Annotated in this window: 188 protein-coding genes and 5 pseudogenes (2 of these 193 cut by a window edge); 115 read left to right on the top strand and 78 right to left on the bottom strand. The window is 69.8% G+C overall.

Annotation, left to right across the window (positions count from 1 at the left end; genetic code table 11):
• The 3 genes in view from RG19_RS15825 to RG19_RS15835 are tightly spaced (each overlapping or abutting the next) and all read left to right on the top strand, a layout consistent with a single transcriptional unit that may run on beyond the window.
• A protein-coding gene (locus tag RG19_RS15825; RefSeq protein WP_058836115.1) for an amidohydrolase family protein crosses the window boundary here: on the top strand, window positions 1-943 show its 3' portion. It extends 500 nt beyond the left edge of the window; the window shows 943 of its 1,443 coding nt (coding positions 501-1,443); its start codon lies beyond the left edge, outside the window; its stop codon occupies window positions 941-943.
• Entirely contained in the window at window positions 940-1,227 is a 288-nt protein-coding gene (locus RG19_RS15830; RefSeq protein ID WP_058836116.1) for a hypothetical protein, read from the top strand. Before RG19_RS15825 ends, RG19_RS15830 begins: the two co-directional genes overlap by 4 nt.
• On the top strand, window positions 1,224-1,691 hold the full coding sequence (locus tag RG19_RS15835; RefSeq protein WP_058836117.1) for a hypothetical protein: 468 nt from the start codon (window positions 1,224-1,226) through the stop codon (window positions 1,689-1,691). Before RG19_RS15830 ends, RG19_RS15835 begins: the two co-directional genes overlap by 4 nt.
• 69 nt (window positions 1,692-1,760) lie before the next feature.
• On the opposite strand, the gene RG19_RS15840 is transcribed toward RG19_RS15835, so the two are convergent.
• The 4 genes from RG19_RS15840 to RG19_RS15855 form a co-directional block, all read right to left on the bottom strand.
• Entirely contained in the window at window positions 1,761-2,315 is a 555-nt protein-coding gene (locus tag RG19_RS15840) for a DUF2058 domain-containing protein (RefSeq protein WP_058836118.1), read from the bottom strand.
• An 88-nt stretch (window positions 2,316-2,403) separates the two neighbouring features.
• On the bottom strand, window positions 2,404-3,582 hold the full coding sequence (locus tag RG19_RS15845) for an OmpA family protein (RefSeq protein WP_238376663.1): 1,179 nt from the start codon (window positions 3,580-3,582) through the stop codon (window positions 2,404-2,406).
• A 73-nt stretch (window positions 3,583-3,655) separates the two neighbouring features.
• Window positions 3,656-4,525 (bottom strand): cyclic di-GMP-binding domain-containing protein, MshE-related, encoded by an 870-nt coding sequence (locus RG19_RS15850; RefSeq protein WP_058836119.1) that lies wholly within the window; start codon window positions 4,523-4,525, stop codon window positions 3,656-3,658.
• Window positions 4,526-4,561: 36 nt separating this feature from the next.
• Window positions 4,562-4,930 (bottom strand): response regulator, encoded by a 369-nt coding sequence (locus RG19_RS15855; RefSeq protein WP_058836120.1) that lies wholly within the window; start codon window positions 4,928-4,930, stop codon window positions 4,562-4,564.
• A 256-nt stretch (window positions 4,931-5,186) separates the two neighbouring features.
• On the opposite strand from RG19_RS15855, the gene poxB reads away from it, so the two are divergent.
• Window positions 5,187-6,908, top strand: a complete 1,722-nt coding sequence (gene poxB / locus RG19_RS15860; RefSeq protein ID WP_058836121.1) for a ubiquinone-dependent pyruvate dehydrogenase — start codon at window positions 5,187-5,189, stop codon at window positions 6,906-6,908.
• Between the two features lie 33 nt (window positions 6,909-6,941).
• Here poxB and RG19_RS15865 read toward each other — a convergent pair whose 3' ends face one another.
• A complete protein-coding gene (locus RG19_RS15865) occupies window positions 6,942-8,615 on the bottom strand; it encodes a serine hydrolase (protein ID WP_058836122.1) in 1,674 nt (557 codons plus the stop codon).
• A gap of 514 nt (window positions 8,616-9,129) precedes the next feature.
• Between RG19_RS15865 and RG19_RS15875 the strand changes: the two genes are divergently transcribed.
• Together RG19_RS15875 and RG19_RS15880 are read left to right on the top strand one after the other, a co-directional pair.
• Window positions 9,130-10,359 carry a S41 family peptidase gene (locus RG19_RS15875; protein WP_058836124.1) on the top strand — a complete coding sequence of 410 codons (1,230 nt, stop codon included), beginning with the start codon at window positions 9,130-9,132 and terminating at the stop codon, window positions 10,357-10,359.
• A 152-nt stretch (window positions 10,360-10,511) separates the two neighbouring features.
• Window positions 10,512-11,750: a DUF3089 domain-containing protein gene (locus tag RG19_RS15880; RefSeq protein ID WP_162267091.1), complete on the top strand. Its 1,239-nt coding sequence runs from the start codon at window positions 10,512-10,514 to the stop codon at window positions 11,748-11,750.
• Between the two features lie 74 nt (window positions 11,751-11,824).
• Here the strand turns inward: RG19_RS15880 and RG19_RS15885 are convergent, their stop codons facing one another.
• A complete protein-coding gene (locus RG19_RS15885) occupies window positions 11,825-12,754 on the bottom strand; it encodes a LysR family transcriptional regulator (protein WP_058836126.1) in 930 nt (309 codons plus the stop codon).
• 107 nt (window positions 12,755-12,861) lie between these two features.
• Here RG19_RS15885 and RG19_RS15890 point away from each other — a divergent pair, with 107 nt between their 5' ends.
• From RG19_RS15890 to RG19_RS15910, 5 genes are all read left to right on the top strand, one after another.
• A complete protein-coding gene (locus RG19_RS15890) occupies window positions 12,862-13,878 on the top strand; it encodes an aldo/keto reductase (RefSeq protein ID WP_058836678.1) in 1,017 nt (338 codons plus the stop codon).
• Between the two features lie 97 nt (window positions 13,879-13,975).
• Entirely contained in the window at window positions 13,976-15,157 is a 1,182-nt protein-coding gene (locus RG19_RS15895) for a Gfo/Idh/MocA family protein (protein WP_082672857.1), read from the top strand.
• Window positions 15,154-16,179 (top strand): NADP-dependent oxidoreductase, encoded by a 1,026-nt coding sequence (locus tag RG19_RS15900; protein WP_058836127.1) that lies wholly within the window; start codon window positions 15,154-15,156, stop codon window positions 16,177-16,179. Before RG19_RS15895 ends, RG19_RS15900 begins: the two co-directional genes overlap by 4 nt.
• Before the next feature lie 30 nt (window positions 16,180-16,209).
• On the top strand, window positions 16,210-16,608 hold the full coding sequence (locus tag RG19_RS15905; RefSeq protein ID WP_058836128.1) for a nuclear transport factor 2 family protein: 399 nt from the start codon (window positions 16,210-16,212) through the stop codon (window positions 16,606-16,608).
• A gap of 175 nt (window positions 16,609-16,783) precedes the next feature.
• Window positions 16,784-17,668 (top strand): 3-oxoacyl-ACP reductase family protein, encoded by an 885-nt coding sequence (locus tag RG19_RS15910; RefSeq protein WP_202905352.1) that lies wholly within the window; start codon window positions 16,784-16,786, stop codon window positions 17,666-17,668.
• Between the two features lie 79 nt (window positions 17,669-17,747).
• Here the strand turns inward: RG19_RS15910 and RG19_RS15915 are convergent, their stop codons facing one another.
• The 4 genes from RG19_RS15915 to RG19_RS15930 form a co-directional block, all read right to left on the bottom strand.
• The gene (locus RG19_RS15915) at window positions 17,748-19,412 is read right to left on the bottom strand and encodes a hypothetical protein (RefSeq protein WP_058836129.1); all 1,665 of its coding nucleotides are present in this window, start codon (window positions 19,410-19,412) and stop codon (window positions 17,748-17,750) included.
• Between the two features lie 195 nt (window positions 19,413-19,607).
• Window positions 19,608-20,519 (bottom strand): hypothetical protein, encoded by a 912-nt coding sequence (locus RG19_RS15920; protein ID WP_058836130.1) that lies wholly within the window; start codon window positions 20,517-20,519, stop codon window positions 19,608-19,610.
• 394 nt (window positions 20,520-20,913) lie between these two features.
• On the bottom strand, window positions 20,914-21,096 hold the full coding sequence (locus RG19_RS15925; RefSeq protein WP_058836131.1) for a hypothetical protein: 183 nt from the start codon (window positions 21,094-21,096) through the stop codon (window positions 20,914-20,916).
• Window positions 21,071-21,952, bottom strand: coding sequence for an NAD-dependent epimerase/dehydratase family protein (locus tag RG19_RS15930; protein WP_202905353.1), 882 nt, complete (start codon window positions 21,950-21,952; stop codon window positions 21,071-21,073). The genes RG19_RS15925 and RG19_RS15930 overlap by 26 nt, the downstream gene beginning before the upstream one ends.
• Before the next feature lie 48 nt (window positions 21,953-22,000).
• Here RG19_RS15930 and RG19_RS15935 point away from each other — a divergent pair, with 48 nt between their 5' ends.
• Window positions 22,001-22,771, top strand: coding sequence for an AraC family transcriptional regulator (locus RG19_RS15935; protein ID WP_162267092.1), 771 nt, complete (start codon window positions 22,001-22,003; stop codon window positions 22,769-22,771).
• 320 nt (window positions 22,772-23,091) lie between these two features.
• The gene (locus RG19_RS15940; protein WP_425599733.1) at window positions 23,092-24,462 is read left to right on the top strand and encodes an alpha-amylase family protein; all 1,371 of its coding nucleotides are present in this window, start codon (window positions 23,092-23,094) and stop codon (window positions 24,460-24,462) included.
• Window positions 24,463-24,528: 66 nt separating this feature from the next.
• On the opposite strand, the gene RG19_RS15945 is transcribed toward RG19_RS15940, so the two are convergent.
• Window positions 24,529-26,355 (bottom strand): hypothetical protein, encoded by a 1,827-nt coding sequence (locus tag RG19_RS15945; RefSeq protein WP_058836134.1) that lies wholly within the window; start codon window positions 26,353-26,355, stop codon window positions 24,529-24,531.
• 347 nt (window positions 26,356-26,702) lie between these two features.
• Between RG19_RS15945 and RG19_RS15950 the strand changes: the two genes are divergently transcribed.
• Window positions 26,703-30,137 carry an amidohydrolase family protein gene (locus RG19_RS15950; protein ID WP_058836135.1) on the top strand — a complete coding sequence of 1,145 codons (3,435 nt, stop codon included), beginning with the start codon at window positions 26,703-26,705 and terminating at the stop codon, window positions 30,135-30,137.
• Window positions 30,138-30,222: 85 nt separating this feature from the next.
• On the top strand, window positions 30,223-30,615 hold the full coding sequence (locus RG19_RS15955) for a barstar family protein (protein WP_058836682.1): 393 nt from the start codon (window positions 30,223-30,225) through the stop codon (window positions 30,613-30,615).
• A 63-nt stretch (window positions 30,616-30,678) separates the two neighbouring features.
• On the opposite strand, the gene RG19_RS15960 is transcribed toward RG19_RS15955, so the two are convergent.
• On the bottom strand, window positions 30,679-31,344 hold the full coding sequence (locus tag RG19_RS15960; RefSeq protein ID WP_058836136.1) for a DUF6498-containing protein: 666 nt from the start codon (window positions 31,342-31,344) through the stop codon (window positions 30,679-30,681).
• Between the two features lie 431 nt (window positions 31,345-31,775).
• On the opposite strand from RG19_RS15960, the gene RG19_RS15965 reads away from it, so the two are divergent.
• Window positions 31,776-34,475 (top strand): TonB-dependent receptor, encoded by a 2,700-nt coding sequence (locus RG19_RS15965; protein WP_058836137.1) that lies wholly within the window; start codon window positions 31,776-31,778, stop codon window positions 34,473-34,475.
• Between the two features lie 101 nt (window positions 34,476-34,576).
• Here RG19_RS15965 and RG19_RS15970 read toward each other — a convergent pair whose 3' ends face one another.
• From RG19_RS15970 to RG19_RS15980, 3 genes are read right to left on the bottom strand one after another with little or no spacing between them, the layout of a single operon-like run.
• On the bottom strand, window positions 34,577-34,804 hold the full coding sequence (locus tag RG19_RS15970) for a hypothetical protein (protein WP_058836138.1): 228 nt from the start codon (window positions 34,802-34,804) through the stop codon (window positions 34,577-34,579).
• 17 nt (window positions 34,805-34,821) lie between these two features.
• Complete coding sequence (locus RG19_RS15975; RefSeq protein ID WP_058836139.1) at window positions 34,822-35,076, bottom strand: hypothetical protein; 255 nt, start codon at window positions 35,074-35,076, stop codon at window positions 34,822-34,824.
• A 12-nt stretch (window positions 35,077-35,088) separates the two neighbouring features.
• A complete protein-coding gene (locus RG19_RS15980; RefSeq protein WP_058836683.1) occupies window positions 35,089-35,403 on the bottom strand; it encodes a YkgJ family cysteine cluster protein in 315 nt (104 codons plus the stop codon).
• Between the two features lie 484 nt (window positions 35,404-35,887).
• Here RG19_RS15980 and RG19_RS15985 point away from each other — a divergent pair, with 484 nt between their 5' ends.
• A complete protein-coding gene (locus tag RG19_RS15985; RefSeq protein WP_058836140.1) occupies window positions 35,888-36,433 on the top strand; it encodes a YaeQ family protein in 546 nt (181 codons plus the stop codon).
• Between the two features lie 37 nt (window positions 36,434-36,470).
• Here the strand turns inward: RG19_RS15985 and dbpA are convergent, their stop codons facing one another.
• A complete protein-coding gene (gene dbpA / locus RG19_RS15990) occupies window positions 36,471-37,904 on the bottom strand; it encodes an ATP-dependent RNA helicase DbpA (protein ID WP_082672727.1) in 1,434 nt (477 codons plus the stop codon).
• A gap of 125 nt (window positions 37,905-38,029) precedes the next feature.
• On the opposite strand from dbpA, the gene RG19_RS15995 reads away from it, so the two are divergent.
• Entirely contained in the window at window positions 38,030-38,578 is a 549-nt protein-coding gene (locus RG19_RS15995) for a YdeI/OmpD-associated family protein (RefSeq protein WP_058836685.1), read from the top strand.
• 146 nt (window positions 38,579-38,724) lie between these two features.
• Here the strand turns inward: RG19_RS15995 and RG19_RS16000 are convergent, their stop codons facing one another.
• Window positions 38,725-39,219: a hypothetical protein gene (locus RG19_RS16000; RefSeq protein WP_058836141.1), complete on the bottom strand. Its 495-nt coding sequence runs from the start codon at window positions 39,217-39,219 to the stop codon at window positions 38,725-38,727.
• Window positions 39,220-39,492: 273 nt separating this feature from the next.
• On the opposite strand from RG19_RS16000, the gene RG19_RS16005 reads away from it, so the two are divergent.
• A complete protein-coding gene (locus tag RG19_RS16005; protein WP_058836142.1) occupies window positions 39,493-40,878 on the top strand; it encodes a serine hydrolase domain-containing protein in 1,386 nt (461 codons plus the stop codon).
• A gap of 58 nt (window positions 40,879-40,936) precedes the next feature.
• On the opposite strand, the gene yjjJ is transcribed toward RG19_RS16005, so the two are convergent.
• From yjjJ to RG19_RS16020, 3 genes are all read right to left on the bottom strand, one after another.
• The gene (gene yjjJ, locus RG19_RS16010) at window positions 40,937-42,316 is read right to left on the bottom strand and encodes a type II toxin-antitoxin system HipA family toxin YjjJ (protein ID WP_058836143.1); all 1,380 of its coding nucleotides are present in this window, start codon (window positions 42,314-42,316) and stop codon (window positions 40,937-40,939) included.
• A 361-nt stretch (window positions 42,317-42,677) separates the two neighbouring features.
• Window positions 42,678-43,424 carry an SDR family oxidoreductase gene (locus tag RG19_RS16015; protein WP_058836144.1) on the bottom strand — a complete coding sequence of 249 codons (747 nt, stop codon included), beginning with the start codon at window positions 43,422-43,424 and terminating at the stop codon, window positions 42,678-42,680.
• 49 nt (window positions 43,425-43,473) lie between these two features.
• The gene (locus tag RG19_RS16020; RefSeq protein ID WP_425599734.1) at window positions 43,474-43,821 is read right to left on the bottom strand and encodes an Atu4866 domain-containing protein; all 348 of its coding nucleotides are present in this window, start codon (window positions 43,819-43,821) and stop codon (window positions 43,474-43,476) included.
• 185 nt (window positions 43,822-44,006) lie between these two features.
• On the opposite strand from RG19_RS16020, the gene RG19_RS16025 reads away from it, so the two are divergent.
• Together RG19_RS16025 and RG19_RS16030 are read left to right on the top strand one after the other, a co-directional pair.
• Window positions 44,007-44,903, top strand: a complete 897-nt coding sequence (locus tag RG19_RS16025; RefSeq protein WP_058836145.1) for a LysR family transcriptional regulator — start codon at window positions 44,007-44,009, stop codon at window positions 44,901-44,903.
• A 148-nt stretch (window positions 44,904-45,051) separates the two neighbouring features.
• Window positions 45,052-46,026, top strand: coding sequence for an AraC family transcriptional regulator (locus RG19_RS16030; protein WP_058836146.1), 975 nt, complete (start codon window positions 45,052-45,054; stop codon window positions 46,024-46,026).
• Between the two features lie 183 nt (window positions 46,027-46,209).
• On the opposite strand, the gene RG19_RS16035 is transcribed toward RG19_RS16030, so the two are convergent.
• Both RG19_RS16035 and RG19_RS16040 read right to left on the bottom strand, forming a co-directional pair.
• A complete protein-coding gene (locus RG19_RS16035; RefSeq protein ID WP_058836147.1) occupies window positions 46,210-48,075 on the bottom strand; it encodes a DUF885 domain-containing protein in 1,866 nt (621 codons plus the stop codon).
• A 262-nt stretch (window positions 48,076-48,337) separates the two neighbouring features.
• A complete protein-coding gene (locus RG19_RS16040; protein ID WP_058836148.1) occupies window positions 48,338-49,390 on the bottom strand; it encodes a LysR family transcriptional regulator in 1,053 nt (350 codons plus the stop codon).
• A 367-nt stretch (window positions 49,391-49,757) separates the two neighbouring features.
• On the opposite strand from RG19_RS16040, the gene RG19_RS16045 reads away from it, so the two are divergent.
• The 8 genes from RG19_RS16045 (at window position 49,758) to RG19_RS16080 (ending at window position 59,139) form a co-directional block, all read left to right on the top strand.
• Window positions 49,758-50,558, top strand: coding sequence for an SDR family NAD(P)-dependent oxidoreductase (locus RG19_RS16045; protein ID WP_082672728.1), 801 nt, complete (start codon window positions 49,758-49,760; stop codon window positions 50,556-50,558).
• Window positions 50,555-51,745, top strand: coding sequence for an efflux RND transporter periplasmic adaptor subunit (locus tag RG19_RS16050; RefSeq protein WP_058836150.1), 1,191 nt, complete (start codon window positions 50,555-50,557; stop codon window positions 51,743-51,745). The genes RG19_RS16045 and RG19_RS16050 overlap by 4 nt, the downstream gene beginning before the upstream one ends.
• A 177-nt stretch (window positions 51,746-51,922) precedes the next feature.
• The gene (locus tag RG19_RS16055) at window positions 51,923-55,096 is read left to right on the top strand and encodes an efflux RND transporter permease subunit (RefSeq protein ID WP_058836151.1); all 3,174 of its coding nucleotides are present in this window, start codon (window positions 51,923-51,925) and stop codon (window positions 55,094-55,096) included.
• A gap of 47 nt (window positions 55,097-55,143) precedes the next feature.
• On the top strand, window positions 55,144-55,878 hold the full coding sequence (locus tag RG19_RS16060) for an SDR family oxidoreductase (RefSeq protein WP_058836152.1): 735 nt from the start codon (window positions 55,144-55,146) through the stop codon (window positions 55,876-55,878).
• Window positions 55,872-57,386 (top strand): efflux transporter outer membrane subunit, encoded by a 1,515-nt coding sequence (locus RG19_RS16065; protein ID WP_082672729.1) that lies wholly within the window; start codon window positions 55,872-55,874, stop codon window positions 57,384-57,386. The genes RG19_RS16060 and RG19_RS16065 overlap by 7 nt, the downstream gene beginning before the upstream one ends.
• A 214-nt stretch (window positions 57,387-57,600) precedes the next feature.
• The gene (locus RG19_RS16070) at window positions 57,601-57,954 is read left to right on the top strand and encodes a hypothetical protein (protein ID WP_058836154.1); all 354 of its coding nucleotides are present in this window, start codon (window positions 57,601-57,603) and stop codon (window positions 57,952-57,954) included.
• A gap of 172 nt (window positions 57,955-58,126) precedes the next feature.
• Entirely contained in the window at window positions 58,127-58,738 is a 612-nt protein-coding gene (gene folE, locus RG19_RS16075; protein ID WP_058836687.1) for a GTP cyclohydrolase I FolE, read from the top strand.
• Entirely contained in the window at window positions 58,738-59,139 is a 402-nt protein-coding gene (locus tag RG19_RS16080; protein WP_058836155.1) for a YchJ family protein, read from the top strand. Before folE ends, RG19_RS16080 begins: the two co-directional genes overlap by 1 nt.
• Before the next feature lie 22 nt (window positions 59,140-59,161).
• Here RG19_RS16080 and RG19_RS16085 read toward each other — a convergent pair whose 3' ends face one another.
• The gene (locus RG19_RS16085; RefSeq protein WP_058836156.1) at window positions 59,162-60,043 is read right to left on the bottom strand and encodes a transglutaminase family protein; all 882 of its coding nucleotides are present in this window, start codon (window positions 60,041-60,043) and stop codon (window positions 59,162-59,164) included.
• A 142-nt stretch (window positions 60,044-60,185) separates the two neighbouring features.
• On the opposite strand from RG19_RS16085, the gene egtB reads away from it, so the two are divergent.
• The 5 genes from egtB (at window position 60,186) to RG19_RS16110 (ending at window position 65,625) form a co-directional block, all read left to right on the top strand.
• Window positions 60,186-61,478 (top strand): ergothioneine biosynthesis protein EgtB, encoded by a 1,293-nt coding sequence (gene egtB / locus RG19_RS16090; RefSeq protein ID WP_082672730.1) that lies wholly within the window; start codon window positions 60,186-60,188, stop codon window positions 61,476-61,478.
• 4 nt (window positions 61,479-61,482) lie between these two features.
• A complete protein-coding gene (gene egtD / locus RG19_RS16095; protein WP_058836158.1) occupies window positions 61,483-62,445 on the top strand; it encodes an L-histidine N(alpha)-methyltransferase in 963 nt (320 codons plus the stop codon).
• A 77-nt stretch (window positions 62,446-62,522) separates the two neighbouring features.
• Window positions 62,523-63,761, top strand: a complete 1,239-nt coding sequence (locus RG19_RS16100) for a lytic murein transglycosylase (RefSeq protein ID WP_202905355.1) — start codon at window positions 62,523-62,525, stop codon at window positions 63,759-63,761.
• Entirely contained in the window at window positions 63,758-64,669 is a 912-nt protein-coding gene (locus RG19_RS16105) for a D-hexose-6-phosphate mutarotase (protein ID WP_082672731.1), read from the top strand. The genes RG19_RS16100 and RG19_RS16105 overlap by 4 nt, the downstream gene beginning before the upstream one ends.
• Before the next feature lie 179 nt (window positions 64,670-64,848).
• A complete protein-coding gene (locus RG19_RS16110) occupies window positions 64,849-65,625 on the top strand; it encodes a hypothetical protein (protein WP_058836159.1) in 777 nt (258 codons plus the stop codon).
• Between the two features lie 103 nt (window positions 65,626-65,728).
• On the opposite strand, the gene RG19_RS16115 is transcribed toward RG19_RS16110, so the two are convergent.
• Entirely contained in the window at window positions 65,729-66,037 is a 309-nt protein-coding gene (locus RG19_RS16115; protein WP_058836160.1) for a hypothetical protein, read from the bottom strand.
• Window positions 66,038-66,152: 115 nt separating this feature from the next.
• Complete coding sequence (locus RG19_RS16120) at window positions 66,153-66,470, bottom strand: I78 family peptidase inhibitor (protein WP_058836161.1); 318 nt, start codon at window positions 66,468-66,470, stop codon at window positions 66,153-66,155.
• Window positions 66,471-66,578: 108 nt separating this feature from the next.
• Between RG19_RS16120 and RG19_RS16125 the strand changes: the two genes are divergently transcribed.
• From RG19_RS16125 to RG19_RS16135, 3 genes are all read left to right on the top strand, one after another.
• Complete coding sequence (locus RG19_RS16125) at window positions 66,579-67,709, top strand: DNA topoisomerase IB (RefSeq protein WP_157515307.1); 1,131 nt, start codon at window positions 66,579-66,581, stop codon at window positions 67,707-67,709.
• A gap of 256 nt (window positions 67,710-67,965) precedes the next feature.
• Entirely contained in the window at window positions 67,966-69,597 is a 1,632-nt protein-coding gene (locus tag RG19_RS16130) for a M28 family peptidase (protein WP_058836690.1), read from the top strand.
• 19 nt (window positions 69,598-69,616) lie between these two features.
• Complete coding sequence (locus RG19_RS16135; protein WP_082672734.1) at window positions 69,617-70,330, top strand: DUF938 domain-containing protein; 714 nt, start codon at window positions 69,617-69,619, stop codon at window positions 70,328-70,330.
• A gap of 61 nt (window positions 70,331-70,391) precedes the next feature.
• Here RG19_RS16135 and RG19_RS18450 read toward each other — a convergent pair.
• Together RG19_RS18450 and RG19_RS16140 are read right to left on the bottom strand one after the other, a co-directional pair.
• Window positions 70,392-71,081: pseudogene (locus RG19_RS18450) on the bottom strand (DUF6537 domain-containing protein); the annotation flags it as partial.
• Between the two features lie 248 nt (window positions 71,082-71,329).
• Window positions 71,330-74,282 (bottom strand): annotated as a pseudogene (locus RG19_RS16140) (indolepyruvate ferredoxin oxidoreductase family protein); the annotation flags it as partial.
• 392 nt (window positions 74,283-74,674) lie between these two features.
• On the opposite strand from RG19_RS16140, the gene RG19_RS16145 reads away from it, so the two are divergent.
• Complete coding sequence (locus RG19_RS16145) at window positions 74,675-75,268, top strand: tetratricopeptide repeat protein (protein ID WP_058836692.1); 594 nt, start codon at window positions 74,675-74,677, stop codon at window positions 75,266-75,268.
• A 55-nt stretch (window positions 75,269-75,323) separates the two neighbouring features.
• On the opposite strand, the gene RG19_RS16150 is transcribed toward RG19_RS16145, so the two are convergent.
• The 4 genes from RG19_RS16150 to RG19_RS16165 all read right to left on the bottom strand — a co-directional run bounded on the left by RG19_RS16150 (window position 75,324) and on the right by RG19_RS16165 (window position 79,999).
• On the bottom strand, window positions 75,324-76,049 hold the full coding sequence (locus RG19_RS16150) for an ankyrin repeat domain-containing protein (protein WP_058836164.1): 726 nt from the start codon (window positions 76,047-76,049) through the stop codon (window positions 75,324-75,326).
• A gap of 211 nt (window positions 76,050-76,260) precedes the next feature.
• Window positions 76,261-77,217 (bottom strand): Tle-like phospholipase domain-containing protein, encoded by a 957-nt coding sequence (locus RG19_RS16155; RefSeq protein WP_058836165.1) that lies wholly within the window; start codon window positions 77,215-77,217, stop codon window positions 76,261-76,263.
• 199 nt (window positions 77,218-77,416) lie between these two features.
• Window positions 77,417-78,079, bottom strand: a complete 663-nt coding sequence (locus RG19_RS16160; RefSeq protein WP_162267093.1) for an ankyrin repeat domain-containing protein — start codon at window positions 78,077-78,079, stop codon at window positions 77,417-77,419.
• A 309-nt stretch (window positions 78,080-78,388) separates the two neighbouring features.
• A complete protein-coding gene (locus RG19_RS16165) occupies window positions 78,389-79,999 on the bottom strand; it encodes a Tle-like phospholipase domain-containing protein (RefSeq protein WP_058836167.1) in 1,611 nt (536 codons plus the stop codon).
• Window positions 80,000-80,306: 307 nt separating this feature from the next.
• On the opposite strand from RG19_RS16165, the gene ggt reads away from it, so the two are divergent.
• The 13 genes from ggt (at window position 80,307) to RG19_RS16225 (ending at window position 93,569) form a co-directional block, all read left to right on the top strand.
• Window positions 80,307-82,016 (top strand): gamma-glutamyltransferase, encoded by a 1,710-nt coding sequence (ggt, locus tag RG19_RS16170; RefSeq protein ID WP_058836168.1) that lies wholly within the window; start codon window positions 80,307-80,309, stop codon window positions 82,014-82,016.
• A gap of 91 nt (window positions 82,017-82,107) precedes the next feature.
• The gene (locus RG19_RS16175; protein ID WP_157515309.1) at window positions 82,108-83,139 is read left to right on the top strand and encodes a hypothetical protein; all 1,032 of its coding nucleotides are present in this window, start codon (window positions 82,108-82,110) and stop codon (window positions 83,137-83,139) included.
• Between the two features lie 413 nt (window positions 83,140-83,552).
• Complete coding sequence (locus tag RG19_RS16180) at window positions 83,553-84,188, top strand: ParA family protein (protein ID WP_058836170.1); 636 nt, start codon at window positions 83,553-83,555, stop codon at window positions 84,186-84,188.
• 78 nt (window positions 84,189-84,266) lie between these two features.
• The gene (locus RG19_RS16185; protein ID WP_058836171.1) at window positions 84,267-84,743 is read left to right on the top strand and encodes a SixA phosphatase family protein; all 477 of its coding nucleotides are present in this window, start codon (window positions 84,267-84,269) and stop codon (window positions 84,741-84,743) included.
• The gene (locus tag RG19_RS16190) at window positions 84,734-85,333 is read left to right on the top strand and encodes a YceI family protein (protein ID WP_058836172.1); all 600 of its coding nucleotides are present in this window, start codon (window positions 84,734-84,736) and stop codon (window positions 85,331-85,333) included. The genes RG19_RS16185 and RG19_RS16190 overlap by 10 nt, the downstream gene beginning before the upstream one ends.
• A 17-nt stretch (window positions 85,334-85,350) precedes the next feature.
• The gene (locus RG19_RS16195; RefSeq protein WP_058836693.1) at window positions 85,351-87,396 is read left to right on the top strand and encodes a phospholipase D family protein; all 2,046 of its coding nucleotides are present in this window, start codon (window positions 85,351-85,353) and stop codon (window positions 87,394-87,396) included.
• Between the two features lie 392 nt (window positions 87,397-87,788).
• Window positions 87,789-87,968: a hypothetical protein gene (locus RG19_RS16200; RefSeq protein ID WP_058836173.1), complete on the top strand. Its 180-nt coding sequence runs from the start codon at window positions 87,789-87,791 to the stop codon at window positions 87,966-87,968.
• Between the two features lie 33 nt (window positions 87,969-88,001).
• Window positions 88,002-88,175, top strand: a complete 174-nt coding sequence (locus tag RG19_RS17740; protein WP_157515310.1) for a hypothetical protein — start codon at window positions 88,002-88,004, stop codon at window positions 88,173-88,175.
• Between the two features lie 136 nt (window positions 88,176-88,311).
• On the top strand, window positions 88,312-88,794 hold the full coding sequence (locus RG19_RS16205; RefSeq protein ID WP_058836174.1) for a hotdog fold thioesterase: 483 nt from the start codon (window positions 88,312-88,314) through the stop codon (window positions 88,792-88,794).
• A 72-nt stretch (window positions 88,795-88,866) separates the two neighbouring features.
• Window positions 88,867-89,721 (top strand): lysophospholipid acyltransferase family protein, encoded by an 855-nt coding sequence (locus RG19_RS16210; protein ID WP_058836175.1) that lies wholly within the window; start codon window positions 88,867-88,869, stop codon window positions 89,719-89,721.
• Window positions 89,711-90,772, top strand: coding sequence for a YheT family hydrolase (locus RG19_RS16215; RefSeq protein ID WP_058836694.1), 1,062 nt, complete (start codon window positions 89,711-89,713; stop codon window positions 90,770-90,772). Before RG19_RS16210 ends, RG19_RS16215 begins: the two co-directional genes overlap by 11 nt.
• A 92-nt stretch (window positions 90,773-90,864) precedes the next feature.
• On the top strand, window positions 90,865-92,940 hold the full coding sequence (locus RG19_RS16220; RefSeq protein WP_058836176.1) for a tetratricopeptide repeat protein: 2,076 nt from the start codon (window positions 90,865-90,867) through the stop codon (window positions 92,938-92,940).
• A 14-nt stretch (window positions 92,941-92,954) separates the two neighbouring features.
• The gene (locus RG19_RS16225) at window positions 92,955-93,569 is read left to right on the top strand and encodes a YbhB/YbcL family Raf kinase inhibitor-like protein (protein ID WP_058836177.1); all 615 of its coding nucleotides are present in this window, start codon (window positions 92,955-92,957) and stop codon (window positions 93,567-93,569) included.
• 75 nt (window positions 93,570-93,644) lie between these two features.
• Here the strand turns inward: RG19_RS16225 and RG19_RS16230 are convergent, their stop codons facing one another.
• A complete protein-coding gene (locus RG19_RS16230; protein WP_058836178.1) occupies window positions 93,645-94,478 on the bottom strand; it encodes an META and DUF4377 domain-containing protein in 834 nt (277 codons plus the stop codon).
• A gap of 282 nt (window positions 94,479-94,760) precedes the next feature.
• Between RG19_RS16230 and RG19_RS16235 the strand changes: the two genes are divergently transcribed.
• The gene (locus RG19_RS16235) at window positions 94,761-96,053 is read left to right on the top strand and encodes an RNA polymerase sigma factor (protein WP_058836179.1); all 1,293 of its coding nucleotides are present in this window, start codon (window positions 94,761-94,763) and stop codon (window positions 96,051-96,053) included.
• A gap of 194 nt (window positions 96,054-96,247) precedes the next feature.
• Here the strand turns inward: RG19_RS16235 and RG19_RS16240 are convergent, their stop codons facing one another.
• The 3 genes from RG19_RS16240 to RG19_RS16250 form a co-directional block, all read right to left on the bottom strand.
• Window positions 96,248-96,697, bottom strand: coding sequence for a VOC family protein (locus RG19_RS16240; RefSeq protein ID WP_058836180.1), 450 nt, complete (start codon window positions 96,695-96,697; stop codon window positions 96,248-96,250).
• Window positions 96,694-96,921 carry a DUF4287 domain-containing protein gene (locus RG19_RS16245; RefSeq protein ID WP_058836181.1) on the bottom strand — a complete coding sequence of 76 codons (228 nt, stop codon included), beginning with the start codon at window positions 96,919-96,921 and terminating at the stop codon, window positions 96,694-96,696. The genes RG19_RS16240 and RG19_RS16245 overlap by 4 nt, the downstream gene beginning before the upstream one ends.
• 139 nt (window positions 96,922-97,060) lie before the next feature.
• Entirely contained in the window at window positions 97,061-97,855 is a 795-nt protein-coding gene (locus RG19_RS16250; protein ID WP_058836182.1) for an undecaprenyl-diphosphate phosphatase, read from the bottom strand.
• Window positions 97,856-98,110: 255 nt separating this feature from the next.
• On the opposite strand from RG19_RS16250, the gene glnA reads away from it, so the two are divergent.
• From glnA to RG19_RS16280, 6 genes are all read left to right on the top strand, one after another.
• A complete protein-coding gene (glnA, locus tag RG19_RS16255; protein WP_058836183.1) occupies window positions 98,111-99,520 on the top strand; it encodes a type I glutamate--ammonia ligase in 1,410 nt (469 codons plus the stop codon).
• A gap of 239 nt (window positions 99,521-99,759) precedes the next feature.
• Entirely contained in the window at window positions 99,760-100,464 is a 705-nt protein-coding gene (locus tag RG19_RS16260) for a TorF family putative porin (protein WP_162267094.1), read from the top strand.
• Between the two features lie 37 nt (window positions 100,465-100,501).
• On the top strand, window positions 100,502-100,840 hold the full coding sequence (locus RG19_RS16265) for a P-II family nitrogen regulator (RefSeq protein WP_058836185.1): 339 nt from the start codon (window positions 100,502-100,504) through the stop codon (window positions 100,838-100,840).
• Window positions 100,841-100,862: 22 nt separating this feature from the next.
• Window positions 100,863-102,224 (top strand): ammonium transporter, encoded by a 1,362-nt coding sequence (locus tag RG19_RS16270; RefSeq protein ID WP_058836186.1) that lies wholly within the window; start codon window positions 100,863-100,865, stop codon window positions 102,222-102,224.
• A 189-nt stretch (window positions 102,225-102,413) separates the two neighbouring features.
• On the top strand, window positions 102,414-103,145 hold the full coding sequence (locus RG19_RS16275; protein WP_058836187.1) for an N-acetylmuramoyl-L-alanine amidase: 732 nt from the start codon (window positions 102,414-102,416) through the stop codon (window positions 103,143-103,145).
• A 128-nt stretch (window positions 103,146-103,273) separates the two neighbouring features.
• Window positions 103,274-103,756, top strand: a complete 483-nt coding sequence (locus RG19_RS16280; protein ID WP_157515311.1) for a hypothetical protein — start codon at window positions 103,274-103,276, stop codon at window positions 103,754-103,756.
• Window positions 103,757-103,774: 18 nt separating this feature from the next.
• Here RG19_RS16280 and RG19_RS16285 read toward each other — a convergent pair whose 3' ends face one another.
• Complete coding sequence (locus RG19_RS16285; protein ID WP_082672737.1) at window positions 103,775-104,782, bottom strand: cytochrome-c peroxidase; 1,008 nt, start codon at window positions 104,780-104,782, stop codon at window positions 103,775-103,777.
• A gap of 140 nt (window positions 104,783-104,922) precedes the next feature.
• Here RG19_RS16285 and RG19_RS16290 point away from each other — a divergent pair, with 140 nt between their 5' ends.
• The 7 genes from RG19_RS16290 to RG19_RS16315 all read left to right on the top strand — a co-directional run bounded on the left by RG19_RS16290 (window position 104,923) and on the right by RG19_RS16315 (window position 121,684).
• The gene (locus RG19_RS16290; RefSeq protein ID WP_058836190.1) at window positions 104,923-111,795 is read left to right on the top strand and encodes an IPT/TIG domain-containing protein; all 6,873 of its coding nucleotides are present in this window, start codon (window positions 104,923-104,925) and stop codon (window positions 111,793-111,795) included.
• Between the two features lie 46 nt (window positions 111,796-111,841).
• Complete coding sequence (locus RG19_RS16295; protein WP_162267095.1) at window positions 111,842-117,226, top strand: RHS repeat-associated core domain-containing protein; 5,385 nt, start codon at window positions 111,842-111,844, stop codon at window positions 117,224-117,226.
• A 14-nt stretch (window positions 117,227-117,240) separates the two neighbouring features.
• On the top strand, window positions 117,241-117,681 hold the full coding sequence (locus RG19_RS18335; RefSeq protein ID WP_162267096.1) for a hypothetical protein: 441 nt from the start codon (window positions 117,241-117,243) through the stop codon (window positions 117,679-117,681).
• A gap of 204 nt (window positions 117,682-117,885) precedes the next feature.
• The gene (locus RG19_RS16300) at window positions 117,886-118,932 is read left to right on the top strand and encodes a two-component system sensor histidine kinase NtrB (RefSeq protein WP_058836192.1); all 1,047 of its coding nucleotides are present in this window, start codon (window positions 117,886-117,888) and stop codon (window positions 118,930-118,932) included.
• Window positions 118,925-120,346 (top strand): nitrogen regulation protein NR(I), encoded by a 1,422-nt coding sequence (gene ntrC / locus RG19_RS16305; protein ID WP_058836193.1) that lies wholly within the window; start codon window positions 118,925-118,927, stop codon window positions 120,344-120,346. Before RG19_RS16300 ends, ntrC begins: the two co-directional genes overlap by 8 nt.
• Window positions 120,347-120,449: 103 nt before the next feature.
• Complete coding sequence (locus RG19_RS16310; protein WP_058836194.1) at window positions 120,450-121,013, top strand: superoxide dismutase family protein; 564 nt, start codon at window positions 120,450-120,452, stop codon at window positions 121,011-121,013.
• 65 nt (window positions 121,014-121,078) lie between these two features.
• A complete protein-coding gene (locus tag RG19_RS16315) occupies window positions 121,079-121,684 on the top strand; it encodes a superoxide dismutase family protein (RefSeq protein WP_058836195.1) in 606 nt (201 codons plus the stop codon).
• A gap of 237 nt (window positions 121,685-121,921) precedes the next feature.
• Here RG19_RS16315 and RG19_RS16320 read toward each other — a convergent pair whose 3' ends face one another.
• Window positions 121,922-122,803, bottom strand: coding sequence for a hypothetical protein (locus RG19_RS16320; RefSeq protein WP_058836196.1), 882 nt, complete (start codon window positions 122,801-122,803; stop codon window positions 121,922-121,924).
• Window positions 122,804-122,906: 103 nt separating this feature from the next.
• On the opposite strand from RG19_RS16320, the gene RG19_RS16325 reads away from it, so the two are divergent.
• Together RG19_RS16325 and RG19_RS16330 are read left to right on the top strand one after the other, a co-directional pair.
• Window positions 122,907-124,184, top strand: a complete 1,278-nt coding sequence (locus RG19_RS16325) for an acetyl-CoA C-acetyltransferase (protein WP_058836197.1) — start codon at window positions 122,907-122,909, stop codon at window positions 124,182-124,184.
• A gap of 257 nt (window positions 124,185-124,441) precedes the next feature.
• Window positions 124,442-126,007, top strand: a complete 1,566-nt coding sequence (locus RG19_RS16330; protein ID WP_058836198.1) for a CocE/NonD family hydrolase — start codon at window positions 124,442-124,444, stop codon at window positions 126,005-126,007.
• Window positions 126,008-126,013: 6 nt separating this feature from the next.
• Here RG19_RS16330 and RG19_RS16335 read toward each other — a convergent pair whose 3' ends face one another.
• Complete coding sequence (locus tag RG19_RS16335) at window positions 126,014-127,342, bottom strand: heme biosynthesis HemY N-terminal domain-containing protein (RefSeq protein ID WP_082672739.1); 1,329 nt, start codon at window positions 127,340-127,342, stop codon at window positions 126,014-126,016.
• A 196-nt stretch (window positions 127,343-127,538) separates the two neighbouring features.
• Entirely contained in the window at window positions 127,539-128,321 is a 783-nt protein-coding gene (locus tag RG19_RS16340) for a uroporphyrinogen-III synthase (RefSeq protein WP_058836199.1), read from the bottom strand.
• A 74-nt stretch (window positions 128,322-128,395) separates the two neighbouring features.
• Between RG19_RS16340 and RG19_RS16345 the strand changes: the two genes are divergently transcribed.
• From RG19_RS16345 to RG19_RS16365, 5 genes are all read left to right on the top strand, one after another.
• Entirely contained in the window at window positions 128,396-128,884 is a 489-nt protein-coding gene (locus tag RG19_RS16345) for a YiiD C-terminal domain-containing protein (RefSeq protein ID WP_082672740.1), read from the top strand.
• A 61-nt stretch (window positions 128,885-128,945) separates the two neighbouring features.
• On the top strand, window positions 128,946-129,380 hold the full coding sequence (locus RG19_RS16350; protein ID WP_058836201.1) for a hypothetical protein: 435 nt from the start codon (window positions 128,946-128,948) through the stop codon (window positions 129,378-129,380).
• Between the two features lie 77 nt (window positions 129,381-129,457).
• Window positions 129,458-129,892: a rhodanese-like domain-containing protein gene (locus tag RG19_RS16355; RefSeq protein ID WP_058836202.1), complete on the top strand. Its 435-nt coding sequence runs from the start codon at window positions 129,458-129,460 to the stop codon at window positions 129,890-129,892.
• Between the two features lie 74 nt (window positions 129,893-129,966).
• The gene (secB, locus tag RG19_RS16360; protein ID WP_058836203.1) at window positions 129,967-130,488 is read left to right on the top strand and encodes a protein-export chaperone SecB; all 522 of its coding nucleotides are present in this window, start codon (window positions 129,967-129,969) and stop codon (window positions 130,486-130,488) included.
• 3 nt (window positions 130,489-130,491) lie between these two features.
• Window positions 130,492-131,514 carry an NAD(P)H-dependent glycerol-3-phosphate dehydrogenase gene (locus RG19_RS16365; protein ID WP_058836204.1) on the top strand — a complete coding sequence of 341 codons (1,023 nt, stop codon included), beginning with the start codon at window positions 130,492-130,494 and terminating at the stop codon, window positions 131,512-131,514.
• A gap of 137 nt (window positions 131,515-131,651) precedes the next feature.
• On the opposite strand, the gene RG19_RS16370 is transcribed toward RG19_RS16365, so the two are convergent.
• Window positions 131,652-132,227 carry an OmpO family porin gene (locus RG19_RS16370; RefSeq protein WP_202905385.1) on the bottom strand — a complete coding sequence of 192 codons (576 nt, stop codon included), beginning with the start codon at window positions 132,225-132,227 and terminating at the stop codon, window positions 131,652-131,654.
• A 425-nt stretch (window positions 132,228-132,652) separates the two neighbouring features.
• Here RG19_RS16370 and RG19_RS16375 point away from each other — a divergent pair, with 425 nt between their 5' ends.
• Window positions 132,653-132,973, top strand: a complete 321-nt coding sequence (locus RG19_RS16375) for a DUF6122 family protein (protein ID WP_058836206.1) — start codon at window positions 132,653-132,655, stop codon at window positions 132,971-132,973.
• A gap of 83 nt (window positions 132,974-133,056) precedes the next feature.
• Here the strand turns inward: RG19_RS16375 and RG19_RS16380 are convergent, their stop codons facing one another.
• Window positions 133,057-133,521 carry a tRNA (cytidine(34)-2'-O)-methyltransferase gene (locus tag RG19_RS16380; protein WP_058836207.1) on the bottom strand — a complete coding sequence of 155 codons (465 nt, stop codon included), beginning with the start codon at window positions 133,519-133,521 and terminating at the stop codon, window positions 133,057-133,059.
• Window positions 133,522-133,558: 37 nt separating this feature from the next.
• Complete coding sequence (locus RG19_RS16385) at window positions 133,559-134,266, bottom strand: SDR family oxidoreductase (RefSeq protein WP_058836208.1); 708 nt, start codon at window positions 134,264-134,266, stop codon at window positions 133,559-133,561.
• A 145-nt stretch (window positions 134,267-134,411) separates the two neighbouring features.
• Here RG19_RS16385 and RG19_RS16390 point away from each other — a divergent pair, with 145 nt between their 5' ends.
• On the top strand, window positions 134,412-134,747 hold the full coding sequence (locus tag RG19_RS16390) for a DUF4156 domain-containing protein (RefSeq protein ID WP_425599714.1): 336 nt from the start codon (window positions 134,412-134,414) through the stop codon (window positions 134,745-134,747).
• A gap of 358 nt (window positions 134,748-135,105) precedes the next feature.
• On the top strand, window positions 135,106-136,122 hold the full coding sequence (locus RG19_RS16395) for a 3-oxoacyl-ACP synthase III (RefSeq protein ID WP_058836209.1): 1,017 nt from the start codon (window positions 135,106-135,108) through the stop codon (window positions 136,120-136,122).
• Between the two features lie 132 nt (window positions 136,123-136,254).
• Here the strand turns inward: RG19_RS16395 and RG19_RS16400 are convergent, their stop codons facing one another.
• Window positions 136,255-137,988 (bottom strand): GAF domain-containing protein, encoded by a 1,734-nt coding sequence (locus RG19_RS16400; RefSeq protein ID WP_058836210.1) that lies wholly within the window; start codon window positions 137,986-137,988, stop codon window positions 136,255-136,257.
• Complete coding sequence (locus RG19_RS17945; protein WP_162267097.1) at window positions 137,985-138,680, bottom strand: biliverdin-producing heme oxygenase; 696 nt, start codon at window positions 138,678-138,680, stop codon at window positions 137,985-137,987. The genes RG19_RS16400 and RG19_RS17945 overlap by 4 nt, the downstream gene beginning before the upstream one ends.
• A 29-nt stretch (window positions 138,681-138,709) precedes the next feature.
• On the opposite strand from RG19_RS17945, the gene RG19_RS16410 reads away from it, so the two are divergent.
• Window positions 138,710-139,600, top strand: a complete 891-nt coding sequence (locus RG19_RS16410) for an alpha/beta fold hydrolase (protein ID WP_058836212.1) — start codon at window positions 138,710-138,712, stop codon at window positions 139,598-139,600.
• Between the two features lie 76 nt (window positions 139,601-139,676).
• On the opposite strand, the gene RG19_RS16415 is transcribed toward RG19_RS16410, so the two are convergent.
• Entirely contained in the window at window positions 139,677-140,141 is a 465-nt protein-coding gene (locus RG19_RS16415) for a YkgJ family cysteine cluster protein (RefSeq protein ID WP_082672742.1), read from the bottom strand.
• Window positions 140,142-140,284: 143 nt separating this feature from the next.
• Between RG19_RS16415 and oleC the strand changes: the two genes are divergently transcribed.
• The 6 genes from oleC (at window position 140,285) to RG19_RS16440 (ending at window position 146,571) form a co-directional block, all read left to right on the top strand.
• The gene (oleC, locus tag RG19_RS16420; RefSeq protein WP_274377952.1) at window positions 140,285-141,979 is read left to right on the top strand and encodes an olefin beta-lactone synthetase; all 1,695 of its coding nucleotides are present in this window, start codon (window positions 140,285-140,287) and stop codon (window positions 141,977-141,979) included.
• Entirely contained in the window at window positions 141,976-142,986 is a 1,011-nt protein-coding gene (gene oleD, locus RG19_RS16425; protein WP_058836213.1) for a 2-alkyl-3-oxoalkanoate reductase, read from the top strand. The genes oleC and oleD overlap by 4 nt, the downstream gene beginning before the upstream one ends.
• Before the next feature lie 60 nt (window positions 142,987-143,046).
• Window positions 143,047-143,205, top strand: a complete 159-nt coding sequence (locus RG19_RS17380) for a DUF1328 domain-containing protein (RefSeq protein WP_082672743.1) — start codon at window positions 143,047-143,049, stop codon at window positions 143,203-143,205.
• 179 nt (window positions 143,206-143,384) lie between these two features.
• On the top strand, window positions 143,385-144,041 hold the full coding sequence (locus tag RG19_RS16430; RefSeq protein ID WP_058836214.1) for a ubiquinone biosynthesis accessory factor UbiJ: 657 nt from the start codon (window positions 143,385-143,387) through the stop codon (window positions 144,039-144,041).
• Window positions 144,038-145,717 carry a ubiquinone biosynthesis regulatory protein kinase UbiB gene (gene ubiB, locus RG19_RS16435; RefSeq protein WP_058836215.1) on the top strand — a complete coding sequence of 560 codons (1,680 nt, stop codon included), beginning with the start codon at window positions 144,038-144,040 and terminating at the stop codon, window positions 145,715-145,717. The genes RG19_RS16430 and ubiB overlap by 4 nt, the downstream gene beginning before the upstream one ends.
• Window positions 145,718-145,785: 68 nt before the next feature.
• The gene (locus RG19_RS16440; protein ID WP_058836697.1) at window positions 145,786-146,571 is read left to right on the top strand and encodes a pseudouridine synthase; all 786 of its coding nucleotides are present in this window, start codon (window positions 145,786-145,788) and stop codon (window positions 146,569-146,571) included.
• 61 nt (window positions 146,572-146,632) lie between these two features.
• Here RG19_RS16440 and RG19_RS16445 read toward each other — a convergent pair whose 3' ends face one another.
• Window positions 146,633-147,130, bottom strand: coding sequence for a DUF2059 domain-containing protein (locus RG19_RS16445; RefSeq protein ID WP_058836216.1), 498 nt, complete (start codon window positions 147,128-147,130; stop codon window positions 146,633-146,635).
• A 124-nt stretch (window positions 147,131-147,254) separates the two neighbouring features.
• A complete protein-coding gene (locus RG19_RS16450) occupies window positions 147,255-147,983 on the bottom strand; it encodes a YitT family protein (protein ID WP_082672744.1) in 729 nt (242 codons plus the stop codon).
• Window positions 147,984-148,129: 146 nt separating this feature from the next.
• Here RG19_RS16450 and arfB point away from each other — a divergent pair, with 146 nt between their 5' ends.
• Both arfB and RG19_RS16460 read left to right on the top strand, forming a co-directional pair.
• Window positions 148,130-148,552, top strand: coding sequence for an alternative ribosome rescue aminoacyl-tRNA hydrolase ArfB (gene arfB / locus RG19_RS16455; protein ID WP_058836217.1), 423 nt, complete (start codon window positions 148,130-148,132; stop codon window positions 148,550-148,552).
• Window position 148,553: 1 nt separating this feature from the next.
• Complete coding sequence (locus RG19_RS16460; RefSeq protein ID WP_274377953.1) at window positions 148,554-149,171, top strand: lysophospholipid acyltransferase family protein; 618 nt, start codon at window positions 148,554-148,556, stop codon at window positions 149,169-149,171.
• 13 nt (window positions 149,172-149,184) lie between these two features.
• On the opposite strand, the gene RG19_RS16465 is transcribed toward RG19_RS16460, so the two are convergent.
• Window positions 149,185-150,165 (bottom strand): LysR family transcriptional regulator, encoded by a 981-nt coding sequence (locus RG19_RS16465; protein WP_058836218.1) that lies wholly within the window; start codon window positions 150,163-150,165, stop codon window positions 149,185-149,187.
• Between the two features lie 94 nt (window positions 150,166-150,259).
• On the opposite strand from RG19_RS16465, the gene aceB reads away from it, so the two are divergent.
• Both aceB and aceA read left to right on the top strand, forming a co-directional pair.
• Complete coding sequence (gene aceB, locus RG19_RS16470) at window positions 150,260-151,909, top strand: malate synthase A (RefSeq protein ID WP_058836219.1); 1,650 nt, start codon at window positions 150,260-150,262, stop codon at window positions 151,907-151,909.
• Between the two features lie 41 nt (window positions 151,910-151,950).
• Window positions 151,951-153,255: an isocitrate lyase gene (aceA, locus tag RG19_RS16475; RefSeq protein WP_058836220.1), complete on the top strand. Its 1,305-nt coding sequence runs from the start codon at window positions 151,951-151,953 to the stop codon at window positions 153,253-153,255.
• A 165-nt stretch (window positions 153,256-153,420) separates the two neighbouring features.
• On the opposite strand, the gene RG19_RS16480 is transcribed toward aceA, so the two are convergent.
• Both RG19_RS16480 and ubiK read right to left on the bottom strand, forming a co-directional pair.
• On the bottom strand, window positions 153,421-154,923 hold the full coding sequence (locus tag RG19_RS16480; RefSeq protein WP_058836221.1) for a YifB family Mg chelatase-like AAA ATPase: 1,503 nt from the start codon (window positions 154,921-154,923) through the stop codon (window positions 153,421-153,423).
• Window positions 154,924-154,951: 28 nt separating this feature from the next.
• Window positions 154,952-155,227, bottom strand: a complete 276-nt coding sequence (gene ubiK / locus RG19_RS16485; RefSeq protein WP_058836222.1) for a ubiquinone biosynthesis accessory factor UbiK — start codon at window positions 155,225-155,227, stop codon at window positions 154,952-154,954.
• Window positions 155,228-155,418: 191 nt separating this feature from the next.
• On the opposite strand from ubiK, the gene RG19_RS16490 reads away from it, so the two are divergent.
• Window positions 155,419-155,757, top strand: a complete 339-nt coding sequence (locus RG19_RS16490; protein WP_058836223.1) for a P-II family nitrogen regulator — start codon at window positions 155,419-155,421, stop codon at window positions 155,755-155,757.
• A gap of 585 nt (window positions 155,758-156,342) precedes the next feature.
• Here RG19_RS16490 and speE read toward each other — a convergent pair.
• Window positions 156,343-157,191 carry a polyamine aminopropyltransferase gene (gene speE / locus RG19_RS16495; protein WP_058836224.1) on the bottom strand — a complete coding sequence of 283 codons (849 nt, stop codon included), beginning with the start codon at window positions 157,189-157,191 and terminating at the stop codon, window positions 156,343-156,345.
• A 208-nt stretch (window positions 157,192-157,399) separates the two neighbouring features.
• Between speE and speA the strand changes: the two genes are divergently transcribed.
• A complete protein-coding gene (gene speA / locus RG19_RS16500) occupies window positions 157,400-159,289 on the top strand; it encodes an arginine decarboxylase (protein WP_058836225.1) in 1,890 nt (629 codons plus the stop codon).
• Window positions 159,290-159,629: 340 nt separating this feature from the next.
• On the opposite strand, the gene RG19_RS16505 is transcribed toward speA, so the two are convergent.
• The 5 genes from RG19_RS16505 to radC all read right to left on the bottom strand — a co-directional run bounded on the left by RG19_RS16505 (window position 159,630) and on the right by radC (window position 164,596).
• Window positions 159,630-160,382: an SDR family NAD(P)-dependent oxidoreductase gene (locus tag RG19_RS16505; RefSeq protein ID WP_058836226.1), complete on the bottom strand. Its 753-nt coding sequence runs from the start codon at window positions 160,380-160,382 to the stop codon at window positions 159,630-159,632.
• A gap of 148 nt (window positions 160,383-160,530) precedes the next feature.
• The gene (locus RG19_RS16510; protein WP_157515313.1) at window positions 160,531-161,139 is read right to left on the bottom strand and encodes a lysozyme inhibitor LprI family protein; all 609 of its coding nucleotides are present in this window, start codon (window positions 161,137-161,139) and stop codon (window positions 160,531-160,533) included.
• Between the two features lie 49 nt (window positions 161,140-161,188).
• On the bottom strand, window positions 161,189-161,947 hold the full coding sequence (locus tag RG19_RS16515; RefSeq protein ID WP_058836228.1) for an SPOR domain-containing protein: 759 nt from the start codon (window positions 161,945-161,947) through the stop codon (window positions 161,189-161,191).
• 135 nt (window positions 161,948-162,082) lie between these two features.
• Window positions 162,083-163,771: an arginine--tRNA ligase gene (argS, locus tag RG19_RS16520; RefSeq protein ID WP_058836229.1), complete on the bottom strand. Its 1,689-nt coding sequence runs from the start codon at window positions 163,769-163,771 to the stop codon at window positions 162,083-162,085.
• Between the two features lie 150 nt (window positions 163,772-163,921).
• On the bottom strand, window positions 163,922-164,596 hold the full coding sequence (gene radC, locus RG19_RS16525) for a RadC family protein (RefSeq protein ID WP_058836230.1): 675 nt from the start codon (window positions 164,594-164,596) through the stop codon (window positions 163,922-163,924).
• Between the two features lie 198 nt (window positions 164,597-164,794).
• On the opposite strand from radC, the pseudogene coaBC reads away from it, so the two are divergent.
• From coaBC to RG19_RS16545, 4 genes and pseudogenes are all read left to right on the top strand, one after another.
• Window positions 164,795-166,002: pseudogene (gene coaBC, locus RG19_RS16530) on the top strand (bifunctional phosphopantothenoylcysteine decarboxylase/phosphopantothenate--cysteine ligase CoaBC).
• Between the two features lie 47 nt (window positions 166,003-166,049).
• Window positions 166,050-166,538, top strand: a complete 489-nt coding sequence (gene dut, locus RG19_RS16535; protein ID WP_058836231.1) for a dUTP diphosphatase — start codon at window positions 166,050-166,052, stop codon at window positions 166,536-166,538.
• 201 nt (window positions 166,539-166,739) lie between these two features.
• Window positions 166,740-169,061: a phosphomannomutase/phosphoglucomutase gene (locus RG19_RS16540; protein ID WP_058836232.1), complete on the top strand. Its 2,322-nt coding sequence runs from the start codon at window positions 166,740-166,742 to the stop codon at window positions 169,059-169,061.
• Between the two features lie 117 nt (window positions 169,062-169,178).
• Window positions 169,179-170,159 carry a DNA ligase gene (locus RG19_RS16545; RefSeq protein WP_082672745.1) on the top strand — a complete coding sequence of 327 codons (981 nt, stop codon included), beginning with the start codon at window positions 169,179-169,181 and terminating at the stop codon, window positions 170,157-170,159.
• Window positions 170,160-170,240: 81 nt separating this feature from the next.
• Here RG19_RS16545 and RG19_RS16550 read toward each other — a convergent pair whose 3' ends face one another.
• From RG19_RS16550 to pyrE, 3 genes are all read right to left on the bottom strand, one after another.
• Window positions 170,241-171,896: a mechanosensitive ion channel gene (locus tag RG19_RS16550; RefSeq protein WP_082672746.1), complete on the bottom strand. Its 1,656-nt coding sequence runs from the start codon at window positions 171,894-171,896 to the stop codon at window positions 170,241-170,243.
• 157 nt (window positions 171,897-172,053) lie between these two features.
• Window positions 172,054-172,707, bottom strand: coding sequence for a hypothetical protein (locus tag RG19_RS16555; RefSeq protein ID WP_058836234.1), 654 nt, complete (start codon window positions 172,705-172,707; stop codon window positions 172,054-172,056).
• A 51-nt stretch (window positions 172,708-172,758) separates the two neighbouring features.
• The gene (gene pyrE / locus RG19_RS16560) at window positions 172,759-173,418 is read right to left on the bottom strand and encodes an orotate phosphoribosyltransferase (RefSeq protein WP_058836701.1); all 660 of its coding nucleotides are present in this window, start codon (window positions 173,416-173,418) and stop codon (window positions 172,759-172,761) included.
• 129 nt (window positions 173,419-173,547) lie between these two features.
• On the opposite strand from pyrE, the gene RG19_RS16565 reads away from it, so the two are divergent.
• From RG19_RS16565 to RG19_RS16575, 3 genes are all read left to right on the top strand, one after another.
• Window positions 173,548-174,369: an exodeoxyribonuclease III gene (locus RG19_RS16565; protein WP_058836235.1), complete on the top strand. Its 822-nt coding sequence runs from the start codon at window positions 173,548-173,550 to the stop codon at window positions 174,367-174,369.
• Entirely contained in the window at window positions 174,366-175,790 is a 1,425-nt protein-coding gene (locus RG19_RS16570; protein WP_058836236.1) for an AmpG family muropeptide MFS transporter, read from the top strand. The genes RG19_RS16565 and RG19_RS16570 overlap by 4 nt, the downstream gene beginning before the upstream one ends.
• A gap of 123 nt (window positions 175,791-175,913) precedes the next feature.
• Complete coding sequence (locus RG19_RS16575; RefSeq protein WP_058836237.1) at window positions 175,914-176,189, top strand: hypothetical protein; 276 nt, start codon at window positions 175,914-175,916, stop codon at window positions 176,187-176,189.
• 75 nt (window positions 176,190-176,264) lie between these two features.
• Here the strand turns inward: RG19_RS16575 and RG19_RS16580 are convergent, their stop codons facing one another.
• Window positions 176,265-177,401: an anhydro-N-acetylmuramic acid kinase gene (locus RG19_RS16580; protein ID WP_058836238.1), complete on the bottom strand. Its 1,137-nt coding sequence runs from the start codon at window positions 177,399-177,401 to the stop codon at window positions 176,265-176,267.
• Window positions 177,402-177,573: 172 nt separating this feature from the next.
• Window positions 177,574-179,052 (bottom strand): M23 family metallopeptidase, encoded by a 1,479-nt coding sequence (locus RG19_RS16585; RefSeq protein ID WP_082672747.1) that lies wholly within the window; start codon window positions 179,050-179,052, stop codon window positions 177,574-177,576.
• 187 nt (window positions 179,053-179,239) lie between these two features.
• Here RG19_RS16585 and tyrS point away from each other — a divergent pair, with 187 nt between their 5' ends.
• Window positions 179,240-180,475 (top strand): tyrosine--tRNA ligase, encoded by a 1,236-nt coding sequence (gene tyrS, locus RG19_RS16590; RefSeq protein ID WP_058836239.1) that lies wholly within the window; start codon window positions 179,240-179,242, stop codon window positions 180,473-180,475.
• A gap of 220 nt (window positions 180,476-180,695) precedes the next feature.
• Here the strand turns inward: tyrS and RG19_RS16595 are convergent, their stop codons facing one another.
• Complete coding sequence (locus tag RG19_RS16595; protein WP_058836240.1) at window positions 180,696-182,405, bottom strand: M28 family metallopeptidase; 1,710 nt, start codon at window positions 182,403-182,405, stop codon at window positions 180,696-180,698.
• Window positions 182,406-182,751: 346 nt separating this feature from the next.
• Window positions 182,752-183,480 (bottom strand): hypothetical protein, encoded by a 729-nt coding sequence (locus RG19_RS16600; protein WP_058836703.1) that lies wholly within the window; start codon window positions 183,478-183,480, stop codon window positions 182,752-182,754.
• A gap of 111 nt (window positions 183,481-183,591) precedes the next feature.
• On the opposite strand from RG19_RS16600, the gene gpmI reads away from it, so the two are divergent.
• From gpmI to RG19_RS16615, 3 genes are all read left to right on the top strand, one after another.
• Entirely contained in the window at window positions 183,592-185,130 is a 1,539-nt protein-coding gene (gene gpmI, locus RG19_RS16605) for a 2,3-bisphosphoglycerate-independent phosphoglycerate mutase (RefSeq protein WP_058836241.1), read from the top strand.
• Entirely contained in the window at window positions 185,130-186,356 is a 1,227-nt protein-coding gene (locus tag RG19_RS16610; RefSeq protein ID WP_058836242.1) for a murein hydrolase activator EnvC family protein, read from the top strand. Before gpmI ends, RG19_RS16610 begins: the two co-directional genes overlap by 1 nt.
• A 361-nt stretch (window positions 186,357-186,717) precedes the next feature.
• The gene (locus RG19_RS16615; RefSeq protein ID WP_082672861.1) at window positions 186,718-188,100 is read left to right on the top strand and encodes a S41 family peptidase; all 1,383 of its coding nucleotides are present in this window, start codon (window positions 186,718-186,720) and stop codon (window positions 188,098-188,100) included.
• 170 nt (window positions 188,101-188,270) lie between these two features.
• On the opposite strand, the gene RG19_RS16620 is transcribed toward RG19_RS16615, so the two are convergent.
• From RG19_RS16620 to RG19_RS16630, 3 genes are read right to left on the bottom strand one after another with little or no spacing between them, the layout of a single operon-like run.
• Window positions 188,271-188,801, bottom strand: coding sequence for a hypothetical protein (locus tag RG19_RS16620; RefSeq protein WP_058836243.1), 531 nt, complete (start codon window positions 188,799-188,801; stop codon window positions 188,271-188,273).
• A 7-nt stretch (window positions 188,802-188,808) separates the two neighbouring features.
• Window positions 188,809-189,129: a DUF1820 family protein gene (locus tag RG19_RS16625; RefSeq protein ID WP_058836244.1), complete on the bottom strand. Its 321-nt coding sequence runs from the start codon at window positions 189,127-189,129 to the stop codon at window positions 188,809-188,811.
• A 25-nt stretch (window positions 189,130-189,154) separates the two neighbouring features.
• Entirely contained in the window at window positions 189,155-189,847 is a 693-nt protein-coding gene (locus RG19_RS16630; protein WP_058836245.1) for a rhomboid family intramembrane serine protease, read from the bottom strand.
• Window positions 189,848-190,058: 211 nt separating this feature from the next.
• Here RG19_RS16630 and RG19_RS16635 point away from each other — a divergent pair, with 211 nt between their 5' ends.
• Entirely contained in the window at window positions 190,059-191,393 is a 1,335-nt protein-coding gene (locus RG19_RS16635; protein WP_058836246.1) for an OmpP1/FadL family transporter, read from the top strand.
• Window positions 191,394-191,520: 127 nt separating this feature from the next.
• On the opposite strand, the gene RG19_RS16640 is transcribed toward RG19_RS16635, so the two are convergent.
• On the bottom strand, window positions 191,521-192,441 hold the full coding sequence (locus RG19_RS16640; RefSeq protein WP_058836247.1) for an AEC family transporter: 921 nt from the start codon (window positions 192,439-192,441) through the stop codon (window positions 191,521-191,523).
• A gap of 160 nt (window positions 192,442-192,601) precedes the next feature.
• Complete coding sequence (putA, locus tag RG19_RS16645; protein ID WP_058836704.1) at window positions 192,602-195,793, bottom strand: bifunctional proline dehydrogenase/L-glutamate gamma-semialdehyde dehydrogenase PutA; 3,192 nt, start codon at window positions 195,791-195,793, stop codon at window positions 192,602-192,604.
• 410 nt (window positions 195,794-196,203) lie between these two features.
• Between putA and coxB the strand changes: the two genes are divergently transcribed.
• The 4 genes and pseudogenes from coxB to RG19_RS16665 all read left to right on the top strand — a co-directional run bounded on the left by coxB (window position 196,204) and on the right by RG19_RS16665 (window position 200,534).
• Window positions 196,204-197,169: a cytochrome c oxidase subunit II gene (gene coxB / locus RG19_RS16650; RefSeq protein WP_238376664.1), complete on the top strand. Its 966-nt coding sequence runs from the start codon at window positions 196,204-196,206 to the stop codon at window positions 197,167-197,169.
• 29 nt (window positions 197,170-197,198) lie between these two features.
• A pseudogene (gene ctaD, locus RG19_RS16655) lies at window positions 197,199-198,815 on the top strand (cytochrome c oxidase subunit I); the annotation flags it as partial.
• Window positions 198,816-199,004: 189 nt separating this feature from the next.
• Window positions 199,005-199,592 carry a cytochrome c oxidase assembly protein gene (locus RG19_RS16660; protein ID WP_058836249.1) on the top strand — a complete coding sequence of 196 codons (588 nt, stop codon included), beginning with the start codon at window positions 199,005-199,007 and terminating at the stop codon, window positions 199,590-199,592.
• A gap of 54 nt (window positions 199,593-199,646) precedes the next feature.
• Window positions 199,647-200,534, top strand: coding sequence for a cytochrome c oxidase subunit 3 (locus tag RG19_RS16665; protein WP_058836250.1), 888 nt, complete (start codon window positions 199,647-199,649; stop codon window positions 200,532-200,534).
• Window positions 200,535-200,793: 259 nt separating this feature from the next.
• Here RG19_RS16665 and RG19_RS16670 read toward each other — a convergent pair whose 3' ends face one another.
• Entirely contained in the window at window positions 200,794-201,012 is a 219-nt protein-coding gene (locus tag RG19_RS16670; protein ID WP_058836705.1) for a twin transmembrane helix small protein, read from the bottom strand.
• A gap of 62 nt (window positions 201,013-201,074) precedes the next feature.
• On the opposite strand from RG19_RS16670, the gene RG19_RS16675 reads away from it, so the two are divergent.
• The 4 genes from RG19_RS16675 to cyoE all read left to right on the top strand — a co-directional run bounded on the left by RG19_RS16675 (window position 201,075) and on the right by cyoE (window position 204,712).
• Entirely contained in the window at window positions 201,075-201,815 is a 741-nt protein-coding gene (locus RG19_RS16675; RefSeq protein WP_082672749.1) for an SURF1 family protein, read from the top strand.
• 54 nt (window positions 201,816-201,869) lie between these two features.
• A complete protein-coding gene (locus tag RG19_RS16680; RefSeq protein WP_058836251.1) occupies window positions 201,870-202,445 on the top strand; it encodes a hypothetical protein in 576 nt (191 codons plus the stop codon).
• Window positions 202,446-202,509: 64 nt separating this feature from the next.
• Window positions 202,510-203,802, top strand: a complete 1,293-nt coding sequence (locus RG19_RS16685; protein WP_058836252.1) for a COX15/CtaA family protein — start codon at window positions 202,510-202,512, stop codon at window positions 203,800-203,802.
• Between the two features lies 1 nt (window position 203,803).
• Window positions 203,804-204,712: a heme o synthase gene (gene cyoE, locus RG19_RS16690; RefSeq protein ID WP_058836253.1), complete on the top strand. Its 909-nt coding sequence runs from the start codon at window positions 203,804-203,806 to the stop codon at window positions 204,710-204,712.
• Between the two features lie 311 nt (window positions 204,713-205,023).
• On the opposite strand, the gene RG19_RS16695 is transcribed toward cyoE, so the two are convergent.
• Together RG19_RS16695 and RG19_RS16700 are read right to left on the bottom strand one after the other, a co-directional pair.
• On the bottom strand, window positions 205,024-205,413 hold the full coding sequence (locus RG19_RS16695) for a hypothetical protein (RefSeq protein ID WP_058836254.1): 390 nt from the start codon (window positions 205,411-205,413) through the stop codon (window positions 205,024-205,026).
• A 12-nt stretch (window positions 205,414-205,425) separates the two neighbouring features.
• The gene (locus tag RG19_RS16700) at window positions 205,426-206,676 is read right to left on the bottom strand and encodes a DNA/RNA non-specific endonuclease (protein ID WP_058836255.1); all 1,251 of its coding nucleotides are present in this window, start codon (window positions 206,674-206,676) and stop codon (window positions 205,426-205,428) included.
• Window positions 206,677-207,349: 673 nt separating this feature from the next.
• Between RG19_RS16700 and ku the strand changes: the two genes are divergently transcribed.
• On the top strand, window positions 207,350-208,396 hold the full coding sequence (ku, locus tag RG19_RS16705; protein ID WP_058836256.1) for a non-homologous end joining protein Ku: 1,047 nt from the start codon (window positions 207,350-207,352) through the stop codon (window positions 208,394-208,396).
• Between the two features lie 15 nt (window positions 208,397-208,411).
• Window positions 208,412-211,003, top strand: a complete 2,592-nt coding sequence (gene ligD, locus RG19_RS16710) for a DNA ligase D (RefSeq protein WP_058836257.1) — start codon at window positions 208,412-208,414, stop codon at window positions 211,001-211,003.
• Between the two features lie 124 nt (window positions 211,004-211,127).
• On the opposite strand, the gene RG19_RS16715 is transcribed toward ligD, so the two are convergent.
• The 4 genes from RG19_RS16715 to RG19_RS16730 all read right to left on the bottom strand — a co-directional run bounded on the left by RG19_RS16715 (window position 211,128) and on the right by RG19_RS16730 (window position 220,503).
• Complete coding sequence (locus RG19_RS16715) at window positions 211,128-213,539, bottom strand: beta-N-acetylhexosaminidase (RefSeq protein ID WP_058836258.1); 2,412 nt, start codon at window positions 213,537-213,539, stop codon at window positions 211,128-211,130.
• Between the two features lie 83 nt (window positions 213,540-213,622).
• Window positions 213,623-216,421 (bottom strand): TonB-dependent receptor, encoded by a 2,799-nt coding sequence (locus RG19_RS16720; protein WP_058836259.1) that lies wholly within the window; start codon window positions 216,419-216,421, stop codon window positions 213,623-213,625.
• 323 nt (window positions 216,422-216,744) lie between these two features.
• Complete coding sequence (locus tag RG19_RS16725; RefSeq protein ID WP_058836260.1) at window positions 216,745-219,387, bottom strand: TonB-dependent receptor; 2,643 nt, start codon at window positions 219,385-219,387, stop codon at window positions 216,745-216,747.
• Window positions 219,388-219,504: 117 nt separating this feature from the next.
• Window positions 219,505-220,503, bottom strand: coding sequence for a glucokinase (locus RG19_RS16730; protein ID WP_058836261.1), 999 nt, complete (start codon window positions 220,501-220,503; stop codon window positions 219,505-219,507).
• 400 nt (window positions 220,504-220,903) lie between these two features.
• Here RG19_RS16730 and RG19_RS16735 point away from each other — a divergent pair, with 400 nt between their 5' ends.
• The 5 genes from RG19_RS16735 to RG19_RS16755 are packed head-to-tail and all read left to right on the top strand — an operon-like array spanning window position 220,904 to window position 226,643.
• Entirely contained in the window at window positions 220,904-222,190 is a 1,287-nt protein-coding gene (locus tag RG19_RS16735) for a sugar MFS transporter (RefSeq protein WP_058836262.1), read from the top strand.
• 45 nt (window positions 222,191-222,235) lie between these two features.
• A complete protein-coding gene (locus RG19_RS16740; RefSeq protein WP_058836263.1) occupies window positions 222,236-223,321 on the top strand; it encodes a LacI family DNA-binding transcriptional regulator in 1,086 nt (361 codons plus the stop codon).
• Window positions 223,321-224,367 carry an SIS domain-containing protein gene (locus tag RG19_RS16745; protein WP_058836707.1) on the top strand — a complete coding sequence of 349 codons (1,047 nt, stop codon included), beginning with the start codon at window positions 223,321-223,323 and terminating at the stop codon, window positions 224,365-224,367. Before RG19_RS16740 ends, RG19_RS16745 begins: the two co-directional genes overlap by 1 nt.
• Window positions 224,367-225,518: an N-acetylglucosamine-6-phosphate deacetylase gene (nagA, locus tag RG19_RS16750; protein ID WP_058836708.1), complete on the top strand. Its 1,152-nt coding sequence runs from the start codon at window positions 224,367-224,369 to the stop codon at window positions 225,516-225,518. The genes RG19_RS16745 and nagA overlap by 1 nt, the downstream gene beginning before the upstream one ends.
• A gap of 51 nt (window positions 225,519-225,569) precedes the next feature.
• Window positions 225,570-226,643 (top strand): acyltransferase family protein, encoded by a 1,074-nt coding sequence (locus RG19_RS16755; RefSeq protein WP_058836264.1) that lies wholly within the window; start codon window positions 225,570-225,572, stop codon window positions 226,641-226,643.
• Between the two features lie 60 nt (window positions 226,644-226,703).
• On the opposite strand, the gene RG19_RS16760 is transcribed toward RG19_RS16755, so the two are convergent.
• From RG19_RS16760 to RG19_RS16770, 3 genes and pseudogenes are all read right to left on the bottom strand, one after another.
• The gene (locus tag RG19_RS16760; protein WP_202905357.1) at window positions 226,704-227,264 is read right to left on the bottom strand and encodes a cytochrome b; all 561 of its coding nucleotides are present in this window, start codon (window positions 227,262-227,264) and stop codon (window positions 226,704-226,706) included.
• A 211-nt stretch (window positions 227,265-227,475) separates the two neighbouring features.
• Window positions 227,476-229,209, bottom strand: a complete 1,734-nt coding sequence (gene dnaG / locus RG19_RS16765; RefSeq protein ID WP_058836266.1) for a DNA primase — start codon at window positions 229,207-229,209, stop codon at window positions 227,476-227,478.
• A gap of 257 nt (window positions 229,210-229,466) precedes the next feature.
• A pseudogene (locus tag RG19_RS16770) lies at window positions 229,467-229,910 on the bottom strand (YihY/virulence factor BrkB family protein) (its annotated part continues 402 nt past the right edge of the window); the annotation flags it as partial.

Consider the following 229,910-nt stretch of genomic DNA (forward strand, 5'->3'; position numbering starts at 1 on the left):
CAACGATATCGATCTGCCGGGCCTCGGGACCGGCGTCGGCACCGTGGACGAGGTGCGCCGGGCCGTGGCCGCGCAGGTCGACGCCGGCGCCGACTGGATCAAGCTCTACACCGGGCTGACGCCCGAGCTGTTGCAGGCCGGCATCGAGGCGGCGCATGCGCACGGCCGGCCGGCGGTGGCCCACCTGGAGGACGTGGCGTGGACGGAGGCCCTGCCGATGGGGCTCGACGGCCTCGTGCACCTGATGCCGATCAGCCCGGACCTGTTGGCCCCACATGATGCCCAGGCATACCGCGATGCGCGCCGCCCCGGCACGTTCGGCTTCTTCGAGTGGTGGGAGCGCTTCGACCCGGAAGGACCGGAGGCCGACCGGGTGATCGCCGCCTTCGATCGCCATCGCCCCGTGTTCGACGCCACGCTGGTCGCCTTCCACGCCGCCTTCGTGCAGGACCAGGACGACAGCCCCTATCTGGACGAGGCCCGCCGCTACGCGCATCCGCACCTGTTCGAGAACTGGACGTCGTTCTTCACCTTCGCGCTGGGTTGGGCGCCGGACGACTTCGCACGTGCGCGCGCCGTGTGGCCGAAGGTGCAGCGCATGGCCGTGCGCCTGTACGCGAGCGATGCGCGCATGACGCTCGGGACCGACATGAGCAATCCCTGGATCGCGCCGGGCGCCAGCGTCCATCGCGAGATGGCCTTGCTGGCCGAGGCCGGCGTGCCGAACGCGCGGATCCTCGCGGCGGGGACGTGGCAGGCCGCCGATGCACTGGGCGCGGGGGATCGCCTGGGGCGGGTGGCGACCGGCTACGAGGCCGACCTGCTGGTGCTCGATGCCGATCCGCTGGAGGATCTTGCGCATGCGCGCAATGCGCACGCGGTGGTGCTCGATGGCCGCTATCTCGATGCGGCTGCGCTCGCGACGTTGCGGGGTGACGAATGAGCGCGCGCGAGGAGCGTCCCGCGGCGGGCGCGACGCCCAAGGTGAGGCGTCCGTGGCGCTGGATCGCGCTGGGCGGCGTCGTGTGCCTGCTGGCCTGGATCGCACTCGGCATCGGACTGGTCGCGGGCGCGGACAGGACGACACGCCTGGTGCTGGTCACCGTCGCCGCCGTGGCGACCGAAGGTCTGGTCTGGCTGACCGCGGCGCTGCTCGGGTTGCGGGTCTTCGAGGCACGCCGGAAGCTTTGGCACGCGCTGCGGGCTCGTGTACAACGTCGAGGATGAGCAGCACGACGCGGACGATCCGCCCGGCAAACACGTTCCTCGTCGCGGGCGCCGCGCTGAGCGGGATGGCCGCGTTGCTGCACCTGGCATGCCTGGTCGTCGGCGCCCCGATGTTCCGTCTCATGGGCGCGGGGGAGCAGATGGCCCAGCTGCACGCCGCCGGCCACTGGTATCCGGTTGTCGTCACCGCCGGGATCGCCGGTGTGCTGCTGGCCTGGAGTGCGTACGCACTCTCGGGTGCCGGGGTGCTCGTCAGGCTGCCATTCACGCGCACCGCCCTCTGCCTGATCACCGCCGTGTACGTGGTCCGAGGCGTGGCGTTCCTTCCCGCCATGGCCTACTTCCCCGGCAACAGCATGGTGTTCGGGGTCGTGAGTTCGGCCATCTGCCTGGCGATCGGCGTGGTCCACGGCATCGGCCTGAAAAAGGCCTGGCCCAGGCTCTCGGGAAGGGTTGCCCGATAGCCAGACGCGCCTATCCGCCGCAATACCGTGGCCTCGCGCGCACGCGCGGGGCCACTCGATCGCGCCGAATCACCACATCAAGTCGTCGGGCACCTTGAACTGCGCGTAGTACGCATCGTCCTCGGACGTTTCCGCAGGCGTCTCGGCATCCTTGGCCTGCCCGTGATCCAGCACGATCAGGCCGGCATCCCGCTCCCGCACCTTCTCGGCCGCGGGACGCGGCAACAGCTCGAAACGATCGCCCAGGCGGGCGATGACCAGCGCGCCGGCGGCGAGCTGCTTGCGCAGGGTCTCATCCACCAGCACGGTGCGGATCACGCCGTCCACGGTGAACCGGTACTCCAGTTCACCGGTGCGCGGCACCTTCTTGTCCTGGATGATCTGCCGCGCCTGGCTGGCGAGCTCGGCCGTGCGGGCCCTGGCCTTCTGCTCCGCCGCCAACGCGCGGTCGCGCTCGGCCTTCTCGGCGCGCACGCGCTCGGCTTCGCGCTGGATCTCGGTGGCCTGCGGCGGCGCCTTGCCGTGTCGCGCCTTCTGCTGCTCGCGCGCCACTTCGGCCACCTTGCTCTTCTTGACCAGGCCCGCCTTGAGCAACTGTTCCTGGAGGGGGTTCGCCTTCGCCATGGGTCGGAATCGTGTCGGATACCGGACGATGATACCCGTGGGGTCGGCCCGCTTCTTCAGCGCCCGTCGAGACGCCCGGGCACGCTCGTCACTGCAGCGACACCAGTTCCACCCGCCGGTTCTGCGCCTTGCCGTCCTCGGTGGCGTTGTCGGCCACGGGGCGGTCGGGGCCGTAGCCGGCGGCTTCGAGGCGGTCGGCGGCGATGCCGCGGGCGACCACCAGCGCCACCACGGCTTCGGCGCGGGCCTGGGCGAGGGTGCGGTTGCGCGCGGCGGGGCCGGTGTCGTCGGTGTGGCCTTCGATGGCCAGGCGCAGGGCGGGGTCGGCTTCGAGCAGGGCGACGATCTCGTCGATCTGCGGCAGCGAGTCCGGCAGTACGTCGGCCTGGTCGGTGGCGAAGTTCACCTGCAGCGCGACGCGTCCGGTCTCGCCCAGGGCCTGTTCGATCGCCTGTCGCGGCAGCAGGGTGGCGGTGGCCTGGAAGGCCTCGGTCTCGCCGATGACCCAGCCGCCGCCCTTGTCGCCGTTGCTGCACTGGCGCACCCAGATCGCGCGGTCGGCGCGCCGCACCACGTACACGTGCACCGGTTGCGTGGGGAAGCACACGCTGTTGCGGTAGCGGGTGGGGAAGGAATCCGTGCCGGCCCACAACGCTTCGCGCACCTCGCGCGGCTCCACGCCGCTGAACACGTGCACGCCGCCGGCCTGTTCCACCACCGCGGCGATGTTGCGCTCCACCTGCAGCGGCGAATAGCCGCTGCCGTCGGAACGGATGTGCGAGACGTGGAAGCGGCCCTCCACCCATTCGATGGCCTCGCCGGTCCAGAAGCCGACGCGGTCGAACGGATATTCGCGGGTGAACGCGCTCAGGGCGACGTAGCCCTCGGGCAGCTGGAAGTACGGGAAGTCGCCCAGCGGGACCGTCGAGACGGGCACGCGGTCGAGTGCGAAGCCGGGGTCTTCGGCGGTGTCGGTCGCCGCTTCGGTGGCGGCGTCGTCGTTTGCGGCATCCGGGCCGTTGGCATCGGTCGTGGGCGTCGCCGCGGCATCGGGCGCCGCGTCCGCAGTGGCGGCCGCGGGCGCGCCGCCCGTGTCGGCGCTGGCGGGCGCGTCCGCTCCACCGCCGCAGGCGGACAGCAGCGCCGCCGCGGCCAGTGCGCCGATCGCCCATGTCGGCGTCGTGGTCCCGCGCGCGCTCGCGCGTGCGGTCATCCCCATGTCGCTGCCGACATCGCGCAGGACGTCGCTCTGCGTTCCGTTCCCCATCACGGCCCATCCCCTGGTTGCGAAGCGGGAAGAATACCGAGCTTCAATCTGCGATGCGGCGGCACGTGCGCGCTCAGGCGGGGCGATCCACCAGCAGCACGAAGCCGCCCAGCTGCGAGCCCATGCCGATCGCCAGGCTGCGCGTGCGGTCGGCGGCCAACGCGGCCGCCGGCACCGAGGCGTCCGGAGGCAGGGCGCGGTAGGCGGTGTCGTCGCCGGCGAGCACGTCGTGCACGAGGTACCCCATCAGCACGTTGACCATCTCGCCCAGCGCGTCCACGGCGAGCTCGTCGTCGCACTGGTCCTCGGCGATGCCGAGCAGGGCGCAGGCCAGGGCGCGTGCGGTGGGCAGGTCGGCGGCCAGGCCGATGCCCAGCCGCAGCTCGCCCTCCACGCGCACGTACTGCACGCAGGACCAGCGCTCGGGTTCGAGCGCGAGTTCCTCGGGCGGCAGCACCTCCGCAGGCAGGCACTGGCTGCCGAGCATGCGCGGGAACAACCGCGCGCACAGCCCGATCGCGCTTTCGGCGAGGTCGCCCAGCGGATGGGCGGCCAGTTCGCGTTCGAAGTCGTGGCGTGCCTTCTCGTGATCGGCGCGGTGCAGGGCCAGCTCCGCGTCCAGGCGTTCGGCGTCGATCGCGCCCTGTTCCAGCAGCACGTCGCCGAGCCGCTTGCGGCCGGCCTTCTGCGCATCGACCAGGGCGTCGAGTTGCTCCGGGCCGAGCACGCCCATCTCCAGCGCGATGTCGCCGAAGCGCCGGTCTTCCACGCGCTGGCGCTGGTGGATGCGGCGCGCCTGCGCGGCGTCCAGCAGGCCCTGGCGGACGGCCAGTTCGCCCAGCAGCGGGTTGGACGCGCGCTGCGCCTCGATCGCCGCGAGCAGTTGCGGCGCGGTGAGGGCACCGCGCTCGAGGAGAAACTGGCCCAGGAATTTAGCTGTCATCGTGTGCCTCTACGGATGATTGCCGGGTGTCGCCGCTCAGGCGAGCGCCTCGCGGAGCACGCGTTCCATCGCATCGGTCTCGATGGGCTTCTGCAGGTAGGAGCGCGCGCCCATGCGCAGGCACTCCTCGATGTCGCGCTGGGCGCCCAGCGAGCTGAGGATCACCACGCGGGCCTGCGGATCCAGCGCGAGAATGCGCGCCAGGGCCTCGCGCCCGTCGCACTCGGGCATCACCAGGTCCAGCAGCACCAGATCCGGGCGCAGCGCCTGGTACTGATCGACGGCCTCCAGGCCGTTGCCGGCCTCGCCGGTCACGTGGAAGCCGGCATCGTCGAGCTGTCCGGCCACCATCATCCGCAAGGCGCGCGAGTCGTCGCACAGCAGCACGTTCGGTCGTGCGGTCATTGGTGTCTCCTGGTCGAGGTGTGAACGCCGTCCCGTTTTATCGGCCCCGCCGGGGGCTTCTTGAGCGCTTCGGCCGCCGGCCTGCCGGGAAGCCCGGAATGCGCGGCGGCAGGCGGCAGTGGCGGCCGTCCGCCGGCCGCCGCGCGGACGGCCCGGTCCGCCGGTCGCGCGTGGGCAACGGACTGTTCCGGGCCTCCCGGCGGTGCCGGCGGGCCGGTGTGGTGTGATGACCGCACCCATCCCGCCCGGAGGTCCCATGAAGCAGAACGTCGCCACCCTCGTCGCCAAGGTGCTGGAGCAGGCCGGTGTCCAGCGCATCTGGGGCGTCACCGGAGATTCGCTCAACGGCCTCAACGACGCCCTGCAGCGCATGGGCCCCATCGACTGGCTGGGGACCCGCCACGAGGAAGTCGCCGCGTTCGCGGCGGGCGCGGAGGCGCACGTCACCGGCGCGTTGGCGGTCTGCGCGGGTTCGTGCGGGCCGGGCAACCTGCACCTGATCAACGGCCTGTTCGACTGCCACCGCAACCGGGTGCCGGTGCTGGCGATCGCCGCGCACATTCCCTCCAGCGAGATCGGCAGCGGCTACTTCCAGGAAACGCATCCGGAAGAACTCTTCCGCGAGTGCAGCCACTACTGCGAACTGGTGTCCAACCCCGAGCAGTTGCCGCGGGTGCTGGAAGTCGCGATGCGGCGGGCGATCCTGGATCGTGGCGTGGCGGTGGTGGTGCTGCCGGGCGACGTCGCGTTGCGGCCCGCGCCGGAGAACGCCGGGCCGAAATGGCGGACGCCGCGGTTGCCGCGCGTGCAGCCGCCGGCCGACGAGATCGCGGCGCTGGCCGATGCCCTGAACGGCGCGAGGAACATCACCCTGTTGTGCGGCAGCGGCTGCGCCGGCGCGCACGACGAGGTGATCCAGCTGGCCGGGCGCTTGCAGGCGCCGGTGGTGCACGCGCTGCGCGGCAAGGAGCATATCGAGTGGGACAACCCCTACAGCGTGGGCATGACCGGGCTGATCGGCTTCTCGTCCGGTTACCACGCGATGATGAACGCCGATACGCTGGTGCTGCTGGGCACGCAGTTCCCGTACCGCGCGTTCTATCCGGCCGATGCGCAGGTCATCCAGATCGATCTCGAGCCCGGCCGCCTCGGCGCGCACTGCTCGGTGGACATGGCGCTGGTCGGCGACATCAAGAGCACGCTCGATGCACTGCTGCCGCAACTCGACGCCAGGTCCGACCGCGGCTTTCTCGACAAGGCGCTGGCGCACTACCGCGAAGCGCGCGAAGGGCTCGATGCGCTCGCCACCGCCAACGATGACCGGCCGATCCATCCGCAGTACCTGGCCCAGCAGCTCAGCCGGCATGCCGACGCCGATGCGGTGTTCACCTGCGATGTCGGCACGCCGACCGTGTGGGCCGCGCGCTACCTGCGCATGAACGGCAAACGCCGCCTGCTCGGTTCGTTCAACCACGGCTCGATGGCGAATGCCCTGCCGCAGGCGATCGGCGTGCAGGCCGCGCTGCCGGACCGGCAGGTGGTCGCGATGTGCGGCGATGGTGGCTTCACCATGCTGATGGGCGATTTCCTCACGCTGGCGCAGTTGAACCTGCCGGTGAAGATCGTGGTGTTCAACAACAGTTCGCTCGGCTTCGTGGCGATGGAGATGAAGGCCGGCGGCTATCTCACCGACGGCACCGACCTGCACAACCCGGACTTCGCCGCGATCGCCAACGCCGCCGGCATCAAGGGCGTCCGCGTGGAGAAGGCCTCCGACCTGGATGCCGCGCTGCAGGACATCCTGGCGCATCCCGGCCCGGCGCTGCTCGACGTGGTGACCGCCAAGCAGGAGCTCGCCATGCCGCCGCAGCTCAAGCTGGAGCAGGCCAAGGGCTTCAGCCTGTACATGCTGCGCGCGATCATCAACGGCCGCGGCGACGAGGTGGTGGAACTGGCGAAGACCAACTGGCTGCGGTGAGACCGCACGGCCCGGCGGGCGGGCCGTGACGCGTCAGTCCTCGCGGGCGAATTCGAGCACCTGCCCGTTCTGGTGCAGGGTGAGCGTCGCCGCCGGGCCGGGGCCCGGTGCGAACTCCAGCGTCGCGTCCACCACCTCGACGAAGAAGCGCTCGGGCGATTCGGCGGACAGTGCGAACGCCGGCTGCCCGGCGAGTTGCGCGCTGAGGGTGTCGCCGTCGAGGGCGATGTCGAGCTGCATGCCGGCGTACAGGTAGCGGCCGACCAGGCGCTCCAGCGCCGCGCGCGGCAGCTCGATCGCCTCGCGCGCGGCGGGCAGCGGCTCCTCGCTGCGCGCGACCACCTCGCCCTCGCCCTCGTCCTCGGGGAAGAAGCGCATCGCGGTCACCGCGCCGGCGGCGTCGCGCTCGAAGACGATGCGCGAGAATCCCTCCTCGAACAGGAACGTGTCCGCACCCACCGGGATCAACGGGTAGACCGCGCCGCCGGTGCGCTGCGAGGTCAGCCGGCCGTCGCGCACGCGCAACACGCGCGTCGCCTCCGCATCGATGCGGTAGACACCCTCGTAGCCGGCGAGGATGTCGGCATCGAGATCGATGGGGGTCTTGTCCGGGTAGGGCTTGCCGATGGCATGGGCGGCCAGCAGGTGCGCCAGGCGTCCGGTGCCGGGCATCCGCGGGCTCGGGCTGTCGCCGTTGTGGAGCACCGCCACGGTGATGCCGGTGTCGGGCAGGTACAGCAGATACGAGGCGAAGCCGAAGATGCCGCCGCCGTGCTGCAGCGACGGCATGCCGCGCAGGGGCTGGGCGGTGATGCCGAAGCCGTAGTCGTGTTCGGCGGCCTTGCCGGCGGGGAGGGTCATGGCGCGATAGCTGTCGGCCTGCAGCAGGCGACCGGTGTGCAGGGCGCGGTTCCAGACCAGCAGGTCGTCGACGGTGGAGACCAGAGCGCCGGCCGCGTGCGGCTGGGTCATGCTGAGGTGGCGGGCCGGTACCCACCGCTCGCCGTTGCGGGTGTAGCCGGCGACGTGCCCGGCGATGACACCGTCGGCGGGGTGTCCGTAGCCGGTGTGGTCCATGCCCAGCGGCGCGAAGAACGCCTGCTGCAGGTAGGCGTGCCAGGGCATGCCGCTGGCCTGTTCGATCACCGCGCCCAGCAGCACGTAGCCGGAGTTGTTGTAGCGCCAGTCGGTGCCGGGCGGAAAGTCCGCCGGCTCGTCGCGGAAGGTGGCGATCAGCCCGGCGGTGTCGAGGTCTTCCATGATGCGGACGCGGACGTGTTCGGGGATCGCGGTGTAGCTGCGCACGCCCGAGGTGTGGTCGAGCAGCATGCGCACGGTGATCGCGTCGCCCCCGGGGTAGCCGGGGACGAAGCGGTCGAGCGTGTCGTCGAGCGCGAGCTTGCCGTCCTCGACCAGCTTGAGCGTGGCGGCGGCCGCGACCTGCTTGGTCACCGAGCCGATGCGGAAGACGTGGTCGGGCGACAGCGGGACGTCGAGTTCCACGCTGGCGCGTCCGCACGCGCCGCGGTAGAGCACGTCGTCGCCACGTGCCACCAGCACCGCGATGCCCGGTGCGGTCGGTTCGCAGGCGTCGGCCACGGTGCGCTCGGCGAACGCCGCCACGTCGTGGTCATTCGGCACGGCGGCCTGCACGGCCGACCACGGCAGGGGCGACAACAGCAGGGCGAGCAGCAGGGAACGCGACATGGGACTCTCCGGCCTGGGGCGATGCTCGATTGTCGGCCGGTTTCACCTACGCGGGAGTGTCGAAGGGCAGGGCCGGGGACGCTCGATGCCCATCCGGCGCCGTTGCGACCGCGCGGCAGGCGCGGGGCGGCCTGAGAGGGAAGGCGAAGGCGTTGACGCCGATCCTGTTCGCGCGCTTCATCGAGTACGTCAAGCTGGTCAACCTGAGGTCGGTCAAGCCCTGGCGGCGCCCGGCGCCGCGCACCCTGCGCCACGACGGCCGGCAGGCCGTCCGCGAAGATGTCGCTGGCCGACGGCGCGATGCCGGTCCGCCCGGGCGCCTGCCGGCGGGTGAATCCCGGGCAGCGGGCCGGCCGTGCCGTGCTGGCCGACCGTCACTCGACGACATACCGCATCGTCGGCGGCGCGGCCGCCGGGATCCGTGTGTCGCAGATCCCCCGAATGGCACGGGCGCGGCCAGGCCGGAGCGCCGAGAATCGGGCCCTTCGGAGAGAAGGGGAACGGATTGAACAGGATGACATTGGCCGCGTGCGTCGCGGCGTTGCTGGTGGCGCCGGCGGCGGCACAGGATCGAGCGGCCGTGTTCGACGCGCTCGACACGGCGGTGCGCACCCACTTCTACGATCCCCATTTCGGCGGACGCGACTGGGACGCCATCGGCGCCCGCTACCGCGACGACATGGTGCAGGCCGGCACCGACGCCGAGTTCCGCACGCTGGGCCAGGGGATGCTCGGCGAGCTCGGCGTCTCCCACGTGGCGCTGCACGCACCGGCGCAGGCCGGCCCGACGCTCGGCCTCGCGGCCCTCACCGAGGACATCGACGGCAGTCCGGTGGTGATCGACATCGATCCCGCCTCCGCCGCGCGCGCGGCCGGCCTGCGCATCGGCGATCGCATCGTGGATGCGGCGGCGATCCGTGGCCCGCGCGACCAACCGGCCGCGCTTACCGTGGAGCGCTGCGATGGCACGCAGGCGCAGTTGGCGGTGCCGCGCGAGTCGGCCTACTGGCCGCCACGCGAGCGCACCATCGGCTGGAGCGTGCTGCGCCGGGGCGACGGCCGCACGGTGGGTTACCTGCGCGCCGATCGCTTCGGCGACGATGCCGCCGGCCTGATCGACGAGGCCATGGCCACCTTGGGGCGCACCGACGGGCTCATCATCGACGTGCGCAACAACAGCGGCGGCAATGCGTCCGCGCTGCGTCTGCTGGCCTACTTCGGCACCCCCGGTCCCGGTGTGGCGCTGCTGTCGCGCCCGTTCCTAGAGGGGTTGCAGGGTCCGGTGCGCGCACAGGATCTGGCCGACATCCACCGCGTCGCCGGTGCCTACACCACCGAGGCGGTGTTCGCCGCAGTGGGCGAGGGCGACGGGGCGGTGATGCTGATGGTCGAGGACATCGGCGCGCAGCGCTACGCCGGTCCGGTGGTCGTGCTGATCGGCCCGGAGACCGGCAGCGCCGCCGAAGGCTTCGCCTGGGGCGCACGCGAGCAGAGTGCCGCGGTGCTGATCGGCCGCCCCACCGCGGGCGCGCTGCTGAGCGCCGAGCGCCTCGATCTGCCCGAGGGTTGGGCCGTTACGCTGCCGGTGCACGGCACCTGGGGTCCCGACGGCCGCGATTACGGCGACCGACCGGTGCCGCCGCACGTGGTCACCGTGCACACCCGCGAGACCATCTGCCGCCACGACGACGTGGATCTTGCCGCGGCCACCGGGGTGCTGGAAGCGGCGTGGCGCGGCGAGTGAGACAGGGCCTCTGAAACGGGGTCAGGTTCACTTCCCGCGATCGCGCGCGCATGCCGCGCCACGTAGGCCTCGGTGGCGGGGCGAGGGCGCGGAAGGCTGGCGACCGATGGCCGCGCGTCGGCATCATGCAGGGTCTCGCGAGGACCAAGGCGATGTCGATGACGGACGGGCGGATGCCGGGTCTCCGGCGAATGGATGCACGCCTGGCGTGCGTGGCCGCGCGCGGCGTGCGGTGCGGCCTGGCGCTGGCCGTCGTGGCGCTCGTCGCGTCCGGTTGCGGGGTGGTGCAGGCATTGCGTGGGCCGTCGGCCGCGTTCGACCCGGCGCAGGCGCCGCCCGCGCCGGACTACGCGCAGCCGGCGGCGTGGCTGGTCCTGCCGGGCGACGGCGGCCAGTCGCGTGCGACGGTGCCGGGGCAGACGGCCGTGGACGAGGCCGAGGCGCCGGCGGACGTGTTCTTCATCCATCCCACGACGCTGGAAGGCCGCGAGGTCTGGAATGCCCCATGGGACCTCGCCGACGCGGACGCGCCATTGAATGCGGCGGTGGTGCGGCTGCAGACCAGCGTCTTCAACGGCTGCTGCCGCATCTACGCGCCGCGCTACCGGCAGGCCAGCCTGGCAGGCCTGGAGGACAACGCGGTCATGGCGCTGGCCTACGCCGATGTGGCGGCGGCGTTCCGTCATTACCTGGCCCGGCACAACGATGGCCGGCCCTTCATCATCGCCTCGCACAGCCAGGGCACCTCGCACGCCACGCGCCTGCTGCAGGAGGAGGTGCTCGACACCCCGGTCCGCTCGCAGCTGGTGGCCGCGTACCTGATCGGCGGCTACGTGCCCGAGACCTTTCCGACGCTCGGCCTGCCGATCTGCGACCGCGCCGCGCAGACCGGGTGCGTGCTGGCCTTCAACGCCAACCAGCAAGGGCGCCGCATCGCCCGCCGGTTGCTGATCGACGACCGGACCTACTGGTGGCGCGGCGCGCCGGAACGCGCGGCGGCCGCGGTCTGCGTCAACCCGTTGTCCTGGCGACACGACACCGTGGCCGTGGCGGCCCGCGACAATCCGGGCAGCCTGCCGTTCGCGACCGGACCGTTTCCGGCGCGGGCCACCGCGCTGCCGGCCACGACGCCGCATCTCACCGGCGCGCGTTGCCACGACGGCGTGCTGGACGTGGAGGTCCTGCGCGACGCGCCGGCGGGGTTTCGCGACCGGCTCAGCTGGATGACCGGCAGTTATCACCTCAACGACTACGGGCTGTTCTACGGGGCGTTGCGCGACAACGCGCAGGCCCGCGTGGCCGCCTGGCACGAGGCGGTCGACCACGGCCGGGCCGGACGCCGGGACCCGGCCGGCGAGGCCGGCGCCGCCGCGACGTCACCGTCGCGGTGATCGGCCCGCGGGCGCGCCGGTGGGGCGCGGCGCCGGCGACCGCCTGACCGGATCCGGGCCGGACAGGTCCCGCATCAACGGCCGGGCGGTTGCGGCGAGGCGTCCCGCTTCTCGACCAGGAAGTCGATCAGCGCACGCATCTTGGCCGGCATCTGCTCGCGCGAGTGCACGTACAGATAGAACCCGGGGTGGTGGTGCGCCCAGTCGCCCAGCACGCGGACCAGGCGTCCTTCGGCCAACGGTCGGCGAACGGCGATGTCGACGAGCTGGATCAACCCGAGCCCCTGCAGCGCGGCGCGCGTCATCCCGTCGGGATCGTTGGTGATCAGGGGACCGCTCACCGCCTGGGTGAAATGCGGCCCGGTCGTGCCGGGGGCGCTGAACTCCCAGTCGTGCAGGGCGCCGCTGCCCGGGAACCGGAAGCAGATGCAGTGGTGGGCGGCCAGATCCGCCGGGGTCTGCGGGATGCCGTGACGCTCGAGATAGGCCGGCGACGCCACCACCGCCATCGACAGCGGCGGGCTGATCGGCACCGCCACCACGTGGTCGGCGAGCGCCTGGCCCAGGCGGATGCCGGCATCGCAGCCGTCGGCGATGATGTTCGACATCGCATCGTCCATCACCAGCTCAAGCGCGACCTTCGGGTGGCGCGCCTGGAACTCGGCCAGATGCGGTTCGATCAGGGCTTTGGACGCCAGGCGCGAGGTGTTGATCCGGATCAGGCCGGCGGGAACTCCGACCGCCTCGCCGAGATTGCGGACCGCGGACTGGATGTCGTCCAGGCGCGGCTGCAACGTGTCGAACAACTGCTGCCCCGCCTCGGTCAGCGACATGTGCCGGGTGGTCCGGTGCAGCAGCCGCACGCCCAGCTCCTGTTCCAGCGCCTTCAGGTTCTGCGACAGCGCCGCCCGCGACACGCCCATGGCGGCGGCCGCCCGCGAAAAGCTGAGGTGCTGGGCGATATGGACGAACCAGGCCAGGGACGGGAGCAGCGATGGATTCATGCCAGGATTGTAAATCCTGGTTTACCAGTCATGTGCTGTTTGCGCGGTTTTTCCTGGCTTATCCGCCGCGTACCGTCGTCGCCATCGATTGGATGGAGACCGCACACATGCGCATGCGAACGCTCGGCAACAGCGGATTGTTCGTGTCCGAACTCTGCTTCGGCGCGATGACCTTCGGCGGCCGCGACGGGATCTGGGGGCAGGTCGGCCAGCTCGGCCAGGCCGAGGCCGATGCCCTGGTGGGCGCGGCCCTCGAGGCGGGCATCAACTTCTTCGACACCGCCAACGTCTACGCGGAAGGGCGCAGCGAGCGCATGCTCGGCCAGGCCCTGCGCAACCTCGACGTGCCCCGCGACGAGGTGGTGATCGCCACCAAGGTCGGCATGGCGATGGGCGAGGGGCTGAACATGCGCGGTGCCGCGCGCGGGCACATCCTGAGCCAGTGCCGCGCCAGTCTGGCGCGGCTCGGCCTGGACCATATCGATCTCTACCAGATCCACGCGTTCGATCCGGGCACGCCGATCGAGGAAACCCTCGACGCCCTGGATACGCTCGTGCGCGCCGGCGATGTCCGCTCCATCGGGCTGTCGAACTGGGCCGCGTGGCAGGTCATGAAGGCCCTCGGCATCGGCCGGGCCCGCGCTCTGGCGCCGATCGTGTCGCTGCAGGCCTACTACAGCCTGGTCGGGCGCGACCTGGAGCGCGACATCGCGCCGATGCTGCTGTCCGAACAGGTGGGCCTGCTGGTGTGGAGCCCGCTGGCGGGCGGATATCTCAGCGGCAAGTACGCCGATGACGCCGGCGGCGGCGACGGCCGGTTGCGGACGCTGGACTTCCCGCCGATCGACCGCACGCGCGGCGGGCCGCTGATCGAGGTGTTGCGCCGGATCGCGACGCGGCACGACGCGACCCCTGCCCAGATCGCCATCGCCTGGCTGCTGCACCAGCCGGTGGTGACCAGCGTCCTGCTGGGCGCGAAGCGCGTCGACCAATTGACGGCCAACGTACAGGCCACCTCGATCGCGCTGGACGACGCGGATCTGTCCGAACTGGACCGGGTCAGCGCGTTGCCGGTCGAGTATCCCGGCTGGCAGAACGGCCTCCTCGCCGAGCGACAGGCCTGACCGCGGCCGTCGCCCCCACCCCGCCCCCTTCCTCCGCCGTCGCGCTGGTCGCATGCGTCGCACGCGCTTTCCCCACGACGTACCCAAGGACACACGCATGTCGAACACACCGCTGCGCGTCGGCATCATCGGCGCCGATACCCGGGCGAGCTGGGCCGGTGCCGCCCACATCCCCGCGATCCAGGCCAACCCCGCGCTGACCCTGGCCGCGGTCGCCACGCGTCGCGAAGACAGCGCGCGCGCGGCCGCCGAGGCGTTCGGCGCCGGGCGCTGGTACGCGAATCCGTACGACCTGATCGCCGACGACGACATCGACGTGGTGACGGTCGCGGTGAAAGTGCCCGCGCACCGGGACCTCGTCCTGGCCGCGCTGAAGGCCGGCAAGGCGGTGTACAGCGAGTCGCCGCTCGGCGCGACGCTCGCCGAAACCGAGGAGATGGCCGCGGCGACCGGCACCCTGCACACCGCGATCGGCCTGCAGGGGCGGCACAACCCGTCGGTGCGACGCGCCATCGACATCCTCGCCTCGGGCAGGCTCGGCACGCTGCTGTCGGCCAACGTCCGCGCGACCACGTTCGGCTACGGACCGACCACGCTCAGCGGCTACGACTACTTCAACAAGGCCGCCTCCGGGGCGAGCTTCCTGACCATCACCGCCGCGCACGTGCTCGATGTGGTCGAGGCCGTGCTGGGCGACATCACCGAGGTCGATGCGCGGACGCGGCTGCTCTGGCCGAGCATCGCGGTCGTCGATACCGGCGAGACTTCCGCCCGCGAAGTTCCGGACCACCTCGACCTGATCGCGCAGACCGCGCACGGCGCATCGGTGACGGTGCAGGTGCTGGCCGGCGTCGAACACGACCCGCGTTTCGTCATGGAGGTGCGCGGCTCCGACGGCACGCTGACCCTGCGCGGCACGCACCTGGCGGGTGTGCAGGTCGGCGACCTGACGCTTTCGGCGAGCGTCCCGTTCGACCCGCCGGATGCGCCCGTCGCTGACGGCGCCGTCGGCCCCACCGCCGCGGCCTTCTGGACCGGCGCGTCGATCAATGTCGGCGAGGTCTACGCCAGCCTCGCGCGCGACATCCGTGCCGGCACCCACCACACGCCCGGCTTCGCCCATGCCGCGCACAACAGCCGCCTGATCGCGGCGGTCGAGCGTGCGGCGCTGAGCGGGCGGCGCACCGGGACATGGAGTCTGCCGCACGCAGCCCATGCGGTCGCGACGGACCGGAGGATCGCGGATAGGCCGTCGGACGCGTACGGAGCGATCGGATGACAGGCGCATCGAACCGGCAGATCGTCGTCGCGGCACGGCCCGACGGCGATGCCAGGCGCAGTGATTTCGCCTTCGCCGAACAGCCGGTGCCCGTGCCGGGTGCGGGCGAGGTGCTGACCCGCAGCCTGTTGATCTCGATCGACCCGTATCAGCGCAGCCTGATGGGCAATGCCGCCAGCGAACTGCCGCCGATCGCCCTGGGCCAGCCGATGTCCGGGCCCGTGGTGGCGATCGTCGAGCAGAGCCGCCATCCGGATTTCGCGGTCGGCGATCACGTCGTGGCGTGGTCGGGCTGGCAGCAGTACGGGCTGTCCGACGGCGCCGATCTCCGGCGTCTCGATCCCGACGCGGCGCCGTTGTCGACCGCCCTGGGCGTTCTCGGCCATACCGGCCTGACCGCCTGGTTGGGCACCACCACGTTCATGGATCCCAGGCCGGGCGGCACGGTCGTCGTCACCGCGGCGGCCGGGTCGGTGGGCTCGCTGGCGGCGCAACTGGCCAAGCGGCGCGGACATCGCGTCGTCGGCATCGCCGGTGGCGCGGACAAGGTGCGCTCCCTCACCCGGGATCTCGGCCTCGATGCCGCGGTGGACTACAAGGCGGCGGATTTCGCCGAGCAGCTCGCGCATGCATTGCCCGACGGTCTGGACGGCCTGCTCGACAACGTCGGCGGCGCGGTGTTCGAAGCGTTGATGCCGCACGTCAATCACCATGCGCACATCGCCATCGCCGGGTTGATCGCCCAGTACGGCCACCCCGGTGCGCCCCCGGGACCGAACCGGCTGCCGGCACTGCTGCGGCTGTTCCTGTATCGCTTCGTGCAGATCCGGGGCTTCGCCATGCCGGATCACGTGGCCAGCTACCCGGCCTTCCTGGCCGACGTGGCGCCCTTGGTGGCGCACGGCGCGATCACTTACAGCGAGGAGTTCGTGGACGGATTCGACAGCATTCCGGACGCGTTCCTGCGCCTGTACGACCGCCGCAATCCCAATCGCGGAAAGCTCATTGCGCGGGTGGGCTGAGCGCGCGTCGCGTCATCAGGAGGATTCGCCATGAAGACATCGGAGAACAAGGAGACCGTCGCCGTGTTCTGCGGTCATTTCGAACATGCCGCCATCGACGAGGTGCTCGACATGATGACCGAGGACGCCACCTGGTGGGTCAAGGGCCGGCCGCATCTGTATCCGGGCGCCGGCATCAAGACCAAGGCCGAGATGGCGCAGGTCTGGGCCGGGCTCTATGCGCGGCTGGAGGGCGGCCTGCGGATGCGGATCACCGGCATGATCGCCGAGGGCGACCGCGTCGCCGCCGAAGTCCGCGCGCACGCGGTGACCCGCCGCGGACAGGTCTACGCGAACGATTACCACCTGCTGTTCGAACTTCGCGACGGAAAGGTCGCGGATGTCCGGGAATACACCGACCTGATGCACGCCGCCGCCGTCTTCGGCTGAGTTCGGATGATCCATTTGAGGTGGCCTTTCAGCTGATCGATTCCAGCCGATCCGCTTCGACCGATACGTCGCGACGCCAACCGGCGGTGTGGATGCAGGCGCGCAGTGTCGGACCTCCGGCGAACCGCCGGCATCGACCACGGCCGAGGCATCGGCCTCCACGAGGAGAACGCACATGAACGAGACGACATCCAGCCCCATGAGCCGACGCGCCGTCCTGACGTCGGCGGCCGCCGGCATCGCCGCGGCCACGGCCTCCGGCCTGGCCCTGGCGGCGACGCCACCCGGTACGGCGACGCACGCCGGCAGCCGCGAGGATGCGGCACCCCTGCAAGGCAAGCGCGCGCTGGTCACGGGCGCGTCGCGCGGGATCGGCGCGGGGATCGCGCGCGCGCTCGCGGACGCCGGGGCCGACGTCGCGATCACCTACCTCAACTCGCCCGACCGTGCCGCCGACGTGGTGCGCACGATCGAGGCCATGGGGCGCCGCGCCGTCGCCATCCGCGCCGACAGCGCCGATCCCGCGGCGGTGCGGCGCTCGGTCGACGAGACCGTGGCGGGCATCGGCGGTCTCGACATCCTGGTCAACAACGTCGGCATCTCCCGCGACGGCACGTTCGCGGAGATGACCCTGGAGGACATCGATGCGCTGCTGCACGTCAACACGCGCGCGGCGGTACTCGCGTCGCAGGCGGCGCTGCCGCATCTGCGGACGGGCGGCCGCATCATCACCATCGGCTCGTGCGTCGCCGAGCGCGTGCCGTTCTCCGGGTTGACCGTGTACTCGATGAGCAAGTCGGCGATGCTCGCGCTCACCCGTGGGCTGGCCCGCGATCTCGGCCCGCAGGGCATCACCGTCAACCTGGTCCAGCCCGGTCCGATCGACACGGATCAGAACCCGGCCGATGGCGCGTGGTCCGACCTCAACCGGGGGTTCACCGCGCTGGGCCGTTACGGCACGCCGGCCGACATCGCCGCGGCGGTGACGTTCCTGGCGAGCCCGGCCGCGGGCTTCATGACCGGCTCCACGCTCACGGTGGATGCGGGATTCAATGCCTGAAGCCCCGGCCGATCGGGATGCGTCGCGCAGATGATCACGCCGGCAGGCCGGACGGACCGGCCTGCCGCGCGGACACGGCTCAGACGTTCATGCCGAACGGCACGTCGTCCTGCGCCTGGTTCTGTGCGGTCACCTGTTGCAGCAGCACCTGTTGCACCTCCGGCGTGCTCACCCATTGCACGTAGGCGGCGCGCTGATGCGAGGACATGTCGTCGATCGACATGATTTCCAGGCCGCCGTTGCCGTTGTCCACGGTGAAGTCCGCATCCACCGAGATGATGGGATACCCCTGCGACGCGTACTGCGACTGCAGGTCGCTCTCGTACTGGGCGATCGTCGTAGCGGGACTGATGTCGACCTCGACCGGCGGGTTCTGGCCCAGGTTGAACGCGTCGAGGTTGGCGGGCTGCACGAGCAGGTAGTTGGCCGCGTCGCGGAAGGCGTCGCGACGTTGGTCGGCCACGCCGTTGACGTAGTCGGCACGTGCCTGCGCTTCCTCGTTGGAGCGCGGCAGCAGGGTGTCGGTGATCAGGTCCTTGACGGCGGTCTTGGCGACGCCGCTCAGCGAGGTGCCCTTGGTCTCGATCGCATTGAGGAGGATGCCGAGTCCCTCGCGGGCCGCCGCGTTGTCGGCATCCGCGCTCTTGCCGTCGGCGATCAGGCGCTCGCCGATCGAGCCGCTCAGCATCGCCTGCATGGCACCGAGTTCGCGCCCGTAGGCGGACGACAGGTTCGCGCTGCCCCCGTAGGACTGCATGAGGCCCTCCTGCCACTCGCCGGCGGCCACCATCAGCTCGGCGAGCGCGTCGGGGCTGGCGCCGCCGGCGGCGTAGAGCAGATCGTGCGCGGCCTCGAACGGCATCTCGATGCCGTCGCGCAGGGGATCCTGCTGGTCCAGCGGGATGTCGACCGGGCTGTTGGCCGCGTAGGCGATGTCGGCGAAGTACTCGGTCGCGATGGCCGCCATCGCATCGTCCATGCCGAACAGCATCTTGCCGTCCTTGGCATCGACGACATCGATGATCTGGCGTGCGGCGTACTCGGCCATGGCGGGATCTTCGGACCGGTGGGTGACCGCGCCCGACTCGAACACCTGCGCGACCTGCCAACTGGGAAAGAACTCCGGGCCGTTCACCAGCCGGTCGGCGAAGGCGGCCGAGCTCAGTGCGGCGGCTTCCGGGTTGCGGGCCACGGCCTCCAGGACCTGGCCCGCGCCGAGCGACGCGGCACCGTCCTGCAGATCGATGACCTCGCGCATTCCCCGCATCAGGAAATCGGTGGAGAACTCGCCGTGGCGCATCAGCGCACCGACGCCGTCCACCGTGCTCGGATAGCCGTCGATGCCGGCGAAGAACGCGTCCTGCCATTCCGTGGACAGCTGGTCGCTGTGCGACGCCGCGCCCAGCGCCTCGGAGAACTGCTCCAGGAAGGCGGCGTTCTGCTCGTCGCTGGCGTAGGGGAAGTAGCCTTCCTTCGCCACGCTGCGCAGTGCGTCGGCGGGGAAGCCTTCGATGAAGCCGGCGGCGAAGTCCGGATCCTCCAGCTGCGTGGCGTTCTCCTCGAACAGCGTGGCGACGGCATCGGGGTCGTTCCAGACCTCCGGGTCGATCATCTCCTCCGCCAGCGCCTGACCCTCCTGGTGGAGCGTCTCGGTGGCCGGGGTCTCGGGCGGCGTGTTCCCGGCGTCCATGGGAACGACCGGGGTCATCGGGGCGGTCACGCCCATCGCGTCGCTGACGTGCATCGGAGGATCTCGCAGGAACGGGCCTGACCCCGATTATCCGGGCCGGGCGCGCGGCCACCATTGGGGCGTGCCCTAGCCCCGCCGGCAACGCGTGAAGAGGCGTTCAGCCGCGCTCGCGCGCGCCGCCCGGGGCGGCAGGGTTCGGACGGTGACGTGTCGCGTCCTCGATGCGGCCCGCCCGTGGGCGGTGGCCGGCTAGCGGTACGGCCCCGGCCCGCGCCAGACGATCTCGCCGCGGCGGTAGACCTGCTGCATGTTGATGATCTCGCGGGCGTCGCCGATGAATTCCATCTCCGGCGAATCCGGATCGAGCAGGCGACAGGGGCCGGATTCGCGACGGATCGCGGTCTCCAGCGGGCACACCATGCGCTGGCGGGTGCCGGGCAGCGGCATCGACACCTCGGTCATGCCCTCGTCGCGCCAGGCGCGCATGCGCGTCTCGCTGCGGGTGTCGTAGAAGACCTGGTAGCCGCCCACTTCCATGCTGGGTTCGCCGGAGCGCGATTCGTGGCGACGGCCATGCTCGACGGCCGGACCGCGGGTCGGGCCGGCGTTCACGGGCGCGGTGTCCTCGGCCAGCATGCCGGGCGGCTGGCCCCAGACCTGCGGGCGACGCTCGGTGCTGGGCGGCGGGTTGGCGGCCGGCGTCTCCGAACGGACGGGTGCGGACGCGGCGGCCGACGGGCGCACCTGCGGCTGCGGCGGGCGCGGCGGGGCCGGGGCGTCGGGCGTGTCCTCGGCGTCGCGGCGCTCGGCCTCGTCGGCGCGGATCACCTGGGTGATCTGCAGGCGCGACGCGGCGGCCGCGGGTTCGGGCGGCGTGGGCTCGGGTTCCGGGGGCGTCTCGGTCGGTGTGGGCACCGCGGCCATCGGCGGCGAGGGATGCAGCGGGTCGGCCGGCGCCGCGCTCTCGCCGATGAACTCCACCGCGATGCGGCTGCCGGCGGCGGCCCCCTGCGGCGTGGACGGCGTCGGCGGCGGGGCGAACAGCAGGGCGAGCAGAAGCGCGACGTGCAGCGCACCACTGCCCACGCCGGCGATCCACGGCTGCAGGCGATCGATGCGGGGCCGGGCTCGGGCAGCCGCACGTGAGGACGCTCTGGTCATGCGGCCGGAGGAGCCTCGGGCGTGCGGGCCTTCATCGGGATACGGCAGTGTGGGACGTGGGGTCGGGCATCGTAACGCGTCGACGTGTCCGGCAACCTTTCCGGCGCGGGGCGCATCCATGCCTGATCCTGTCGGGTGCCCGGCGAGCCGACGGGCCCGGCGTGGTCGACCGTTCCCGCCCACGGATCGACCGCCGGCGCGCACGCATGCCGGTGTGGTCGCATGCGAGTCCCTGCGCGCCGATTCGCCGTGCCGGCGGTGGTCGCGCTACGGCGCCGGGTATTGCCTCATCCTGGATCCGCTCGGGATTGCAGCGCCGCCCGTACTCGGGCGGCGGTCGTCCGCGACCGCCGTGGCCCGTCGCCGTGCCGGCGCGACAAGCCCGCCGCGTGCATCACAGCGCCGCGATCGCCTGTGCGACCGGCGCATCGCCGTCGCCGAAGTCCAGCGTCCGACGATGGCTGCCGGCCCGGGCCGAGGATGGTCCAGTCAGCGCGGTGCCGCGCAGGTGGGCATCGGCTGCGGCACTGGCCTCCGCCGAGCCGCGCGCGCTACGCCCGTCCAGCCGCGACCGCATCCGCCAGGCGTGGGAACTGCGGCGTGAAGCCGAGTTCATCGCGGATGCGCCGGCCGTCGAGCAGCGCGCCGAAGACCGCTGCGCGTTCGGGATCCGAGCCGTCGGGCGGCGGCTGGCCGACGGACGCGAACAGGGTCGCGAGATCGGGGGCGTCGTCGTCGACCACGTTGTAGATGCGGTGGGCAGGCGAGGGTGCATCGAGCAGGCGCATCACCGCTTGCGCGACGTCGGCGTGGTGGGCGATCGACATGCGCTGGCCGGGCGGGAAGCGCTGCGCGAACGGCACGATGTCGGCGATGTGGGTGTCGCCGTCGCCGTAGACGAAGGGCAGCCGCAGGATGCGCGTGTCCAGGTTCTCGGTGCCGAGCAGCATGCGTTCGGCCGCGAGCTTGCTCAACGGGTAGGCATCGACCGGTGCGCAGGGATCGTCTTCTTTCGCCAGGCCGCCGTGGCCGGCGCCGTAGACGAGCCCCGTGCTCATGAACACGAAGCGCGCCACCGACGCGTCGCGCGCGGCGGTCGCCAGGTGTTGCGTGCCCAGATCGTTGACGGCGTGGGCCTGCTCCGGCGTGGCGCCACGGAAGAACGCCGCGCAATGCACGACGGCGTCCATGCCGTGCACCGCGGCGGCCAGCGAGTCCGGTTCGAGCAGGTCGCCCTCCACGAGGGCGACGCCACGTTCGACGAGTGAGGCCGCCCGCGCGGAATCGCGCACGAGGGCATGGATGGCGTCGCCGCGCTGCACCAGCCGCTCGACGAGTCTGCTTCCAACTTTTCCGGTCGCGCCGGTCACGAGAATGTTCATGCGCCCCATGTTGGAGCGCGCCGGCGCGCAGGCATTGGAGAAAACGGCCATGCCGTCGCGTGCTTGCGCCGGGGGGCGGGGGGTCACCAGAATGACCCGATGGACGACGGGATCCATCGCTATCGCGTTGCGACCGATGCGCGGACATCGCACCTGGTGACGGGCATGCGGGTGGATGTGTGCGGGCGGGCGCTCGCCCGGATCGCGGTCCCGAGTGCGGACGTGCGGCTGATCGTCCGATTCGATCCCGCCTTGCCCGGCCACGTCGACGTGCACGCGATCGGGGCGCGCGACCGGATCCACCGCAAGCGCATCCCGGGCGGGCGAACGGTCCTGCTCGCGGCGCTGCGACCGGGCGCGTGCGAGACGGTGCTCGGCGTACCGGCCTCGGCAGTGCGCGGACGCACGGTGCCGCTCGAGGATCTGTGGGGGCGCGAGGCGGTCCAGCGCCTGCGCGGCGACATCGCCGAAACGCGCGATCCGCGTGCGGCCGCGACGCTGCTGGAGCGCGCCATCGTCCGCCAGGCCGCGCACGGCCGGTCGTCGGGCGTGTGCGGCCGGCGTCTCCAGCAGGCCCTGCAGGGCCTGCAGAACGCGAAGGTGGGCGTGGCCGCGCGCACCCTGGGCGTCAGCGAACGACAGCTTCGGCGTCAGTTCCAGGACGCGTTCGGCATGGGGCCCAAGGCGGTCGCCCGGTTGCAGCGCTTCGAGCGCGCGCTGCATGCGGTGCGCGCCTGCGACGCCATCCGGTGGTCGGAGATCGCCGCGGACGCGGGGTATTACGATCAGGCGCATCTGATCGCCGAGTTCCGGGCGATCGCCGGCGTGACCCCGGGCCGGCTGCTCGCCGAGTTGCCGCACGCGGTCTGACCCCGGGCATTCCCGGTCGCCGGCGTACGGTGTCGCGCCCGGCATCGGGCCGGCCTGCGCGGGCGCGGCGGATGCCGGCGATTGCGCCGCCTGTCACGTTGCGGCGGCGTCCGCAGCGATCGCATACGTATGCATGCGCCGTCGCCTGGATGCTGCAGCGCGATGCGCGGTACATGGAGCGGGCGCGCCGCATGCGGCGCTGGGGCCGGCGGGATCCACGCCGGTCGTGTCGCGATCGGCTGCCACCTCTGCGGAGCGCTCTCATGCACCCTCGACCGGCCTGTTCTGCGTTCTTCCGTCGTCGCACCTGGCATCGGCGCCTGCTCGCGGCCTTGTGGCTGGCGCTGGTGGTGGGCGGCGCACGTGCGGACGTCATCCTGCACGCCTTCAACTGGCCGTATGCCACGGTCGAGGCGCGTGCGACGGAGATCGCGCAGGCCGGTTACCGCAAGGTGATGGTGGCGCCGGCGTACCGATCGCAAGGCACCGAGTGGTGGGCGCGGTATCAGCCGCAGGACCTGCGGGTGATCGAGCATCCGCTGGGCGATACCGAAACCTTCGCCAGCATGGTGCAGGCGCTGGCCGCGCATGGCGTCGAGACCTATGCCGACGTGGTGCTCAACCACATGGCGAACGAGGCCTGGCTGCGGCCGGATCTGGATTACCCGGGCGCGGCCGTGCTCGCGCAGTACGCGGCGGATCCCGCGCGATACGGTGCGCTGCGCCTGTACGGGAATCTCGCATCGAATGCCTTCGGGGCGGCGGATTTCGGTCCGGCCGTGTGCATCGTCGACTACACCGACGTGAGCCAGGTCCAGCAGTGGCGCCTGTGCGGGGGCGGCGACGATCCCGGCCTTCCGGACCTGGTCGCCAACGATCACGTCGTGCGGCAGCAGCGCGACTATCTGCTCGCACTGAAGGCGCTCGGCGTGACCGGCTTCCGGGTGGATGCTGCGAAACACATGCCGGCCGCGCACATCAACCGGGTCATCGATGCCGGCGTCCGCGCCGGAATGCATGTCTTCGGCGAAGTGATCACCACCGGCGGCGCCGGCAGCCTGGATTACGATCGCTTCCTGCTGCCGTACATGGCCGAGACCGGGCACGGCGCCTACGATTTCCCGCTGTTCAACACCCTGCGGCAGGCGTTGCTGCCGGGTGGGCACTTCGACACCCTGGTCGACCCGGGCGCCTACGGCCAGGCCCTGCCCGGCGCGCGCGCGGTGACGTTCGCGATCACCCACGACATTCCCAACAACGCGGGCTTCCGCTACGCGATCCTCGATCCGGTGGACGAGACCCTCGCCTATGCCTATCTGCTCGGACGCGACGGCGGGGTGCCGATGGTCTACACCGACAACGACGAGAGCGGCGACGGGCGCTGGGTGGACGCCTGGCGGCGCGACGACCTGGTGCGGATGATCGGCTTCCACAACGCCATGCAGGGCCGCGACATGCAGGTGCTCGCGTACGGCGCGTGCCACGTGCTGTTCCGGCGCGGCGACGCCGGCATCGTCGGCATCAACAAGTGCGGGCACGCGGTGCAGGCGACGGTGCCGATGCAGAACAGCGTGCTGCATTGGCACGTGCCGTACACCGATGCACTCGGGTCCGGCAGCGTGGTGACGATCGGAAGCGGCACCCATACCTTCGAGCTGCCGCCGCGGCAGGCCCGGATGTGGCGGCGTTGAGCCGCCGCATCCGCGCCCGGGTCACCTGCGACCGTCCGCACGCCGGTCACCTGCGACCCGGTCCGGTCAGGTCTTGAGCAACTGCGAGGCTTCCTTGACGATCTCGGCCCGGATGCCGGCGTTGTCCTTGCCTTCCAGGCCACGCAGCACCTGGTTCTCGATGAAGGTATTGGCGTTGTCGCGGAAGGTCGCCAGGTACTGGTCCTGCCGATCCGACTTGCCCAGCTCCTCGAGCATCTTGTCCTTGAACTCGCCGATGGTGGCCTTGTCGATCTGTCCGCCGACGCCGTTCACCGCCCCGTCGAACACGCTGGCCGCGCCGTCGTAGATGCGCATCATGCCGCTCTTCTCGCCGAACACGTCGGTGAAGCCCTGCTTGAGCTGATCGGTGAAGCCTTTCTTGACGCCCTCGGACAGGAGACTGCTCGGCGACGGAATCATGCCGAGGAAGATGTTGAGCATGTTGGCCATGTCGGCCTGGCGCGCGGCGTCGTCTTCGGCCTTGTCGGAGAAGCCGTTCAGGACCGCCTGTTCCACCGAGGCCACCATGTGGGTCAGGCGGTGCTCGTTCTGCAGCATGCTGTCGGGATCGTCGTTCTTGCGCGCGTCGAGATAGTCCTTGGACCAGCCGTCGGACAGCTTGGTCAGCGAGTTGAGCACGTCCGGCGCCGCCTCGTTGGTGGGCGACAGGCCGGTCAGGCGGGTGAGGTTGGCCATCGTCATCATGTTGCGGGTGACGTTGTCGACGTTGCTGCCCTCATGGATGCCGGACTCGCCCAGGCCGTTGTACTCGAAGATCTCGCCGGCCTTGTTCTTCACCAGTTCGTTCACCGCTTCCTGGCGTCCTTCCTTGGGGAAGTTCTGGTCGTCGAAGAAACCGTTATCGCCCCAGGGGTCGTTCTTGGACTGGTCGAGGATCAGCTCCGCCATGTCCGCGGCGTGGCTGCGGGTCTCGCCGGCGTACACGCTCTCCTTGTCGTTGGCCACCGCCTTGATGAGGATTTCCATCGGGTCGCGGTTGTAGCGGTCCGACAGCCCGGTGTCGTCGCGATTGAGCCAGGCATTCTCGGTGGTGACCTTGCTGAAGCCTTCGCTGACGTCCTGGATGGCCTGGTTGCGCTGTTCGCTGTCCACGCCGTGCAGGATGCGGTTGACCACGGCATGGTTGCTGCCGGCCTGGTCGGCGGCGTTGAACAGCAGGCCGAGATAATCGGAGCGGTCGTTCTTGTCGGTCTTGCTCGACCCGACCTTGCCGTCCTGGATCTGGTCGATGGTGAACTTCTCGATGAAGTCGGCGAACTCCACGCTGCGGTCGCCGCCGTTGCTGATGCCGGCGAGGAACCGGTCGAACACTTCGCCCGAGGTGTTCTCGTTCTCGACCCGGGCGCCGCCCAGGCTAGTCAGGCGCGACGATGCCTTGTCCGTGACCTCGCCGCTGACGCCGTCCATCTCCATGAAGCGCCAGGCGTTCTCGCTGTCGGCTTCGCCGGCGTTGTACGCGGCGCCGAACGCTTCGAGTACCTGTTGCCGCTGCCCGGCGGTGATCTTCTCGTCGTCGACCAGCTTGTCCAGCCGCGAGCCCTGCAGCCAGGAGTCGGACTTGGTCGCACCCTCGTCGTTCTCCAGGATGGCGCCGATGAAGCGGCCGCGGTCCTCGACCTTGAGTTCGGGCAGGAAATCGTTGGCCAGGGCGGTCAGGCGCTTGTCGTAGTCGTCCTTCTTGCCCTTGATGTCGCCGACCGAGTGGAGCTCCTTGGCCAGGTCTTCCAGCTCCGAGCGGCTGGGTGCGCTGTAGTCGTCGGGGATGTTGTTGTCGCCGACGCCGTTCTCGACGTGTTTCCTGATCGCCTCTCTGATGTCGTTGAGGTTGCTCTGGTCGATCGTGAGGGCCATGGGACGCTCCTGCGATGGGGGGACAGGGACCACAGGCGGGCATGACCCGCGGGACCGAGTCTGGGAGCGGCGCGAAGCGACCCACAATCCGGGCCAGCCCTAGGGTTCGACCAGCGGTTGGGCCATCGTTCGGTCGGTCGGTGCGGATTCGTGACCGGCTGCACATCCTGGGCGGGCACGCCGCTGGCGCGAGAGCGATTGCGCGCCGGGACCGGGGCGCGACGCGCCGGACGCGGAGCCGATCGGCGCGGCGCTCGGGCCTTTCGCCCCCTGTCGGGACTTTTGCCCCAGGCGGTGCCGACACGCGGTCGCTATCGTGGTCCGGTTTGCCCGACCGGACCCACCGCATGACCCGAAACGTCCTCGCCCTCGCGCTCACCTGCGTGCTCGCCTCGTCCGCTGCGCTCGCCCAGGATCCGCCGGCGCCGCCGTCGGACGCCCCGCCGCCATCCGCCGCGCAGGACGCGCCGCCCGCCGATGCCGTCGAGCTGGAGCAGGACGCGCTCGACGCGGCCGGCGTGGATCCGGCCGATGCGCCGCTCGACAGCGCCCGCGGCCTGCGCGAGGACGGCGACCGCGCCACCGATGCAGCCTGGAACGTCGACGACACCCAGGGCACGCCCAAGGCCGTGCGCTACGAAACCGACGAAGGCACCTGGATGGACGTGGACGTGTCGCCGGACGGCCGCGAGCTGGTGTTCTCGCTGGTCGGCGATCTCTACCGGATGCCGATCGGCGGCGGGGCCGCCACCCGCATCACCACCGGCCGTGCCTGGAACATCCAGCCGCGCTGGTCGCCCGACGGCCGCCGCATCGCGTTCACCTCCGACCGCAGCGGCGCCAACAACATCTGGACGGTGGCCGCCGACGGCAGCGACCTGCGCCAGGTCAGCGACGAATCGTTCCGCCTGCTCAACAACCCCACCTGGACGCCGGACGGCGCCTACATCGTCGCCCGCAAGCACTTCACCGCCACCCGCTCGCTGGGTGCGGGCGAGCTGTGGATGTTCCATGCCGCCGGTACCAGCGCCGGCATGCAACTGGTGGAGAAGCCCAACGACCAGCAGGACCTCGGCGAACCCACGGTCTCGCCCGACGGCCGCTACGTGTACTTCTCCCAGGACGTCAGCGCCGGGCCGAACTTCGAGTACAACCGCGACCCGCACGGCACGATCTACGCGATCAAGCGCCTCGACCGGCAGACCGGCACCCTCGACACGCTGGTGGAATCGGCCGGTGGCGCGGTGCGCCCGCAGGCCTCGCCCGACGGGCGTTCGCTCGCCTTCGTCAAGCGCGTGCGCGAAGCCAGCGTGCTGCATCATCTCGATCTCGCCAGCGGCGAGGTCCGCCCGGTGTGGGACGGGCTCAGCCACGACCAGCAGGAAGCCTGGGCCATCTTCGGCCCGTACACCGGTTTCGGCTGGACGCCGGATTCGCGCCAGGTGGTCATCTGGGCGCAGGGCGGCCTGTGGCGGGTCGACATGGCGGGCGGCGAGGCGACGCGGATTCCATTCACCGCACAGGTGGAGAAGACCGTCTCCGAACCGCTGCGCTTCGCCCAGACCTTGCCGGAGGGCGGGTTCTCGCCGCAGATGATCCGCGACGTGGCGACCTCGGCCGATGGCGGCACCCTGGTGTTCCACGCGCTGGGCCAGCTGTGGCGCAGGCCGGTGTCGGGCGGCACGCCGACGCGGCTGACCGCCAGCCGCGGGGTGTCCGAATACCAGCCCAGCTTCAGCGCCGACGGTCGCCAGTTGGTGTACACGACGTGGTCGGATGCCGAGCTCGGCGCGATCCACGTGCGCGGCGCCGGCGGCACCGGCAGCGGCCGCCGCATCACCGGCGAGCGCGGCTTCTACTATCACCCGCGGTTCTCGCCCGACGCGCGGCACGTGGTCTACGCGCGCAGCGGCGGTGGCGGCCTGACCGGCAGCCTGTGGTCGGGCGACCGCGGCATCTACGTCGTACCCGTGGCCGGCGGCGCGCCGGTACGCGTGGCGACGGCCGGGCAGTCGCCGCAGTTCAACCACGACGGCACGCGGATTCTCTACCTCACCGGCGGCGGCATGCAGAAGAAGCTGATGTCGGTCGGCCTGCACGGCGAGGACCCGCGCGAGATCTTCGACCTCAAGTACGTCGATTCCGTGCAGGTCAGCCCGGACGGCCGCTGGGTGGCCTTCACCGAGCTGTTCAACGCCTACGTGGCGCCGATGCCCGAGACCGGGCGCAGCATCACCCTGGACCGCAACACGCGCGCGCTGCCGGTGCGTCCGGTGAGCGCGGACGTGGGCAGCTATCTGCACTGGGCCGCGGATTCGGGTTCGCTGCACTGGATGGTGGGCGACCGCTACCACGCCCGGCGGCTGGACCAGACCTTCGATTTCCTGCCCGGTGCGCCCGGCGAGATCGCCGCGCCCGCACCGGGCGGCGGCACGCCGGTGGGACTGGAGGCGCCGGTGCATGCGTCGCGCGAGACGGTGGCGTTCACCAATGCGCGCATCGTGACCATGCGCGATGCCGAGACCGAGCAAGAGGTGATCGAGAACGGCACGATCGTGCTCGACGGCAATACGATCGTCGCGGTCGGCGCGACCGGTTCGGTGCGGGTGCCGGCCGGCGCCAACGTGATCGACGCCAGCGGCAAGACCATCGTGCCGGGCCTGGTCGACGTGCACGCGCACGCCGCGCATTTCGGCCAGGGGGTGGTGCCGCAGCAGAACTGGGCCTACTACGCCAACCTCGCCTTCGGCGTGACCACGATGCACGACCCGTCGGCCACCACCGAGTTCGTGTTCTCGCAGGCGGAGCTGGTACGGGCCGGACACATGGTCGGCCCGCGGATCTTCTCCACCGGCACGATCCTCTACGGCGCCGACGGCGCGTTCAAGGCGGAGATCGATTCGCTCGACGACGCGCGCAGCCACCTGCGCCGGATGCAGGCGCACGGCGCGTTCTCGGTCAAGAGCTACAACCAGCCGCGCCGCGACCAGCGCCAGCAGGTCAACCAGGCCGCGCGCGAGCTGGGCATGCTGGTGGTGGAGGAAGGCGGCTCCACCTTCCACCACAACATGACGATGATCCTCGACGGGGTCACCGGCATCGAGCACAACCTGCCGGTCGCGCCGCTGTACCGCGACGTGGTGGAACTGTGGCGGCAGACCGACGTGCGCAACACGCCGACGCTGGTGGTGAGCTTCGGCGGGCTGTCGGGCGAGTACTGGTTCTACGCGCGCGAGAACGTGTGGGAAGACCCCAAGCTCAACCGCTTCTTCCCGCGCGAGACGCTGGATGCGCGCAGCATCCGCCGCGAGATCGCGCCGGAGTGGGACTACCACCACATCCGCGTGGCGCAGTCGCTCAAGCGTCTGCGCGATGCCGGGGTCAAGGTGCAGGTGGGCGGCCACGGTCAGCTGCAGGGTCTGGCGACCCATTGGGAGATGTGGATGCTGCCGCAGGGCGGCTTCAGCAACTTCGAGGCGCTGCGCGCGGCGACGATCGACGGTGCCGACTACCTCGGCCTGGGCGCGCAGCTGGGCTCGCTGGAAGTCGGCAAGCGCGCCGACCTGGTGGTGCTCGACGGCAATCCGCTGGAGAACATCCGGCATTCGGCCGACACCCGCTACGTGATGGTCGACGGCCGCCTGTTCGACGTGGCCGCCGACATGGCCGAGATCGGCAACCAGGCCGTGCCCGCGCCGACGTTCTACTGGCAGCACCACCGCCAGGGCCAGCGCTTCGGCGAGGCCTTCGGGCCCACCGCCATGTGCCACGGCGTGCATTGAGCGCGCCGTCGCGGGACGCCTCTCGACCCCGCGCCCCGGCGCACCGGGGCCGGGGGCGCGTCCCGCGGCCGTTATGCTGTCGCGCATGACGGCGACCCTGGTTCTCGACGGTACCCGCATCCACGACATCGCCTCGTTCTACGCCGAGGTGGAGCGGGTGTTCATGGCCGGCGTGGACTGGCCGTTGGGGCACAGCCTGGATGCGCTGGACGACCTGCTGTACGGCGGCTTCGGCGCATTGGACGGCGATGCGCCGGCGACGCTCGAATGGCTCGACTTCGAGCGCAACCGGCAGGTGTTGGGCATCGAGGCTACGCGCGCGATGCTGCAGGCCAAGCTCGATCCGGACGGCCCGTACGACCGGGCGCGCATCCGGCGTCAGCTGGACGCGCTGGAGGCCGGCACCGGGCAGACGTTCTTCGACATCGTGCTGGAGATCGTCGCCGGTCATCCGAACATCGCACTCGTGCCGCGCTGAGCCGGCGAGCCGCGGGCGCCGCCGCCGGCGACCAGGCCGCGCCCGAATCGGGGACGACGCGCGTCAGCGCCGCAGCAGCCTGTGCTCGATCACGTGCGCGCCCACGTCGGCGACGGTCTTCAGTCCCATGAACAGCAGCACGATGCCGGCCTCGTGCTGGCCGCCGTGACGCTCCGCCATGGCGATGATCGTGATGTGCATCGGCAGGATACGCAGGTACGGCATGATCATCAGCAGCGAGGCGCTGCGCGGTCGTCCGGTATCGCGCGCGAGGTGCTCGCGATGCGACAGGCGGTGCGCCCACCAGAACGCCAGGCTGAGCAGCAGGTACAGGGGCCAGTGGGGTCCGTCGGTGTCCGCATTCGCGCTGCCGCGCGCGGTCATGAGCAGCAGGAACACCGCATAGGCGAGGTGGAACAGCCCGTAGTGCGCGACGAAGAACCAGCGGAAGAAACGCCGGGCCTGCTCGGGATCGGTGACCTGTCGTCCGTTGATCCTGAGGTTTCCGACCGTGAGCAGTGGCGCCAGCAACAGGCGGCGACGCGCGTACCAGCCGATGATCAGGCTCTGGAAGAAGAACGGCCACAGCAGGTCGAGCATGCTCCAGCGCTGCCAGAGCGCGACGACCAGGGTCAGTGCGTTGCCGAGCAGGATCGCGAGCAGTCCGGGATCGTAGCGGGATCCCGCGGGCGCGGAGGTCGACGGTGGCGGGGTGGGATGGCCGGTCATGTGCAAGGGCGGCGACGCGTGGAGGGCAGCAGGAAGCGGAGATGGTAGCCGTGTGGCCGGTGCGCGCGGCGGCGGCGCGGGCAGGTGCTTTGCCGAATCCGGCCGTTGCGCCGCCATGTCGTCGGACGGCTGTGCGCCGGCGCACCGTATTGCGGGTTCCTAACGTGCTCTCCACGAAATCCTAAAGATTGGGCTGATCTAATCCGGCCGGCTCCGGCGCCGCCGGGGCGACACGCCCAGCCCACGTGCGGGTGCGCCTGATTCCGAGCAACGCGGCCACGTCGCGATGGCCGGGCGGCGCGTGCCCGCGCGTCAGCCTTCAAAGGAATGCCTGTTTGCTCCCGTCCTCTTCGACGTCTTCGTCGCTCCGCCCGTCAACATCCTGTCCGCCCACGAGGGCAGCGCGCCGTCGCCGGCACACGCTGCTCGCGATGACGATCGCCACGTCGCTGGCGTCCACCGCCGCCGCTGCGCAACCGACCCCCCTCGCGCAGGCGCCGCAGGCCGACGCGACACCGGCCGAACACGCCGCGCCTGCAGGTTCCGCAGCCGCGTCGGAGGCCGCCGACGCACCGCAGGCGAGTGCCGGCGCGCCTGCGCAGGCCGGTGACGACACGGTGCAGCAACTCGATGCGGTGCAGGTCCGCGGCGTGCGCGGCAGCGTCGAGGATGCGGTGGACGCCAAGCGCAGCCGTGCGGACATCTCCGATTCCATCGTCGCCGAGGATGTCGGCAAGCTGCCCGACAACAGCGTGGCCGCGGCCCTGCAGCGGGTGACCGGCGTGCAGGTGTCGCGCGGCGGCGCAGAGGCCAGCGGGGTGCTCGTGCGCGGACTGCCGAACATCGTCACCACCTTCAACGGGCGCAACATCTTCACCGCCAGCGGCCGTGGCATGGCCCTGCAGGACATCCCCGCCGAAATGCTGCAGGCGGTGGACGTCTACAAGACCAGCGGCGCGGAGTTCGTCGAAGGCGGCATCGCCGGCGTGGTGGACGTGCGTCTGCGGCGGCCGTTCGATCTCGAGCCCGGCGGCACCGTCGCCGGCAGTCTCGGCGCGACCTACGGCGACCAGGCCGAGGACACCAAGCCGATCGGCACGTTGACCGCGGCCAACAGCTGGGACAGCGGATACGGCCGCATGGGCGTGCTGGGCAGCGTGTCGCTGCAGCAGCGGCCGTTCCAGGAGTCGACCGCGTTCAACGACATCTACACCCTGGTCGACAATCCCGCCGATCCATCCGAGCAGGTGTTCCTGTCCAACAAGATCGGCGCGAACCTCACCCGCAACAACCACAAGCGGCGGTCGGCGAACTTCAGTTTCCAGTGGGCGCCCACCGACAACAGCGAGCTGTACTTCGACACGTTCTACGTGAATTACGAAGGCCGCAACCACGTCAACTTCTTCATGCCGTTGACCGGCCTGGTCACCGGAGACACCGTGGAATCGGTGACCCTGCGGCCGGGCACCAACATCGTCGAAGGCATCAGTGCGCGCGACCTGGAGATCGTTTCCAGCACCCAGGCGCACAAGCAGACCTCCGACACCGTGCAGCTGGCGCTGGGCGGCACGTGGGAGAACGACCGCGTCGAGCTGTCGAGCGAACTCGCCTACACCTGGAGCACCAACAAGAGCCGCGCGATGACGCTGGACTTCACCACCGACGGCCCGCTGGTGCACGTGGACAGTTCCGGCGACGCGCCGAACGTGCAGGTGACCGGTGCCGACGGCAGCCCCTACGACGTCACCGATCCCTCGATCTGGGCGTTGAGCCAGTACTACGACGACTGGGCCCGGCAGCGCGGCATCGAACTGGCCTGGCGCGGCGATGCGACCTTCCAGCTCGGCGACGGCTTCTTCCGCGCGCTGGACGCAGGCCTGCGCGCCAGCCGGCGGACCGCCACCGCGGTGGGCGGCGGCGGTGTACGCGACAACCTCAGCGGCAGCCCGGTGTTTCTCGACCAGGTGCCGGGTCTGGCCACGATCACCCCCGGCAACGTGCTCGACGGTGCGCGCGATTTCGGCACCGATCGCTGGGCGGCGTCGAGTTACGATTTCCACATCCAGCGCAGCGACCGCATCCGCGAGCTGATGGGCCAGCCGCTCGGCCGTCCGGACGAGAACCCGGCGCTGTACTTCGACAACGAAGAGAAGAACTACGCCGCCTACCTGCAGCTGCATTACGGCTTCGCGCTGGGCAGCGTGCCGGTCGACGGACGCGTCGGCGTGCGCGCCACGCGGCTGGAATCCTCGCTCAACGGCACCAGCACCATCGACGGCGAGCAGGTGCCGTCGCAGTTCGAGAAAACCCGCACCGAGATCCTGCCGAGTTTCAGCGCCAACCTCAGCCTGCACGAGGACGTGGTGCTGCGGCTGGCGGCCAGCCAGACCATCTCGCTGCCGAGCTTCGGCAACCTCAATCCGCAGCTGGCGCTGTTCGAATCCACCGACACCCTGCCCGCACGCGGCAGCGGCGGCAATCCGGATCTGGATCCGATCACGTCCGACAACTTCGACGCGTCGCTGGAGTGGTACTTCCAGCCGGGCTCGCTGTTGTCGCTGGCGGTGTTCCGGCGCGACATCGACGGCTACATCCAGAGCTACGCCGACGACGAGGTGATCGACGGCGTCACCTATTCCATCACCCGTCCCCGCAACACCGGCGAGGGCCGGCTGCAGGGTGCGGAGATCGGCTACACCCAGTTCTACGATTTCCTGCCCGGCTGGCTGTCGGGTTTCGGGACGCAGCTCAATTACACCTGGATCGATGCCGAGGCCGAATCGCCCACGGGCGAGATGCAGCCGCTGGCGCAGGTGTCGCGCAATGCGTTCAACGCGGTGTTGATGTACCAGCTCGATCGTTTTTCCGCACGCCTGGCCTACAACCGGCGCGGTGCCTTCACCAGCAGCTTCAGCGCTTCGGGCGACCAGCCGGGCGAGGTCCGCGAGGGCGACCAGGAGTGGCTTGACGTCGCGCTCAACTACGACCTCAACGACAACATGGCCCTGTTCGCGGAGGCCACCAACCTGCTGGGCGGCAACACCTACAACTACTTCGGCGATCCGAGCTATCCGCGCGATTTCGCCTCGCGCGAGCGGACCTATACGGTCGGATTCAGGTTCCGCCTGTAGGACCGGGCGGCGGCATCACCCGCGGCCGGGGGCCGTCGGGTGGGCCGCGGTCCGGACCCGCCCGGCGGTCTTCCCGCGCCGGGCGTCGCCGCGGCGCGGGGCTACGGCCCGGTCCGACGGTGGACGCGGGGTCCCGGCGCCGGGGCATCCGCAGCAGGCGCGGTTTCGCCCGCGGCTGTGGCATCGGCTGGCTGCTCCGGCGCATCGGGCGCGGCCGTGTCCGCATCGGCTTCGCGGGCCTGGCGCTTCTTCGCGTCCTTGGCATCCTGCTTGCGTTTCTTGGCGAGCTCGCGCTGGCGCTTCTCGAAGGCGTAGTTGGGTTTGGCCATGGGGTCTCCTGATGGATTCAGCGGCGTGGAGGGGTGGTGGGAGCCGGCGGGGCGGCGTCCGCGGGCAAGTCGATCCGCTGCAACGTCCGCGTCACGCCGAGGACTTCGATCTCGCCACCCGCCTTGCGGAACGCGGCCATGTCCTCGGCGAGGCGTTCATGGGTGAGTGTCGCGCCCTCGCGACCCTTGCGGGGCGCGAACGAGCGGCCGGGCCTGTCCGGAGTGGTGGCGGGCGCGGCCTTGGCGGCCTGGATCTTGTCGGGAGCGGACATGCGGGTCTCCGGTCAGTACAGCCTCAGCGGGATGCCCCGGATCGAGCGGTCGATGTGGTCGGCGCGCACGTCGTGGCAGTAGGGGCCGGCCATTTCGAAGCGCCGGCAGACCTGGGGTCGGGTGTCGTAGATGGAGCAGCACATGCGCGCGGCGTCCACCGCCACGCACCAGCCTTCTTCGTCGCGCGCCATCACTTCGAGGCCGTCGCGCGTGTGCGTGGTCAGGTGTCGCGGCATGCGATCCTCGGGCTGCACCACCACCGTCAGGCGGCAGCACACCGCATCGCAGCGCTCGCAGAGCGGCGGCGCGTCGTCGCTGACGCTCATGCCGACCACGTCGGGCGTGGCGGTGCCGGCCGGGCGGTCGCCGTCGTGCCGTCGATGGACGACGGCCATCGGGTCGGGTGCGCGATGGTGGTTCGAGGGCTGCGGACCTGAGCGTCCGGCACGGGGACTCCTGTCGGGGCGTACCGCCGATGACGGCGACGCGGAAAAGGCGAGGCGTGGCGAACGACGGAGGGCGCGATCGTTCGGGACGCACGAGTGTTGCGCGCCCATGCTACGCGATCGGCCGCATCGGCGCGTCCGGCCCGACGCAGGCGATGTCGTTTCCGCCGGGCGGGTGATCGAGGTGTGCGGTCTTCCCGTCGACGATCAACGGTGCGGATGCAGCGCGTGTCGCGCTGTTCGGCGGTGGCGTGCGGACGGTACCGAGGATTGCGCGCCCGCTGCGCGCTCGCGTGCGCGGCATGTGAGCGGTGCGTGGCGTCGGGCACGCCTACAATGGCCGCCCCTCCGGAAAGGCAGTCCCATGGCGCCCAACGCGACGATCTACAAGGCGGAGCTGCAGATCAGCGACATGGACCGCGCGTATTACGCCACCCACAACCTCACGCTGGCGCAGCATCCGTCGGAGACGCCGGAACGCCTGATGGCGCGGCTGATCGCCTTCGTGCTGTTCGCCGACGAGCGTCTGGAATTCGGCCGTGGCCTGAGTACCGAGGACGAGCCCGACCTCTGGCGACGCGACTACACCGGTGACATCGAGGAATGGATCGATCTCGGCCAGCCCGCCGACGCCCGCATCCGCAAGGCCTGCGGGCGCGCCCGGCACGTCGGGGTGGTGACCTACAGCGGCGGCAGCGCCGCGATCTGGTGGGACAAGCAGGCATCGGCGTTGAAGCGGCTGAAGAACCTCACCGTGATCGACCTCGATCCCGCTGCGCTCGATGCCGCCACCGCGTTGCTCGAACGCAGCATGCGCCTGACCGTGATCGTGCAGGACGGCGAGTTGCAGCTGATGAGCGAGGCCGGCAGTGCCGCGCTGCTACCGCAGGTGCGGATGGCACCGGCCTGACGTCTGGTGCGGCCGCTCGCGTTCCCGCGGGCGGGCGCTACAACGAGGCGACGCGGAACCGCCGGCCCTTGATCTTGCCCTCGCGCAGCCGCGTCACGGTGCGCCCGGCCTGGGCGCGATCGACGGCCACGTAGCTGCGGGTGGCGAAGACATCGATCTTGCCGATCGCCTCCTTCTGCAGGCCGGCCTCGCCGGTCAGGGCGCCGACGATGTCGCCCGGCCGCAGCTTGTCGCTGCGACCGGCGTCGATGCGCAGGGTGACCATCGGCGCCGCGGGTACGTTCGCGCGGGCCGGCATCGCGGGCGCCCGCAGCCAGCGCAGCGGCGTGCCGGTGTGGGTTTCGATGCCGGTCGCACGCGGCAGTTCCCGCGGCGAGACCAGGCTCAGCGCGAGGCCGCTGCGGCCTGCGCGACCGGTGCGGCCGATGCGGTGGACATAGGTGTCGGCGTCGTGCGGCAGCTCGAGGTTGACCACCGCGGCCAGGTCCTCGACATCGAGCCCGCGTGCCGCCACGTCGCTGGCGACCAGCACGTTGCAGCTGCGGTTCGCGAAGCGCAGCAGCACTTCGTCGCGGTCGCGTTGTTCCATGTCGCCGTGCAGCGCGAGTGCGCCGAAGCCGTAGTGCACGAGCGAGGCGGCCACTTCGTTGACCTCGGCGCGGGTGTTGCAGAACACCACGGTGGACGCCGGCCGGTGCTGCAGCAGCAGTGCGGCCAGGGTCGGGGTACGTCGCGCCGGTTCCACTTCGACGAAGAACTGCTCGATCGCGGGCGCGGTTTCCCCGTCGTCGGTCCGGACCTCGACGGCGTCGCGCAGCATCGCCGTGCCGAGCGTACGGATCGGATCGGGGAACGTGGCCGAGAACAGCAGCCCCTGACGCTCGGGCGGAATGCGCTTGACGATGTCGCGGATGGCCTCCTCGAAGCCCATGTCGAGCATGCGGTCGGCCTCGTCCAGGACCAGCGTGCGCACGTGGCGCAGGTGCAGGGCGCGCTTCTTGGTCAACTCCTGGATGCGTCCCGGGGTGCCGACCACCACATGCGGCGCGTGGGCGAGCGAAGCCAGCTGCGGGCCGAGGGGAATGCCGCCGCACAACACCGAGATCTTCAGGTTCGGGATGCCGAGCGCGAGGCGCCGCAGCTGCTTGCCGACCTGGTCGGCGAGCTCCCGCGTCGGGCACAGCACCAGCGCCTGGGTTTCGACGAGCGCCGGATCGAGCCGGTGCAGGACGCCCAGCCCGAAGGCCGCGGTCTTGCCGCTGCCGGTGGGCGCCTGCGCGATCACGTCGCGTCCGGCCAGGATCTCGGGCAGGGCGCGGGCCTGGATCGGCGTCATCGCGGTATAGCCGAGCGCGTCCACGCCCTGCAGCAGGTGCGGGGCGAGCGCGAGGTCGGCGAAGACCGGGCCTGGTGGTGAGGCATCGGCAGGGCCGACGGCGGTGGGGGCGGCGGGTGGGGAGGACGCGGTCATGCGCACATCATCGCAGGTGGGACACACGACCCGGGGGACCGACCGCGCACCGGTCGGGCATCCGTACGGCTGCCATGACCATCGGGTGGCGCAGCCGCGGAGCGCGTCCTGCTATGTTGTGCGGCATGAGCGTTCGTGGCGATCCGATCCGCTTCACGGCCCGCCTGCTGCGCCCCGCGCAGCCGAAGGGCGCCGCCTGGACGTTCCTGGTGCTGCCGGATGGCGCCAGCGGCTTACTGCCGTCGCGCAGTCAGGTCACGGTCGACGCCACCCTCGACGGCCATGCCTTCCAGGCCACGCTGGAGCCGGACGGGCGCGGCGGCCATTGGCTGAAGGTCGGCAAGGCGCTGCGCGAGGCCGCCGGAGCCGAGGTCGGCGCGACGGTGTCGCTGACGATGGCCCCGGTGGCGAAGGAGCCCGAGCCCCGGCTCCCGCCGGACTTGCGCAAGGCGCTCGGTGCCGATGCCGAGGCGCAGGCACGCTGGACCGGACTCACCACGGTGGCGCGGCGCGACTGGATCCAGTGGATCGTGTCGGCGAAGAAGCCGGAAACGCGCGAACGCCGCATCGCCGGCACGCCCGACATGCTGCGGTCGGGGAAGCGGCGCGTGTGTTGCTTCGACCGTTCGGGCATCTACGGCAAGAACCTGAGTGCGCCCGAAGCGGCACCCTGAGGGCTGCCAGCAGGCACCGGATGGTGTGCCGGCGCCGGGCCCGCGGGGCGGCGGGCGCGTTGGATCGACCTAGCGTGGATCGATCCACTCCAGGTCGGGTCGGCCTGCAGCCTGGATCACCTCGGCGCGGATCAGTTCGGCGCGGATCAGCTCCAGATGCCGCTCAACTGGGCCAAGGTGCCCAGTGCCAGCCCCTGCGTGGCGGCCGGCGTGGCTTCCGACACACAGCCGATCGTCCCGCCATCCGCGCGCGCCTGTTCCACGGCGGCACGTGCATCGGCGGCGGCCTGTGCGGCCTGGGCCGCTTCCTCGGCCGCCATGTCGGCAAGTCCCGACAAGGCGTCGGCATAGGTGCTCTCGGGATTCTCCGCGGCGACGTCGGCCAGGTCCTGGGCTGCGCGCTGGGCCGCCTCCGCCGCGATCTCCGCCTGGGCGACCGCGGCCTCCGCAGCGCAAGCGTTGCCGGCCTTCGCGGCTTCGGTGGCGGTTTCGGCCGCGCGGTTCGCCTCGGCGGCGGCCTTGCCGGTCGCGTCGAGCGCGCTGGTGGCGGCATCGGCGGCCGCGTTGTCGGCGGCCGAAGGTCCGCCGTCCGCGCCGCCCGATCCGGAGGCGCCGGACGCGCCGGAAGGTCCATCGGTCATGTCGTTCTCCTCGTGCCGGTCACGGTCGTCGCGGATGCATGGATGCGGCCTCGACCATAGCAACGTCGCCCGGGCGCGAGACCTGGGGTCGACCCGAGGTGGCCGCCCGGCGTTCAAGCAGCCGTCAGCGTCCGCGGCGGGCGCGGAGGACATCGACCCCGTCGGCGGCGCCCGTCCCTCGGCCGTCATGGGGCGTTTCGGAGGGCAGGGGGGAGGCCTCGGTCCGAAGTGGCCCGTCGCTACACTGGGCGTCCTGCCGCTTCCGGATCGTCCATGCGCCCCGCAACGTATCTCGCGCCCCTGCTGCTCGCCGTGTCCGCCGTCGCCGCCGCACAGACCGGCGCGGAGGGCGAGGCGCATGCGCGCGCCATCGCCGCCGGCTACAAGGCGTTGACGTTGTGCAGCGCGCATTTCAACGCCGGGCGCACGCCGGAGCAGGTGGACGCGGTGGAGTTGCGTGGGATCTACCCCGAGTACGAGGACCAGGTGCACGCGCTGCAGGCCGACATCGATCCGCAGGCGCACACCGTGTCCGTCGCTTTCGACACCGGGCTGCCGCCGCGCATCGCCGCATGGCGACCGAACCTGGGCTGCGCGCAGTTGCCGATCGGCGCCACGGCGGACGCGATCGCGACGCTGCCGCGTTTCGACGCGCAGGCGCCCGCGCTCGACGCGCGCGACTGGCCGCGCGGCGATCGCGATGCGCACGGCGCCGCCGCCGGGGATCCCGGCGCGCTGGACGCGGCCGTCGGTGCGGCGTTCTCGGGCGACGCCTACGGCGACGGCCATGCGACCACCGGCGTGGTGGTGGTGCAGGGCGGGCGCATCGTCGCCGAGCGCTATGCCGACGGCTTCGGTCCGCACGTGGCGCAGCGGACCTGGTCGGTCGCCAAGAGCCTGGCCGGTGCGCTGGTCGGCACGGCGGAGGCGGTGGACGGGTTCGACCCCGCGCAGCCCGCGCCGGTGCCGGAGTGGCAGCGGCCCGGCGACCCGCGTGCGGCGATCACCACCGAGCACCTGCTGCGCATGAGCAGCGGCCTGCACAGCGACACCGCCGGCAACCGCACCGACGCGCTGTACTTCGGCGGCATTACCGTGGCCGAGGCGGCGGCCGGCTGGCCGCTGTCGGCCACGCCCGGCACGCGCTTCCGCTATGCCAACAACGACAGCGTGCTGGCCGTGCACGCCCTGCGCGCAAGTCGTGACGACGAGGCGCGCGCGCTGGCGCGGCCCTACACCGACCTGTTCTGGCCGCTGGGCATGACCCGCACCTTCGCCGAAACCGACTGGCAGGGCGGTTACGTGCTGTCGAGCCAGGTCTGGTCGACCGCACGCGATCTCGCCCGCTTCGGCATGTTGCTGCGCGACGACGGCGTGTTCGAAGGCGAGCGCCTGCTGCCGGACGGCTGGGTACGCCGGGCGACCACCGCCTCCGGTCCGCAGCCCGACGGCGCGTTCGGCTACGGCGCCACACTGTGGCTGTTGCAGCGCTCGCCCGGGGTGCCGGTCGACGCATTCGCCGCGTTCGGCAACCGCGGCCAGTACGTGGTGGTGGTGCCGTCGCGCGGGGTGGTGATCGTGCGCCGCGGCGAGGATCACGCGGGCAATCGGTTCGACATCGCCGCCTTCGCCGCGGCGGTGCTGGCGACGCTGGATTGAGCCCGGCGCGCCCGAGGCGCCGCGCCCGCGTGCGCGGGCCCGGCGCACATGGACGTGCTCAGGCGACGCGTGTCCTGGCCTGCGACAGCTGCGCCCGCATGTGCGCGGCGATGTCGCGAAAGGGTGCGGACAGGGTGTCCTCGTCTGTCGCGCGTGCCCAGAAGTCGGCGGCCCACGTCGCTGCCTCGTGCCAGTCGGCGGCGTGCTCGGGCGGCGGCAGCGGCAGCCGCACGTCGCGGTCCACCACCTCCCCGCTCGATGCCGGCCGGAACGCCATGGGCAGCATGTCGTAGGCCGGTGCGAGCGCCAGCGGCAGGTCGTCGGCGAGCATCAGGGCGGCGTTGCCCAGGTGCATGTCGTTGTTGCCGATCAGGGCGCCGAACCAGGCCAGCAGACGCAACCGGCGTGCCTGGTCCGCCGCCAGCCAGCCATCGTCCTCGAGCTGTCGCGCGTAGCGCCACCACTCGATGCGGCCATGGCCATGGAAGGCCGCATCCACGGCCGCCAGCGAGACCACGCCGCGGCGGCCGAGCATCGGGGTGCGGTCGAAGCGCGACGATTGCAGGAACACGCGCCCGTCCGCGTCCAGCAGCTCGCTGTCGGCGGCGGCGATGCCCTGGCGGCGCAACACGGTGCCGGCGAGATGCTCGCAGCGCAGCAGGTCGGCCCAGCGGCTCGCGGCGCCGGGCGCGGCACGGTCGCTGAACTTCACGATCGCCTCGTCGTGGCCGCCGTCGGCGAGGCGCAGGATGGCGACGAACTTGGGCTGCTCGCCGCCGGCCGAGGAGCCGACGTCTTCGCCGCGGAGCGCGGCGTCCGCGCGCGCGGGATAGGCCGCGGCGCGGGCGTCGGGCGCGATCACGTCCGCGGGGTGCAGCGTGCCCTGCAGCGCCCGCTGCAGGGCGGTCTCGCCGAGCACGAGATCGCCGGGCGAGTCGTCGCCGTGGTGCAGCAGGGCGAGCAGGATGTCGTCGGTCTGCCAACGGCTCAGGTCCGCAGGCGCGCCGATGCGTTCGCCGACCCGGCGCGCGAATGCGCGCCCGAGGAAGCCCTGCGGGCGCTGGTCGTCCAGGAACCACGGCAGGCCCGGGAACACGCCGTCGTCGAACGGCGGGCGGCACCACATCGCGCCCGCCACGGCAGGCTCGAAACGGTGGCCGCCGTCGCCGAGCGCGGTGAGTTCGCCGAGCGGCTGCGCCTTCGCGTCCGGGCCGATGCGGTACACCGGCCAGCGGGTGCCGGCGCGTCCTACGCGACGTGCCCAGGCATAGCACGTGGCGCGCGCGCGGCCGATGCGGACGATATCGTCGCCGGCGGCCGCCACCAGGCGCGAGACCGTCGGCTGGCTGATGCCCAGGGCCGTGCCGATCGCCCTGGCGGTCAACGCGCCTTCGCGGCGTAGCAGGCTCTGCAGCGCGGGCAGGCGGGCGTCTCGCATGCCCAGATTGAATAGATAATTGAATGGATAGTCAAACGGTGAATGTGCAAGATATCCAATTATAACGGGATTTTTTTGGCATCTGAGCAATCGATATCGTTGCTGAGTGAATAGATAAATTGATGCATCGAGGCGGCGCGGTCCGCCCCGAAGGCGGTCGGTCCCGGCCATTCGGGCCAAGGCCTGCGGCGGCTCAGTCCATCGGCGCGCCCCTTCACCATGCATTTGCCCAGGTCGAGGGTGTCGCCGTCGCCGCGGTGATGCAGCAGTTCGACCGTCGCCTGCCCGGTGCGCTAGCGGCACCGGTGACGACGGCGACTCCGGCCGGCGCCCCGGCGCGTCGGGCCGGGGCGCGGGCGGCTCAGGCCGGGCTGGCCACGGGGCGGACCACGATGTCGGTGGTGTCGACATCGGCCGGCTGGCCGATGGCATGGGCGATGGCGTTGCCGATCGCCTCCGGCTTCAGGGCGACCTTGCGGAACGTGCGCATCGCCTCGGCGCTGCCTTCGTCGGTGATGGTGTCGGCGAGCTCGGACTCCACGACGCCCGGATACACGCAGGTCACACGCAGCGTGTCGTTCTCCTGGCGCAGGCCATCGGAGATGGCGCGCACCGCGAACTTGGTCGCGCAGTAGACGGCGGCGGTGGGCATGACGTACAGCCCGCCGATGGACGACACGCTGATGATGTGGCCGCTGCCCTGCGCCTGCATGGTCGGCAGGACTGCGGCGATGCCGTACAGCACGCCTTTGATGTTGACGTCGACCATGCGGTCCCATTCGTCGACCTTCAGCGCGGCCATCGGCGAGAGCGGCATGACGCCCGCGTTGTTGACGATCACATCGATACGCCCGTGTTGCGCCAGCGCGAAGTCGGCGAACGCCTGGACATCGTCGCGGCGGGTCACGTCGAGCGCGCGCGCATGGGCGGTGCCGCCGGCTGCGGTGATGGCCTCGACGAGGCCTTCGAGCCGGTCGAGCCGACGGGCGCCGAGCACGACGCGCGCGCCGCGCGCGGCGAGGGTTTTCGCGGTGGCTTCGCCGATGCCGCTGCTGGCGCCGGTGATGAGGACGACCTTGTCGCGGATGGTGTCGTGAGGGGTGCTCATGAGGGAACTCCTGATGGTGTGGACACGGATGGGGGAAGGGCGCTCGGGGTCACTCGGTGCCGGCGCGCGGGGTCTCGCGCCGCAGCACCATGCCGCCGTGGTAGAGCACGTCGTCGACGAACTCGCCGTCGGCGGTGAACCCGGTGTCGTCCACGTAGTCGATGTGGTGGCCGGTGATCGTGTAGCGGCCCTGGTAGGCGCTCTGGCGCCGGCCGCGGGCTTCGTCGTAGCGGCCCACGCCGTTCACGTCGGGGGCGAGCAGTTCGTGGCGGACGTGGCCGTCGTCGGTGACCCACATGCCGACGTAGGGGTGCGATGCGGACATGGCGGTGTGCTCGTTCTGCGCGAAGGTGGGCAGGGACGCGGCGGCGAAGGCGGCCGCGAGGGGGAGGCCCAGCCGGGGGCTGGCGGGCCGGGGACGGCGGAACCGCGGGGGCGGTGGGGGATGCACGGGCGTCTCCTTCGGAATGGGTGGGATGCGTGGCGTGACAGGGCCGGCGACCCTGTGCCGTCCAAGCTAGTGACCGGCGGGCGTCGAGAGAACTGGCGCATCACTAACTGCATTGGTTAGGGTTGCTAACCATGGAGACCGATCTCAACCTGTTGCGGGTGTTTCTGGCGGTCGCACGAAGCGACAACTTTCGCGTCGCGGCCGACCGCCTGGGCGTGACCCGTTCGGCCGTCAGCCAGGCGATGCGCCGGCTCGAAGACGGACTCGGCATCGCCCTGGTCCAACGCTCCACGCGTCATGTGCGCCTGACCGAGGCGGGCGAGCGCCTGCACCGGCGCATCGCCGAACCCTTGTCGGCCGTGGCCGAGGCGCTGGACGAGGTGGCCGACGACGGTCCGCCGCGCGGCGTGTTGCGCGTCGCGGTCACCTCGATCGCCGAGCAGTTCCTGTCGGGACCGCTGATCGCGACCTTCGCGGACGCGTACCCCGGGATCACCGTGGACGTGACCGTGACGGATGCCGAATTCGACATCGTCGGTGCGGGTTTCGACGCCGGTGTGCGCCTGGGCGAGGTGATCGAGCAGGACATGATCGCGGTGGCGCTGACCGGCCCGCAACGCGAGGTGGTGGTGGCCGCACCGGACTACGTGGCACGCCACGGGGTACCGGTCCACCCGCGCGACCTGGTGGCTCACCGCTGCATCGGCTGGCGCGCGGCGCCGGAGGTCGCGCCGCATCGCTGGGAGTTCGTGGAGAGCGGGCAGCCGTTCGACGTGCAGGTCGAACCGCAGGTCACCACCAACGACATGCTGCTGATGATCCGCACCGCGCTGGCCGGCGGCGGCATCACCTTCGGGATCGAGGACACCTTCCGTCCCTGGCTCGATCGCGGCGAGCTGGTCGCGCTGCTGGGCGATTATCTGCCGCCGTTCCCGGGCTTCTTCCTGTATTTCCCCAGTCGTCACAACCAGCCGCGGAAGCTGCGCGCGCTGATCGAGCACGTCCGCGCGTTCCGCGATGCGGCGTGAGGGCCGCCCCCCCGGCCGTGGATGCCACCAGACGCAGGGTGCGTGACCCGACGTGCCGTTCGCGGGCACCGGCCGGCACCCCCGGGCACGCGACACCGTCCGGCCTGTGGTTTCATGTCCGGCCCGCCCGCAGCGTTGGCATTCCCCCATGAGTTCCGACCTCGCCCGGATCGTGTCGACGCGGCAGGCGCGCACGATCGCATCGATCAAACGCCAGGCCCGCCAGCAGGGCATCACCGGCACCGCGCTGGAGGGCGTCACCCTCCTGCGTGCGGACCGTTCCGCGACAGCCGCCAAGGCGCTGTACGAGCCGTCGGTCGTGATCCTCGTCCAGGGTCGGAAGCGCGGTGTCCACGGCGGCACGCAGTTCGTCTACGACGCGCGCCACTATCTGGTGCTGTCGGTGCCGTTGCCGTTCGAAGTCCAGACCGAAGCGAGCGCGCAGACGCCGCTGCTGGGTCTGAGCCTGCGGGTCGATCCGGGTACGGTCGCCGAGCTGCTGCTGGAGCTCGATCCGGCGATGCGACCGGGCGGCGGCCACGTGGCGCCGACGACGATGTTCGCCACCCGCCTCGACGAACCCCTCGAAGATGCGGTGCTGCGTCTGGTCGAGGCGCTGGAATCGCCGGTGGAGGCGCGCGTGCTCGGCCCGGGCATCGTGCGCGAGATCATGTATCGGGTGCTGATCGGCGAGCAGGGCGACGGCCTGCGCGCGGCCTTGCGCCCGGGTGGCGATTTCGCGCGTCTGGCCGGCGTGTTGCGCCGCATCCACGCCGACTACGCCTACGGGTTCGACGTGGCCACGCTCGCGCACGAGGCAGGCATGAGCGTGCCGGCCTTCCATGCCCGCTTCAAGGCGGTGACCACGACCACGCCGATCCAGTACATCAAGGCCATCCGCCTGCACCAGGCGCGCGTGCTGATGATCCGCGAAGGCCTGACCGCGGCTGCCGCGGCGGGCCGGGTCGGCTACGAAAGCCCGTCGCAGTTCAGCCGCGAATTCAAGCGGCTGTTCGGCCGCAGCCCGAGCGACGAGGTGCGGCAGTTGCGCGATCTGCTGGCGTTCGCGCCGGCCGCCGATGCGCCGGTTGCCGAGGATGCCGGCCTTGCGCCGGTGACTTGAACCCGGCGCTCTGAAACAGGGCGTCCTGAACCCCGGTGCGCTGAACCCGGCGACCCGGCAGCGTACGGCGCGCTGTCGTACGGGGGTGCCCACGCCCGGCGCGGGCACCGTGTCATCCGGTGCCGGCTCGTTGCGGCACGGCGGGATGCAGAGGCATCCCGCCGGATCGAGGCCAGCGTCGCGTCAGCCTGCCTGCTGCTGCGCGATCCACTGGTCCACGCGACGCTCCAGCAGGTCGAGCGGCATCGCGCCGCCGCCCAGGATGGTGTCGTGGAAGCCGCGGATGTCGAAGTCGTCGCCCAGCGCGGCCTCGGCCTTCCGACGCAACTCCTGCATCCGGATCATGCCGACCTTATAGGCCGTGGCCTGGCCCGGCATGATCAGGTAGCGACGCACTTCGGACTGGATCGCCGCCGGCGGCACCGAGGCGTTCTCGCGGAAGTAGTCGATCGCCTGCTGCTCGGTCCAGCCCTTGGCGTGCAGGCCGGTGTCGACCACCAGGCGGATCGCGCGCCACATTTCCGAAGTCAGCCGGCCGTACTCGGAATACGGATCCTCGTAGGTGCCGGGGATCTCGGTGGCCAGCCACTCGGAGTACAGGCCCCAGCCTTCGGTGTAGGCGGTGGTGAACGCCTGGGTGCGGAAGGTCGGCACGCCCTCGAGTTCCTGCGCGATCGAGATCTGCATGTGATGGCCCGGCAGGCCTTCGTGGTACGCGATCACCTCGAGCTCCGGCTTGGGCATCGCGTTCATGTCCGACAGGTGCGCGTAGTAGATGCCGGGACGCGAGCCGTCCGGGGTGCCCGGGAAGTAGTGCTGGGCGGCGCCGGGCTGTTCGCGGAACGGCTCCACCCGGCGCACCACGAGCTCGGCCTTGGGCAGCAGGCCGAAATACTCCGGCAGGTGCTCGCGGATGTTGTCGATCAGGCGCGTGGCCTCGTCGATGTAGGCCTGGCGACCCTCGTCGGTATCGGGGAACTTGAACTGCGGGTCGCTGCCGATGAAGGCGAAGAATGCCTGCAGGTCGCCGTCGAAGCCGACCCGGTCCTTGAGCGCTTCCATTTCGCCGCGCAGGCGCACGACTTCGTCCAGGCCCAGCTGATGGACCTCGTCGGCGCTCATGTCGGTGGTGGTGTTCTCGCGCAACTGGTAGGCGTAGTAATCCGCACCGTTGGCCTGGGTGGTGCCGACGCCGGCCGGATTCTCCAGTGCATTGGGCAGCTCTTCCTCGCTCCAGGCGATCAGGCGCTCGTAGGCGGGCGCGACCTGGTCGATCAGCGCGGTGCGTGCCTCCTCCTTCAGCGCGTCGGCGCGTTCGGCGTCGATCTCGCCGCTTTCCACCAGCGCATCGGCCTTGGCCTGCAGGTCGGCCCACAGCGCGCTGGCCTCGCCGTCGTCGAACGGCGCACCCGAGATCACCTTGCGCGACTGGTCGATCACGCCTTCGAAGGCGAAGCGCGGCGGGCGGATGCCCTGGCCGGCGGCGCCACGGGCGCGCTCGACGAGCTGGTCGAGCATGGTCGGCGCGGCGTTCAGGCGTGCGATGTAGGCCTGGTAGTCCTGCTCGTTCTCGACCTTGTGGAAGTTGATCAGGAAGGTCGGCAGCATGCTGTGCATGCCGTTCATCTGGTCGAACAGGTACGCGTTGGCGATGAAAGGCTCGCCTGCGCGCGCGCTCTCGTACTGGCGCTTCCACAGATCCCACGACAGCTTGGCCTCGTCGTCGAGGGCGTCGTAGTCGAAGGTGGACTCCATCTCCTGCACCGAGCGCGACAGCCATTCCAGGCGCTGGCGCTGGGCGGCCTCGGAGGCGTCGTCGAGCCGGTCGTTGAGATCCTTGCGGCCGAGGAAGGTCAGCTGCAGCGGGCTGAACTGCAACAGCTCCTCGTACTTGGTCTCGAACCAGGCGTTGAGGCGCGCGGATTCGTTCTCCGCCTGCTCGGTGGTGCCGTTGCCGGCGTTGGTGTCGGTGCTGGTGTTGGGCTGCGGCGAGCACGCCGCCAGGGCCAATGCGAGGGCCAGGGTGCTGCAGGCGAAGACGGGACGCACGGAATGCTCTCCTCGGGGGGTCAAGACGCCATTCTGCCGCGGATGGGCCCTGGCGACCCATGCCGCATGTCATGCCGGCCCGGGCGGCCGTCCATCCGCATTGCACCGGCGTTCCCGCCAGCGCGAAACGGTGTCGCGCGAGGCGCCCCTTCCCAAGCCCGCGAAGCCCGCGGTCGCTTCGAACAGGTCAGGCGGTCGACTCGATTCCGCGCCGGCGCCGCGCGCCGGGCACGTCGCCCCGCGCGCGGTCTCCCAGCGGCCTTCAGTCCGTGGCCACCGTCTCCAGGATGCGCCGCCCGGCCTGTTCCAACTCCGCCTCGTCGCGCCGCGCACCGTCGGCCCCGGTGCCCTGCTCGGCCTCGGTCTCGGTCTCGGTCTCGCAACGTGCCGCGAGCGGGCAGTGCAGCGACATGTAGTCGATCTCCAGATTCAGCCGTTCCAGCAGGAAATCCACGAATGCGCGGACCTTGGGCGATTGCACGTGGCCGCGCGGGAACACGGCGTTGAGCTGGTACTCGCCGCCCGTCCAGCCCGCCAGCACGCGCTTGACCAGGCCGTGTTCGACGGCCGGCTTGACCATGACGTCGGCGGCCATGATCAGGCCTTCGCCGCACACCAGCGCGCCCTTGAGGGCAGCCGGATCGTTGGCCACCAGAACCGGATTGATCGGGAAGTCGCGCGCGCCGTTGCCGTCGTCGAGCGTCCACTGGTACTGGTTGCCGTGCCGGTTCTTGGTCATCGCCAGCACCCGGTGATGCTGCAGGTCGTCGGGATGCAGCGGTTCGCCATGGCGTTCGAGATACGCGGTGCCGGCGAACACCTGGATGCGCAGCGAGCCCAGCGGGCGCGCGATGAGGTTGGAGTCGGGCAACTTGCCGAAGCGCAGCGCGACGTCGATCTCGCCGCCGATCAGATCCAGCGATTCGTTGGCCAGCAGCATCTCCACCCGGACTTCCGGATGGCGGGCATGGAACTCGCCCAGCAGCGGCGCGATCTTGTCGATGCCGATCGAGTACGGCGCGGTGAAGCGCAGCCACCCACGCGGGCCGGCCTGCAACTGGCTGACCGCGCTTTCGGCCTCGGTGAGATCGCGCGAGATGCGCTGGCTGTGTTCGAAGTAGACGTTGCCGGCCTCGGTGAGGCCGAGCCGGCGGGTGGTGCGATGGAGCAACTGCGCGCCCAGGCGCGTTTCCAGTTCCTGGACCTTGCGGCTGACGGTGGTCTTGGGCAGCCGCAGCGCGCGCGCCGCGGCGATGAAGCTGCCGTGCTCGACCACTTTGACGAAGACGAGCGTGTCGTTCAGATCGTGGGCCATGGGGGTGTCCTGTGAAGGCGGCGAGAGATTGGACCGATGTGGGGACAATTATTCCCTTCATCCACGGCTAATCAAGTGCTGCGCTGCGGCGTAAGGTGGCCGCCATCGCTCACGAGGAGCCGATCATGCCGCGTCGCCCGATGCCCCGCACGAACGCCCGCCGCGCCCAGCGCGGGGCGTTCGTGCCCCTGGAGATTCCGCCCCTTTCCCAGCTCATTCAACGGCTTGGACGAGGACGTCGGGGCGTGGCCGACGACAGCGTGGGCACGCGTCCCGCCCCCGCCGGGCGGTCCGTGCATGGCGTCCCGGGGCCGACCTGCGGCCGATTGGATCGGACCACGGGAGGGATAATCCCGGAGGAGGGACAATGAGTTCGGTTCTCGTTCTCGGGGCTGGCGGCCCGCTCGGCTTGGGCATCGTCGATGCCGCGCTGGAGAGCGGTCGGCCGGTGCTGGCGGTCGCCGAATCCGCCGACGCCGTCGAAGCGCTGCAGACGCGCGCGGGCGACGGTTGCCTGGACGTGTTCGAGACGGCGCTGGCCAACGAGGACAACGCCGCGGCGCTGGCACGCCGTATCGATGCCGGCGGCCACCGCCTGGACGGGGTGGTGGCCGCCATCGGCGGGGAGAGCGCCTGCGGGCGCCTGCTCGACCAGCCGGCCGAGGTGCTCAGGCGCACGCTCGACGAGGAGCTGCTGCCGCACCTGGCCGCGGCGCGCCATCTGTTCCCGCTGCTCACCCGGCAACGGCGCAGCGGCTATGTGCTCGTGGGCGGGCCCGGTGCCGATTACCCCTGGGCCGGTTACGGCCATCGCTCCATCGCGGCCGCGGCCCTGCGCATGCTCGCGCGCGTGCTCCACGAGGAGGCGCGCCAGGCCGGGCTGCAGGTGCATCTGCTGTCGGTCCAGGCCTCCGAGCGTGGCCCGGGGCCGTGTTCGAGCCTGGACATGCCGTGGCCGCAGGCCCGCGCGGCGGGACGGCGCGCGCTGTCCCTGCTCGAGGCGCCACCAGCCACCGAACGCTGCGTGGTCGCATGGCCGCCGCCGAGGTCATTGACCTCGACCAAGGTCGAGGCCGCACGCTGCGCCCCCCTTCCGGTCGTCGACGCCAAGGACGTCGTCGACCGCCTGCTCGCGTCCCCCGTCTTTTCCAGGAATCCCACGTCATGAACACCCCTCTGTCTTCCACGCCTAGAACCCTGTCGCGCCGCATCGCGCTGCCGGCCCTGACCGTCCTGGCCAGCCTCGTGCTGGCCGCCTGCAGCAGCCAGGCCCAGCCGGGCGAGATGCCGCCGCCGGAGGTGAGCGTCGCCCAGGTGCAGCCGCAGCGCGTCGTCGAATGGGACGAATACACCGGTCGCGTGGTGTCGCCGGAAACCGTCGAACTGCGCCCGCGCGTGAGCGGCTACGTCGATCGCGTCGCGTTCGAGGAAGGCGACGAGGTCGCCAAGGGCGACCTGCTGTTCGTGATCGACCCGCGTCCGTACCGGGCGGCCCTGGCGCGTGCCGAGGCGCAGCTCGCGCAGGCGCGGAGTCAGGCCCAGCTGGCCACGTCGCAGAACCGGCGCGCCGAGGAACTGCTGGCGGTCAACGCGATCTCGCGTGAGGAGTTCGAATCCCGCGATGCCGGCGCCGCCCAGGCCGAGGCCGAGGTCAGTGCCGCCCAGGCGGCGGTGGCCACCGCGCGCCTGGACCTGCAGTTCACCGAAGTGCGTTCGCCGATCAACGGCCGCGCCGGGCGCGCGCTGGTCACCGCCGGCAACCTCGCCCAGGCCGACGCGACCGCGCTGACCACGGTGGTCTCGATCAATCCGGTGCACGTGTACTTCGAGACCGACGAGCAGCGCTTCCTGCACTACCAGGCGCTGGCCCGCAACGGCAGTCGCGAAAACGGCGGCAACGAGGTGCGCGTGGGGTTGTCCAACGACGACGGCTTCCCGCACACCGGCGTGGTCGACTTCATCGACAACCGCATCGATCCGCGCACCGGCACCATCCGTGCCCGCGCGGTGGTGGACAACGCCGATCGCACGTTCACTCCCGGCCTGTTCGCCCGCCTGCAGCTGGCCGGTGGCGCCCGCGCCGAGGCGGTGCTGATCGACGACCGTGCGGTCATCACCGATCAGGACCGCAAGTTCGTCTACGTGCTGGGCGAGGGCGACACCGCGCAGCGCCGCGACATCGTCACCGGCCGCCGCGTGGATGGCCTGCGTCTGGTGGAGGACGGCCTGGCCGCCGGCGACCGGGTGATCGTGCACGGCGTGCAGAAGGTGTTCATGCCGGGCATGCCGGTGCGGCCGACCGAGATCGCCATGGGCGATCCGCCGCCGTCGCCGCAACTCGCCCAGGCCGAGTAACCGATCCACGTCGCGCCCGCCAGGAGCGGGTGCGACGACGTGTTTTCCCCGCCCGGCCGCCTGCGCGGTCACGGCCGTCTTCCCCGGGGCGGTCTCCCTCTCCCGACGCGCTTCGTGCCGCCGGGCGGGACCTTTTCGCTCTCCATCGCGACGCGCGCGTCGCAGAAGGAACCTCCGATGGACTTCTCAAAATTCTTCATCGACCGGCCGATCTTCGCCGCGGTGCTGTCGATCATCATCTTCGTGTCCGGCCTGATCGCGATGCCATCGCTGCCGATCAGCGAGTACCCCGAGGTGGTGCCGCCTTCGGTGGTGGTGCGCACCGTCTATCCCGGCGCCAATCCGCAGGTCATCGGCGAGACCGTCGCGACGCCGCTCGAAGAGGCCATCAACGGCGTCGAGGACATGATGTACATGAAGTCGGTCAGCGGCTCCGACGGCGTGCTGCAGATGACCGTGACCTTCCGCCCGGGGACCGATCCCGACGAAGCCGCGGTCAAGGTGCAGAACCGGGTGGCGCAGGCCGAGGCCCGGTTGCCCGAGGACGTGCGACGGCAAGGCGTGACCGTGCAGAAGCAGTCGCCGACGTTCCTGATGGTGGTGCATCTGACCTCGCCCGGCGGCGAGTACGACACGCTGTACCTGCGCAACTACGCCCGCCTGCATGTACGCGACCAGATCGCCCGGATCACCGGCGTCGGCGAGGCGCAGATCTTCGGTGGCGGCGACTATGCGATGCGCGCCTGGCTCGATCCCGACCGCATCGCGTCGATGGACATGACCGCGAGCGACGTCATCCGTGCGATGCGCGAACAGAACGTGCAGGTCTCGGCCGGACAGCTCGGTGCCGAGCCCATTCCCGACAGCCAGTTCCTGACCCTCATCAACGCCCAGGGCCGGCTGCGCACGACCGACGAGTTCGGCGACATCGTGCTCAAGACCGGCGACGACGGCGAGCTCGTACGCCTCTCCGACGTGGCCCGGCTGGAGCTCGGTGCCGGGGATTACACCTTGCGCGCCCAGCTCGACGGGCAGAACGCGGTGGGCATCGGCGTGTTCCAGGCGCCGGGCGCCAACGCGCTGCAGATCCGCGACGAAGTGATCGCGACGATGGATGGACTGTCGGCGCGGTTCCCGGAAGGCGTGCAGTACGAGGCCGTCTACGACACCACGATCTTCGTGCGCGACTCGATCGGCTCGGTGGTCACCACCCTGCTCGAGGCCGTGCTGCTGGTGGTGCTGGTGGTGATCGTGTTCCTGCAGACCTGGCGCGCCTCGATCATTCCGCTGCTGGCGGTGCCGGTGTCGATCGTCGGCACCTTCGCGGTGCTCAACCTGCTCGGCTTCTCCATCAATACGTTGACCTTGTTCGGCCTGGTCCTGGCGATCGGCATCGTGGTCGACGATGCGATCGTGGTGGTCGAGAACGTCGAGCGCCACATCGAGAACGGGGCGCAACCTCTGGAGGCCGCGCATCTGGCGATGAAGGAAGTGTCCGGGCCGATCATCGCGATCACCACGGTGCTGTGCGCGGTGTTCATCCCGATGGCGTTCCTGGATGGCGTGACCGGCCAGTTCTACAAGCAGTTCGCCGTCGCCATCGCGATCTCGGTGGCGATCTCGGGCCTGAACTCGTTGACCCTCTCGCCCGCCCTCGCGGCGCGCCTGCTGAAGCCGCACGACGCGCCCAAGGATGCGTTGTCGCGAGGCATCGACCGGGTGTTCGGTCGTTTCTTCGCCGCATTCAACCGGTTCTTCGGCGCAAGTTCGGAGCGCTATCAGCGCACCATCGGCCGCGTGCTGGGTCGCCGCGGTGCGGCGTTCGTGGTGTACGCGATCCTGCTGGTCGCCACCGGCACCATGTTCAAGCTGGTCCCGCCCGGCTTCATCCCGGTGCAGGACAAGCTGTACCTGATCGCCGGCGTCAAGCTGCCCGAAGGTGCGTCGATCTCCCGGACCGACGAGATGCTGCGCAAGGTGACCGACCTCGCGTCCGAAACCGAGGGCGTGGCCCATGCGATCTCGTTCCCCGGTCTCAACGCGCTGCAGTTCACCAATACGCCGAACACCGGCCTGTCGTTCATCATCCTCGAACCGTCGTCGGCGCGTGCCCGCAGCGCCGAAGCCATCAATGCTGAGATCAACCAGAAGATCGCCGGGCTGCAGGAGGGCTTCGCGTTCTCGATGATGCCGCCGCCGATCCTGGGCCTGGGCAACGGTTCGGGCTATCAGCTGTTCATCGAGGATCGCGGCAACCACGGGTTCGGCGCGTTGCAGGATGCGGTGAACGCGCTGTCGGGCACCATCGCGCAAACGCCGGGGCTGAGCTTCCCGATCACCAGCTATCAGGCCAACGTGCCGCAGCTCGACGCCGAGATCGACCGCGAGCGGGCGAAGGCGCAGGGCGTGCCGCTGACCGAGCTGTTCGACACCCTGCAGACCTATCTGGGCTCGACCTACGTCAACGACTTCACCCAGTTCGGCCGCACCTGGCAGGTGATCGCCCAGGCCGACGGCCAGTTCCGCGGCGACGTCGAGGACATCGGCCGGTTGCGCACCCGCAACGAGGCCGGCGAGATGGTGCCGATCGCGTCGATGGTGAACGTGCGCGAGACCTTCGGGCCGGATCCGGTGCTGCGCTACAACGCCTACCCGGCGGCCGATCTGGCCGGCGAGTCCGATCCGCGGGTGCTGTCGTCGACCCAGGCGATGCAGGCCGTGCAGGGCATCGCCGACCAGGTGCTGCCCGACGGGATGGAGCTGACCTGGACCGATCTGAGCTATCAGCAGTCCACCCAGGGCAATGCGGCCTACATCGTGTTCCCGCTCGCGGCACTGCTGGCGTTCCTGGTGCTGGCGGCGCTGTACGAGAGCTGGTCGCTGCCGCTGGCGGTGATCCTGATCGTGCCCATGTGTCTGCTGTCGGCGATGTTCGGCGTGTGGATGACCGGCGGCGACAACAACGTCTTCGTGCAGGTCGGTCTGGTCGTACTGATGGGACTGGCGTGCAAGAACGCGATCCTGATCGTCGAGTTCGCCCGCGAGCTCGAACAGCAGGGCCGCGGCATCGTCGACGCGGCGCTGGAAGCCTGCCGCCTGCGTCTGCGCCCGATCATCATGACCTCGATCGCGTTCTGTGCCGGCGTAGTGCCGCTGATGCTGTCGTCCGGCGCGGGCAGCGAGGTGCGTGCGGTGACCGGTATCACCGTGTTCGCCGGCATGGTCGGCGTGACCCTGTTCGGCCTGTTCCTGACCCCGGTGTTCTACGTCGCCCTGCGCAAGCTGGTGACCCGCGGCGAGGCCCCTCACTCCGCCGTCGGCGAGGCCCCCCGACCCGCGACGCAGGCCTGAGCCTGCGCCGCTCCTTCTCTCCTTTCCTCCCGCACAAGGACATCAGAATGAACGCTTCTTCCCGCATCGCTTTGGTCACCGGCGCCACCCGCGGCATCGGCCTGCACACTGTGCGGCAGCTGGCCGAGGCCGGCGTGCACACCCTGTTGGCCGGTCGCGACCAGGGTCGCGCCGTCGAGGCCGCGCTGGCCCTGCAGGCCGACGGCTTGCCGGTGGAGTCCATCGCGCTGGACGTCACCGATGCCGACACGATCGCCGCCGCCGTCGCTCAGGTCGAAGCCCGCCACGGGCGGCTCGATATCCTGGTCAACAATGCCGGTATCGGGCTCGACGACCGGAGCCTGTCGCCGTCGCAACAGACGCTCGACACCTGGCGCAAGACCTTCGAGACCAACGTCTTCGGCCTGGTCGCGGTGACCCAGGCGTTCCTGCCGCTGCTGCGCAAGTCGGCGGCCGGCCGCATCGTCAACGTGTCCAGCCTGCTCGGCTCGGTGGCCCTGCACACACAGCCCGGCTCGCCGATCTACGACATCAAGCTACCCGCCTACGATGTCTCCAAGAGCGCGGTGAACGCGTGGACGGTACATCTGGCCTACGAGCTGCGTGACACCGCTATCCGCGTCAACACCATCCACCCCGGTTACGTGAAGACCGACATGAACGCTGGCGAGGGTGAGCTGGAGATCGCCGACGGCGCGAAAACCAGCGTGGCCCTGGCGCTGGCCGGCGACGACGCGCCGAACGGCAGTTTCCGCTACTTCGACGAGGTGCTGCCATGGTGATCCCGACGCCCGTCCCGACGGTCCTGCCGCCCATCCCGTCCCGGGGTGCGCGGGCATTGCGCACCCCGGTCATGGGCGTGCTCGCCGCCGCACTGCTGTCCGCGTGCGCGGTCGGCCCCGATCACGTCCGTCCGGCGCCGCCGGCGCTGGCCGACACGTTCCGCGACCCCGGCCCGGCCACCGCCGACGTCGCCGGCACGGAGACGCTGGCGTCGGACGCGGCGTTCTGGAGCGCCTTCGACGATCCGCTGCTCGACGGTCTGGTGGCCGACGCGCTCGCCCACAATCACGACCTGCAGGCCGCGCTGGCGCGCTACGACCAGGCCAATGCGTTGCTGCGCGGGGCGCGCTTCGATTTCCTGCCCACGATCACCGTGCAGGGCGAGGCCGCCTCGACACGCTCGGCTGCCGACGCGCTGCCGGGCACGCCGCGCGCGGCGCGCGACGCCGACAGCTACAGCGCCGGCGTCGCGGCATCCTGGGAACTGGATGTCTTCGGTCGCGTGCGCCGCAACGTCGAGTCCGGGCGCGCAGGTGCGGCCGCCCAGGCGGCCGACCTGCAGGCGTTGCAGGTGGCGATCGTCGGCGAGGTGGTCTCGACCTACGTGGAACTGCGTGGCCTGCAGGAGCGTTTGCGGGTGGCGCAGGGCAATGTCGACAACCAGGCCGAAACCCTGTCGCTGGTGCAGGCCCGGGTGGACGCCGGGCGCGGCAGCGAGTTCGACGTCGCCCGCGCCCGCGCGCAGCTCGAGAGCACGCGCGCCCTGGTGCCCGCATTGGATGCGCAGGCGGGCGTGGCGATGCACCGGCTGGGCGTGTTGACCGGCCAGGTCCCGGACACGATGGTGCCGGATCTGTCGGTCGCGCATCCGTTGCCGGCGCTGCCGCCGCGGCTCGATCCGGATTCGCCCGGCGGCCTGCTGCGCAGGCGCCCGGACGTGCTGGCCGCCGAGCACCGGTTGCACGGTGCGACCGCGCGTATCGGCGTGGCCACGGCCGACCTGTTCCCGCGCTTCACCCTGTCGGGTCTGATCGGCAGTCAGGCGATCGACAGCAGCGCCTTGTTCGAGCGCGACAGCGAGACCCGCTTCGTGGCCCTGGGGATCGACTGGTCGTTCCTGGACATCGGCCGGGTCCGGGCGCGGATCGCGGCCAGCGAGGCCGGTGCTGACGAGGCGCTGGCCGACTACCGGCGCACGGTGCTGCTGGCGCTCGAGGATGCCGGCAACGCGCTGCTCCGCTACGGCCGGGCGCGCACCGAAGACGAGCATCTCGGCCGTGCGGCGCAGGACAGCGCGCGCGCTGCGGAGCTGGCGCGGATCCGCTTCGACGCCGGCGCGGCCGATCTGCTCGAGGTGCTGGACGCCGAACGCACCCGCCTGCAGGCCGAGGACGCGTTCGCGCAGGCGCGCGCGCGCAGCGTCAACGGCGCGGTAGCGGTCTATCGCAGCTTCGCCGGGGGCTGGCCGCAGCAGTTGCCCGAGCGGGTTGCCTTCGGGCAGCGGTAAGGCGTCGACGCCAGGGTCCGGGCGGGGCGGGCATCCGCCGCCGCCCGGGACCTCGGCAGCGCCAGGACGCGGGTTTCGCCCCGATCCCGGTGGGCGTCTGAACGGTGCGCATCGCCGTGGTCCATTCAGCCGTGGAATTCACCGTTTGCCGACCCCGTCCGCGTCTAGTGTCGCAGCCGACCCCTCCCCCCGGCGCCGACCGCCGACACCCGACATGGACAAGCCCGACGCCGCCGTCGCATCGCCCGCCTCCGCCGCGGCCATGGCCGGCCAGCCCCGAGCGGACGAATCACCGTACGAGTACTACCGGCGCACCTATCGCGATACGCCGTACTACTCCAGCGGTCGCACCTGGGCGGATTACGCCCCGGCCTATCGCTACGCCATGGAGGCGACCGCGAAAGGGCCGCCCGACGCCACGTTCGAACCGATCGAGTCCCGCCTCGAAGCTGGCTGGGAGGCGGCCCGGGACGGCTCCCGTCTGTCCTGGCCCGAGGCCCGGGGCGCGGTGCGCCATGTGTTCGCGGATACGCAGGTACGACGCGCGAATACCCGCCGGTTCTCCTGAGCGAGCGCGCCGCGGCCGGCGACGCAGGCCCGGCCGCGCAGGTGGCGTGCCCGCGGACCCCGTCGGTCGCCGGAACGCCCGGTTGTCTGGACGAATCGCCGATCCACGATGCGGCGCGTTCGATCCGGGCGGTACCATGGTCGGCCCGAATGCGATGCATGGATCGACCCCCATGAGCCAGCCCAAGACCCCGGACGCGGCGCCGTCCCCCGTGACCCAGGATCAGGCCGAGGACGCCGTGCGCGTCCTGCTGCGCTGGGCCGGCGACGATCCGGAGCGCGAAGGCCTGCTGGACACGCCCAAGCGGGTGGCCAAGGCCTATCGCGAGTGGTTCAGCGGTTATGCGCTCGATCCCGACGAGTACCTCGCGCGGACCTTCGAGGAGGTCGAGGGCTACGACGAGATGATCGTGCTGCGCGACATCGAGTACGAAAGCCACTGCGAGCACCACATGGCGCCGATCATCGGCCGCGTGCACGTCGGTTATCTGCCTGCGGGCAAGGTCGTGGGCATCAGCAAGCTGGCGCGCGTGGTGGACGCCTACGCCAAGCGCTTCCAGGTGCAGGAAAAGATGACCGCGCAGATCGCCGGCTGCATCCAGCGCGCGCTGGGTCCGCAGGGCGTGGGCGTGGTGGTGGAAGGCGCGCACGAATGCATGACCACCCGTGGCGTGCACAAGCGCGGGGTGAGCATGGTGACCTCGACCATGCTGGGTGCGTTCCGCGACGATGCGCGCACCCGCGCCGAGTTCCTGCGCTTCATCGAGACCCGCGGCGCGCGCTGATGGGCGCCGCGATCTGCCCCTGCGGCACGGGGCGCGCGTACGCCGCGTGCTGCGGTCCGCTGCATGCGGGGGCGCCCGCCGTCGATGCGGAAGCGCTGATGCGTTCGCGCTACAGCGCCTACGTGCGCGAAGACCACGAGTACCTGCTGCGCAGCTGGCACCCCGATACGCGCCCGACGGCGATCGAAGGCGGTGACGATCCTCGTCCCACCTGGCTCGGCCTGAAAATCCTCTCGCACCGGGCCGACGATGCCGACCGCGCACGGGTCGCGTTCGTGGCCCGGTACCGGGTCGGCGGCGGCAGCGCGGTGCGGATGCGCGAACACAGCCGCTTCGTGCGCGAAGGCGCGCACTGGTTCTATCTCGACGCACAGGGCGACGCGCCCGACGGGCCGGCGTGAACGCCGCGCGGCCCGGCCGCCGCTAGTCCGCGACGGCACGGACGTCCACCACGACCTCCATCGTCGTGAACGCGTCGGCCGGCCCCGCGTAGCTGCCGGACACGGGCATCACCTGCGCGATGTCGCGGCCGACCGCCACCGGCACCAGGTGCGCGCCCCCCATCCTGCGGTTCGTGGGATCGAAGGCGATCCACCCGGCGTCCGGCAGATACACCTCGGCCCAGGCATGGGTGGACCCGGCGCCGACGGTGCCGGCCGTCCCGTCCGCCGGCGCGCCCGGGTCGTGCAGATAGCCGGACACGATCCGGGCCGCGAGCCCGAGCGTCCGGACCGACTCGACGAACAGGACGGCGAGGTCGCGGCACGAGCCCCGGCCGCGCGCCAGCGTCGCCAGCGGGCGTTGCGTGCCCTCGTCCTGGCGCGGTTCGTAGGCGATCGCGCCGTGGACGCCCGCGTTGAGGTCCTGCAGCAGCGAGAGGGTGTCGATCGCCGTGCCGCGCACGAACGTCCGTGCCCATCGCGACAGGTCGCCGTCGGCGTCGGGAGGCTGCGGCACCGCGAGCGCGCCCAGGTCCAGCCGCTCCTCGTCGTCGTAGCGGAACGGGTAGCGCATCGCACGGACGGCGATGTCGAACACCGGCCAGGCCGCCGCGGCGAGCGTCAGCGTCGAGGCGCCACGGATGACAAGGTGATCGGTCGGGTGCTCGAACCGCGCCGTCGCCGTGGCGTTGCCGGCGACGTCCAGCGACCAGCCGAGCGTGGCCCGGGGCGAGACATCGATCGACATCGATCTCAGGCGAAGGTCGGGGCTCTCCCGCGGGCGCAGCAACAGGCGATGCGGGTGCAGCAGGACCGGGGCCCGGTAGCGGTACGTGGTGGTGTGCAGGATCCGCAACGTGGCCATGGATGCCCCCCGCCGCGGTGAAGATCCGCTTCGTCCGCAGCAGCGCCGGGCGTCGAAGCGCCCGCGATGGCGCCGGGCCGAGCCCCATCCTGCACGCGTTGCCGTGACGCCGCGGTCACCTGGGCGAATGCAGCCTTGCACGATGCACGCGGTCCCGCACGCCACCCCCGATTCTGACGACCTGCGTCGTCTGTATGCGCACGTGCGCGGACGCAGCCTGGCGCTGGCCGCACCGTTGTCGGCCGAGGACGCGATGGTCCAGAGCATGGCCGACGCGAGTCCCGCCAAGTGGCACCTCGCGCACACCACCTGGTTCCTGGAGCGTTTCGTACTGGCGCGACGGCCGGGATACGCGCCCTTCGCGCCCGAGTGGGATGTGCTGCTCAACAGCTACTACCAGAGCGTCGGTCCCATGCATGCGCGGCCCCGGCGCGGACAGCTGTCGCGGCCGTCGCTGGAGGCGGTGCGCGACTACCGGCATGAGATCGACACCCGCATCCAGGCGCGTTTCGCCGCCGACGATCTGGACGATGCGGCGCGCCGCCATCTGCTGCTCGCGTTGCAGCACGAGCAGCAACACCAGGAACTGCTGCTGACCGATATCAAGCACGCGTTCTGGTGCAACCCGCTGCAGCCCGCGTATCGCGACGACCTTCCGCATCCGCACGGACGGATCCACCCGCAGTCCTGGATCGACGTCGACGAGGCCATCGTCGACATCGGCGCGCCGCCGTGGCCGGGCGAAGACGGGTTCGCCTACGACAACGAATCCCCCCGTCACCGCGTGCTGGTGCCGGCGCACGCGCTGGCCGCGCGTCCCGTGTCGAATGGCGAGTACCGCGGGTTCGTCGAGGACGGCGGCTATCGCGAGGCTGCGCACTGGCTGAGCGACGGCTGGGCCACGGTGCAGGCGCAGGGATGGACGCGGCCGCTGTACTGGCATGAGGATCTCGTGCACGCGCACACCCTGGGCGGCCGGCGGCCTCTGGATCCGGCCGCGCCGGTCTGTCATCTGAGCTACTACGAGGCCGAGGCATTCGCGCGCTGGGCCGGCGCGCGCCTGCCCACCGAGTTCGAGTGGGAGCGCGCCGCCGCGGCGCTCGGTCCGCCGCACGGCCACTTCGCCGACGACGACGTGCTGGAGCCACAGGCCGATGCCACGCAGTCGGACGGCGCATCGGCGACCGGCATGCCGGTGCAGCTGTTCGGCGATGTCTGGGAGTGGACGTCCAGCGCGTACGGTCCCTGGCCCGGCTACGCGCCGTGGTCGGGCAGCATCGGCGAGTACAACGGCAAGTTCATGGTCGGCCAGTGGGTGTTGCGCGGCGGCAGTTGCGCCACCGCACGCGGGCACATCCGTGCGACCTACCGCACCTTCTTTCCGCCCGATGCGCGCTGGCAGTTCGCCGGCGTGCGTCTGGCCCACGATCGTTGATCCCATGGCGCCCGAACACGCATTGCTCGATCTGCAACCCACACCCGAACGCATCCGCGCCGATATCGTCGAAGGCCTCTCCCAGGTCCCGAAGCGGCTGCCGTCCAAGTATTTCTACGATGCCGAGGGCTCGCGCCTGTTCGAGCAGATCACCCGGCAACCGGAGTACACGCTGACCCGGGTCGAACTGGCATTGCTGGAAGCGGTGCTGCCCGATGTCGCGGCCGCGGTGGGGCCGGGCCTGCGGGTGGTCGAGTACGGCAGCGGCAGTGGCCGCAAGACCGAACTGTTGCTGGCCGGGCTTCACGACCCGGTCGCCTACACGCCCGTGGAGATCTCCCGCAGTGCGTTGACCGCCAGCGTCGAGCGCCTGCAGGCGCAGTTCCCCGGGATCGAGATGTTGCCGGTGCTGGCCGATTTCACCGGCAGCATCGAGCTGCCGGCGCCCGTACGCGATGTGCGCGACGTGCTGGTGTTCTTTCCCGGTTCGACGCTGGGCAACTTCACCCATGCGCAGTCGGTCGAGTTGCTGCAGGGCATGCGTGCGCTGCTCGGACACGACGGCCGTGCGCTGCTGGGTTTCGACCTGGACAAGGCGCCCGCTAAGGTCGAGGCCGCCTACAACGATGCGGCCGGGATCACGGCCGCGTTCACCCTGAATCTGCTGACCCGGCTCAACCGCGAGATCGGCGCCGATTTCGATCCCGATGGCTTCGCGCACCGCGCGGTGTACGCACGCGAGCGCATGTGCATCGAGACCTCGCTGGTCAGCCGGCGCGTGCAGACGGTGCACGTGGCAGGACACGCGTTCGCGTTCGCGGAGGGTGAGGCCATGGCGGTGGAGATCAGCCAGAAGTACACCCGCGACAGCGTGGCCACCCTGGCGCGGCAGGCGGGTCTGTGCCTGGATCGCTGGTGGACCGACCCCGACGAGGGCTTCGCGCTCGGGCTGCTGGCGCCGGCATGAACGCCCGGCGCCCACCGCATACGGGCCCGGCGATGGCTGGGTATGCTCCGCACACCCACGGACGTGGAACCGCCCGCATGATGTTTCGTTCTCTCGCCGCACTCCTGCTCGCGCTGCCGTTCTCGCAGGCGTTCGCGCAGACGCCGGACACCGCCGTGGCGCCGGCCGTTCCGGCCGCCGACCCGGCGTTCGCGCGCTGCCTGTCCGGTCTGAAGCAGGCCGCGGCGGGTCAGGGCGTGCCGGCGGCGTCGTTCGACCGTTTCACCGCCGGGCTGGCGGCCGACCGCAGCGTGCTCGAGCTGCTCGATGCGCAGCCGGAATTCACCACGCCGATCTGGGATTACCTGGCCGGCCTCGTCGACGACCAGCGCGTGGCCGACGGCCGCGCCATGCTCACCGAGCACGCGGACCTGCTGCAGCGGGTGGAAGCGCGCTACGGCGTCGATCCCGCCACGGTGGTGGCGGTGTGGGGCGTGGAGAGCGATTACGGCCGCATCTTCGGCAAGCGGCCGCTGCTGGTCTCGCTGGCGACGCTGTCGTGCGAAGGGCGCCGGCAATCGTTCTTCCGCAACGAGTTCATCACCACGCTCAAGCTGCTGCACGCCGGCGACATCCGCCCCGAGGGGCTCACCGGGTCTTGGGCCGGGGCGTTCGGGCACACCCAGTTCATGCCCAGCACCTACGAGCGCATCGCGGTGGACTTCGACGGCGACGGCCGTCGCGATCTGGTGGGCAGCATTCCCGATGCGCTGGGTTCCACCGCCAATTACCTCAAGCAGTCGAACTGGCGCACCGGGCAGCCCTGGGGCTTCGAGGTGCGGGTGCCTTCAGGCTTCGACGCGTCGCAGGCCGGGCGCACCAGCCGCCGGCCGCTGTCGGACTGGGCGGCGCGCGGCGTGCGCCGGCTCGACGGCTCGCCGCTGGTGGCCGACGGCCTCGCCGCCGACACCCGCTCGGCGCTGTTGCTGCCCGCCGGTGCGCAGGGACCCGCGTTCGTGGTGTTCCGCAACTACGACGCGATCTATTCCTACAACGCCGCGGAGAGCTATGCGCTGGCGATCGCGTTCCTCGCCGACCGCCTGCGTGGCGGCACGATCCCGCAGGCCGCCTGGCCGACCGACGATCCGGGACTGTCGCGGGCGCAGCGGCGCGAGCTGCAGACGCTGCTGCTCGCACGTGGCCACGACATCGGCGAGGTCGACGGCATGATCGGCACCAACACCCGGCGTGCGATCCGGACCGAGCAGCAGCGGCTGGGACTCGCCCCGGCCGACGGCCGCGCCGGCCAGCGCATCCTGGACGCGCTGTCGCGATGACGACCGGCGTGCCCGGGCCGGTGCCCGATGCCGTGCTCGCCGAGGGCGCGGTCCGGGCCACGCTGCTGGACGAGCGGCCGGGCTGGCGCATCGAGACCGCGCAGGCCATCGCCGAGGTGAGTGCGTACGGCGGGCAGGTCCTGGCCTGGCGGCCGTCCGGCCAGACCGAGGACGTGTTCTGGCGGACTTCGCAGCCCCGGCCGGCGCCGGCGCCGCTGCGCGGCGGGGTACCGGTGTGCTGGCCGTGGTTCGGTCGCCGCGAGGACGTGCCGGACCTGCCGGCCCATGGGGTGGTCCGCACACAGGCGTGGCGGCTCACCGATACGTGGATCGATGCCGACGGTGTCGTCGCCATGACGCTGGTGCCGGAGGGCGGTTCGGTCGACGGCCTGACGTTGACCCAGGAACTGCGGATCGGGCAGACGTTCGAGCAGACCCTGGTGAGCCACAACGTGGGCGATGTGCCGCTGTTGCTGACACAGGCGCTGCACAGCTATTTCCGCGTCGGCGACGCGCTGGGCGTCGAGGTCGACGGCCTCGACGGCCACGATTACCTGGACAAGTTCGAACACTACGCCGCGCTGAGACGGCAACGCGGGCCTTGGTCGCTGTACGACCTGCGCGACCCCGGGCGCAGCGACCGGATCTACGTCGAGGCGGAGGGACGCTACGTGCTGCGCGACCCGGCGTTCGACCGCAGCCTGCGATTGACCTCCGCCGGCAGCCGGTCGCTGGTGGTGTGGAACCCGGGTGAGGCCGGCGGCCGGGCGATGGACGACGTAGGCGATGCGTGGCGCGCCTTCGTCTGCCTGGAAGTCGCCAACGCCGGCACCGACCGCGTCACCCTGGCGCCCGGGACCAGCCACCGCCTGTCGCAGCGGATCGAGGTCGTCGCCGGGCTGCCCTGAGCGGACGCATCGCCGTGGAGGAGCGCGGCGCGGCCGTATGGGGAAGGGGCGGCAGACGGGTACGGCGTTGCCCGCGCCGGGCGCCATCGCCTAGGGTCAGTCCCAGCTGTTCGGGGACCCGGCGCACGCCTAGCCTGTGATCGGGATCGGCATCAGCCGGATCACGAGGACACCCGACCATGAGCGATGGAAGCGACGGCGCCGGTGGCGTCGGTGGTGGTGGCAACAGCGGGGCCAACGGTGCGGAGAGCGCGGCCGATTCCATCGGTGCCGCGGCCGAAGCGGCCGCCGAGGCGCTCGGCGCTGCGATCAGCGAGGCACTGAGCGGGCTGGCCGATGCCGCCGGCCTGTCCGATGCGCTGGGCGGGTTCGCCGAAGCGTTGGGGCTGGACGCCAAGGCGCTGGAAGGCATCCTCGGCGCCGCCGCGATCGGGTTCGCGACCGGTGGCCTGCCCGGCGCGGTGATGGGCGTGGTCAACGGTCTGGTCGGTGGCAGCATCGCCGATGCCGCCCGCGACGCGGTCTCGGCCAACCTGCCGAGTGCCATGCAGCCGTTCGCCAACATGGCCATCGATACCTTCGCCAGCCGGGTGCCCGGCGCGAACACGTCGGTGCAATCGGCGCTCGGCGCCTTCGCCAGCGGCGCATTGACCAACGGGCGTGCCCCCGATATCGGCGATCTCGGCGCGGTGGCGCGTTCGCTGTCGGACGTGCAGTCGGCCGCGCGCAGTGCGCTCGACGGTGTCACCAGCGGCCATTTTTCCAGCGTGCAGGACGCGGTGTCGTCGTTGGACGGCAGCCTGCAGTCACAGTTCGACGTGGCGCGGGCCGCAGCCGGCGGTGTGGTCGGGGCGATGGAGCGCGGCCTCGGAACCCATCCGAGCGGGCAGACCGGCTTCACCGGTGTCGTGGAGCAACTCGCCGTGGACACGGCGCAGATGATGATGCGCCGCTGATCGCAGCCGCGCGCGCCCCGCTGGAGACCACATCCAAAAGAATGCCGCCTCCGGGGGAGGCGGCAATCGTCGACCTTGGAGAGAGAGATGGGCGCTGGGCGCCTTATGGGGTCGGCGGACGCTCGGGATCCTCGGGTGGCATCTGTTCGTCGATGGGATCCATCGAGGGTGGTTGCGACATGTCGTTGCCTTCCATCGTCGGATCGACGGGCTGGGGCGCGAACGCATCGTTGGTGGCGGGCGGCGGAGCCGCCGGGTCGACCGGGTCACCGGCCGGCACGGTCTCGCCAGCCGGCATGCCTTCCGGCGGCGGAGCCATTTCGTCCTCGGCAGGCTGGGGCTGGCAGGCGGCAAGTGCGAACACCAGGGCCGGTGCCAGCGAAAGGGACAACAGGCGGCGCTTGGAATGCATGTGACCTCCGTTCGTGTCTCGTCGTGATCGCGACGGCTCGTCGCTTTGACGGGTCCAGACTGAACGCGCAGTCGTGTAATCGGCGTCAGAACTTCGCTAACGGAATGCGAAGGGTTCAGCCACAGCGGAACGACGTGACGACGCCGGCGTCGTCCAGCATCACGTTGAGCCGGTCGGGGCGGTAATCCATGGTCGCCATGTCGTCGGGCTTGAGCGCCCGCAGGCTGCTGGCGCCGGTGGCGGCCCGCGCCTGCTCCAGCACCGCGTCGGAGGACGGCTGTCCGACCAGCGACTGTGCCCGTGCGGCATCGCACTGGGCCAGATCGTCCGAAGGTGCCTCGGGCGTGGCGGCGCCGCCGTCGTGGGACGAGGCGCAGGCGGTCAGGGCGAGTGCGGCGAGGGTGGTGAGGGCGGCGGACGCGATGCGGGTCATGCGGAGTCTCCTGAATGCGGACATGGGCGCACAGCCTGCCCGTCGCGATGTGTCCGGCCGATAAACGAGGGGGGTCGACGTTGGCGCGGCATTGACGAGGCGGCGAAGATGCTCCGGCGCATGCCCTCGACGACATCGCCTTCGACGACACCTGCCGTTCCCTCCGCCCGCCGCGATCCGGTCATCGCGCCCGCCATGGCACAGGTCGATGCGCGCAAGGCCGGCCTGCGCTATGTCAGCGATGCCGATCCCGGCATCACGCGACGGCGGGCCGGGCGCGGCTTCTGTTATCGGCTCCCCGAGGGCGAGGTGGTGCGGGATGTGGACGCATTGACCCGGATCCGGGCGTTGGCGATTCCCCCCGCCTACACCGAGGTGTGGATCTGCCTCGATGACCGCGGCCATCTGCAGGCCACCGGGCGCGACGCCCGTCGGCGCAAGCAGTACCGCTATCACGCCGAGTGGTCCCAGGCGCGCGGGACCGGCAAGTTCGACCGGGTGATCGCGTTCGGCCGCGCGCTGCCGCGGCTGCGGCGGCGGTTGCGGCGTGATCTCGCCCTGCCCGGTTTCCCCCGCGAGCGCGTGATCGCCCTGGTGGTGGCGTTGCTGGGCGAGACCCTGGTCCGGATCGGCAACGCCGCCTATGCCGCCAGCAACCGCTCCTACGGCCTCACCACGCTCCGCAACCGGCACATCGACTTCCTGCGGGGTGGGCGTGCGCGACTGCACTTTCGCGGCAAGGGTGGGCAGGACCACGATCTCGAGATCGACGACGCACGCCTGGTCAAGCTGGTGCGCGCCTGCCACGAACTGCCCGGCCAGGCGCTGTTCCAGTACCGGGACGACGACGGCACGTTGCAGCCGGTGGCCTCGGGCGACGTCAACGACTACCTGCGCGAGGCGATGGGCGAGGGGTTCACCGCCAAGGATTTCCGGACCTGGGGCGGCACCCTGCTCGCGTTCCGGACCCTGGCCGCCACCCCGTTGCCGCCGCCGTCTCCGCGGACCGGCGCCCCGACCGAGCGCGCGCTCAACCGGGTGCGCACCGAGGTCGTCCGCACCGTCGCCGACACCCTGGGCAACACGCCCGCGGTCTGCCGGAAGGCGTACATCGATCCGCGCGTGTTCGACGGATGGGAGGATGGCAGTCTCGCGCGTGCCGCGGCCGGCGCGCGCGGCGCCCGGCAATGGGAGCAGGCCGCACTGCGTTTCCTCAGCCGGCGCAGTCGCCGCCGGTAGCGGCGCCAGGCGTCCCCGCCAGCGCTCGAGACGTCGGACGGATCGACGTTTCCCGCGTCCTTCGATGGCTGCGCGGTGGGTGTGCATCATGCGCGGGCGAGGGGCATCGAAGGGACGCGTCGGATATCGTGCGGCATCGTGCCACGGCGTTCATGCGAGCATGGACCGATCGGCACCGCCGCGTGCGACGGCCGATGCCGAGTACGCGCCCGTCCCCGTCCCGCCCAGGAGTCCATCGAGAATGCCGTCGTCCACCCTGCGCCGCGCCGTGTTGCCCCTGTGCCTGAGTCTGGCCGCATCGCTTGCCGTCGCCGCCGAACCCTCGCCCGCGATCGACGCCACCCGTCTGGCCGACCACATCCGCACCCTCGCGTCCGACGACTTCGAGGGACGCGCGCCGAATACGCCAGGCGAGGCGAAGACCATCGCCTACATCGGCGAGCAGTTCGCGAACGCCGGTCTGACACCGGCTGGCGACGATGGCTGGCTGCAGGCGGTGACCCTGGTCCGCAGTGAGATCCAGGGCGATGTGCAGGCGTCGCTGCGCAGCGGCGGGGACACCCGCAGCCTGGCCAACGGCGACGACATCGCGGTGGAGAGCCTGCACCCGGCCGAGCGCGTCGACCTGCGCGATGTGCCGGTGGTGTTCGCCGGCTACGGCGTGACCGCACCCGAGCTCGACTGGGACGACTACGCCGGCCTGGATGTGCGCGACAAGCTGGTGGTGGTGCTGATCAACGACCCCGACTTCGAGGCCGGCGAGGGCCGCTTCGGCGGCCGCGCGATGACCTGGTACGGCCGCTGGCCGTACAAGTACGCCGAAGCCGCGCGCCGCGGCGCGGCGGGGGTGCTGATCGTCCATGAAGACGAGCCGGCGGCGTATCCGTGGGCCACGGTGCGCAATGGCCGCGCCGGCCCGCAGCTGGACATCGTCCGCGAGGATCCCGCCGAGCATCACCTGCGCATGCGCGGCTGGATCCAGCGCGAGCAGGCGGTGAAGCTGTTCGCCGATACGGGGCTGGACTTCGACGCGCTCAAGACCCGTGCGCAGACCCACGGCTTTCGTGGTTTCGAACTCGACGACACCACCCTGTCGATCGCGTTCGACGTCGCCCACGACCGCATCCGCACCCATAACGTGGCCGGCCTGTTGCCGGGCGCGACGCGCCCCGACGAGACGGTGATCGTGTCCGCCCACTGGGACAGCTTCGGCATCAACCAGGAGGGCGCGGTGATGCCGGGCGCGGTCGACAACGCCAGCGCCGTGGCCTCGGTGATCGAGCTGGCGCGGACGCTCGCCGCCGGTCCCGCGCCGGAACGCAGCCTGCTGTTCCTGGCGCTGACCGCGGAGGAGAGCGGGCTGCTGGGCGCCCACCACTACACGGCGCATCCGTTGCGTCCGCTGGAGACCACCGCGGCGGTGATCAACATGGAAATGTGGAGCCCCGACGGCCCGACCCACGACATTTCGTCCTGGGGCATCGGCAAGGTCTCGCTGGAGCGCGATCTGGCCGACGCGGCGCAGGCCGCGGGTCGGGTCTGGTCGCCGGATCCCAACCTGGAAGCCGGGTTCTTCCACCGCGCCGATCATTTCGCCTTCGCGCAGGCGGGCGTGCCGGCGATCACCGTCGGCCCCGGCATGGACCAGCGCGACGGCGGCACCGCGGGCGGCGAGGCCGCGCGCGCAGCGTACTTCGCGCACCGCTATCACCAACCGACGGACGGATTCGACGACAGTTGGGACATGCGCGGGCCCGCCGAGGACACGCTGGTCGTGCAGGGGCTGGTGCGGGCGGTGGCCGACGCCGCCGACTGGCCGGCCTGGGACGACGACAGCGAATTCCGCGCACGGCGCGTGGAGAGCGATGCCGCGCGCGGCGTGCACTGACTGACAGGCTGCCACCGCCATGACGTCCGATCGCGACGCCGCGCCCGTCCGTACCCGCGGTTGCGGGACTGCACCGGAGACGGGTGTCGCGGCCGGCGACAAGCCCTACGCACCGGCCTGCGACCGTAACCGGGAGCCGATCCTGTCGGTGTTGCATGCCGTGCTCGGCGACCGCCGCCACGTGCTGGAGATCGGCAGCGGCACCGGCCAGCATGCGGTGCATTTCGCCGCGGCGATGCCGTGGCTGACCTGGCAATGCAGCGACCGGCCGCAGGCGTTGCCGGGCATCGCGCGCTGGCTCGACGATGCGGGTCTGCGCAACACGCCGGCACCTCGCGCGCTCGACATGACGTGGCCGGACTGGCCCGAGCGGCTGCGGTCGGCGTTATCCACGGGCGATGCGATCGACGCCGTGTTCTCGGCCAACACCCTGCACATCATGGCCTGGCCGGCGGTGGAGGCGTTCTTCGCCGGCGTCGGTCGCGTGCTCGCCGATGGACCGGAGGCGGTGCTGGTGGTCTACGGTCCGTTCAACCGCGATGGCCGCTATACCAGCGACAGCAATCGCGATTTCGACGGGTGGCTCAAGGCGCGCGATTCCGCATCGGGCCTGCGCGACTTCGAGGCGGTGGATGCGTTGGCGCATGCGGCCGGCCTGCGTCTGGTCGACGACCTCGCGATGCCGGCCAATAACCGCTGCGTGGTGTGGCGGCGGGCCTCAGGCGAGACCTGACCGCGGCGACATGCCGCCGGGCGCTGCGCGGACCATCAGTCCGCGCCCGCCCGCAGGCGGCTCAGGCCGCCTGCACCTGCACCACGCGCAGCGGGTTGTCCCACTCGCGCAGCAGTTCCGCTTCGCGCGTCTTGGCGGCGTGCAGGTGCGCCTCCTTGACGTGGCCGTAGCCGCGGATGTGTTCCGGAATGCTGGCGATCTCGGTGGCGAGGTCGACGTTGCCGCCGTCGAGGCGATCAAGCAGTCTGCCCACGGTCGCTTCGTACTCGCCGATCAGCCGGCGCTCCATCTTCCGCTCGGCGGTGTAGCCGAACACGTCGAGCGCGGTACCGCGCAGGCCGCGCAACTTCGCCAGCACACCGAAGGCCTTGAACACCCACGGGCCGTACTCGCGCTTCTGCAGTTCGCCCTTGGCGTTCTTCTTCGCCAGCAGCGGCGGCGCGAGGTGGAAGTGCAGGGTGTAGTCGCCCTCGAACTGCTGTTCCAGCTTCCGGCGGAAGTCGCCGCTGGTGTACAGGCGTGCGACCTCGTACTCGTCCTTGTAGGCCATGAGCTTGAAGAAATAGCGCGCGGCGGCTTCGGTGAGCGCGGTGGAGCCGGGTGCCTTCGCCTGTTCGGCGGCGCGCACGCGGGCGACGAAGTCGGTGTAGCGACGGGCGTAGGCGGCGCTCTGGTACTCGGTGAGGAACGTCGTGCGGCGGGCGATCAGCTCGTCGAGGGAGCGCGAGAGACGCTGGTCGTCCAGGGGGAGGAAGGCGAGGTCGGCGGTGGGGGTGTGGGGGGAATTCGCGGTGCCGGTGGCCCTCACCCCACCGTCAGCTGCGCCGACGGTCCCCCCCGGCTCCGCCCCCCGGCCGTGCCCAGCGGGCACGGCGCTCGGAAGCGCGCGAGCCAGTGGCTCGCTATCCGCGCTTCCTTGCCCCGCAAGGCGGGCGAGGGGCTTCGGTGTGCGGCCTGCGGCCGCAGTCGCCTGTTGGGGCGCCGCGTTCGCGCCCCACTCGTGACCTTCCCACTCGCCCGGCGGCAGGGCTTCGAGGGTGTGCGGGGCGTCGTCGGCACCGGAGCGCGGTGCCGGCGCGATGCCCGCGGCCTCGCGCACCGCGCCCGGATCGACCGCGGCCAGGCGGCCCCAGGCGAAGGCGGTCTTGTTCATCTCGACCGCGGCGCCGTTGAGCTCGATCGCGCGTGCCAGCGCGTCGTAGGACAGCGGTACCCAGCCGCGCTGCCAGGCGTAGCCGAGGATGAACAGGTTGGCGGCGATCGCGTCGCCCATCAGCGCGGTCGCGAGCTGGGTGGCGTCGACGACGTTGAGCGCATCGGCCGCGGCGGCGTCGCCGCCCAGTGCGTTGCGCACCGCGGCGACGATGTCGGCAGCCGGGAACTGCATGTCGGGGCGTGTGGTGAAGGTGCCCGGCATCGCCTCGTAGCTGTTGAGCACCACGTGGCTGCGGCCCTCGCGGAGCTTCGACAGCGCCCAGTAGTCGTTGACCACCACCATGTCGCAGCCCAGCACCAGGTCGGCCTCGCCGGCGGCGATGCGCACCGCGTGCAGGTCGGCCGGGGTCCTGGCGAAACGGATGTGTGTGGTCACCGCGCCGCCCTTCTGCGCCAGGCCGGTCTGGTCGAGCACGGTGGAGCCGCGGCCTTCCAGGTGCCCGGCCATGCCCAGCAGCGCACCGATGGTGACCACGCCGGTGCCGCCGACGCCGGTGATCAGGATGTTCCACGGCTGCGACAGGTCGCTGGCGAACACCGGCTCGGGCAGGCTCGCCAGGCGTTCGGCGGCGTTGACCTTGCGGCCCTTGCGCGGCTTGCCGCCGTGCACGGTGACGAAGCTGGGGCAGAAGCCCTCGACGCAGCTGTAGTCCTTGTTGCAGTTGGACTGGTCGATGGCGCGCTTGCGGCCGAACTCGGTGGCCTGCGGCAGGACCGACACGCAGAAGCTCTTCTTGCCGCAGTCGCCGCAACCTTCGCACACCAGCGTGTTGACGAACACGCGCTTGGCCGGGTCCGGCAGCTTGCCGCGCTTGCGGCGGCGGCGCTTCTCGGTGGCACAGGTCTGGTCGTAGATCAGCACCGAGGTGCCGGGCACCTCGCGCATGCGCGTCTGCACCGCGTCGAGGTCCTTGCGGTCATGGAACTCCATGCCGGCCGGGAAGAGCTCGGGCTTGGACCACTTGGCGATGTCGTCGCTGACCAGCACGATCGTCTGCACGCCCTCGGCGCGCATCTGGTGGGCGATGTCGGGCACGGTGAGGGTGCCGTCGACCGGCTGGCCGCCGGTCATCGCGACCGCGTCGTTGTAGAGGATCTTGTAGGTGATGTTGACCTTGGCCGCGATCGCCTGGCGGATCGCCAACGAGCCGGAGTGGAAGTAGGTGCCGTCGCCGAGGTTCTGGAAGATGTGCGGGGTGTCGGTGAAGGCGGCCTGGCCCGCCCAGGTGACGCCTTCGCCGCCCATGTGGGTGTAGGTGTCGGTGGCGCGGTCCATCCAGGTGACCATGTAGTGGCAGCCGATGCCGCCCTGCGCGCGCGAGCCCTCTGGCACCTTGGTCGAGGTGTTGTGCGGGCAGCCGGAGCAGTAGTGCGGCACGCGCGGGAACTGCGCGCGCGGCAGCGCCAGGGCGCCTTCCTTCTGCTCCATCCAGCGCAGGGTGTCGCGGATGTGCTCGCTGTCGTGGAAACGCTGGATGCGCCGCGCCATCACCGCGGCGATCGTGGCCGGGGTCAGCTCGCCGGTCGAGGGCAGGATCCAGTTGCCGTCCTCGTCGTACTTGCCGACGATCGACGGCCGGCGGCCGTCGCCGAGCTTGAAGTCGAAGTTGTAGAACAGTTCCTTCATCTGGCTCTCGATGAAGGCGTGCTTCTCCTCGACGACCAGGATGTCCTCCAGCCCCTGCGCGAACGCGCGGATGCCCACCGGCTCCAGCGGCCAGGTCATGCCGACCTTGTACACGCGGATGCCCAGCTCGGCGCAGGCGCGCGCATCCAGGCCCAGGTACTCCAGCGCCTGCAGCACGTCGAGGTAACTCTTGCCGGTGGTGACGATGCCCAGTCGCGCGTTGGGCGAGTCGATCACCATCCGGTCGATGCGATTGGCACGGGCGAACGCCTGCGCGGCCTTGACCGCGTAGCGGTGCAGGCGCATCTCCTGCTCCATCGGCGGATCGGGCCAGCGGATGTTGAGGCCGCCGGGCGGCAGCGCGAAGTCGTCGTCGCCGGGCAAGATGATGTCGAGCGCGAACGGATCCACGTCGACCGAGGCCGAGGATTCCACCGTCTCGGCGATGGTCTTGAAGCCCACCCAGCGGCCGGTGTAGCGGCTCATCGCCCAGCCGATCAGGCCCATGTCCAGGATGTCCTGGACGCCGGCCGGGTTGAGGATGGGCATCATCGCGCTGGTGAACTCGCCTTCCGAACCGTGCGGCAGCGTCGACGAGCGGCAGGCGTGGTCGTCGGCGGCCAGCGCCAGCACGCCGCCGCGCGGGTTGGTGCCGGCGGCGTTGGCGTGCTTGAACACATCGCCGCTGCGGTCCACGCCGGGGCCCTTGCCGTACCACATGGCGTAGACGCCATCGACGTTCGCGCCCGGGAACAGCCCGGTCTGCTGGGTGCCCCAGACCATCGTCGCGCCGAGGTCCTCGTTGAGGCCGGGCTGGAACTTCACCCTGGCCTCTTCCAGATACTTGCGCGCGCGCCACAGCTCGAGATCGAAGCCGCCCAGGGGCGAGCCGCGGTAGCCGGACACGAAGCCGCCGGTGTTCAGGCCGGCGGCCTGGTCGCGCAGGCGCTGCATCAGCGGCAGGCGCACCAGCGCCTGCACGCCGGACAGGTAGATCCGGCCGTCGGTGCGGGTGTACTTGTGTTCGAGGGTGTAGTCGGGATCGACCGCACCGTGGGTGAGCTTGGTGTCGGCGGACTCGGGCGAGGACAGTTCGGCGGTACTGGTCATGGCGGACGTCTTTCGGGCTTGCGCGCGGGGCGCTGGCGGGCCATGGCGGGATTGCCGGATGGCGCGGGGGCGGGCGTGGAGGACGTGATGTCGGAGCACGCTCGCCGAACGGGGCGCGATTGTATCAACGCGGTCGTCGAGACCTCGCGGTGTTGCGATGCAGCATGGGATCTGTCTGCGCGCTGGCCCGCGGCACATGCGCGCGACGTGCCCGCTGTCGATTCCCGCGAGGCGGTCGCCGGTCCGCCGCTCGGCCGCATCGCGCCATGGGCATCCGGGCACGTGATCGGGCTTGGCCTAGAATGTTCGTCAGGGGCGTTACGGAATCACAGGGGAGATTGTCGATGAAAGGTTTGAAGGGCGCTGTCCTGGCGCTGTCGTTGTGCGCGTTGATGCCGGTGCCGCAGGTGCAGGCCCAGGCCGTGCCGACGATCAAGGAGTTCTACTTCGACGAGGACGGCGCGGCGCGGCCGCTCCGGGTCGTCGAAGGCGGTGACGAGGCTGCGATGCAGCAGCTGGCGCGGCTCATGGAGCGCCGGCAGCGCAACCACGAACTGGCGACCGCGCAGCTCGGGCACCTGGCGCTCGCGAGCGGACGCACCGATACCGGCCATTCGCTGTACCAGCAGGCGCTGGCGGCGACCTCGCCGCGCAGCACGGCGCGGCAGACCATCCACTGGAACTACGGCTGGGACCTGCTCCGGCAAGGCGAGACCGATGCCGCGCTGGGCCAGTGGTACGGGGCCGTGGACGGTCGCCTCACCAGCCCGTCGTGGCTGCCGCCGACGCTGGCGATGGCGCTGTGGCGGCTGGACCGGCGCGACGAGGCGGTGGCCTGGTTCGCCGCGGCGGTGCGCACCCATCCCGACCGTTGGCCGTCCATCGCGAACTTCCCCGCGCTCCTGCCCGGCTGGCGGGACGACGAGCGGGCGACGCTCGCGGACGTGCACGCGGCCTGGGCGGCCGATCCGCCGGCCTGGCCCTGACGTCGCTGCGCACCGGCGTTCGCGATGCAGGCGCGCGCGAACGGCGCGGCCGGCATCAGGGCGTGGCGTTGGCTTCCAGCGGCACGTCGTGGGCGCGCAGCCAGGCCACGACCTGCTCGCGGCCCTGACGGGCCTCGGCGGTCAGGCGCTCGGCCGGCGTGCGGAAGAAGAACGCCTGGAAGCTCGCCTCCTGGCTGTTGCGAGCCTGCGGATCGGCGCCGGCCTCCAGCAGCACCAGCACCTGCGCGCCTGCATTGAGCATCGCCGCCTTGTGCAGCGGGGTGTTGCCGGTGCGGTCGGCCGCGCCCGGATCCGCGCCCGCCGCGAGCAGACGCCGGAAGTTGGCGTCGGTGCGCGGGCCGGTGGCGCCGGCCAGCGGCGTGGCCTGCGTCTGCGCGTGACGGGCGTCGGGGTCGCCGCCGTACTCCAGCAGGATGTCGAGATACTCGGGGTCGTTGGCGATCGCCGCGCCGTGCATGGCGGTGGCGCCGCCGAGCCCGGGCCGGTTGGGGTCGGCGCCGGCGGCGAGCAGGGCGCGCAGCGCGCCCTTGTCCTGCCGCAGCATCGCCAGCTGCAGCGGGTTCAGGCCGTCCTCGGCTTGCGCGTTGGGGTCGGCGCCGGCCGCCACAAGCTCGCGGATACGGATCGCCTCGCCCTGATCGATGGCCTGGGCGAGCGGCGCGGCGGACGTGCCTTCGAAGGCGGTGGTGGGATCCATGGATTCTCCGCTGCAGGCGCCGGCCAGGCACAGAAGCGGAATCAGCAGGCCGGTACGCGTCATGGGCCGATTCTCACACAGGTGGCGCGCCGGCAGACCCGGTGCGTGCGGCCGGGCCGCGCATCGCGCCACTCACGCGCATGCTGGCGCGAGCATCGCGACGGCGGGTGTCGACATGTATCGGATCGCCTGCCCATCGCACGCGACATCGGCGCGGCCCATGTGGTCATGCGACGGTGCGCTCGCGGCTCGACAGTGCGTCGTCAGTGCCGGCTCACTGCGCCCAGGGCTGCTGCTGGCGCAGCGCATCGAGCACCGAGTCCTGCATGTGCAACTGACCGCTGTGCTTGACGATGGAGATCGGGTTGAAGCGGCTCAGCCCGGTCAACGGGGCCGGATCGTCCAGCACGATCTCGTGACCGGGCGCATCGGGAATGTTGTTGACGATCCAGATGTCCTGCTGGGCCTTGGTCAGCGCCTCGCCGTCGACGTTGTAGCGGCGGATCTGGCCGCTGTCGGCGACATCGGCGCGGGCGGCGTCGGGATCCAGGCCGAGGTTGCGCATGGTGTTGTCGTGCACGCCGGAGGCGTTGAAGGTCACGGCGGTGTTGCCGACCGCAAGCGAGGCGGTGGCGGCCAGCCCGCCGCCGAGCGAATGTCCGGTGATGACCAGATCGTCGCCGAAGGCCATCGACGACAGTTGGGCCAGCTGCACGGCCTCGTCGTACTGTTCGGCCTGCCAGCCCAGGCCCTGGCGGAAGTTGGCACCGGTCCAGTCCTGCAGCTCGTTGGAGCCGGCGAAGGCGAGCACGTAGCGGCCGTCGCCGTCGGTGTAGATGCCGGCGCGGAAGCCGCTCTGGGGATTCTCGAGCAGGGCGGGATCGATACCGGCGGCCATCAGATCGGTATCGCCGAGCCGGCTCCATTCGCCGACCTCGCCGATCTGGGGGTCGTAGACCGCGTCGGCGATTTCCATCAGCGGCAGATCGATCGCCTGCGGATCCTGACCGTGGACCTCCGCGCTGAACGAGGCGCTCTGCGCCCCGCCGGTCTGCTGCGGCATCAACCCGGCGAGTTGCGGGTGATAGCCGGGCTCGGGACGGTAATGCCCGGTCGGCAGCGACGGCAGCGTGTTCTGCTGCGCGAGGTGGCCGGCATCGCGCGCGGCGAAATCCTGCGCGCGTAGCGCGGCGTTCTGGTCGATGCTGTTCGAGCCGATGGTCAAGGACATGCCGGCAGCCTTCCCCAAGGTGACGCGTCCACCCTAGGCGGATCGTACCGGCGTCGCCAGCTAGGGCTGACCCCAGAGGGTGGCGGGGCACGCGCGTGCCGGTTCGGTCGCCTCGCCCGACCGGATCCGGCGCCGCCTCCGGGGGGGCCGCGAAAGGCGCAGGCGCCCGGCCGGGCACGGAGGCCGCGGGCCGGAAGGGTCAATCGTCCGCGTCGACCCCGGCTTCGAGCGGTACGTCGTGGTCCTTCAGCCAGGCGACGACCCGACGGCGCTCGTCGAGCGCCTGATCGTTGAGCAACGCGCGTCGATAACCGAAGTAGTAGGGCTGGAACGTCGAACCGCCGCCGTTGCGGGCCTGCGGGGCGGCGCCGTGCGCGAGCAGGGCGAGGATCGCGCCACCGGCATTCGTGCGTGCGGCCACGTGGAGCGGGGTGTCGGCGTTGAGGTCGGCGAGGTTCGGGTCCGCGCCGGCATCGAGCAACGGCCGGATCTGCCCCGCCCGGGGCGACAGCAGCGCCTGCACCAGCGGGGTGGCGCCGGTGTGCGGGTTGCGGATGTCCGGGTCGCCGCCGTGGGCGAGCACCTGACGCAGCAGTTCGGGATCGCCGGAAAACGCGGCCGCGTGCACCGGGGTATCGCCGCGCGGGCCGATGCGATTGGGGTCCGCACCCGCGTCGAGCAAGGCCTCCGCGCTGTCGACGCGTCCGCGGGCGATGGCGTCGAGCAGCAGGGTGCTGCCGTCGCTGCCGGGGGTGTCGGGCTCGATGCGTTCGAGCTGGCGCCGGATTTCCGGGACGTCGCCCCGGCGCACGGCATCGGCCAGCGGCGCGAGATCGGGATTTGAGAACGGGTCGTGATCCATGGCAGGCCGGGCGCACCCCGAGGCGCAGCTGAGGAGGAGGGCGCACACGATCGCGGGAAGGCGGCGCATGGCGGTCATTTCAATCGCGTCGGCGGCCAGGCGCAAGCGCCGTCGACGACGGACGGGCGCGTGGAACGCCATCGTGCCGCCGCGATGGAGCGATCGCGCAGGCCGTGGCGGACCACACCGACGTGATCCGGGACGGTGCGGCGTGACGCGCCGGGGCCCGCATGCGCGATCGGCCTACGGGTGCGAGCGGCGCGGCGGACGCCATCAACGGACGAGGCGACCACGGTGCACCCGCACGTCTCAGCGCCCGAACAGGCCGCCGATGAGGTTGGTCGCACCCTGCGCCACCCAGCCGACGCCATCGGCGAGCGTCTCGCCGACCTGGCCGACCGCATCGGCACCGAATTCGATCACATCGCCCGTCTTGTCGATGCCGCCGGCGATCAGATCGCCCGGCCAGCCACCGATCCGGTCGTTCACCCGTTCGGCCAGCGCGTCGGCATAGCGGTCGACGGTATCGCCGGCGGAGTTGAAGAAGCCTTCGGTGAAGTCGCCGGCGATGCTGTAGACGCCCTGCACGTAGCGGCCCTCGGCGAAGTCGGTGGCGACCACGTGGTCGATGTCGGTGGCGAAATCGTGGGTGTTGCGGGCGTAGTCGTCCTTCAGTTCGCCGGGTAGCAGATCCTGCAGTTCGCGTCCGAGCGAGGTGGGGTTCTGATAGCCGGCCTGCCAGGGTTCGCGGTCGATCATCGCCGCGGTGAGCGCATTGGGACTGTGGCTGATGGCGCTGTAGGCGAGGCCGGCGGCGCCGCTGAGCAGCCCGGTCACCGGGTTCAGTTGCAGCAGGGGATTGTCGCGGGCGAATTCCACGCCCCGGTTGAGCAGGTCGAGCTGCCCGGGCGTCAGGCTCTCCAGTTCGGTCGGACCGTACTGGTTGAACATGTCGTGCCGGTCGTCGCGGGCGGGGTCGACCACGATCCGCGTACCCAGTGCGTCGGGCGCGACCAGGCCGGTGATCCAGCTGTCCTGGGCCCGGGTGAGGGCGTCGCTGGACAGCGAATAGGCGCGGATCTGCCCACCTTCGGCCAGATCGCGCGCGCGCTGCGGATCAAGGCCGATACGGTCCCAGGTATTGGGGTGGATGCCCGACGCGTCGAAGGTCACCGCCGGCACCCTGCTGGCCAGGGCGCCCACCGAGGCCAGGCCACCGCCCTGCGAGTGTCCGGTGATGGCCAGGTTCGCGTGGCCGTCGGCGGCGCCGTCGCCGAAGACGTGGGCGAACTCGACCGCGGTGTTCACCGCGGTCACGCCGAACTTGTCGCCGTCCCGGGTCTCGTAGCCGAGCCCTTGGCGGAAGTTGTTGTCCCAGTCGTCGGCGCCTTCGGCGGTGCCGCGATAGGACAGCACGTAGTTGCCGTCGCCGTCGGTGTAGACCTGGGCGCGGAACTCCTGTGCGTTGCTGTCGACGCTGCTGTTGAAGCCCAGGTACTGCAGGCGCCAGGCCTCGACCTGGGCCTCGGAGGCGGGCGCCCCCGGGGTGCCGAGGCGGGCGGCAAGGTCCTGGTCGGACACCGCGCTCCAGCCCTCCGGCGGATCGCCGCGGGTGCCGTAGACCGCGGTCGCGAGCTGGGACAGGGTGACGTCGAACGGCTGCGCCTGAGTGCCGCTGGCGGTCTGGCCGAGCGTGCTGTCGGGGGGCAGGCCGTAGGGACCACCCGCCGCAGACGGCGCGGTCGCGCCGCCGCTGCCGCCGGAGACCGGTTGGATCTGCGGGTGGTACGCGGGCTCGGGTCGATAGCCCTGGGTCGGCGCCGGCAGCAACGGTGCCGGTGTCTGCACGGGCGGCGGTGGCGCTTGCCGCAACAGGGCGAGGTGGGCCAGGGCGCCGTGGTCGGAGACGGTCAGGGCCATCGGGGTATCCGGAAGGCAGGGATGCCCCGGTGTTATCCATGCCTGCCAGCGGCGCTGCAATCGGGGCTGACCCTAGGCGGACCGGTCTCGGCGGCACGCGCCGCGTATTTTGTTCCGTCGCTGGGCGCCGGGGGGATGCGGCGCGCCACGTCGATCGACGCAGCCGCCCGTTCCAGGGCGCGTGGGACGTGGTGGCCATGGGCTCGCCGGGTCGGGGGCATCCGCTGCTTCCGGCCGCGCACCTCCCGCCACCCGCTTCCGTCCGCCTACTATTGGGCGGTCTTCCGTTTTCCGCACGTGCCCGCCGATGTCGACCAATCGCCTGCGTACCACCGCCGCCCTCCTGCTGAGCCTGCCGCTGTCGCTGGCCGCCGCCGACCGCATCACCGGCCATCCCTTCGCCACCCGCAGCGAAGTGCACGCGCCGCACGCGATGGCCGCGACCTCGCATCCGCTGGCCACCCAGATCGCGCTCGACGTGATGAAGGCCGGGGGCTCCGCGGTGGATGCGGCCATCGCCGCCAACGCCGCGCTCGGCCTGATGGAGCCGACCGGTAACGGGATCGGCGGCGACCTGTTCGCCATCGTCTGGGATCCGAAGACCCAGCGGCTGCACGGCTACGACGGCTCCGGGCGCTCGCCGCGCTCGCTGACCCTGGACGAATTCCGCCGGCGCGGCCTGACCGACATTCCCTCGCACGGCCCGCTGCCGGTCACCGTGCCCGGCGCGGTGGACGGCTGGTTCGCCCTGCACGAGCGCTTCGGCCGCCGCCCGATGGCCGACAACCTCGCCCCGACCATCCGCTACGCGCGCGACGGTCATCCGGTGCACGAGGTCATCGCCTACTACTGGGACCGCTCGGTGCCGCGGCTGTCGCGCTGGCCGGGCTTCAGCGAACAGTTCACGATCGACGGACGTGCTCCGCGCAACGGCGAGACCTGGCGCAATCCGAACCTGGCGAACACGCTGCAGGCGATCGCCGACGGCGGCCGCGACGCGTTCTACAAGGGCGACATCGCGCGCACGATCGGGGACTACTTCGCCGCGAACGACGGTTTCCTGAGCTACGAGGACATGGCCGCGCACACCGGCAACTGGGTCGAGCCGGTGTCCACCAACTACCGCGGCGTCGACGTGTGGGAACTGCCGCCCAGCGGCCAGGGCATCGCCGCGCTGCAGATCCTCAACCTGCTCGAACCCTACGACCTCGCGTCCTACGGCTTCGGCAGCACCGAGCACGTGCACCTGTTCACCGAGGCCAAGAAGCTGGCCTTCGCCGACCGCGCGCGCTGGTACGCCGATCCGGATTTCGCGCCGGCGCCCGTCGCGAAGCTGATCTCCAAGGACTACGCGCGCGAGCGCGGGCAATTGATCTCGATGGACGGCGTGCTGCGCGAAGTGCAGCCGGGCACGCCCGTCCAGCTCGACGAAGGCGACACCATCTACATGACCACCGCCGATGCCGACGGCATGATGGTCTCGTTGATCCAGTCCAACTACCGCGGCATGGGCAGCGGCATGGCCCCGCCGGGGCTGGGCTTCATCCTGCAGGACCGGGGCGAGCAATTCGTGCTGCTCGACGACCATCCCAACCGCTACGAACCGGGCAAGCGCCCGTTCCACACCATCATCCCGGCCTTCGCCACCCGGAACGGCGAACCGTGGCTGTCGTTCGGCGTGATGGGCGGCGCGATGCAGCCGCAGGGGCACGCGCAGATCATCATCAACATGATCGACTTCGGCATGAACCTGCAGGAGGCCGGCGATGCGCCGCGCATCCACCACGACGGCTCGACCGAGCCGACCGGGCAGAACACCGCGATGACCGATGGCGGCCGGATCGAGCTGGAGACCGGGTTCCCCTACGAGACCGTGCGCGCGCTGACCGGCCTGGGGCATCGCGTGCAGTTCGCGCTGGGGCCGTTCGGCGGCTACCAGGCGATCATGAAGAACCCGCACGGCGGCTGGACCGGCGCCAGCGAGTCGCGCAAGGACGGGCAGGCGGCAGGGTACTGAGCCGACCGCATCGCGGCCCGTCGCAGGCATGATGCCGGGCGCGCGATCGGCCGGTCTCGCGGACGCGATCCCTCATATGGAACCGAAGACGATGACGCCCAAGACCATGACCGTCCTGTGTCTGTGTCTGTGTCTGGCGACTGCAGGTGTGGTCGCGCCCGCGAATGCGCAGCTGCCCGGCCCGTCCGCGGACGCGGCGCACGCGGCTCCCGACGAAGCGGCGATGACGGCCGCGCACGAGGCCTACACCGCCTCGCTGGCAGGCCGGCTGGCGGACAGTGGCGACGCACGCAACCTGGCGCTGGCGGCCTGGCTGCGCGACCTGCGACAGGCCGCACCTGCGGCCGGCCCGGCGCCTTCCGTCGCGGATGCGCAGGCACGCGCATGGCGCGGTCTGGCTTTCCAGCGCGCCGGCACGGATCCGGTCGCCCTGGCGTTGCTGTCGGGTGCGGCGGCGGCCGCCCCCGATGATCCCGTCCCCGCCCAGGCGCTCGCGCGCTGGCGGCAGCTCGAACCCGCCAATCTCGTGCCGGCGCTGCTCGCGGGCGTGCAGGGCGCGGAACTGATCGCCGCGGCCGGCCATGCGCGCAGTGCGCACGGTCACGCGGTCGCCCAGGTGCGTTGGATCGCGGACGCGGTGCGTCGGCATCCGCCCGACGCCGCGACGCTCGCGGTGCTGGCGCCGGATGCGACCGGCGTGGACGGCCTCGCGGTGATGACCGGCTGGAGCTACCTCGCCGGGTACGCGCTTCCGGATTACGGCGTGCTGGTCGATGCCTGCCGCCGCACTTCGGCCGAGACCGCGGCCGCCTGCCGGAATGCCGCGACCGTGCTGCAGGCCGGCGACACCCGCCTGGCCGAGGCCGTCGGCCTGTCGCTGGCGCGCGACCTGGCGCCGACCCGCGAGGCCCGGCGCGCAGCGGAGGCGGCGCGGCTGCGGTTCGACTGGCAGATGTTCGAGACCGGCCACCTGAGCGGCCGCGCCCCGGCCCAGCAACTGGGCGAGTACGTCCGCCTGCTGGGCAACCCGGCGCTGGACACCGAAGCCGCGCTCAACCTGGAGCAACTCCGGCTGGCGGGCATCCCGCTCGACCCGCCGCCCGGTTGGCGCCCGCCGCGTTGACCCACGGTTTGCGCGTCGCGAGCGCGACCGCCCTGGCCGCGGGCCTGCTGGGGTGTCGGGTACGGTCGAACGTGAAATGCTGCTGCCAGCAGGTGTGGCGCGGCATGTGATCGACCCCGATCGCCAGCGTTTCCTGATGGCGGCACCGGTTCGCCGCGGCGATCTGCACGGACCCGCCGGGAAGCGTGCCGGCCGACGACCCCGCATGCCGCGCTGAAGGCGCACGTGTCGAGGCCGTGCCGATCCGCCTGGATTATTCGTTCCGTTTCGAGCCGGGCGGCCGCGTGGCGCGTCAGGCCGCAGCCGGTGGCCGGAACTGACCGCGAAACCAGGGGGCTCCCAACGTGAAGACCGCAGGTCGCCCCGTCATCGCGGGCGGTGTACGCTCGCGGTTCCACTGACCGGAGGGCGGCATGAAGACGATCCTGGTGGCCAGTTCGAAGGGCGGCGTGGGCAAGACCACGATCGCCACGCACCTCGCCGCGCGGTCCGCGCTCGACGGCCGCCGGACCGTGCTGGTGGATGCCGATCCGCAGGGGTCTTCGACGCGCTGGGCCGAGCGCCGCGCCGGTCTCGAGACCGCGGTGCTGCCGATCGACGGCAGCCGGCGCCGCAAGCAGGCCTGGAAGAGCATTCCCGAGGACACCGACACCGTGATCGTCGACGGGGCGGCCGGCGCCATGCGCGACGATCTCGACGTCTGGCTGGAACAGGCCGATGTGGTGGTGGTGCCGGTGCTGCCGTCGGCACTCGACATCGATGCCACCGTCCCGTTTCTCAACGGTCTGGCCGAACATCCCCGCGTCCGCCGCGGCGAGTTGCGTGTGGGCCTCGTGGGCAATCGCCTGCGGCCGTGGACGAACGCGTCCCAGCAGGCGATGGAACTGCTCGCGCAGTGGCCGTATCCGGTGGTCGCGCAATTGCGCGACAGCCAGGCCTACGTGGTGCTGGTCGCGCTCGGGCGCAGCCTGTTCGATTACCACTCGCAGCAGGTGCGCGAGCACCAGGCGGATTGGGAACCGCTGCTGAAGTGGGTGCGCCGCAAGTAAGCGCATGCCGCCTAGAATCGTGTTGCCTCCCGTCCGCTCCGCGGCGCTCCAGACCGGCGCGATGCGCCCGACCGTCCCATGCGCGAACTGATCCTGCTCCGCCACGCCCACGCCGATGCCGCACTGCCGGGCCAGCCCGATCTCGACCGGCCGCTGTCGGCGACGGGCCATGCCGAGGCCGAATCGGCCGCGCGCTGGCTGCTCGAAAAGCGGCTGGTACCCGACCAGGTGCTGTGTTCGCCGGCGCGGCGCACGCGCGAGACGCTGGAAGTCGCGCTCGGCGTGCTGGGCTATGTGGATCAGCGCCTGGAGTCGTCGATCTACGAAGCGACGCCTGGCGCCCTGGCCTTGCTGCTGGAGCGCTATCGCGACACCGAGCGCGTGCTGCTGGTCGGCCACAATCCCGGTCTCGAACGGCTGGCCGCGCTGCTGCACAGTGGGCAGACCGGCGATTACCGCGGCATGCCGCCGGCCGGCGTCGCGGTACTGGAGTTCGAGGGCGAGGGTGCGATCGAGCCCGCGGCCGCACGCCTGACCGCGTTCTGGTGGCCGTGATTTCCGCGCTGGTGCGCGGCTGCACCGGGTTGCTGCTGGCGACCCTGGCATGGCCGGCACCGGTGCCGGCCAAGGACAAGATGGACGCGCTGTTGCTGGTCGATGCGGACGCGTCCGAGGCCGGCTTCATGTTGCGCACCCGCTGGGGACAGCGGCTGGACGGGCGTTTCCCGGTCATGGCCGGCGAGGTGCGTACGTTGGCCGACGGCCACAAGCAGGTGCTCCTGCGCCTGTCCGCCCGCGACGTCGAGATCGTGGGCCATCCGCGTTACTCCCGCCTGACCCGCGACGAAGCCTTCTTCGATGCCGACCGTCACCCCGAGGTGATCTTCGTCTCGGATCCGTTCGACGCGGACCTGGTGGAGGACGGCGGCAATCTGCCGGGCGAACTGGTCATCCGCGGGGTGAAGCGGCGGGAGACGTTCCGCGTCGAGCCCGTGGCGTGCGAGCGCCCCATGCGCGACTGTCCCGTCGTCGCCGCGGGAACGGTCAACCGCAACGACTACGCGATGGATCGCTGGGGATTCGCGCTCGGCGAACGGGTCGAGTTCCGCCTGAGCCTGCATGGTCAGGAGGCGCTGGCGCCGTGACACGCGTGGGGCGGTGGATGGTGCTCGCGCTGCTGGCGCTGGCCGCGACGGGCTGTACCGGGCTCGACGCCCTCCAGCGCGCCGATGCGCAGCGCGTGGCCGACGCGGCACGGGACCGCAGCCTGGACTGCGAGGATCCGGTCACACGTTGCGCGCGCGAGTCGCCGCTGCGCGCGCTGGCCGAGCGCGCGCATGCGGACAGCCGGCCGGAGGCGCCGCGGCACTACGCACTGCTGCTCGACTACGGCCAGGACGCCTTGCTGGCGCGACTGGATCTGATCCGCAGCGCCCGCGACCGCATCGACCTGCAGACCTACATCTTCGACGAGGACGACTCCGGGCATCTGGTGCTCGACGAGCTGCTGGCTGCGGCGCGGCGCGGTGTGCGCGTGCGCGTCCTGGTGGACCAGCTTTCGGCGTTGCGCAACGTGGAAACTTTGGCCGCGCTGTCGGCGGTGCACGGCAACTTCGAACTCAAGATCTACAACCCGGTGCTGGGGCGCGCGCGCATCAGCTATCCGATGTACGTGGTGGCGGCCGCCTGCTGCTGGCGTCAGCTCAACCGGCGCATGCACAACAAGATGCTGCTGGTCGACGGCCTCGCCGGCATCACCGGCGGGCGCAATTACCAGGACACCTATTTCGACTGGGACGCCGCCTACAACTTCCGCGACCGCGACATCCTCGTCGGCGGGCCGGTGACCCGCGAGATGCAGCACAACTTCGATGCGTTCTGGGTCGCACCGCTGAGCGTCCCGGTCGCCCAGCTCAGCGATGTCGGCCGGCGGCTGCTGCGGGGCGGGGCGCCGCCGATGCCGCACGAGCCGTTCCTCGTGCCGGACCGTGTCGCCGCGGTCTCGCGGCAGGCGGACGATCCATTGCTGCTCAAGCAGCGTCTGCTCGATGCCGCGATCCCCGTCGGCGCGGTCGAGTTCATCGCCGATACGCCGGCCAAGCACGCGCGCGGGCAGGAGACGCTGGCGCCGTCGACCACCCGCCTGCGCGAACTGATCGAATCGGCCCAGGACGAAGTGCTGCTGCAGACGCCGTACCTGGTGCTGTCGGAACCGGCACAGGACATGTTCCGCACGCTGCACGCCCGGCCCGACGCCCCGCGCGTGGTGATCTCCACCAACAGCCTCGCCGCGACGGACTCGTTCATCACCTACGCGTTGTCGTACAAGTACAAGCGCCGCTATCTGCGCGACTTCGGCTTCAACATCTACGAGTACAAGCCGTTCCCGCAGAACGCGCCGATCGACCTGGATGCGACCCGCGCGCTGGCGCCGGGCTGGGGACTTCCCGGTTTCCGTGAGATCGACGAGGTCGACGAGGTCGAGGAAGCCCGTGCCCTCGCGGAGATCGACGGTGCGCACCGCGACGATCTCCGCCAGGCGCCGGCCCGCGCTGCGTCGGCGACGCGCGATGCGTCCGGGCGCTCCCGGCCGGCCTCGGAAGCGACCGCCGCGGCCGCGCGGCCGGTGCCCGGCCAGCGCACGCAGCAGCAGCGCCTGCCGCTCGACCGGGAGTACTCGGCACTGCGCTACGCCGGTCTCGGCGTGAACCGGCAGGTGCCGCTGCAGCGCGCCGGCCTGCGTTTCGGCCTGCATTCCAAATCGATGGTGATCGACGAGCGCGTCGGCGTGGTCGGCACCCACAACTTCGACCCCCGCGGCGACAACCTCAACACCGAGAGTGCGGTGGTCATCGACGATACCGTGTTCGCGCGGGCCTTGGCGGCGAGCATCCGCAACGACATGCTGCCGGAGAACTCCTGGGTGATCGGACGCCGCGACAAGCCGCCGGTGTTCTCGGGGCTGGAGTACTCGCTGGCCAAGGTCTCCGAACGCTTGCCGGTCTTCGATCTGTGGCCCGTGCGCTACGCGACGAGCTATGAATTCGTACCCGGCCCGGACTGCCCGATTCCGCCGCCGCCCGATCATCCCGATTTCCGGAGCTGCCATACGCCGGTCGGGGACTTCCCGGAGGTCAGCCTGGGCATGAAATCGCTGCTGACCCGCATCTTCACCGCATTCGGCGCCGGTCTCGCCCCGATTCTCTGACGGCGCACGTCACGCCCCTGCATTCCGTGCCCACGGTGTGTCGCGGTAATTGGTGGCCGCACGGTGCGGCCGCACTGCGGCCCGGTGCATCGGCCGCGACTCGAGAGTCGCGGGAAAGCGCCTCGATCAGCGCTCGCCGGTCGACGTGCCTGCGTCGACGTGTCGGCCGGACGTCGGACGGTCTCTCCGGCGACCCCCGCCGTGACCGCATTTCACGACGATCCACGCTGAGGTCACCCCGGGCGCGGACGACGCACGTCGTCTAGTCGGCGCCGCTCTCCGGTTGCGGGAAGATGAATGCGGCAACCATGACTTCTGGCACATTTCCTATCTTTGTGGTGTTGTAGTCTACCAGCACACCGCAGCACTACTCACCCACAACGGAGATCGCCATGAACGTCATCCACGCTTCCGCCAACGCCCGCCGCGAGGCCCTCGCCGCTGCCCTGGTCGCCGCTCGCCAGCAGCGCCCCGACGCCGCTGCCAGCCGCCCCCGCGCGTCCTTCGCGCACGGCTATGCCCGCCCGGCCTACATCGCCGTGCAGTCCTCGCCGCGCTTCCGCCTCTCCTGACCTCCCACCCCCATCCATGCCGAGGACCCCGTCATGTCCACGCCCCGCCCCGATCGCCCCGCCGTTGCGCCGCAGGCCCCCTCTGTCGCGCCCCGTCGCACGCCCCGCAACCGCGATTTCGGCATCGGCTACGGCCGCAGCCACGGTTATGCCCGCCAGGCCCGCTACACCAGCGACGCGTTCTCGGCCCGCTTCCGCCTCGGTTGATCCGGGCACCGCACCATCGATCAGGATTCCGGATGAACCGCCTCCCGCCACCCAGGCCGGCCCGGCGCCACGTGCGCGCCGCGCTGGCCGACACCGTGCTGGCCGATGGCATGCCCGCTCGGCTATCGTGCCGGGGATGAGCGCAGGTTCCGAATCCCCACCCCCCGCCCGCCGGACCCCGTTCCGCCGCCACCTCGATCTCGACGCCATCAACGCATGGTCGCGCGATACCGCCATGGCGCATCTGGGCATCGTGTTCACCGAACTCGGTGACGACTATCTCCGCGCGACCATGCCGGTCGACGCACGCACCCACCAGCCTTACGGCCTGCTGCACGGCGGCGCCTCCGCATTGCTGGCCGAAACCGTCGGCAGCACGGCTGGCCTGCTGTCGGTCGACGACGACGAGGGCTGTGTCGGGATCGAAATCAACGCCAACCATCTGCGCGCCGTCCGCAGTGGACAGGTGACCGCGACCGCGACGCCGCTGCACGTCGGCCGTCAGACCCAGGTGTGGGAGATCCGCATCGAAGACGACGCCGGTCGTCTGGTCTGCATCTCGCGTCTGACCCTGGCGGTGATCAAACGCCCGCCCGCCCGCGACGCTGCGTCGCGTTGATGGCAGGCCCACCGGCACGGTGTGCCGCATAATCAGCGTGCCGCGCGCCGTCCGGCGCCGCCGTCGAGTCCGATGACCGTCACCGCTTCCACTACCGCTTCGTCCACCGGCACGCTCGCCCGCGTCCTGCGCTATGCGCTGCGCGGTCCGCTGCTGGCCTGGCATGCGCTCGTGCATCTGCCGCTGGTGCTGATCGCGATCGCGCTGCCGACCCGGCGGGTGCGTCTGGGCAGCGGCGAACGCCTGGATCACCGCATCATCCGCGCCTGGCAGGGCGGGTTGATGTGGATCTTCGGGTTCCGCATGCGCAGCACCGGCACGCCGCTCCGCGGTGCGGCCTTGTTCGTGGCCAACCACGTCAGTTGGGTCGACATTTCGGCGCTGCACAGCCAGTGCATGATGGGCTTCGTGGCGAAGAAGGAAATCGCCGGCTGGCCGGTGGTCGGCTACATGGCCGCACGCGGCGAGACCATTTTTCACGAGCGCGGCAGCCAGGCATCGATGGGCGGCGTGCTCGACGAGATGCAGGTGCGGCTGCGCGAGGGCCGGGCGGTGGCGGTGTTCCCCGAAGGCCGGACGCGCGATGGCCGCGAAGTCGGCCCGTTCCATGCGCGGATCTTCCTGGCGGCGGTGGAAGCCGGAGTGCCGGTGCAGCCCGTGGCGCTGCGTTACGGCCGCGACGGCGAGGCGCAGACGGTGGTCGCGTTCGGCGCCCGCGAGAGCTTCGCCGCCAACTTCCTGCGCCTGCTTGGCGAGCCTACGCGCGAGGCCGAGGTGGCGTTCCTGGCGCCGATCATGCCGGGCGATGCGGACGGTCGCCGCCGGATCGCCGAGGTGTCGCGCGAGCGCATCCTTGCGGCGATGGGACAGGCGCCGGGGCCGCGCGCGCGCCGCGCGCCGGCCGAGGCGACGGCGGATGTCGACTGACGCGGCCGCCACGCCACGCCTCCGCACCGTCGAGGCCTCCAGCTATGCGCCGCCGCGCTGGCTGCGCAACGCCCACGTGCAGTCGATCCTGGGCACCAGCCCGCTGCGTCGTCAGCGCGGCGCCCGTGCTTTGGCGGCGACGGGCGCCGTCACCACGGAGCATGTCCTCGACGGCGGCGAAGGCGTTCGGCTGATGGGCCTGCACAGCACGCTTCCCGGCCGCGATCCGCACGGGGTCGCGCTGCTGCTGCATGGCTGGGAGGGCAGCACCGAGTCGAGTTACATGCGGCTGGCGGCGGCCCAGTTCCTGCAACGCGGCTTCGATGTCTTCCGGCTCAACTTCCGCGATCACGGCCCGACCCACCACCTCAACGAGGAACTGTTCCACTCCAACCGCATCGACGAGGTCGTGCATGCGGCGGTGGATCTGTCCACACGCTTTCCGACCCGACCGCTGGTCGCCGCCGGGTTTTCGCTCGGCGGCAACTTCGCCCTGCGGCTGGCGCTGCGCGCACCGGCGGCGGGATTGCCGCTGGCGGCGGTCGCCGCGGTGTGCCCGGTACTCGATCCGGCGCTGACCCTGGTGCAGATGGAACAGGGCATCCCCTTGTACCTGCGCCACTTCGAGCGCAAGTGGCGGGACTCGTTGCTGCGCAAGCGCAGCCTGTTTCCGCAGCGTCTGGCCGTGGACGACACCACGTTGCGCCTGGGCATGCGCGAGCTCACCGAGTGGTTGGTGCTGCGACACACCGATTTCGGTTCGCTCGACGATTACTTCGACGGCTATTCGGTCGCGGCCGAGCGGCTGTCCGCGCTGGACGTGCCGTCCTACGTGCTCACCAGCGAAGACGACCCGGTGATTCCGGTCAACGGCTTCCGTGGCCTGCCGGACAATCCGCGGCTCTATGTCGAGGTCGCCCGCTGGGGCGGCCACTGCGGGTTTCTCGAGAACGCGCGGCTGGAAGGATTCGCCGAGCGCTGGGTCGCGGAACGTCTGGTCGCGGATCCGGCGGTGCGCGGTGCCGCCGCGGGAGCCGCCGCCGCGGCCTGACCTTCCGTGTCGGGCAGCGGCAGGGCGGGCGGTCGGGCGCGGCTACAATGGCGGGCCCGGCCTCTTGGCCTGTTCGTCCGGACCGTCCGTTCATGCACGACTCGATTCTCGATGCCCTGCGCCGCGGCGCCCACGCCGAGGCGCTCGACGCCGCACGTGCGGCCGTCGCCGCCGATCCCGCCGATGCCCGCGCACTGGAATTGATGGCGATGGCGCAGCGTGCGGCAGGCGACACCGCCGGCGCGCTGGACAGCCTGGACCGGGCCATCGCGCTGAAGCCCGACGAAGCGGGCCTGCACTTCCAGCGTGCCGCGCTGCAGATCGGCCACCGCGACATCGACGGCGCGCAGGCGTCGCTGGCGCGTACGCTCGCACTCGATCCGAACAGCTTCGGCGCCTATGTGATCCAGGCGGAGCTCGCGATCGGCCGTGGCGACGTGGACGAGGCCGAGCGTCTGGCGACGCTGGCCGCGCGCATCGACGAGGCTCACCCGGCGCTGGCCAGCGTGCGCGGCATGATCGCGCTGCGTCGCGGCGACCACGACCGTGCGCAATCGATCCTCGGCGCCGCCGTGCAGGCGGATCCGAACAACCCCCAACTGCTCAATGCACTGGCGTTCGCCTATCTGGCCAAGGACCATCTCGCGTTCGCCGAGCAGGCCTTGCTGCGTCTGGTGGCCCTCACCCCGGCCAATCACGGTGCGCGTCGCCTGCTGGCCGATGTGGTGCATCGTCAGGGGCGTGCGGCCGAGGCGGCGGCGCACCTGCAGCCGGCGCTCGCGGTGGCGTCGCCGGCACCGGAGCATCTGCGCTTCGCCGGCGCGCTGGCTCTGGAGCAGGGACAGCCGGTCGATGCGATCGCGCGTCTGAAGACGGTCCTGGCGCACACGCCCGGCGATGCGCAGACGCTCGGTCTGCTGCTGCGGGCCTGGCAGATGGTGGGCGATGCCGACGATGCCCGCGCCACGCTCGAAGCGGCATTGGCGACGACCGTCGATCTCCCGCAGCTGTGGCAGACGCGGGTGGCACTGGAGCCGGCCGGCGAGGCCGCGCAGGCGGTCCTGACCCGCTGGCGGGCGGCGATGCCCGACACCGTGCCGCTGCTGCAGGCCGAGTTCGAGCATGCCCGCGCGCTGGGTCACCAGGACGACGCGATCGCGACCGCGCGCACGATCGCCGCGCGGGTGCCCGACAACATGCTCGCGCATACGCAGTTGCTCGACGTGCTGGCCGACCGCGATCCGGAGCAGGCCGTCGCCTATCTGCGCGAGCTCGAAGCGGCGGGCGACACCGCCGACGGTGGCCGCGCGCGGATGATCCAGGGCTGGATGTCCATGGCACTGGACCGCGCAGGGCGGACCGACGAGGCCGCCGCGGCTTGGACGCGGATGCACGCCGACTGGGCCGAGCGGCTGCTTCCGCTGCCGGCCTGGACCGATCCCGATGCGGCACGCGCCGAGCGCGCGCCTGCACCCGAGGCGTCGCGCGCGCTGATGTTCCTGGCGGGTCTGCCGGGCTCGGGGCACGAGCATGCCGGTCGCCTGCTCGATGGCGCCCTGCCGGACTTCCGCGCCGACCGCATGGGCGCCAATCCGCCTCGCGACGCATTGCAGAAGCTGACCGTCTTCGACGCCCTGGCGCGCAACGAGACCACGCCCGAGGCGGTGTACCAGGACTGGGCGGGCCAGCTGGCTGCGCGCGGCAGCGAGGGCCGGGCGCTGATCGACTGGCTGTTGTGGTGGGACAACGCGCTGCTGGACGTCCTGCACGCGCACCTGCCCGACGCCCGGGTCGCGCTGATCATCCGCGATCCGCGCGACATGCTGCTCAACTGGCTGGCGTTCGGCACTCCGGTGCCGTTCCGGCTGGGCACGCCGGACGAGGGTGCCCAGTGGCTGGCGCGCGGGCTCGAGCACGTCCTCGCGCTGCCCGGCCTGACCGCGCAGCCGGTGCATGTGGTGCGCGTCGACGACACCGTCAACGACCCTGCCGCGATGGCGGTGCAGTTGGGCGAGGTGCTCGGGGTGACGCTGCCGGTGCCGCCGCGCAACCTGTTCCAGGGCCATCGCTTTCCGGCCGGACGCTGGCGCGACTACGCCGACGCCCTGGCCGGGCCGTTCGCGACGCTCACGCCGGTCGCGGTACGGTTGGGCTATCCCGAAGACTGACCGAGGAACGCTTCATGCGACTGCGCAGCGACAGTTTCGACAACGGCCAACCGATTCCCGCCGAGTTCGCCTTCGGCGCGCCGCAGGGCCTGGGCGGCAACCGCAGTCCGCACCTGGCCTGGGACGACGTGCCCGAGGGCACCCGCGCGTTCGCGCTGCTGTGCATCGATCCCGACGTGCCGACGCGGCCCGAGATGGCCGGCAAGGACGGCGTGGAGATCCCCGCCGATCAGCCGCGTGCGGATTTCGTCCACTGGGCGATGGTCGATATTCCGCCCGCGGTGACCGAACTGGCCGCGGGCGCCTGCAGCGACGGCGTCGAGCGCAAGGGCAAGGCGAATCCGCCGGGACCGGCCGGTGCGCGGCAGGGCTCCAACGACTTCACCGGTTGGTTCGCCGGCGACGCCGATCTGGGCGGGACCTATCTCGGCTACGACGGCCCGTGGCCGCCGCCGAACGATCTGCGCGTGCACCGTTACTTCTTCCGCGTCTTCGCACTGGATGTGCCGAGCCTGGAGGTCGGCGACAGTTTCAGTGCGGCGGAGGTGTTCGCGGCGATGCACGGCCATGTGCTGGCCGAGGCGACGGTCCACGGGACCTATTCGCTCAATCCGAAGGCCGGGGCCTGAGCCTCCGCACCCGCCGTGCGCAGGCACGGCGGGTGCGGTCATGACGACGACGGACCGCGCCCATGCGGGCACGGCTCACTGCGTGCTTTCGGTCTCGACGGTCATGTCCAGGACGTAGGCGATCGACGATGCGTCAGCCGGCACGTCCGTGCGCTGGAAGCGCTTGAGCCTGAGCACGTTGCGCACGCCCGGCTCATGGGTATAACCCTCGATGTCCTCATACAGCGGCTGCCAGTCGCCGGGCTCGCCCTGACGCAGCCCGTTGTCGTCGTAACGGACCTCGCGAACCTGCAGACACTGGTGGTCGGGCATCAGCGGATGGCTGCAGGCCATGCGTTCGGGCGCCACTTCCAGGAACACCGTCTCGCCGGGCCCGCCATGGCGCGTTTCGGCCGTGGGGGCGCCCTCGAAGGTGAGGGTGTCGCCGCCGGCGTTGATCAGCACCAGGGTCGGCGTATCGCCGCCGGCCACGGTGTCCAGCTGCCAGCGCAGGGTGCCGGCCAGTGCCCGCGTGGCTTCGGCGTCGACCGCCATCAGGCGCGCGTCCGAGCAGGCCATCATCGTCTGTGCGAAATCCTCCACTTGCAGGGTGCCGTTCTCCACCGCGTAGCTCGCGCTGCCGCGGTTGCAGCCGCCGGAGAGACCGATCCGTCCGTCGCGGAAGTCGGCGACCAGTGGCGGCAACTCCGCGACGGACAGCGCCTGGAGCGGCTGGCCGTCGCCACCGGCGGCCGAGCGAAGACGCCAGTGATGCGCCTCCAGGGCGCGGGGATTGTCGACGGCGGCGCTGTCGGCAGCGGTGGCCGCTGTGGGCGGGGCGTCGGACGCCGGGGCCGGGGGCTCCGCGGCCGGTTCGCGGTGGCAGGCGGCCAGGGCCAGCGGCAACAACAGCATGACGAGAGGACGCATTCGAGATCTCCAAGGGGTCGTTGGCGATCGGAAACGTACCAGCCCGCAGGATGGGGTTATGCGAACGAGGCCCCGATCCCGGCATGTCGAAAGCGGCCTCGGTGCATCGTCGCTCCAGACAGGGCTTGCGGATGGAGGATCGTGTGGCGACCGGCGACGCCATCGGTCCGGCGGACACGCGGCAGGTCGGACGCGACCCGAGGGCGGGCTCGGGTGCGGGGCCGGGCCGGTACGATCGGCGCCGCTTGCGGCCGCGGCGTACGGATGCTCTGATCGCGCTCCATGACGGCCGCGAACGACACCCTCGACCGCGTCTGGCGCGAAGAATCACCGCGCCTGATCGCCGGTTTGATGCGCATGGTGCGCAACCTCGACCTGGCCGAAGAGCTGGCCCAGGACGCCCTCGTCGCCGCCCTGGAGCGATGGCCGCGCGATGGCGTGCCGGATAATCCGGGTGCCTGGCTGATGGCCACCGCCAAGCATCGTGCGATCGACCGTCTGCGCCGGGGGCGCCTGCTGGCGCGCAAGCATGTCGAGCTGGCCCAGGCGCTCGACAGCGCCTGGGCCGACCTGCAGGCGCAGGCCGAGCATCGCCGCGACGAATGCATCGACGACGATCTGCTGCGGCTGATGTTCATCGCCTGCCACCCGATCCTGCCCGCCGATGCGCGCACTGCGCTGACCCTGCGCCTGCTGGGCGGATTGACCACCGCGGAGATCGCGCGCGCGTTTCTGGCCCCGGAGCCGACGATCGCCCAGCGCATCGTGCGCGCCAAGCGCAAGCTGGCCGAGGCCGAGGCGGCGTTCGAGCTTCCCGGCGCCGAGGCCTTGCCCGAGCGGCTGGCGTCGGTGCTCGGGGTGATCTATCTGGTCTTCAACGAGGGCTATGCCGCGACGGCGGGCGACGATCTCGTCCGGCCGGCGCTGTGCGCCGAGGCGATCCGGCTGGCCTCGGTGCTGGCCCGGCTGATGCCCGACCAGGCCGAAGCGCATTCACTGCAGGCATTGTTGATGCTGCAGGCATCGCGGCTGGAGGCGCGGGTCGATGCTGAGGGCGATCCGGTCCTGTTGGCCGATCAGGACCGCACCCGCTGGGACCACGCCTTGATCGCGGGCGGACTGGACGCGTTGGCGCGGGCCGAACGCTTGCCGGGCGCACCGGGCTCCTACCGGCTGCAGGCGGCGATCGCCGCCTGCCACGCGCGTGCGGACCATGCCGACGCCACCGACTGGGCCCGGATCGCCGCGCTCTACGACGACCTGTCGGCCGCGATGCCGTCGCCGGTGGTCGAATTGAACCGCGCCGTCGCAGTGGCGATGGCGGAGGGACCGCAGGCCGGCTTGGATCTGGCCGACCAGCTGGTCGGTCTAGCGGCGCTGCAGCGGTATCACCTGTTGCCGGCCGTGCGTGGCGAATTGCTCGACAGGCTGGGACGTCGCGACGAGGCGCAGGCTGCGTTCGCGAACGCCGCAGCCCTGGCGGGCAACGCGCGCGAACGCGCCCGGCTGTTGGCACGTGCGGCCGGAGACGATGGGCGTTCTCCGGCACGAAAGGGCGACCCGGGTACGGACTGACGCGCACGGCGCACGCGCAGACGGCGGCGTCTGGACCAGGATTGGGCGTCGCGTGCGCACCGGCCGTTTGCGAGGACGCCGGTGCGCGATGCCGGTCGAGGCTCGGAGACGTGCAGGCCACCGCGCAGCGAACACATCGCATGGCGCGCTGTGACGCGACGAGGCCTGCTGGCGGCGACGCGGCGCCACCAGCATCAGGCCGGGGCGATCGCGGGGCCCTTGAGCTCGATCGTATGGCCGTCGGGATCGGCGAAGTACAGCGAGGGACCGTCGCCTTCCGCGCCGAAGTTGATGTCCACCGGCGCCAGCGGTACGAGGCCGTGGCGATGGAGGTGCGCGATCAGGCGGCTCTCGTCGAAGGGCTCGATGCGCAGGCACAGGTGATCGACGTTGCGGCCTTCGGATCCCGCGGCGCGGCCGCCCCGCGCACCGAGCGGGCCGTCGACGCTGATCAGGTCGAGCATCGACGCGCCCGCGCGCAGGTGCGCCAGCCCGAGATGGGCGCGATGGCGGACCACGGCGCAGCCCAGCACCTGCGCGTAGAACGCGATGCTGCGGGCGAGGTCGGTGACCCGGAACACCACGTGGTCGATCCGCTCGACATCGAACGGCGGCCCGTCGGGCGCCTCGCGATCGATGCTCATGCACCGCCTCCGCGGAGATGGTGCGCCACCAGGGCGTTGGCATGGCCGTGGCCGAGTCCGTGCTCGGACTTGAGCCACGCGACCATCTCCATGTGCTTGCGGGGGCCCAGGCCCTCCAGCAGCCCCAGCCAGTGGGCGATCGGCTGGCCGTACCGAGCTTCGATCGACGGAAAGTAGGAGGCGGGGCCCTGGACCTTCGGGCGGCTGCGGTCGTCTGCGGACATGCGGGGTCTCCTGATGCGGGCGGCCTGCGCGCGCGGGTCGCCCGGGGAAGGTCGTCCGGACGAGGCCGCCCGGCTTTCCGGTTCCGACGAATCACGGCGGCAGCTTTCGACAGGTCGCGCCAGACCGGGGTTCGCGCGGTCAGCTGCCCGGCATGAACAGCAGGATCAGCGCACCCAGCGCGATGCGGTAGATCGCGAAGCCGGTGAAGCGGTGCTGCTTGATGTAGCCCAGCAACCATTTCACCACCAGAAAGCCGGTGATTGTCGCGGCGACGAAGGCCACCGCCACGTCGTCCCAGGCCTCGCCGCTCAGGCCGTCGTCGAGCCACAGTTCCAGAAACGCATAGCCGCTGGCCGCGAACATCGTGGGGATGCCGACCAGGAACGCGAATTCGGCCGCCGCCGAGCGCCGGCTCAGGCCCAGCAGCATCGCGATGAAGATCGTGGTCGCCGAGCGCGAGGTGCCGGGAAACACCCCGGCCAGCACCTGGGCCAGGCCCACGGCGATGGCGATGGTCCAGGTCACGTTGACGCCGTCGCCGCCCCGACGCTCGGCGAAGTGTTCGGCCAGCAGCATCCAGATGCCGCCCAGGATCAACGCCCAGGCGATGGGCGTCACCGCATCGGGCAGTTCCCAGCCGGCCAGGCGCACCGGAAGGCCGACCAGCGCGGTCACCAGAAAGGCCGCGACGATCTTCATCGCGTAATCGCGGTTGGCCGGCTCGTGCAGGCCGGTGCCCAACGCCCACAGGCGTTGCCGGAACACCAGCGTGATCGCCAGGATCGCACCGGCCTGGATGACGATGTTGAAGAAATCGGAGCGGGCGCCGAGCCAGTGCTGGGCGATCAGCAGATGGCCGGTGCTGGAGACCGGCAGGAATTCGGTGAGGCCTTCGATGATGCCCAGCAACAGGGCGGCAAGCAGATCGGACATGGAGGCAGAGGATGGCGACGCGGGGGAGCGCCAGCATACGCGAGGGGTTGCGCGCGTTCAGGGCCGTCGTCGCAGTTGTCGCGTCCACCTGAACCGGACGCACCAGTGCTGTGCATGCACCGATCTGGATGCACTTTATTGGTGCATTCCAGTCTAGGGAAAGAAAAAAATATTATCTGAATCAGGTACTTATGATTTGGCACGAGATGTGCTTGGGAGTGGGTACTTCTTTCCAATCCCCGGAGCCGTTCCCCGATGTCCATCGACAACGTCGAAAAGCTGATCAAGGACCACAAGGTCGAGTTCGTCGACCTGCGCTTCGCCGACATGCGCGGCGTGCAGCACCACGTGACCTATCCCAAGTCCATCGTCGAGCCCGGCCTGTTCGAGGACGGCAAGATGTTCGACGGCTCCTCAATCCCGGGCTGGAAGGGCATCAACGAATCCGACATGGTCCTGCTGCCCGACCCGTCGACCGCCTACATCGACCCGTTCACCGCCGACCCGACCCTGATCCTGGTCTGCGACGTGCTCGACCCGTCGACCATGCAGTCCTATTCGCGCGACCCGCGCGGCGTGGCCAAGCGCGCCGAGGCCTACCTGAAGTCGTCGGGCATCGCCGACCAGGCGTTCTTCGGCCCCGAGCCCGAGTTCTTCGTGTTCGATTCGGTGCGCTACGCCAACGAGATGGGCCACACCTTCTTCCACGTCGATTCCGAGGAAGCCCACTGGAACTCCGGCAAGGAGTACGAGGGCGGCAACAGTGGCTACCGGCCCGGCATCAAGGGCGGCTACTTCCCGGTCGCACCGCTGGATTCGCTGCACGACCTGCGCGCCGAGATGTGCAAGACACTCGAGGAGATCGGCATCGAGGTGGAAGTGCACCATCACGAGGTCTCCAACGCCGGCCAGTGCGAGATCGGTACCAAGTTCAACTCGCTGGTCAAGAAGGCCGACGAGCTGCTGGCGATGAAGTACGTCATCAAGAATGTCGCCTTCCGCAACGGCAAGACCGCGACCTTCATGCCCAAGCCCATCGTCGGCGACAACGGCAGCGGCATGCACGTGCACCAGAGCCTGGCCAAGGGCGGCACCAATCTGTTCACCGGCGACGGCTACGGCGGCCTCAGCCAGACCGCGCTGTGGTACATCGGTGGCGTGTTCAAGCACGCGCGTGCGATCAACGCGTTCTCCAACGCGGGCACCAACAGCTACAAGCGCCTGGTGCCGGGCTTCGAGGCGCCGGTGATGCTGGCCTATTCGGCGCGTAACCGCTCGGCGTCGTGCCGCATCCCGTACGTGTCCAACCCGAAGGCGCGCCGCATCGAGATGCGCTTCCCCGACCCGATCCAGTCCGGCTACCTCACGTTCGCCGCGCTGATGATGGCCGGCCTCGACGGCATCAAGAACCAGATCGATCCGGGCGGCCCGAGCGACAAGGATCTCTACGACCTGCCGCCGGAAGAGGAGAAGGGCATTCCGAAGGTCGCCCACTCGCTCGACCAGGCGCTCGAGGCGCTGGATGCCGACCGCGAGTTCCTGACCGCCGGTGGCGTGTTCACCGACGACTTCATCGACGGCTACATCGACCTGAAGATGCAGGAAGTCACCAAGTTCCGTGCGGCCACCCATCCGCTCGAGTACCAGCTGTACTACGCCGTCTGATCCGGGGGAACACGGGTCGCGCCGGGGGCGCGGCCCGTGCGGACTGCAGGTTCGTGGCGCCGGCGCTCATCGGGCGCCGGCGCCACGGGACTGCGCGGAAGACTTGATCGACGACGGGGGCGTCGTGTTGATGTAAGGCAACGCAGGTGAGGTATCGCGGGACAGAGGCGGTCAGCCCACCCGCGCGCGGCAATCAGGCAATGACCGGGGAGGGTTCCCAATCACGAGGAGCCTGCGTCATGACGTTGCGTCCAATCCAGTTGGTTCTACCGTTCGCGCTCGCACTGTGTGTCGCCGACCAGGCGCACGCGCAGTCGTTTGAAGGCAATGTGGCCTTCGTCAGCGATTACCTGTTCCGCGGCGTGACCCAGACCGATGGCGACCCTGCCATCCAGGGCGGCTTCCAGTTCAACCACGACAGCGGCGTCTACGCCGGTGCGTGGGGCAGCAGCATCAGCTGGCTGTCCGATTCGGATCCCGATGTGTCCAGCCAGGTCGAGCTGAACGCGTTCCTGGGCTATGCCGGGGAGTTCGGCACCAGCGGCGTGGGTTACGACGTCGGCGTGCTGCACTACGCCTATCCCGGTTCGTACCCGGCCGGTTTCACCGATCCCGATACCACCGAGCTCTACGCCGGCATCAGCTGGGGCGTGCTCGGCGCCAGCTACGCCTACGCCGTTTCGGACCTGTTCGGCACGCCCGATTCGGACGGCAGCAGCCATCTCGAACTCACCGCCGACTGGGAGTTCGACGACGGCTGGACGCTCAACGGCGCGGTCGGCCGGCAGTGGATCCGCAATCTCGACGATGGCGACTACACCCACTGGCGACTGGGCGTGACCCGCAGCTTCCAGGCCGGATTCGACCTGTCGGTCGCCTGGGTCGACACCAACCTCGACGGTGGCGACGACGCCTTCGTCGTCTCGCTCGCCAAGGGGTTCTGACCATGGCGTGGCCACTGCATCCCACAGGAGATGTTGCATGAAACTGATCACCGCGATCATCCGCCCCTTCAAGCTCGACGAAGTGCGCGAGGCGCTCGGGGCGGCGGGTGTGTCCGGCCTCACCGTCACCGAGGTCAAGGGCTTCGGGCGGCAGAAAGGCCACACCGAGCTCTACCGCGGCGCCGAGTATGTCGTCGACTTCCTGCCCAAGCTGAAGGTCGAATGCGCCGTGGCCGACGAGAGCTTCGACGCCGCGGTCGAGGCCATCGCCCAGTCCGCCGGCACCGGCAAGGTCGGCGACGGCAAGATCTTCGTCACCACGCTCGACCAGGTGATCCGCATCCGGACCGGCGAAGTCGACGCCGACGCGCTCTGAACCCCACAGGAGTCCACACCCCATGAGCCTTTCGATCTTCCGACATGCCCCGGCCAGGGCATGGCCTGTCGCGGCCGCGGCGCTGATGGCGTTGCTGGCGTCCGGCACCGCGCTCGCGCAGGACGCCGCCGTTGCCGAAGTCGCCGAGCTTGTCGAGTCCGCCGCGCCCGCGTTCGACAGCGGCAACGTCGCCTGGATGCTGACCTCCACGCTCCTCGTGCTGCTGATGGTGGTGCCCGGCCTGGCGCTGTTCTACGGCGGCATGGTCCGGGCGAAGAACGTGCTGTCGGTGCTGATGCAGGTCCTGGTGGTGTTCTCGGTGGTGATCCTCGTCTGGATCGCCTACGGCTACAGCGCCGCCTTCACCGAGGGCAACGCGTTCTTCGGCTCGTTCACCGAGAAGGCGTTCCTGCGCGGCATCACGGCGGACACCGACGCCGACGGCCTGCCGGAATTCCTGTTCATCGTGTTCCAGTCCACGTTCGCCGGTATCACCACCGCCCTGGTGGTCGGTTCGTTCGCCGAACGCATCAAGTTCACCGCGGTGCTGCTGTTCTCGGCGATCTGGGTGACGTTCGCCTACCTGCCGATGGTGCACATGGTGTGGAGCGGCGACGACGGCTTTCTCGCCCATCGCGGCGTGCTCGACTTCGCCGGCGGCACGGTGGTGCACATCAACGCCGGCATCGCCGGCCTGGTGGGCGCGTACATCCTCGGCAAGCGCCTGGGCTTCGGCAAGGAAGCGCTGAAGCCGCACAGCGTGCCGTTCACCTTCATCGGCGCGGCGTTGCTGTGGGTGGGCTGGTTCGGCTTCAACGCAGGCTCGGCGGTGGCCGCCGACCAGATCGCCTCGCTGGCGATGCTCAACACCATGGTCGCCACGGCCGCGGGCGTGGTGGCGTGGAGCCTGGTCGAGGCGATCGCCAAGGGGCGTCCGTCGGCGCTCGGTGCGGCCTCGGGCGCGATCGCCGGCCTGGTCGGCATCACCCCGGCGGCAGGCACCGTCGGCCCGATCGGCGCGCTGGTGATCGGCCTGGCGGCCGGTGCCCTGTGCGTCTGGGGCGTCAACGGCCTCAAGCGCCTGCTCAAGGTGGACGACACCGCCGACGTGTTCGGCGTGCATGCGGTCGGTGGCATCGTCGGCGCCATCCTCACCGGTGTGTTCAGCGCGGAGTCGCTGGGCGGCACCGAGGCGGATCTCGCGATCGGCGCCCAGGTCTGGGCGCAGACCTTCAGCGTGCTGTTCACCATCGTCTGGTGCGCGCTGGTGACCGCGGCGGCGATGTTGCTGGTCAAGGCGGTCGTCGGCCTGCGCGTGAGCGAGGAAGACGAGCGCCAGGGTCTGGACATCGTCTCCCACGGCGAGCGCGCCTACGAGAGCTGATCGAACGAACGCATCACCACCTCCCCCACGAGGTGTCGGCGGCGGCATGCGAATGCCGCCGCTTTTTTTGGCATGCCGTGGCCGATGCCCTTCTCGAAGGGCGGATGAGGGCTGCCCGGCCATGATCCTCGGCAGGACGCCCGCATTTGCGGTATACCCGGAGACCGCCGATACCTTCGAGGCCCTGCGTTGCTCCGCAAACCGCTGATCGCCCTCGCCTGCACCGTGCTGCTGGCCGCCTGCGCCCACGTCCCCGAGCGCAACCCCATGGCCACCTGGGTGCCGTCCGACAATCACGATGCCCGCCGCCCCACCGTCATCGTGCTGCACTACACCGAGCAGGACTCGGTGGAGCAGAGCCTGCGCACCCTGCGCACCCGCAACAGCGGCGGCCGGGTCAGCTCGCACTACCTGATCGGCGCCGACGGCCGCATCTACCAGCTCGTCGCCGACAGCGAGCGTGCCTGGCACGCCGGTGCCGGCCGCTGGGGCCAGATCACCGATCTCAACTCCGCCTCGATCGGCATCGAACTCGACAACAACGGTCGCACCCCCTTCGCGCAGCCGCAGATCGACAGCCTGATCCGCCTGCTCGACGACCTCACCGCCCGCCTGCGCATCCCCCGCACCCAGATCATCGGCCATTCGGACCTCGCGCCCGGCCGCAAGATCGACCCCGGCCCGCTGTTCCCCTGGCGGCAACTGGCCGAGGCCGGCTTCGGCATCTGGCCCGCCGCCGACACCCCGCCCCCGCCCCCGGGCTTCGACCCCATGCAGGCCCTGCGCGTGATCGGCTACCCGACCGACAACCCCCAGGCCGCCATCCGTTCATACCGCATGCGCTTCCGCGGCGACGACCGCCCGGAGCTCGACGCCGAGGACCTGCGGATCCTGCATGCGCTGACCGTGTTGCGGGATTGACCGACAGCGGCTGCCCCGCGGACGGTGAATGCGAGCGGAAAAACATTCTCAGGCGGCCCATGGAGTGCTAACGTCGCGCGGCAGTCGCCGGATCGACACCTTTTCACGCCTCGCTAGGGAACAGCATCATGGCTCACCGTGCCGCTTCATTCTTTTTTATGACCTGCTTCGCTGCGCTCGCGGCGGGTTGCCAACCTGGCGCGTCGAGCGTCGAGTCCGGGCCGGCCGGTGTGGAGGCGGCCCAGGCGGGCGTACTGGATGTCAAGGAAATCCTGGTGCGGCCAGCGGATGCGGCTGGCGAGTTCGAGCCGCTTCATCCCGGAGACGATGTCGAAGTCGCACTTCGATTGGCGAATCCATCCGAAGGCGAGATACGGGTCAAGGTGATCGCGTTGGCGGATGGAGAAGAAGTGGCGCAGGGCGCGCTCGACGCCGCGGAGGCCGACGAAGGGCGCCTCGTGCTGCGCTTGAAGTCACATGGCGATTGGCAGATCGGCCGCTATCTGGTCGAGGTGACCGGGGTCGAGGGTCTGCTGGGGCATCAGGAGTTCGATGTCCATCCGACCGAGGTCGTTGTTCCACACGATGAAGCGGCCGCGAGCGAAGGCTAGCGTTCTCTGCCGCTGAGCTCACTCGATGTCGAGTGAGCGTAGGAATGCGGCAAGCTGCCGTTGCTCCACCGCGGTGAGCTGGATCGGGCGACCGCGTGCGATTCCGCGATAGTAGAGCTCGCGTTCGATCGCATCCTCCAGCGTCTCGATGCTGCCATCGTGCATATATGGTGCGGTATTGCCGATGTTGCGCAATGTCGGTGTTCGAAACGCACCGATATCAACGGCTCGGCGTGTCGCCGCATACCGCCCGAGCTCGGCAACGTCCGGGTCTTCCAGAATCAGATGGCCGATGGGCGTTCCGGTCCGTGTAATGCGTTCGGTTAGGGGCGCGATTTGGCCCGCCACGCGTTCGAAACCGATCCCTGTATGGTGAAAGCGATTGTCGGTCGAAGGCCCTCGCTCCGCATCGGTCACGTGGCAACTACTGCATTCAGCCTTCCCTTCGAACAGGGCCAGTCCGGCGATCTCATCCTCGGATAGCAAGGACAAGTTCCGGGTGTGTAGTGCGCGCTCGTAACGTGTTTCCCCGCGTTCCAGCGTATCCAAGAATGCCACCAGTGCCTGGGCGACATCGTCATGGTCGGGCGTGCCATGACCGAACGCCGCTTTGAAGCGGCGGCTGTGTCCCGGATCGGCACGAATCGTATCGAGCACGGGCTGCATATCGCCGTGGCCGAGCTCGCGGGGATTGGTGAATGCCTGCAGCACCACCTTCGGAAGATCGTGTTCACGACCATCCCAGAAGAAACTGTCGAACGCACCGAGGTCGAGCAGGCTGGGCGCATTGCGGGCGCCCTCCAGTCCGTCGACGCCGACCGATACACGGCGGCCATCAGCAAACGCTTGGTCGGGACTGTGACAGCTTGCGCAGCTGGTGGCGCCATCCGTGCCCAGACGCGGATCCGAAAACAGCGCAGCGCCCGCCTCGGCTCTTGCGCTGTGCTTTGCATCCGCCGATTCGTCATGGGAATCGGAACAAGCCGCCAGCATTGCGGTGGCGATTAAAATCAAATGGATACGCATCCTTGCGTGGAGTCTCCAGTCCTGGATTCAGATTTTTCTTGACGCCTTAATGCGCGAAGCGTAAGACATGCGCAGGGGCGTGCGCTACCGCAGCGCACGAACATTTCAGCAGGACGCTGCCTGGGCTCGAGGAGAGCGACATGGATGTGATCGACCGTGGGTGGCATCGCCCGCGCGTGACCGGATGGTGCCGGGTGGTCATCGGCGCGGGTGTCCGGAGATTCTCCGCATGGGCCGCGGTGACGCTGTGCATCCTCGTGCTTGCCGCGCTCGCCGGTCGGGCTCTGGCCACGTCGTATGTCTACGATGCCAACGGTCGACTCGTGGTCGTGACCAACGATGCGGGAGAGTCGGCGCGTTATGTCTACGACGCGATGGGCAACCTGCTGCGCGTCGAGCGCCTGGGTGAAGGCGATCTCGCGATCTTCGCGTTCACCCCTGGCCGTGGAGCACCGGGTGTGCGCGTGCGCATCCAGGGCCACGGCTTTGCGAGCATCGCCGCACAGAACGCGCTGACCTTCAACGGTGTGCCCGCGGTGGTTGAGTCCGCCAGCACGGGCGAGCTGATCGCGGTGGTTCCGGTGGGTGCGACCACCGGGCCGGTGCGTGTGGATGTCGATGCGGCGAGCGCCAGCAGCACGACAGCGTTCGTCGTGGATCCGGCGTCCCGACCACCGGTCATCCAGTCGGTGTCGCCGCTGATCGGTACTCCCGGCACGCCGATCACGGTGTTGGGTCAGCACTTGTCCCCGGTCACCGGACAGACATCGGCCCGCCTCAATCTGCGCCCTGCTCCACTCAGCTTGGTTCAAGACAGCACGGTGGTCTTCGCGATCCCGTCGTCGACCGGAAGCGGCAAGGTGTTCGTACAGACGCCGTTCGGCATCGCGACGAGCGCGCAAGACGTGTTGGTCGTTCCGCCGGGGACCAACGCCGCCACCGTCACCGAATCCAAGCGCGTTCATCTGGACGGAGCGATCGAGGCGTTCGGCGTCGCAGCCACAGGAGATTCTTCGGCGGCCTTGTTCGACGGCGCGTTGGGCGACTACGTGAACGCGCAATTCTTCAGCTTGACGGGAAATGTTGCCTACACCCTGTTCGATCCCGTGAACCGGCCGATCGCCAGCGGGACCGTCACCGTCGCCAGCCCGACGCTGCTGATGCCCCGATTGCCGGCGACTGGCACCTATTTGCTCCTGATGCGTCCAGCCACGGGACCGGCGGCATGGTCAGTGCGGTTGCAGCGGGCGCCGATCGTGCATGCCGAGGCCGAGCCACTGGTGACGCAGACGGAGCCTGGCCAAAGTGTGCGATTGGCTTTGCCGGTCGAGGCAGGCCAGCACCTGGGTATCGGCCTTGCCGATCTGGGTGTCTCAAGCGGCACCTATGTGCGCGTGAGTCTGTCGCGTCCCGACGGTACGGTGTCGATCAGTTCGACGATGTGTTACCAGAGCGGCGGCGGTTGTGGATTCAATCTGTCGCCCGTCCAGAGTGGGTACTACAGCATCACGGTGACGCCGCAGAGCGGTAGTCAGACGATGTCGTTCAAGACCACGGTGTCGGCGGACGTGTCCGGCGTGCTGGAACGCGACGAGCCGCAGGCAGTGCAGTTGCCACGCCGCGGCCAGAACGGCAGGTTCACCTTCGACGCGCAGGCCGGCGAGACATTGGCGCTGCAGGTTGCCGCGCAGACGACGGTTCCTGTCGGCAAGCAGGCGTACTACCGCGTCTATCGGCCAGATGGCACCCAGCTTGCGGTGACCAACACAGCGACATCGGCGACGCTGAACCTGCCGCAGTTGCCGGAGACCGGTACGTATGTGGTACTCGTTGACCCGTATGACGGTGCTTCCTTGGAGGCAGGCGTGGTCCTGAGCAGCGGCAGGGCCGGCGGGGAGGAGGTCGACGGCGCGCATGGCGAACACGCGCTGGACATTCCTGGCCAGAATCTCTACCTGACCTTCCATGCGACGCAGGGTCAGCGTCTGGGCCTGGGTATCAGCGACCTGGTCGTGTCCAGTGGTTCCTACGTCGGTGTACGGGTGCTGCGGCCGGACGGTAGCCAACAATCGTCGGCGAACTGCTCGCAGAGCAACGGGGGTTGCGGCTTCAATCTGTCGATCGGCACGACGGGCACGTACGCGGTGGTTATAACGCCGCAAAGCGCGACGCAGATGTCGAGCTTCAGGACCACATTGTCGACGGACTTGGTGGGAGCCCTTCCGCGTAACGCAGCGCAAGCGGTGGCATTGCCGCGCCGGGGCCAGAATGCACGTCTGAGGTTTGCGGCGACCGCTGGCGAAACGCTGGCACTTCGTGTCTCGGGGCAGACGGCGGTCCCTGTGGGCTGGCAGGCCTATTACACCGTGTTCCGGCCGGACGGTACCCAGCTGGCGAGCACAAACACGGCAACTGCCACGACGCTGAACATGCCCAACCTTCCGGAAACGGGTGAGTACACCGTGCTGGTGGACCCTTACCATGGTGCGACGCTGGCTTCGCAGGTGCTGCTGGCCAGCGGCACGACAGGCGACGGTGAAGTGGGTGGCGACCCTGCCCAGTACGACACCACGGTGCCGGGTCAGACGGTCTACACCACCTTCTCTGCGCAGGAAGGACAGCGGTTGGGTCTGGGTATCAGTGACCTGGCAGTCTCGACAGGGTCGTACGTCACCGTGCGGGTGAATCGTCCGGACGGTACGGCGCTGGTGAACTCGACGACGTGTTCGCAAAGCAGTGGCGGATGCGGGTTCAATCTTTCGGCAAACCAAACAGGCGTCTACAGCCTCACCGTGACGCCACAGACTACCGCACAGACGATGTCGTTCAGGACGACGCTGTCGGTGGATATGGTCGGGACGCTGGAACGCGACGTACCGCAGACGTTGGCGTTGCCACGGCGCGGCCAGAACGCACGGCTGTGGTTCGACGCGACGGCAGGAGAGACGTTGACACTACGGGTGTCGGATCAGACGACGACCCCGGCAGGCAAGCAATCCTACTACCGCATCTATCGTCCGGATGGGACGCAACTGGCCACCTCGAACACCGCGACCGGTGCCGTGTTCAACTTTCCCAACCTGCCCGAGAGCGGCGCCTACTACGTGCTGGTCGATCCTTATGACGGCGCAGCGTTGGAGTCGCGACTCCTGCTGGCGAGCGGGGCCATCGGCGATGGTGAGATCGGCGGGGCAGTGAACGAGTACCGCACCGAAGTGCCGGGCCAGAACGTCTACTTGACGTTCCAGGCGACGGAAGGACAGCGTCTGGGCCTGGCGATCAGTGACTTGGCCGTCTCCAGTGGAACTTACGTCCAGGCGCTGATCACCCGGCCCGACGGCAGCACGCTGGTCAGCTGGACGGTGTGCTATCAGAGCAATGGTGGCTGTGGCTTCAATCTCACGGCGAACCAGACCGGCACCTATGGCATCACGGTGGCGCCCCAGTCGGTAAGCCAGATGATGTCGTTCAGGACGACACTTTCGGCAGACATGGTCGGCGTGCTTGAGCCCGACATGCCGCAGACACTGCAACTGACACGCCGCGGCCAAAACGCGCGCTTCACCTTCGAGGCGGAAGCCGGCCAGACGCTGGCCCTGCAAGTCGCCGGTCAGGCCACGATTCCGGTGGGGAAGCAGGCGTATTACCGCGTCCATCGGCCCGACGGCACCCAGATTGCGGTGGTGAACACGGCAACGTCGGCGACGCTGAACCTGCCCCAGTTGCCGGAGAGTGGCGAGTACGTTGTGTTCGTGGATCCGTACGATGGCGCGTCTCTCGAAGCAGAGATCCTCCTGAGCAGCGGGACCATTGGCGGGGAAGAGATCGACGGCGCCGAGGGAGATCACGAGCTCGGAATTCCCGGACAGAATCTCTACCTGACCTTCCAGGCGACCGAAGGCCAGCGCCTAGGCCTTGGAATCAGTGACCTAGTGGTGTCCAGTGGGTCCTACGTGAGCGTGCGAGTGCTGCGCCCGGACGGCAGCCAGCAGTCGTCTGTCAACTGCTCGCAGAGCAATGGCGGTTGCGGCTTCAACCTGTCGATCGGCGCAACGGGCACGTACGCGGTGGTGGTGACGCCGCAAAGCGCGACGCAGACCTCGAGCTTCAAGACCACATTGTCGACGGACTTGGTGAGCACTCTCCCGCGCAATGCAGCGCAAACCGTGGCATTGCCTCGCCGCGGCCAGAATGCGCGCCTGAGATTCACGGCCACCGCCGGTGAGACGTTGGCTCTGCGGGTATCGGAACAGGCGTCTGTCCCGGTGGTCTGGCAGTCCTACTACACCGTGTTCCGTCCGGACGGCACCCAACTGGCGAGTACGAACACGGCGACTACAGCGACATTGAACATGCCCAACTTGCCGGAATCGGGCGAGTACGTGGTGGTGGTTGACCCCTACTTCGGTGCGGCATTAGTTTCAAAAGTGTTGCTGGCCAGCGGCACGACCGGCGACGGCGAAGTTGACGGTGAGCCCGCGCAGTACGAAACCACCGTGCCTGGGCAGACGGTGTACACCACTTTTTCCGCTCAGGAAGGTCAACGTCTTGGGTTGGGCATCAGCGAATTGTCCGTGTCGAACGGCGCGTACGTGAACGTACGCATCAATCGCCCCGATGGAACAGCCCTGGTGAGCTCGACCGCTTGCTACCAGAGCAATGGCGGTTGCGGTTTCAACCTGCTGGCGAACCTGACGGGCATCTACAGTCTGACCGTGACGCCTCAGACCACTGGTCAGATGATGTCGTTCACGTCGACGCTGTCGGTGGATATCGCCGGAACACTGGCGCGCGACGTGCCGCAGACGCTGTCGCTGCCACGTCGCGGCCAGAACGCACGGCTGTGGTTCGACGCGACCGCCGGCGAGACGCTCGCGCTGCGTGTGTCAGGGCAGGTCGCGATTCCCGCGGGCAAGCAGTCCTACTACCGCATTTATCGCCCCGACGGTACGCAGCTGGCCACCACCAACACGGCGACCGGCGCGGTGTTCAACTTCCCCAATCTGCCGGAAACCGGGGCCTACTACGTACTGGTCGACCCGTACGACGGCGCCGCCCTGGAATCCCAGGTGTTGCTGGCCAGTGGCACGACTGGCGAAGGCGAGGTCGGGGGCGAGGTCGGCGAATACGAAACGACGGTGCCCGGCCAGAACGTGTATCAGACGTTCCAGGCCACCGAAGGTGAGCGCCTGGGCCTTGGTATCAGCGCGCTGGCGATCTCGAGCGGTACCTACGTGAATGTGAGCGTGCTGCGCCCGGATGGCACGGCGCTGGTCAATTCGACGATCTGCTATCGGAGCAACGACGGTTGCGGGTTCAATCTTTCGCCGAATCAGACGGGAACCTACACCCTGCGGATCACCCCGCAGACCACGAGCCAGACGATGTCGTTCAAGACGACGCTGTCGGCTGATCTGCGAGGGATGCTGGAGCGTGATGTACCGCAAACGCTGCAGTTGCCGCGCCGCGGCCAGAACGCGCGCTTCACCTTCGACGCTCAGGCAGGCGAGACGCTTGCGTTGCAGGTCGCCGGGCAGGCGACGGTGCCGATGGGCCGGCAAGCGTACTACCGCGTGTACCGGCCGAACGGGGCGCAGCTGGCCTTCACGAACACGGCGACATCGACGACGCTGAACTTGCCGCAGCTGCCGGAGACCGGCGAGTACCTGGTGTTCGTGGATCCGTACGACGGCGAGTCGCTGGAGGCGGAGATCGTGCTGAGCAGCGGTACGGCCGGTGGAGAAGAAATCGATGGGACAGAGGGCGATCATGAACTCGGAATTCCCGGACAGAATCTCTACCTGACCTTCCAGGCGACCGAAGGCCAGCGCCTAGGCCTTGGAATCAGCGACCTAGTGGTGTCCAGTGGGTCCTACGTGAGCGTGCGAGTGCTACGTCCGGATGGCAGCCAACAATCGTCGGTCAACTGCTCGCAGAGCAATGGCGGTTGCGGCTTCAACCTGTCGATCGGCACGACAGGCACGTACGCGGTGGTGGTGACGCCGCAGAGCGCGACGCAGACGTCGAGCTTCAAGACCACGTTGTCGAACGACCTGATCGGCACCCTTCCACGCAATGTGACCCAGGCGGTGACGCTGCCGCGCCGGGGCCAGAACGCGAGATTGCGGTTCAGTGCCACGGCGGGTGAAACGGTGACGTTGCGGATGTCGGGTCAGACGACAGTGCCGGTGGGTTGGCAGTCCTACTACACCGTGTTCCGTCCGGACGGCACCCAGCTGGCGAGCACGAACATCGTCACCGCCACGACGCTGAACCTGCCCAACCTGCCGGAGACTGGCGACTACACCGTCGTGGTCGATCCCTACCACGGCGCGACCCTGGCCTCGCAAGTACTGTTGGCCAGCGGCACGACAGACGATGTCGATGTTGGTGACGATCCGGCCGGGTACGAGACCACGGTGCCCGGGCAGATCGTGTACATGAACTTCAGCGCACAAGAAGGCCAGCGGCTGGGTCTGGGAATCAGCGATCTGGTGGTCTCGAGTGGATCTTTGGTTCGGGTGGCAGTGAGCCGGCCGGACGGGACCAGTCTCGTCAACGCCACGGCCTGTTCCCAGAGCAGCGGCGGCTGCGGTTTCAACTTGTCGGCGAACCAGACCGGGATTTACCAGGTCACGGTGACACCGGAGGCGACCGGGCAGACGATGTCGTTCACGTCGACGCTGTCGGTGGATATCGCCGGAACACTGGCGCGCGATGTGCCGCAGACGCTGTCGCTGCCACGTCGCGGCCAGAACGCACGGCTGTGGTTCGACGCGACCGCCGGCGAGACGCTCGCGCTGCGCGTGTCAGGGCAGGTCGCGATTCCCGCGGGCAAGCAGTCCTACTACCGCATCTATCGCCCCGACGGTACGCAGCTGGCCACCACCAATACCGCGACCGGAACGACGTTGAGCATTCCGGCCATCCCGGTGGCGGGCGCGTACTACCTGCTCGTGGATCCATACGATGGTGCGTCGTTGTCGAGCGAGATCACGCTCGTCGAGCGTTGATGGGGACTCCTGGAAGACCGGCATAAGCGAGAAAGGAAGCAAGCACATGAACCGTGCATATCGTGGTGGCTGGAAGGCCGCGCTCATTGGAATGGCGCTGGGTGTCGTGTCCGCAAGCAGCGCATCCGGGCATTTCCCAGGCATCGCCTCGACATCGACCGCTGCGGCCCAGGCCGCGGCGTATCCCCATAGCGATGTGCGGCGCGATCCCCTGCAGGGCATTGTGTCGGTCGAGCGGCGTGTCCAGCTTCCCGAGGGCGGCTGGTTGACGCTGGCAGCCGATGGATCGTCCATCACGCTGTGGACGCAATCGCCCGCTCGGGCCGTGAGGACGTGGCAGCTCGCCGATGTCCGGCGGCACGCGACTCTTACGGTGCTGCCCAGCGGCCGCGTGTTGCTGTGGGGTGGCGTTAACCGTATCGGGGAGAACCACGGCACGGGCCTCGTCTTCGACCCCGAGCTGAGAACGCTCGAAACGGCCGATCTGCCCATCGTTTCCCGATCGGGGCACACAGCATCCGTGTTGACTGATGGTCGTGTCCTGTTCGCGGGCGGTCGCTTCGAAGGCGCACCCTACACTCTGTGGCGCGAAGGCACGAATGATGTCACCGAACTCCCTGCCGGGCCTTCCGTTCCTCGAGTCGGCCACCGGGCGGAGCTGCGGACCGATGGCAAAGTGCGTTTGTTCGGGAGCGGGGCTGCGTCTCAGGATCTGATTTTCGATCCGGCCCTCGCAACGGTGGACCGCGCGGATGCATCGGCATTGCCCCCCCAGGCGCCAGGACTAGCCGGATCGTTGCCGACTCAGGGAGCGGCCAATGTCGGCACCAGCACCCGCATCGCGTTGCGTTTCAGCCACCGTCTGGCCGGTGGGACGCTCAACCCGGACCATGTCATGTTGCTCGGCCCAGGCGGCGCGACGCCGGTGCGTATCGTCACCGTGGAAGACGGGCGTCTGGCTTTCGTGACGCCGCTGCAGGAACTGTTCCCCGATACGCCCTACACATTGTTCGTCGAGGACGCACTCACCGATCATGGTGATCCGGTACACGACATCGTCCTCGACTTCCGGACGGTTGCGCTGAGAGCGGAGGTCGATGTTGATGTCGATGCCGGGAACGAAGATAAGCGTCGCGGCGAAGCTGCTGATCGAGCGGATGCCTCCCACGGGCCCGAGACCGCGAAGTACTGTCAGGGACGAGAGCGCCGCGCGACCCCGTGCGTGGCATATGCCCTTCTGGACGAAGGCATCTGGACGCCCGGGCAGGACAGCACCGAAGGCCGCTGGCGCGCGCTCGGGCGGCAGCCTGATTTGATGTCCACCCAGCTGATGGCGCGCGTCACCGAAGCCGTCGGCCTGACCACGCTGACGGGACAGATCCTGCGTGTAGACGGTGTCCCGGTTTCCGGAGTCGAGGTCAGTATCGGAAATCTCTCGGCATACACCGATGCCCAAGGCCGGTTCTGGCTCTACCAGGCTCCGGTTGGGCGCAACGAACTGTACGTGGACGGCACCACAGCCAACGCGGCCGGCACAGAGTACGGTCAGTTCGTGGTGGGTGTGGACATCCGTCAGGGCACGCTGAACCAGCTCGACTACACGATGTATCTCCCGCGGATCAGCGCGCGGGACAAGATCGCCATTGCATCGCCTCTGCAGCGCGATGTGGTGTTGACCCACCCCGACATGCCCGGCCTGCAGGTGCATGTGCCGGCAGGCACGGTGTTCCGCGATCGCAAGGGCCGGATCGTCCGGGAGCTCGCGCTCGTGCCCACCCCGGTCAACCGTGCGCCGTTCCCGGTGGCCGAAAACTACCCGATGTATTTCACCATCGAGCCGGGCGGTGCGGTCATCCAGGGCCTGGATCCGCAATCCGCACGCGGGATCCGCATTCTCTACCCGAACTACGACAAGCATCCGGCCGGCACCCAGGCGGACTTCTGGATCTACGACCCTGCAGAGGGTTGGCGCGTCTACGGCAAGGGGCGCGTGACCACGGATGAAAGTCGGTTCGCGCCCGAGGCTGGTGTCGCCCTGCATCAGACGATGGGCGGCAGTTACTCCGTCAATACCAACGACCCCGCCCCGGAGGATGATCTGCCGCCGGAATGCCAGAGCTGCGGCGAGGGCAACGCGGGGACGGGTCAGAACGCCACGGCCGGCGATCCGATCGATCTGCGCACGGGCCAGTTCAGCTATCAGGAGACCGACATCGGCATCGCGGATATCGTGCCGATCTCGCTGTCGCGCACCTACAGCCCGCGTGATCTGAAACGCCGCGACTTCGGCATCGGAACGTCCAGCAACTTCAACTACCGGCTGCACGCCGTCAGTGGCACCAGCACCAACGTGCTGCAACTCGTGCTGCCGAGCGGCGCGCCATTGCGATTTAACCGCGTCAGCGGAAGCGGTGCCAACGGATCTTGGCGCCATTACGGCACCACGTCGTTCTCGGGGGCAGTAGTCCAGACCATCAGCGATGGCGGGTACCGCTACAGGCTGACGATGCGCGACGGCTCGATGATGCAGTTCTCCGGAACCAACCCGAACCGCCTGCTGTGGACGCAGGACCGCCACGGCAATCGGACGGAGTTCGTGCAGGACGCGGGTCTGATCCGGCGCATCGTCTCCCCAAACGGGCGCTACATCGACCTCGAGTACGACAGCAACAACCGCATCCGCCAGGCGACCGATCCACTCGGTGCCACCTGGCAGTACAGCTACAACAGCAACGGCCTGCTGCACAGCGTGACGTATCCGGACGGCACCGAGCGCAGCTATCACTACGAGACGTTCAATTTCTCCTCGGCGATGCATCGCATCCGCGAGGTCCACGATCGTCGCGGCAACGTGCTGCTGAAGAACGAATGGGGCACCGGCATCAATGACCCCAATTTCCTGCGCGCCACGAAGCAGACGGTGGCCGATGGCGGTGTCTACGAGATCGATTACTTCCATCGTGTCGATAACAAGCGAGGCACGCTGGTGACCCATCCGGACGGCAGCCAGCGCCGGGTAGTATTCGACGACGACGACGGCCTATATCCAGTTTCCGATACCTTGGCCTACGGCACCGATCTCGAACAGACCTTCCATTTCGAGCGCAACAGCCTCGGCCAGATGACAGCCCGCATCGATCCGCTGGGGCGTCGTACCGAGTACAGCTACAACGCGGAGTGGCAGGTCACCCGGGTCACTCACCTGGCAGACACGTCCGATGCGGTGACGGTATCCGTGGCCTACACCTCGGATGGCGATCTCCGATCGATCACCGACGAACTGGGGCGCACCACCACGCTCGACTACCAGAACGGTTGCCTGGTCCGAATCACCAATCCGCTGGGCGTCAGCACGCGCATGACCTGTGATGCGGGCGGGCAGCCCAACAGCGTGATCGACGCGCTCTCCAACGTCACCACGCTGGGATACGTCGGTGCCGACCTCGCCTCGGTCACCGATCCTCTGGGCCGCAGTGTGCAGTTCCGCCACGACGCCCTCGGCCGGATCATCGGCGTGGAGGATGCATTGGGCAATCTCACACGTCGCGAGTACGACGCGGAAGGCCGGGTGGTGAGATTCGTCGATGCCGCCGACAACGTCACCGAGATGGCCTACGACCCGAACGGCAACGTGACCGCGGTGCTGATGCCCAACGGCAGCGGCATCACCTACGAGTACGACAACCGCGATCGTCTGATCGAGCGCACCGACCATTTAGGCCAGGTGGAAACATGGACCTGGGACACCATGAACCGGGTCACGGGTTATACCGATCGCAAGGGGCAGCTGACCTCGTTCGCCTACGATGCGCTCGGCAGGCCGAGCACGACTACGTATGACGACGGCCACACCGTGGCCGCCACCTACGACGAGGCTGACCGCCTGTTGGGCCTCGACGACACCGCCTCGGGCGCGCTGGGATGGATCTACGACGATCTTGATCGGGTGATCGAAGCCATCAGTCCCCAGGGCAATATTGCCTACGAGTACGACAATGTCGGCCGCCGGACCGCGATGACTGCGGCGAGCCAGCCGAAAACGGAATACCACTACGATGCCAACGACCGCTTAACCCGGATTCTGCAGGGCGCCGAGGTGGTGGCGTTCGATTACGACGACCTTGATCGCGTCACTAGGCTGACCCTGCCAAATGGTGTCGAGACCGGTTATGCCTACAACGAGGCGAGCCAGCTTGGAGGTATTGCCTGGCATCGTCCGGATGGCAGTTTGCTGCATACGCTTGGCTACGGATATGACAGAGCAGGCCAACGGGTGGTACAGACCGGTACGCTTGCCTCGCAGGTGCTTCCGGACGCGAGCGCGGGCCCCAATGCATTCGACGACAACAATCGGCAAACACAGCACAACGGCCTTCCGCTGACCTATGATCTCAATGGAAATCTGACCAATGATGGCTCTCGAAATTATGTTTGGAATGCGCGCGATCAACTGATTGAGATCACGCAAGGCGCGGATACCATCGCGAGCTTCGGCTACGATGTGCTCGGCCGTAGGAACATTAAAGGGGAGGGCGTTTCGAGTACCGAATATCTATATGACGGGCTCGATCCTGTGCAGGAGACACAAGGGGGAGCTGTCGTTCCGATTCTTGCCGGCCTCAACATCGATGAGCGGTTCGCAAGAGGGGAAGGAGTCAGTCGGTATTACTTTTTGACGGATGCGCTGGGCAGTACGCGGATGCTAACCGATAATGCTGGAGGTATTGTCCAGAGTTACGAATACGATCCTTACGGTGGCACGCATTCGGTTGATGTGGCAGTGGAAAATCCGTATCGGTACACAGGGCGTGAACAAGACGCGAATGGAATTTATTATTACCGTGCACGCTATTTTAATTCTGGAATGGGGCGCTTTCTGAGTGAGGATCCTCTGGAGCTGGCTGCAGGGGATTTAAACCTCTATGCGTATGTACTCGGTAATCCTGTTGACCATACCGATCCGACCGGCGAGTTCGTCCCGATGGCGGTGGGCGCCGGGATCGGCATGCTTTTGGAATACGCGACGAATCCATGTGCCAGTGCGGGCGACATCCTGTTGGCAGGGGCTATCGGCGCGCTAGGTGGTGGGATAAGTAAAGCCGCTTTCCTCCGCTATGGTTCTCGCTCGCTCACAAGAGAAACTGGGAAGGAATGGTCTCATTCGCTGGGTAAAAAGTTCGTTGACAGATTCACCAGTGGTCGCCTCAACAGGGCGCTCAATCAACGTGGAGGCCTTAATGGTAGCTGGACGAGTCCAGCTCGTCATTATCGACACGATGCAAGCCGATACCCGCGAGGGTGGCGAGATATGGGTGAGCGACTTCCCGGTCCATTGAGAGGCCTGGACAGAACGCCCGACTGGATGAAAGGAAGTGGAGCTTCAGGGGCAGTTGGCTCTGCTGTTGCCGGCTCAGGATGCGGTTGTAACTAACTATTGGTCTGTCCATGTTTCTACATTTTTTAAAATTTATATGTGGGGAAGGTAGCTGGAGCCTACGGCCGTATGAATTACTGGTCATCGAAGAGGCGCTTGGCGTTATGGATGAGGCTGATGCTTCCGTAGTGAGATCCAACTTGAATGGAATTTTCGTTGATAGAATGTCATCCGGAAGGATATGTGTTATTAGGTATCCGCGCGACCGCCATTTGGTGAAGCTGGCCGAAAGTTCATACGACGATATGTTGATCGAAGTGACCGTTGCGGTGGAAGGGCGCAAGGAAGTGGCTCACGTAACTTTTTACAGAGGGTTGCTTTTCAGTGTTGAATTCAAGAAAGCGGGGCGATGGTATAAACGCAAAAGTGTAAAAGTGATTGGTGCAGTTAGAGGTCTTGTCCAAAGTAGTTATTCGAATCAGATCGACAAGGCGGAGCATGGTCGAATCTAAAGATAGGATTTCTCTCTGACTTGAGAAGAATAAGAATTGGATTTCGTGTCACGCGGAATTTTTTGCGGGCGTCTGTTTTTCGCTGGCTGACTATTGGCGCCTACTTTGGATTTGGGGCGCACTCGATATTCTTCTGAAGGTCTGTGCTGGATAGATGCCACGGATGTGCTCGCTCTGTCAGATTTGATGCACTAAATTGGTGCGATGCCGGCTCCCGACCTCGCCCTCGACCAGCTGCTGACCCCCGTCGCCTGGACCGACCACCACGCCCGTATCGAGGGCTGCAACCTCGCCTTCGCGCGGTGGCTGGGGGTGAGCGTGCGGCGGTTGCTGGACCAGCCGCTGGCGGCGCTCGAGGCCGACGGCGACATGCTGCGGCGGGCGCTGACCGCCGATGACGTCGACAGCGATCAGCTCCGCCTGCGCCGGATCCAGCTGGCCTTTCTCGGTAGCACGCCACGTTTCGCCGACGGCTGGCTGAGCCGGCGCGAGGGCGGCGGCTGGCGGTTGGAGGCGCATCCGGTCGATGAGTTTCCCGGCGACGATCCACTGCAGGTCTTGCCGAGTGCGCTGTCGGCGGCGCTGCGCGGGCTGGCCCACGAGCTGCGCAATCCGCTGGCCGGGCTGAAGGGCGCGGCGCAGTTGCTGGCGCGCCGCACGCCGGATCCGGCGTCGGTCGAGTTGTTCGGGCTGATCCAGGCCGAGGTCGCGCGGCTGACCCAACTGGTCGACGATCTGCTGGCGCCCGCACCGCCGGACCCGCACGAGCCGCTCAATATCCACGCGGTATTGGAGCGCGTGCTGCCGCTGGCCGAAGCCGAAGCGGGCTGGATCGTCAAACTCGCCCGCGACTACGACCCGAGCCTGCCGGACATGACCGGCGATGCCGACCGCCTCGTGCAGGCCATCTGGAACCTGGTCCGCAACGCGATCCAGGCCGGTGCCGCCAACGTGACCCTGCGCACCCGCATCGAGCATGCGGTGCGCATCGGCGATGTCGTCCATGCGCGGGCGTTGCGGCTGGAGATCGTCGACGACGGGCGCGGCGTGCCGGAGGAACTGGCCGAGCAGATCTTCCTGCCGCTGGTGTCCGGCCGCGCCGACGGCACAGGACTGGGATTGGCGCTGGCGCAGCAGGTCGCGCGCGAGCACCGCGGCTCGCTGGCTTACCGTTCGCGATCGGGGCATACGGTGTTCACCCTGCTGCTGCCGTTGGCCGCGGCCGACGAGGAGGGCGCGCGCGATGACTGAGCCGCCACGGATCTGGGTGGTCGACGACGACCGCAGCGTCCGCTACGTGCTGTCGGCGGCGCTGGCCGAAGCCGGCTACGACGTGGCCGGCTTCGATTCCGCGGCGGCGGTGCTGACCGCGCTCGGGGCGCGCCCGGTGCCGCAGTTGCTGTTCACCGATGTCCGCATGCCGGGCGACGATGGCCTCGTGCTGCTGGAGCGGCTGAAGGTCTCGTATCCGCAGTTGCCGGTGATCGTGATGTCGGCCTATACCGATGTCGCCAGCACCGCCGGCGCCTTCCGCGGCGGCGCGCATGACTTCCTCTCGAAGCCCTTCGATCTCGACGATGCCGTCGCGCTGGCGGCGCGGACGTTGCAGCCCGTCGTATCCGACGACATGTCCTCGGCGCCGGTCGTGGCCGACGAGCCGGGTGACACGCTGATCGGCGAGACCCCGCCGATGCGCGAACTGTTCCGCGCCATCGGCCGCCTCGCACAGGCACCCTTGAACGTGCTGGTCACCGGCGAGACCGGTACCGGCAAGGAGCTGGTCGCGCGGGCGCTGCATCGCGAATCGCCGCGCGCGCGCCGTCCGTTCGTCGCGATGAACACCGCGGCGGTGCCGTCCGAGCTGCTGGAAAGCGAACTGTTCGGCCACGAGGCCGGGGCGTTCACCGGCGCCAACCGCCGCCACATCGGTCGCTTCGAGCAGGCCGATGGCGGCACGTTGTTCCTCGACGAGATCGGCGACATGCCGCTGTCGCTGCAGACGCGGCTGCTGCGGGTGCTGGCCGAAGGCGAGTTCTTCCGTGTGGGCGGGCGCGAGCTGATCCGGGTCGACGTGCGGGTGATCGCCGCCACCCACCAACCACTCGAGGCCCTGGTGCGCGACGGTCGCTTCCGCGCCGACCTGCTGCACCGGCTCGACGTGGTGCGCCTGCGCCTGCCGCCGCTGCGCGACCGACGCGACGACGTGCCGCGCCTGGCCGACGCCTTCCTCGCCTCGGCGGCGCAGCGCTTCGACGCGCCGGTGAAACGCCTCGATGCCGCCGCCCGCAGACGCCTGATGGCCCACGACTGGCCGGGCAACGTGCGCGAGCTGGAGAATCTGTGCTGGCGCCTGGCCGCGCTCGCGCCGGCCGAGACGATCCGTGCCGACGACGTGCAGGATGCGTTGTCGCCCGAAAGTGCAGACGCGGGCACGTCTGCGGCGTCGGCATCGGCCTGGGACGATGCGCTGGCGGACTGGGCGCGCGGACAACTCGCCGCCGGCACGCCGGATCTGCACGCGCAGGCGCGCGAGCGCCTGGACACGGTGCTGCTGGACGTGGCGCTCGCGCACACCGGAGGCCGACGTGCGGAGGCCGCTGCTCGGCTGGGCGTGGGACGGAACACGTTGACGCGCAAGCTGGGACCCCGGCCCGGCCGGGGATGAGGGCCGGGGGTGCGGACGGTGTCCGCTGCCCGATCGGAACACCCGTTTCCTCGACCGCGAAGGCCGCTTATCGTGGTCTCCCCCCGAGCCCGAGTTCGCCGCCATGGATCGTTCGTTGTTCGCCCTGCTGCTGCCGTTGGCGCTGGCCGCCTGCGCCAGCGCACCCCGTCCTGCGGCACAGCCGCCCGTCTCGGCCGCGCCGCCCGCAGCCCAGGTGCCGGGTCTGGCGACGGTGGGAACCGCGCGCGAGGCCAGTGCGGTGCTCGCATCTGCATCGGGGAGCCTGGTCAGCGGCCGGGTGCGGCTGGAGCCGGCCGAGGGTGGGGTGCGCGTCACCGGCGAGATCGGCGGCCTGGTGCGCAACGGCGCGCACGGCCTGCAGGTGCACGAGCGCGGCGACTGCAGTGCGGCGGATGCCGCCAGCGCCGGCCCGTACTTCGATCCCGCCGCAGGCCCGGATCAGGGCGGCGTGGTGGTGGGCGGCAACTACGACCGCATCGTCGCCGACGGCGAAGGCGTCGCGCGGGTGGACATGCGCATCCCGGGCGCGGTGCTGGGCGGCGGCGCGCCCAACGACATCGCCGACCGGGCACTGGTGGTGATGGGGGCGACGCCGGGATCCTTCAGCGCGCGGGTGGCGTGCGGTGTGGTCAACGCCGCGTACTGACGCCGACGCAACACGCATTGGGGTATAGATGGCGCCCCATTCATTTCATTCATCGGAGCCACGCCATGCGCAGGATCCTGCTCGCCACGTCCCTGACCGCCGTCCTGGCGGCCTGTTCGCCATCGGCGCCCGATGCCGCCGACGTCGACCAGCCCGGCACCGCACCCGAGACCGCGCCGATGGCGCCGACGGGCGAACCGACCGCCTCGATCGAGATCATGGCCGCCACCGCGACGCTCGATCCCACCGAGGGCAACGACGTGCGCGGCACGCTGCGCTTCGAGATGGCCGACAACAACATCCGTGTCAGCGGCGAGATCACCGGCCTGCCGGCGGGCACCGAGCACGGCTTCCACGTGCACGAGACCGGCGATTGCAGCGCGCCCGACGCGACCAGCGCCGGTGGTCACTTCAATCCGGATTCGAACGACCACGGCCGTGTCGGCGGTGGCGAGCACCATGCCGGCGACAGCGACAACCTGACCGCGGACGATCAGGGTGTGGCCCGGGTCGACAACACGCTCGAAGGCGCGACCATCGGCGACGGTGCGTCGACCGACATCGTCGGCAAGGCCGTGATCGTGCATGCCGACGCCGACGATTACACCTCGCAGCCGACCGGTGATGCCGGCGACCGTCTGGCCTGCGGCATCATCCAGGCGGCGCCGTAAGAACGTAAGCAAGGCCGCGCCCCGTCGGGCCTGCCGAAAAACGGACCCCGCACGTTTCGGCGTGCGGGGTTTCTTTCGCGTGCGTGGCACGGATCGGCCCGCGTCCCTGGAGAACCGGCCCATGGCCGCGACGATGCCGGCCGTCGAACGTCTGCCGTGAGGCGGCGGTCGTGGCCATGGAGCGCGTCTACGGCCGTGCGGTCGGATGGATGCCTGCATCCGCCGCGCGGCGGCGCCTCAGGCCACGCTGGCGCGGGGATCCAGATCGCCCGGGCAGTGATCGAATCGCACCGCGATGCCGTGCGCGCGCAAGACGGCGTCGAACTGCCGCTGTCGCGCTTCGAAGTGAGCGAACCCGCGCGCCAGCTGTGCATCGTCCTGGCCGTCTCCCGCGTAGCGCGCCCGCCAGGCGGCCGGGGAAAACAAGGCGATGCGGGCTTCGCCGTCGGCGTAATGCACCAGCGGCTCCGGAAGGACGTCCAGCCAGGCCTCGTCGTGCGGCGACAGCAGCGCGGTCTCCAGCAGCGGCCACAGCGGCTCCAGGCCGGCGTGTTCGTACTGCATGGCGGTCATCGCGAGCAGATCGTGCAACGTCAGGTAGCGGGCATGTTCGATCGCCACGCCGAAGGCCTCCTGCGCATGCAACGCGGTGTCGGCGCCGGCCATGCCGGTTTCCATCAGGTCGCGCTCGAGCGCGTCGCCGACCGCCGCCACCGTGGCCGGGTCGCCGCGCAGCACCAGCGGTACCAGCCGCAACGGGCCGCCTGCGTATTCGGCTGCAGGCGACAACGCGCCGGGAAGGCGCCCCTCGTGACTGCCGAAGGCGATCACCCGGGCGCCGGCATCGCCCGGCGCGCGCGCGGCGAGGTGGTCGAGTTCGTGATGCACGGGCCAGCCGGGTCGCAGCAGTTCGATCGGGTCGTAATGCGCGCCCACGGCGATCAGGTCGAGCGATGCCGCAGCAGGCACGAAGCCGGCCAGGTCGCGTGCGATGCGTTCGGCCAGCGCGCCCACGTCGGCCTGCGGCAGGGCATCGCGACGGGTGCCGTCGTCGGCCGAGAGTTCCAGCGCGAGGGCGGCCCGAATCACGGGAGCGGAGGACGGCGAGGGATCGGACATCGGTGATTGGCCGTCCACGACGGCGGCGGTAAACTCGGCCCACATTATGCCCATCGCGGTCGACCCGTCATGGTCGACCGGGCCATCCCCCGAGGAGATCCCCATGCCGTCAGGTCGTCCCGTCGCCGTACTGGGTGGCGTCCGTATTCCGTTCTGCCGCCAGAACACCGCCTACGCGGATGTCGGCAACCTCGGGATGTCGGTCCGCACCCTGGGCGCGCTGGTCGAGAAGTACGGATTGCACGGACAGCAACTGGGCGAGGTGGCGATGGGGGCGGTGATCAAGCACTCCAGCGACTGGAACCTCGGCCGGGAGGCGGCGCTGTCGTCGGGGCTGTCGGCGCTCACGCCCGGCATGACCCTGCAGCGCGCCTGCGGCACGTCGCTGGATTCGATCATCACCATCGGCAACAAGATCGCCACCGGGCAGATCGAATCGGGTATCGGCGGTGGCTCGGACACCACCTCCGATGTGCCGATCGTCTACGGCCAGACCCTGCGTCGGCGCCTGTTGCGCGCGGCGGCGGCGAAGACCCCGAAGGACAAGCTCGCCGCGTTCAAGGGCTTCCGCCTGCGCGAGCTCAAGCCGGATTTCCCGGGCGTGGCCGAGCCGCGCACCGGCAAGTCGATGGGTCAGCATTGCGAGGACATGGCCAAGGAGTGGAACATCTCGCGCGACTCGCAGGACGAGCTGGCGGCCGCGTCGCACCACAAGCTGGCCGCCGCTTACGAGCGCGGGTTCTTCGACGATCTGGTGGTGAGCTTCCGTGGCGTGGCGCGCGACAACATCCTGCGCCCGGACACGTCGATCGAGAAGCTCGCCACGCTCAAGCCGGCATTCGACCGCAGCTCGGGTCGCGGCACCCTGACCGCCGGCAACTCCACCCCGCTGACCGACGGTGCGTCGGCCTGCCTGCTGGCCAGCCAGGAATGGGCGGCCGCCCATGGCCACACGCCGCTGTGCTGGCTGCGCGACGCGCAGACCGCGGCGGTCGACTTCGTCCATGGCGAAGGCCTGTTGATGGCGCCGACGGTCGCCGTGGCCGAACTGCTCCGCCGCAACAACCTCACCCTGCAGGACTTCGACGTCTACGAGATCCACGAGGCGTTCGCCGCGCAGGTGCTGTGCACCCTGCGTGCCTGGGAGAGCGAGGAGTACTGCCGCAACCGGCTGGGCCTGGAGGCACCGCTGGGCCGCATCGATCCGGCGAAGATCAATCCGCTGGGCTCGTCGCTGGCCGCCGGCCACCCGTTCGCGGCCACCGGCGCACGCATCGTCGCCACCGCAGCCAAGCATCTGGCCGAGCGTGGTGGCGGACGCACGCTGATCTCGATCTGCACCGCCGGCGGCATGGGCGTGGTCGCGATCCTGGAGCGCTGAGTCCGGAGCCGCGGGGCGTAGCGCCTTCCGGACATCGAATCGGGGCATCGGTCTCCGGATACCGAACGCCGGGCCGACGAGGCCTGTCCAGCGACATGGCGGCACGGTCGCGACGGGTCTCCGCGTGCACGCTGCAGGCGAGCGTCTTGGGCGCGCCTCCACCCGCGTGCTGCGCCGCGTCTTGATCCCCCGCGGCGAGCGCCGCTAGCGTCGGGCTTCGACCATACACCCGCGTACTGGCGCGGCGGAGGCGGGGCATGCGCAGCATCCTGATCGGGTTGGCGCTGTGGTGGGGATGGGTCGTCGCGCTGCCAGCGCACGCCGTCGATCCCGGCGTCCGGTACGAACGCATCGCCGGTTGGGACGGCACCGCCCTCGGCGCGGTGGTGATCACGCCGCAAGGCCAGGGCGACGGGCCCTTCCCGCTGGTCGTGATGCCGTCGAGCTGGGCGGTGCCCAATCTCGAGTACGTCGGCCGCGGCAAGGTGCTCGCGCGGCAGGGGTACGTGGTGGTCAGTTACACCTCGCGCGGGTTCTGGGATTCCGAAGGCCGGATCGATATCGCCGGGGCGGCCACGGTGGAAGACGTGAGCGCGGTGATCGACTGGGCGCTCGCCAACACGCCGTCCGATCCCGCGCGCATCGGCGCGTCCGGCATCTCGTACGGGGCCGGCGTCAGCCTGTTGGCGGCCGCGCGCGATCCGCGCATCCGGGCGGTCGCCGCGCTCAGCGGCTGGGCCGACCTGGAAGCCTCGCTCTACGCCAACGAGACCTTCAGCAAACAGGGTGGCGCCCTGCTGGTGGTGGCCGGAACCGCCACCGGTCGTCCCGGCCCGGAACTCGCCGCGGCCACCCGGTTGATCCTGGCCGGACGCGGCGACGATGCGGTGCAAGGCCTGCTGCCGCTCATTCCCGAGCGCGGCGCAGTGGGCGAACTGGCCGCGCTGGCCGAGTCGCGCCCGGCCATCCTGCTGGTCAATGCCTACAACGACAGTCTGTTTCCGCCGGGGCAGATGGTGGACTTCCACGAAGCGCTGGAAGGCGCGAAGCGGCTGGTGATGGTGCACGGCGATCACGCGACCGCCGAGCTGCCGGGCGCGCTGGGCCTGCCGAATCTGGCCTACGACGAGGTGGGGCGCTGGTTCGACCGTCATCTGCGCGGTCACGACGACGGCCTCGATGCGGAGCCCCCGGTCCACCTGTACTCGCAGCGCGGAAATGTCGCGGCCTATGCGGACTGGCAGGCCGTGCGCGCGACCGAGGTGGTGCACCACCTGGGCGCGCCGCGCGGGCTGTTGCGCCCGACCGGCGCGATGGGGAGCACGGTGGCTCCGGCATGGTCGCATCGCATCGTCACCGGTCTGCCGACGCTGGCGCATTCGGGCACGGTCATGATCAGCGGGTTCATGCAGGGGCTGGGCGTCGCGCCCTACAGCTGGATTCCCGGCGTGAGCAGGCTTGCGGCAGGCGTGTGGGAAGGTGCGCCGGCCTGGCATGCACGCACCGTGGCCGGCATGCCGCACCTGCGGATCGAGGTGGTGCCGGAACAGGCCGACACCAGCCTGTTCGCGTATCTCTACAGTGTCGACGGACTCGGCAACGGCGCTCTGATCAGCCACAAACCCTACAGCCTGCGCGGCGCGACACCCGGTCGCGCGCAGACGGTGGAGATGCGTCTGGAAGCCACCCATTGGGAGATGCCACCCGGCCACCGCCTGGTGCTGGTCATCGACACCGTGGATCCGCGTTATGGCGGTGTCAGCCCGCTGGTCGGCGGGGTGCGCATCGGGTCGCCCGCCCAGCTGGGCATCCCGATGCGCTGACCGGGCTCAGCGGGGGTCGCGCGGGGATGTCGGGTCGGGCGGCGGCACGTCGTGTCCGGTGGCGGTGGGTGTCGTCCGTGCCTCCGGGAATGCAGGGTCCGCCTGGATCGTCGGGTCCGCTTCGGGCGCCGCCTCGGGGGCCATCAAGGTGATCCGCTCGCGCGGCGGCAGGGCCGCCACCGGCTGGTCGCGCCCGGCGCGCAGCGCGTTGCCGTAAGCGAAGCGGGCGCCTGCCTCGTCGCCCTGCGCCAGCCAGGTGTCGCCCAGCACTTCCCACGCGTTGGCACCCGCGCCCTGTTCGATCGCACGGCGGGCGTAATCCTCCGCCCGGTTCCATTGCGCCTGTTCGGCCGACAGCCGTGCCAGCGCCAACAGCAGCGCCGGACTGCCCGGATGCTGGCGCAACCAGCGTTCGCAGGTGGACGCGCGATGCTCCACGCGCTGCAGCGGCAGGGCGCCGTAACGGGTGACCAGGCGTTCGTCCCAGCGACTGTCGAGGGCTTGCTCCAGACTGCGCGCCGCAGCCTCGTGCCAGCCCAGCGCGGCCGCGCGTTCGGCGTAGGCCGACGCCACCGGCCGTTCGGTGCGCAGGGTCTTGGGCAAGGCCTCCCAGCGCGCCGCCAGGACGTTGCCGTCTTCGGCCTCCTGCAGGGACGCGGCGGCCCAGCGTCCTTCGACTTCATCCAGTCGGGCCTTGGACAACGCGTCCTGCTGGCGAAGGGCGCCGAGCAGTTCGTACGCCTGGGACGCCTGACCGGAGGCGGCCAGCGCCTCGGCGCGCAGGGCCAGCCCGCGTGGCGGCAGCGGTTGTGCGGACGGCGCATCGAGGGCCACCAGCGCATCGGTGGGGCGCTCCTCGGCGAGGGCGAGTTCGGCCGTGGCGATCGCGCGTGCCGCCGGGTGGCGGTCGCCGAAACCTTCGAGCTCGCGGCGTGCGCCCGCGGCGTCGCCACGGGCCCAGGCGGCCTGGGCAGCGCTCAGGCGTGCGGCCGGTTCCGTATCCGGGTCGTCTTCGGCCTGCGCGAGCGCCTTCTGTGCCTGGGTGTAGTGGCCGGCGTGCAGCGCCATCAGGCCTTCCGACAGGCGCAGGCGGGCCTGGCGGTCGCGGTGACGGTTCCAGCTGCGGAACGGCAGGCTCAGCAGCGTCCACAGCCCCCAGAGCACCAGCAGGACCAGCAGCGCGATGCCGATCGCCTCGACCAGATTCGCGGTGTAGTCCATGCCGCCGTAGCGAATCAGCAGCAGGCCGGTATCGCCCGAAAGCAGCATGTGGGCCACGACCGCGCCGATCGCGGCCAGAACGAGCAGAAACACCAGGTTGCGCAGGACTTTCATGACCGGCTCCACCGAAGGCCAAGGCCGCCGCTGCGGCCGATCCCTGCACGCTAGCGGGCATTCCGTTCGGGCGGCGTGCAGATGATGAATGGGCCACGGAGCGCGGCTGGTCCACCCGGTCGGCGGCACCGGCAGGGGCGGCTATCGCGAGGAAGCGCCAGCGGAGAGCGGTCGGCTCGCATGGCGGTGACGTTTCTCAGCCCGGTGCGGAAAAGGCGACCCGGTCCAGCAAGGCATCGGGCTGTGGGGTCCGGCCACAGTCGACGCGCGCGAAGCCGAGATCGCTGGCGAGTGCGGCCAGACGGTCGCTGGCGGCGATCACGTGCGCGCTGCGCAACCGGTCCGCCTCGTCCCCGGGCAGGGTGTCGAGTACCCGCTGCAGCGCCTCGCCGCTGGTGACGGGCAGTAGCAGGCGGCCATGGGCCGCGCGCAGGATCGCACGGGCCGGCAGCGCCAGCGGCACCGGCTCGCGGGCATAGACATCCGCGCGGACGATCCGGGCGCCGCGCGCGGCAAGGACCTCGGCGATCCGGCCCCGGCCGCCCGGGGCGGTGACCAGGCCGACCGCGCGGCCCTGCACCTGCCCGGCGGCCAGCGCGGGCAACGCGAGCAGGCCCTCGCTGTCCTGACGCGCCGGCGCCTCGGCGGTCTCGACACCGGCGTCGGTCAGGGCGGCGCGGGTGCCGGCTCCCACAGCCAGCTTGAGTGCCTGTGAGGCGTCGAGCCGCGCCAGGGCGACGGCAGCCGCCACGGCCGCGGGACTGGTGAACACCGCGACCGGCGCCAGCAGCGCGTCGGCCAGGATCCGGCGGGTGCGTGCGTCGTCGCGATGGGCGATGCGCCAGGGCGAAAGCTCGATCAATACCGCGCCATGGCGCTGCGCCCATCGGGCCACCGGTCCGTGCCCACCGACAGGACGCAGCGAGATCACGTAGGATGCCGGCCCTTCGGAACCGGCCGGCACGGAAGCGGACGGCATGCGCGCAGCTTGGTCCCTCGCCCGGGCTGCCGCAAGCCGTGCCGGGCTCCCCCGTGCCCACCCCGAGGAATGCGATGTCGACTCAGCCCCCCTCCGATACCGAGGCCCTGGCCCGGTTGCGAACCCACCTCGACGGCATGCCGCCGGTGGCGGCGATGAAGATTTCCATTGCCGGCTGGGACGGACGCGCACTGTCGCTGTCGGCCCCGCTGGCGCTGCACCGCAACGACAAGGGCTCGGCCTACGGCGGCAGCCTGGTATCGCTGATGACGGCCACGGCCTGGGGGCTGGTCACGCTGCGGGTGGAGGCGGCGGGCCTGGATGCCGATGTGTTCGTTGCCGACAGCGAGGTGCGCTACCGCGCGCCGCTGCTGGCCGATCTCACCGCGCATGCGCGCCTGGATGTCGAGGATGCCTGGCCGGTGTTTCTCGCCACCCTGCGCGCCCGGGGCCGCGCCCGCGCCACCGTGGTGACACAGATTCCACTGCCCGGCGGTGCCGTCGCCACCGAGGCGCGGATGCGTTATGCCGCGATCCTGCGCACGCCGGCGGTTCCGTCCTGAGCGCTCGCCCTCTACCATGCCGGCGACATGCATGAGGCCGGGGAGCCGAACAATGGGGACGATGCGCACGCCACGTGCGGTGGGACCGACCGCGCGCGCATTGCTGGCGATGCTGATGCTCGCGGTGCTGGCCGCCTGCGCCAGCGGCGGCAAGAAGGCCAGCGAGCTCGAACGCATGCAGTACATGTACTCGGCCGCGATCCGCTGGGGCGACTTCGAAGGGGCCTGGAATCTGGTCGATCCGGACGTGCGCGAGGCGCAGCCGATGACCGACCTGCAGTTCCAGCGCTACGAGCAGGTCCAGATTTCCGGCTATCGCGAGCTGGCCGCGCAGTCGGATGGCGAAACCGCCGTGCGCGAGGTCCGGATCGGGGTGATCAACCGCCACACCATGGCGGAACGCACGGTTCGCTATAGCGAACAATGGCGCTACGACGAGGCCGCCGGCCGTTGGTGGCTGACCGGTGGGCTGCCCGATCTGTGGGGCGGGGAGTAGCGCGCCGACCGGCGGTTTTGCGCCCCGCCCCGGGGTAGGCGACAATCGCCGCCCGCCGTTCTGCCGTGAACCATCCTGTGACGTTCGAAGAACTGCTGGCCTTCGCCGGCCGCAACCCCCTGCTCTCGACGGCTCTGGCCGGCATCACCGTGGCGCTGATCTACACCGAGATCAGCCGCCTGACACGTGGTTTCAAATCCCTGCGTCCCGCCGAGCTGACCGCGCTGGTCAACCGCGAGAATGCGCTGGTGGTCGACCTGCGGCCCATCGGCGATTTCGAGAAGGGTCACATCCCCGGCTCGAAGAACGTGCAGATGAGCCAGTTCGACCCCGAGAATAAGCAGATCGCCGCAGCGAAGGCGCTGCCCGTGGTGCTGGTCTGCAAGACCGGCCACATCGCCGGCGGTGCCGCCAAACGCCTGAAGAAGGCCGGTTTCGAGCAGGTGTACCTGCTCGAAGGCGGCATCGGCGCGTGGCAGCAGGCCGACCTTCCGCTCAAGCGAGGCCGCTGACCGCGGCCGGGCATCGCCGCGCGGCGATGCCATAATCCCTCACATCCTCATCACGCATTCCGCTGGAGACCACCATGTCCGAGCAACAGCCTGCCGCCAACGGCAACGGCGCCACCCCGCCCGCGCAGCCCACCGGCGCGCAGTTCACCGTCGAGAAGATCTACGTCAAGGACGTCTCCTTCGAGTCGCCCAAGGCGCCGCAGATCTTCAACGAGCAGGCGCAGCCGCAGCTCAACATGAGCCTGAACCAGGCCGTGCAGCGCGTGGGCGAGAACGGCTACGAGGTGGTGCTCAAGATCACCCTGACCTGTGCGCTGGCCGAGGACAACACCGTCTACGTGGCCGAAGTGGCGCAGGCCGGCGTGTTCGGCCTGTCCGGCTTCGAGCCGGCGCAGCTCGACGCGATGCTCGGCACCCAGTGCCCGTCGGTGCTGTACCCGTACGCGCGCCAGCTGCTCGGCGAGCTGATCCAGGCCGGCGGTTTCCCGCCGTTCCTGCTGCAGCCGATCAACTTCGACGCCCTGTACGCCGAAGGCGTGCGCCAGCGCACCACGCAGCAGGCGGAAGCCAGCGGCGAGACCGTCGGCAACGCCTGATCCATGACCGCGCGACGTCCTGTCGCGGTCCTCGGGGCGGGCTCCTGGGGCACCGCGCTCGCCGCCCTCATCGCCCGCCACGACGTCCCCACGGTGCTGTGGGGGCGGGATGCCGCTGCCGTGGCCGCGATCGACCGCGACCACGTCAATGCCCGCTATCTGCCCGATATCCCGTTGCCGCCGGCGCTGCGCGCCACCGACGACCTGGCGGCGGCGCTCGACGGCGTCGGCCTCGTGCTGGTCTCGGTGCCGTCGCATGCGTTCGCGCAGACGCTCGATGCCGTCGCGCCGCTGCGGCCCGCCGACGCCGGCGTGGCCTGGGCGACCAAGGGCTTCGAACCGGGCTCGGGGCGGTTCCTGCACGAGGTCGCGGCCGATCGCTTCGGCCCCGAGGTGCCGCTCGCGGTGGTCACCGGCCCGTCGTTCGCCAAGGAGGTCGCGCTCGGCCTGCCGACCGCGTTGACGGTGCATGCGCGCGATGAGGCGTTCGCCGAACAAGTGGCCGAAGTGCTGCACGGTCCGGCGTTCCGCGCCTACACCGGCACCGACATGAGCGGTGCCGAACTGGGCGGTGCGATGAAGAACGTGCTCGCGGTGGCCACCGGTGTGGCCGATGGCATGAATCTGGGCCTCAATGCGCGCGCAGGGCTCATCACTCGCGGCCTCAACGAAATGCTGCGCCTCAACGTGGCGATGGGCGGCCGCCCCGAAACCCTGATGGGCCTGGCCGGGTTGGGCGATCTGGTGCTCACCGCCACCGGCGACCTGTCGCGCAACCGGCGCCTGGGCCTCGCGCTCGGACGTGGGCAGCCGCTGGAGGACGCAGTCCGTGCGATCGGTCAGGTGGTCGAGTCCGTGCAGACCGCCGACGAGGTGATGCGCCTGGCCGAGCGCCACGGCGTCGACCTGCCGATCGCAGCCAACGTCCGCGACGTCCTGCATGGCGACATCACACCCGCCGAAGGTCTGGCGCGGCTGATGGCGCGCGAGCGCAAGTCCGAGTATCCCGCCAAGCTGTTCGGCTGACGGAAAAAATGAACCCGGCCGTTTGACCGGCCGGGTCCAGGGCGTCGCACATCCGGGGGAGAGAGAGAACTCGGTGGGCGACGCCGACCGCGGGTGGGGAGCCCGCGGCGACGCTCTAATGGATTACTGGGTACGAATCACCAGGTGAAGCGCGGGCCGACGAACCACTGACGGTCGCCGCCGGAGAACTTCACGTCGCCGGAGATGCCCCAGTTCGGGGTGAAGCGCCACTGCGCGCCGAGGCGGCCGTAGAAGTCGTCGTCGTAGTCGCTGCCGTAATCCTCGTAGCCGGCCATCGCATAGCCTTCGAGGTTGGGCAGCAGGGCGCCACGCAGGCCGACCTCGACGCTGTAGCCGTCGGCGTCGATGCGGTTACCGAAGAAATCCCGGCCGGCGTCGAACTTCTCGTAGGCGATGCGGGTCACCAGATCGGCGTTCGGGGAGATGCCGTGGTTGTAGCCCACGCCCACGCGCCATTGGTCGAAATCGACCCTGCTGTCGTCGATCTCCTGATTCTGGTAGCCGCCGAAAACGTGGAAATTCGGATGGAACGCGATCGACGCGTTCACGCCGAAGCCATCGGCGTCCAGATCGGAGTCGGTCGCCGCATAGCCGCCTTCGACGTAGTTGTAGGACAGCGACGAGACCGACTGCGCCGAGGCCGCGAACGGCAGGGCGGCGGTCAGGCCGAGGGCGAGCAGGGAAGCGGTGATGCGGGTCATTCGGGATTTCTCTCTTGTTGTAGGACCGGCCCGGGTGATCGGAGGGGAGGGAGTGCGGTTCAGTGGCTGAGCGGCACACGGACCACCCGGGCCGGTGATCGTCATTCTGCTGACTGCGCGACAACACGAACTGAATCTTGAACCGACAGGTACAGGAACTTTACGAAAGCGGCCCTGTCGGCGCGGGCGGCGACATCGCCCATGCCACCGCATCCGACGCTAAGAGACATCGGGATCTTCGGCGTACGCATGGACATGCAGCCGTTCCACACCGCGTGTCGGCGTGATGCGTGGCAGACCCGGTGGACGCACCCGCTCTCCGGAATGCATGGCGGCCCGAGCGGCTCGATCGATTACGCTTGCCGGCCCGCACCCGGTGCGTGACGACCAGGCGCCCTGGCTCCCGCTACGATCCGATGTTCGAATTCGAGCTGCGCCCCATCCTGCATATCCTCCTGCACATCGCCGTGCCGGTCGCAGTCGCCCGGCTGTTCTGGCCGGCGTACTGGAAGCGCGCCGCGGCCTGGATGCTGGCCGGCTGGTTGATCGATATCGATCACCTGCTGGCCGATCCGATCTATGCACCCGGGCGCTGCAGCATCGGCTTCCATCCGCTGCACACCTGGCCCGCGATCGCGGCCTACGGCGCGCTGACCGTGCCGCGGCGCACCCGCTGGCTCGGCGTCGGACTGCTCATCCACATCGTGTTGGACGCCATCGATTGCGTGCTGATGTAACGCGCCGCGTCGTGGCCGGGTGCCTGTGTGCGCATCGCGACCATTGCGGATGCGTCGCTGTTTCACAGGTATCGCTGCTTTCCTCAGCTTCCGCCTTCGAAATCGAGCTGACGCCACGCCTCGAAGACCACCACCGCCACCGCGTTGGACAGATTCAAGCTGCGGTTGCCGGGCCGCATGGGCAGCCGCAGGCGTTGGTCAGCCGGCACACGCGCGAGTACGTCGTCGGGTAGACCGCATGTTTCCGAGCCGAACAGGAACGCATCGCCCTCGGCGAACGCGACGCGGTCGTGTCGCTGGCTGTTGCGCGTGGACAGCGCGAAAAGCCTGGAGGGCTCGATCTTCGTGAGCGCGGCCGACAGCGAGTCGTGCACCTGAAGCGCCGCATACTCGTGGTAGTCGAGTCCTGCACGGCGCAGACGACGATCGTCGATGTCGAAGCCCAGCGGACGGATCAGGTGCAGGCGTGCGCCGGTGTTGGCGCACAGGCGGATCACGTTTCCGGTGTTGGGCGGGATTTCGGGCTGGTAAAGCAGAACGTCGAACATCGGAAGGCCGGCCGCAGGGTCGGCACAGTGTGCCCGTTCACCAAGGAATCGGCGCACCCCGTTGGTCGAAGAAGCTGCCGGTGTCGGCGAGCGCCAGCCGGTCGATCCGTTCGAGCAGGCCGGACACCGCGTCGTCCGGCGTGAGTTCGGCGTGTTCCCCGCCCATGTCGGTACGCACCCAGCCCGGACTGACCGCGACCGCCACGATGCCGCGGGGCGCCAGCGCCTGGGCGAGCTGGACGGTGGCCATGTTCAATGCAGCCTTGCTGATCGCGTAGCTCGGCGTGCCGAAGCGGGTCGTGAGCCCGATCGCGCCGAGGCGGGACGACAGGTTCACCACGCGCGCACCGTCGGCCAGGTGCGGTGCCAGCGCCTGGGTGAGCAACACCGGCGCCACGGCATTGGTGCGGAAGCTGTGCTCCAGGGTCTCGGCCTCGAGATGGCCGAATCGTTCGCCGGCGTGCAGCACGCCGGCGTTGTTGATCAGCAGATCCAGCCGCGCGTCGCCGACGGCCAGCGGCAATTCGCGGAGCAGCTCGTCGCGCGCACGTGCATCGGTCACCTCCAGTGGCAGGACATGCAGGCGACCCGGGTGTTCGCCGGCCAGTGCATTGAGTGCGCCGGCCTTGCCCGGCTGCCGCGCCGTGGCGACGACGTGATCGCCGCGGGCGAGCAGCTGGCGGGCGAACTCGAGGCCCAGGCCGCGGTTGGCGCCGGTGATCAGGACGTGGCGGGATGTCGTCATGGCCGGCAGTCTGGGGATATCGCCGCCATCACCGCGTGACCGCGGTCTGAACGTGCATGCGGGCCGCGCGGATCGCCGCTCGTGCGTTCGGGGAGTATCCTGCCCGACGGCCGCTTTCGGCCGCCTGCCACCGGAGTCCGTCCCGATGAAGCAATCCATCCGCGTTCGCCCCGCTGCCGTCGCGGTTGCGGCCCTGTTGATGCTCGGCGCGGGCGGCTGCACCTGGGTGCACATGGCGCCGGGCGCCAGCAGCGTGCGCGTGGCCGCCTCCGAACCCACGGGCTGCGAGAAGCGCGGCGAGGTGGAGGTCTCGGTGAAGCACAGCATCGCGTTCATCGATCGCAACCAGCTCCGTGTGCGCGAGGAGCTGGAAACCCTCGCACGCAACGAGGCCCCCGGCATCGGGGCCGATACCGTGTTCCCGCTCGAGCCGCCGGCGCGGGGCAGTCAGCGCTTCGGTGCGTGGCGCTGCGGCGGCTGACATCCCGGCCGGTGGTGCCCACCGATCCATGTACGGGATCCCGCATGACCACGTCCTGGAAGGCGAAGCCCACGCCCTCCGGGGATGAAGCCGTTCCACTGACGGGTCCTGGCATCGATTCGGGTCGTCAGCAGTACGGACTGAGCGCCTGACACGCTCCGGCGGACGAGCCGCGCGCTCGTTCTTGCCGCATGGAGAAGGAATGGCAGGGCTCGCCTCTCCGAGCCGCAGAATGCCGCCGCGTGCCCGCAGCGCCACGCCATCGTGCGCCGTTCAGCCCGCTGACCGCGCGCCAATGCGCGAGTGGCCGGAAGCCGGTACCCTATGTCACCTTTTTTTAACGTTGGGGCCTCCGCCCATGCTCTTCGAACATGTCGCCATCGCCGGCCTGGCCCATATCGACGCCCCGCGGCGGCTGTCTTCCGATGAGATCAACGCGCGCCTGAAGCCCACGCTGGATCGTCTCAACATCCGCACCGACGTGCTCAAGGATATCGCCGGCATCTACGAGCGCCGGCTGTGGGACGACGACGTGCAGGCCTCCGACGCCGCCACCCTGGCCGCGGTCAAGGCACTGGCCGACGCCGGTATCGATCCCGACAAGGTCGGCCTGCTGGTCAACACGTCGGTCAGCCGCGATTACCTGGAGCCGTCCACGGCCAGCATCGTCAGCGGCAATCTCGGCCTGTCCGACACCTGCCAGAACTTCGACCTCGCCAACGCCTGCCTGGCCTTCCTCAACGGCATGGACGTGGCCAGCCGGATGATCGAGCGCGGCGAGATCGACTACGCCCTGGTCGTCGACGGCGAGACCGCCAACCTCGCCTACGAGAAGACCATCGAGCGTCTGTCCAGCCCGGACGCCACCGAAGAGGATTTCCGCAACGAACTGGCCACCCTGACCCTGGGCTGCGGCGCGGCGGCGATGGTGCTGGCACGCGCCGAACTGGCGCCGGGCGCGCCGCGTTACCGCGGTGGCGTCACCCGGGCGGCGACCGAGTGGAACACCCTGTGCCGCGGCAACCTCGACCGCATGGTCACCGACACCCGCATGCTCCTGATCGAAGGCATCAAGCTGGCGCAGAAGACGTTCGTCGCGGCGCGCGCCAAGCTCGGCTGGGCGGTGGAGGAGATGGACGAGTTCGTCATCCATCAGGTCAGCAAGGCGCACACCGCCGCCTTCATCAAGGCGTTCAACATCGATCCGAAGAAGGTCATGACCATCTTCGGCGAGCACGGCAACATCGGCCCGGCCTCGGTGCCGATCGTGCTGTCGAAGCTGCGCGAGGGCGGGCGCCTGAAGAAGGGCAGCCGCGTCGCGCTGCTGGGCATCGGCTCGGGCCTGAACTGCTCGATGGCCGAGGTGGTCTGGTAACCGACCGCGTCGCCATGCTGCGGCCGATCGGCGTTCCTGTCGACGGGCGAAGAAAAAGGCCGGCGATTCGCCGGCCTTTTGCTTTTCGATGCCGGCCGTAGGGATCGGTAGGCAGGCCTCGCGACCGATCCTTCAGTCGTTGGCCGCGCCTACCGGCTCCTCACCGGCACCGATCAGCGACTGCAGTTCGGTCTCGAGCGTGGAGATACGCTCGGCCAGGCGCGCGGCCTCGTCGGGCCCCACGTGCACCAGACCCTCGAGCAGTTCCGACAGCTGCAGCAGTCGCTGGCGTTGGTCGCGCACTTCCATGCGCGTACGACGCGCCCGGAGGTCGCCGATCTCGGCCCGCATGTGGCTGCGGCGATAGCGCTCGCGCAGCAGCATCGAGAGGCGATCGGCGATGCGGTAGTCGGCATCGCTCCACGGCACGCTGCGGCCGCGCACGGTCTCATGCCAGGCCGCGAACGAGGCGCGCGGTCCCAGACGTTTGCCCGACGCATCGAGCTGCATCGGCTCGTCGGGACGGCCGGCCCAGCGGATCTCCTCGACTTCCTCGCAGCGGAAGAAATACAGCCATTCGTCGGCACCGGGATCGAGCGGCAGTGCGAGCACGCCAGCGAGTCCATCGCCGTTGGCCTCACCCAGCCAGTCTTCGGCGCGGTGCGTGCTCAGCAGCCCCGGCCCGCTGCGCTGGTCGATCCAGCCGGCGAGCATGGGCATGGCGTCCGGGCCCGGAGTGCGACCGGCAGTGTGCCAATGTCGGTTCTGCACCAGCGCCACACCGTCGCAGCCGATCGCCTTGCGGACCAGTTCGAGCTCGCTGGTGAGCGCCAGTCGCGGGTCGCTGGCCGCATCCAGCCTGACGGCGAGGGTGTCGCGGACGCTGCGCGCATCCTCTTCGTGCGACAGCGCACTCTGCTGTTCGCGCGCGGCGATGCGCATCGAAACGAACAGGCCGAACAGATCGGCGGCCGCGCGCACGCCGGGCGACAGCTGTCGCGGTGTGCGGTGATGGCAGGCGATCAGGCCCCACAGGCGGCCGCCGGAGATCACCGAAATCGAGGCGGAGGCGGCCACGCCCATGTTGCGCATGTACTCCATGTGCACCGGCGACACGCTGCGCAGGGCATGCTGGCTGAGATCCAACGGTTGGCCGTCCGCACGGCGATCGGGCACGACCGGAACGGGCACGTACGACACATCGGGAATCACCCGCACACGATTGCGCATGTACAGCGCGCGCGCCTGCGAGGGAATGTCCGAGCCGGGATAACGCAGACCGAGATACGACGGCATCTCCGAGTCGCGCGATTCGGCGATCACCTCGCCGGCATCGTCGTGGCGGAAGCGGTAGACCATGACCCGGTCGTAGCCGGTCAGCAGGCGGACCTGTTCGGCGACCTGCTGGTTGAAGTCATCGGCTTCCTCGTTGCCGGCCAGGCGCGCGATCATCGACTGGGCGACCACCGTCGGCGAGCGCTCGCTGGACGCGCTACGCGGCTGGACTTCGATCTCCAGGTGGACCAGCCCGTCGGCGACGTGCACACCGATGTCGCACAGCTGCGCCATCGGGCCGATGTTGCCGACGGCCGCGCGTTGGGGCGGTGCGCCCAGCTCGCTGAAACCGATCGTCTCGGCGATGGGCCCGATGAGGTCCTGGGTGAAGAATTCGCGCAACGAGTGCCGCAGCATCTCCTCGACGCTGGCGCCGGTGAGTTCCTCGATATTGGCCGACACGTGCCGGATGGTCCAATCGGGCAGGGCGCAGCTGATCATGTACCCGTGCGGCTGGATCGCGCCGGACAGGTGGATCGGCTCGTTGGCGCAGGCTTGCAGGGCGCGATCGAGTTCGGGGGAATGGCTCATGGAATGGCATCCAATTGGAGCGCGCGGCGGAAGCTGGCTTCCGCCGAAGCGAACGCATCGCGCGCGCCGCGCACGAGCAGGGTGATGCGACGGTTCTGTGTCGGTTCGATCGCCGACAACCGCTTGAGCAGATTCGCCCATGCATCGCCATCGGTGTGCGCGGCAAGGAAGCGCGCGCCGTTGTCGGCATCGAAGCCGAGCTTGCGCGCATCGCGTTGCAGCAGACGCGCACCCAGACTGCTGCCGACGATGACGTACTCCCAGCCCAGTCGTTCTTCGGGCAGGCCGGCGCGACGCAGCACGCCGCGCGGCGGCAGGGCCGGCACGCCGAGCGTGGCGAGATCGCGCGCGACCCACAGGGAGCGCCGCGGAAGCTCATCCAGAACCACTTCCGCGTCGCCGAGGAACCGATGCATCGCTTGCAGATACGCGCGATACGTAGCAGCATCCTGCAGCCCGCCCTGCATCAGCGCGTCGAGACGCGCATGCGCTTCCGAGGTCGCGGACCGCAACGCGGTGCGCGAGGTGTCTTCGTGTTGGTGAAGAGCTTGTGACATGGGTCGAGCATACAGGGCGCGGGCGGTTTGCACGTTCATCTTGATGACCTGTGCTGAATGCGACAAACCGCGATAGACGGCCTCAATGGCGCCATTTTCCGGCATCGTCGCCGCGCCGTTTACAATTGCCGGCAATGTTCTGACTACGCCGCCCGGCACGCCTCGTGCACCTTCCTGACTATCCCTTTACCGGGCAGCGGATCGACGTCCGCCCCGGCGTCTTCCAGCATGTGCTCGACGAAGGCCCGCGCGATGGCGAGGTCGTCGTCATGCTGCACGGCAATCCGTCCTGGAGTTACTACTGGCGCCACCTGGTGCTGGGTCTGCGCGACCGCTATCGCTGCATCGTGCCGGACCACATCGGCATGGGGTTGTCCGACAAGCCGGGCGACGCGCGGTATGCGTACACGTTGCAATCGCGGACGGACGATCTCGAGACCGTGCTCGACCGTCTCGGCATCCACGGTCCGGTGACCCTGGCCGTACACGACTGGGGCGGCATGATCGGTTTCGGCTGGGCATTGCGGAATCCCGCGCGGGTTCGCCGCCTGGTGGTGCTCAACACCGCGGCGTTTCCGCTGCCCGCGGAAAAGCCGATGCCCTGGCAGATCGCGTTCGGCCGCGACTGGAAACTCGGCGAACTGGTGATTCGCCGGTTCAACGCGTTCTCGTCCGGCGCGTCCTGGATCGGTGTGACGCGTCGCATGCCGGCCGATGTACGGCGCGCCTATGTCGCGCCTTACGATTCGTGGGCGAATCGCATCGCCACGGTGCGCTTCATGCAGGACATTCCGCTGGGGCCGGGCGATGCCGCATGGTCGCTGCTCGAAGCCGCCGGGCAGGCGCTGCCGGGATATGCCGACCGACCGGCCTTCATCGGCTGGGGTCTGAAGGACTTCGTGTTCGACCATCATTTCCTGCGCGGCTTCCGGCAGGCGCTGCCGCAGGCGGAGGTGGACGCGTTCGAGGATGCCGGGCATTACGTGTTGGAGGACCGGCACGAGATCCTGGTGCCGCGCATCCGTGCATTCCTGGATGCTCATCCGCTGGAGTGAGGGCTGCAACAGCGGTCCACACGGGGGCTGGCATCACGCGGGCCGGCCCCGGGATTCCGATCCGATGGGCCCGGGCTCAGGCGTGGGGGGCGGTGCCCGCCATGCCGGGCGGACGGTCGTCGGCCGCTGGCGGGACCGACGCGATCGCGACACCGTTCGGTACCGCCATGTCCGTCTGCGCGCGTAGGTAATCCTGCCAGTCGGCTTCGGTGAGGACGGGGAAGCCGTGGCGGAGGCGGGCGCGATCGCATTGCCCGCTGCGCGGACCGGTGCCGTCTTCCAGCGAGGCGGGCACCTCGCGGCAGACGCTGGGTCGCTGTGGATGGATCGAGCAGCGCGCGCGCACGCCGATCTCGGCATCCAACGCGATGCAGCGTGGCGCCGCGGCCCAGGTGCCGCGCATCACCAGGCGATGGGCGTCGAGCGTTTCGGTCAGCTCGGCAGGCACTTGGCCGCCCAGTTCGGGCGCGGCCTCCGACCAGTGGAAGCCGACGCGGTAGGTGGCGCAGCAAGCGCCGCAGCTCAGGCACGGGTGGGACATGTGCGACCGCGTCGTAGGGGAGGTCCGGGGAGGTGCGGCATTCTGCGCGCGGCCCGTGCGGCCCGCAAGACGGGATGAGGGGATGAGGGGATGAGGGGATGAGGGGATCGGGCCTGCCGGAGGCGGCACGGTATCCTGTGGCGATGATGTCTCCCGAACCGTCTGCCGCGCCAGCACCGTCTCCCATCAACATCGCCGCCGTCCTGCCCCGGCTCGCCGCCGTGCATGCCGATCGCGTGGCCATGCGCTGCCCCGGCAAGGACGGTGCCTACGGCGTCGGCCTGACCTACGGCGAACTCGACGCGCGCAGCGATGCAATTGCCGCCGGGCTGGCGCTGCGCGGGATCGTCCGCGGCACCCGTACGGTGGTGATGGTGCGACCGACGCCGGAATTCTTCCTGTTGATGTTCGCGCTGTTCAAGGCGGGTGCGGTGCCGGTGCTGGTGGATCCCGGGATCGACAGGCGCGCGCTGCGGCAGTGCCTGGACGAAGCCGAGGCGGAGGCCTTCGTCGGCATCCCGCTGGCGCACGTGGCGCGCGTGGTGCTGGGTTGGGCGCGCTCGGCGACGGTCCGGATCACCACCGGCCGCCGGCGTTTGCTCGCCGATGCCACGTTGGTCGACGTCGAACGCGCAGGTGCGGGTGCCGGCCCGCAACTGGCCGACACCGGGCCGGACGATGTCGCCGGCATCCTGTTCACGAGCGGCTCCACCGGCGTGCCCAAGGGTGTGGTCTACCGGCACCGCCACTTCGTCGCGCAGATCGACATGATGCGCGAGGCGTTCGGCATCGTGCCCGGCGGCGTGGACCTGCCGACGTTCCCGCCGTTCGCGTTGTTCGATCCGGCGCTGGGCCTGACCTCGATCATCCCCGACATGGATCCGACCCGTCCGGCCTCGGCCGACCCGTTGAAGCTGCATCGGGCGATCGAGCGGTTCGGCGTCGACCAGCTGTTCGGCTCGCCCGCGTTGATGCGGGTACTGGCCGAGTACGGCAAGCCGTTGCCGGGCGTGCGTCGGGTGACCTCGGCCGGCGCGCCGGTGCCCGGCGATGTGGTCGCACGCATGCGCGAGCTGCTGCCCGACGACGCATCGTTCTGGACGCCGTACGGCGCCACCGAATGTCTGCCCGTGGCGGTGATCGAAGGCCGCGAGCTGGTCGCGCTGCGCGCGCGGACCGAGGCGGGCGAAGGCACCTGCGTCGGTCGTGCAGTCGCTCCCAATGAAATCCGCATCATCCGCATCCGCGACGATGCGATCCCGGAATGGGCACAGGCCGAGGTGCTGGCTGCGGGCGAGATCGGCGAGATCACCGTGGCCGGCCCGACGGTCACGGACACCTATTACAACCGCGAGGCGCAGACCCGGTTGGCGAAGATCGCCGAGACCCTGCCGGACGGCCGTGTGCGCACCGTGCACCGGATGGGCGATCTGGGTTGGTTCGACGGCGACGGCCGGCTGTGGTTCTGCGGCCGCAAGTCGCACCGGGTCGAGACCGCCGACGGCCCGTTGTACACCGAGCAGGTCGAGCCGGTCTTCAACACCCATCCGCAGGTCGCGCGCACCGCCCTGGTCGGGGCCGGCGAAGCCCCGCGGCAGCTGCCGGTGCTGTGCGTGGAGCTGCGCGGACGTGCCGATGCGGCCCTGCGCAATCAGGTCGCCGCGGCACTGCGCGAGATCGGCGCGCGCCACCCGCACACCGCCGGGATCGCGGTGTTCCTGTTCCATCCGGGCTTTCCGGTGGACATCCGCCACAACGCCAAGATCGGTCGGGAGGCACTCGCATCCTGGGCCAACGAACGTCTGGCGCGGCGTGCGCGTCTGGAGGGTGCGGCATGAGGGTTCTGGTGACCGGGGGCGGTGGGTTTCTGGGCCAGGCGCTGTGCCGCGGCCTGGTGGCGCAGGGCCACGAGGTCGTGAGTTTCAACCGCGGGCTGTATCCGCAGCTCGATGCAATCGGGGTCCAGCAGGCGCGGGGCGACCTGGCCGATTTCGCGGCGGTGCGCGATGCGGCGCGCGGGACCGAGGCGGTGTTCCACAACGCCGCCAAGGCCGGCGCCTGGGGCAGCTACGAGAGCTACCACGAGGCCAATGTGGTCGGGACGCGCAACGTCATCGAGGCCTGCCGGATGCACGGGATCGGCCGACTGGTCTACACCTCCACCCCGAGCGTGACCCACCGGGCCACGCATCCGGTGGAGGGCGGCACGGCCGACACCGTGCCGTATGGCGAGCATCTCAAGGCGCCCTATGCGGCCACCAAGCGCGAGGCCGAGGAGATGGTGCTGGCGGCCAATGCCGGTGACCTCGCCACCGTCGCGCTCCGTCCGCGACTGATCTGGGGTCCGGGCGACAACCAGTTGCTGCCGCGCCTGGTGGAGCGGGCCCATGCCGGGCGCCTGCGCTTCGTCGGCGACGGCCTCAACCGGATCGACACGACCTACATCGACAACGCCGCCCAGGCGCACCTGGATGCCTTCGCCCATCTCGCACCCGGTGCTGCCTGCGCCGGGCGCGCCTACTTCATCAGCAACGGCGAGCCGATGGCGGTGCGCGACATCGTCAACGCGCTCCTGGACGCGGCCGGCGCGCCGCGGGTGGACAAGACGATCCCGTTCCGGGTGGCCTATGCCGCGGGTGCGGTCTGCGAGGTGCTGTGGCCGTTGCTGCGGCGCCGGGACGAGCCGCCGATGACGCGGTTCCTCGCCGAGCAACTGGCGACCACACACTGGTACGACATGGCGCCCGCGAACCGGGATTTCGGCTACGTGCCCCGGGTCCCCATTCACGAAGGACTCACCCGGCTGAAGGCCAGCTGGGATGCCCGTGCGGCCCTCACCCGATGACGACCTGAACCTGCGCAGGATGAGCGCCACGCCACTCCCGGCCGTCATGGAGACGCTCCGATGCTCAGTTACGCCGTCATCTTCTTCGTCATCGCCATCATCGCTGCGCTGCTCGGTTTCAGTGGCATCGCCGGCGCCGCCACCAACATCGCCTGGATCCTGTTCGTCGTGTTCCTGGTCCTCGCCGTGATCTCGATGATCCGCGGTCGAAGGGTCTGACGACTGCACGTAGCGCCCGATGATCCCCCGGATCTGACGGCGCAAGCGTCGCAACACGAAGCCCGCCGTGCGTCGCCGCCGGCGGGCTTCGTCGTTCCGGCGCCGGGTGTGGACGTCTCCGCTCCATCGCGTCCTACGCCGCCATCAGCCTCCGTCCGCCCCGCCGCTACAATGCCGCCATGGCCGGACCTTCTTCTCTCCCCTTCGCGTGGAAACCGCTTGCCGGTCGCGCTCTGGAGCTTGCGCTCGAGCGCATGCTCGCGCTCGATCCCGATACCCGCGACGCGCTGCGTGCGCTCGACGGGCGCCATGTGGACATCCGGCTGGACGCGCCCGCGCTGGCACTGCGGCTGGATGTCGACGGTCAGCGGCTACGGGTCGGTCCGCTGGTCGACGATGCGCCGGCCGATCTGGCCGTGCGGGGCAGCCTCGGGGGGTTCCTCGCCCAGTTGCCGTTCCTGCAACGCGACGGCGCGACCGCGACCGGCCGGGTGCGCCTGGAAGGGGATGCGGACCTGGCCCGACGACTGCAGTCGCTCGCACGCGGTTTCGACCCGGACTGGCAACTGCCGTTCGCGCAGGTGTTCGGCGACGTGCTGGGCGTGCAGATCGCGCAGGCGGTGGCCACTGGCCTGTCCCGGGCGCGGGTGGTGGGACGGACCCTGGCCGAGAGCACCGCGGAGTACCTGACCGAAGAGTCGCGCGACGTCGTGGGGCGTCACGAGCTCGATGCCTTTTTCGACGACGTCGACGGTCTGCGCGACGGTGTGGAACGCCTGCAGGCGCGGGTGACCCGCCTGCGGCGGTCGCGCGGCGGCGGGGAGACGGCCGCATGACCGCGCTGCGTCGTGCGCTGCGCATCGCCCGGGTCCTGTTGCGCTACCGACTGGACGACCTGCTGACCGGAACCCCGGCCGAACGTTGGCTGCGTCTGGCGCGCCCGTTCGTGCCGCGTGCCTCGCGCGAGGTCGCGGCGATGCCGCCGGGCGAGCGGCTGCGGCTGGCGTTGCAGGAACTCGGGCCGATCTTCGTGAAGTTCGGGCAGATCCTGTCCACCCGGCGCGATCTGGTGCCGCCCGACATCGCCGAGCAGCTGGCCCTGCTGCAGGACCGCGTGGCCCCGTTCGACGGACAGGTCGCGTGCGGCCTGGTCGAGCGCGCGCTGGGCCTCGACATCGGCGTCGCCTTCGCCCGGTTCGACATCGCGCCGCTGGCCTCGGCCTCGGTCGCCCAGGTCCACGCCGCCACCTTGCACGGCGAGGCCGGCGTGCCCGGCCGCGAGGTGGTGGTGAAAGTGTTGCGCCCGGGCGTCGAGGGCCGGATCGCGAGCGACATCGCGTTGCTGCGCCGGATCGCCGCCCTGGTCGATCGCACCCACCCGAATGCCGACAAGATCCGCCCGCGCGAGGTCGTGGCCGAGATCGAGAACACCCTCGCCGCGGAACTCGACCTGCTGCGCGAGGGCGCCAACGCCTCGGTGCTGCGCCGGCACTGGATCGGCTCCGACGATCTCTACGTACCCGATGTCGTGTGGAGCCACACCGCGGATCGGGTCCTGACCCTGGAGCGCGTGCACGGCATTCCCAGCGACGACATCGCCGCCCTCGACGCCGCCGGCATCGACCGGCGCGCGCTGGCGGCCAAGGGGGTGCGGGTGTTCTACACCCAGGTGTTCCGCGACAATTTCTTCCACGCCGATGCGCATGCCGGCAACATCTGGGTCGATCCGGACCCCGCGCGCGTGCGCGATCCGCGCTTCATCGCCCTGGATTTCGGCATCGTCGGCCAGCTCTCGCGCGAGGACCAGTACTACCTCGCCGAGAATTTCATGGCGATCTTCAATCGCGACTACCGGCGCATCGCCGAACTGCACGTGCAGGCCGGCTGGATGCCGGCGCATGTGCGCATCGACGAACTGGAAGCGGCCACCCGTGCGGTCTGCGAGCCGTACTTCACCCGGCCGTTGTCGGAGATCTCGCTGGCGGAGGTGCTGGGCAAGCTGTTCCGCACTGCGCAGCGCTACGAACTGACCCTGCAGCCGCAACTGATCCTGCTGCAGAAGACGCTGCTGTCGATCGAGGGCCTGGGTCGCCTGCTGGATCCGAAGATCGACATCTGGGCGGTCGCGCGCCCGGTGCTGCAGAAGATCCTGCTCGAGCGCTACAGCCCGCGCCGGTTGGCCGGCGAATTCCGTCGCCGCCTGCCGGAGCTGGTCACCCACGCACCCGAGATGCCGGTGCTGCTGCACGCCTGGTTGCGGCAGCAGGTCGAGGGCCGGCACGAGCTGCAGATGCGTTCGACCGATCTGGCGGCGTTGACCGCCAGCGTGCACGGCCTGCAGCGGCGTGTGGTGGGGGCGATCGTCGGCGTCGGCCTGCTGATCGCCGCTTCGGTGCTGTATGCGCTCGAAGCCGGCGGCCCGCGCCTGGCCGACGTGCCGCTGGCGACCTGGGTGGCCGGGCTGGGCGGGGTGTGGGCGCTGTTCGCGGCCTGGCCGCGAAAGCCCCGTTGAGCCCCCCCGACGCCAAACTGCCGGAGACATCCGGACCGGACGTGCGCACATGCGCCGGGGGCGAGGCCATCGCAGCCCCGTCCGCCAGGCATGATGCGCTCGAGGGGCCTCAGGCGCCGGTGCCCGTGCTCTACCAGGATGACGTCCTGGCGGTCGTCGACAAGCCCGCCGGGCTGACCGTGCACAGCAGCAAGCTGACCGGCGCGGAGCCGACGTTCCTGGTCGACCGGCTGCGCGCGCAACTCGGCCGCCAGATCTTCCTGGCCCACCGGCTCGATCGCGCCACCAGCGGGTGCATCCTGGTCGCATTCGACCGCGCCACCGCGGGTCTGCTGGGCGAACAGTTGATGTCGCGCGAGGTCGACAAGGCGTATCTGGCCGTGTGTCGCGGCTGGCCGGCCGACGCCGGATTCACTGTCGACCATGCGCTCGACGGCGGGCCGGGAAAGCCGCAGAAGAAACCTGCCGTGACCGAATTCGAGCGCCTGGCCACCCTGGAGCTGCCGATGCCCACCGGCCAGTTCCCCACCGCGCGCTACGCGCTGCTGCGCGCCCGGCCGCTCACCGGCCGCTTCCGGCAGATCCGCAGGCACCTCAAGCACCTGTCGCATCACCTCATCGGCGACACCAGCCACGGCGACGGCCGCCACAACCGAAATTTCCGGATGCTCGGCATCCACCGGATGCTGCTGCACGCCTCGGCGCTCTCGTTCCGCCACCCGGTGGACGGGCGCATGTTGCGGGTGGAGGCCGCGGCCAGCGGCGAATTCGCGCGCGCGCTGGCGTTGTTCGAACCGCACGCCGGTCCGCTTGCCGAGGGCGTCTCGCGCCCGGAGGAGCGCTCCGAGCGCTAGCCGCGGGGCGCCCCGACCAGGACGGGCAGGGCGAACCCATGCGGTGCCTGGATGGGTCGGATCACTCCGCGGCGGTGGTCTCGCGGATGTCCTGTTCCATCTGCTGCAGCATCGGCATGACCAGCGTCTGTACCGCTTCCATGGTGTGCTGCATCAGCTGCGGCAGGCGGTCGAGCAGCTTCTGGCCGGCCTCGCTGGAATAGAAGCCGATCATCGCGTCCATGTCCTCGGCGGTGAATGTCTTGAGGTAGATGTCGCGATAGATCGGCGCCAGGCGCTCCCACGACAAGGCCTCGACGATGCGCGCGTTGCTGGTCTGCAGGACCTCGGTCAAACGCGCGCGTTCGGCGTCCTCGATCTCCTGGCCGGCGGTGAGCTGCGCCAGCATCTGCTGCTGGGACATCTGGATCTGCGGCAGGATCGCGTCGACCGTTTCCCGGGCGCGCATCACCTCCATCAGGCGGTCGGCCTGGGCGGGCGTGCCGTCCTGGGCGTTGGCGGCGACCGGGGCCAGGACCAGGGCGGCGAGCAGGGCGAAGCAGCGGAACATCGAAGACATGGCGCGTCCTTGTCGAAAAACGGAAATGGATGGTCCGGGCCGCGGCCCGGCGCGTCAAATCCGCGGCCCGGGCCATCCGGATCGGGCGCGGTGTCGTCCGCGGCCGACCTCCGGGCCTGGTGCGTCAGACGCCCATGTAGCGGCCGGGACGATGGTTGAACATCAGTACCAGGCTCAGAACCAGGGCGCCGATGGCCGAATACAGCACCTGGCGCGGCTCGAACAGCAACAGCGCCACCGCCATCAGCGAGGTATCGAACGCCATCTGGATCCGGCCGGCGCTCCAGCCCCGCGTGCGTTGCAGGTAGACCGCCAGGATCCCCAGGCCGCCGAGGCTGGCGCGATGGCGGATGAAGAACAGGATCCCGAGACCGGTCAGCGCGCCGCCCACGATGGCCGAGTAGAGCGGGGTCATGTGCGCATAGCCGGCCCACTCGGGCAGCCGGTCGGCGAGAAACCCGACCGCGGCCACCGCGGCAAAGGTCTTGAGGGTGAACTCCCAGCCCATGCGCCGTACCGACAGCCAGTAGAACGGCAGGTTGACCAGCACGAACAACAGACCGAACGCCCAGCCCAGGGCGTGATGCAGCATCAGCGCCACGCCGGCCATCCCGCCGATGACCAGTCCGCCCTGCGCGAAGACGGCCAGCCCCAGCGATGCGGTGAGCGTGGCCAGCAGCAAACCCTGCACGTCTTCCACGGGCGTATGCCGGCCGAGGGCCGCCTGTGCGGCGGTGCCGGCGGAGTCCGGCGGCGGCGTCAGCGGGCCGGAGGTCAGCGGCGGGCTGTGCGCCGGGTCGTGGTCGTCACCGTCGGGCGGCAACGAGGAAATGGAAGAATCGGAGGTCTTCATGGGGAAATGTGCTGCGGTGCAACATGATCGCAGCGGGTCGCAGCCGCGACAATCCCCGGTCTGATGTCTTGCATGAATTGCCAATACCGACCTCGCATCGCGTGGCGCCTGCAGTGCGCGTACGTCCCGCCCGGGTGTGCGCGCGCATGAGTACGCGCGAAATCCGGATTCCGGAGAGCGAGCTCGTCGAGCGCTTCGTGCGTGCCAGCGGCCCGGGCGGACAGAACGTCAACAAGGTCGCGACCGCGGTCGAGTTGCGCTTCGACATCGCCGGCTCGCCCTCGCTGGACGAGGCCCTGCGCGTGCGCCTGCTCGCCCGGCGCGATCGCCGGGTGACCGCGGAGGGCGTGCTGGTGATCAGCGCGCAGCGCTTCCGCACCCAGGAGCGCAACCGCGAAGATGCGCGCGCGCGGCTGCAGGCGTTCGTGGATGCGGGTCTGCACGTGGCCGCACCCCGTGTCGCCACGCGTCCCACCCGTGCGTCGAAGCAACGTCGGCTCGACGGCAAGCGGGTCCGCAGCGATCTCAAACGCGGTCGTGGCCGCGGCCGAACCGACTGGAGCGATTGATTTGGATCCGACCCCCCAACGCCAGGACGATGTCCTGATTCCATTGCCGCCCAACGCCCCCCGGGTGAAATTCAACCGGTTCACGCGCTGGGGCGGTCGTACGATCCTGCGTGCGGGCGGCTGGCGGATGGTGGGCGAATTCCCGGACATCCCGCGGCTGGTGATGATCGGCGCGCCGCACTCGTCGAACTGGGACGGCCTGTGGGCGTTCGGTGCCAAGGCGGGGCTGGGGCTGGATGTCCGCATCCTCGGCAAGGACTCGTTGTTCCGGGTGCCGGTGCTCGGCTGGATGCTGCGGCAGCTGGGCGTGATCCCGGTCGACCGGGCGGCCGCCAGCGGCGTGATCAAACAGGCCGCGCAGCTCATCCGCGGCCACGAGCGTTTCTGGTACGGGCTGGCGCCGGAAGGCACCCGCAGCCGCGTCGAGCATTGGAAGACCGGCTTCTGGAAGATCGCCAAGGCCGCGGACGTGCCGGTGCTGCCGGTGTACTTCCACTATCCCGACCGGATCATCGGCGTCGGCCCGCTGTTTCATCTCGGCGACGACATGGCCGCCGACATGGCCGAGATCCGGGCCTGGTACCGGCCGTGGATGGGCAAGAACCGCGGGACGCTGTGAGTGCCGTATCGTCTCAGCGCGTCGAGTGCCCACTGTCGTAGTAATCGCGGCGGGCGAACAGGTCCGGCTTGATCAGCTCCACGAACGCGCGCGCCTGCGGCGACAGATATTTCCCCTTGCGCACCACTACCCCGTAGCTGCGGCGCGGGAACCAGCGTGCGAGCGAGCGCGCGGCCAGCCGTTCGCGGTCGCTGTCGTCCAGACACATGGCGGTGACGATGCTGACGCCCATGCCCATGGCCACATAGCGCTTGATCACCTCCCAGCCGCCGACTTCCAGCGCGACCGTGTACGGCACCCGATGCTGGTGGAAGACCATGTCGACCAGCCGATAGGTGGTCAGCCGCCGCGGCGGCAGGATGAGCCCGTACGGCGACAGGTCGTCCAGACCGAGATCGGCCTTGGCCGCCAGCGGGTGGCCGGGTGGGGTGATCAGCATCGGGTCGAAGTGATAGACCGGGGCGTAATCGAGGTCGGCCGGCACGTCGAGCATCGAGCCGACCGCGAGATCCACCGCGTCCTGGCGCAGCAGGTCGAGCCCGCCTTCGCCGGTGACGTTGTGCAGGCTCAGCCGGACATCGGGCTGGGTTTCGCGGTAGGCGACGATGATCGGCGGCAGCAGGTGCAGGATGGTGGCGGTGCCTGCGGCGATCTGCAGTTCGCCCGCATCCAGCCCGCGCAGCTGGTCCTGGAAGGTGGTGTTCAATCCGTCGAACTGCTCGACAAGCGGCCGGGCCAACGCGTACAGCGCCTCGCCCTCGCGAGTGGGCACCAGACGGCGACCGCTGCGTTCGAGCAGGCGGACACCGAGCTCCCTTTCCAACGCCTGCAGCTGCAGGGTCACGGCGGGCTGGCTGACGAAAAGCGTCTCCGCTGCCCGTGAAACGGAGCCGAGGCGCGCCACCTGACAAAACGCGCGAAGCGGCTTCAGGCGGTCTCCCTTGTAGGCGAAGCGGGGTGTAGACGTTTGTTTTCGCGGACTTTTCTTCGTCATATCAGTCCATCTTATAAGTAGGATTGATAAAACTGGTTTGTCAAATACTGTACTCCGGCGGATGGTGAAAACCAGCCCACCCCGGAGTCACCGCATGTCCGCCGTCCTCCAGCCCCTCGCCGATGTCGTGGACCACCCGTCCGATGCGGACGACATCCTCCCGCCCGAGGCCATCGCCCTGCTCGGCGATCTTCACCGTCGCTTCGAGTCGCGCCGCCAGCGTCTGCTGATCGAGCGGCAGGCCCGTCAGGCACGGTTCGATGCGGGCGCCGTGCCCGGGTTCCGCGACGACACGCGTTCCATCCGCGAGGCGTCCTGGCAGGTCGCGCCGCTGCCCGCGGCGCTGCAGGACCGCCGCGTCGAGATCACCGGACCGGTGGATCCGAAGATGGTCATCAACGCCTTGAACGCCGGCGCGAACTGCTACATGGCCGATTTCGAGGATTCGACCGCGCCCACCTGGGCCAACCTGCTCGCCGGCCAGCGGGCCCTGCGCGACGCGGTCGCCGGCACGCTGACGTTCGTCAGCCCCGAGGGCAAGCGATACGCGCTGCGCCCGTTCGAAGAGCAGGCGGTGCTGATCGTGCGGCCGCGCGGCTGGCACCTCGACGAGAAGCACGTCCACGTGGACGGCGAGCGTCTGTCCGGCGCGCTGTTCGATGCGGCCGTGTTCGCCTTTCACAACGCGGCGGCGCTCATGTCGAAGGACCGCGGCCCCTACTTCTACCTGCCCAAGCTGCAGTCGATGGAAGAGGCGCAGCTCTGGGAGGAGGTGTTGGCGCAGATCGAGCGAAGCCTCGATCTGCCGGCCGGGCAGATCAAGGTCACCGTGCTGATCGAAACCCTGCCGGCCGTGTTCGAGATGGACGAAATCCTGCACGCCCTGCGCACGCGGATAGCCGGACTGAACTGCGGACGCTGGGACTACATTTTTTCGTACATCAAGACCTTCCGCCGCCACCGCGACAAGGTGCTGCCCGAGCGCGGTCAGGTGACGATGACCCAGCCGTTCCTCAAGGCCTACTCCGACCTGCTGATCCAGACCTGCCATCGTCGCGGTGCGCACGCGATGGGCGGCATGGCCGCGCAGATCCCGGTCGCCCACGACGCGGTCGCCCACGACGCGGCTATGGCGCGGGTGCGCGCCGACAAGCTGCGCGAGGTGACCGCCGGCCACGACGGCACCTGGGTCGCGCATCCGGGGCTGATCCCGCTGGCGCGCGATATCTTCGACGAGCGCATGCCGACCCTGCACCAGCACCACATCGGCCGCGAGGACGTGTTGGTCGGCGGCGACGAGCTGATCGCGCCGTCGCCCGGCTCGATCACCCGCAAGGGCTTCGAAGGCAACATCGAGGTCTGCGTGCGCTATCTCGCGGCATGGCTGTCGGGCAATGGCTGCGTGCCGATCCACGGGATGATGGAGGATGCGGCCACCGCCGAGATCGCACGTGCGCAGTTGTGGCAATGGCTGCATCACACCGATCCGCGCCCGCAGGCCGGTCCCGGATCGGACCCCCCATCCGGCCAGCGTGTGCCGCCGGTCTGCCTGGACGATGGCACGCCGATCGACTTCGTGCTGTTCGACGCGGCGTTGCTGAGCCTGCCCTCGCGTCTGCAGCGCGAACAGGTTCTCGGACTGGACCGCGTGCCCGAAGCCATCGGCATGCTCGAACGCCTGACCCGCGCCGACACCCTGGCCGACTTCCTGACCCTGCCCGCGTACGAGCGGCTCGACGGTTGAGTCGCGTCGTCCTCCTTCCCCTCACCTCCGGAGAACCGACAATGAGTGCACATCCGTTGCCCACCGCCGACGCCATCGCCCGGGATTGGGCGACCAACCCCCGCTGGAGCGGTATCGAACGCACTTACAGTGCCGAGGACGTCGCCCGCCTGCGCGGTACCGTGCATGTCGAGCATTCGCTGGCCCGCATCGGCGCCGACAAGCTGTGGCGCTCGCTGCAGAACGAACCGTTCGTCAACGCGCTCGGCGCCCTGACCGGCAATCAGGCCATGCAGCAGGTCAAGGCCGGACTGAAGGCGATCTACCTGTCGGGCTGGCAGGTGGCGGCCGATGCCAATCTTGCCGGCGAAATGTATCCCGACCAGTCGCTGTACCCCGCCAATTCGGTCCCGCAGGTGGTCAAGTGCATCAACAACACGTTGCTGCGCGCAGACCAGCTGCACCACGCCGAAGGCGACGGGACGCCGGGCGAGCGGATCGATTTCCTGCAGCCGATCGTGGCCGATGCCGAAGCCGGCTTCGGCGGCGTGCTCAACGCGTTCGAGTTGATGAAAGGCATGATCGAGGCCGGTGCGGCCGGGGTGCATTTCGAGGATCAGCTGGCCTCGGTGAAAAAGTGCGGCCACATGGGCGGCAAGGTGCTGGTGCCCACCCGCGAGGCGGTGGACAAGCTCGCCGCCGCGCGCCTGGCGGCCGACGTGTGCGGCGTACCGACGCTGCTGATCGCGCGGACCGACGCCGAAGCCGCCGACCTGTTGACCTCGGACATCGACGACAACGACAAGCCGTTCTGCACCGGCGAGCGCACGCCCGAAGGCTTCTACAAGACCCGCAACGGGCTCGACCAGGCGATCAGCCGCGGCTTGGCCTACGCGCCGTACGCCGATTTGATCTGGTGCGAGACCGGCAAGCCGGACCTGGCGTTCGCGCGCAAGTTCGCCGAGGCGATCCACGCCAAGTTCCCCGGCAAGCTGCTGGCGTACAACTGCTCGCCGAGCTTCAATTGGAAGAAGAACCTGGACGACGCCACCATCGCGACGTTCCAGAAGGAAATCGCCGCCTACGGCTACCGGTTCCAGTTCATCACCCTGGCCGGCTTCCATGCGCTGAACTACTCCATGTTCAACCTCGCCCATGGTTACGCGCGCCGGCAGATGAGCGCGTTCGTGGAACTGCAAGAGGCGGAGTTCGCCGCAGCGGACAAAGGCTTCACTGCGGTGCGTCACCAGCGCGAGGTCGGCACCGGCTACTTCGATTCGGTGACCCAGGCCATCCAGCGTGGGCAGTCGTCGACCACCGCGTTGACCGGGTCGACCGAGGAAGAGCAGTTCACGCGAGCGGCCTGAGCATCGCCGGCGACCCGGACCCTGGGGGAGCGTGAGAGCCGGCGTCCGGAGAACCGATGGGCTCGCGTCGCCGGACGCTACGATGCGTGCCGGCGAGAGTCAGCGCCGGCGACGCGTCCCCAACGCGTTGGGCTGGCGATACCGGCGCCGGGGTCGGCAGGACGATCAGCCACGGATGCCCTGAAAGCCTCGATACCCCAGCGCTTCCGTGAGGTGACCGGTTCCGATCCGCGTTTCGCCCTCCAGATCCGCGATGGTGCGGGCGACGCGCAGGCAGCGGTGGAGGGCGCGTGCGGACAGTTGCAGGGATTCGATGGCGCGTTCGAGCAGGACCTGATCGTCCCGGTCGAGACGGCAGGTGGCGTCGGTGGTGGCCTGGTCGAGCCGTGCGTTGCAGGTACCGGCGCGCGCGTGCTGGCGGCTCCGGGCCTCGATGACGCGCGCGCGCGCCGCGGCGCTGTCTTCTCCGGGCGGCGCGTCGGGGCGGAGTTCGGCCGGCGACAGCCGGGGTACGTCGATCTGGAGGTCGATGCGGTCGAGCAGCGGTCCCGAGACGCGGTTCCGGTACCGGGCGACCGTGTCGGCAGGGCAGCGGCAGCGTCCGCTCGGGTCGCCGGCCCAGCCGCATGGGCAGGGATTCATGGCAGCGACGAGCTGGAACCGTGCGGGGAACTCGACTTGGCGGGCCGAGCGGGAGATGGTCACTGTCCCGGATTCCAGCGGTTCGCGCAGCACTTCGAGCGCCTGGCGTCCCCACTCGGGGAGTTCGTCGAGGAAGAGCACGCCATGGTGGGCGAGTGAGATCTCGCCCGGACGCGGCTCCGAGCCGCCGCCGACCAGCGCGACGGCGCTGGCGGTATGGTGCGGCGCGCGGAAGGGGCGCTGACGCCAGCGGGCCGGCTCCAGACCGCGTCCGCTGACCGACGCGACGGCGGCGGCCTCGAGGGCTTCGGCGTCGTCGGGTGGTGGCAGCAGGCCGGGCAGGCGCGAGGCCAGCAAGGTCTTCCCGCAGCCGGGCGGTCCGATCAACAGCAGGTGGTGACCACCCGCCGCGGCGATCTCCAGGGCACGCCGTGCGCGCGTCTGGCCGCGCACGTCGCGCATGTCGGGCGCCGCGATCTCGGTGATCACGGGCAACTCGGGGCGCGGGAGCGCCTTGCGCCCGTGGAGCATCGCGCAGACTTCGAGCAGGGTGCGTGCGGAATGGAGATCGGCGTCGCGCACCAGCGCGGCTTCTTCGGCGTTGCCCGCCGGAATCACCAGCCGGCGACCCGCTGCGGTGGCCGCCAGGGCGGCCGGGAGCGCGCCGTCGATCGGGCGCAGTTCGCCGGTGAGACCGAGTTCGCCGACGAACTCGCAGTCGCGCAAGGCGCCGAGGGGAATCTGGCCGCTGGCGGCGAGAATGCCCAAGGCGATGGGCAGATCGAACCGGCCGCCATGCTTGGGCAGATCGGCCGGGGCGAGATTGACGGTGATGCGGCGGGCCGGGAATTCCAACTGCGCGCACTGGATGGCGGCGCGCACGCGGTCCTTGGCTTCGCGCACCGCGGCCTCCGGGAGGCCGACGATGGACATGGAAGGAAGGCCGCCGCCGAGGTGCACTTCCACCTGGACCGGTGGTGCCGCGACCCCTGCACGCGCGCGTCCATGCACGAGTGCGAGTCCCATGAAGGGATGTCCTTGTCAGTGGGGTGTGTCAGTGGGTGGCGTTGTCCGGTGCGTCGCCGCGTGCCAGTTCCGCCTCGAGCCACTGCACGGCCTGCTCCAGTGCGTCGAGCTTCTCGCGCGTGCGCAGCAACACGGCGCGCTGGACGTCGAACTCCTCGCGGGTGACGAGATCGAGCTTGCCGAGACCCGACTGCAGCACGGCGCGGAAGTTCTCCTGCATTTCGTCCCGGCTTTCGCGCAGCGAGGGCGGCACGAGGCCGCTGAGGCGGCGGGCGAGATCGTCGATATGGTTGAGGTCGATCATGGGGGCTTCCTGCTTCTGGTGCGCTCAGCTTGCATCCGCGAAACAACGGGTGCTATCGGCCCGACCGGGTGCTCGCTGTAGGGAAAATCCGACGGAACGCCGGCTCGGGGGAGGCGTTGGCGCGCGGATTGTAGAACGGCGGGATTGCCGCGGTGCGCTATGCTGCCCGCAGTTCCGATGGAGGCGGTGTGATGAAGATGGTCATGGCGATCATCAAGCCATTCAAGCTCGACGATGTCCGCGAGGCGCTGGGCGAAGTCGGCGTGACCGGGGTCACGGTGACCGAGGTGAAGGGCTTTGGGCGCCAGAAAGGTCACACGGAGCTGTATCGGGGCGCGGAGTATGTGGTCGACTTCCTGCCGAAGCTGAAACTGGAGATCGCGGTGCCCGACGACCAGGCCGAGGCCGTGGTCGATGCCATCCTCAAGACCGCCAACACCGGCAAGATCGGCGACGGCAAGGTCTTCATCTACGACCTCGATCGCGCGATCCGCATCCGTACGGGCGAGCTGGATGGAGATGCGCTATAACAGGATGTCGATAGTTCCTCAAGGAGAGAGAAATTATGCTCATTCGAGCAAGCTTCTTTGCATTGATAGTCGCTGTATCCGGTGCAGCTGGCGCTAATCAGGCCGGGCGAGCCCAACAGATTGTAGTCAGCACCGATGTCGCACAGATCCAGCAGCAGCAGGCTCAGATTCGGACCGATCTTGAGACACGGCAGGGTCGTTACAAGGATATAAACGAATCGGAGCGGCGTTCTGTGATCGCTCATCAGGATGCCGTAGCGCGTCTCTTGGACGGCGAGTACAGCTCCACGCAAGAATTGAGCGCAACCGCTCGGATGGAGTTGTTCAACCGGTTGGAGTCAATCGGCGCGATCTTGAACCAATCCGAGGACAGCCGTATGGTCTGTGAGAGGATTCGGCCCACAGGTAGCCGCGTATCTCAGATGAACTGCAAGACAGTGGCTGAACGCCGCGCGGAGCGAGAAGCGACGGCTGACGCGCGCTCGGTCCGATCGACGGCGTGCGACGGCCCATGCCAGGGTGACCCGACCAGTCGCATGGAAGGGTGGTAGTTGCAGGTGTAGACGCTGCCGGGATCGGTATCAGTCAGCAGCCCAGCGCCGCCGCCACGAACGGCGGCAGTGCCTGGGCGCCGCGATGGGTATCTGCGGTGTAGTACGCCGTGTCGAAGCCCTTGCCGCGGGCGTCCTGCTCGCGGAAGTCGAAGCCGCCCGACTTGCGTGCCAGCGTGCACGACCACCAGCCGGTCGGGTAGCACGGCTGCGGGAACGGCAGGGTCTGGAAGGCGGTGAAGCCGGCCTTGCCCATCTCGCCGCGCATTTCGCGAATCAGGTCCAGCAGCGCCAGCGGCGACTCGGACTGCTGGACGAGGATGCCGTCGTCCTTCAGCGCGCGGAAACAGGACTCGTAGAACGCGCGGTTGAACAGGCCTTCGGCCGGGCCGACCGGATCGGTCGAGTCGACGATCACGATATCCAGGCTGCCGGCCTCGGCGTTCTTCATGTAGGCGATGCCGTCGTCGAACAGCAGTTCGGCGCGCGGGTCGTCGTTGGAGGCGCACAACTCCGGGAAGTGCTTCTCCGCCATCCGCGTGACCTGCTCGTCGATGTCGCACTGCACGGCCTGCTCGACGCCCGGGTGCTTGAGCACCTCGCGCAAGGTGCCGCAGTCGCCGCCGCCGATGATCACCACGCGCTTCGGCGCGGCGTGGGTGAACAGCGCCGGGTGCGACATCATCTCGTGGTAGAGGAAATTGTCGCGGGTGGTCAGCATGACCGCGCCGTCGATCAACATCAGGTTGCCCCAGTCGCTGGTCTCGTAGATCTCGATCTTCTGGAACGGCGACTGCACCTCGTCGAGCTTGCGCACGATGCGGAAACCGATCGAGGAACCGGTGTGGTCGAAGTTCTCGTGGAGCCAGGTCGGGGCGGACATGCGGAAGCTTCCGGGATGAGCGGGGGCGCGCATTGTAGCCGAGGCCCCGTGGCGGTTCGGGGACGGGCGGGCCCGGACGGCGTCCCGGCCGCGTGCGCCGGGACGCCGGGCACCCCGCGGCGATCGTCGATCCCGCACGGTGTCACCGCAGGTTGGGGCGCCAGGTCCTAGACTATGCGTCCTTTCCCGCCTGCCTGGACGCCTGCCGATGACCGCCTGGTCCACCGACCTCGCCCGCAAGACCTATTCGATCCCGCACTGGAGCGAAGGGTACTTCGACGTCGACGCGGCGGGCCGGATCGTGGTGTCGCCGCGCGGCGCGCAGGGGCCGTCGATCGCCTTGGCCGAGGCGGTCGACACCGCCCGTGCGAACGGTGCGCAGCTGCCGTTGCTGGTGCGTTTCCCGGATATTCTCGGCGATCGGCTGGGCAAGCTGCAGACCGCGTTCGCGCAGGCGCAGACCGAGTGGGAGTACGCCGGCGGCTACACGGCGGTCTATCCGATCAAGGTCAACCAGCACCGCGGCGTGGCCGGCACGCTGGCGTCCCATCATGGCGACGGCTTCGGCCTCGAAGCGGGCAGCAAGCCCGAGCTGATGGCGGTGCTGGCGCTGTCGCGCCCGGGCGGACTGGTGGTCTGCAACGGCTACAAGGACCGCGAGTACATCCGCCTGGCGCTGATCGGCCGCAAGCTCGGCCTGCAGACCTTCATCGTGGTGGAAAAGCCGTCCGAGTTCGCGCTGGTGATGGAGGAGGCCGCCGCGCTCGGGGTCAAGCCGGGGCTCGGTGTGCGCATGCGGTTGGCCTCGCTGGGCGCGGGCAAGTGGCAGAACAGCGGCGGCGACAAGGCGAAGTTCGGTCTCAACCCGCGTCAGCTGCTGGACCTGTGGAAGACGCTGCGCGATGCCGGCATGGCCGACTGCCTGCAACTGCTGCACTTCCACATGGGCTCGCAGATCTCCAACGTGCGCGACATCGCCAACGGCATGCGCGAGGCCACCCGCTACTTCGTCGAGTTGAGCAAGCTCGGCGCCACGATCACCCATGTCGACGTCGGCGGCGGCCTCGGCGTGGATTACGAAGGCACGCGCTCGCGCAGCTACAACTCGGTCAACTACGGCGTGCGCCAATACGCCGGGTCGATCGTGCAGCCGCTGGCGCAGGCCTGTGCCGAACACGGCCTGACCGCGCCGCGCATCGTCACCGAGTGCGGCCGCGCGATGACCGCGCACCACGCGGTGCTGGTGGCCAACGTGTCCGAGGTGGAGCGCGCGCCGGAAGGCCGCGTGCCCGACGCGCACGACGACGAGCCGGCCGTGGTCGCCAACCTGCGCGAACTCCACGGCGAGCTGAGCTCGCGCCCGGCGGTGGAACTTTTCCACGAGGCGCAGCACCAGCATGCGGAAGGTCTGGCGCTGTACGCGCTCGGCCAACTGGATCTGGTGCATCGCGCTCGCATCGACGATCTGTTCTACGCGCTGGCGCATGCGGTGCGCCAGCGCCTGACCTACGACGAGAAGAGCCACCGGCCGTTGCTCGACGAGCTCAACGAACGTCTGGTCGACAAGTACTTCGTCAACTTCAGCGTGTTCGAATCGATGCCCGACGTCTGGGCGATCGACCAGGTGTTCCCGATCGTGCCGATCGAGCGGCTCGACGAACGACCCGAGCGCCGTGGCGTGATCGCCGACCTCACCTGCGATTCGGACGGCAAGATCGACACCTACGTGGAGAACGAGGATCTCGATACTTCGTTGCCGCTGCATCCGTTGCGGCCGGGCGAGCAGTACCGGCTCGGCTTCTTCATGGTCGGCGCCTACCAGGAGATCCTCGGCGACATCCACAACCTGTTCGGTGATACCGACGCGGTGGAAGTGAAGATCGAGGGCGACGGCATCGCGGTGTCGCAGCAGCGTCGCGGCGACACCACCGACGTGATGCTCGATTATGTCGGCTACCGGCTCGACGATCTGCGCGCGCGCTACACCGCGTTGGTCGATGCGGCGTCGCTGGCCGGGGACGAAGCGCAGCGGCTCAAGGACGCGCTGGAAGCGGGGCTCACCGGCTACACCTACCTGGACGACACGCCGCTGGCGTGAGTGCGCGGTGCGCGCGCGGCTTGCCGGCCACCTGCGGTCGCGTTCGCGCGCGATCTTCGACACGGACCGATGAAGATCGCCCGTGGTGGCCGCTTTCGCGTGTCGAGGGTGTCGTGGTCCCTAGGAACGTGCCTGGCGCGTGCGAACGCGAGCCGCGTGGTCGCTGTCTTCTGAAGCTGCGACCGGCTGGGGTGGCACCCGGTCGGACGTGGCGCGTTCTCGCAGCGGTGTGCGGTCGGTCTGGGTCGTAGGCCGGTGGCCGTGCGCTGGACGTCGCGAGGACCATGCGCACAGGCGGGCACGGCAGAGGCCACGACGAGGGATCGAGCCTCGCGGTGGATCAGGCCTCGCGGTGGATCTGGAATCCCGCCAGCGACTGGCTGACCGGCATCACTTCGAGCCGGTTGACGTTGAGGTGCGGCGGCAGGTTGGCCACCCACCACAGTGTCTCGGCGATGTCGGCCGGGGTGATCGGGTGCGCACCTGCGTATAGCGCGTCGGAGGCCGCCTGGTCGCCGCCGGTGCGCACCAGGGTGAATTCGGTTTCCGCCATGCCCGGCTCGATCGAGGTCACCCGCACGCCCGTGCCGTGCAGGTCGGAGCGCAAGCCGAGCGAGAACTGGGTGACGAAGGCCTTGGTGCCGCCGTAGACGTTGCCGCCCGGATACGGCCAGTTGGCGGCGATCGAACTCACGTTGAGGATCGCGCCGCGGCGTGCGATCAGCGTCGGCAGCAGCCGATGGGTCAACGTCGCCAGCGCGGTGATGTTGGTGTCGATCATCTGCCGCCACTGCATCAGGTCGGCACGCTGTGCGGGCGCGGTGCCGAGTGCGAGCCCCGCATTGTTGACCAGCACGTCGATGTCGCGGAATCCCTCCGGCAGTGCATCCAGCGCCGCATCCATGGCGTCCGCATCGCGGATGTCGAAGGCCGCCGGATGCAGGCGCTCAGGGCCGTAGGCGTCGACCAGTGCCTGCAGGCGGTCGGCTCGGCGACCGCAAGCGACCACGCGCCATCCGGCGCTGGCGAAACGTTCCACCGTGGCGCGGCCGAATCCGGCGGTGGCGCCGGTGATGAGAAGGGTGCGGGTCATGCCTCGATTGTAGCGACCGGGTCGTCAACGCGGGTGCGGGCCCTGCGTGTGGTGCCGCCGATCGTGCAGGCGCCGCGGCGCCGCCGTGCGGCACGGCAAGGTCATGGCCTGCGGGGGGTTGAGCCCCGGGCCCGGGCAGGCGCCGCCGTCAGTCGTCGACGCGCAGGTAATCGCCGGTCAGACCCTCGGGGCAGGTGCCCGCGGCGTTGGCCACCGACATGAGGTCGGGGGCGAAGCGCAGATCGAAGCTGCACGCGTCGTGTTCGAAGCGGGCACTGCCGACGCGCTCCTCGAAGCCGCCTTCGAGCGGCGCATCCAGTGCGGCGGCGGTGATCTGCAGGTCGTAGCGGCCCTGGCCCTGCCGTTGCACATCCAGCACCGGCGCGTCGGCCTGTGCCGGCTGCCGGTAGGTTCCCGGCATCACCAGCGGCGGCCGGCCACTGGCGATACGGCGGCGGATCTCGTCGAGCCGGCTGCTGTAGCTGGTGTCCAGGCAGCGCACGCTGATGCAGGTGTCGCGTCGCTCGCGCGCCCATTGCGCCTGCTCGCCGGCGAGCGCGTCCGGGTCGTCGCTGCGCAGGGCCAGGTCGGGGATCAGCGCCTGCAGTTCGGTTTCCAGCGCCTGCAGGCCCGGCGTGCGGCAAATCGTACGTTGCGCCCAGCCGTCGGCGGCATCGCAGTCCAGTTCGGCCGCAGCCGCCGGCAGGCCGGCGATCAGAGGAAACGCGAGGGCGGCAACGAGGGCGAGGGGCTTCATGCGCACATCCATGTCGTGGGGGACGGGTCGATGGGGCGGGTCGGGCGACTTACTGCACGCGGATCGCCAAGGCCGGAAGACCGCCGCCTTCGAGCCGGCCCTTGGCCTCGGCCAGCTCGGTGGCGCTGCCGTAGGGGCCCATCCGCACGCGGTACACCGTGCGTCCGTCGGCGGTGCCCGATTCCACTCGCGCGCTCAGGCCGAGCAGCGCGATCCGTGCCTTGAGCGCTTCGGCATCGCCCGATGCGCTGAACGAGCCGGCCTGCAGCAGATAGCGGGCGTTGGCGTCCTGCGTGCCCGGCGCGGGCGTGGCGGTGCCCGGTGCGGGTGTGGCGGTCTGCGGTGGAGCGGTCGCCGTGGCGGGGGCGTCCGGAGCCGCCAGTTCGGCAGCATCTTCCTGCCGGCGCGCAGCCTCGCGTTGGCGAGCCTCTTCGGCACGGGCGCTGGCGGCAAGTTCAGCGTCTGTCATCGGGACTTCCTGCCCCGGCAGCAGGGTGTAGAAATCGTAGTCCGGTGCGGTGTCGGGCAGCGGTGCGTCGGGCGCCGGTGCGGCCGGGGCATCCGCGGGACGTGCGGCGGCGGGCGGTGCGGCATCGTCGTCGCTGCCGATGGCCGGCGCGGGCAACGCATCCGGATTGGCGCGCGGTCGATAGAAGCCGTCCTCGCCGTCGGATTTCAGCAGGCGCGGGGCCAGCATCACCACGACGATGGTCAGCACGATGCCGATGATCATCCAGGCCCAGCCGGGCAGGCCGCCGGAACTGCCGCCGTTGCGTCGTGCCTGGGATTTGCCGCGTCGCGCTGCCACTGCTGTGCTACCTCTGTCTGTGACGGCCACCAATGCGGCCGGATCGAAAAACGCCCGAAAACTAGTGTATGCCGAACGCGACGACGACGCCCGCCGCCGGTTCAGGCGGCCGCGTCGGCATCCGCCGGGCGGGGCTTACATGCGCTCGGGCGCACCCACGCCGAGCAGGGCGAGGCCGTTGGCGAGTACCTGGCGGGTGGCCAGGGCCAGGGCCAGGCGTGCGTTGCGCTGGGTGGCGTCGTCGACCAGGAACTGGTGGTCGTTGTAATAGGACTGGAAGGCCTGCGCGAGTTCGACGAGGTAGGTCGCGATCAGATGCGGTTCCAGGGTGGCGCCGGCGGTCTCGACGATTTCCGGGTAGCGCGACAGGTCGATCAGCAGATCGCGGGTCGCGCCACTGTCCAGATCCGGCGTCTGCGCGAGGCCCTGGTCGAGGTCGAAGGCCAGGTCGCGTTCGTCGAGCTGGCGCAGCAGACCGCAGATGCGCGCGTGCGACAGCTGCACGTAGTACACCGGGTTGTCGAGCGACTGGCTGCGCGCGAAATCGATGTCGAACACCAACTGCGAGTCGGGCTTGCGTGCGATGAGGAACCAGCGGGTCGCATCGCGGCCGGCTTCGTCGATCAGGTCGCGCAGGGTCAGGTAGCTGCCGGCGCGCTTGGAGAGCTTCACTTCCTCGCCGCCGCGCATGACAGTGACCATCTGGTGCAGCACGTACTCGGGCCAGCCCTGCGGGATGCCGGCATCGAGTGCCTGCAGGCCGGCCTTCACCCGCGCCAGCGAGCCGTGGTGATCGGCGCCGAGTTCAGTGATCGCGCGCTCGTAGCCGCGTTGCCACTTGCTCAGGTGATAGGCCACGTCCGGCACGAAGTACGTGTAGGTGCCGTCGGACTTGCGCATCACGCGGTCCTTGTCGTCGCCGAAGTCGGTGCTGCGCAACCACAGCGCGCCGCCCTCCTCGTAGGTGTGGCCGTGGGCGACCAGTTCGCGCACGGTCTCCTCGACCTTGCCGTCGGCGTACAGCGAGGACTCCAGGAAGTACACGTCGAATGCGACGCCGAAGGCATCCAGGTCGGCGTTCTGCTCGCGACGCAGCCAGGCCACCGCGAAGCGGCGGATGGCGTCGAGGTCGTCCGCGTCGCCGGTACCGGCGACGGTCTGGCCGTCGACCTCGACGCTGTCGCCGCGCAGGTAGGCGGCCGCGACGTCGGCGATGTAGTCGCCGTTGTAGGCGTCGGCCGGCCAGTCGGCGTCGCCCGGCGCATGGCCCCTGGCGCGCGCCTGGGTGGAGACGGCCAGATTGTTGATCTGCACGCCGGCATCGTTGTAGTAGAACTCGCGCACCACGTGCCAGCCGTTGGCGTCGAGCACGCGTGCGATGCAGTCCCCGATCACGGCGGCGCGGCCGTGGCCGACGTGCAGCGGCCCGGTCGGATTGGCGGAGACGTACTCGACGCCCGCGCGACGGCCGTCGCCCGACGCGTTGCGGCCGTAGGCGTCGCCGTCGGCATGGACGCTGCGCAACTGCGCCTGCCAGGCCGCGGGCGCCAGTCGGACGTTGATGAAGCCGGGGCCGGCGATCTCGACGGCCGCGAACAGGTCGTTGGCCGGCAGCGCGTCGATCAGCGCCTGCGCGAGCTGGCGCGGGTTGCTGCGTGCGGGCTTGGCCAGCAGCATGGCGACATTGGTGGAAAAGTCGCCGTGACTGCGGTCCTTGGGACGCTCGACCACGAAATCGGGGGCGACGAGGTCGGCGGGCAGGGTGCCCTGCTGGATCAGGACGTCGAGGCCCTGCTGGATCAGGGCGCGGAGCTGGGCTTTCACGGCGGGACCGGGTATCGCAGGGAGCCGGCTATTGTAGACGGCCGTGCGCCGGGGCGCTGCGCCGCCCGCATCCGCCAGGTCGGAGCCACCGGGTCGGGGCCGGCGCGGCAATGCCGCGCCGTGTGCGGCACCCACGCCGCGACGGCCCGTTCAGACCCAGCCGCGTGCGGCCAGGGACACCGGAGCGCCGTCGCCGACGACGAAATGGTCCAGCAGGCGGATGTCCACCAGGGCCAGCGCCTGCTTGAGCTGGGCGGTGACCGCGCGATCGGCTGCACTGGGTTCGGTGCTGCCGCTGGGGTGGTTGTGACCGACGATCATCGCCGCGGCGTTGTGTGCCAGCGCGCGTCGTACGATCTCGCGCGGATGCACTTCGGCGCCGTCGATGGTGCCGCGGAACAGCTCCTCGAACGCCAGGGCGCGGTGGCGGGTGTCGAGGAACAGCACCGCGAAGACCTCGTGCGGCAGCCCGCGCAGGCGCTGGGCGAAGTAGCGGCCGGCGGCGCCGGGATCGGTCATGGCTTCGCCGCGCTCCAGGTCGGCGGCGAGGCAGCGGCCGCACAATTCCAGTGCGGCCGCGAGTCGGGCGGCGCGTGCCGGACCCAGGCCCGGCAGCGTGACCAGCTCGCCCGCAGGGCGTTCGAGCAGCTTGCGCAACGGACCGTGCCGGGCGAGCAGCATCCGGGCGGTGGCGACGGCGTCCTGGCCGCGCAGTCCGGAGCCGAGAAAGATCGCCAGCAGCTCCGCATCGGACAGCACCGCCACACCGCGGGCGAAGAGCTTTTCACGGGGGCGTTCGGTCGACGGCCAGTCGCGGATCAACATGGGATGTCTCGGCAAAGGGGGTGCGCCGCCGCGGACGGCCGACAGGGAGCACGTCGAGGAGGGCCGTCTGTCGGCTGCCGGCCGTCCGCGAATGGCGCACCGCCATTCCATCGCAGGCGGCGCCGGATCGCCGCCGGTCGGGGACGTGCCTTCGGGTAAGCTGTCGCCCTGTTTTCGTGTCGGACGCTTCCCACCGTGATGACCGAGTCGCGATCGCCGCTCGATGGCCTGCTGCACGGACGGCGCATTCTCGTCTGCGTCGGCGGCGGCATCGCCGCCTACAAGGCTGCCGAGCTGGTCCGCCGGCTGCGCGACGCCGGCGGCGATGTGCAGGTGGCGATGACCGAGCACGCGCAGCATTTCGTGGGCACGGCCACCTTCCAGGCGGTCTCCGGGCATCCGGTCCGGACGTCGCTGTGGGATGCTGCGGCCGAGGCCGCGATGGGCCACCTCGAACTGGCGGCGTGGGCGGAGATCGTCGTCATCGCCCCGGCGACCGCGGACCTCATCGCGCGGCTGGCGCACGGGTTCGCCAACGATCTGGTGACCACGCTCGTGCTCGCCACCGAGGCACGGGTGGCCATCGCGCCGGCGATGAACCACCGGATGTGGCGACACCCGGCCACCCAGGCCAACGTGGCGATCCTGCGCGAGTGGGGAGTGCAGGTGATCGGCCCGGACGATGGTCCGCTGGCCGAGGGCGAGTCCGGTCCAGGCCGCCTGCGCGAACCGGAGGCGATCGTGCGCGCACTGGCGGCGGCATGAGCGTGTCGCTCGCCGGGCGGCGCATCGTGGTCAGCGCCGGCCCCACCTACGAGGACATCGACCCGGTCCGTTTCATCGGCAACCGCAGCAGCGGCAAGATGGGCTTCGCGGTGGCCGCCGCCGCGGCGCGCCGCGGCGCGCAGGTGATGTTGATCGCCGGCCCGGTGCACCTGCCCACGCCTGAGGGCGTGCAGCGCATCGACGTGCGCTCGGCGCAGCAGATGCGCGACGCGGTGTTCGCGCAGTTGCCCGCGGACGCCTACATCGGCGCGGCGGCCGTGGCCGACTACCGCCCCAGGACGCCGCTGTCGGGCAAGCTGAAGAAGACCGGCGAGACCCTCGCGCTGGAACTGGTCCGCACGCCCGATATCCTCGCCGAACTCGGCACGCATGCGCTGCGCCCGCGCCGTCTGGTCGGCTTCGCGGCCGAGACCGACGATATTGCCCACTACGCGCGCGGCAAGCTGGTGCGCAAGCGGCTGGACCTGATCGCCGCCAACCGGGTCGGCCAACCGGGCAGCGGGTTCGAGAGCGACGAGAACGCGCTGGTCGTGTATGCGCACGATGGCGAGCAGGCGCTGGGTCCGGCGCCGAAGACCGAGCTCGCCGACGGTCTGCTCGACCTCGTGTTCCCCGACTGAAGCCCTGTCCGGGCGAGCCCGCCCAGACGCCGCGCCGGCGCATGCCGATGCGCGATCCATCCGGAGTCCTCGTGTCCAATTCCCACGTCCTGCAGGTCAAACGTCTCGATGCCCGTTACGGCGACGACTGGCCCTTGCCCGCCTATGCCACGACCGGCAGCGCCGGCCTCGACCTGCGCGCGGCGCTGGACGCGCCGTTGACGCTCGCCCCGGGTGCCGCCGAACTGGTGCCCAGCGGTCTCGCCATCCACGTGGCCGATCCCGGCCTGTGCGCGGTGATCCTGCCGCGTTCCGGCCTGGGCCATCGCCACGGCATCGTGCTGGGCAACGGGACCGGGCTGATCGACGCCGATTACCAGGGGCCGCTGCTGATCAGCGTCTGGAACCGCGGGCAGCGCACCTACACCATCGAGCCGGGCGATCGCATCGCCCAACTGGTATTGCTGCCGGTGGTGCGCGCCGAGCTGTCGTTGGTCGAGGACTTCGAGGCAAGCGCACGCGGCAGCGGTGGTTTCGGGCATACCGGGACGCGGTGATCATTCCTGCGCAGCATCGGTATCCGGTGCCTGGGCAAACGGGTTACGGTAGGCGGCGCCCGCGAGGGCGTATGGCATGCAAGTTGCGAAGGCTTTCGGGTTGCGAAGCGACGAAACACCGAAGGGCTTCGTGTCGGCCGGCGACGCCAGGGGGCGACGTCGCGGGTCGGCGCAGATGACCGCGCCCGTGGGAGAACACACATGAGCGACACCGGACCGCACAGGTTGCGACAGGGACTGGCACGACTGCGCCCGGCGATGCCGTGGATCGCGCTCGTCCTGGTCGCGGCGGCGCTCTGGATCGCGTGGGGCGGCTGGCGGCACGTGCAGGACGGCAACCGGCGTGCATCGCTGGAGCAGTCGCGCGACATGGCGACGCTGTCGGTCTCGCGGATCCTGCGCACCGAGCAGGATCGTCTGGTCGAGCGGGTGGAGGCACCGGCATTTCGCGATGCTGCGACCGGCGAGGATTTCGAGGCGGCGGCGGCGATGCTCGTCGCCGACTGGCCCGGCCTGGAGGAGGCCGCGGTGTATGCACCGGCACTCGAAAGCGTCTACGCCCAGTTGTCCGACAGCGGCTACGGCCGCGCCGCCGTGCTGGAAGCCGCGATCAGCGAGGGCCGGCCTGCGGTCCGGGTGATCCGCGAGGACGGCGCACAGAAGCTGGCGATCGCCGCACCGGTGGGCGCCGAGGACGCGGTGCCCGACGCCGTGGCGGTCGTCCGGCTGCCGCTGACCCGCGTGCTCGGAGGATTCGACGAGACCGAGCTCGACCCGTCGCGCATGTATCTGGCGCTGCGCCAGGGCAGCGTCACCCTGTTTGAACGCGGCAACACCGACCATGCCGGCGCCGCCGAACGTCTGGCCACGCCGATCCCGGGTTCCGGCCTGCGCGTGGCGGCCGCCATGCCGCATGCGGCGGCCGCGCCGCTGGGGCTGTCGGGCATTCCCGCCTTCGTGACCGCACTGGGCCTGCTGTTGCTGGCGTATGTGGTGTGGCGGGTGCTGCCGGGCTTCGCACGCGAGGCGGCCGATGCCGACGACGACGCACCCACATTGTCCGAAGCGGTCGCGCGACCGCCCACGGACCCGGATTCCCCCCCCAGGAAACGCGAGGTTCCAGACGTGCCAACACCGCAGCCCGTTCCAATCGACCGCAGTATCTTCCGCGCCTACGACATCCGTGGCGTGGTCGGCGAGACGCTGGATGCGCAGGTCGCCCGGCTGATCGGCCAGGCCATCGGTTCGCTGATGCGCGAGCAGGACCTGCCCGACATCGTCGTCGGCCGTGACGGTCGCCTGTCCGGCCCGGAGCTCATGGCCGGATTGATCGAGGGCCTGCGCCTGGCCGGCCGCAACGTGATCGACGTCGGCATGGTGCCCACGCCGGTGGCGTACTTCGGCGCCTATCACCTGCGTACCGGCTGCTGCGTGTCGCTGACCGGCAGCCACAATCCGCCCGACTACAACGGATTCAAGATCGTCGTCGGCGGGACCACCCTGTCGGGCGACGCGATCGTCGATCTGCACGCGCGCATCGCCGAGGACCGTCTGTACAGCGCCGATGCGCCCGGCGGTCTGAGCGAGCGCGACATCGCCACCGATTACGTCGAGCGCATCGCATCCGACGTCTCGCTCGAGCGCCCGCTCAAGATCGTGGTCGATGCCGGCAACGGCGTGGCCGGCGAGATCGGCCCACGGGTCCTGGAGGCCATCGGCGCCGAGGTGGTGCCGCTGTACTGCGAAATCGACGGTACCTTCCCCAACCACCATCCGGACCCGAGCGAGCCGCACAACCTCGAAGACCTGATCAGCATGGTCAAGCGGCTGGACGCCGATCTGGGCATCGCCTTCGACGGCGACGGCGACCGTCTGGGCGTGGTGACCCGCGACGGCGAGAACATTTTCCCGGACCGTCTGCTGATGCTGTTCGCCGAGGACGTGCTGGAGCGCAATCCCGGCGCCGTGATCATCTTCGACGTCAAATCGACCGGCAAGCTGCCCGGCCACATCCTGCGCCACGGCGGCAGCCCGCTGATGTGGAAGACCGGGCATTCGCTGATCAAGGCGAAAATGCGCGAGACCGAGGCCGAACTGGCCGGCGAGATGAGCGGTCACTTCTTCTTCTCCGAGCGCTGGTACGGCTTCGACGACGGCATCTACGCCGCTGCGCGCCTGCTGGAAATCCTCGCCGCCCGCGAGGACAGCGCGACGGCCGTCCTGCACGCGCTGCCGTCGGGGGTGTCGACGCCCGAGATCAAGGCACAGGCGCCGGGCGGCGACCCGCATGCGTTCATCGAACGCTTCCAGGCGGCGGCGCAACTGGAGGGCGCACGTCTGTCGACCATCGACGGCGTGCGTGCCGACTGGGGCGACGGCTGGGGTCTGGTGCGCGCGTCCAACACCACGCCGGTGCTGGTGCTGCGCTTCGATGCCGACGACGCCGCCGCGCTCAAGCGGATCCAGGCGACGTTCCGCGAGCAGTTGCTCGCCGTCGATCCGGCGTTGTCGTTGCCGTTCTGACCGGCGGAGGCCGACGGCCGCCGCCGGGGTTCCCCGACGGCGGTCCGGGGGTTCCGGCGCTGCCGCGAATGCGACGTTCGCGGCAAGCTGACGGCTCCGCACATGGAGCACGCAACAATGACCAGGGACGGTCCTCGGCCGGGCACGACGCTCGGCGTTCCTTTGCTGATCGCGGCCGGCCTGCTGGCCCCGGTCGGCGCGATCGCCAGCCCCCCTTCCGGGGCAGCCCCAGCCACCGGTCGCGATGCGGTCGCGACGCCTGCATCGGCGGGCATCCGGACGCCATCGCCACCGCCGTCGCCGCCACCACGCGGCATGATGCTCGCCAGCCACTACGCCGGCGACCTCGCCGATATCGGCGCGTACTGGGTCAGCGAGAAACTCGACGGCGTGCGCGCGCGATGGGACGGGCGCACCCTGTGGACGCGAGGCGGCCTGCCGGTGATGGCGCCCACCTGGTTCACGCAGGGCTGGCCGCCCGTCCCCATGGATGGCGAACTGTGGATCGGGCGCAGGCGATTCGACGAGGTCAGCGTGCTCGCGCGTCACGGCGGCACCGACGACGCGTGGGGCGCGGTGCGTTTCCTGGTATTCGATCTGCCGGCCGAGGCCGCGGGATTCGAAGCGCGGATCGCACGCATGCGGCGCCTGCTGGACGCACAGGCGATCGCCTGGCTGCGGCCGGTGCGCCAGCGCCGGTTCGGTGATCGCGACGCCCTGGACGCGCACTTTCGCGCGCTGGTGGAGGCCGGAGCCGAAGGCCTGGTGCTGCACCATCGGGATGCGCCGTACCGCGACGGGCGCAGTCCGCTGCTGCTCAAGTACAAGCCCTTCGAGGATGCCGAAGCACGGGTGGTGGCGCATCTGCCCGGCCAGGGGCGGCACACCGGGCGCGTCGGCGCACTGCTGGTCGCGCTGCCCGACGAGCGGCTGATCCGGTTGGGCAGCGGTCTCAGCGATGCCCAGCGGATGGATCCGCCCGCAGTGGGCGCCACGGTGACGTTCGGCTATTCCGGATTGACCTCGACCGGCCTGCCGCGGTTCGCGCGCTTCCTGCGGATACGCGATGACGCGACCGCACGGGATGCGCCGCCCTGACCGGTCACGCTGCGGGGCCTGGAAGAAAAAGGGCCCCACTCGGGGAGTGGGGCCCTTTGCGGCTCATCTCACGAGGATGAATCAGCGTGGGGGATTGGCATCGTCATTGCTGCTGCCCGGGGTGCTGCTGCCCGACGTGCCGCGACGGCGTGCCAGATACTCGTCCGCCCAGCGTTCGGTGACCTTGCCGGCCGCCGTGCGGCCGCCCAGGCCGAAGGCCAATGCGGCCGCGATCGCTACAGCGCCGAGCACCAGGCCGAACGCGAGGTTGACGATGTCGTCGGCGATGCCCATCGCACGCAGGCCCATCGCGATCACCAGGCCCAGGATCGCGACGCGCGCGATCCGCGACAGACCCACGCGGCCGTCCGGGTTGGCGCGCTGGATGGCACGTGCGGCCAGATCCGCCAGCCAGTAACCGATGGCCAGGATCACCACGCCCAGCAGGATGTCGCCGCCGAATGCGATGAACGTCGCCAGCAGGTCGCGGACCCCGGCGAAGCCCAGGCGGTGCGCGGCCTCGACGGTGGCGAACAGCATGATGAAGAACAGCGCGAGCCGGCCGACGAAGACCGAGAGACCACCGCCGGCTTCAGTCGCGGGCGCATGGGGAGTGACCAGCGGATCGACCGGGGTGTCGATGTCCGCGGCCACGTGGTCGACATGCTGCGCGGCCGGCGCCGGACGCGGTGCCGCGGTGCCGGCATCGACGCCGGTTCCCGCCGGGACCAGATGCGCAAGGCCCAGGCGGGCGGGCAGGCGATCGGCGCCGAGGTTCTGCAGCAGGCGGGTGATCAGGCCCGACACGAAGCGACCCAGATACCAGGCCACCAGCAGGATGACCGCCGCGGCGAGGATGTTCGGAATCGCGGCCAGGAACAGCGCGAGCATCTCGCTGGCCGGCGCGGAGATGGCCTCGATCGCCAGCGCGTCGAGCGCGGCGATCAGGGTCGGCACGATGACCAGGATGAACACCAGCGTCCCGCCGAGCTGCGACAGCTTCACACCTTCGGTGACATGCGCCCGGTCGCTGAAGCGGTCCACGCCGGCGGCGGCGAGCAGGTTGGTCACCAGCCCACGCAGCACCTTGGCGATCAGCCAACCGACCACGCCGATGACCACCGCTGCGAACAGGTTCGGCAACGCGCCCAGGAACTGTCCGGTCATCGCGTTGAGCGGCTGCATCAGGCCCTGGATGTGCAGCGCGCCGACGATGGCCGGCAGGAACAGCAGCAGCACCAGCCAGTACACGACATTGCCGAGCACCGACGACAGCGGACGCACCCCGGCCGAGTCGGACAGCTTCTCGTCCCATCGCCCGGCCGCCATCAGCCGGTTGACGGCCGCGCGCAGCATGGTCGCCACCACCCAGGCGACGAGCGCCAGTGCGGCCGCCAGCACGATGCGGGGCAGGTACAACATGACCTCGGCCACCAGCGCCGAGAACGGGCCGGAGATGCCGTCGATCCTCAGGACGCTGAAGACGCCGATCAGCGTCAACAGGATGATGAACCAGAATCCGAGCGACGCGGCCACCTTGACCACATCCACCTGAGCCTGCGTCTGCGTACCCACGCGTTCATTGAGGCGGAGCCGCGCCAGGCCCCCGCGGATCAGTCCGCGCACGAACAGCGCGAGCAGCAAACCCACGACGAGAATGAGTACGGCGCCGAGCACGCTCGGCAGGTATTGGCCCAGGCTCAGTTCGAGCTGGCGGCCAAGTGGCATAGGGTCCATGGCGGTCCTCCGGGGGATGGTTCCAACAGTGAAGCGAACACCCACGGGGCGAACGCGCGGGATGCCGTATCGAACGAAAGTCGGCCACACCCACCCTACCGATACCGGCTGTGGGCTGAAGGTGAATGCTGTGCATCCGACGGGATGCGCGGCGTGTTCAGTCGACGCGCTTGAAGTCGCGGTAGCGGCCCAGCGCGTCGCGCAGGTCTTCGTCGAGGTGGGTCCGCTCCTCGAGCTGCTGCGCCAGAATCGCCTGCTGCCGGAGAAGATCGCCGTGCTGGCTGCGGATGTCGTCGGCCAGCCGCTTGCGCACGGGCTGCTCGCTGAGTTCCATGTCGGCTGCCTGGCGCAGCAACGCCACCAGGCTGGCGCGCAGGTTGCCTACGCCCATCTGCGAGGTCTTGATGGATTCGTCGATCAGGGTGATGCGGTCGCCGTAGGCGCGTTCGAGATCGGCCTCGGTGGCGTACGACTCCACCATCGCCAGATCGCGGCGCCGCCGCACGGTCTCGGCTTCGGCGTCCTGCGCAGCCTCGCGTGCGGCCTGCCCGGCCGCCGCGCGCTCCTCGCTCGACAGCGCACGTCCGACCCGCTCCCGTGCCAGTCCCGTGCGCGAGCTGAATTCGGTGCGCGCCGCGTCGACCGCGGATGCAGGCAGTGCATCGCCGCAGATCTTGTGGCCGTCCTCTTCCCAGCAATAGACGCGGCGGTCGCTGGCGGCTGATTTGCCGCGCTGCGCTTCGGCCGGTGCAGCGAGCGCGAACGCACCCAGCACGGCCAGACTGCCCACCCACACGCCTGTCCTGTTCATCGCTCCGCCCCCGGGTCGGTCAGCCACGTCGTCCGATGCGGCGCACGCGCTTCAGTCGTCGCTGCCGTATCGCGCGCGATAGGCCGCCAGCCGTTCGCGCTCTCCCGACAGTGTCGCGTTTTGCGCGGCGAACGCAAGCAGATCGCCGAGCGTCGCCACCGCGACCACCGGCACCCGGTGCGCCCAGGCCACGGCCTGGGCGGCGGAGCGTCGCGGTGTGGCCTGCTCGTCGACGATTTCCTGCCGGTCGAGTGCGATCGCGATGCCGCTGATCGTGCCCCCCGCCTCGGCGATCAACCCGAGGGCTTCGCGGATCGCGGTGCCGGCGGTGATCACGTCGTCGACGATCAGCACGCGCCGGTCGGCCAGCGCCGCACCGATCAGCATGCCACCCTCGCCGTGCGCCTTGGCTTCCTTGCGGTTGAACGCGACCGGCAGATCGCGGCCGCGTGCGGCGAACTCGCAAGCGAGTGCGGTCGCCAGCGGAATGCCCTTGTAGGCCGGGCCGAACAGCAGGTCGAACTCCAGTCCGGCGGCTTCGATCGCGTCGGCATAGCAGCGGGCCAGCCCCGCCAGTGCGCTGCCGCTGTCGAAGCGACCGGCGTTGAAGAAATAGGGGCTTACGCGGCCGGACTTCAGAGTGAAGTCGCCGAAACGCAGGGCGTCGGCCTCGAGCGCGAGCTGGAGGAAGCGGGTGCGATGGTCGGTCATGCCGGCATTCTCCCATGCGCGCACCGCGGTCGGGCGCGGTTGGCCAGCGGCAGCGGCGAATCCGTTACGCTAGCGCCGCTCCCGCCACGCGGGACCGCACCGCACGACGTAGCGCAAGGGATCCACGGGATGAGAATCGTCAGCTTCAACGCCAACGGCCTGCGCTCGGCAGCCAACAAGGGCTTCTTCGACTGGTTCGCCGGCCACGATGCCGACATCCTCTGCGTGCAGGAGACCAAGGCGCAGGAGCACCAGTTGTCGGGCGAGGCGTTCCGGCCGCCGGGCTATCACGTGGCCTTCCGCGACGCGACCACCAAGAAGGGCTACAGCGGCGTGGCGATCTACAGCCGTCGCGAGCCCGACGAGCTGCGCACCGCGCTGGGCTGGGCGCCGTTCGACGACGAGGGCCGCTATCTCGAAGCGCGCTTCGGCAACCTCAGCGTGGTGTCGTTCTACATCCCGTCCGGCTCTTCGGGCGAGATCCGGCAAGGCTTCAAGTTCGAGATGATGGACTGGCTCAGGCCCATCCTCGACACCTGGCTGGCCAGCGGCCGCGACTACGTGCTGTGCGGCGACTGGAACATCGTGCGCGCGCGCAACGACATCAGGAACTGGAGCAGCAACCAGAAGAATTCCGGCTGCCTCCCACCCGAGCGCGCCTGGCTCAACGGCATGATCGGCGACGCCTGCGGCGATGGTTCGCCGCAGCCCCAGGTCGGCAGTGGCTGGGTCGACACCTTCCGCGCGCTCAAGCCCGACGCGATCGAATACACCTGGTGGAGCAACCGCGGCGCCGCGCGCGCCAACGACGTGGGCTGGCGGCTGGATTACCAGCTGTGCACGCCGTCGCTGGCCGAGCGCCTGAGCGGCTGCTCGATCCTGCGCGAGCCGCGCTTCTCCGACCATGCGCCGTACACGGTCGACTACCGCGACGTGGACGCCCGCGGATGAGCCAGGTCCCGGCGCAGGCGGTCACGTCGTCGCGCTGGACACGCGCGCTGGCCACCTACGGCAAGCCGCGGATCGCCTCGATGTTCGCGCTCGGCTTCGCCGCCGGGCTGCCGTTCCTGCTGGTGTTCAGCACGCTCACCGCGTGGCTGACCGAAGCCGGCGTGACCCGCGGCGCGATCGGTTTCTTCACCTGGGTCGGCATCACCTATTCGATCAAGGTGTTCTGGGCGCCGGTGGTCGACCGGGTGGCGCTGCCCGGGCTCGGGCGCTGGCTGGGCCAGCGGCGCAGCTGGATCCTGCTGGCGCAGTCGGTGATCATCGCCGGCCTCGCGGGCATGGCCATGACGGACCCGTTGCAGGATCTCGTGCGGCTGGCGTTGTTCGCGCTGCTGGTGGCGTTCGGCTCGGCCACACAGGACATCGCGGTGGACGCCTGGCGCATCGAGGCCGCGCCGCCGCAGGAGCAGGCGGCGATGTCGGCCACCTATGTGTTCGGCTACCGGATGGCCTTGCTGGTGGCTGGCGCCGGCGCGCTGCACATGGCCGTGCGCATGGACTGGAGCCAGGTGTATCTGGTGATGGCAGCGCTGATGGGGGCCGGCGTGCTGGCGACCCTGCTCAGTCGCGAACCCGAGGTCGTGCGCCGGTCGGACGCCGCATTCCTGGAGCAGGGCGCGCAGGATTACCTGGCGCGCAATGCGCACCTGCCGCGGCCGCTGCGCATGAGCGTGGCCTGGTTGATCGGCTCGGTGGTCAGCCCGTTCGTGGATTTCTTCCGCCGCTACGGGCTGCATTCGCTGGTGGTGCTGCTGCTGGTGGGCAGTTTCCGCATCAGCGACATTTCCATGGGCGCGATGGCCAATCCGTTCTATCTGGATCTCGGCTTCACCAAGGCGCAGATCGCCAACATCTCGGGCATCTACGGCATCGTGATGACGATCCTGGGCGGGCTGATCGGCGGCGTGCTGACGGTGCGCTACGGCCTGTTGCGGATGCTGCTGGTCGGCGCGGTGCTGTCGGCGGTCACCAACCTGCTGTTCGCGATGATGGCGGTGGTGGGTGCGGAGCCGTGGATGCTGGTGATCACCATCAGCGGCGACAACTTCTTCGCCGGGCTGGCGATGGCGGTGTTCATCGCCTGGCTGTCGAGCCTGACGTCGACGGCGTACACCGCCACCCAGTACGCCTTGTTCAGCTCGTTGATGACGCTGCCGGGCAAGTTCATCGGCGGCTTCAGCGGCCAGGTGGTCGATGCCGTGGGCTGGTTCCACTACTTCGTCTACGTCACCGCGATCGGCGTGCCCGCCGTGCTGCTGTGCATCTACCTGATCGTCCGGGAGCGTCGGGGACCGCACGGTCCGGCGACGTCGCCGTCCGGGGCCAGCGACGCCGGCGGTGACGGCGTGCGATCGTCGGCCTGACCGTGCTGCGGCGGTCGTCGGCGCTCGCGGTGAATCGCACCCGGTCCGGGTCGGCCCCATCTTGCCGGCCCGGGCGCAGCGTGTCAGCTTAGCGTTCGCCTACAGGATGAGGAGTGGTTGCCGGTGACCGATATCGTGCTCAGGGATGTGGACGATGTGCTGCTGGAGCGGATTCGCCGCGTGGCCGCGCGTGCCGGCTGGGAACTCCCGGTCGCACTGGTGAATCTGATCGAGCAGGGCCTGCACGTGCACGAAGGCGAGGGCACCATGCATCTGGAAGGTGGCGAAGCCGACGCCCTGCAGGCGGCGCTGCACGCCCTGCAGGCGGTGCCGGACGATCCGGGTTTCGCGATGATCGGTCGTGCCGACGGGCAGGCGGCCGGCGCGCCCCAAGGCTGACGGCCTGTCTTGTGGGGGCCGGCAGCCCGGCACCGGCTCCGCACGCCTTCGGACGCATCCATGGCGGCGGCGTGGTCAGGCGGGATAGATCCCCCCCAGCACGCGCGGACCGGCGGCGCCGGTCACCGAGGGCAGGTTGCCGGGGCGCCCGAGCAGGGTCTGTCGGGCGAGCCAGGCGAAGCCCATCGCTTCCATCTGGTCGGGGTCGACCCCGAACCGCGCGCTGCTGTCGACCGGTAGCCCGGTCGCGTCCGCCAGCGCCGCCATGAGCACCGGGTTGCGCACGCCGCCGCCGCAGGCGATCACCCGCCCGGCGTCGGGCTGCGCCGCGCGCAGGGCATCGGCGACCGTCCGCGCCGTCAGCGCCAGCAGGGTGGCCTGCACGTCGGCGACCGTTTCGGTCCCCGCGAGCCGTGTGTCGAGCCAGTCGAGGTGGAACTGGTCGCGGCCGGTCGATTTCGGCGGAGGCTCGGCGAACCACGGGTCGGCCAGCAGCCGCTGGAGCAGGGACGCGTCCACCAGTCCTTGCGCGGCGAGCGCGCCGCCGTCGTCGTAGGCCGCGCCGGTGTGGCGTCGACACCAGGCGTCCATCAGGCCGTTGGCGGGGCCGGTATCCAGGCCACGGACCGGGCCGTCCGGCGGCAGCAGGGTCAGGTTCGCGATGCCGCCCAGATTGAGCACGGCGCGGGTTTCGGCCGGATCGGCCAGAAGGGCGGCGTGCAGTGCCGGCAACAGCGGTGCGCCATGGCCGCCTGCGGCGACATCGCGTCGGCGAAAATCCGCGACGGTGACGATGCCGGTACGCTCGGCCAGCGTGGACGGATCGCCGAGCTGGAGCGTGTACGGCGCGGTGCCGTTCGGGCGATGGCGCAGGGTCTGGCCGTGCGATCCGATCGCGGTGATCGCGGCGGGTGCCAGGCCGGCGTCGGCCAGCGCAGCGATCGCCGCGTCGGCGAACGCGCGCGCGATCCGCACGTCGAGCTCGCCGATCTCGTCGAGAGTGACGGCCTGGGCCTGCTGGCCGAGCGCCACGAGCCTCGCTCGCAGGGTGTCGTCCCAGCGGTAATCGCCTCCGAAGCGGAGGCGCGGCGGCCGCGCGTCGGCGAACTCGACGATGGCGACGTCGATCGCGTCGGCGCTGGTGCCGGAGATCAGGCCCATGAACAACGCCGGCGCGTCCGGATCGAGCCGCGCAAGGACGGAGGCGGTCATGGCGACGGTGCGCGGCGGGCAGTGGTCATGCGGACACCGGAGACGATGCGCACGCCGAGAATGTAGAGGACGGCCGGCGCGGGAAGAATGGCCCGGGCGGTCCCGTTCCCCGTACTCGGTCGACCGGTCGCGCTTCGGATGCCGGCGGTCGAGCCCGCCGGCGCTGCGGTCATCAGCCGGCGCGGCCGTTGCCGCGGGTGGCGGACGCGACGCTGCGGTCGCGGTCGCCGACTTCGCCCTGGGCGTAGCGGACATCGGCCTCGGCCTGCTGGATGCGGGCCAGTGCCGGTGCCACGTGGGCCTGGAACGCGGCCAGCTCGGCGCCCTTGAGCGGTTCCGGCGGCGGCATGGTCTGGGTCAGCGGATTGCGGTGCGCGCCGTTGACGCGGAATTCGTAATGCAGGTGCGGCCCGGTCGCCAGACCGGTGGCGCCGATGTAGCCGATCACCCGGCCCTGCGGTACGCGCTGGCCCTGACGGATGTCGCCGAACCGGGACATGTGCGCGTACAGCGTGGTGTAGCCGCGGCCGTGGTCGAGGATGACGGTGTTGCCGTAGCCGCGCTGCCAGCCCTTGAACTGCACGCGCGCATCGCCCGCGGCCATGATCGGGGTGCCTGTGCGCGCGGCGTAATCCACGCCCTTGTGCATGCGCATGGTGCCCAGCACCGGGTGGCGGCGGTTGCCGAAGTTCGAGCTCAGGCGCGAGAACTCGACCGGCGTGCGCAGGAAGCTCTTCTTCAACGGACGACCGTCGGCGGTGAAGTACTCGGCCGCCTTGCCGTCGCGCTCGAAGCGGAAGCCGGAGTAGGTCTTGCCGCCCGTTGTGAAGGTGGCGGCCAGCACCTCGCCGGTGCCGATGCGCTCGCCCTCGCGCCACAGCTCCTCGACGACCACGCTGTAGCGGTCGCCGGGCTGGATCTCGCGGGAGAAGTCGATGTCGTACTGGAAGATGCTGTCGGTCATCGTGTGGATGACCTTGGGCGACAGCCCGGCCTGACTGGCCGAGCCGTACAGCGAATTGGTGATCTCGCCGGTGATGACGCGGGTCTGGCGGTCGACCGGGCGCTCGATCACCCGGGTGCTGATCTCGTCGCCGGCCAGCGACAGTTGGACGCGCTCGGTGGCGCCACGGTCGAAGCGGAAACCGCGCAGGGCGCCGTCGTCGTCGATGTCGAAGCCGAGCTCGGCACCCGGACGCAGGCGCGAGAGCATGTCGCGTACCGCATCGGTGGCGATCACTCGATGCAGGGTGGCGCTCGACAGGCCCTGGGCCTCGAAGATCGCGCCGAGCGTCTCGCCGGGCTGGACCGCTACGGTGTACCAGGTGCGCTGGGCCGCGGCCGCCAGCGGCTTGGCCTGCGCCGGTGGCAGCGCCAGTGACATCGTGGTCAGGGCGGGGTGGGCGTCGTCGCCGGTCTGCAGCGCGTTGGAGAAGCCCGGGACCAGGGCGACGACCAGGGCGCCCAGGCTGGCGAGAATGCTGGCCTGGGCCCAGTGACGCCGCGTCCAGCGGCCGCCGCTGCGGTCGCCGTCGAGAAGATTGGGAAGCTGTTGCGAGAGCTGGGTCGCGCGAAGCGCCACGGCGCGCAGGTTGGCGAGGCGGATGAGTCGGTTGCGTTCCGGGTCGAACGCGGGGTCTGGAGACGTCATCGGCAAGTCCGTGGCTGGCGTGAATACTGCGTCAGCGGGGTAACATAAAGACGTGAAGTCGATGCGTCAAATGCTTGAGCCAACAGGATTTTCGGGCAAATACGGGCATTAACATGCATTTAACTTCAATTTCGAGCCATCCTCACATTCAGTTCCACCGTTGTCGCCATTGAACCCGAGAACCGCCGTGTCCGACGCTCCTTCCCCAGCCCTCTCCCCTGACCAGCAGGCCGCATTCGATCTCATCGCCCGCGGCGCCGACGAGCTGCTCAAGCGCGACGAACTGGTCGCGCGCCTGCAGTCGGGCCGACCGCTGCGGATCAAGGCGGGTTTCGACCCGACCGCGCCCGATCTGCACCTTGGGCACACGGTGCTGCTCAACAAGTTGCGTCAGTTCCAGGACCTCGGTCATCAGGTGATCTTTCTGATCGGCGACTTCACCGGCATGATCGGCGACCCGTCGGGCAAGAGCGCGACCCGCAAGCCCCTCACCCGCGACGACGTGCTGGCCAATGCCCGCACGTACGAAGAGCAGGTGTTCAAGGTGCTCGACCGCGAGCGCACCGAGGTCCGTTTCAATTCGGAATGGTTCGGCGAAATGGGCGCTGCGGACATGATCCGCCTGGCCGCGCAGCACACCGTGGCGCGCATGCTCGAACGCGACGATTTCGCCAAGCGTTACGGCGGCCAGCAGCCGATCGCGATCCACGAGTTCCTGTATCCGCTGGTGCAGGGCTACGATTCGGTCGCGCTGGAAGCCGATGTCGAACTCGGCGGTACCGACCAGAAATTCAACCTGCTGATGGGCCGCGGCCTGCAGGAGCATTACGGCCAGAAGCCCCAGATCGTGTTGACGATGCCGTTGCTGGTCGGCCTGGACGGCGTCAACAAGATGTCGAAGTCGCTGGGCAACTACATCGGGGTCACCGAGCCGGCGATCGACATCGTCAACAAGGCGATGAAGATCGGCGACGCATTGATGTGGGATTGGATCGAGTTGCTCAGCGTCGACATCGGTATCGAAGAAGCCCGCGCGCTGCGCGCCGAGGTCGAGGGCGGCACGCTCAATCCCCGCGACGTGAAACTGCGCCTTGCGCGCGAGCTCGCGACGCGTTTCCACGATGCCGCCGCCGCCGAGACCGCGATCGCCGGCTGGCATGCGGCGGTGACCGGCCAGGGCGACACCTCGTTGCTGCCACTGCAGGACGTGCAGGTGCCCGTCGAAGGGCTGCGCATCGCCGCGTTGTTGACCGCCGCCGGTGTCACGCCCAGCAATTCCGAGGCCAACCGCAAGCTCAAGGAGCGCGCGGTGAAGGTGGACGGTGCGGTGGTGGAGGACGCCGGTCTGACCCTGACGCCCGGTTTCGAGGGTGTGTTGCAGGTGGGCAAGCGCAACTTCGCGCGGGTGCGGTTGGTAAGGTGAGCGACCTGACGGGGCCGCGCTGTGGAGCGGGTCCCCGTCGTTTGGAGGTCGGTGTCGGCACTTCGAGGCGGGGCGGGGTGCCGTACGCGGAAACGGACCCATGCGTCAGGCGCTAAGCGCGCGCCGATGCGCTCGCCAATGGTCGGCCGTCCACTTCCATCACGCGAAGAAAAAGCGGCGCCCTCGGGCGCCGCTCTCGTGTGTCGCCATACGCGGCTGCTTACTGCGCCAGCATCGCGTCGCGCTCGGCCTTGAAGGGATTGCCTTCGTACCAGTTCGGCCACAGCTGCGGGTCGTCGGCCAGGGCGCGGCCGACGCCGTACAGCGCTTCGAGGTCCTGCACCACGCCGTCGAAGTTCCAGTTTTCGTCGAACTCGTCGCCGGGCTGGTGGTAGACCGCGGCGTAGGCCTGGGTGGCGCGCTCGCCGGCGGCGGGGCCGCCATCGACGAGGTCGTTGCCGCCCTTGGCGTACAGCGCCGGCACGCCGGCCTTGGCGAAGTTGAAGTGGTCGGAGCGGAAGTAGAAACCGCCGGCCGGGTTGCCTTCCTCCACCAGCACGCGGTCCTGCGCGTCGGCCTGGGTCTTGAGCAGGTCCTCCAGCTCCGAGTTGCCCATGCCGGTGACCACGAAATCGCGCGCCGGACCGGCCACGCTCATCGCGTCGAGGTTGATCGCGCCGACGATCTTGGCCAGCGGGAAGGTCGGGTGGGCGACGTAGTACTGCGATCCCAGCAGGCCCGATTCCTCCAGCGTCACCGCCAGGAACACCAGCGAGCGCTGCGGTGCCGGCTCGGTGGTGGCGAAACGCTCGGCGATCTCGATGATGCCGGCGATGCCGGTGGCATTGTCGACCGCGCCGTTGTAGATCAGGTCCTCGCCGTCCGGGCCTTCATGCTTGCCCAGATGATCCCAGTGACCCATGTAGACGACCGCCTCGTCGGCGGCATCGCCGCTGCCGGGCAGCACGCCGATCACATTGCGTGACTCGCCCTCGGTGATCGTGCTGGTGAGGTCGAACGACACCTTGGCGTCCAGCGGGACCGCGCGGAAGCCGCGGCGGTTGGCGGCGGCGATCTGTTCGTCGAGATCGAGGCCCGCGGCCTGGAACAGGTCGCGGGCGACCTCGCCCGAGATCCAGCCCTGTGCCGGAAGCCGCGGCGCCGGATCGTCCTCGGCGCGCAGGTCGAACTGGGCGCCCGACCAGGAGTTGCGCACCACGTCCCAGCCGTACGACGCACCGGGTGTGTCGTGCACGATCAGCGCGGCGGTCGCGCCCTTGCGCGCGGCTTCCTCGAACTTGTAGGTCCAGCGGCCGTAGTAGGTCATGCGCTCGCCGCCGAACAGCTCGGCATCCTGCGCGTGGAAGCCCGGATCGTTGACCAGGATGACGACGGTCTTGCCCTCGACATCGAGGCCGTCGTAGTCGTTCCAGTCCTGCTCCGGGGCATCCACGCCGTAGCCCACGAACACCAGTTCGCTGTCGGCGACGTTCACCGTCGCCTCGCCGGTGCGCGTGCCGATCACCATGTCGTCGCCGAAGGCGAGCTCGCGGGCACCGTCGGGACCATCGATGCGCAGCACCGTGGACGGCGCGGCGGTGGTTTCGACCATCGGCACGGTCTGGTACCAGCTGCCGTCCTCGCCACCGGGCTGCAGGCCGATGCGCTCGTACTGGGCACGGATGTATTCCACCGTACGTTCGCCGCCCGGAGAGCCCGGAGCGCGCCCTTCGAAGGCGTCCGACGCCAGGGTGCGGGTCAGCTCGGCGAAGTCGTCGGCGGTGATCTCCGGCGAGAACGCGTGGTCGCTTCCGGCTGCGGCATCGGCGGTGGCGTCGGGCGCCTGCGCACCGGTTCCGGGGGCGTCGCTGCCGCAGCCGGCCAGGGCCAGCGCGGCGGCCAGGCCGCCGATGAGAAGGGGTTTGTGCATACGGGATCTCCGTGACAAGAACCCCCGATTCTAGGTCAGGCGCGGATCCGGCGAGTATCCGGCACGCCGGCTGCCGCCGCGGCACGTCCTGTCGGGTCGCCGTTCGCGGCGGCGGGCGAGGCAACACCGCGAGGCCTGCCGCCGCTGCGCAGGCGACAGGTTGGGTCCGGGTCTCGCTGGGGCCGGGCAGCGCCTCGCCCCAGGGGCGTGCCGCGTCCGTCCCTGCCGGCGGACCGGCGTCGGCCCGCTCCAGTTCGCTCCGTCGGGGTGTGCGTTTGCCGCACGGCCGGGTGCCGGTTCACGCCGGACGTGAGGTGCCGCGATGGTGCCGGCCGCCTCCGCCCGGTCAGTCGCGCGGCGCGCGGTCGCCGCTGTAGCGCTGGGCCTCGGCACCGGTCACCCGGCCGATGCGTGCGCTCTCGTGCACGTACAGGCTGACTTCGCGCTCGAATACCAGGTCGCCGTCGATCGTCGCGCTGGGGCCGATGACGATGCGCGGCCGGCGCTTGTTGATGCTCACGGGGAACCAGTTCGACGACGGCTTGCGCACGCTGAGGTCGCCGCGCACGTGCGAGTTCGCGCCGACGGTGATGTCGCCGCTGACGGTCTCCACGTCGCCGGCGATGGTGGTGCCGACCAGGCCGATGCCGCCGTTGACCGTGGTCAGGCCCGCCCCCACCCGGCTGCCGCGATCCAGGTAGACGCTGCCGCTCACCGTCTCGACGGCGCGCTCGACCTGGGTGTTGCGACCGCCGCGGATCGCGCCGTTGACCGTCGACAGGCTGCGCGCGGCGACATCGTCGCCCAGGGTGATGCCGCCGTTGACCGTTTCCAGCGCGCCGGCGGTGACCCGGCTGCCGAGGTTGATGCCGCCGTTGACGGTCTCGACGTCGCCCGCCTGCGCGCCGTCGGCGATCCGGATCGTGCCGTTGACCGTCTCGACATCGCCCACATGACGTCCGGCCTCGACCGAGATGCTTCCGTTGACCTTGCTGATGTTGTCCTGGGCCAGCGCCACCTGCGCCGACAGGGCGAAGGCCAGGGCCAGGACTAGGCGGGTACGGTTGCTCGACATGGGAATCTCCGCGAATCGTGACGGGATGGTGCGGCTGGGTGCCAGCTTGGCCATTAGGATGCGCGCGCTTCGCTACAATCGCACCTGTCCGAAGTCACAGGGCCCAACGTCGTGTCCCACGTCCCGCATCGTCCGAAACCCGTGGTCCTGCTGATCCTCGATGGCTGGGGCTACCGCGAGGATCCCCGCGACAACGCCATCGCGCTCGCCGACGTGCCGAACTGGCGCCGTCTCTGGGAGGCAGGCCCGCGCACCCTGGTCCATACCGAAGGCCGCTTCGTCGGCCTGCCGGACGGGCAGATGGGCAACTCCGAGGTCGGCCACATGAACATCGGCGCCGGCCGGGTGGTCTACCAGGAGCTGACCCGGATCGACGCGGCGATCGAAGACGGCAGCTTTTTCGACAACGCCGGACTCAATGCCGCCTGCGACGCCGCACTGGCATCGGGCGGCACCCTGCACCTGCTGGGCCTGCTGTCGCCCGGTGGCGTGCACAGTCACGAGCGGCATCTGTTCGCGATGCTGGCGCTCACCGCACGCCGCGGCGTACCGCGGGTGGCCGTGCACGCCTTCCTCGACGGGCGCGACATGCCGCCGCGCTCGGCGGGCCCGAGTCTCGAGCGCCTGCAGGCCGAATGCGACCGGTACGGAAACGCGCGCGTGTACAGCGTCGGCGGCCGTTACTTCGCGATGGATCGCGACAAGCGCTGGGAGCGCGTGCGTCGTGCCTGGGATGCGGTGGTGGACGCGGAGGGCGAACGTGCGTCCGATGCGCAGGCCGCGCTGGCCGCTGCCTACGCGCGCGACGAGAACGACGAGTTCGTGCAGCCGACCGTGCTCGACGGCGCCGCCCCGATCGCCGATGGCGACGCGGTGGTGTTCATGAACTTCCGAGCCGACCGCGCGCGCCAGCTGAGCGCGGCGTTCGTGCGGCCGGCGTTCGACGGATTCCAGGCGCGGCGCCCCGCGCTGTCGCGCTTCGTCTGCCTGACCGAGTACGACGCCACCCTGCCGGCAGCGGTGGCGTTCGCCCCGGACAACCTGCCCAACACTCTCGGCGAAGTGCTGGCCGCACACGGCTTGCGCCAGTTGCGCATCGCCGAGACCGAGAAATACGCTCACGTGACCTTCTTCATGAGCGGCGGCCGCGAACTGCCGTTCGACGGCGAGGAGCGCATCCTGGTGCCCAGCCCGAAGGTCGCCACCTACGACCTGCAGCCGGAGATGAGCGCGCCGGAAGTCACCCGCAAGCTGGTCGAGGCGATCGAATCGGACCGGTTCGACGCGATCATCTGCAACTACGCCAACCCCGACATGGTCGGCCATACCGGCGACCTGCAGGCCGCGATCAAGGCGGTGGAGACGGTGGATCGCGCCGTCGGCGCGGTGGTCGAGGCGGTGGTCGCGCGCGGTGGCGAGCTGCTGGTGACCGCCGACCACGGCAACGTCGAAATGATGCGCGATCCCGAGACCGGGCAGCCGCATACCTCGCATACCGTGGGGCCGGTGGGCCTGGTCTACGTCGGAGCGCCGGGTGTCGAGCTGCGCAGCGACGGCGCGCTGCGCGACCTGGCCCCGACCCTGCTCGACATGCTGCGAATCGCACCGCCGGCCGACATGACCGGCACCTCGTTGCTGCTGCGCGGCTGATGCGCCTCGCTGCCCGCTGCGCCTGTGCATTGGCGGTGCTGCTGTTGCTGGCCCTGCCGGCGGCGGGGCAGAACCAGCGCGAGACCGAGCGCAGGTTGCAGCAGGTCAAGCGCGAGCTCGATGCGGTCGCGAGCGATCGGCGCAGGATCGAGGGCGAACGGGGCGAGGCGACCCGCGACCTGCGCGCGGCCGACGAGCGGGTGGCGGCCGCGACCCGTGCGCTGCGTGCAACCGAAGCCGAGCTCGAGCGTGAACAGGCCGCCCTGGCCGAACTCGGTACGCGACGCGACGCCTTGCAGGCGCGGTTGGGCACCCAGCGCGAGGAGCTGGCCGCCCTGCTGCGCGCGGCCTATACCGTCGGCGATCACGCCGCGCTCAAGCTGCTGCTGGCGCAGGATCGGGTTGGCGATGCCGGCCGCCTGCTCGCGTACCACCGTTATCTGCAGCAGCGGCAAGGTGAGCGGATCGGCACGTTGACCGACGAACTGTCCGAACTCGATGCCGTCGAGCGGGAAATCGGCGAACGGACCGCGGCGCTCGAACAGGCGCGCGAGACCCAGCAGGCGCAGCGCGCCGAGCTGCAGGCCGACCGCGAAGCGCGTGCGGAGACCGTCGCCGGCCTCGAAGCGCGCTACGGCGACCGCCGCGAGCGCGAGCGCGCGCTGGGCCGCGATGCCCGCGGCCTCGAACAGGTGTTGTCGCAACTCCGCGAGGCGGCCCGCCGCGCGGAGGCCGAGCGCCAGCGCGCCGCCCGCGAGGCCGCCGCCCGCGAACGTGCGGGCACCCGACCCGACAGCCCGCCACGGCGTGCGCCGGCCCAGGTGGCGCGCGGCGCGCCGATGCAGGTCGGCGGACTGAGCTGGCCGGTTTCGGGCGCGTTGCTGGCCGGCTTCGGCGCGCGGATGCCCGACGGCCGTTCGAGTTCGGGCGTGCTGATCGGCGCGGCGGCCGGCACGCCGGTGAAGGCGGTGGCCGAGGGCACGGTGGTGTTCGCGGAATGGATGACCGGCTACGGCAACATCGTCATCGTCGACCACGGCAACAGTCACATGAGCCTGTACGCGCACAACGACGCGGTGCTCGCCAACGTCGGCGATCGCGTGCAGCGCGGCGATACCGTCGCCAGCGTCGGCAACTCCGGCGGCCAGGGGCAGTCGGCGCTGTACTTTGAGCTGCGCCGGGACGGAAAGCCGATCGATCCGTCGAACTGGCTGCAGAGGCGCTGAATGTCGGTCGCCCGGCCGGGCCGTCAGTGCATGGCCGTTGACCGGCGCCGTGCATAATCGAAACGGCCCGCCCCCGCGGGGCCCCTGTTCGCTGGAGAGTCGTCGTATGCGCGTGCGCCTGTTGTCGGTCCTGATCGCCGGTCTGCTGTCGGCACCCCTGCACGCGCAGGATGCGCTCGAACAGGCGCCACCCCAGGCACTTCCGACCCAGGACGTGCCGACCCAGGGCGTGCCGACCCAGGGCGTGCCGACTCAGGACGTGCCGGCCGAGGGTGTGCCGTCCGCGCCGGACGCGACCGATCCGCCGCCCGCCGAGCCGCCACCGGCCGTGGAAGCGCCCGCCGAAGCGCCGCCCGCGGACATGGACGAGCGCGAACGGATGCGCGCGGTGCCGGCCGTCGACGATCCCGATGCGGGAACCCGGCCGTCGCGACGCGTCCCGCTGGACGAGATCAAACGCTACGTATCGGTCTACAACGCGGTGCGCGAGGCGTACGTCGACCCGGTCGACGATGCCGAGCTGATGCAGGCCGCCATCCGCGGCCTGCTGCTCGACCTGGATCCGCACAGCGCCTATCTGCAGGACGAGGATGCCGAAGCCTTCGACGAGAGCACCACCGGCGCCTACAGCGGCATCGGCGTCGAGGTCCTGCAGATGCCCGAGGGCGCGTTGCGCGTCGTGGCTCCCATCGACGACACGCCGGCCGCCCGCGCCGGCCTGCGCTCGGGCGACCTCATCGTCGCCGTGGATGGCGCCCCGCTGACCCCGGCGAGCAACGAAGGGCCGGGCCCGCTGCGCGGCGAGCCGGGCACTTCGGTCGCGCTGACCGTGGTGCGCGAAGGCGAACAGGAGCCGCTGGAACTCACTGTCGAACGGCAGACGATCCGGGTGGTCAGCGTGCGCTCGCGCATGCTCGAGCCGGGGTACGGCTATATCCGGGTGAGCGCGTTCCAGGTCGAGACCGCGGCCGAGTTCCAGACCCAGCTCAAGGCGCTCCAGGCCGAGGCCGGCGGCCGGCTGCGAGGTCTGGTGCTGGACCTGCGCAGCAATCCGGGCGGCCTGCTGACCGGTGCGGTGCAGATCGCCGACGACCTGCTCGACCAGGGGCAGATCGTCAGCACCCGTGGTCGCCTGTCGATCAGCGATGCCGTGTTCAATGCCACCCCCGGCGACCTGCTCGAAGGTGCGCCGGTGGTGGTGATCGTCGATGCCGGTTCGGCCAGTGCCTCCGAAGTCCTCGCCGGCGCGCTGCGCGACAACGACCGCGCGCGCATCGTCGGCAGCCGCACCTTCGGCAAGGGCTCGGTGCAGACGGTGCTGCCGCTCGACAACGGCGACTCGGTCAAGCTGACCACCGCGCGTTACTACACGCCGAGCGGCCGCTCGATCCAGGCGCGTGGCATCGATCCCGATGTGGAGCTGCAGCCCGAGGATGCCCAGTCCCGGCGTAACGGCTACTCCGAGGCCGCGCTGCCCGGTCACCTGCGCGGCGACGAGGAAGGCATGGCGGGGGACGCGGCCGGCGCGGTGCTCGAAGGCGACGGGCCGATCGATGCGGCACTGGCCGAGCTGAAGCGGCCTGCCGGAGCTCCGGCGGCCACGGCCGGGTCTTCGACGACTCCGGCCCCGGCTGCGCCTGTCGGCCGAGATGTGTCGGCACCTGTCGAGGGCGCTGGCGACGCCGGCGACGACGAGAGCGGCTCGCCGATCGAGGTCGATGCGGTCGAAGACGCGACCGAATAGGGTCGGTCGCGGGGTCGGAGTCCGATCGAGCCGGATTCGATCGGGTCGCATCGGACGAACGGTCGCGTCCGTGCGCTGACGGACTGGGTCGGGTCGGATCCCGCGCCGGTGGTCGCGCGGCTGACACCGGAGTGTGAGACGACCGCGTTCGCAGTACCTGCGCGAGCGGGCTATTCCGTGGCGAGACTGCAATGCAGCGTCACGCCCTCGCGCAAGGCGGCGGTCAATCGGCCCTGGAACGCGCCGCAGTCGAGCAGCGCCCCGCCGTCGTCCGCGCCGTCGTCGCGCTCGGCCACCGAGACCCGCAGGTGGGGGCGGCCCTGCTCGATCAATGCCAGCCGGTCCGCGGCGATGTCGGGCGATCCGAAGCGCACCTCGCCCGCCTCGCGGAGCGGGCGGGTCTCCCGGTGCAGTTCCAGCCACGGCTGCTCGGTCCCGGGCACCTGCCGCTGTTGGGCGGCGACGGTCGGGTAGCCGAACCACTCGGCGACGACGTCCAGCGTCGGGCCCTCGCCCGCGACCACGCGCGCGGCGGCCTCGCTGAGCTGGAGCTCGACGGAGAATCCATCCGCGGCGGAGGCCGATCCCGATGTCCGCGCTGGCGCGTCGAGGCTCGTCGGCGTCGGCGTGCGTTCGCACGCGACCAGCGACAGTCCCAGCGCCGTGGCCGCCAGCAGGGTCAGGGCGCGGTCCGTCGCCATCGCGGGGTCAGCGCGGCTTGGCCGGCAACGGGAACGGTGTCACCACCCGTTCGCCGGACTCGGCATCGCGGATCGCGGACTGCCCCTTGCGCTCGACCTCCTCCACGCGCAGCACGCTCTGCATCGGCAGGGGCAGCACGCGGGGCTGAGCGAACTCGTCGCGCAGCCGTTCCTCGGTGGGATCCACCACCAGGCCGTCGTGCACGTCGAACACCAGGTCGGCCACTTCCACGAAGCCCCACAGCGATCCGCTGGCGACCTGGCGGGCATAGACCTCGTACACCTTGCCGAGGTTGAGGAAGCTGACCTTGTAGAGCGACTTGAACATGCCGCGATTATAGGCAAGGCGCCGCTCAGTAGCCGCGGCGCCGGCGCAGGCGTCGGGTGATGGCGCCGCGCGAGGCGATCGCGAACGCCACGCCGAACACGAATCCGCCCACATGCGCCGCCCACGCCACCGCACCGAAGGCCGGGCCGATGTAGGCGAACACCACCTGCAGCAGCGCCCAGATCCCGATCAGCAGCGACGCCGGCGCGCGCACGAACTCCAGGAACAGGCCCAACGGCACCACCACACCCAGGCGCGCGCGCGGGAACAGCGCCAGGTACGCGCCGATGATCGCCGACACCGCGCCGCTGGCCCCGATGATCAGACGGTCCGGCGCGCCGATGGCGAGCGCGGCGATGAAGTTGGCGAACGCGCCGCCGAACAGGAACAGCACCAGGAATCGCCAGGCGCCCATCGCCCGTTCCGCGGGCAGGCCGAAGATCAGCAGGAACACCAGGTTGCCGAGCAGGTGGGTCCAGTCGGCGTGCAGGAACAACGCGGTGAGCAGGCGCAGCCAGCGCTCGGATTCCGACCAGGTGCGCCACAGCTCCGGTGGAGCCAGGCCGCCGCTCAGCGCACCCCAGTCCATGACCAGATCGTGGCGCACCGCATCGGGTCGCATGCTCGCGATCACGTAAGCCAGCGCGAGCAGGCAGGCCAGCGACGGGGTCGCCCAGCGCAGCCCCGGGGCTGCGCGGGTGGGAACGGCAACGAACATGCGGCGGAACCGGGCACGAGAGCGGGCGGACGATGGTCACGATACCAGCCGGACAAATGCCGCAGTGCGTCGGGAATCCAGACCCGACGGTACGGTATAGTGCGCCCGCGCTGCAGTCGGGAGGGGCTTCCGATGGCACGGGACCGGGCCGGCACAAGGCTCGGCCGCAGCGGCGCGACCCCCAATTCAGCACATCGGAGCGCTCCAGATCATGTCCACCCAACCCCGCACCCTGACCTTGACGGCCCTGGCCCTCGGCGTCGCCGGCGCGCTGGCATTCGCCGGCACCGCATCGGCCGCCGGTTTCCAGCTCAAGGAAAACAGCGTCAAGTCGCAAGGCAGCTCGTTCGCCGGCACCGCCGCCAAGACCGGCGACAGCTCGGTCGTGACGAACAACCCGGCCGTGATGACCCAGTTCGAAGGGACCACGATGCAGGTCGACCTCACGGTCATCGACCTCAACTACGAATTTCGCGGCGAAGGCACCGACCCGCTCGGCCGTCCGCTGACCGGCAGCAACGGCGGCAACGCCGGCGACGTCACCCCGGTGCCGGCGCTCTCGGTCGTGCACAAGCTCGACAACGGTCTCGCCCTGGGCGCCATGATCAGCGCGCCGTTCGGCCTGAAGACCGAGTACGACGACGACTGGGTGGGCCGTTACCTCGCCCACACCTCCGACGTGCAGATCGTCGACCTGACCCTGTCGGCCGCGCTCGACGTCACCGACCGCTTCTCGGTCGGCGGTGGCCTGATCTTCTCGCGGGCCGACGTGAACCTGTCGCGTGCGATCGATTTCGGCGGCCTGCTGGCACAGCAGGGTGCGCCGGGCTTCCTGCCGCAGAGCGCCGACGGCTTCGCCGACGTGGAAGGCGACGACACCGGCTTCGGCTGGTTGGTCGGTGCGCACCTGCGTCCGACCGACAACTTCTCGATCGGCGTGAGCTACCGCTCCGAGATCGACTACGAACTGACCGGTTCCGCCGAGTGGACCACCCCCACCCAGGTGCGGGCGATCCTGGACGCGAACCCGATGACCCGGCCGCTGTTCAACGACGGCGGTGTCTACGCCGATCTCACCACGCCGTCGATCCTCAACGTCGGCGTGACCTGGCAGGCCACCGAGCGTCTGGCGCTGCTGGGCACCTACGCCCGGACCGGCTGGTCGTCGCTGCGCGAAGTGCGCATCCAGTTCGACAACCCCGATCCGGATTCGGTCGAGCCGTTCGAGTGGGACGACGTGTCCTACTATGCCCTGGGCGCCGAGTTCCTGCTCAACGACGCCTGGACCCTGCGTGGCGGCGTGGCGTACGACGAGACTCCGACCAGCATCGAACACCGCACGCCGCGCCTGCCCGATGCGAACCGCATGTTCTACTCGGTCGGTGCCACCTGGCGTGTGTCCGACCAGTTCGACATGAACTTCGCCTACACCCGCATCGAGCCCCGCAACCCGCGCGTGGACTACACCAGCGGTGGCAGCACCGTGGCCGGTCCCTACGACGGCGATGCCAACCTGTTCGGTGTCTCCGCGCAGTACCGCTTCTGATCGCACCGCGATCGTGAGCACGCGAAGCCCCGCTCCGGCGGGGCTTCGTCGTTTCAATGCCGGGGACCCCGCGCACGGCCGCGCTGAGGTCCTGCCCGTGAGCGTTCGGCCCGCGCCTGGCGCGTCGTCAGTCCCCCGTGGCCAACCGCAGCAGCCACGCCCAGGCCGGCAGGGTGAGCAGCGACAGCAAGATCCCGTAGCCCACCATCGCCGCGGCCAGGCGCGGGGCCAGGTTGTGCGAGATGGCCAGTGCGGCGGCGGTGATCATGGTCGGCATTGCCGATTCCAGCACGTTGGTTTCCAGCATCGGCGACGGCATCCGCAGTGTCGTCGACAGCGCCAGGGCGAGCGCCGGCATGATCGCCAGTTTGAGCGTCAGTCCGATCGCCAGCGGCGCGATCTCCTCGCGCGGAATGCGCAGGCGGATCGACAGGCCCACCGCCAGCATCACCAGCGGCAGCAACGCGTCGGCCAGCCGCTGCAGGCCGTCGGCGATCCAGCCCGGCGGGTGTTCCGGCATGAGGGTCAGCCCGACCGCCAGCGCCCACAGCGGCGGAAAGCGGAGGATTCGCGCGACGATCTCGCGCGCACCGGGCGGTGCGTCGCCGCTGTAGCGCGCCAGCACGAACAGGCCGAAGGTGGAGAGCAGCACGAACGTGCCGAACTGGTCGTAGACCACCGCGTACGGAAGCGCGTCGTCGCCCAGCAGGGCGCGCACCATCGGATAGCCGATGAAGCTGCTGTTGGCCAGCGCCACGCACAGCAGCAGCACCGCATAGGTCTCGCGCGACAGGCGCATGAGCCGCGCCAGCGGCCACAGCAGCGCCACGCTGGCGATCGCCAGCAGCCATGGCGTGAGCGCGATCCCCAGCAGCGCCGGCTCGAAGTGCAGCCGCGGGACGTAGATCAGCACCGCCGCGGGCAGGCAGATCGTCAGCACGATCCGGTTGAGCACCTCGGCCGCGCCGTCGGGCAGCACGCGGAAGCGGGCGAACAGCATGCCCAGCGCGAGCATCGCCAGGATCAGTGCGAACGCGTCGAAGGCCATCGCAGGGGGGAACGGATGAGGGGAGCGTCATGGTACGCCGGCCGCTGCAGCGCTCGCCGCGGATGGCGGGGTCATGAGTGCGCAACACACGAAAACGCCGCGGCAGGTGCCGCGGCGTCGGTGGTCCGGGGCCGGCGCGCATGACGATGCGCGCGCGGCCTCAGTCCTCCAGCGTCAGCAGCGAGGCGTTGCCGCCGGCGGCGGTGGTGTTGATCGTCACCACCTTCTCGGTCGCGAAGCGCGGCAGGTAGTGCGGGCCGCCGGCCTTGGGGCCGGTGCCGGACAGGCGCTGGCCGCCGAACGGCTGCACGCCGACCACCGCGCCGATCTGGTTGCGGTTGACGTAGACGTTGCCCACCCGCACCCGCGTCGCGATGCGCTCGGCGACGTCGTCGATGCGCGAATGCACGCCCAGGGTCAGGCCGTAGCCGGTGGCGTTGATCGACTCGATGACCTCGTCGAGGCGGTCGGCCTTCCAGCGGATGACGTGCAGCGCCGGGCCGAACTTCTCGTGGTCGAGCTGCGACAGCGATTCGAGTTCCCAGGCGCGCGGCAGGAAGAACGTGCCGTGCTGGACCTGTTCGGTCTCCGGTGCACAGGCGATCAGCTTCGCTTCGGCGTTCATGCGCTCGGCATGCTGCTCCAGCATCTGCACCGCCTCGTCGTCGATCACCGGGCCGACATCGGTCGACAGCTTGCCCGGATCGCCCACCCGCAGGCGCGCCATCGCCCCGGCCAGCATCTCGATCACCTTGTCGGCGATGTCTTCCTGCACGAACAGGATGCGCGCGGCCGAGCAGCGCTGGCCGGCCGAGGTGAAGGCGGACGCCATGACGTCCTTGACCAGTTGCTCGGGCAGGCAGGACGAATCGGCGATCAGCGCGTTCTGGCCGCCGGTCTCGGCGATCAGCGCGGCGATCGCGGCGTCGCGCCCGGCCAGGGTGCGGTTGATCGCGCGCGCGGTGAAGGTCGAGCCGGTGAACGCCACGCCGTCGACGCGCGGGTCCTTGGTCAGGCCGGCGCCGACGGTGCCGCCGTCGCCCGGCAGGAACTGCAGCACGTCGGTCGGTACGCCGGCCTCGTGCAGCAGTTTGATCGCGTAGTAGCCGTTGAGCGTGGTCTGCTCGGCCGGCTTGGCGATCACGCTGTTGCCGGCCGCCAGCGCCGCGGCGACCTGGCCGGTGAAGATCGCCAGCGGGAAGTTCCACGGGCTGATGCACACGAACACGCCGCGGCCGCTGTGCTGCAGGGTGTTGGTCTCGCCGGTCGGGCCGGGCAGGGGGTCGGGCGCGAACAGCGTGCGCGCCTGACCGGCGTAGTAGCGGAGGAAGTCGACCGCCTCGCGCACTTCGGCCACGCCGTCGGGGATGCTCTTGCCGGCCTCCTTGGTGCACAGCGCGATGAACTGCGGCATGCGCTGTTCCAGCAGGTCGGCGGCATGCTCCAGGATCGCGGCGCGCGACGCTGCCGGGGTCGCGTCCCAGCCCGGCTGCGCGGTCACGGCATTGGCCAGTGCGCGCTCCACGGTGGCCTCGTCGGCCGGCAGCCACTGGCCGACCTGCTCGCGGCGGTCGGCCGGATTGGTGACCGCGATCTGCAGCCCCGCCGGTTCGGCGCCGGGCACCAGCGGCGTCGCACGCCAGTCGGTGACTTCGGCGTACACCTGCTCGGCGAGCTGGCGCAGCTGGTCGTCGTTGGCGAGATTGACGCCCATGGAGTTGCTCCTGTCGTGGCCCTGGCTGCGGTAGAGGTCGACCGGCAGGGAAATGCGGGGGTGGGGAATGTGTTCGTAGCTCGAGACCAGCTCGACCGGATCCTGGATCAGCGCCTCGACCGGCACGTCCTCGTCGCTGATGCGGTTGACGAAGCTGGAGTTGGCGCCGTTCTCGAGCAGGCGGCGCACCAGGTAGGGCAGCAGATCCTCGTGGCTGCCGACCGGCGCGTAGACCCGGCACGGCACGCCGAGGCGGTCGGCGGGAATCACCTCGGCGTAGAGGTCGTCGCCCATGCCGTGCAGCTTCTGGAACTCGTACGGAGTGGTGCGCGTGCGCACCAGCGCCGGCAGGTAAAGCGACGCCATCCGGTGCACCGCGGCGATCGTGTGCGCGTTGTGGGTGGCGAACATCGGATAGACCGTGTCGGCCGCTTCCAGCAGCTTGCGCGCGTTGGCGAGGTAGCTCACGTCGGTGTTCGGCTTGCGGGTGAACACCGGGTAGTCCGGGTGGCCCTCGACCTGGGCGCGCTTGACCTCGGTGTCCCAGTACGCGCCTTTCACCAGGCGAACCGGAATCCGGCGGCCGCGGCTTCGGGCCAGGTCGACGATCCAGTCGATCACCTGCGGCGCGCGCTTCTGGTAGGCCTGCACGACGATGCCGAAGCCCTCCCAGCCTTCCAGCGACGGATCGCGGAAGACCTGGTCGATCAGGTCGAGCGAGAGTTCGAGCCGGTCGGCTTCCTCGGCGTCGATGGTCAGGCCGATGTCCTGCGCCTTGGCCCGCTGCGCCAGCGACAGCAGGGCGGGGCCGAGCTCGGCGAGCACGTTGCCGCGCTGGGCGTGCTCGTAGCGCGGATGCAGCGCGGACAGCTTCACCGAGATGGACGGCGCATCGAAGATCGCGTCCGCGCCGCTGCCACGCGGGCGTTGCGGATGGCTGCCGATGGCGTCGATGGCGTTGCGGTAGGCCTCGAGGTATCGCGCGGCGTCGGCGTCGGTCAGCGCGGCCTCGCCCAGCATGTCGAACGAGTAGCGATAGCTCGCGTTGGCGCCCTTGCGGCTGCGGCCGAGGGCCTCGCCGATGGTGCGGCCCATCACGAACTGGTGGCCCATGATCCGCATCGCCTGGAGGGTGGCCAGGCGGATCACCGGCTCGCCGACGCGGCCGATCAGGCGCTTGAACGCGCCGTGCGCATCGCGCTTGGTCTCGTCGGCCAGGTTGACCACGCGACCGGTCAGCATCAGCCCCCAGGTCGACGCGTTGACCAGCACCGAATCGGATTGCCCCAGGTGCTTCTTCCAGTCGGCGTCGCCGAGCTTGTCGCGGATCAGGCGGTCGGCGGTGACATCGTCGGGGATGCGCAGCAGCGCCTCGGCCACCGACATCAGCAGCACGCCTTCCTCGCTGCTGAGGTCGTACTGCTGCATGAAGGCCTCGATCGCGCCCTGGTGGCGCGCGCGCTCTCGCACGCGTCCGACCAGATCGGCCGCGGTCGCCTGAATCGCGGCGCGGTCGGCCGCGGGCAGGCGGGCGCGTTCCAGCAGCGTGCGGACGTGGGTGGCTTCGTCGCGGATCCATCCGGCGGTGATGGCCGCGCGCGGGGCGGGGGGCGGCGCGGGGAGCTCTGAATAAAGGATGTCGGGCACGAAAAACAACCGCCGGTGCTGGAAAACCGGCGATTCTAGGGCCTGGACGGGGGCTGGGGACAGGTGCCGGACGCAGGGGGCGGCATCCGCGCCCGGGCCGCGCAACGCCGCGGCTTTTCACATGCGGGCAGCGGCGCCGATGCGCGAGCCCGGCATGGCGCCGTTCCGGGCTCGGACCGGCGTGAACGCCATCGGTTCCCGCCTCCTGCCGCCCCGGCGGAAAACCCCGCGGCATCGGAAAGCGGGCATTCAGCTTGCCGCCCGGGACCACCGGCCGCTACCATCCCCAAGCTGCCCGTAGTACGCCGCCGCCCCTACGCAAGCCCCGGTCGTCACGTGGGGATGGGAACCGGATGCGCGTGCCGCCAGCCATCCGCCATCCAGGCATTCGGGGTTCCAACGTGATCCAAGCCGGTCGCTCCACATCTCGGGCCAAGCGCCTCGCCATCGCCGCGTCCGTTCTGCTCGCGCCCGCCAGCGCGTTCGCCCAGTCCGCCGACCCGCATCGCTGGCAGCTCAATATGGGGCGCGGTGTCACCACCACCGCCCAGCACGCCTACGACGCGCACATGTTCGCGCTGTGGGTCTGCGTGGCGATCGGCATCATCGTGTTCGGCGCGATGGCCTACGCGATGTTCGCTTTCCGCAAGTCCAAGGGCGCGGTGGCGGCGCAGTTCAGCCACAACACCACCGCCGAGATCATCTGGACGGTGGTGCCGGTGATCCTGCTGGTGATCATGGCGGTGCCGGCGACGCAGAAGCTGATCGCGATGTACGACACCCGCGATTCCGAGATGACCGTCAAGGTCACCGGCTTCCAGTGGATGTGGACCTACGAGTACATGGGCGAGGACGTCACCATCGCCAGCCGCCTGGATCGCGAGAGCGACCGGTTGCGCCAGAACCGCGCCACGACGCGCGAGGAGCTCGAGGCCCACGGCAACTACCTGCTCGAGGTCGACAACGAACTGGTGCTGCCGACCGACACCAAGGTCCGCTTCGTGATCACCGCCGACGACGTCATCCACTCCTGGTGGGTGCCGGCGCTGGGCTGGAAGCAGGACGCGATCCCCGGCATCGTCAACGAGGCCTGGACCGAGATCACCGAGCCCGGCGTGTACCGCGGCCAGTGTGCCGAGCTCTGCGGCAAGGACCATGGGTTCATGCCGATCGTCGTGCGGGCCGTGCCGCGCGACGAGTTCGATGCCTGGCTGGCGGCGGAGAAGGCGGGCGATGCGCCCGCCGAGGACGCCCCGGCCGCCGCCGCGTCCGAAAGCGCGCCGGCTGCGGCCGACGACGCGCCCGCGAGCGCCCTGAACGGCAGCGATCAGACTGCTCCCTCGACCGCCGCGCCCGTCGCCGGCTGATCGTTCCCCAAGCATTCCAGGCAGACGACATGTCCACGCATACCGGTACCGCCGATCACACCACCGACGAGCACGGCCACAAGCAGGGCTTCGTCGAGCGCTGGTTCTTCTCGACCAACCACAAGGACATCGGCACGCTCTACCTGCTGTTCTCCTTCGTCATGTTCATCATCGGCGCGGCGATGAGCGTGGTCATCCGCACCGAACTGGCGGTGCCCGGGTTGCAGCACGTCAGCCCCGAGTTCTTCAACCAGATGACCACCATGCACGCGCTGGTGATGATCTTCGGCGGCGTGATGCCGGCCTTCGTCGGCCTGGCCAACTGGATGATCCCGCTGCAGATCGGCGCGCCGGACATGGCGCTGCCGCGCATGAACAACTGGTCGTTCTGGATCCTGCCGTTCGCCTTCAGCATGCTGCTGATGACGCTGTTCCTGCCCGGCGGCGGTCCGGCCAGCGGCTGGACGCTCTACCCGCCGCTGTCGTTGCAGGGCGGCAACAGCGTGGCCTTCACCATCTTCGCCATCCACATGATGGGCATCAGCTCGATCATGGGCGCGATCAACGTCATCGCCACCATCCTCAACATGCGCGCCCCGGGCGTGGACCTGCTGAAGATGCCGATCTTCTGCTGGGCGTGGCTGATCACCGCGTTCCTGCTGATCGCGGTGATGCCGGTGCTGGCCGGCGCGGTGACCATGCTGCTGACCGACAAGTTCTTCGGCACCAGCTTCTTCTACGCCGCCGGCGGCGGCGACCCGGTGATGTACCAGCACATCTTCTGGTTCTTCGGCCATCCCGAGGTCTACATCATGATCCTGCCGGCGTTCGGCGTGGTCTCGGAGATCCTGCCGACCTTCAGCCGCAAGCCGCTGTTCGGCTACCAGGCGATGGTCTACGCCACCGCGGCGATCGCGTTCCTGTCGTTCATCGTGTGGGCGCACCACATGTTCACGGTGGGCATGCCGCTGGGCGGCGAGATCTACTTCATGTTCGCCACCATGCTCATCGCCATCCCCACCGGGGTGAAGGTGTTCAACTGGGTGTCGACGATGTGGCGCGGCTCGATCTCGTTCGAGGCGCCGATGCTGTGGTCGATCGCCTTCGTGATCCTGTTCACCATCGGCGGCTTCTCCGGCCTGATGCTGGCGATCGTGCCGGCCGACTTCCAGTACCACGACACCTACTTCGTCGTGGCGCACTTCCACTACGTGCTGGTGACCGGCGCGCTGTTCGGCATCATCGCCGCGGTCTACTACTGGTGGCCGAAGTGGAGCGGCCGGATGTATAACGAGTTCTGGGCCAAGGTCCACTTCTGGTGGAGCGTGGTGTTCGTCAACGTGCTGTTCTTCCCGCAGCACTTCCTCGGCCTGGCCGGCATGCCGCGCCGCATCCCGGACTACAACGTCGTGTTCGCGGACTGGAACCTGATCAGTTCGATCGGCGCGTTCGGCATGTTCGCCACGCCGTTCATGATGTTCGCCATCCTGTTCCATTCGCTGAAGAAGGGCGCGCCCGCCGCCGCCCGTTCGTGGGAGGGCGCGCGCGGTCTGGAGTGGACGGTGCCGTCGCCGGCCCCGCACCACACCTTCGCCACCCCGCCGGTGATCCGCCCGGGCGACCTGGCCCACGGCGACGTCGACCATCTCGACTACGACGAGAGCAGCGCGCACCAGGACACCGCCGGCCACACCAATGCCCGAAAGGCCTGACCCGAAGATGGACGCCGTGCGCAACGACGCCAACCGGCGCCGGGCCCGGCGCACCGCGCTCGTGATCGGCGCGATCGCGGTGGCCATCTATGTCGCCTTCATCCTGTCGGGAGTGATCGGTCGATGAGCGCGCGCAAGTCCGATGTGGTCAAGCTGGTCGGCATCGCCATCGCGGCGTTCGCCTTCACCTTCTCGCTGGTGCCGATGTACCGCATCGCCTGCGAGAAGGTGTTCGGCATCCGCCTGGACGGCACCGCCGCGGCCGAACCCGTGGGTGCGGCGGCCACGGCGCCGATCGAAGAGCGCTGGGTGACGGTGGAGTTCGACGCCAGCGTCAACTCGCGCCTGCCGTGGTCGTTCCGGCCCAACGAGACCACCATGCGGGTGCAGGTGGGCGAGATCTACGAGACCACCTACTACGCGCACAACGACAGCGTCGCCCCGATCGTCGGCAGCGCCACGCCCTCGGTGGCGCCGGCGCGTGCATCGGGCTACTTCCAGAAGACCGAGTGTTTCTGTTTCACCCTGCAGACCCTGCAGGCCGGCGAGACCCGCGACATGCCGGTACGCTTCATCGTCGATCCGGCGTTGCCGGCCGACGTGAACACGGTGACCCTGTCCTACACCTTCTACAAGAACGACCTCGCCACCGATCGCCTGGCACGGGCGCCTGCCGCAGGTGCGGCCGGCGCATCGCGCGCGGCACGCTGACGCGCTTTCCCGTACTTTCCATTTCCACGTACCGCCTCACAGACGGAACCCAGCATGGCCCACGAAGCCCCCAACCCGAATACGCACGACGACATCTACTTCGTGCCGCACGACAGCAAGTGGCCGCTGTTCGCATCGGTGGCGCTGTTCGTGGCCATGCTCGGCCTGGCATCGTGGTTCAACGACGCCTCGTGGGGGATGACCACGTTCTTCGTCGGCATCGCCGGGCTGGCGGTGATCCTGTTCAAGTGGTTCGCCGACGTGGTGCTCGAATCGGTGTCGGGCTACTACAACAAGCAGGTCGACGTGTCGTTCCGGATGGGGATGGTGTGGTTCATCTTCTCCGAGATCATGTTCTTCGCCGCGTTCTTCGGTGCGTTGTTCTACGCGCGCACGCTGGCGTTGCCGTGGCTGGGCGGCGAAGGTTCCGGCCTGTCGACCAACGAGTTCCTGTGGGGCGGCTTCAGCGCCGCCTGGCCGAGCGCGGGCCCCGGCGACATCGGCGGCGGTTTCCAGACCATTCCGGCCTGGGGCCTGCCGCTGCTCAACACGCTGATCCTGCTGACCTCCGGCGTGACGCTCACCATCGCCCACCATGCGCTGACCGCCGGCCAGCGGACCAAGTTGCTGTGGTTCCTGGGCCTGACCGTGGTACTGGGCTGCGTGTTCCTGTTCTTCCAGATCGAGGAATACGTCCATGCCTACCGCGACCTCAACCTGACGCTGGGCTCGGGCATCTACGGCTCGACGTTCTTCATGCTCACCGGCTTCCACGGCGTCCACGTGGCGCTGGGCACGTTCATGCTGATCGTGATCTGGTTCCGCTGCTACCGGGGCCATTTCACCCGCGAGAATCACTTCGCCTTCGAGGCGGTGGCCTGGTACTGGCACTTCGTCGACGTGGTCTGGCTGGGCTTGTTCCTGTTCGTCTACGTGGTCTGAGGCGGGCCCGTCCTGCTCCTGCATGTGGGAGCAGGTGTCCCCGAACGGGGCGGATGAGGGCGGTGTTCGCGCGCGTACGCGCTTGAAACGTAGGTGATCGGATCGAGCGTGGACGCCGTCGGCATCCGGTTCGCCGCTTCGAAGACGACCTGGCGCGATGCTGTACCGTTGTCGGCGGTGGTCCCCTGCGCGCATGCGGTTGCCGTCCATGGCGTCGCTTCGGACCGTCCGGCCCGGCCATCCATGGCCGGGCGCTCACTCATCCCCCGATGCCGTGCGGCTGGATCCAGCCCATCCAGATCGCCAGCATCACCAGCAGGATCAGCGCCACCGACAGCGCGATGCGGCGCGTGAGCGCATTGACGGTGCGCTTGGTCCTGCCCTTGTCGACGAGCATGTAGTACAGCCCCGCACCCAGGTTCCACAGGATGAGTATCAGGAAAGCGACGATCAGCAGCGTTTTCAGCGAATCGTTCACGGCAGTGGTCTCCGGCGCGGACGGCACATGAGCGGATTATCGCAGCTGCCGGAGGCCGGGCGGTGAGGGCGGGCCGCGGGCGGGCGCTCGCCGTCGGCTGGAGTGCGGCCCTGGTCGCGATCCTGGTGTTCGTGTCGCTCGGCACCTGGCAGTTGGGGCGCCAGCAGCACAAGCAGGCGCTGCTCGACGCGTCGACCCGGGTGCTGCAGGCGCGTGCCGCAGTGCCCCTCGAGTCGGCTGCCGATGTCGCGCGGCAGCGCGAATACGACTGGAGCGCGGGCGCGGGACGGTTCGCGGATGCGCCGGCGATCCTGCTCGACAACCAGCAGCGCCACGGTCGCGCCGGGGTCAGGGTCTACCGGGCGTTCCTGCCCGACGCCTCCGATGCCGTTCCGGTGCTGGTGGAGCTCGGCTGGGTGCCGATGCCGCCGAACCGGCAGTTGCCCGCGATCGGGGCCGCTCCGGCCTGGGCCGATGTCCAGGGACTGCTGGCCCCGCCCCCTGCGGCGGGCCTGGCCGCGCCGGCCATCCAGCCGCAGCCCGATGGCAGCCTGATGCTGCTGGCGCTCGACACCGGGGCCGTGCGCGAGGCGTTGGGCCTGCCGGCGCTGGCGCCGCGGGTGCTGCGCGCGGATCCGGAACTGCAGGGAGGGTACCCGCGCGACCTGGAAATCCTGGCCAACACGTTGCCGCCCGAGCGACACCTGGGGTACGCGGTGCAGTGGTACGGTTTCGCCGCCGTGACCCTGGCCATCGCCCTGATCCTGACCCTGCGCCGGCCCCGTCGACGATCCGCTTCCTGATCCCGTCGGACGAGCGTCACCGCTGCGCCCGTCCTTTATGAGCCCACTTCGTCCATGACCACACCCGTGCCTGCCGCTACCTCCCAGCGCAACCGCAACCGGCTGCTGCTGATCCTGATCGCCGTGATTTTCCTCGGCAGCGCGCTGGTGGCCGGCACCCTGCGTCTCTCGGGATGGCGGCCGGACGGCCTGCGCAATCACGGCGAACTGTTGGCGCCGCCGGCCGACCTGCGTGCGTTGACGCCGCATACCGCCGATGGCGCGCCGTATGTCTGGGCGCCCATCGCACGGACCTGGCGTATCGCCCTGGCGCCGCCCGCGGATTGCACGGACGCGTGCGTCACGCTGTCGGCCGATCTCGACAAGGTCTGGCAGTTGTTCGGTCGCGAGGCCGATCGTGTCCACATCCTGTGGATGGGCGAGCCGCCGGCCGGCGCCACCCGCGACCGCGCGTTGCGCGTGCTGGCCGAGGATCCCGCGCTGCGTGCGGCGCTGCCGCGCAGCGACGACCCGGCCGGCGTGCCCGTGTACGTGATCGATCCGAACGGCTTCGTCATACTGCGCTACCCTCCCGGCTTCGATCCGGGCCACCTGCGCGCGGACATGTCCCGCCTGCTCAAGCTGAAGTGAGCCGCCACGCGGTCCGCGGTCCCGTCCGCACCGGCGCGGCGGCCGCGACCACGACGAATCCACGATGACGCCTTCCACCGGCCCCACCACCTCCGCTCCGCCCAGCCGTCCGCCCGGATCGCGTCCGACGCTGTACCGGCATTTCCACCGGATCGCCTGGTTCTCGGTGGCGCTGACGTTGATCGTGGTGATCTTCGGCGCCTTCGTGCGCTTGTCCGATGCGGGCCTGAGCTGCCCCGACTGGCCGACCTGCTACGGCCGGGCGGCGTGGCCCACCGCGCCCGAACAGGTCACCGGACACGCCGCGACCGACATCCGTCCGCTGGAAACCCACAAGGCCTGGCGCGAGCAGGTGCACCGCCACATCGCCGCGATCCTCGGCGTGCTGACCTTGAGCCTGGCCCTGCTGGCCGCGCGCAAGCGGCGCTACGGCATCGCACAGATCCTCGGTGCGTCGATCCTGGTGGCCGCGGCGATTCCGGTCTACATGAGCGGGCACCAGCTCGAAGCGCTCGCGATCGCCGCGCTCGGCGAGGCGATTCTGGTGTTCGCCGCATTGCGCTGGTCCAACATCGATCTGGCGCGTGCCGCGGCCCTGACCCTGGCGGTGATCATCTTCCAGGCCCTGCTGGGCAAATGGACGGTGACGATGCTGCTCAAGCCGGTCATCGTCATGGGCCACCTGCTCGGCGGCCTGCTGACGTTCTCGCTGCTGACCTGGATGGCGTGGCGCGCCACCCACCTGCCGATCCGGCTGGCGGGCGCACGCGCGTTGCGGATGTTGCTGTGGAGCGCGCTGGGCGTGCTGGTGGTGCAGATCGCGCTCGGCGGCTGGGTCAGCGCCAACTACGCGGCACTGGCCTGCGGGGGCGGTGGCTGGACCACGGCGTCGCACCATTACATCGATTTCCCGCAATGCGTCGGCCAGTGGTGGCCCCCGTCCGACTTCCGCGAGGGCTTCGTGCTCTGGCGCGGGGTCGGCGTGGACTACGAGGGCGGCATCCTCGACGGCCAGGCGCGCATCGCCATCCAGATGGCGCATCGCCTCTTCGCCATGGTCGCCTTCGGCGTGCTGATGGCGCTGGCGGTGCGGTTGCTGCGCACGCCCGGGCTGCGTGGTTGGGGCACCGCGTTGACGGTGTTGACCGTGGGCCAGGTCGCGCTGGGCATCCTCAACGTCAAGCTGGCGTTGCCGCTGTCGGTGGCGGTGATGCACAACGGTGGCGCGGCGCTGCTGCTGTTCGTGATCGTGTCGTTGCTGGCGCGCGTGCAGCCGGCGGATGTGGGCAACGGCGTCCGCGATCCTGCCGTGGCCGTGTCGCCGCCGCCCGCGCCCGTCATGCCGTCCGCGCACTGACATGGCCGTCCCGCTCGCCCCCTACTGGGAGCTGACCAAGCCGCGCGTGGTGGCGCTGATCGTGTTCACCGCGCTGGTGGGCATGTTCCTCGCCGTGCCCGGGCTGCCGCCGCTGCGCGAATCGGTCGCCGGCATGCTCGGCATCTGGCTGGCGGCGTCGTCCGCGGCGGCGATCAACCACCTCATCGACCAGCGCATCGACCGGATCATGGCGCGCACCGCGCATCGACCGCTCGCCACCGGCGCGCTGCGGCCGGTGCAGGTGCTGGTCTTCGCCGTGGCGCTGGGCCTGGCTTCGATGCTGATCCTGGTGCTGCTGGTCAACACGCTGACCGCCGTGCTGACCTTCTTCGCGCTGATCGGCTACGCGATCGTCTACACCGGCTTCCTCAAGCGGGCGACGCCGCAGAACATCGTCATCGGCGGGCTGGCCGGCGCGGCGCCGCCGGCGCTGGGCTGGGCGGCGATCACCGGCACGCTCGATCCGTACGCGCTGCTGCTGGTGCTGATCATCTTCGTGTGGACGCCGCCGCACTTCTGGGCGCTGGCGATCTTCCGCCGCGACGATTACGCGCGCGCGCTGATCCCGATGCTGCCGGTCACCCACGGCGTGACCTACACGCGCTGGCAGATCCTGTTCTATACGGTGCTGTTGCTGGTGGCCACGGTGCTGCCGTGGGCCACCGGCATGAGCGGGCTGTTCTACCTGGGCGGCGCGCTGGTGCTGGGCGGCGTGTTCCTGTGGTACGCATGGCGTCTGCTGGATCCGCCCGACGAGTTCTTCGCGATGCGGGTCTTCAATTATTCGGTGGTCTACCTGATGGCGCTGTTCGCGTTCCTGCTGGTCGACCACTGGGTGCAGCCGTGGCTGGCGCCATCGCCGCTGCTGGATTTCCAGCGCATCGGTTGAGTCAACGGGCGCCGCTCCGGCGCGTGTGGCGTCCTGTCGCTGGCGGAAGAACAGATCCCGAGTTCGGGATCGCCCGATCGGAGGGGGAAAGGCCGGCAAGGACGCGAAGCGTCGTTGCGGTAGCGCCGGGGGCGCCTGCGCCCCGAATGCGAATGTCCGTCGGCGACGGCCCCACGGTCGCCGCCTCGCTGATTTTTCATTCGGCGGCTAGCTACGCCCGACGTGCCGGCGTTCGCGGTCGTTCGATAGGCGATTGCCGACGCGGCACGGCTGCTCTTCGTAGTCTGCCCGCCGCGATGGGGCCCGTCAGGTCACGGCGACTCGGCAGCAGGGCGTGCGCGCTCGGCGATCTCGAGCACGTTGTCGGGCCCGATGTCCCAGCGGTCCGGCGCGTCGTACTCGAAATCCACGGCGAAGCGACCGGTGTCGCGACGGATCTTCATGACACAGGCGCTCCACGGCGCCTTGTCGGCGACCCGGGTGGCGGCGCGCAGTGCATCGAAGCGTTCGCCCAGCAGTGCGGCACCGTCGGGCGTGGCCGGCTCGGGCGCGGCGTCGTCGCGATAGCGGAAGCCACTGAGCCGCCGGCTCCCGTCGGCATACGACGCGATCAGTGCGTAGCCGTCCCACGGCGCCGCATCGACGCCCGGATCGCTGGCGATCAGGCGGCCGATGTCCATGATCAACGCGTTCTTGTCCATCGCCGCAGGATATCAGCCGATGTCGTCGATCATCGCGTCCATGTCCCGGCGCGAGATGCTGTCGAACAGTTGGCCGGCGGCGTTGTCGAACACCGTCACCACCGGGTCGTACACGAGGCCGCCACTGACGGGGTCGGTCACCGAGTAGTCCACCGTCACCTGATCGGGGCGCAGCGCGCCGTCGGGCGTCAGCGCGATGCTGATGTCGACATCCATGCCGGCATCCAGCCAGTCGGCCCACTCCTGTTCCATGCGGGCGTAGGCGCCGGTATTGAAGTTGCCGTTCTGCGGGAACATGTTCACCGGCCCGTGCCCGTGCACGAACCGGTAGGCGAAGATGTGGCCGGTGTGCTCGGTGCCGTCGAGGCCGTTGTCGACACGGAACTGCGATTGCGCGCGATTCTCCACCGTGTCGGTGTCGCGCATGCTGCTGCTGCCGGGCAGCCAGGTCAGTGTGCCTTCGGCGTGCAGCGGACGGCCCTGGTCGTCGAAGGTCCAGGTGACGTCGTTGACTTCGCCGCTGGTCACATCGGTCACCAGCGCGTTGATGCTGCCCGGCGAGACCGTCTCGCGGGTGCCGACGGTGCCGTCGGGCAGGGTGCCGGTGACCAGCAGGTGATTGAGGGCCGCGCGCTGGTCGGGATGATCGGGATCGCGCTGGACCAGCGTGTGCACGCTGAAATCCTGTCGGTCCAGTGTCTGCGAGCCGGGGCCGTGTACGGTCGGTGCGTCGAACACGTGCGCGGCACCCGACATCACCCGCAGTTCGGCCTCGGGCCGGGCCTTGGTTTCCGTGGTCTTGGCCATCACCAGGCGCACGTCGTCGATGGCGTCCAGGCCGTTGGCTTCGGCCAACTGCGCGAAGGCGGTTTCGAACGGCGTACCGACCTGATCGGCGCCGTGCAGCGAGATCCGGCTGCCGGGCGGCCAGGTGGCCGGATCGAGCGGATTGAGTGCCTGCATGGCCTCGGGCGTCGCGGCCGCACGTGGCAGATCGGCGTGATACGCCACCTGGACCGGATCGCCGGTATGGCCGGGGGCGGCAGCGGTCACCTCGGTGTCGCCGCGATACGTGGTGCGTTGCCCGCTGCTGGCCTCGTCGCGGATCCGGGTCGATGCCGGGTCGTGATCGAACGTCACATCGCGGCCTTCGGCCGCCACCAGGGCCGGATCGAAACTGCGCTCGGGCGCCTGACCGCGCGCGAGCAGCGCGGCCAGCCAGTCGGGCGTGGAGTCGGGCGGGCGGAGCGCGTCGATCGTCATGGGGGCGATGGCGGTCTGCGGCGTGCGGCGACGCCGTTTCGTCGACTGTAGGAGATGAACGCGCGCGGCGGCATTAGGGCCGACCCGAGGTGCGGCGAGTGTGCCGGGACGTCTCAGCTCCTCTCCTAAATGAGAGGGCAGAACGAAAGCGGATGAGTGTGTGGGCTTCGGGGAGCGCGTCGCCGCAGCCGGGGCATGCTCCTCGGCTCGGTCAAACATCCATGTTTGACTCGCCGCCGCAGGCCATCCCTGGCCTGCTCTCCGCATACCCCGGCCGCGACGCCGCATCGGCCAGTCGCTGGCGCCGCTTCTTCTCGCCGAAGCGCCGATCTCGACGCCGAGACGAGCCGTGTCCAGGCGGCCGGGTGTCGCGTCGAGCGCGCCATGGATGGCGCGCGCCCGAGTCAGGGCAGGATGCCCTGTCGAGGGAAGAGCGATGCCCGGCCGCCTGGGCGCGGCGTCCTGACGACATCCACGCAAAAGGGTCCGCACTGCGGGCGACGAATCCCAAGAAAGGCTTCTCTAACTCGCGCTTTCCGTCTCCCCCTCAGTTGGGAGAAGAATCCGACCTCTTCGCACTCGCGCCGATCACCGTCGGGCCCACCGCGGTTGACGCACGACTCACGCCGCGCGCCGGAGACTCCCAGCTTCCGATCGCGCCCCGGAGGCGCCCATGCCCAGACCGATCTGGAGCGGCACGCTGTCGTTCGGGCTGCTCAACATCCCGGTATCGCTGATGGCCGGTGAGCGCAGGACCGACCTGCAGTTCCGCATGCTCGATGCCCGCGACAATGCCCGCGTGCGCTACGAGCGGGTCAATGCCGATACCGGCGACGAAGTCCCCTGGAAGGACGTGGTCAAGGCGTACGAGTACGACAAGGACAGCTATGTCGTGCTGGAGCCCGAGGATCTGAAGGCGGCGGCACCGGAGAGCCGCGACTCGATCGATGTCGAGAGTTTCGTCGATGCCTGCGACATCGGGCCGCAGTACTACGAGAAACCCTATGTGCTGGTGCCGGCGAAGAAAGCGGAGAAGGGCTACGTGCTGCTGCGCGAGGCGCTGGCCCGGACCGGCAAGGCCGGCATCGCCCGGGTGGTGATCCGCACCCGCGAGCATCTGTGCGCGTTGTTGCCGCGCGAGGAGGCGTTGCTCCTGGTGCTGATGCGGTTTCCGCAGGAGCTCGTGGACATCGCCGATTACCGTCTGCCCGAGGCGGGTGCGAAGGGCTTCCGCGTCAGCGAAAAGGAGCAGGCGTTCTCGGAGCAGCTCATCGAGACCATGTCCGGCGCCTGGGATCCGGCGCAGTACAACGACGATTTCCGCGAGCGCCTGCAGGCCGCGATCCGTGCGCGGATGAAATCGAAGGGGCTGGTGGACAGGCACGAGGAGACCGAACCCGAGGTCGGCGAGGACGCCTCGACCAACGTGGTCGACTTCATGGCCCTGCTGCAGCAGAGCATCGATCGCAACAAGCGCACGCCGGCCAGGAAGTCCGCGGCCCGCCGCACGACGACCGGAACGAAGAAGACCGCGAAGAAGACGGCGAAGAAGGCCGCGAGGAAGGCGCCGGGCAAGGCCGCGGGAAAGGCGCCCGCCAAGCATGCGCGCAAGGCGGCGACGGGTGCGCCGAAAACGAAGAAGAGCGACGCCGGCAAGGCACCGCCGCGGAAGGCCGTCGCCAAGAGCGCATCCCGCACGGCCGCGCGCAAGCGCGCCTGAGGCCCGGACGCGGCCGTGAGCCTGCACGATTACACGCGCAAGCGGCGTCGGGGACAGACACCGGAACCGTCGGCCGACGGCCGCCCCGTCCGGCACGGCCGCCGGCCGATCTTCGTCGTGCAGCTGCATCATGCGCGCGCACGCCACTACGATGTCCGGCTCGAGGTGGATGGCGCGCTGAAAAGCTGGGCCGTGCCCAAGGGGCCGTCGCTGCGCGCAGGCGAGAAGCGGCTGGCGGTCGAGGTCGAGGATCATCCGCTCGACTACGCCGGCTTCGAGGGCGACATTCCCGCTGGACACTACGGTGCGGGCCATGTCGACATCTTCGATCGCGGCGTGTGGAGCGCGCAGGGCGATCCGCTGCAGGCGCTGGCCGACGGCAAGCTGGATTTCGTGCTCGAGGGCGAGCGCCTGCAGGGCGCCTGGACGCTGGTGCGTACGCACATGCGGGCGGCCAAGCCGCAGTGGTTGTTGATCAAGCGCGACGATGCCTGGGTGCGCGACGCCGATGCCGACGCGTTGCTGGCCGACCGGCCGGTGGCGGCGGAAGCCGGGACGCAGCGTCCGGCGGAGGGAGGAACGGATCAACGCAGGGGCAGGAAAAACGCCGGCCAGGACGGGCGTGCACCGGCCGTCAAGCGGAAGCGCGCAGGCGCTGCAGCGCCTGCCCCCAATGCCGATGGCCTGCCGGAGACCGGCGGCGTCGCTCGCGGTGGCGCTGCCGGGGCCCGAGCGGCAAAGCCCCGCGGCCGTCTGCGGCCGGTGGATTGGGCGCGCGAGGCGGCGTCGCTCGAGGGCGCACGCGCCCTGCGCGGCGGCATGCCGCCGGCACCGCAGCTCGCCACGTTGCATGCCGCGCCCCCTTCGGGCGACGGCTGGCTGCACGAGCTGAAATGGGACGGCTACCGGATGCTGGCGGACCTGCACGACGGCACGGTGCGTCTGCGTTCGCGCAACGGCGTGGACTGGACGGACCAGCATCCGGTGCTCGTACAGGCGCTCGAAGCGCTCGGCGTGACGCAGGCCGTCTTCGACGGTGAGCTGGTCGCGATCAGCGACGACGGCCGCAACGCGTTCAATCTGCTGCAGCGCATCCTGGAAGGCAGCGCCAGCGGCATTCCGCGTTACATGCTGTTCGATCTGATCGCGCTCGAAGGCCAGGATCTGGGCCGTGTGCCGTTGCTGCAGCGCAAACGGCTGCTGGAGCGGTTGCTCGATGGTGCGGACGGGGTGCTGTCGTTGAGCCGGCACATCGTCGGGCACGGTGCCGATGTGTTCGCCGCCAGCCGAGACCAGGGCATGGAGGGGATCGTCAGCAAGGCGATCGATGCGCCGTACGTGTCCGGTCGCAGCCGGACCTGGGTCAAGACCAAGCACGTGCGCAGCGACGAGTTCGTCGTGGTGGGGTTCACCCCGCCCCAGGGCACCCGCAGCGGGTTCGGCTCGTTGCTGCTGGCGACGCGGATACGTGGGCGCTGGCGCTACATGGGCCGCGTGGGTACCGGGTTCGACCAGCGCCGGCTCGACGCGCTCGGCAGCCGCCTGCGCGCCATGGCCCGTGAAACGCCGGTGCTCGAACTGCCCGCGCACGTGCCGTTCGATGCGCGCAAGGTGACCTGGGTGACGCCGCGGCTGATCGCCGAAGTGGCGTTCCGCGGCCTCGGCAAGGAGGGCCTGCTGCGGCAGGCGAGTTTCCAGCGATTGCGGGAGGACAAATCCATGGCGGATCTCGGCGGCGACACCGAAGCGGCGCGGCTCACCAGTCCCGACAAGGTGGTCTATGCGGACAAGGGCATCACCAAGGCACGGGTGGCCGAGTACTACCGGGCCGTGGCCGGACGGCTGTTGCCCGAGGTGATCCGGCGTCCATTGTCGTTGCTGCGCTGCCCCGACGGGGCGGACGGCCCGTGCTTCTTCCAGAAGCATCACGCGGATGCGCTCGGCGAGGGCGTGCATGCGGTTCCGATCCGGGAAAAGGACGGCGGCCGCGCCGATTACGTCCAGATCGAGGACGTCGAGGGCCTGCTCGCGCTGGTGCAGATGAACACGCTGGAGCTGCACCCCTGGGGTGCGACGATCGACGATCTGGAGCATCCTGACCGGCTGGTGTTCGATCTCGATCCCGGCCCCGGCGTGGACTGGAAGGCGGTCGTGGCCGGTGCGCGCGACGTGCGCGACCGCCTGGCCGAGGCGGGGCTGGTCGGCTTCGCCCGCCTGTCCGGCGGCAAGGGCGTGCACGTGGTGGTGCCGGTCCGGCCACAGCAGGACTGGGCGGCGGTGCGCGACTTCTGCGAGGCCTTCGCGGTGGCGATGGCACGGCATCGGCCGGATCGTTACGTCGCCACCGCCAGCAAGGCCAAGCGCCGCGGCGTGATCTTCATCGACTGGTTGCGCAATGGCCGCGGTGCGACCAGCGTGGCGAGCTGGTCGCTGCGCGCGCGCCCCGCCGCGGGCGTGGCGATGCCGGTGCGGTGGGACGAGCTCGGGCGGGCGGCCTCGGGCGACGCCTACGATCTCGACCGCGCGCTGCGTCGTGCGGCATCGCTCAAGCGCGATCCGTGGGACGGCTGGGCGCGCGCGGCGAAGCAGCGCCTGCCCGAGCTCTGAAACCCCGCCCGTTGCCGAGGCATCGAGCCGCGGCTCGCGCGGCGCCTGCGCACACCGGGCTCACTCGCCAGGCCCTGTGCGCAGCGCGTGCGTGCAGGGCCGGGACGGTGTCGGCGAGGTGGCGTTACTCCGTGCGCAGACGCACCTCGTCGATCACCCACATCGCCGGGCGGGTATCGCCGGTCATCACGAAGCACAGGTCGGTGCGCGCGTCGGCGAGCGTCAGGTCCGCGTCCAGGGTGATGAAACCATCGGCGTCCGCCGCTTCGGGCAGCGGCACCTCGGCCACCACCGGCCCGCTGCAGTCGCCGCTGCGCACGCGCAGCTCGCCGTGCGCGGCGGTGGGCGCTTCGAAACGCCGCGCCGGTTCGTCGTGCGCGAGCTGGAAGTAGTACGGGATACGGCCGGCCCGCACGCTGACTCCGGTCACATCGGCCGTCTCCACACCCGTCCACAGCCAGCACGGATAGAAGATGGTCACGTCGAAGGTCTCGCGCGGCCCTTCCAGCGGGCCGTCGTCCTCCAGGCGGAGCAGCAGACGGCCGGCACCCGGGCAGAGGTCGAGCTGTTTGTCGCTGCGTACCAGCAGGCTCTCGGGCGTGAAGCGATGCACGCTGGGCGCGGCCAGGACCTGGCCGCCGGCCACGGCGACGGCCCGCACCTCGGCCGGCAGGTCGAGCGTCAGCGGCGTGTCGTACACCGGTGAGCCGGCGTCGGGCGCGCTGCCGTCGGTGGTGTAGTGGATGGGATAGCCGAGCGGGGTCCGCAGCGCGACCTCGACATGGCCGGCCGCCCGCTCTTCCTCGACATCCGCCAGCACCGAGACCGGCGTCTGCGCGTAAGCGACGCCGGTGGCCTGATAGCGCGCCAGCTGCGCGGGCAGCCGTTCGAGGAAGCCGCGGTAGTCGCGCTGGTCGCGCGGCGTCCAGCCGATTTCGGCCACCGCGGCCAGTCGCGGGAAGACGTGGTGCTGCACGCGGTCGAAGGTGCGCATGTGCTCGGTCCACGCGTTCGCCTGCACGCCGAGGATGTGCCGCGCCTGCTCTTCGGTGAGCACATCCGGAATCGGCTCGAAGTTGTAGGCCTGTTCCATGGTGATCGTGGCCGGCCGGCCCGGCGGCTCGTCGGGAGAGTCGGTCTGCAGGTAATCGAGATAGAGGTCGGTGACCGGCGTCATCACGACGTCGTGGCCGAGCCGGGCGGCGGCGATGCCGCCTTCGATGCCGCGCCAGGACATCACCGTGGCCTCGGGCGGAAGGCCGCCGTCGAGGATTTCGTCCCAGCCGATCACGCGACGGCCGTGGCCTTCCACGAAGCGCTCCATGCGCCCGACGATGTGGCTCTGCAGCGCTTCCTCGTCGGCCAGGCCGAGCTCGCGGATGCGCGCCTGCATGTGCTCCGACGCTTCCCACTGGTCCTTGACCGCCTCGTCGCCGCCGACATGGATGTAGCGGCCCGGGAACAGTTCGATCACTTCGGCCATCACGTTCTCGAGGAACTCGAGCGTGCTCTCGTCGGCATTGAGCAGGGTGGTGTTGACGCCCCACTCGTTGAGCACGTGGATCGGCTCGCCGGTGACGCTGAGCTCGGGATACGACGCCACCGCCGCCTGCGCGTGACCGGGCATGTTGATCTCCGGCACGATCGCGATGTGGCGCTGGGCGGCGTAGTCGACGATGTCGCGGATCTGGTCCTGGGTGTAGAAGCCGCAGTACGGCACCTCGGCGCCGGTGGCCGGATCGATCCCGCCGTCGCCTGCCGGAATGCGGCAGCCGCCGACTTCGGTCAGCTTCGGATAGCGCTTGATCTCGATGCGCCAGCCCTGGTCGTCGGTGAGATGCCAGTGGAAGGTGTTGAGTTTGTGCAGCGCCATCGCATCGAGCAGGCGCTTGATCTCGTCCACGCTCTGGAAGTGCCGCGCGGAGTCGAGCATCAGCCCACGCCAGCCGAAGCGCGGGGCGTCGTCGATGCGCACGGCCGGCAGATCCACGCGTGACTCCGTGCCGGTGCCGGCCATCTGCCACAGAGTGACCGCACCGTGTTGCAGGCCGGCCGGAGTACGTGCCACCACGTCGATACCGTCGGCGCCGACGGTCAGGCGGTAGCCCTCGTCGTTGGCGGTCTCCAGGGCGGGATCGATGCGAAAGCGCACGGCCGCGTCGTCCCCGTCGGCGGCGCCGGGGGTGAAGCCGCGCGACTGCCCGAGCCAGGCGGCGAACCGCTCCGCCACCGCCTGCGCGCCGTCGCCCTGCGCGCTGTAGCGCGTGTCGGTGCCGAGCGCGAAGCTGCCGTCGGCCGGTGAAACCGCTACCGGCAGCGGGATCAACGAGGCGTAGCCCGCCTCCGCGCGCAGCATCGGGCCTGTGCGCTCGGCGTCTGCACCGCGTCGCTCGCCGTCCGCAGCGGAGGCCGCATATGGCGCATCGTGCGGTGCGGGCGCGGTGCCGCCGCAGGCGGTCAGGCCGACCAGCAGGGCGCAGGCGAGGGCGGCCGGGCGCAGGCGGGCGAGGGTGGGGGCGGTCGGGGTGGTCGTCATCGAGGGTCCTCCGGCGGCCGGGGCCGCGAAACAGAGGCGGGCCCGGATCGCGCCGGGCCCGCCGTGATGGATCGAACAGCGGATCAGAAGTTGAAGCGTAACGAAGCCATGTAGCGGCGGCCGGTGCGGTACACGCCGCGGGTCAGCCGTTCGGTGGTGGCGTACTGGTGATACGCCTCGTCGAGCAGGTTCATCGCATCGAGGGTGATGCTCAGGTGGTCGTGGAAGCGCCAGGCCAGCGACGCGTCCAGCGAGGCGTAGTCGCGGACCCACAGCTCGTCGCCGCGATCGACGTTGGTGAAGTAGCGCGAGCGCCACGAATAGGTGACCCGGGCGGAGAACGCGTCGTTCTCGAAGAACGGGCTGACGTTGAGCTGGTTCTTGGAGTTGTACGGCAGCGGATTTCCGGTATCGGTCTCGCCGTCGGAGTAGGTGTAGTTGGCGAGCAGGCCGAAGCCGCGGCCCAGGTCCTGCTGGTAGGCCAGCGCGAGGCCGCGGATCTCGGCGGTGCCGGCGTTGTTGGGGCGCGACACCTGATACACCGTGTTCTCGCCCTGGGCCTGGTTGAAGTGCGTTTCCGGGCGGGTGGTGACCAGGATGTAGTCGTCGATGTCCTTGAAGAATGCGGTCGCGGCCAGGATCGCGTTCTCCGTGAAGTACCACTCGGCCGAGGCGTCGTAGTTGGTGGCGCGATAGGGGTCGAGATCCGGGTTGCCGCCGCCGCCGGTCAGGGTCTGGTCGCCCAGCCACAGGTAGCTGGACATGTCGCCGTAGTTCGGGCGCGACATCACCTTGGCCGCCGAGAACCGCAGGATCAGGTCGTCCGCGGCGTCGTAGGCCAGGTTGAGGTTGGGCAGGGTGTTGTTGTAGCGCTTGCTGACCGTCACCGGCGCATAGCCGTCGGCGGGGCATGGCGGTGGCGCGTCGGTGGCCACGCAGACCCAGCCGTTGCTGTCGGACTCGGTCCGCACGTGGCGTACGCCGACGTTGCCGCGCAGGCGATCCCAGCTGAAGTCGGCCTGCAGGTAGGCCGCATCGATGTCCTCGCTGATCGCCCAGGTGTTGGCGGCGAACGAGGGGTCGTTGAAGGTCGACGGCTCCGGCATGCTCTGCCACGGCGCCAGCCAGGCGCCGCTCTCGATGTAGTCGGCCAACGCCCAGCCGTCGATGGTGAAGCGGGTGCCGAGATCGCCCACGCCGTCGAAGCCGCTGAGGTAATTGCCCGGCAGCGGCCGCGGGTTGAACAGCGAAGCCGGCGCGTCGCCGTAGCCGGCGACCGCCGCGAGCGAGACGCCGCCCATGACCTGCCGGGTCTCGTGCTCGCGCCGTTTCGCGCCGAAGCGCAGCTGGTACACGGGCGAATCGAAGTTGATGCCGAAGTCCACCTGGCCGTAACGCTCGCGGTCTTCGTTGGGCTTGAACACCACATTGCCGCCCCAGCCGGGATTCCACGAGTCCGGATCGTCGGGATCGCCGCCCCACCCGCCGTCCATGCGGAACGCATCGGGGTCGGTGAACGGCTTGGTGCCGGTGAAGGTCACGCTGCCCGGTCGGCTCGGCGCACCGGAGATGTCGTAGCTGTAGTCGGCCCAGTTGAGGAACTCGCCGAACACCTGGCGGCTGGTGCCGCCGGTGGCCTTGGTGGTGCCGACATGCGTCGAGGCGAACCAGCCGTCGCCGCGCCAGGTGCCCTTGAGGTCGTAGGAGTCGGTCTTCACCTCCGCCTGTCGATTCTGCAGGTCGAACACCGACAGTGCGTTCTCGAACGTGCCGCGGGTGATGATGCCGTCCTCGATGGTGACGTCGGTCATCTTCATCAGGCCGTTCCAGGCGTTGCCCATGAACGCGAACATCGACTGGTTCATGTTGTCGTAGCTGGCATCCACCCGCAGCGCGTTGAGCTCGAGATCGAGCCGGTCGACCGGCTTGAACTGCAGCGCGAGCGTGTAGGTGTCGCGCTTGCGCTCCTGCTCGAAGAACGATGCGGCCAGCGAGTTGGGCCCGCGCGCGTCGAGGTTGGCGTTCAGCGTCTCGGCACAGGCGCCGGTGCAGCTGGCCGGCAGGGTCGGTTGGCTGTTGTCCGGATTGGGCGGTTGCGACCAGTCCGGGGGCAGGTTGTTGACCGAGCCGCCGCCGCCCTGGCCGTCGCGGTAGTCGCGCGCGGTGACCGAGCCGTAGGCCTCGACGCCGTCGCGGCGGATCGACTCGTCCGCGCGCTGGGCGGAGAAGATCACGCCGAAGCTGTCGTTCCGGTTCTTCCAACCGAGCGTGATCGAGCCCTGCGGGTCGTTCTCGCTGGAGCGGTCGTTGTGCAGGAAGCCGATCTGGCCGGCCACCAGCGTGTTGCCCTCCATGTCCAGCGGCTTGCGGGTGGAGACGATCACGGTACCGCCGATCGAGCCTTCGTCGATGTGCGCCTCGGGCGACTTGTACACCTCCACCTTGCTGACGATCTGCGGCGCCAGCAACGAATAGTTGAAGGTGCGTCCGGGCTGATCGACGATGAACCAGTCCGCCGAGGCCACCGTCTGGCCGTTGAGCAGGGTGCGGTTGAGGGCGGGGTCGGTGCCCAGGATCGAGACCTTCTCGCCCTGGCCGAACTGGCGGTCGATGGTCACGCCCGGGATCACCGTCATCGCCTCGGCGACGTTGGTGGCGGGGAACTTGCCGACATCCTCCGCGGTGATGACATCGACGATCGCGTCCGCATTGCGCTTGGTGTCGAGCGCCTGTTGCAGGCTGCCGCGGATGCCGGTCACCACAATGCGGTCGAGGTCGACGGCGGGATCGCCGCGTGTGGTCTCCTGTGCCTGTGCGAGGGGGATCCCTGCACCGAGACAGGCGGCGACGGTCGCGGACAGGATCGACGTGCGGTGTTTCATGCTGGTGCTCCCCATGCGGGTTTTCCCCTTGTGTGCGATGTGATGGGCCAGGTGGCGTCACTGGCGGATCGTTTCGAAGCGCCGGCATGCGGGACAGCCCCCTGTCCCGCATGCCGAAGTGGTGCTGCCGTCAGCTGTCTCGCACCCCCGCGCGTACAGGCTGTCGGCTCGACGGCAGATCGTCCGTGGTGGCGTACATGGCGGCATCCGGGCCGTCACGGTGGAGACCGGCGTCGCCGGCCTTCGTCCGGGTGCCTCGTGCGTGGGCGCGAGGCACCGCGGGGTGTCGGCGGGGCGACGACGCATCGTCCCCCGCCCGGCCCTCAGTACCGGAAGTGCAGGGTCGCCATGTAGCGGCGTCCGGTGCGGTAACGCCCGGCCACCAGGCTCTTGTCGCCGAGGTACTGGAAGTACTCCTCGTCGAGCAGGTTCTGCGCGTCGAAACTGACCGACCAGTTGTCGTTGAACGCCCAGCTCACGCTCGCGCCCAGCTCGGCGTAGTCGTCCACGCTGGCCGGCGCGGCGCCGGCCACATAGCCGCCGGCGAGATAATGGTCGCGCCAGTTGTAGGTCAGGCGCGCGCTGAGCGCGCCGAACTCGTAGTACGGGCTGATGCCGACGCTGTGACGGGACTGGTAAGGCAGCGGATCGCCGGTGTTGTTCTCGCCGTCGGCGTAGGTGTAGCTGGAGATCAGGCCGAAGCCGGTGTCGCCGAACGCCTGCTGGTAGTTGAGGTTGAAGCCCTGCACCTTGCCGGTGCCGGCATTGCGCGGCCGGGCGATGCTGTAGTCGCAGTAACCGTCGGCGGTACAGCCGTTGCTGCCGACCAGGGCCGCCCATGCGCTGGGATCGTTGTCGCGGATCGAGTTGTACTGGCGCTCGATCACCGCGCTGGTGTCGATGTAGTTGCCGATGTCCTTGTAGAACACCGATGCGGCGAGCACCGACTGCGGCGCGAAGTACCACTCCGCCGACAGGTTGAAGTTGTTCGACTCGTACGGCGACAGTTCCGCGTTGCCGCCGGCGCCGGTCAGCGTGGTGTCGTTGAGGAAGGTGTTGTTGACCAGCTGGTTGTACGGCGCCCAGGCGATCACCTTGGCCGCGGCGAAGCGGAATACCCAGTCGGTCCCGGGGTCGTAGACCAGGTTGAGCGACGGCAGGAAGTAATCGTCCTTGCTGGTGCGGGTCTGCCACATCCCATCCAGATCGTCGAGCGTGGGCTCGCCGCTGTAGACGTAGCCGCTGCCGTCGATCTTCGATTCCACGTAGCGCACGCCGACGTTGCCGCGCAGCAGGCCGGTGGAGAAATCGGCCTGCACGTAGCCGGCGGTGTTGGTCTGCTCCAGCGCCCAGGTGTTGTTGAGGAAGCTGGCCGGGTCGGGATTGTCGAAATCGATCGGGCTGTTGCGCACCCAGGCGATGGTGTTGTCGCGGCCGACCTGGATGTGGCGACCGTGGTCGGGATGGAAGCCGCGGATGTCGGTGAGCCCGATCGTGCCGATCTCGTCGAGGAAGCCGGTGTTCACGCCGCCGTAGACGTTGAGCGCGAAGCTCTCCTCGTGCTTGGCGCGGCGCGCGCCGAAGCGCAGCTGGTTGACGATGCCGTCCATGCGCACGGTGAAGTCGAGTTGCCCGTAGCTGTCTTCGCTGCGGGTGGAGAACACGCCGTTGTTGCCGAGCCAGCCGTCCGAACCCCAGTTGGCCGGATCGCGCGCGCCTTCGGGGTCGTCGAACCGGATGCCGTCGTTGATGTCCCAGCTGAAGCCGCCGTTGTAGACCGGCTCGATGAAGTACTGGGCGAGGTTGTCGTTCTCCGACTTGCTGCGGCCGATCTGCCCGCTCACGCCCCAGGCATCGCCCTGCCAGGCGCCACGCAGGTCGAGGCCGCGGGTGGTGACCTCGGACACGCGTGCGTTGTTGTCGTAGAGCACCGTCGCGCCGCCGTCGGGATTGGCGTTGGGGTTCGAATGGCCGCCGGTGACCACGCCGTTCGGGCCCTGCTCCAGACGGTCGACGGCGGCGATGGTGTCCGGGTTCCAGGTCAGGAAGCTGTAGAGCGACTGGTTGTAGTTGTCGAAGTTCTCGCGGATGTACAGGCCCTGCAGATTGAACTCCAGCGCGTCCGACGGCTTGAACTGCAGGTTGACCACCGCGCTGTCGCGCTTGCGCTCCTGCTGGAACCAGGCGGCGTTGATCGAGTTGGGCACCAGCGCATCGGGATCCAGGTCGGGCGAGGCCGCATTGACGAACGTCGAGGCGGGCGCGTAGCCGAACACCTCCATGCCCTGGCGGTCCACTTTCTCCTCGTAGCGCTGCGCCGACACCGCCACGCCGAAGGTTTCTTCCGGGTTCTTCCAGCTGTAGAGCAGGGCCGCATTCGGTGCGCCGCTCCCGGCCTGCTGGTTGCGGCTGTAGCCGATCGAGCCGGCGACCTCGTGGGCCTCCAGGTCCAGCGGCTGGCGCGTGTGCATCAGCACGGTGCCGCCCAGGCTGCCTTCGGTCAGGCGCGCTTCGGCCGACTTGATCACCTCCAGCCGGCCCAGGATCTGCGGTGCCAGCAGGGTGTAGTCGAAGCCGCGGTTGGGTTGTTCGCCGTAGAGCCAGATCGCCTGTGCGACGGGGTGGCCGTCGAGGAAGGTCAGGTTGAGGCTGGGATCGGTGCCGTCGATGCTGACCCGCTCGCCCTGGCCGAAGCGGCGATCCAGGGTGACGCCCGGGATCTGCGACATCGCCTCGGCGACGTTGGTGTTGGGGAACTTGCCGATGTCCTCGGCGGTGATCGCCTCGGAGATGGTGTCGTTGTTGCGCTTGGTGTCGAGCGAGGCCTCGAGGCTGGCGCGGATGCCGACCACGGTGACGGCGTCGAGTTCGACGGCCTCGCGGCCACTGGTGGGATCCTGCGCCTGGGCGCCGAACGCCAGACAGGATGCGATTGCGGCCGGAAGCACGGACTTGGGGTAGCGCATCTCTCTCTCCTGTTGCTGCCCAGTTGAGGCGCCGGTGGATCCGTCGCCCGGTGTTGTGTCGCGCAACCCCCTGTACTCCGCGTGCGGCTGCGCCTGCCGCACGCGGGCTGCCTGGTGTCAGGCCTCCCTGTCCTGCGCCAGATACCAGTTCGCCGCGCCCACCACGCCGAGTTGGCCGTGTTCGACCAGCTTCACCGGGATGTGCCGCAGCGCCTCGCGCATCGGTCCCTTGTCGAGGAAGCGTTCGACGAACCGGCTGCCGGCGAGCGTGTCGCGGATGCGCGGCAGGATTCCGCCGGCGAGATGGATGCCGCCGCTGATGCCGTACAGCAGCGCCATGTCGCCCACCGTGCTGCCCAGCAATCCGCAGAACAGGTCGAGCGTTTCCCGCGCGCGCGGGTCGTGCCCGGATTGCGCGGCGGCGGTGATCGCATCGGGCGCGGGCGCGTCGACGGTCTCGCCGTCGACCCGGGCCAGTGCGCGGTAGAGGTTGACCAGGCCGGGCCCGGACAGCGCGTGTTCGATCGCGACGTGGCTGCGGTCGTGGCGCAGCGCATGCAGCACTTCGGTTTCCCGCTCGGTGGTGGCGGTGAGCGCGGCCTGGCCGGCCTCGGTGGCCAGCACCACCGGCCCGCGCGGCGTCGGGATCCACACCGCGGCCCCGAGGCCGGTGCCGGGCCCCAGCACCAGGGTCGGCCCCGGTGGCGCGGATTCCGGCCCGGTCAGGTGCATGACCTCGCTCGCGTCCACATGGGCGGCTGCGTGCGCCACCGCCTCGAAATCGTTGACCAGGCGGAAATCGCGGAAGCCCAGGCGCTCGCGGAGCGTCGCCAGCGAGATCGGCCAGGGCAGGTTGACGGTGATGACGGTGCCGTCGTCGAGGGCGTAGCCGGCGCTGGCGATCACGCCGCTGTCGACCGGTACGCCGGTCAGCGTGGACAGGAAGTCCTCGACGATCTCGCCCAGGCTCGGCCACTGCGCGCAGGCATAGGTCGTGTAGTGGAGCACCCGGACCGGCGCGCGGGCGTCGCCGGTCGCCTCGACCAGACCGATACGGACATGGGTGCCGCCGACATCGGCGGCGATGAAGGGGGGCGTCGGCCGGTGCGTGCTCATGCGGGCCACGGAGATTGGACGAGCGGTCGCGACCACGGGTTCTCCCTCGGGGGCACCGGCGAACCAGTCCCCCGGCCGATGCGATGGGCCGAGTGTGGAAAGCCGATGACAACGATGTCAACAGGGGATGTCGGATTCATGAAAAATTTTCCGTGTTTATGTCCATGGGTCGGTCCAAATCGTCGCCGTCGGGACCATTGTCGACATCTGCGGCGACAAAAACGGTTCCAGATGAGAACGGCGCGGCCTATTTCGTGCTGCGCCGCGTCAGCGGGCACCATTGACGCACGTTCGTCGAGGCGCCGCCGCATGGCGCACGCCGGAAAAATATGACAACGTTAGTCATCAAAGTCCGGCCGCACGACATCGGCCGCCGCGCACGACGGGGAGACGTTCCGCGATGTCCACGACCGCCACTGCTGCCACGCATGCCAAGCCCGCGACGGCCATCGCCATCATGGGATTGCTGTTCTTCATCATCGGCTTCTTCACCTGGATCAACGGCCCGCTGATCACCTTCGTGCAGCTCGCCTTCGAGCTCGACGAGGTCAACGCCTTCCTGGTGTTGATGGTCTTCTACCTGTCGTACTTTTTCCTCGCGCTGCCGGCCGCGGGCGCCCTGCGTTTCACCGGAATGAAGAAGGGTCTGGCGCTGAGCCTGGCGGTGATGGCGGTGGGCGCGCTGATGTTCGGCGAGTTCTCCACCCAGCGCTGGTATCCCGGCGCGTTGTCGGGCCTGTTCGTGATCGGTGGCGGCATGGCGTTGCTGCAGACATCGGTGAACCCGTACGTGAGCATCCTCGGGCCGATCGAAGGCGCGGCGCGGCGGATCGCGCTGATGGGCATCTTCAACAAGACCGCGGGGATCCTCGCGCCGCTGGTGCTCGGCATGTCGGTGATGCGCGGCATCGGCGATCTGTCGGAGCAGGTGGCGGCCGCCGACGATGCCGGCCGCGCCGCGCTGCTCGACGCCTTCGCCGCGCAGATCCACGCCCCGTATCTGGTGATGGCGGGCATTCTGCTGCTGGTGGCGGTCGGCATCCTGTTCTCGCCGTTGCCGGAACTGCGCCCGTCCGAGGTCAATCCGGACACCCACGCCCGCACCGACGGTCCGAAGCGCAGCATCTTCCACTTCCCGCACCTGTGGCTGGGCGTGCTGTGCCTGTTCACCTACGTCGGCGTGGAAGTGCTGGCCGGCGACGGCATCGGCACCTACGGTGCGGCGTTCGGGCTGCCGCTCGACCACACCAAGTACTTCACCTCGGCCACGCTGGCCTGCATGCTCGCCGGCTACGTGGCCGGCATGGTGCTGATTCCGCGGTACGTCTCGCAGGCCGGCTATCTACGGCTGTCGGCGACGATGGGCATCGTGTTCACCCTGGGCGCGTTCCTGACCTCGGGTTACGTGTCGGTGGCGTTCGTGGCCCTGCTGGGCTTCGCCAACGCGATGATGTGGCCGGCGATCTTCCCGCTGGCGATCCGCGGACTGGGTGCATCCACGGAGACCGGTTCGGCGCTGCTGGTGATGGGCATCGCGGGCGGCGCGATCGTGCCGCAGGCGTTCGCGGTGTTCAAGCAGCACTACGACTTCCAGCTGGTGTTCCTGCTGCTGATGGTCCCCTGCTACGCCTACATCCTCTACTACGCGGTCCGCGGGCACCGCGCCGGGGGGCTCGGCCGCGGTTGATCCGCGGCATCATGCGCAGATCCCGTCAGGCAGGAGCAGGTCCCGGTGCGTAAACCCACCATCCGCGATGTCGCCGAGCGCGCCAAGGTCTCGCTGAAGACCGTCTCGCGCGTCATCAACAACGAGCCCTCGGTGATGCAGGCCACCCGCGCGCGGGTGCTGCACGCCATCGCCGAACTCGACTACGAGCCGGACCCCTCCGCGCGCAACCTGCGCAGCGCCACGGCGTTCGTGATCGGCATCGCCTACGACAATCCGAATCCGTACTACATCATCAGCATGCAGAACGGCGTGCTGGCGGCGTGTCGGGAGACCGGCTTCGACCTGCAGATCCATCCCTGCGACGCCAGCTCGCCGCTGCTGGCCGACGAGCTGTGCGACTGGATGCGTCGCTCGCGGCTGGCCGGCCTGGTGCTGGCGCCGCCGATGTCGGAGCGCATGGAGCTGGTGGATGCGTTGACCGCGCGCGGTGTGAAGCTGGCGCGGATCATCGCGGCGGCCGAAGATCCCGGCGACGGTCGTCCCTGCGTCTGGGTCGACGACCGCGACGCAGCCTACGAGGTCACCGAACACCTGATCCAGCTCGGCCACCAGCGGATCGGCTTTCTGTGGGGCGGCGAGGAGCATCGTTCCAGTTCCGAGCGCTACCTCGGCTACGAGCGCGCGCTGAAGGACTACGGCATCACCCTGGACCGCCATCTGGTGGTGCCCGGCGACTACACCTTCGACGACGGCTTCCGTGGCGCGCGCCGCCTGCTGGCCCTGCGCGACCCGCCGACCGCGATCTTCGGCTCCAACGACGAGATCGCGGCCGGCGTGCTGGCCGCGGCGAAGTCGACCGGCATCAACGTGCCCTACGACCTGTCGATCGCCGGCTTCGAGGACAGCCCGTTCTCCAAGCAGTCGTGGCCGCCGCTGACCACCGCCAAGCAGGCGACGGGCGACATCGCCCGCGCGGCCGCGCGTCTGCTGATCGCGCAGCTGCGTCACGACCAGGACCACCCGCCGGACACCGCGGCGAGCGTGCACAACCAGGGGTTCGTGCCGCAGCTGGTGGTGCGTGGATCCACTGCGCCGCCGCGTCCGCGTCCTCGCCCGACGGACACCACCCACGACACCGAGACCGGATGATGCCCACCGCCACGCCCGACGCCGCCCCGACCGCCACGTCCAGCTGGATGTATCGCGAAGCCGCGCAGGCGGCCGATGTGGTCGCGACCCAGTTCGACCGCAATGCGGGTGTGCTCGGCGCACTGGCCGCAAGGCTGCGCGATCGTCCGCCACCGTTCGTGGCGACGTGCGCGCGTGGCAGTTCCGATCACGCCGCCACCTACGGCAAGTATCTGTTCGAAACCCGGCTGGGCCGTGTGACCGCCTCGGCATCGCCGTCGATCGGCTCGGTGTATGCCGCGCCGCTGCACATGCGCGATGCGCTGTTCGTGGCGGTCTCGCAGTCGGGCAAGAGTCCGGACCTGCTGCGCAACGCGGAGGCCGCGCGGGCGGCGGGCGCTCACGTGGTGGCCTTGGTGAACGTCGAGGATTCTCCGCTCGCGGCCCTGGCCGACACCGTCGTTCCGCTGCATGCCGGTCCCGAACGCAGCGTGGCGGCCACCAAGAGCTACATCGCCTCGCTGTCGGCGCTGCTGCAGCTGGTGGCGGTGTGGAAGGACGACGCGGCGTTGCTGCGCGCGCTGCAGGTCCTGCCGCAGGCGCTGTCCGATGCCTGGACGCAGGACTGGTCGCCGCTGGTCGAGGGGCTGCGCGACACCCGCAACCTCTTCGTGCTCGGGCGCGGACTGGGGCTCGGGATCGCGCAGGAGGCTGCGCTCAAGTTCAAGGAAACCAGTGGTCTGCACGCGGAGGCCTACAGCTCGGCCGAAGTGAAGCACGGGCCGATGGCGCTGGTCGGCCCGGGGTTCCCGGTGCTGGCCTTCGCCCAACCCGACGGCACCGGGGCCGGCACCGTGGCGCTGGCGCGCGAGTTCGAGGCGCGGGGTGCGGCGGTGTGGACCGCGGGCGAGGGCGGGAATCTGCCGGTGGCGGCTGCGCCGGATCCGGCCTGCGCGCCGCTGCTGACGGCGCAGAGCTTCTATCGCGCGGTCGAAGCGCTGTCGCGAGCGCGTGGTTTCGATCCCGATCGGCCGCCGCACCTCAACAAGGTCACGGAGACGGTGTGATGACGACGACCGCACTCGTCGGTGCGCGCATCCTGGGCGACGACGGCTTCGTCGACGCCCATGCGGTGCTGGTCGGCGACGACGGGCGCATCGTGGCGCTGCTGCCGGTCGACGATGCGCGCGTGCGCGCTGCGGACCGGCACGAGCTGGGTGGAGGCTGCCTGCTGCCCGGTTTCATCGACCTGCAGGTCAACGGCGGCGGCGGTGTGTTGTTCAACAACACGCCCGACGCCGATGCCGTCGCGGCGATCGCCCGCGCGCATCGCCGTTTCGGGACCACCGCGCTGCTGCCTACGCTGATCAGCGACGACCTGGACGTGATGCGTCGCGGCGTCGCAGCGGTGCGCGCAGCCATCGCCGCCGGTGCGCCGGGCGTGCTCGGTATCCACCTGGAGGGGCCGTACCTCGCACCGGCCCGCAAGGGCACCCACGACGCGACCAAATTCCGCGTGCCCGATGCCGACGAGATCGCGCTGGCGACTTCGCTCGACAACGGGCCGACCCTGATCACCCTCGCACCCGAGCAGGTGCCGCTCGACACCGTGCGCGCGCTGGTGGCCGGTGGGGCGATCGTGTTCGCCGGCCACACCGAAGGCGATTACCAGGCGATCCGGGCCGGCCTGGATGCCGGGCTGCGTGGTTTCACCCATCTCTACAACGCGATGAGCCCGCTGCAGGGTCGCGCACCCGGCGCAGTGGGTGCCGCGCTGGAGGATCGCGACAGCTGGTGTGGGGTCATCGTCGACGGCGTCCACGTGCATCCGGCCAGCCTGCGCGTGGCGCTGGCGGCCAAGCCGCGCGGCAAGGTGTTCCTGGTCACCGACGCGATGCCGCCGGTGGGTGCCGACGATCCCAGCTGGACGCTGTACGGCGAGACCATCACCGCCGTCGACGGCGTGGTGCGCAACGCTGCCGGCGCGCTCGCCGGCTCCGCGCTCGACATGGCCACCGCGGTGCGCAACAGCGTGCGCCTGCTCGGCCTGTCGCTGGACGAAGCCGCGCGCATGGCGTCGCTGTATCCGGCGCAATGTCTCGGGCTCGAAGCGCGCTACGGCCGGATCGCACCGGGCTGCCGGGCCGATTTCGTGCTGCTCGACGACGCGCTCGAGGTGCGAGGGACCTGGATCGGCGGTGTCCACGCCGCCGCCTGACGGTCGGGTCGGGCGTGCCACCTGCCGGCCGCCCGTCGGCAGCGGGTTCGCATGAGCGCTTCCGTGCCGGGTCGCTATGCCTCGGTCGACGCCCTGCGCGGCTGCACGGTGGCGGCGATGTTGCTGGTCAACACCCCGGGCGACTGGGGTCACGTGTATGCGCCGCTGCTGCACGCCGACTGGGACGGTTGCACCTTCGCCGATCTGGTGTTTCCGTTCTTCCTGTTCGTGGTCGGCGTGTCGCTGGCGCTGGGCCTGGCGCCGCGCGCGCAGGACCCCGCGCAGCGGCCGGCGCTGATGCGCGGTGTGCTCCTGCGCGGCACACGCATCGTCATCCTGGGCCTCGCCCTGCATGCGCTGGCCTGGTGGGCGCTCGACCTGGCGTATCCGCGACCCTGGGGCGTGCTGCAGCGGATCGGGCTGTGCTTCGCACTGGCCGGTCTCGCGGCGCTGTGGCTGCGCCCGCGCGCGCAGTGGGGTCTGCTGTTCGGACTGTTGGCCGGCTACGCGGCGGTGCTCGCCTGGGGCGGCACCGCACCCTGGACGAATCCCGCGAGCCGGCTCGATACGTTCCTGTTCGCGCCCTGGCTGTACCGGTACGACACCGCCACCGGCCTCGGCCACGACCCGGAAGGTCTGCTTTCCACGGTGGGCGCGCTGGCATCCACGGTGTGCGGCCTGCGTGCCGGGGCGTGGCTGCGCGCCGGGCGGACCGAGCTGATGCTGGCCTCGGGGGCCGTGGCCCTGTTTGCGGGCGCGGCGCTCGGCGCCTGGCAGCCGATCAACAAGAACCTGTGGACGCCGGCCTACGTGCTCTGGACCGGCGGCCTGGCGGTGTGGGCGCTGGCGGCGGCGCATGTCCTGGTCGACCGGCGCGGCTGGCCGGGGTGGGGACGGCGTTTCGGGGTGAACGCGATCGTCGCTTACGCCGGCTCGATCGCCTCGGTGCTGCTGCTGATCGCCGTCGGTGCCTGGCAGCCGCTCTACGCGCAGGGCTTCGCGTCCTGGCTGGTCCCGTGGATCGGTCCGACCGCGAGCTCACTGGTCTTCGCACTGGCCTTCGTCGGGGCCTGGTGGTGCGTGGTGTGGTGGATGGACCGGCGCGGCTGGATCGTCAAGATCTGAACGCGGGCGTCGCGAATCGCATTCGCGGCCACGCGTCCGGGCGATGATCGATGTCCGGGACTAGCGCTGGTCCAGTGGCCCGGCCATGCGCGCGAGGGTGGTGTCGCGCCACCACCAGCGGTGCGCGGCGACCATCAGCACGTGCCCCACGATCAGCGCGAGCAGCGTCCAGGCGAGTACGCCGTGCGACAGGTTGGCCGGCGCCAGCATCCAGCCGATTTCCTGCCCGGCCGGGAACAGCGGGATCCCGAACGGCGCGAATCCGCGACCGCTGCCGTATTCGCGCAGCAACGCGACGCCCGGAACGTAGAGCATCAGCGCATACAGCGATGCGTGCCCGAGTGCGGCGCAGCGACCGATCGCATTGCGCGGATGCGCGGGCCGGTGGCGCCACTGCGAGAGCCCCCACGCGCCGCGCAGCAGGATCAACAGCATGAGCAATGTGCCGATCGGCTTGTGGCTGCCGACCATGAACGCGGTGACCGGGTGGCGTCCGACGATGATGCGCACCGCCATGCCCGCGAACTGCCACACGAACAGGCCCGCCATCGTCCAGTGCAGCGCACGCGTGATCAGGCCGTAGCGGTGGGGCGTGTCGAGCCAGCGGGAGGTCATTGCCATCGCGTCCGTCGGGTATGCAGCGCATCCGATGGATGTGCCTGGGGCGGCGTTGCTGGCGTAGGCTCGCGTGCCGCGGCGCAGTTCACCCTGTTGTCGTGCGGATGTCAAACCGTCGTGCCCGGCGCACTCGACCGGCATCGGAAGCGCCGTGGGAGGCGCGGGCGTGCGGTCGTCGGCACCGATGACCGAGCGGTCTGAGCTGTGCGGGCGGTCAGCGTGAGCGTGCCAGGGCCTGCACCAGTTCCCGCAGTTCGGCCTTGTCGACGGCGTCCAGCGTGCCTTCGCGTTGTTTGGCCTGGAGTTCCTCCCTGCGCTGCTGCTGGGCCTGGTGGCCGAGCCGGGTGAGCGCATCGACGAACTCCTCCCGCCAGGTCGCCTCGTCGCCGGGCAGGTCGACCGCAGCGAGCTTCTGCAGCGCGCCGGCTTCGTCGCGGCCGGCGAAGTGGTCGAGCAGGGCGCCGGTGCGGATGTCCGGGCGTGCGCGCACGATGTCCAGCAGTTCGGCCAGCAGGGCGACGCCGGGCTGCCGCAGCGCGATGAATGCCGCGCTGCCCGGGGCCTCCAGCGCGAGGGCCGGTTGTTGCAGCAACAGGGTGATCGCGATGCGGACCAGGCTGCGCTTGGGCGCAGGCGCCTGGCGCCCGCCGCGCGGTCGACGTGTCGGCGCGGGCGTGTCCGGCGAGGCGTTGCGTGCACCCACGCCCGTCAGCGTGGTCAGGTGCTGGCGCATCAGGTCGGCGAAGGCGCCTTCCGGAATCTGCGCCAGCAGCGGCTGGGTGCGCTCGGCGAGCCGGGCCTTGCCGTCGAGCGTGCCGAGATTGACGTCCTCGGCGAAGTGATCGAAGAAGTACTGCGACAACGGCACGGCCTCGCGCAGGCGCGTCTCGAAGCCGGCGGTACCCTCGCGGCGCACCAGCGAGTCGGGATCCTCGCCATCGGGCAGGAACAGGAAGAACGCCTGGCGGCCGTCGCGCATGCGTGGCAGCACCGATTCCATCGCCTTGGTCGCCGCGCGACGGCCGGCCGCATCGCCGTCGAAGCAGAAGTACACGTCGGGCGCGTTGCGGAACAGCAGTTCGGCATGGTCGGCGGTGGTCGCGGTGCCCAGCGTCGCCACCGCCTCGCGCAGCCCGTGCTGGAACAGCGCGATCACGTCCATGTAGCCTTCGACCACGATCAGCCGCGCGATCTTCTGCTGCGCCTGGCGGACCTGCCACAGGCCGTACAACTCGCGGCCCTTGTGGAACAGCGCGGTCTCGGGCGAGTTGAGGTACTTCGGGCCGTCGTCCGCCTTGAACACGCGGCCGCCGAAGGCGATGGTGCGGCCGCGGCGGTCGGCGATCGGGAACATGATCCGGTCGCGGAACTTGTCGTAGGTGTGGCCGCGATCGTTCTTCGACAACAGGCCGGCGCGTTCGAGCAGTTTCAGCCGGCGTTCGTCGGTGCCCAGGGTGTCCTTGAGCGCGGAGAAGCCTTCCGGCGCATAGCCGATGCCGAACAGGTCCCGGATCTCCGCATCCACGCCGCGGCCGTCCAGATACGCCTGTGCGGCGGGCGTGGCCTCGAGCCGGTTGCGGTAGTGGCGCGCGGCGGCTTCCAGTGCGTCGTAGACCCCCCGCGTATCGTCGTCCGGGGTGCGTACGCGCGACTCGCGCGGGACCTCCATGTTGGCGGCGCGGGCGAGTTCCTCGACGGCGTCGAGGAATTCGAGCCGGTCGTAGTTCATCAGAAAGCTGATCGCGGTGCCGTGCGCGCCGCAGCCGAAGCAATGGTAGAACTGCTTGGTCGGCGATACGTAGAACGACGGCGTGCGCTCGTCGTGGAACGGGCACGGCGCCGCGTATTCCTTGCCCTTGCGCTTGAGCGGCACGCGCGCGCCGACGATCTCGACGATGTCGGTGCGCGCGAGCAGATCGTCGATGAACGCGTCGGGGAGGCGAGCCATCCCGCTAGTGTATGTCGTCGCCGCGGCCCGAACGACGGGCGTCCGGGCGCCGCGGCCGGGGTGGCGCCGGTCGCCCGGGGCAGGCCTCAACCGTCGCGGCGTGGCGGCGACGGTTCCGGCGGCGGTGTCGCCGCGGTGGGCGCCACCGGGGCCGGTGCGGGCGGCAGCTCGACGGCGAGGGTGCGGGGATGCACCTGGCCCGGTTCGGGAGCGACGTCCGGCGACTCCATCGGGCCGGCCGGCGGACGCTCGGCCAGCCGCTCCTGCGCGCGCTCGTCGATCACCGCGGTGATCAGCGCGCCGACGAAGAACACCATCGCCGCGTAGTACATCCACACTAGCAGGATGACCACCGTGCCCATCGACCCGTACGCGCTGCCGGGCGCCGCGGTGGCGATGTAGATACCGATCGCCCAGCGCCCCAGCATGAACAGCGCCGCGGTGATGATGCCGCCGAGGAAGGCCTGCTGCCAGCGCACCTGGCGGTCGGGCAGATAGTGGTAGAGCAGTGCGAAGGCGAGCGCGTAGATCAGCAGCGAGATCACCGTGCCCAGCAGCGGCAGCAGACTGGGTACGCCGGCGAAGATGTATTCGATCACCGCCGACAGCAAGGTCGACACCACCACCAGGAAACCCAGCGCGAACACCACGCCGAACGAGAACACGCGCTTGCGCAGGAAGGCGGTGATGCCACCCAGGGA

The organism is Luteimonas abyssi (assembly GCF_001482195.1).
GTDB lineage: Bacteria > Pseudomonadota > Gammaproteobacteria > Xanthomonadales > Xanthomonadaceae > Luteimonas > Luteimonas abyssi.

What these genes read in the sequence shown, in the direction of transcription:
- RG19_RS15845 (WP_238376663.1), bottom strand. Translation starts at nt 3,582, where the DNA reads ATGGGGAACGGAACGCAGAGCGACGTCCTGCGCGATGTCGGCAGCGAC.
- RG19_RS16085 (WP_058836156.1), bottom strand. Translation starts at nt 60,043, where the DNA reads ATGGCCACGTTGCGGATCCTGCACACCACCACGTACCGCTACCGGGCC.
- RG19_RS15895 (WP_082672857.1), top strand. Translation starts at nt 13,976, where the DNA reads ATGTCGAACACACCGCTGCGCGTCGGCATCATCGGCGCCGATACCCGG.
- RG19_RS16390 (WP_425599714.1), top strand. Translation starts at nt 134,412, where the DNA reads ATGAAGCAATCCATCCGCGTTCGCCCCGCTGCCGTCGCGGTTGCGGCC.
- ubiB (WP_058836215.1), top strand. Translation starts at nt 144,038, where the DNA reads ATGACCGCGCTGCGTCGTGCGCTGCGCATCGCCCGGGTCCTGTTGCGC.
- RG19_RS16290 (WP_058836190.1), top strand. Translation starts at nt 104,923, where the DNA reads ATGGATGTGATCGACCGTGGGTGGCATCGCCCGCGCGTGACCGGATGG.
- RG19_RS15950 (WP_058836135.1), top strand. Translation starts at nt 26,703, where the DNA reads ATGACCCGAAACGTCCTCGCCCTCGCGCTCACCTGCGTGCTCGCCTCG.
- RG19_RS16490 (WP_058836223.1), top strand. Translation starts at nt 155,419, where the DNA reads ATGAAGATGGTCATGGCGATCATCAAGCCATTCAAGCTCGACGATGTC.
- RG19_RS16480 (WP_058836221.1), bottom strand. Translation starts at nt 154,923, where the DNA reads ATGGGACTCGCACTCGTGCATGGACGCGCGCGTGCAGGGGTCGCGGCA.
- RG19_RS16150 (WP_058836164.1), bottom strand. Translation starts at nt 76,049, where the DNA reads ATGACGCGTACCGGCCTGCTGATTCCGCTTCTGTGCCTGGCCGGCGCC.
- ggt (WP_058836168.1), top strand. Translation starts at nt 80,307, where the DNA reads ATGTCGACCAATCGCCTGCGTACCACCGCCGCCCTCCTGCTGAGCCTG.
- RG19_RS16595 (WP_058836240.1), bottom strand. Translation starts at nt 182,405, where the DNA reads ATGCACAAACCCCTTCTCATCGGCGGCCTGGCCGCCGCGCTGGCCCTG.
- RG19_RS16680 (WP_058836251.1), top strand. Translation starts at nt 201,870, where the DNA reads ATGACCACACCCGTGCCTGCCGCTACCTCCCAGCGCAACCGCAACCGG.
- RG19_RS16315 (WP_058836195.1), top strand. Translation starts at nt 121,079, where the DNA reads ATGCGCAGGATCCTGCTCGCCACGTCCCTGACCGCCGTCCTGGCGGCC.
- RG19_RS15830 (WP_058836116.1), top strand. Translation starts at nt 940, where the DNA reads ATGAGCGCGCGCGAGGAGCGTCCCGCGGCGGGCGCGACGCCCAAGGTG.
- RG19_RS16240 (WP_058836180.1), bottom strand. Translation starts at nt 96,697, where the DNA reads ATGAGCATCGATCGCGAGGCGCCCGACGGGCCGCCGTTCGATGTCGAG.
- RG19_RS16580 (WP_058836238.1), bottom strand. Translation starts at nt 177,401, where the DNA reads ATGACCGCCTCCGTCCTTGCGCGGCTCGATCCGGACGCGCCGGCGTTG.
- RG19_RS16600 (WP_058836703.1), bottom strand. Translation starts at nt 183,480, where the DNA reads ATGTCGAGCAACCGTACCCGCCTAGTCCTGGCCCTGGCCTTCGCCCTG.
- RG19_RS15980 (WP_058836683.1), bottom strand. Translation starts at nt 35,403, where the DNA reads ATGAGCGTCAGCGACGACGCGCCGCCGCTCTGCGAGCGCTGCGATGCG.
- radC (WP_058836230.1), bottom strand. Translation starts at nt 164,596, where the DNA reads ATGTTGATCCGCGACTGGCCGTCGACCGAACGCCCCCGTGAAAAGCTC.
- RG19_RS16310 (WP_058836194.1), top strand. Translation starts at nt 120,450, where the DNA reads ATGGATCGTTCGTTGTTCGCCCTGCTGCTGCCGTTGGCGCTGGCCGCC.
- RG19_RS16545 (WP_082672745.1), top strand. Translation starts at nt 169,179, where the DNA reads ATGACCAGGGACGGTCCTCGGCCGGGCACGACGCTCGGCGTTCCTTTG.
- oleC (WP_274377952.1), top strand. Translation starts at nt 140,285, where the DNA reads ATGATGTCTCCCGAACCGTCTGCCGCGCCAGCACCGTCTCCCATCAAC.
- RG19_RS15965 (WP_058836137.1), top strand. Translation starts at nt 31,776, where the DNA reads ATGACGATCGCCACGTCGCTGGCGTCCACCGCCGCCGCTGCGCAACCG.
- RG19_RS16665 (WP_058836250.1), top strand. Translation starts at nt 199,647, where the DNA reads ATGGCCCACGAAGCCCCCAACCCGAATACGCACGACGACATCTACTTC.
- RG19_RS16045 (WP_082672728.1), top strand. Translation starts at nt 49,758, where the DNA reads ATGAGTTCGGTTCTCGTTCTCGGGGCTGGCGGCCCGCTCGGCTTGGGC.
- RG19_RS16295 (WP_162267095.1), top strand. Translation starts at nt 111,842, where the DNA reads ATGAACCGTGCATATCGTGGTGGCTGGAAGGCCGCGCTCATTGGAATG.
- RG19_RS15920 (WP_058836130.1), bottom strand. Translation starts at nt 20,519, where the DNA reads ATGACCAGAGCGTCCTCACGTGCGGCTGCCCGAGCCCGGCCCCGCATC.
- RG19_RS16225 (WP_058836177.1), top strand. Translation starts at nt 92,955, where the DNA reads ATGCGACTGCGCAGCGACAGTTTCGACAACGGCCAACCGATTCCCGCC.
- RG19_RS16345 (WP_082672740.1), top strand. Translation starts at nt 128,396, where the DNA reads ATGTCGACTCAGCCCCCCTCCGATACCGAGGCCCTGGCCCGGTTGCGA.
- RG19_RS16125 (WP_157515307.1), top strand. Translation starts at nt 66,579, where the DNA reads ATGCTCCGGCGCATGCCCTCGACGACATCGCCTTCGACGACACCTGCC.
- RG19_RS15850 (WP_058836119.1), bottom strand. Translation starts at nt 4,525, where the DNA reads ATGACAGCTAAATTCCTGGGCCAGTTTCTCCTCGAGCGCGGTGCCCTC.
- RG19_RS16235 (WP_058836179.1), top strand. Translation starts at nt 94,761, where the DNA reads ATGACGGCCGCGAACGACACCCTCGACCGCGTCTGGCGCGAAGAATCA.
- RG19_RS16320 (WP_058836196.1), bottom strand. Translation starts at nt 122,803, where the DNA reads ATGTCCGATCCCTCGCCGTCCTCCGCTCCCGTGATTCGGGCCGCCCTC.
- RG19_RS16280 (WP_157515311.1), top strand. Translation starts at nt 103,274, where the DNA reads ATGGCTCACCGTGCCGCTTCATTCTTTTTTATGACCTGCTTCGCTGCG.
- RG19_RS16000 (WP_058836141.1), bottom strand. Translation starts at nt 39,219, where the DNA reads ATGACCGATGGACCTTCCGGCGCGTCCGGCGCCTCCGGATCGGGCGGC.
- poxB (WP_058836121.1), top strand. Translation starts at nt 5,187, where the DNA reads ATGAAGCAGAACGTCGCCACCCTCGTCGCCAAGGTGCTGGAGCAGGCC.
- RG19_RS16260 (WP_162267094.1), top strand. Translation starts at nt 99,760, where the DNA reads ATGACGTTGCGTCCAATCCAGTTGGTTCTACCGTTCGCGCTCGCACTG.
- RG19_RS16100 (WP_202905355.1), top strand. Translation starts at nt 62,523, where the DNA reads ATGATGTTTCGTTCTCTCGCCGCACTCCTGCTCGCGCTGCCGTTCTCG.
- RG19_RS16415 (WP_082672742.1), bottom strand. Translation starts at nt 140,141, where the DNA reads ATGTCCCACCCGTGCCTGAGCTGCGGCGCTTGCTGCGCCACCTACCGC.
- RG19_RS16745 (WP_058836707.1), top strand. Translation starts at nt 223,321, where the DNA reads ATGCCCACCGCCACGCCCGACGCCGCCCCGACCGCCACGTCCAGCTGG.
- RG19_RS16350 (WP_058836201.1), top strand. Translation starts at nt 128,946, where the DNA reads ATGCGCACGCCACGTGCGGTGGGACCGACCGCGCGCGCATTGCTGGCG.
- RG19_RS16395 (WP_058836209.1), top strand. Translation starts at nt 135,106, where the DNA reads ATGCTCTTCGAACATGTCGCCATCGCCGGCCTGGCCCATATCGACGCC.
- RG19_RS16755 (WP_058836264.1), top strand. Translation starts at nt 225,570, where the DNA reads ATGAGCGCTTCCGTGCCGGGTCGCTATGCCTCGGTCGACGCCCTGCGC.
- RG19_RS16335 (WP_082672739.1), bottom strand. Translation starts at nt 127,342, where the DNA reads ATGAAAGTCCTGCGCAACCTGGTGTTTCTGCTCGTTCTGGCCGCGATC.
- speE (WP_058836224.1), bottom strand. Translation starts at nt 157,191, where the DNA reads ATGTCCGCCCCGACCTGGCTCCACGAGAACTTCGACCACACCGGTTCC.
- RG19_RS16040 (WP_058836148.1), bottom strand. Translation starts at nt 49,390, where the DNA reads ATGGCCCACGATCTGAACGACACGCTCGTCTTCGTCAAAGTGGTCGAG.
- RG19_RS15855 (WP_058836120.1), bottom strand. Translation starts at nt 4,930, where the DNA reads ATGACCGCACGACCGAACGTGCTGCTGTGCGACGACTCGCGCGCCTTG.
- RG19_RS15995 (WP_058836685.1), top strand. Translation starts at nt 38,030, where the DNA reads ATGAGCGTTCGTGGCGATCCGATCCGCTTCACGGCCCGCCTGCTGCGC.
- RG19_RS16300 (WP_058836192.1), top strand. Translation starts at nt 117,886, where the DNA reads ATGCCGGCTCCCGACCTCGCCCTCGACCAGCTGCTGACCCCCGTCGCC.
- egtB (WP_082672730.1), top strand. Translation starts at nt 60,186, where the DNA reads ATGCACGCGGTCCCGCACGCCACCCCCGATTCTGACGACCTGCGTCGT.
- RG19_RS16570 (WP_058836236.1), top strand. Translation starts at nt 174,366, where the DNA reads ATGAGCCAGGTCCCGGCGCAGGCGGTCACGTCGTCGCGCTGGACACGC.
- aceB (WP_058836219.1), top strand. Translation starts at nt 150,260, where the DNA reads ATGTCCGCCGTCCTCCAGCCCCTCGCCGATGTCGTGGACCACCCGTCC.
- RG19_RS17380 (WP_082672743.1), top strand. Translation starts at nt 143,047, where the DNA reads ATGCTCAGTTACGCCGTCATCTTCTTCGTCATCGCCATCATCGCTGCG.
- dbpA (WP_082672727.1), bottom strand. Translation starts at nt 37,904, where the DNA reads ATGACCGCGTCCTCCCCACCCGCCGCCCCCACCGCCGTCGGCCCTGCC.
- RG19_RS15975 (WP_058836139.1), bottom strand. Translation starts at nt 35,076, where the DNA reads ATGTCCGCTCCCGACAAGATCCAGGCCGCCAAGGCCGCGCCCGCCACC.
- RG19_RS16105 (WP_082672731.1), top strand. Translation starts at nt 63,758, where the DNA reads ATGACGACCGGCGTGCCCGGGCCGGTGCCCGATGCCGTGCTCGCCGAG.
- RG19_RS16640 (WP_058836247.1), bottom strand. Translation starts at nt 192,441, where the DNA reads ATGGCCTTCGACGCGTTCGCACTGATCCTGGCGATGCTCGCGCTGGGC.
- RG19_RS16700 (WP_058836255.1), bottom strand. Translation starts at nt 206,676, where the DNA reads ATGACGATCGACGCGCTCCGCCCGCCCGACTCCACGCCCGACTGGCTG.
- RG19_RS16715 (WP_058836258.1), bottom strand. Translation starts at nt 213,539, where the DNA reads ATGACGACCACCCCGACCGCCCCCACCCTCGCCCGCCTGCGCCCGGCC.
- RG19_RS16585 (WP_082672747.1), bottom strand. Translation starts at nt 179,052, where the DNA reads ATGACGTCTCCAGACCCCGCGTTCGACCCGGAACGCAACCGACTCATC.
- RG19_RS16630 (WP_058836245.1), bottom strand. Translation starts at nt 189,847, where the DNA reads ATGTTCGTTGCCGTTCCCACCCGCGCAGCCCCGGGGCTGCGCTGGGCG.
- RG19_RS15865 (WP_058836122.1), bottom strand. Translation starts at nt 8,615, where the DNA reads ATGTCGCGTTCCCTGCTGCTCGCCCTGCTGTTGTCGCCCCTGCCGTGG.
- RG19_RS16380 (WP_058836207.1), bottom strand. Translation starts at nt 133,521, where the DNA reads ATGTTCGACGTTCTGCTTTACCAGCCCGAAATCCCGCCCAACACCGGA.
- RG19_RS16135 (WP_082672734.1), top strand. Translation starts at nt 69,617, where the DNA reads ATGACGTCCGATCGCGACGCCGCGCCCGTCCGTACCCGCGGTTGCGGG.
- RG19_RS15875 (WP_058836124.1), top strand. Translation starts at nt 9,130, where the DNA reads ATGACATTGGCCGCGTGCGTCGCGGCGTTGCTGGTGGCGCCGGCGGCG.
- RG19_RS16615 (WP_082672861.1), top strand. Translation starts at nt 186,718, where the DNA reads ATGGACGAGCGCGAACGGATGCGCGCGGTGCCGGCCGTCGACGATCCC.
- RG19_RS16185 (WP_058836171.1), top strand. Translation starts at nt 84,267, where the DNA reads ATGCGCGAACTGATCCTGCTCCGCCACGCCCACGCCGATGCCGCACTG.
- RG19_RS16115 (WP_058836160.1), bottom strand. Translation starts at nt 66,037, where the DNA reads ATGCATTCCAAGCGCCGCCTGTTGTCCCTTTCGCTGGCACCGGCCCTG.
- RG19_RS16505 (WP_058836226.1), bottom strand. Translation starts at nt 160,382, where the DNA reads ATGACCCGCACCCTTCTCATCACCGGCGCCACCGCCGGATTCGGCCGC.
- arfB (WP_058836217.1), top strand. Translation starts at nt 148,130, where the DNA reads ATGAGTACGCGCGAAATCCGGATTCCGGAGAGCGAGCTCGTCGAGCGC.
- RG19_RS16725 (WP_058836260.1), bottom strand. Translation starts at nt 219,387, where the DNA reads ATGCGCTACCCCAAGTCCGTGCTTCCGGCCGCAATCGCATCCTGTCTG.
- RG19_RS16145 (WP_058836692.1), top strand. Translation starts at nt 74,675, where the DNA reads ATGCCGGTGCCGCAGGTGCAGGCCCAGGCCGTGCCGACGATCAAGGAG.
- RG19_RS16175 (WP_157515309.1), top strand. Translation starts at nt 82,108, where the DNA reads ATGACGCCCAAGACCATGACCGTCCTGTGTCTGTGTCTGTGTCTGGCG.
- RG19_RS18335 (WP_162267096.1), top strand. Translation starts at nt 117,241, where the DNA reads ATGTTTCTACATTTTTTAAAATTTATATGTGGGGAAGGTAGCTGGAGC.
- RG19_RS16060 (WP_058836152.1), top strand. Translation starts at nt 55,144, where the DNA reads ATGAACGCTTCTTCCCGCATCGCTTTGGTCACCGGCGCCACCCGCGGC.
- RG19_RS16450 (WP_082672744.1), bottom strand. Translation starts at nt 147,983, where the DNA reads ATGAAGACCTCCGATTCTTCCATTTCCTCGTTGCCGCCCGACGGTGAC.
- RG19_RS15900 (WP_058836127.1), top strand. Translation starts at nt 15,154, where the DNA reads ATGACAGGCGCATCGAACCGGCAGATCGTCGTCGCGGCACGGCCCGAC.
- RG19_RS15970 (WP_058836138.1), bottom strand. Translation starts at nt 34,804, where the DNA reads ATGGCCAAACCCAACTACGCCTTCGAGAAGCGCCAGCGCGAGCTCGCC.
- RG19_RS16565 (WP_058836235.1), top strand. Translation starts at nt 173,548, where the DNA reads ATGAGAATCGTCAGCTTCAACGCCAACGGCCTGCGCTCGGCAGCCAAC.
- RG19_RS15960 (WP_058836136.1), bottom strand. Translation starts at nt 31,344, where the DNA reads ATGACCGGCCATCCCACCCCGCCACCGTCGACCTCCGCGCCCGCGGGA.
- RG19_RS16610 (WP_058836242.1), top strand. Translation starts at nt 185,130, where the DNA reads ATGCGCCTCGCTGCCCGCTGCGCCTGTGCATTGGCGGTGCTGCTGTTG.
- RG19_RS16720 (WP_058836259.1), bottom strand. Translation starts at nt 216,421, where the DNA reads ATGAAACACCGCACGTCGATCCTGTCCGCGACCGTCGCCGCCTGTCTC.
- RG19_RS16365 (WP_058836204.1), top strand. Translation starts at nt 130,492, where the DNA reads ATGACCGCGCGACGTCCTGTCGCGGTCCTCGGGGCGGGCTCCTGGGGC.
- RG19_RS15835 (WP_058836117.1), top strand. Translation starts at nt 1,224, where the DNA reads ATGAGCAGCACGACGCGGACGATCCGCCCGGCAAACACGTTCCTCGTC.
- RG19_RS16025 (WP_058836145.1), top strand. Translation starts at nt 44,007, where the DNA reads ATGGAGACCGATCTCAACCTGTTGCGGGTGTTTCTGGCGGTCGCACGA.
- RG19_RS16735 (WP_058836262.1), top strand. Translation starts at nt 220,904, where the DNA reads ATGTCCACGACCGCCACTGCTGCCACGCATGCCAAGCCCGCGACGGCC.
- RG19_RS16660 (WP_058836249.1), top strand. Translation starts at nt 199,005, where the DNA reads ATGAGCGCGCGCAAGTCCGATGTGGTCAAGCTGGTCGGCATCGCCATC.
- RG19_RS16270 (WP_058836186.1), top strand. Translation starts at nt 100,863, where the DNA reads ATGAGCCTTTCGATCTTCCGACATGCCCCGGCCAGGGCATGGCCTGTC.
- RG19_RS15945 (WP_058836134.1), bottom strand. Translation starts at nt 26,355, where the DNA reads ATGGCCCTCACGATCGACCAGAGCAACCTCAACGACATCAGAGAGGCG.
- RG19_RS16620 (WP_058836243.1), bottom strand. Translation starts at nt 188,801, where the DNA reads ATGGCGACGGACCGCGCCCTGACCCTGCTGGCGGCCACGGCGCTGGGA.
- RG19_RS15905 (WP_058836128.1), top strand. Translation starts at nt 16,210, where the DNA reads ATGAAGACATCGGAGAACAAGGAGACCGTCGCCGTGTTCTGCGGTCAT.
- pyrE (WP_058836701.1), bottom strand. Translation starts at nt 173,418, where the DNA reads ATGACCGACCATCGCACCCGCTTCCTCCAGCTCGCGCTCGAGGCCGAC.
- RG19_RS16065 (WP_082672729.1), top strand. Translation starts at nt 55,872, where the DNA reads ATGGTGATCCCGACGCCCGTCCCGACGGTCCTGCCGCCCATCCCGTCC.
- RG19_RS16200 (WP_058836173.1), top strand. Translation starts at nt 87,789, where the DNA reads ATGAACGTCATCCACGCTTCCGCCAACGCCCGCCGCGAGGCCCTCGCC.
- RG19_RS16430 (WP_058836214.1), top strand. Translation starts at nt 143,385, where the DNA reads ATGGCCGGACCTTCTTCTCTCCCCTTCGCGTGGAAACCGCTTGCCGGT.
- RG19_RS16055 (WP_058836151.1), top strand. Translation starts at nt 51,923, where the DNA reads ATGGACTTCTCAAAATTCTTCATCGACCGGCCGATCTTCGCCGCGGTG.
- oleD (WP_058836213.1), top strand. Translation starts at nt 141,976, where the DNA reads ATGAGGGTTCTGGTGACCGGGGGCGGTGGGTTTCTGGGCCAGGCGCTG.
- RG19_RS16510 (WP_157515313.1), bottom strand. Translation starts at nt 161,139, where the DNA reads ATGAAGCCCCTCGCCCTCGTTGCCGCCCTCGCGTTTCCTCTGATCGCC.
- RG19_RS16400 (WP_058836210.1), bottom strand. Translation starts at nt 137,988, where the DNA reads ATGAGCCATTCCCCCGAACTCGATCGCGCCCTGCAAGCCTGCGCCAAC.
- RG19_RS16285 (WP_082672737.1), bottom strand. Translation starts at nt 104,782, where the DNA reads ATGCGTATCCATTTGATTTTAATCGCCACCGCAATGCTGGCGGCTTGT.
- RG19_RS15840 (WP_058836118.1), bottom strand. Translation starts at nt 2,315, where the DNA reads ATGGCGAAGGCGAACCCCCTCCAGGAACAGTTGCTCAAGGCGGGCCTG.
- RG19_RS16110 (WP_058836159.1), top strand. Translation starts at nt 64,849, where the DNA reads ATGAGCGATGGAAGCGACGGCGCCGGTGGCGTCGGTGGTGGTGGCAAC.
- glnA (WP_058836183.1), top strand. Translation starts at nt 98,111, where the DNA reads ATGTCCATCGACAACGTCGAAAAGCTGATCAAGGACCACAAGGTCGAG.
- RG19_RS16325 (WP_058836197.1), top strand. Translation starts at nt 122,907, where the DNA reads ATGCCGTCAGGTCGTCCCGTCGCCGTACTGGGTGGCGTCCGTATTCCG.
- RG19_RS15915 (WP_058836129.1), bottom strand. Translation starts at nt 19,412, where the DNA reads ATGCACGTCAGCGACGCGATGGGCGTGACCGCCCCGATGACCCCGGTC.
- ntrC (WP_058836193.1), top strand. Translation starts at nt 118,925, where the DNA reads ATGACTGAGCCGCCACGGATCTGGGTGGTCGACGACGACCGCAGCGTC.
- RG19_RS16030 (WP_058836146.1), top strand. Translation starts at nt 45,052, where the DNA reads ATGAGTTCCGACCTCGCCCGGATCGTGTCGACGCGGCAGGCGCGCACG.
- RG19_RS16540 (WP_058836232.1), top strand. Translation starts at nt 166,740, where the DNA reads ATGAGCGACACCGGACCGCACAGGTTGCGACAGGGACTGGCACGACTG.
- RG19_RS16070 (WP_058836154.1), top strand. Translation starts at nt 57,601, where the DNA reads ATGGACAAGCCCGACGCCGCCGTCGCATCGCCCGCCTCCGCCGCGGCC.
- RG19_RS16555 (WP_058836234.1), bottom strand. Translation starts at nt 172,707, where the DNA reads ATGAACAGGACAGGCGTGTGGGTGGGCAGTCTGGCCGTGCTGGGTGCG.
- RG19_RS16195 (WP_058836693.1), top strand. Translation starts at nt 85,351, where the DNA reads ATGGTGCTCGCGCTGCTGGCGCTGGCCGCGACGGGCTGTACCGGGCTC.
- RG19_RS16330 (WP_058836198.1), top strand. Translation starts at nt 124,442, where the DNA reads ATGCGCAGCATCCTGATCGGGTTGGCGCTGTGGTGGGGATGGGTCGTC.
- RG19_RS15885 (WP_058836126.1), bottom strand. Translation starts at nt 12,754, where the DNA reads ATGAATCCATCGCTGCTCCCGTCCCTGGCCTGGTTCGTCCATATCGCC.
- nagA (WP_058836708.1), top strand. Translation starts at nt 224,367, where the DNA reads ATGACGACGACCGCACTCGTCGGTGCGCGCATCCTGGGCGACGACGGC.
- RG19_RS16265 (WP_058836185.1), top strand. Translation starts at nt 100,502, where the DNA reads ATGAAACTGATCACCGCGATCATCCGCCCCTTCAAGCTCGACGAAGTG.
- RG19_RS16385 (WP_058836208.1), bottom strand. Translation starts at nt 134,266, where the DNA reads ATGACGACATCCCGCCACGTCCTGATCACCGGCGCCAACCGCGGCCTG.
- RG19_RS15890 (WP_058836678.1), top strand. Translation starts at nt 12,862, where the DNA reads ATGCGCATGCGAACGCTCGGCAACAGCGGATTGTTCGTGTCCGAACTC.
- ubiK (WP_058836222.1), bottom strand. Translation starts at nt 155,227, where the DNA reads ATGATCGACCTCAACCATATCGACGATCTCGCCCGCCGCCTCAGCGGC.
- RG19_RS16205 (WP_058836174.1), top strand. Translation starts at nt 88,312, where the DNA reads ATGAGCGCAGGTTCCGAATCCCCACCCCCCGCCCGCCGGACCCCGTTC.
- RG19_RS16215 (WP_058836694.1), top strand. Translation starts at nt 89,711, where the DNA reads ATGTCGACTGACGCGGCCGCCACGCCACGCCTCCGCACCGTCGAGGCC.
- RG19_RS15930 (WP_202905353.1), bottom strand. Translation starts at nt 21,952, where the DNA reads ATGGCCGTTTTCTCCAATGCCTGCGCGCCGGCGCGCTCCAACATGGGG.
- RG19_RS16550 (WP_082672746.1), bottom strand. Translation starts at nt 171,896, where the DNA reads ATGGACCCTATGCCACTTGGCCGCCAGCTCGAACTGAGCCTGGGCCAA.
- RG19_RS16005 (WP_058836142.1), top strand. Translation starts at nt 39,493, where the DNA reads ATGCGCCCCGCAACGTATCTCGCGCCCCTGCTGCTCGCCGTGTCCGCC.
- RG19_RS15985 (WP_058836140.1), top strand. Translation starts at nt 35,888, where the DNA reads ATGGCGCCCAACGCGACGATCTACAAGGCGGAGCTGCAGATCAGCGAC.
- RG19_RS15935 (WP_162267092.1), top strand. Translation starts at nt 22,001, where the DNA reads ATGGACGACGGGATCCATCGCTATCGCGTTGCGACCGATGCGCGGACA.
- RG19_RS16015 (WP_058836144.1), bottom strand. Translation starts at nt 43,424, where the DNA reads ATGAGCACCCCTCACGACACCATCCGCGACAAGGTCGTCCTCATCACC.
- cyoE (WP_058836253.1), top strand. Translation starts at nt 203,804, where the DNA reads ATGGCCGTCCCGCTCGCCCCCTACTGGGAGCTGACCAAGCCGCGCGTG.
- RG19_RS16230 (WP_058836178.1), bottom strand. Translation starts at nt 94,478, where the DNA reads ATGCGTCCTCTCGTCATGCTGTTGTTGCCGCTGGCCCTGGCCGCCTGC.
- RG19_RS15910 (WP_202905352.1), top strand. Translation starts at nt 16,784, where the DNA reads ATGAACGAGACGACATCCAGCCCCATGAGCCGACGCGCCGTCCTGACG.
- ku (WP_058836256.1), top strand. Translation starts at nt 207,350, where the DNA reads ATGCCCAGACCGATCTGGAGCGGCACGCTGTCGTTCGGGCTGCTCAAC.
- RG19_RS15925 (WP_058836131.1), bottom strand. Translation starts at nt 21,096, where the DNA reads ATGCGGTCGCGGCTGGACGGGCGTAGCGCGCGCGGCTCGGCGGAGGCC.
- RG19_RS16160 (WP_162267093.1), bottom strand. Translation starts at nt 78,079, where the DNA reads ATGGATCACGACCCGTTCTCAAATCCCGATCTCGCGCCGCTGGCCGAT.
- RG19_RS16155 (WP_058836165.1), bottom strand. Translation starts at nt 77,217, where the DNA reads ATGTCCTTGACCATCGGCTCGAACAGCATCGACCAGAACGCCGCGCTA.
- RG19_RS16340 (WP_058836199.1), bottom strand. Translation starts at nt 128,321, where the DNA reads ATGCCGTCCGCTTCCGTGCCGGCCGGTTCCGAAGGGCCGGCATCCTAC.
- dnaG (WP_058836266.1), bottom strand. Translation starts at nt 229,209, where the DNA reads ATGGCTCGCCTCCCCGACGCGTTCATCGACGATCTGCTCGCGCGCACC.
- RG19_RS16635 (WP_058836246.1), top strand. Translation starts at nt 190,059, where the DNA reads ATGTCCACCCAACCCCGCACCCTGACCTTGACGGCCCTGGCCCTCGGC.
- aceA (WP_058836220.1), top strand. Translation starts at nt 151,951, where the DNA reads ATGAGTGCACATCCGTTGCCCACCGCCGACGCCATCGCCCGGGATTGG.
- egtD (WP_058836158.1), top strand. Translation starts at nt 61,483, where the DNA reads ATGGCGCCCGAACACGCATTGCTCGATCTGCAACCCACACCCGAACGC.
- yjjJ (WP_058836143.1), bottom strand. Translation starts at nt 42,316, where the DNA reads ATGCGAGACGCCCGCCTGCCCGCGCTGCAGAGCCTGCTACGCCGCGAA.
- RG19_RS15880 (WP_162267091.1), top strand. Translation starts at nt 10,512, where the DNA reads ATGTCGATGACGGACGGGCGGATGCCGGGTCTCCGGCGAATGGATGCA.
- speA (WP_058836225.1), top strand. Translation starts at nt 157,400, where the DNA reads ATGACCGCCTGGTCCACCGACCTCGCCCGCAAGACCTATTCGATCCCG.
- RG19_RS16210 (WP_058836175.1), top strand. Translation starts at nt 88,867, where the DNA reads ATGACCGTCACCGCTTCCACTACCGCTTCGTCCACCGGCACGCTCGCC.
- RG19_RS16165 (WP_058836167.1), bottom strand. Translation starts at nt 79,999, where the DNA reads ATGGCCCTGACCGTCTCCGACCACGGCGCCCTGGCCCACCTCGCCCTG.
- RG19_RS16760 (WP_202905357.1), bottom strand. Translation starts at nt 227,264, where the DNA reads ATGGCAATGACCTCCCGCTGGCTCGACACGCCCCACCGCTACGGCCTG.
- RG19_RS16465 (WP_058836218.1), bottom strand. Translation starts at nt 150,165, where the DNA reads ATGACGAAGAAAAGTCCGCGAAAACAAACGTCTACACCCCGCTTCGCC.
- RG19_RS17740 (WP_157515310.1), top strand. Translation starts at nt 88,002, where the DNA reads ATGTCCACGCCCCGCCCCGATCGCCCCGCCGTTGCGCCGCAGGCCCCC.
- RG19_RS16080 (WP_058836155.1), top strand. Translation starts at nt 58,738, where the DNA reads ATGGGCGCCGCGATCTGCCCCTGCGGCACGGGGCGCGCGTACGCCGCG.
- folE (WP_058836687.1), top strand. Translation starts at nt 58,127, where the DNA reads ATGAGCCAGCCCAAGACCCCGGACGCGGCGCCGTCCCCCGTGACCCAG.
- RG19_RS16625 (WP_058836244.1), bottom strand. Translation starts at nt 189,129, where the DNA reads ATGTTCAAGTCGCTCTACAAGGTCAGCTTCCTCAACCTCGGCAAGGTG.
- secB (WP_058836203.1), top strand. Translation starts at nt 129,967, where the DNA reads ATGTCCGAGCAACAGCCTGCCGCCAACGGCAACGGCGCCACCCCGCCC.
- RG19_RS16220 (WP_058836176.1), top strand. Translation starts at nt 90,865, where the DNA reads ATGCACGACTCGATTCTCGATGCCCTGCGCCGCGGCGCCCACGCCGAG.
- RG19_RS16375 (WP_058836206.1), top strand. Translation starts at nt 132,653, where the DNA reads ATGTTCGAATTCGAGCTGCGCCCCATCCTGCATATCCTCCTGCACATC.
- RG19_RS16695 (WP_058836254.1), bottom strand. Translation starts at nt 205,413, where the DNA reads ATGGACAAGAACGCGTTGATCATGGACATCGGCCGCCTGATCGCCAGC.
- RG19_RS16730 (WP_058836261.1), bottom strand. Translation starts at nt 220,503, where the DNA reads ATGAGCACGCACCGGCCGACGCCCCCCTTCATCGCCGCCGATGTCGGC.
- RG19_RS16120 (WP_058836161.1), bottom strand. Translation starts at nt 66,470, where the DNA reads ATGACCCGCATCGCGTCCGCCGCCCTCACCACCCTCGCCGCACTCGCC.
- dut (WP_058836231.1), top strand. Translation starts at nt 166,050, where the DNA reads ATGCGCGATCCATCCGGAGTCCTCGTGTCCAATTCCCACGTCCTGCAG.
- RG19_RS16180 (WP_058836170.1), top strand. Translation starts at nt 83,553, where the DNA reads ATGAAGACGATCCTGGTGGCCAGTTCGAAGGGCGGCGTGGGCAAGACC.
- RG19_RS16050 (WP_058836150.1), top strand. Translation starts at nt 50,555, where the DNA reads ATGAACACCCCTCTGTCTTCCACGCCTAGAACCCTGTCGCGCCGCATC.
- RG19_RS16685 (WP_058836252.1), top strand. Translation starts at nt 202,510, where the DNA reads ATGACGCCTTCCACCGGCCCCACCACCTCCGCTCCGCCCAGCCGTCCG.
- RG19_RS16245 (WP_058836181.1), bottom strand. Translation starts at nt 96,921, where the DNA reads ATGTCCGCAGACGACCGCAGCCGCCCGAAGGTCCAGGGCCCCGCCTCC.
- RG19_RS16250 (WP_058836182.1), bottom strand. Translation starts at nt 97,855, where the DNA reads ATGTCCGATCTGCTTGCCGCCCTGTTGCTGGGCATCATCGAAGGCCTC.
- RG19_RS16445 (WP_058836216.1), bottom strand. Translation starts at nt 147,130, where the DNA reads ATGTCTTCGATGTTCCGCTGCTTCGCCCTGCTCGCCGCCCTGGTCCTG.
- RG19_RS15955 (WP_058836682.1), top strand. Translation starts at nt 30,223, where the DNA reads ATGACGGCGACCCTGGTTCTCGACGGTACCCGCATCCACGACATCGCC.